Below are 230,686 nucleotides of genomic sequence, written 5' to 3'. Positions count from 1 at the left end.
ACCCCGGGCACCGCCGCGAAGCCGACGGTCGTCCTGGTCAAGCCGGGCACCTACCACGAGGTCGTCACCTCGGCGAAGGCCAACCTGGTCGTCGCCGGCACCACCGGCGACCCGCGCGACGTGCGGATCGAGTTCGACAACGCCAACGGCACCGCGGTCTCGGCGGGCACCTGCCCGCAGGTCACCACCGCCACGACCTGCGGCACGTCGGGCAGCTACACCGTGTTCCTGTCCGGGTCGAACGTGAAGGTCTCCGACCTGACGATCGCCAACACCTTCGACAAGGACGCGCACCCCGAGATCGGGAACTTCAACACCCAGGCCGTCGCGCTGCGCATGACCGGCGACCGGCAGGTCTACTCGAACGTGCGGCTGCTGGGTGTCCAGGACACCGTGCTGGCCGACGCCCAGGGCAACATCAGCTCGACCGGCACCGGCTACCCGCGCCAGTACGTCGTCGGCTCCTACGTGGAGGGCAACGTCGACTTCGTGTTCGGCCGCGCCACCACGGTGTTCGACCGGACGACGATCCATGCCACCAGCCACAACGGCGGCACGGTCTTCGCCCCGAGCACGGCCAGCAAGAACCCGTACGGCTACCTGGTCGTCAACAGCCGCATCGTCAGCGACAACGACCCGGGCACCTTCGCCCTCGGCCGTCCGTGGCGCGGCTGGGGCGACGGCACGCAGCCCGACAGCTCGCGCGGCCAGACGACGATCCGCAACACCTGGATCGGCGAGGGCATCAGCACCGCCCAGCCCTGGGTCGACTTCGCGCCGAACGTCTGGACCGACGGACGCTTCAGCGAGTACGCGAACACCGGTCCCGGCGCTCTGCCGGCCGGGGGGCAGAACGGGAACCGGCCCCAGCTGAGCGACGCCCAGGCCGCGGACGCGACCGCAAGCAAGTACCTGGCCGGCACCGACGGCTGGAACCCGGTTCGTGCCGGGGCGCCCGACACGGCACCCGCCGCGCCGCGCGGCCTGGTCGCCCGGGCCGGTGACGCCAAGGTGTCGCTGACCTGGGACGAGTCGGGCGAGCCCGACGTCGTCGGCTACCGGGTGCTGCGCGACGGGCAGCCCGTGGGCGGCACGCTGACGCACGCCGCGTACACCGACGCCGGCCTGGCGAACGGCACGACCGTGGGCTACACGGTGGTCGCGGTCGACGCGGCCGGGCACGTCTCCGCCGCCTCGGCGACGGCGAGCGCCACGCCGCAGCTCACGGTGAACGCGGTCGTCGCCACCGACGGCTCCGGGGACTACCGCACCGTGCAGGCCGCGGTGGACGCCGCCCCGGCCAACGGCCCGTGGCTGGTCAAGGTCATGCCGGGCACGTACGCCGGCGCGACCACCGTCGCCAAGAGCGGCGTGACCCTCCTCGGCTCGACCGGCGACCCGGCCGACGTCGTGCTCACCAACGCGACGGCGACGCCGACGCTGACGATCACCGGCTCCTCGGTGACCGTGCGGGCGCTGTCGGTCACGAACACCGCGGGGACGAGCAACTCCCCCGCCGTGTCGATGACCGGCGACAAGGTGCTGCTCGACCGCACCTCGCTCACCAGCACCGACCGCACGGTCTGGGCCGACGTCCCCACCGCGGGCGCGACGTCCCGCCAGCTCATCGAGGCCTCCACCGTCTCGGGGGCGAACAACGTGGTCCTGGGCCGGGCGACCCTCGTGGTCCACGCGTCCAGCGTCGTCGCCACCAAGACCTCGGGCACGCTGCTGATCCCGAGCACGACGGCGACCAACGGTCACGGGTTCCTGGTGATCGGCTCGACGATCGCGCCGGCCGCCGGGGTCAGCGACGTCCGGCTCGGCGCGGGCTACGCGCAGGGCACGACGACGGCGGCCAACGCGCCCGAGGCCGTCGTGCGGGACACGGTCCTGAACGCCGGGATCAAGGCCCAGGTGTGGCAGGACTTCAACGGCTACAAGTGGGTCGACGGCCGGTTCGCGGAGTACGCGAACTCGGGCGCCGGCGCGGGCGTCACCGACCTGCGCCCGCAGCTGAGCCCGGCGGCGTCGACCGGCTACACGGTCGCCGCCTGGCTCGGGGCGCCCACCTGGTACGCGGCGGTCGCCGACCCGGCCACCCCGGCCGACGTCACCGCCCCGGCCACGCCGGCCGGCCTCGTCGCCACCGGTGCCGACGGCACCGTCGCCCTGGGCTGGAGCGTCGACCCCGACGCCGCGTCGTACCGGCTCTACCGCGCGGTCGGCACCTCGGTGGCCGTCGGCCCGGGCACGCTGGTCCGCTCCGGCCTCACGGGCGGGACGTTCAGCAACACCGGCCTGGCCAACGGCACGACCTACACCTGGGCGCTCGTCGCCGTCGACGCGGCGGGCAACACCTCCGTCGCGGCGACGGTCACGGCCGCCCCGGCCGACAGCCTCCCGCCGGCCGCGCCGGTCGGGGTCAAGGCCGGCGCCGGGGACAGCCGGGTCGTCCTGACCTGGACGGCGAACGGCGAGCCCGACCTCGCCGGCTACCGGGTCTACCGCGCCGGCGGGACCACCCCGCTGAACGCCGCGCTGCTCAAGGGTGCGACCTTCACCGAGACCGGGCTCGACAACGGCACCGTGTACGCCTACGAGGTCACCGCGGTCGACGCCCAGGGCAACGAGTCGGCGCGCTCCGCGGTCGCCACGGGCACCTCGGCCGCCGGCGACACGACGGCCCCGGCCGTCCCGACCGGCGTGACCACGCTGCTGGGCAAGGGCTCGGTGACGGTGTCCTGGACGGCCGTCGGCGACGCGGACCTCGCGTCGTACGACGTGCTCCGCAGCTCCGGCAGCGACCCGGCCACGGTGGTCGGGGCGGGCGTCACCGGCACCCGCTGGAACGACACGGCGGCCACCGTCGGCACCACGTACACGTACACGGTGCGGGCGAACGACACCGCCGGCAACGCCTCGGACGCCTCCGCCGGTGCCAAGGCCACGCCGGTGAAGGCCGACGTCGTCGTCGCGGCCGACGGGTCGGGCGACGCCACCACGGTCGCGGCCGGCGTGGCGCTGCTGGCCAACAACGCCGACTACACGACGCAGGGCTACCGGACGGTGCTCGTGCAGCCCGGCACCTACGCCGGGGCCGTCGACAGCGGCAACCGGTACGGCGTCCGCATCGTCGGCGCGACGACCAACGCGGCCGACACGGTGCTCACCGCACCGGGTGGTGCGGTGGCGACGCTGACGATCAGCGGCAAGGGCTGGACGGTGTCGAACCTGACGCTGACCAGCGTGGCGAGCGCGGCCGGCGCCCAGGCCACGGCCCTGCAGATCAAGGCCGGCGACCAGCAGGTCGTCGACAACGTCCGGATGCTGGGTGACAAGCAGACCCTGCTCGTCTCCACCGCGAACACGACGACCTTCTCGCGGGTCTACGTCCGCAACAGCTACCTCGAGGGCGGGGCCGACCTGGTCCTCGGCCGCGCGGTCACGGTGATCGACCGCAGCACGATCCACGTGCTCAACCGGCCGGGTGCGACCCTGACCGACTCCTCGGTCGACGCGGCGTCGCCGTACGGGTTCCTGATCACCGACAGCAAGATCGTCACCGACGGCAACCCGGGCTCGATCTTCCTCGGCCGGCCGTACTCGACCCAGGGCAAGGCCCAGGTCGTGGTGCGCGGCACCGAGCTCGGCTCGGCGATCAGCACGCCGCAGCCGTGGAAGGACTGGGACACGGTGACCCTGTGGACCGCCGGGCGGTTCTCGGAGTACAAGAACACCGGCGCCGGGGCCGAGATCGTCAACCAGGCGACCCGGCCGCAGCTCTCCGACGCCGACGCGGCGAGCTTCACCGCGAAGGCGTACCTGGCGGGCACCGACGGCTGGAACCCGACCGCCTGAGCACGGTCCGACCGCACCATCGAACGACGACGCCTCCCCGGGACCGCACGGTTCCGGGGAGGCGTCGTCATGGCGGGTGGCGTCAGGCCGCGTGCGCCCCGTGGCGGGAGCTCGGGCCCCGGCTCTGCGGCGGCTGCTCGGGCGCGCCGCGCTCGCGGGCGGTGAGGTAGAGCCGGTGCGCGGTGATCACGACGGCGAGCCAGGCCGCGCCCAGCAGCCAGGCGGCGACGACGTCGGTGAACCAGTGCGCGCCGAGGAGCACGCGGGTGAGGCCGACCACCACCGCGATGACGACCGGCACGACGACGCAGGCGACCCTGGCCAGCAGGGCCCTGCGGTGCAGCCAGAGCAGGTAGCCGACGACGCCGGCGATGACCGTCGCGTTCAGCGAGTGGCCGCTGGGGAAGGACGGCGAGTACTCGAACGGCGGGACCGCGTCGGTCAGCGGCGGCCGGTGCCGCCCGATGATGTCCTTGCCGGCGATGGTCATCAGCAGCGACCCCACGCCCGCCCCGGCGATCAGGATCACCGGCGTCCAGGAACGGCGCGTCAGGGCCAGCAGCAGGATCGCGGCGACGGCCATGCAGGGCATCCCCACGGGCCCGAAGAGGTAGGCGACGCCGGCCGAGACGTCGTCCAGCCAGGGCCGGCGCAGCCGCATCGCCCCCTGCAGGAACGGGACGTCGAGCGAGGCGATGCCGTCGTCCTCGGTCACGGCGTCGTACACCCGCGCCACCAGGAAGGCCGCGGTGAAGGCGATGATGACGCCGACCAGCAGCACGATGGCCAGCGCCGGCTGCGCGCCGACCCGGTGGCCCACGTGGGTCGCGGCCGAGGCGAGGCGCCGGCCGGGTCCGCTGTACCACCGGGTGGGGTCGGGCTCGCGCTCCGTGGTCGGCGCGCCCTGGCGGGCAGTCCGCTCGGCCGGAGGACCTTGGTCCATGTGCTGCTCCGTGCTTCGACGAAAGAGAGCAACGTACTGCCGACACGCCCGCACGACGGGTGACACGGGCCCGACCGGCTCAGGCCTGTCACAGGCCAGGACCCCGCGGTGTCTGGTGGGCATGAGCAGACGACGTGACGGCAGGGACCGCTCCCGGGTGGTCGTGGTGGGCGGCGGGTACGCGGGGGTGATGGCGGCGAACCGGCTGACGCAGCGCGACGACGTCGACGTCACGCTGGTGAACGCCCGCGAGGCGTTCGTGGAGCGCATCCGGCTGCACCAGCGGCTGGTCGGCTCCGACGACGCGGTCGTGGACTACGCGGACGTCCTGGCCCCGCGGATCCGGCTGGTGGTCGGCATAGTCGACCGGATCGACGTCGATGCGGGATGGCTGGTCCTCACCGACGGCCCGGACCTGGCGTACGACCACCTCGTCTACGCGGTGGGCAGCGGCAGCGCCGCCCCGCAGGTCCCGGGCGCGGGCGAGCACGCGTACGCGCTGACGAGCCTGGAGGAGTCCGAGCGCCTGCGCGGGGTGCTCGACGCCCTGGCGCCCGGCGCGCCCGTCGTCGTGGTCGGCGCCGGACCGTCCGGGATCGAGACGGCCGCCGAGCTCGCCGAGACCGGCCGGTGGGCGGTGACGCTGGTGTGCGGGCCGGTGGTCGGACCCTCGCTCCACCCGGGCAGCAGCCAGGTCGCCGCCGACCGGCTGCGCGCCCTCGGCGTCCGGGTGCTCGACGGACCCGGGTCGAGGGTGAGCGCCGTCGGTCCCGACCGCGTCCGGCTGGCCGACGGGCGCGAGCTCGCCAGCGCGGCGACCGTCTGGACGGCCGGCTTCGGCGTGCCCGACCTGGCCCGGCGCAGCGGCCTGAGCACCGACCGGGCCGGTCGCCTGCTGACCGACGAGACGCTGACGAGCGTCGACGACCCGCGCGTGGTCGGCGCGGGTGATGCGGTCGCACCCTCGGGCGCACCGTTCCGGATGAGCTGCCAGGCGGCCGGCCAGCTCGGCGCGCAGGCCGCGGACACGGTCCTGGCCCACCTCGCGGGTCGCGAGCCGCAGCCGGTGCACGTCGGGTTCGTCGGCCAGTGCCTCAGCCTCGGACGGCGCGAGGGCCTCGTGCAGCTGAGCCACCGCGACGACACGGTGCGGCGTTCGCGCGTCAGCGGCCGCGCCGCTGCCACGCTGAAGGAGGCGATCTGCTGGGGCACGGTGGCCCAGCTGCGGTTCGAGGCACGCCGGCCGGGGCTGTTCGTCGCACCGGCATGGTTCTCCGACCCGCACCGGGCCGGCACCGTCGCCGCGGCGGCTCGGGCGGTCGAGCCGGTCCGATGAACGCGGCGGAAGGGGTGCGTGAGGAGGTGGGCGGGATGGACGAGCAGCGCACCGACGCGGCGACGCAGGCCTTCGTGGCGCACCGCAACCTGCTCTTCACCGTCGCCTACGAGATGCTCGGCTCCGCCGCCGACGCCGAGGACGTGCTCCAGGAGACGTGGCTGCGCTGGACGGCAGTCGACCTGGCGCAGGTGCTCGACCCGCGGGCGTACCTCGTCCGGGTCACCACCCGGCAGTCGCTGAACCGGCTCCGGTCGCTGCAGCGCCGCCGCGAGTCGTACGTCGGTTCCTGGCTGCCCGAGCCCGTGCTCACCGCGCCCGACGTCGCCGACGACGTCGTGCTCGCCGAGAGCGTGTCGATGGCGCTGATGCTGGTGCTGGAGACGCTGGCGCCGACCGAGCGGGCGGTGTTCGTGCTGCGCGAGGTCTTCGACGTCGGCTACGACGAGATCGCCGCGGCCGTCGACAAGACCCCGGCGACCGTGCGCCAGATCGCCCACCGGGCACGGCAGCACGTCGCCGCCCGGCGTCCGCGGGTCGCGGCCTCGACCGAGCAGACGCGGACGGCGCTGGCGTCGTTCCAGCGCGCCATCGCCACCGGCGACGTGCAGGGCCTGCTCGACGTCCTCGCGCCCGACGTCGTGCTCGTCGCCGACGGCGGCGGCCTGAAGAGAGCGGCGTTGCGCCCGGTGGTCGGCGCCGACAAGGTCGTGCGCTTCCTCGCCGGCGTCAGCGTGAAGAGCCCCGCGCCCCTGAGTGCGGTCGCCACGTTCGTCAACGGCGCGCCCGCCCTGATCGTCCACCTCGGCGGCGACGTCGACGGCGTGATCGCCCTGCGCGTCGAGGACGGTCTCGTCACCGGCCTCTACTACGTCCGCAACCCGGAGAAGCTCTCCCGGATGGGTGCGGAGACGCCGCTCGTCCGTTGATGACGACGACGTGCGCGTGCTGCCCCGGCAGGTCGAGGGCGTTGGTGCGCACGTGCCCGGCGCACGAGTCGAGCGCCGTGAACGGTCCCCTCGTGCCTCGTCGGCCCGCACCAACGCCGCCCGCCCCCCTCTGCGACAACCGTCTGCTCGGCGTCGCGACCTCATCCTTCCGACGCCGGCCGTGCCGAGCCATACGTCGTTGTGCGTAGGTACGTCCCGGCCGGTGGTTGACCGGGGCGGCCGCTGGTGCTGGGCTACCGCCATGGCCGGGGACGAGGGCTGGTCGCGTCCTACCGGTCGCCGCGACCTGACAAGGGCCGGCACCCTGCTGCGTCAGGGTGAGGTCGCTCGAGCCTTCGCCGTCGCGCACGAGGTGGCGGCCACGGCCAAGGAGAACGCGGACGAGAGGTTGGCCCTCGACGCTCTCTCGGTCGAGGCCGACCTGTTGCTCTCCCTCGGTCGTGTCGAGGACGTCCTGACCCTGGCGCTCGACGCCGCCGAGGCGCTCGCGCGGCGACCGCGGACGCCCTCGTCCGGCTTCGCCGTCAGAGGAGTGGTCGCGGAGGCCGCGCTCGAGCTGGGTGACGTCGACCTGGGGGCGCGGGTACTCGATCCGGCAGCCCCAGGTGGAGGCTCGCTCCACCCACGGTTCACGCTCGCGTCCGCGCGTCTCCGGCTGATCCTCGGGGCGGGCTCCGGAACGGGGATCGACGCGACCGACCACCCGACGGCCAAGCAGGACCTGCCCGCGTGGACGTTCCGCGTCGAGGCCACCTGGTGGTCACGCGGGCCCGCTGCAGCGCTTGCGCTCGTGCAGGACGTACCCCTCGAGCTCGCCACCTCTGCCGACACGTGGGCGACGCTGCAGTTCGCGACGACGGGTCTGCGCGTCTGCGCCGACCTGGGCGCCTCGACGACGGGGGACGGCGAGAGCCGGCTCGCCCTGGACGTCGCCGACGCGCTGGTACGGCTCGTCGACGCCCGCGACCTGGCCGAGGCGCGCATGGCGGCGTCCCGCACGACGCGGGCGGCCGAGGAGGCGGACTGGCTGGCCGAGCGTGCTCGGTTGCGGCACTACGCACCGCTGTCGTCGTGGTGGCTGAGCGCGGCCGAGCGGTGGCAGGCGCACGGCCGCCCCCACCGCGAGGCGTACGCGCGCTGGCGGCTGTCGCAAGCGCTCGCGGACGAGGGAGACCAGCAGGGCGCCACCGAGCAGCTGCGGCGCGCGGACGCGACCGCGCGCTCGCACGGTCCGCTCCTGAGGCAGGTCCGGGCGACGGCGTCCCGGCTCGGCGCCGCATCCGAGCCCGCTCCGCAGGACGGCCTCACTCCCCGTGAGCGCGAGGTCATGGACCTCGCCGCCTCAGGCCTCACGTCGGCCGGCGTCGGGCACCGGCTGGGGATCAGCCCCCGCACGGTCGGCAAGCACCTCGAGAACGCCTACACCAAGCTGGGCACCAACAACCGCGTCAGCGCCCTGCGCAGGTTCCACGGGCAGGACCGTCCGGGCGAGGCCGGGTGAGGGCGCGCACCAGCCAGGTCAGCCGTCCCACGTGACTTGGGCACGGCACCCGACGAGCGGGACGCGTCTGAGCGACTACCGCTTGCCGCGCTTCTCCCGGGCCCGGACCTCGACGTGGACGGGCGTCCCGACGAACCCGAACTCCTCGCGCAGGCGCCGCTCGACGAAGCGCTGGTAGCCGGGCTCCAGCTGGCCGCTGGTGAACAGCACGAACGTCGGCGGCCCGGCCTGCGCCTGGGTGCCGAAGAGGATCCGCGGCTGCTTGCCCCCACGCACCGGGTGCGGGTGCGCGGCGACGACGCGACCGAGGAACGCGTTGAGCTTGCCCGTGGAGATCCGCGTCTCCCACGAGGTCAGCGCCTCCTGCAGCGCCGGGCCGAGACGGTCGACGTGACGGCCGGTCTGCGCCGAGATGTTCACGTGCGAGGCCCAGGCGAAGGGCGCGATGTCCAGCTCGACCTCGCGGCCGAGGTAGTGGCGCCGCTCCTCGTCGGTCAGGTCCCACTTGTTGTACGCGATGACCAGCGCGCGACCGGCCTCCTCCACCGAGGTGAGGATCCGCACGTCCTGCTCGGTGAGCGGGACGCTCGCGTCGAGGACGGCCACGCACACCTCGGCGCGCTCGATCGCCCCCTGCGTGCGCAGGCTCGCGTAGTACTCGTGGCCCGACGCCTCCTTGACCCGACGGCGGATGCCGGCGGTGTCGATGAAGACGTACGTCTCCCCGTCGACCTCCACGAGCTCGTCGACGGGGTCGACGGTCGTGCCGGCCATGTCGTGGACGACCACACGCTGCTGGCGGGCGAGCTTGTTGAGCAGGCTCGACTTGCCGACGTTCGGCTTGCCGACGATGGCCACGCGCCGCGGACCGCGCTCGGGGTCCAGATCGAGCGGCGGCGTCGGCGGCAGCGCCGCGAGGACGGCGTCGAGCAGGTCGCCGCTCCCCCGCCCGTGCAGGGCGGAGACGGCGTACGGCTCGCCGAGCCCGAGGTTCCACATCGAGGCCGCCTCGGCCTCGGCGCGCTGGTCGTCGACCTTGTTCACCGCGAGGACGACCGGCTTCTTGCTGCGCCGGAGCACCTTGACGACGGCCTGGTCGCTGTCGAGCGTCCCCACCGTGCCGTCGACCACGAGGACGACCGCGTCGGCGGTGGCGATGGCCAGCTCGGCCTGCTCGGCGATCTGCGCGGCCAGGCCCTGGGCGTCGGGCGCCCAGCCGCCGGTGTCGACGAGGACGAAGGAGCGGCCGTTCCAGTCGGCGTCGTACGACACCCGGTCGCGGGTCACGCCCGGGACGTCCTGGACGACGGCCTCGCGGCGGCCGAGGATGCGGTTGACGAGGGTCGACTTCCCCACGTTCGGCCGTCCCACGACGGCGACGACGGGGAGGGTACGGGCGGGTGCGGGCAGGCTGGCGCTGCCCAGGGTCTCGGTCATGTCACTCCGGAGGGTGTGTTCCGCACCCCCGGATGGGAGCACGCACGGCCCTCCAGGTTAGCCGGGCGCTGGGAACCCGCGCGCGCTCAGCGCGCGACGGCCGGGTCGAAGGCCGGCGGGACCAGCGCGCAGATCGCGTCGACGACCTGCTCGAGGGTGAGGTCGGTGGAGTCGAGCACGGTCACGCCCGGCGCCGCGTCGTGGAAGGCAGCGACCGTCGAGTCGTCCCGGTCGCGGCGCACGACCTGGTCGTGGACGGCCTCGGCGTCGACGTGCTCGCCGAGCTCCGCGTGGCGACGGGCGACTCGCGCCGCCGGGTCGGCGACGAGCAGCACCCGCACCGGTGCCTCGGGCGCCACCACCGTGGTGATGTCGCGTCCCTCGGCCACGATCCCGTCCGGCGCCTCGGCGATGATCTGCCGCTGGCGCGCGATGAGGTTGGCCCGGACGTCGAGGTTCGTCGCGACGGCGCTCACGGCCGCGGACACGGCGGGTTCGCGGATCGCCGTGGTGACGTCGTGACCGTTGATCGTCACGTCCTGGTGGGCCGGGTCGAGCTCGAGCCGCAGGTCGGCGGCCTCGACGAGCCGGGCGACGCCCTCGGTGTCGGCGAGGTCGAGCCCCTCGTGCATGGCCAGCCAGGCGGCCGCGCGGTACATGGCGCCCGTGTCGAGGTTCGCCAGGCCGAGCCGCTCGGCGACGCCGCGGGCGGTGCTGGACTTGCCGGACCCGCTGGGCCCGTCGATGGCGACCACGAGCGGGGTGTCGCTGAGGGTGGCCTGGCCGGCGGATCCGGAGGTCGTCGGGGCGTCGGGCATCTGGCCACCTTATCGAGCCGGGACCACCGCCCCGCGTGTCGTCCGGACGGGCGACAGGGCCCGTCCGCGCTCAGACGACCGTCCAGCCACCGTCCCGCATGACCACCGCGAGGCCGTCGGCCCGCTCCGGCTGCACGGACAGCGTCAGGTAGCCGACCTGGCGGCTCGCGTCGTGCTCGATCGCGATGTCCTCCACGTTGACGCCCGCGGCCTCGACGTCGCCGAACAGCCGCGCCAGCGCGCCGGGCTCGTCGGGGATCGCCACGACGACCTGCTCGTACGGTACGGGGGCCGACCCGTGCTTGCCCGGGATCCGGCGGGTGCCCTCGACGCCGCGCTCGAGCTCGTGGACCAGCGCCGGGTCGGCCGGTCCGGTCTCGACGGCGCTGATCAGGCGGTCCAGCGAGACCGCCACCTGCCGGAGCTCACGCAGCACGGCGGTGGAGTTGGCGCCGACGATCTGCTGCCACAGGCCGGGGTCGCTGCCCGCGATCCGGGTCACGTCGCGCAGGCCCTGCCCGGCGAGGACCAGGTCCTCGTCGGGGACGTTCGTGAGGTGGCCGGCCATGAGCACCGACACCAGGTGCGGCAGGTGCGAGACCCGGGCGACGGCCGCGTCGTGGTCGTCCACGTCGAGCGTCACGAGCCGCGCGCGGCAGGCCCCGACCAGGGCCACGACCTGCGCGACCGAGGCCTCGGCGCTCTTGCGGTGCGGCGTCACGACCCAGGTGCGGTCGACGAACAGCTCGCCGTCGGCGGTGACCGGCCCGGAGTGGTGCGAGCCCGCCATCGGGTGCGAGCCCACGTAGCGGGTCAGGTCGATCGGCCGGTCCCACAGCGCGTCGAGCACCCCGGCCTTGACCGAGCCGACGTCCGTGACGGTGGCGTGGAGGTAGGTCTGGAGGCTGTCCCCCACCACGTCGGCGATCGCCCGCGGGGGCACCGCGACGACGACGAGCCCGACCTGCTCGGGCATCGCAGGCTTGGCCGTCCCCGCACCCAGCCCTGCGGCCACCATCGCGTGGCTCGGCACGGCGTCCACCAGGTGCACGGGCCAGCCGGCAGCCGTCAACGCGTGCCCGATCGAGGCCCCGACCAGACCGGCCCCGACCACGACGGTCACCGGCGGCCCGGCCGGTGCGCTCACGACGCGGGTCCCGGGGCCTGGCCGGGCTCCTCGGGCGCGCTCGTCGTCGGCGTACCCGCCGCACCCAGGCTGGTCTCGGGCGCGGCGGGCGAGGTCGTCGAGGCGCTGGCCTTGTCGCCGCTACCGTTCCCGTCGCCGTTCCCCGCGGTGGTCGCCTCCCCGGCGAGCAGGGCCGCCAGCCGCGGTCCGGCCACGCGGCGGAACTTGCGCGGCAACGCCCGCGTGCGGTCGAGGACCGCGACCTCGAGGGCGTCGACGCCGAGCTCGCGCACCGGCGTGCCGGGCCCTGCGTCGGAGCCGAGCGCCTGCACGGCGAGCCGCACGGCCGCGCCGAGGTCGAGCCCGTCGGCGTACCCGGCCCGCAGCACCTCGGCGCTGGCGTCGGCCGAGCCGCCCATCACGGCGAAGTGCTCCTCGTCGCCGATCGAGCCGTCGTAGGTCAACCGGTAGATCTGGTCGTCGGCCGCGCCGGGACCGAGCTCGGCGACGATGATCTCCACCTCGTACGGCTTCTCGCCGCCGGAGGAGAAGATGCCGCCGAGCAGCTGCGCGTACGCGTTGGCCAGCCCGCGGGCGGTCACGTCGGTGCGGTCGTAGGAGTAGCCGCGCAGGTCGGCGTAGCGGATGCCGGCCTGGCGCAGGTTCTCGAACTCGTTGTAGCGCCCGACGGCGGCGAAGCCGATGCGGTCGTAGATCTCGCCGACCTTGTGCAGGGCCTGCGAGCGGTTCTCGGCGACGAAGACGATGCCGTCGGCGTAGTGCAGCACCACGACCGAGCGGCCGCGACCGATGCCCTTGCGCGCGAAGTCGGCCCGGTCCTTCATCTGCTGCTCGGGCGCGACGTAGAACGGGCTAGACACTGTGTCCCTCTCTAGACAACCGGAGCCTCCGGTCCGTCGGGCCGGGTGCGGCGCCCGCCCACCAAGGTGTCGACCATGGTGCCGACCTGGTCGTCGCCGACGCGCTCGACGCCGTCGGGACCGGCGACCATCACCACGGGGAAGATCCGCCGCGCGAGGTCGGGTCCGCCCGTGGCCGAGTCGTCGTCGGCGGCGTCGTAGAGCGCCTGCAGCACCGCCATGGTCGTGTCGGCCGCGCTGAGGTCGGGGCGGTAGAGCTTCTTCAGCGCGCCGCGGGCGAAGATCGACCCGGACCCGACGGAGAAGAAGGAGTGCTCCTCGTAGCGCCCGCCGGTCGCGTCGTAGGAGAAGATGCGGCCCATCCGCGCCGCCTCGTCCCAGCCGGCGAACAGCGGCACGACCGCGAGGCCCTGCATGGCGAGCGGCAGGTTGCCGCGGATCATCGTGGCCAGCCGGTTGGCCTTGCCCACGAGCGAGAGCGGGGCGCCCTCGATCTTCTCGTAGTGCTCCAGCTCGACCTGGAACAGCCCGACCATCTCCACGGCCAGGCCGGCCGCGCCGGCGATGCCGACCACCGAGAACTCGTCGGCCGGGAAGACCTTCTCGATGTCGCGCTGGGCGATCATGTTGCCCATCGTGGCGCGCCGGTCACCGGCGACGACGACGCCGCCGGGGAAGGTCGCGGCGACGATGGTCGTGCCGTGCGGGGTGAGGTCGCCGAGGTTCGTCGTGCTCGTGGAACCGGCGAGACGGGACGACGGGAGGACGTCGGGGGCGACCGCGGTCGCCAGCTCGACGAAGGACGAGGTGCCCGCGCGCAGGAACGCCGACGGCAGCCCGCCGCGGGTCACGTCAGGTGAGCTGGGGCTCACTGGCCGCCCTTCTGCACGAACGACCGGACGAACTCCTCGGCGTTGACCTCGAGGACGTCGTCGATCTCGTCGAGCAGCGAGTCGACGTCGGAGTCGAGCTCGGCCTTGTGCGCGCTGTCGGCGGCCGGGATCTCGTCGACCGACTCCTCGTCGTCCGACCTCCGCGTACGGCGGTGGGTCTGCTCGGACTCGGGCATGAGCACTCCTCTGACTGGGTTGGCGCCAGCCTAGTCAGCGCCACCGACAGTTCTCGGGCGTTCCGCTCCCGCGGGCCCGCGGCGCCGTACGCCCACTTGCGTGGGTCTTTCCGGCATAAAGGGATCCCAGGTTCACCTTCACGTGGAGCTCCCCCGCTTCACCCAGCAGATCTGCCGCGTGAAGCGCACGTCGTTCGCGGGCACCGCGGAGCTTCACGTCCACGTGAGGAACCTGAGGTCTGCCAGCGCCAGGACCCAGCTCGGCGCGCAGGGCCGCCCGCCCTCTCGACCAGGGGAGCTGGGGCCGGGCTCAGCGGCCGAGGGCGGCGAACAGGTCGCTGACGTCGGTGCAGGAGTCGAGCATCGCGCCGACCTGCTCGGCGGTGCCGCGCAGCGGGTCGAGCAGCGGCACGCGCTGGAGCGCCGGGCGGTCGGGGACGTCGAAGATCACCGAGTCCCACGAGGCGGCGACGACCGAGGAGCCGAAGAGCTCCATGACCCGGCCGCGGAAGTACGCGCGGGTGTCGCGGGGCGGCGAGGTCCGGGCCCGCTCGACCTCGTCGTCGGTGACCAGCCGCCGGATCCGGCCCTTGGCCACCAGCGCGGTGTAGAGGCTGCGGGCCGGGTCGACGTCGGCGTACTGCAGGTCGATCGCGGCGAGCTTCGGGGCGTCCCAGCCGAGGCCGTCGCGGGCCCGGTAGGACTCCATGAGGGCGAGCTTGGCCACCCAGTCGAGGCGGTCGGCGAGCAGCGTGACGTCGGTGGCCAACTGGTCGAGCGTCTCCTGCCAGGCGGCGAACAGCGCCTCGGCCTCCGCACGGACGGACCCGGGCAGGTCGTCGGCGGCCGCGGAGGCCAGCAGCGCGCGGGACCGCTCGAGGTAGACCCGCTGGATCTCGACCGCGGTCATCCGCCGGCCGTCGGCCAGCTCGAGGGGCCGCGCGCAGGACAGGTCGTGGCTCACGGCGCGCATGGCGGCGACCGGCGTGGCGAGCCGGAGGTCGGTGCCCAGCGCCCCCGCCTCGACCACCCGCAGCACCCAGGCGGCGGTGCCCACCTTGAGCCAGGTGGAGGTCTCGGACAGGTTCGCGTCGCCGGTGATCACGTGCAGGCGGCGGTGCTTCGCGGCGTCGGCGTGCGGCTCGTCGCGGGTGTTGATGATGGGCCGGTTGAGCGTGGTCTCCAGCCCGACCTCGGCCTCGAAGAAGTCGGCGCGCTGGCTGATCTGGAAGCCCGACGTCTGGCTCGACTGGCCGATGCCGACGCGGCCGGCCCCGGTGAACACCTGCCGCGTGACCAGGAACGCGGTGAACTGCTGGACCACCCGGTCGAAGGGCGTGCTGCGCTGCAGCAGGTAGTTCTCGTGCGTGCCGTACGAGGCGCCCTTGCCGTCGGTGTTGTTCTTGTAGAGGCGGATCTGGCGACCGGCCGTGAGCGAGGCGCGCTGGGCGGCGAGCGCCATGACCTTGTCGCCCGCCTTGTCGTAGCGCACGACGTCGAGGGCGCTCGTCACCTCCGGCCCGGAGTACTCGGGGTGCGCGTGGTCGACGTAGAGCCGCGCCCCGTTGGTGAGGATGACGTTCGCCATCCCGAGGTCGCTGTCGGTCAGCTGGTCGGGGTGCGCGCTGGAGCGGGCGACCTCGTAGCCCCGGATGTCGCGCAGCGGCGACTCGGTCTCGTAGTCCCAGCCCGCCGGCTTGCCGGTCGTCGCCCCCGGTCCCCCGCTGCCGTACGCCTTGACGACGTGGTTCGACAGCTGCATCGGGTGCAGGTCGTCGTCGTTCCGGGGACCGCTCGCGGCGCTGATGCCGTACTCGGTCTCGATGCCCATCACGACCTGGCGTCGGACGGGCGCGGGGACGGGGTCGGGCACGCGGTCAGCGTAGTGTCACGGCGGTGAAGGCCCCCTCGTCCTGGCTGGTCGCCGCCGTCGACGTCGTGCTCGTCGTGGTGTTCGCGGCCATCGGGCGGGCGAGCCACGGCGAGGACGTCGGGCTCGCCGGGCTCGCGACGACCGCGTGGCCCTTCCTCGCCGGGTTGCTCCTCAGCCACCTCCTGGTCCTCGCGGTGCGCGCCGCCCGTCCTCGTCGTGCCGGCCTCCTCGCCGGCGTGCTGGTGTGGGTGCCCACGGTCGCCGTCGGCATGGTCCTGCGCCTGGCCACCGGCGCCGGCGTGCAGACGTCCTTCGTCGTCGTGGCGACCGTCGTGCTCGGCGTGTTCCTGCTCGGGTGGCGCGCGGTGGCGGCCCTGGTCCACCGGTCCCGGCGGTCGCGGCACGGGACGGCTGCCCCCGCGGAGGTGTGAACAGGGCGGCCTTCCCGCTACATTGACCTGACAAAGTCCGCGTCGGCGGGCGTACCTGAGCCGGAGGTCCCCATGAGCGTCGCCGTCGCCCACCAGGTCTCGTCGACCAGCCGCATCGCGCTGCGCGAGGCGGCCCGGGAGGCCTCGATGCGCGGGACGGAGCTCGCCGTCCTCCACGTCGTCGAGTCCCTCGACCTCGACATCGCCGCCGCCAACCGCTCCGGGATCTCCGACGAGGTCGAGCGCGTGCTGCGCGACGGCGGCCTGGACGTGCCGTGGGAGCTGCACCTCGCCACCGGTGAGGACAACGTCGCCGATGCCCTGCTCAAGCTCGTCGAGGACGTCGACGCCGAGGTCCTGGTCATCGGCGCCCGGCGCCGCTCGCCCGTCGGCAAGTTCCTGCTCGGCAGCGTCACGCAGACGCTCATCCTGCAGGCCGAGCTGCCGGTGCTCGTGGTGAAGGACAGGACCGGGGCCTGACGTGAGGCGGGTCACAGTGGCCCACCTGTAACGAACCCGGCCCCGGGGGCGATGGAACCGTCGAGAGTCAGCGGCTACCTGAACCCCCGAGCAGGCATCCGCTGACTCTCGTCATGTCCGGACCCGCCGGCGCAGGCCGGGTGGGCAGGATGGGCGGGTGACCTCCCCCAGCCCGACGGCCGACCGACTGACCACGTCCGACCCGGGCCCCCGCACCGAGCCGGTGCTCCAGGCGCTGGCCGCCGCGCTCCCGGTCGAGGCCCTGGTCACCGGCGACGCCGCTCTCGAGCGCTACAGCCACGACGAAGCCGAGTGGGCGCCGTACGCGCTCCCCCTCGCGGTGGTCCGTCCGCGCACGGCCGAGCAGGTGCAGGCCGTCGTCCGGGTCTGCCTGGAGCACGGAACCCCCGTGGTGCCCCGCGGCGGAGGCACCGGCCTGTCGGGGGGTGCGAACGCGGTCCCCGGCTGCGTCGTGATCAGCCTCGAGGCGATGGACGCCGTGCTGGAGATCGACCTGCTGGAGCGCTACGCCGTCGTGCAGCCGGGCGTGATCAACGACCAGCTGCGCGCCGCGGCGGCGGAGCAGGGCCTGTGGTACCCGCCCGACCCGGCCAGTGCACCGTGGTCGACCATCGGCGGGAACGTCGCCACGAACGCCGGCGGGGTGTGCTGCGTCAAGTACGGCGTCACCCGCGACTACGTCCTCGGGCTGCAGGTCGTCACGGGGACCGGTGAGCTCGTCCGGGTCGGACGGCGCACGGCCAAGGGCGTGACCGGCTACGACCTCACCGCGCTCCTCGTCGGTTCCGAGGGCACGCTCGGCGTCGTCACCGAGATCACCGTCCGGCTCCGGCCCGCGCGTCCGCCCGAGCAGACCGTCGTCGGCTTCTTCTCCTCCCTCGTCGCGGCGGGCGAGGCGGTGGGCGAGGTCGTCCGCAGCGGCGTCACCCCGTCGGCGCTCGAGCTGCTCGACCAGCAGTGCCTGCGCGCCGTGGACGACTGGAAGCAGCTCGGGCTCAGCACCGACGCCGCGGTGATCCTGCTCGGGCGCGTGGACTCGCCCGGCGCCGCCGGCGACGCCGAGGCCGAGACGGTGCGCGCCTGCTTCGCCGCCGCGGGCGCGACGTGGGCGGCCCGCTCGACCGATCCCGACGAGGCCGAGGCGCTCTTCTCGGCCCGGCGGCTGGCCTACCCCGCCCTCGAACGCCTCGGGCCCGTCCTCACCGAGGACGTCTGCGTACCGCTGCGGGCCGTGCCCACGATGCTCGCCCGGATCGAGGAGGTCGCAGCCCGGCACGACGTCCGCATCGCCAACCTCGCCCACGCGGGCGACGGCAACCTGCACCCGCTGCTCGTCACCCCACCCGGCGACGACGCGGCCCGCGCCCGGGCGCAGGCGGCGTTCGAGGAGATCCACGCCGCCGCCATCGCCCTCGGCGGCACGGTCACCGGCGAGCACGGCGTGGGCCTGCTCAAGCGCGGCGGCCTGCAGGCGGAGACCGAGCCCGCGGTGGTGGCGATGTACCGCGCGGTGCGCCACGCCCTCGACCCGCACGGGATCCTCAACCCCGGCAAGGTGGTGGAGTGACGGGCTGGGGCGACCCGCAGGCGTACGCCGCCTCCTTCGGACCGCTGTGCGCGCAGACCGTGGACGCGGTGGTCGAGGCCTGCGGGCCGGCCGGCCGGGGGATGTTCCTCGACGTGGGGTGCGGGACGGGCGCGCTCGGTCGAGCCGCCGCCCGCGCCGGCTGGCGGGCGGTCCTGGTCGACGCCGACCAGGCGATGGCGCGCACGGCCACGAGCTCCGGGCTCGCGCCGGTCGTGGTCGGGGAGCTGCCTCGACTTCCCTTCGCCGACGACACGTTCGACGCCGTCGGCGCGAACTTCGTGGTCAACCACACCGACGACCCGCGCGCAGCGGTCCGCGAGCTGGCGCGGGTGGCCGCTCCCGGACGCCGCGTCGCCCTGACGATCTGGCCGGAACGCCTCATCGCGGTCAACGAGCTGTGGAACGACGTCATGGTCGCGGCCCAGGTCGAGCCGCCGCCGAGGAGGGCCCTGCCGACCGGGCTCGACTTCGAGCGGACCGTACCGGGGTTGGCGGCCCTGGTCCGCGAGGCCGGCCTGGCCGACGTCGAGGTCCACGAGGCCGCGGTGGTCCTGCGCATCCCTCCGGCCGACCTCTGGCGAGCCGCCGACGGCGGCATCGCGACCATCGGGGCCGTCTACCGCGCGCAGCCGCCGGAGGGTCGCGTGCGCATGCGCGAGGCCTTCGACCGGATCACCGCGGCCGCAGAGCGGGACGGACTGCTCGTGCTGCCCGGCAGCGCCCTCCTCGCTGCGGGCAGTACCCGGTAGGAGCACTCGGGAATAGCCGCGCGACCGCCCGGGTTGGCGCCTGCGTGCGCGAGCTGCTGAGCTTTCCGAATCCCGTCAACGAGAAGGCCGCCCGGACGGTGGCGGCCGGCGTCGCGGTGCTCGCCGCCCTGGCGCTCGCGACGGGCTGGACGTGGCTGCTGGTCCTGCTCGCCGTCGGCTTCCTGGCCCGGACGCTCGCAGGACCGCGGTTCAGCGTGCTGGGCCGGCTCGCGACCCAGGTCGTGGCCCCCCGGCTGGGCATGCCGCGCTTCGTCCCCGGTCCGCCCAAGCGCTTCGCGCAGAGCATCGGCCTGGTGCTGACGACCGCCGCCGCCGTCACCGCGTACGCCGGCGTGGCCGTCCTCCCGCTCGCGCTCGTGGGTGTGCTGCTCGTCTTCGCCCTGCTCGAGTCCGTCGTCGGCTTCTGCGCCGGCTGCTGGATGTTCGGGCACCTGATGCGCCTCGGCGTGATCCCCAGCGACGTCTGCGAGGAGTGCTCGCGCCGAACGGCGCGCCGCCGAACGGAGGAGGAGCCGGTGAACACGCTTTTCGTTCACCGGCGACGACGACGTCGGCGGGTCAGAGCGCCGGGCGCGGCGGAGCGAAGCGAAGCCTAGAGGTACTGCCCAGTGTTCGTGACCGTGTCGATGGAACGGCCGGGCTGGGTGCCCTTCTTCGAGCTGATCAAGGTGCGGATGAAGACGATGCGCTCGCCCTTCTTGCCGCTGATCTTGGCCCAGTCGTCGGGGTTGGTCGTGTTCGGCAGGTCCTCGTTCTCGGCGAACTCGTCGACGCACGCCTGCAGCAGGTGGCCGATCCGGATGCCCTTGACGCCCGTGTCGAGCAGGTCCTTGATCGCCATCTTCTTGGCGCGGTCGACGATGTTCTGCACCATGGCGCCGGAGTTGAAGTCCCGGAAGTACAGGATCTCCTTGTCGCCGCCGGCGTAGGTGACCTCGAGGAACTGGTTCTCCTCGGTGTCCTCGTACATCCGCTCGACCGTGCGCTCGATCATGCCGCGCACCGTGCGCTCCGCGTCCCCGGCGAACTCGTCGAGGTCCTCGGTGTGCAGGGGCAGCGTCGGCAGCAGGTACTTGCTGAAGATGTCGCGCGCGGCCTCGGCGTCGGGGCGCTCGATCTTGATCTTGACGTCGAGCCGACCCGGCCGCAGGATCGCGGGGTCGATCATGTCCTCGCGGTTGGACGCGCCGATGATGATCACGTTCTCGAGGCCCTCGACGCCGTCGATCTCGCTGAGCAGCTGCGGGACGATCGTGTTCTCGACGTCGGAGGAGACGCCCGACCCGCGGGTGCGGAACAGCGAGTCCATCTCGTCGAAGAAGACGATCACGGGCATGCCGTCAAACGCCTTCTCGCGCGCCCGCTGGAAGACCAGGCGGATGTGGCGCTCGGTCTCGCCGACGTACTTGTTGAGCAGCTCGGGGCCCTTGATGTTGAGGAAGAAGCTGCGTCCCTCGACGCCCGTCTTCTCCGTCACGCGCTTGGCCAGCGAGTTCGCCACGGCCTTGGCGATCAAGGTCTTGCCGCAGCCGGGCGGACCGTAGAGCAGGATGCCCTTCGGCGCCTTGAGCTGGTGCTCGGCGAAGAGGTCCTTGTGCAGGAACGGCAGCTCGACCGCGTCGCGGATCGCCTCGATCTGGCCGCCCAGCCCGCCGATGACCGAGTAGTCGATGTCCGGGACCTCTTCGAGGACCAGCTCCTCGACCTCGAGCTTGGGGACCCGCTCGTACGCGAAGTGCACGCGGCGGTCGATGAGCAGCGAGTCGCCCGCGCGGATCGGGCCCTCCTGCAGCCGCGTGGCCAGCCGGACGACGCTCTCCTCGTCGCCGTGGCCGACGACGAGCGCGCGCGAGCCGTCCTCGAGGATCTCCTTGAGGGTCGCGATCTCGCCGACCTCGTCGAACTCGAGCGCCTTCACGACGTTCATGGCCTCGTTGACCATGACCTCGCGGCCGGGCTCCAGCGCGTCGAGGTCGACGTCGGGGCTGACGCTGACGCGCATCTTGCGCCCGGAGGTGAAGATGTCGGCCGTCCGCTCCTCGGCGGCGGCGATGAACACGCCGAAGCTCGCCGGCGGCTGGGCCAGCCGGTCGACCTCGCCCTTGAGCGTGACGATCTGGTCGCGGGCCTCGCGCAGCGTGGCCGCGAGGCGCTCGTTGTTGGCCGTCGTCGCACGGGCCTCGGCGCGGGCGTCGGTCAGCCGGCGCTCGAGCACGGCGAGGTCGTGCGGGTGGCCCGACACCCGCTCCCGCAGCCGGGCGAGCTCCTCGCGGAGCGCGCCGATCTGGACGAGCAGGGACTCACGGTCCTCGTAGGGGCCGCGTCCTGCCTGGAAGTCGTCGCTGGAACCGGTCATGCCGCACCTCCTGTGGACCGCCAACCTACCCGCGCTCGGCAGCCCCTTCGGGTGTCGCGGCCCGCGGGCCGTTGTAATCCTCGCCATAGGCGCCGGGCGCCGGCCGACGCTTGCGGGCGGGCGCCCGGAAGCCGGGCGCCATCCTCCGCGCGCCGACCAGGAAGCCGGTGTGGCCCACCATGTCGTGGCGGGGCCGTACGGCCAGGCCCTCGGCGTGCCAGGCCCGCAGCAGCGTCTCGGTCGCCTCCGGCTCGGTGAACCCGCCGTGCACGCGCAGCGTCTCCACCATGCGCGCGAGCTGCGTCGTCGTCGCGACGTAGGCGAGGAGGACGCCGCCGGGCACCAGCCGCTCGGCGAGGGCGTCGACGCACTCCCAGGGGGCGAGCATGTCGAGGATCGCGCGGTCGACCTCCTGCGGGGTGCTCTCCGCCTCCAGGGACTCGACGAGGTCGCCGACGGTGAGGTCCCACGACGGGTGCGGACCGGCGAAGAAGCTCTCGACGTTGCGCCGGGCCTGGGCCGCGAAGTCGTCGCGACGCTCGTACGAGCGCACCCGTCCGGTCGGCCCGACCGCCCGCAGCAGGCTGCAGGTCAGCGCACCGGAACCGGCGCCCGCCTCGACCACGCGGGCGCCCGGGAACACGTCGCAGGCCATGAGGATCTGGGCGGCGTCCTTGGGGTAGACCACCGCGGCGCCGCGCGGCATCGTCACCGTGAACTCGTTGAGCAGCGGGCGCATCGCCAGGAAGGCGGTGCCGCCGACCGACGTCACGACGACGCCCTCGGGCCCGCCGATCAGCTCGTCGTGGCTGACCCCGCCCTTGGTGGTGTGGAACGTCCCGCCCTCGGCGAGCAGGACCGAGTGCCGCCGCCCCTTGGGGTCGGTCAGCGTGATCCGCTCCCCCGCCCGCAGCGGGCCGATCCGTACGCCCGAGGGCACCGCGGCCGTTCCGGCCGCGGTCTGGTCGGCGCTCACGCCGTGATCCCGAAGAGCCCGAGCTGCCAGCCGGGCCCGTACGAGCCGCCGTTGACGTCCGCGCCCGCCCGCACCCAGACGGTCTCGTCGGACTGGCTGATGGGCAGCAGCACGAGGTCGCTCGCCGCCTCGCGCTGCAGCGACGTCAGCAGCCGGGTGGTGTCGGCCTCGTTCGTGCTCGCGCGGAAGGCGTTCGTGGTCGCCGTCACGGCCGTCGCCGAAGCGGGGACCGGGTCGTCCACGTACGGCTGCAGCCAGGACAGGGCGGTCGAGGTCCACGCCTTGCGGTCGACGAGGACGAGGTCGGCGTCGGCGGTGCCGGGGGCGAGCCGCACGCTGAGCCCGCCGGTGTCCTCGAGCCGGTTGCGGATCTGGTCGGCCAGGTCGGCGGCGTTCGGCGCGGTCGGGTCGTAGGCCAGCGTCAGGTTGATCCGGCTCTTCCACGTGACCTTGGGCTTCGCCTTGCCGCCGAGGGGGAAGGAGGGGACGTGGCCGACGATGCCGTTGGGCACGACGGAGTCCAGGGTGCGGTCGCCCTGGAGGGACAGCGCGATCGCGGTACGCAGGTCCTTGTTGCGTCGTGAGGCCGAGCCCGGGGACCACTGCAGCTCGAGCACGCGCGTCCCGGGGAGCACCTTCTCGGAGAAGCCGCTGCTCGTCACGCGCTCGGGGCTGCCCCCGACCTGCTGGCTCAGCCGCGTCACCGCCGCCGTGTTGAGGCCGCGCCAGACGACGTCGACCTGGCCCTTCTCCATGGCGTCCTCGATGGTCGCGGAGTCCGCGACGGTGCGGTAGGTGATGGAGTCCATGTCGGCGGCGCTGAACCCCTTGTACTGCGGGTAGCGGTCGAAGACGATGCTGCCGCTGGCCTTGTCGGGGTCCTCGTCGAAGGAGGTCACGACGAACGGGCCGGAGCCCACCGCCGGCTCGTCGGGGCTGCGTACCTCGTCGGCGTCGTAGAGCTGCTCGTCCACGATGGAGGCGGCGGGCGAGGCCAGCGCCCAGCCGAACTGCGTGTCCTCGCGGCTCAGCACGAACTGCACGGTCAGGTCGTCCGGGGTCTCGATGCGTCGCAGGGACGACAGCAGCGACGTCGAGCTGCCGGCGACGTCGAGGCGCAGCGCCCGCTCGATGCTGAACTTCACGTCCGAGGAGGTCAGCGCGTCGCCGCCGGCGAAGGTCAGGTCCTTCTGCAGCGTGCAGGTGTAGACGGTGGCCGCGGTGAAGATGCAGTCCCGGGCCGCGTCCGGCTTGAGCACGTCCTGGCCCGGCGCCGCGGTCATCAGCCGCTGGAAGACGTTCAGGCTGAACATCGCCGACGCCTGGTCGGTCACGGCCGCCGGGTCGGTGACCCGCACGCGATCGGTCGACATCACGGTGAAGGCCCGGGGTGTGGCACCGGGCGTGCTCGGCGCGGGCGGCGGGGCGGCCGGGTTGTGGCAGCCGGCGAGCAGCAGCGCGGCGCCGGCGACGAGCGGGGGCAGCAGCCGGCGGGCGCGCCGGTCAGACGAGCGCATCGGCGTCGTCCACGAGCGCGGCCAGCTCGTCGAGCCCGAGGTCGGCCAGCGAGGCGCGCTCGACGCGGCGCGGCGCCGACGGGATCGGCACGTGGTTGGGCACGGCGACGACGAGCGCACCGGCCGCGTTGGCCGAGCGGGCGCCCGTCTCGCTGTCCTCGAACGCGACGCAACGACGCGGGTCGACGGCGAGCAGCTCGCACGCACGCTCGTACGGCTCCGGGTGCGGCTTGCCGCTGGTCACCTCGTCGCCGGCGACCGAGACCGCGAAGCTGCCCGGCGGCAGGGCCGCCAGGGCGGCGTCGAGGATGACGCGGTACGAAGCCGAGACCAGGGCGCAAGGCACGCCCGCGCTCGCGCTCGTCGCCAGCAGCTCGAGGGCGCCCGGGCGCCACGGCACGTCGCCGGACCGGAGCGTCGCGACGACCTGCTCGACGAGCTGGTCGACGACCCAGGCCGGGTCGAGGTCGGGACGGTCGATCGCGTGCACGATGTAGATGCCGGAGTCGATGAGCGAGTTCCCCACCAGCTGGTGGGCGTGCTCGTCGGACCAGGACCCGCCGAGGCGGCCGATGAGCTCGTACTCCGCACGGATCCAGATGGGCTCGGTGTCCGCGAGCGTCCCGTCGAAGTCCCAGAGCAGGGCGGCGGGGCGGGCCGGTCGGGCCGGGGCGTTCGGTGCGGAGGACGTCATGGCCCGGCCCATTGTTCCCTGGCCGCGGCGCCGGACACGAATCGCGCGCCGCCCGGTGCGGCTCGGCCTGGGGCTGGCGTGGGACCCGGTGCGGCCGGGCACGGCTGGACGCAGCCCGGTGCGGCAGGTCCGGTCGGGCCGGTGCCGCCCCTCGGGGACACTAGGAGCATGCCACTGCCCCGTGAGGTCGACGCCGTCGTCATCGGCGCCGGGCCCAACGGGCTCGTGGGCGCCAACCGGCTCGCCGACGCCGGCTGGGAGGTCCTGCTCCTCGAGGCGCAGGACGAGGTGGGCGGGGCCGTGCGCAGCGACCGGGAGGTCGACCCGGAGTTCGTCAGCGACACGTTCAGCGCGTTCTACCCGATGGCCGCCGTCTCCCCCGCCCTGACCTCGCTCGGGCTCGAGCGCTTCGGCCTGGAGTGGTCGCACGCCCCCGCGGTGCTCGGCCACCCGCGGCGTGACGGTTCGTGGGCGCTGCTGCACCGCGACGAGGACGTCACCGCCGGCCTGCTCGACCAGGCCCACCCGGGCGACGGCGAGGTGTGGCACGCGCTCGTCGCCCGCTGGCGGGCGACCCAGCCGGGTCTGGTCGAGTCGCTGCTGACCCCCATCCCGCCGGTGCGCGGAGGGCTGCGGCTTCTGTCCGAGCTGCCCCGGGTCGGGGCGGTCTCCTTCGTGCGCGAGATGCTCGCGCCGGCGACGCACCTGCTCGACGGCCGCTTCGGCGGCGACGGGCCCGAGCTCCTGCTCGCGGGGAACGCCTCCCACGCCGACGTCGGGCTGGACGCGCCCGTGTCGGGGTTCGTGGGGCTGCTGCTGACCATGCTCGGCCAGACGGTCGGGTTCCCGGCGCCGACGGGCGGCGCGGGCGCGCTGACGCAGGCGCTGCGGCGACGGTTCGAGGCGGCGGGCGGCACGGTCGCCTGCTCGACGCCGGCGACCGGGATCCGCGTCGAGGGACGCCGGGCCGTGGCGGTGCGGACGGGCGACGGCGAGGTGCGGGTCCGGCGCGCGGTGCTGGCCGACGTGGGCGCGGAGCAGCTGTTCGGCGGGCTGGTGGCGGCCGACGACCTGCCGGTGCGGACCACGCGCAAGATGGGCGGGTTCCGCCGGGACCCGGCGACGATCAAGCTCGACTACGCGCTCGACGGCACGGTTCCGTGGGCCGGCACCCCCGCGTACGCGCCGGGGACGGTGCACGTCGCGGACTCGGTGGCCGAGATGACGGTCGCGAGCGCCCAGATCGACGCGGGCGTGGTTCCCCGCGACCCGTTCCTTCTGGTCGGGCAGATGACGACGACCGACCCCTCGCGCTCGCCGGCGGGCACCGAGTCGCTGTGGGTCTACACCCACGTCCCGCAGCGCGTCCGCGACGACGCGGGTGACGACGGGCTCACGGGGCGCTGGGACGCGGCCGAGGTGGAACGGTTCGCCGACCGCGTGCAGGCGCGCCTCGAGGCGTACGCGCCCGGGTTCGGCTCGCGGGTCCGCGCGCGGCGGGTGCTCGGCCCGGCCGACTTCGAGTCCCGGAACGCCAACCTGGTCGGCGGGTCGATCAACGGCGGCACGATGAGCCTGGAGCAGCAGCTGGTGTTCCGCCCGTTCGCCGGGACCGGCCGCAGCGAGACGCCGGTGCGCGGGCTCTACCTCGCGTCGGCCTCGGCGCACCCCGGCGGTTCCGTGCACGGCGCCTGCGGCATGAACGCCGCCCGCGCGGCCCTGTTCTGGTCGCGGTTCCGGCGGTCCTGAGCAGATCGGTGCGGATCGTGCCGCGTAGTCGCGGCAACATCCGCACCGATGCCCGCATCGAGGCCGATCGGGCTGTGGAGAACCGGTCTGGCGCCTCACGGACGGACCCAGCATGGATCGGTGCACGCGCGTCAGGAGCCCGGACCTCGCCTGCTGCGGCTGGCCACCGCCCAGTCCGACGTCGTCACCAGCGCGCAGGCGCTCGGTCTGGGGTTGTCGCGCCACGCGCTCGGCCGCCTGGTCGACCAGGAGCGGTGGCAACGCCTCGCGCCCGGGCTGTACGTCACGCACAACGCCGCGGTCGGCTGGGAGGCGCTGGCCTGGGGCGGGGTCCTGCTGGGCGGGCCCGCCGCCCGCCTCGGACCGACGGCCTCGGCCCACGCCCACGGGCTGCTCGACGACGAGCCCGAGCCCCTCGACGTCCTCGTGCCGCACGGTTCTCCCGCTCGGAGCCGCCTGCGCTGGCGGTTCGTCCACGAACGTCCCGGCGCCCGCGACCCCCGCTGCACCGGCTCGCCACCCCGGCTGCTGGTGCCCGAGACCGTGCTCGACCTCTGCGAGGGCGCCACTGCGCGCCAGGTGGAGGACTGGGTGACGAAGAGCGTGCAGCGTCGGCTGACGACGCCGCAGCACCTCGAGCGGGCCCTCGGGAGGAGGAGCCGGCACTCGCGGCGGACGCTGCTGGCCGAGCTCCTGGTCGACGTGGCCGAGGGGGCGGAGTCGCCCCTCGAGCTCCGCTACCTCCGTGACGTCGAGCGCAGGCACGGGCTTCCCCGCGGGCGCCGGCAGCGCCGGACCGCGACGCCGGGGATCCGCGACGTGCTGTACCGCGACTTCGGCGTGGTCGTCGAGCTGGACGGCAAGCTCGGCCACGAGGGGGTCGGCCGGTTCCGCGACATGAGCCGGGACAACGCGGCCCTGATGGAGCAGCTCCTGACACTGCGCTACGGCTTCGGTGACGTCGCCGGCCGCTCGTGCGCGGTGGCCGCGGAGGTCGCCCAGCTCCTCGCCTGGCGCGGCTGGCCGGGGCCGTTCGCCCCGTGCGCGACCTGCCAGCCCTCGAGCCGCTGACAGTGGTGCGGATCGTGCCGCGTAGTCGCGGCACGATCCGCACCGATCACCGCCGGTAGTGGGCGGCGAGGCGCTCCAGGCCCTCGGCGATGCTGACCTCGGGGATCCAGCGCAGCGCCTCGCGCGTCCGGCGCTGGTCGAACCAGTGCGCCGTCGACAGCTGCTCGGCCAGGAACCGCGTCAGCGGCGGCTGCCCGACGCCGTCGCGGTGCCGCAGGGCCCAGACCCGCTCGACCACGTCGCCGGCGGCGACGGCCAGGCCGGCGGGGACGTGGCGCCGCGGACGCGGAACACCGGCGGCCGCGCAGAAGTCACCGAAGATCTCCCCGACCGGCCGCGGCTCGCCGTTGCTCACCACGAAGGCCTCGCCGTGCACCTCGAGCGCCCGGTCGAGCGCGGCGACGAGGGCGTCCACCGCGTTGTCGACGTACGTCGTGTCGATCAGCGCCGCGCCCGTGCCGAGCAGCGGCAGCCGGCCGGCGCGCCCGCGCTCGACGATGCGCTCGACGAGCTGCGTGTCGCCGGGTCCCCAGACGACGTGCGGCCGCACCGCGACGACCGCCAGTGGAACCTCGCCTGCGCCGTCAGCGGCCAGCGCCTCGAGCTCGGACTGCGCCTTGGTCCGCGCGTACGGTCCGCGCGCCGTCGCCGGGTCGGCCGGCCCGGCCGGTGCGCCGACGAGCGACGAGCCCGCGTGCGCGACCGAGGGCGAGGACACCTGGACGAGGCGCTGCACGCCGTGGGTGGAGCACGCGGCGAGGACGTTGCGGGTGCCGACGACGTTGGCACGGACGTAGTCCGCCTCGAGGCCCACGACGTTCACCTTGGCCGCCAGGTGCACCACGGCGTCCTGGCCCGCCGCGGCCTCGCGCACCGCGGACTCGTCGGCGACGTCACCGAGCACCTCCCGGAACCCCAGCCCCGCGGGCCGGCGCTGCAGCACGGTCACCTCGTCGCCGCGGGCGGCCAGGGCCCGGGCGACGCCCCCGCCGAGCATCCCGCTGGCACCGGTGACGAGAACCTTCACGCGAGCCGTCCCGCGCGCTGCCCGCTGAGCACCTGCGAGGCCCACGCGCTCACCGCAGCACGGTCGATCTTGGAGTTGTGCCGGATGTCGACCGGCAGCCTCGGCACCGCGAGCACGGCGGCGACCTCGACGCCCGCTACCCCGCGAACGGCCGCGGCCAGCTCCCCCGCGGCGAGCGGGCGCCGGACCGACACCGCGGCGGCGGGCACGACCACGACGACCACCTGCTGGGTCCCGGCCGGGCCGACGCCGACGACGGCGGCGGACACCACCTCGGGCAGGGTCTCGACGCGCTGCTCCACACCGACGGGGGTAAGGGGGCCGTCCGCGGTGGAGAGCACGTGCACGAGCCGGCCCTCGACCCACAGCCGGCCCTCGTCGTCGAGGTGCCCGACGTCGCCCGTGCGGTGGTGCCCGGCGTCGCGGCTGCTGGCCCGCTCCGTGGCCCACAACCGGTCGTAGCGCTGCTTGCGGTGGTCCGCCTCGACGAGGATCTCGCCGGTCACGCCGGCCGTCGTGGTCAGCTCGCCGGTCGCGCGGCCGAGCGCGTCGAGCGGCGCGAGCCGGATCGTCACCCCCGGCACCGGACACCCGACGCAGACGCCGTCGCCCTGCCCCGCGGCCTCGATGCCGGGCAACGTGATGTCGGCGACGGGCAGGACCTCGGTCATCCCGTACGGGGTGTGCAGGTCGGCGTTCGGCACCAGCTCCTGCACCCGCCGCAGCAGCCCGACGGGCACCGGAGCCCCGGCCGACATGAGCACCCGGACGCGGGCCAGCGACGCGCGCTGGCCGTCGGTGAGCGCGGCAGCCGTGGCGACGACGTTCCGCAGCGCGGCCGGCGAGGCGAACACGACGCGCCCGTCGACCGCCGCGGCGGCGTCGGCCAGCGCGGCAGCGGTCAGGGTCCCGGCCCTCGTCGGGTCCATGTCGGGCACGGCGGCCGCCGTGCCCATCGCCGGGCCGTAGAGCGAGAACAACGGGAACGCGGCCACCCAGGCGTCGTCGCGGTCGCCCGCGTACAGCCCGGCGAGCCGTGCGACCTGACCCTGCAGCTGGGCGGCGCGGTAGACGACGCCCTTCGCGGGCCCGGTCGCGCCGGAGGTGAAGAAGACGGCGACGTCCTCGTCGGTGTCGCCGAGGCTCGGCAGCTGCGTGCCATGCTCGCGCAGCACCGCTCCGCGCGCGGTGAGCGAGGCGACCGTGGCCGGGTGGCGCAGCGCCAGCCCGAGCGGCGCCGGCAGGTGGCCCGCGACGACGCGGCGTCCGGGGACGCGGAGGGCGTCGAGCGCCGCGACGGCCTTGGGGATGCCGATGACGTGGTCGGGCCGGGCGCTGCGCAGGGCGTGCGCCATGCCCCGCACACCCAGGCCCGCGTCGGCGACGACGACGACGGCGCCCACGCGCCAGCACGCGAACACCGCCGTGGTCAGCCCGACCCCGGGGGTGACGAGCACGGCCACGCGGTCCCCGCGGCGCACGCCGAAGTCGGACAGCCCGAGGGCGAGGTCGGTGATGCCCTGCTCGAGCTCGGCGAAGGAGGTGGTGCTGACGACGCCGTCGTGCAGCTCGACGACCGCAGGAGCCGACCCGCTCTCCGTCGCACGGGCCGTGATGGGCGCCCAGATCGCGGTGCGGTCGACCTGCTGCGCGGGGCGCTCAAAGGTTTCGGGTCCGTCCGTGGAGACCTTCTCGCCGATCCAGCGCCAGGCGGTCGTCGCCGTCTCCGGGACGTCCTCGGTGACGAGGTGCGAGGCCCGGCCGTAGCGGTGCACGTCGGCGTGCGGGAGCCGGTCGAGGAGGTCGTGCAGGTGCAGGTCGGTGAACACGGGGTCCCGGCCGCCCCACAGGACCAGCGCCGGGACGTCGAGCCCGCGCACGCCCTCGGCGACCCGCTCCATGGCGGCCCGGCTGGGGTGGTCCCGCTCGAGCGGCACGTCCGCGACGAAGTCGCCGATGGCGGCGCGCTCGGACGGGTCGGCGTACGGGCCGGCGAGCGCCCGGCGGACCTCGCGGTCCAGCGGCGGGCGCGACAGCGCCGCGGCGCCGCGCACGAACGTCGGCGTCTGCACGCAGACCAGCTGCCGCAGCGCCGGGTTGCGCGCGAGCCGGATCAGCGCGGAGAACGGCTGGTCCAGCGGCTGGAAGACGGCCGTGTTCGTCAGGACGACGCCGGCGACCTGCTCACGGTGCTCCAGCACCCAGCCGAGCCCGACGAGGCCGCCCCAGTCGTGGGCGGCCAGCACCGTACGACCCGTGATCCCGAGCGCCTCGGTCAGCCGGCCGAGGTCGTCGACGCGGTCGTCCAGCCGGCGGGCCGGGGCGCGGCGGGTCGACCAGCCCATGCCGAGCTGGTCGACGGCGACGACACGCCAGCCGGGCGCGGCCTCGGACAGGAAGCGCCGCCACAGGTACGACCACGTGGGGTTGCCGTGCACGCACAGCAACGTGCCCTCGGTCGGCTCCACGCCGTTGTCGAGGACGTGCCAGCGCCGGGCCTCGCCCGACGCGTCGGGCACGGTCAGGAAGCGCGACCACCGCGGGTCGAGCCCGGGCAGCCCCTCGACGGGCTGCTCGCCGGGCGTCGTCACCAGATGATCTCGGCGAACGAGGTGTTCAGGCCGGAGCCGATGCCGAGCAGGATGACCTGCTGGCCCGGCTTGATCATCGGGACCTGCTTGGCCAGCGTGAACGGGACGGCGGCCGAGGCCAGGTTGCCGAACGTCGGCACCGTCTTCGGGAACTTCTCGTCCGGCACGCCCACGACCTTGGCCATCGCCTGCAGGTGGACGACCGAGGTCTGGTGGGCGATGAACCAGTCGGCGTCGGCCCACTCCCGGCCCTCGGCGAGCGCGTCCTGCCACGTCTGCCCGGCGAGCTCGATGCCCGCCTCGAAGAGCGCGCGCGAGTCGGTGCGCATCTGCGTGAGGTCGGCCCAGCAGAGGTCCTTGTGCTGCGTGCCGGAGCGGCTCACGCCGCCGGTCACGCGGTGCCCCTCGGGGTGCTCGCTCGCCCGTCCGAGGACCATGGCGGCCGAGCCGGAGCCGAGCGTCAGCGTCGCGAACTGGAGCTTGAGGTCCTCCGCCGTCGCGTCGTCCTGGGCGAGCCGCGCCAACGTGCTCTCCTGCAGCCCGCGCAGGCCCTCGGCGTCGACGAGCAGGGCGTACTCGACCTGCCCGGAGTCGATGAGCGAGCCGGCGAGCTGGATGCCGTTGAGGAAGCCGAGGCACGCGTTGGTGACGTCGAAGTTCAGGCAGCTGGTCGCCAGGCCGAGCTGGTCGTGCACGCCGGCGGCGTTCGCCGGCTCGATGCCGTCGCGGCACACGGACGTGTTGATCAGCAGGCCGACCTGGGAGGGGTCGACGCCGGCCTCGGCGAGCGCCTTCGCGCCGGCCATCGCGGCGGCGTCGGCGAACGTCACGTCCTCCGGCCACCAGCGGCGCTCGCGGACGCCCGCCAGCTGCTCCACCATCCCCGGCTTGAGCCCGGTCCGCTCGTACGAGCGCATCAGCCGCTCGTCGAACGCCTCGGAGGTCACCACCACGGGCGCCTCGACCGCGCACACCGACAGGACCGCCGTGTCCTTGAGCTCGTAGGTCGCGTTTCCTGTCATTCCCCAGCCTTCACGTCCCCGCGCGGGCCCCTGACCGGCCCACGAACACCACCTGACCAGCGCATGAACGCCCGGCAGGTCCGGTCCACTATTCCACACCGGCTCGGCCCGACCGGGGCTCGCGGACCCTGGTCCCACCCCCAGGGGTGGCCCCGGAGCTGCGCCGTGTTTCGTGCATGGGGGGCCGGGTACCCCGACGTTCGTGAGATGCGCACCGTCCCCGCTGACCGGGCAGCTGAACCAGCCGGTCGGCGCCTTCCCGACCACCACCGACGAGTTGGACCGCGGCTCGTCCGACGAACCCCGCCGGTCCCGCATGAAGTCCGGCGGCGGCGAGAGCTGGCACGAGGACTGGCGCGCCGACGCCGCCTGCGTGGGCGAGAACCTCGACGTCTTCTTCCCCCTCGGCGACCAGGCCACACACCACGCGCTGAGCAACCAGGCCAAGGAGATCTGCTCCCGCTGCCCGGTCATGGACACGTGCCGCGCCTGGGCCCTGCGCACCAGCCCCGAGTTCGGCATCTTCGGCGGCCTGACCGCCCACGAGCGCCGCTTGGTCCGCGAGGGCCGCTGGAACGGCTACGGCCCCCGCCGCACCGCCCGCACGGACGCCGCCTGACCCCAGGCCGCTAGACGTCGAAGGTCCGGCCACCCTGCCCAGTGCAGGGTGGCCGGACCTTTCTCGTGCCCGGCGAGGCGCCCGCACCGGATGTCCGACCACCCTCGCCGAGCTCGACTCGTCCGACCTCGCGAGGCCGGAGGCCGCCACCCGAAGGCCGGCCCGGGTACGAGGGCGGGGAGCGTGGACGGGCCTGGCGGGAGCCCGGGACGCCAACGCCCGGGACAGCGTGAGCTGCCCCGGGCGGATGGTTGCGAGCCGCCCTCGTAGCCGGGTCGGCCGGCAGCAGAGCCGGTCACGACCAGAGCAACAGGAGGACGGAGAGAGCTGCTAGTCCCCCGGCCACTCACCCGTCAGCCGCTGGAACCCCTGGGCCCCGAGGCGGTCGACGAGCGCCTTGACGGCAGCGAAGATGGCGCCCTGGATGGTCGCGGCGATAAGCACGCGGGCCAGGGAGTACTCCGACTGCAGCGCGTCGGGAGCGTCGTCCTGACGCGCGACGCGCTTCCACACCTGCTTGAAGATGGCGCCCGCGACGGCACCGGCGGCGACACCGGTCAGGATGCCGACGGGCCTGTACGCGAGCTGGGCTGCGTTCACCATGGTTGCTCCTGGTTCTGCGAGAGGGTCAGTCGCGGGCGCTGTTGACGACGACGGCCACGACCAGCGCGACCGCCCCCGCACCGATGGCGGCCTGGGCCGGCAGCGGCAGCGCCCGGAACTTCCCGACGAGCGTACGGGAGCCCTCGGCGGCGGTCCCGGCGGCCGAGCCGACCGACTCCTTGGCGCCGGAGACGGCGCCCGAGACGGCGCCGGTGACCTTGGCGCCGGCCTCGTGCACGGCCTCCTGGGCGTGCGCCTTCACGTCGAGCTTGTCGCTCAGGGCGTCCACGTTGGCGGCGAGCCGCTCGCGGCGGGCCTCGATGTCGGCCTGGATCTGCTCGGGGGTCTGCTTCTCGTCGGTGGTGGGGCTGCTGTCGCTCACTTGCGGATCGACTCCTTGATCTCGGCCACGTCGGTCTTGACGCTGGCGATGGTCTCGGTGGGCACCGGCGGCGCAGCCTGGCTCAGCTGCTTCTTGCCGACCAGGGCGGCGACGCCGGCCACCACGAAGAGGACCACGGCCACGATCAGCGCGGCCAGCCAGGCCGGGAGCGGACCGGCGAGGGCGAGCACGGCGGCCGCGATGAGGACCCCCAGCCCGTAGAGGGCGACGACGCCGGCGCCGCCGAGGGCGCCGATGCCGATGCCGGCCTTCTTCGCCTTCTGGCCGACCTCGGCCTGGGCCAGGCGGATCTCGTCGCGGACCAGCGCGCTCAGGTCCTCCGACATCGAGCGGATGAGCTCGCCGACGGACTTGTCGGCGGGGTCGTCGGTGGCGGCGCGGGCGGCGAGCGCCGCAGACGTGGCGCCGGCGTTGTCGCTGGTCATGGCGTGGGTTCCTTCGGGGCTCTGGTGGGGGTCAGGGGTCCCGGCGCTCAGGCCGGGCTCCCTTTTTTTGAGTCGTCCTCGCCGGTCGGGACGGAGTCGGCCTTGACGGCGTCACGGTCCCCGATCGGCTGCGGCGCGCCGCGGGTCGTGTCCTTGATCGTCTGCTGCTCCGACTCGGCGTTGATCTCCGCGCCCAGCAGGATCGCGTAGGAGGTGATGAAGAGCCACAGCAGCAGGATCACGATGCCGGCGATCGCCCCGTAGGTCTTGGCGTAGCTGCCGAACTGCGAGACGTAGATCGAGAAGCCGACCGACGCGACGATCCACAGCAGCGTCGCGATCCCGGCCCCGACCGACACCCACCGGATCTTGGGGGCGTCGCGGTCGGGCGCGACGCGGTAGAGGACCGCGAGCGCGACGGTGATGACCACCACGATCAGCACCCAGCGGGCTGCCTGGGTGAGGAACAGCACGAAGCCGTTGGTCCCGAGGAAGCCCAGCACGATCGGCAGCACGGCGACGAGGCTGACCACGACCAGCAGGAAGATGATCGCGCCGACGGTGAGCGCGAGGGCGATCAGACGCTTCTTGACGAAGCCGCGGGTCTCCTCCTCGTCGTAGCAGAGGTTGACCGCGGTCATCAGGTTGCTCATGCCGCCCGAGGCGCTGAACAGCGCCACGAGGATGGCGACGACGGCACCGAAGCCGACCTTGCCGTTGCCGGCGGCCAGCCCGATCTGGTCGGTGAGGGTCTTCTTGATGTCGGCCGGGATGGCCGAGCCCAGCGCGTCGAGCTGGGTGGTGATCGTCTGCGGGTCGGCGAAGAAGCCGTACAGCAGGACGGCGGCGATGATCGCCGGGAAGATGGCGAGGAAGGCGTAGTAGGCCATGCCCGCGGCCATCAGCGGGACGTTGTCGGCCTTGGCCTCGGCCCAGCCGCGCTTGGCGATCTGGAACCAGCCCTTGGCCGGGATCTGCTGAGGCTTGTCAGCCTCCTCACCCGGGACGCGGTCGGCCTTCTCGGCCTGTGTGGTCGACATGGGGAACCCCTGGATAGTTGTTGATCGACGGCGTCGACGGTGACGACCTGCGTCGCGGTTTACCCTCTCACGCAACCCTGAACCCGCCCGGTCTCGACGGGACCGGGCGCGCCGGTCCTTCGCGGGGCCGCCGTTACAGTGAACGACGTGCCAGAGCAGTCGCATCCGACGTCCGGGTCCGGCCGGGACCTGCGGACCCTGGTCGACCCGATCGTCGTCGTCGCCTTCGGCGGCTGGAACGACGCGGGCAACGCCGCCACCGGGGTCGTCGACCACCTGCAGGAGGTCTACGGGGCCGAGCTCGCGTTCGCCCTCGACCCCGACGACTTCTACGACTTCCAGGTCAACCGGCCGCTGGTGAGCCTCAGCGACGACGACGACCGCGTGCTGACCTGGCCCACCACCGAGATCCACGTGGGGTCGCTGCCCAGCGGGCGCGACCTGGTCCTCGTGCAGGGTCTGGAGCCCAACCTGCGCTGGCGCCAGTTCTCGACGATCATCGCCTCCGCCCTGCAGTCGGCGAACGCCCGCCGCGTCCACGTGCTCGGCGCCCTGCTCGCCGACACCCCGCACACGCGTCCGATCCCGGTGTCGACGTCGACGTACGACCGCGAGCTCATGACGTCGCTCGGCCTGGTGCCCTCCACGTACGAGGGCCCCACCGGCATCGTCGGGGTCATCGGCGACACCCTCACGCGGGCGGGCCTGGAGGTCCTCTCGCTGTGGGCGGCCGTGCCCCACTACGTCTCGCACCCGCCGTGCCCCAAGGCCACGCTCGCCCTGCTGTCCTCGCTCGAGCAGCTGCTCGACACCTCGCTCGACCAGGGCGAGCTGCCCGAGCTGGCGCGGGCGTGGGAACGCGGCGTCGACGAGCTGGCCGCCGACGACACCGAGGTCGCCGAGTACGTGTCCACGCTCGAGGAGCAGCAGGACGCGACGGAGCTGCCCGAGGCCAGCGGCGAGGCGATCGCCGCCGAGTTCGAGCGCTACCTGCGCCGCCGCAGGGGTAACTGAACGGACCACGGCGGGAGCGAGCGCTCCGCCCGAAGGAGACAGCCATGCCCCCGTCCCGCCCCGGCTCGAAGACCCCCACGCCCGATCGGTCGCCGTCTGTCCAGGCGCCGCCGGACGTGCCGCCCGTCGCGGGACAGCCGCAGGCGCCGGCGTTCTTCGGCATCCTCCTGCTGGCCGGCCTGGTGATCATCGGCGTCGGCCTGAAGAGCACCGCGAACATCGTCGCGCCCGTGTTCCTCGTGCTGACCCTGGTCATCACCGTCTCACCGCTGCGGCGCTGGCTCGTCAAGCGGTCGGTGCCCTCGGCCCTTGCCAGCGTGATCAGCCTGCTGGCCATCTACCTGCTGCTGATCCTCATCCTCGGCTCGGTCGTCTGGTCGGTCTACCGCCTCGTCGAGACGCTGCCGCAGTACGGGCCCGCCTTCACGAAGATCTTCAACTCCCTCGCCGGCGTCGCGGAGGGCTTCGGCTACGGTGCCGACCGGATCCGTCAGCTGGCGTCGTCGTTCCAGGTCAGCAGCCTGGCCGGGCCGGCGCAGAGCCTGCTCAGCGCGCTCACCGGCGGCGCGTCCCTGCTGCTGCTGGTCGTCGTCGTGGTGCTCTTCATGGCCTTCGACCAGGCCGGCATGCCGGACCGGATCGACGTGATCCGGCAGACGCGGCCGCACATCGCCGACGGCCTGCTGAACTTCGCCAGCCGGGTGCGCAAGTACTGGATCGTCACCACGGTCTTCGGGCTGGTCGTCGCGGTGCTCGACGTCATCGCCCTGTTCATCATCGGCGTCCCGCTGGCGCTGACCTGGGGCGTCCTGGCCTTCGTGACCAACTACATCCCCAACATCGGCTTCGTCATCGGGCTGGTCCCGCCGGCGCTCATCGCGCTGCTCGACGGCGGCGTCGGCAGCATGATCGCGGTGATCATCGTCTACGTCGTGCTCAACGTCGTCGTCCAGACGATCATCCAGCCTCGCTTCACCGGCGACGCCGTGGGCATCAGCGGCACGGTGGCGTTCATCTCGCTGATCTTCTGGGCGTACGTCCTGGGCGGACTGGGCGCCCTGCTCGCGATCCCGGCGACGCTGTTCCTCAAGTCGGTGCTGGTCGACAACTCCCAGCCGGCCAGCTGGGTCAACGCGCTGGTCAGTGCTGAGCCGAAGGCCGACCAGCCGAAGACACCACGGCGCCGGACGCCGGCGCCGGACGGCGAGGGGGCTAGGCCGCAGAACCGAGCTCGCGCAGCCGGCTGACCATCGCGTCGGGGTCGTCGGCCGCGAAGACCGCCGACCCCGCCACGAGCGCGTCGGCGCCGGCCTCGACGCAGCGCTCGACCGTCTCCAGCGAGACGCCGCCGTCGACCTGCAGCCAGACGTCGCCGCCGGTCTCGGTGATCAGCTGACGGGCGCGGCGGATCTTCGGCAGGCACAGGTCGAGGAACTTCTGCCCGCCGAAGCCCGGCTCGACGGTCATCACCAGGACCATGTCGAGCTCCGGCAGCAGGTCGGCGTACGGCTCGATCGACGTCGCCGGCTTGAGCGCCATCCCCGCCCGGGCGCCGCGCTCGCGCAGCTCGCGCGCGAGGCGGACGGGAGCCGCGGCGGCCTCGACGTGGAACGTCACCGACTCCGCCCCGGCCTCGGCGTACGCCGGCGCCCACCGGTCGGGGTCGGCGATCATGAGGTGGATGTCGAGCATCGCCGGCGTCACCCGGCGGATCGCCTCGACGACGGGCAGCCCCAGCGTCAGGTTCGGCACGAAGTGGTTGTCCATGACGTCGACGTGGATCGCGTCGGCGCCCGGGATGCGCTCGATCTCGCGCTGCAGGTTGGCGAAGTCCGCCGACAGGATGCTGGGCATGACGCGCGTCGTTCGGGGCACGGCCCGACCCTAACGGGGCCGGTCGGGAACGTTCAGCGGCGTCGCAGGTAGGCCGCGAACATCGCGTCCGTGCCGTGGCGGTGCGGCCACAGCTGCAGGAACGCGCCGTCCGGGCCCGTCGCGGCGTCCGGCACCTCCGGCAGCACCGCGGCGGCGGGCACCACGTCGACGTCGTCCCGGCCCGCGAGCGTCTCGAGGACGACGTCGGCCGTCTCGCGGCGGTGCGGCGAGCACGTCACGTACGCGACGAGGCCGCCGGGCGCCGCCGCGTCGAGGGCGGTGCCGAGCAGGCTGCGCTGGAGGGGGTGCAGCGCCTCCACGTCCGCGGGCTCTCGGCGCCAGCGCGACTCGGGCCGGCGGCGCAGCGCCCCGAGGCCGGTGCAGGGGACGTCGGCGAGGACGCGGGTGAAGGAGCCCGGGCTCCAGGGTGGGTGGGTGGCGTCCGCGACCACGACCTGCGGGCGCTGCTCGAGCGGGTAGGCGCGGGCGCCCTGGACGACCAGGCCGGCCCGGTGCGGGGCCAGCTCCCCGGCCAGGACCCGGCTTCCCTGGCTCACGGCCAGGCCGGCGAGCAGGGCCGTCTTGCCCCCGGGCCCGGCGGACAGGTCGAGCCAGCGACCGGGCTCCGCGTCGGGGCGGGTGAGCCCCCACGCCACCAGCTGGGACCCCTCGTCCTGGACGCCGACCCGGCCGGTGCGCACGAGCGGGAGGTCGCCCGGGTTGCCGCTGGTGCGCACGCCGAAGGGCGAGAGCCGGCTGCGCTCCCCCGCGCCGCCGAGCTCGTCGAGCAGCTCGTCGACCTCCGCGAGCCCGGGACGGACGACGAGGGAGACCTCGGGGCTGGCGTTGTCGGCCGCCAGGGCCGCCACGAGCTGGTCGGCCGGCAGGAGGTCCGCGTAGGCGTCGACCACCCAGCGCGGGTGCGCGTGCGCCAGTGCGAGCCGGTCGCGCTCGTCGCGCCCCGCCCCGAGCCGGTCCACCCAGCCGTCGCGGTCCTCGGCGGCGACCTTGCGCAGCACGGCGTTCACCAGGCCGGTCACCCGGCGCCCGACGGTCGCCGCGGCGAGGTCGACGGTGGCGCTCACGGCCGCGTGGCTGCCCACGCGCATCCCGAGGAGCTGGTGGGTGCCGAGGCGGAGCAGGTCGACGACGGCAGGCTGGAGCGACGACAGCGGACGGCCGGAGGCAGCGGCGAGGACCTGGTCGTACGTCCCCGTCCAGCGGCACGTGCCGTTGAGCAGCTCGGTCGCGAAGGCGGCGTCGCGACCCGTGATCCCGCGCTCGGTGAGCAGCGCGGGGAGCACGAGGTTGGCGTACGCGTCCTCCCCGGTCACCCGGCGCAGGGCGTCGAAGGCGACGCGGCGGGCCCGGTCGGCGCGGGCGGCCACCTCAGTCGCCGAGCCGCAGGGCCTGCGCCGTGCCGAGGCCGCGGGCCCAGTCGGGCGCCGCCATCGGCTTCTTGCCCTGCGCCTGGACCTGGCCCAGCTCGAGCGCACCGGCGCCGGTGCCGACGAGCACGGAGCGACGGCCGATCTCCAGCTCGCCCGGCGCGAGCGGCGCCTCGCCCGGCCGGAGGGCCACCGACGACACCTTGAACCGCTCGCCGCGGAACGTCGTCCACGCGCCCGGGTTGGGGTTGCAGCCGCGCACGAGGCGGTCGACCTCGACCGCCGGCCGCTGCCAGTCGATGCGCGCGTCGTCGACGGTGATCTTGGGCGCGAGCGTCACGCCCTCCCCCGGCTGCGGGACGGGCTCGACGCCGGCCTCGACCGCGTCGAGGGCCTCGACCAGCAGCGAGCTGCCGGAGTAGGCCAGCCGCGTCAGCAGGTCGCCGGAGGTGTCGCCCGGCCCGATGGGCTCGGTGACGACGCCGTACGTGGGTCCCGCGTCCATCTCGAGGACGAGGCGGAACGTCGTGGCGCCGGTCTCGGCGTCCCCCGCGAGGACGGCGTGCTGCACGGGTGCCGCCCCGCGCCAGCGCGGCAGGACCGAGAAGTGCAGGTTCACGAAGCCGTGCCGCGGGATGTCCAGCACGCGCTGCGGCAGCAGCGCCCCGTACGCCACCACCGGGCAGCAGTCCGGCGCGATCTCGGTGAGGCGGGCGATGAAGTCCTCGTCGCGCGGGCGCTGCGGCTTGAGCACCTCGAGCTCCAGCTCCTCGGCCCTCAGCGCCACCGGGCTCGCGGTGAGCCGCTTGCCGCGACCGCTCGGCGCGTCGGGCCGGGTGACCACCGCGACGACCTCGTGGTCGGAGGCCACGATCGCGTCGAGGGCGGGCACGGCCACCTCGGGGGTCCCGCAGAAGACGACTCGCACCGGAGAACCCTACGTGTTCTCGGTCCTCGCTCCGCTCGGACGCGATGGTCGGGTGTGCGCGTTGCCCTCCGGCTCAGCCGAGCACGACCGGGTCGACGCGGACGCGGACGGCGCCGTCGCTCTTGCGGGCGCTGCGGACGCCCGAAACCTCCTTGGCGGCGTGCACGAGGGCGGCTCCCTCGCGGACGGGGGCGCGCAGGGTGAGGCGCAGCAGCGGCTCGCCGTCCCCGCCCGGCAGCTGCTCGCGCGGTGGGAGGGGCACGGGGCCGAGGGTCTCGGTGCCGGGCGGCTCGTGGACGAGCGCGGTGTACTCCGTCAGCACCGCGGCGGCCCCGTCGACCGTCACGACCTTGGCCGCCGGCGGGAAGTGGGCCTCGGCGCGGTCGGCCAGCTCCCGCGCGGCGAAGCCGGCCGGGTCGACCCGCACGAGCGCCTGCAGCGCGCGTCCGCTGCTGTCGCCGACCGCGAGCACCGACCCGCCGTCCGCGCCCCCGCGGACCAGCGCGACCACGGCGAGCCAGCGGCGCAGGGCCTCCTCCGGGGCCCGCAGGTCGGGACGCAGCAGCAGCAGCGGGGTGTCGAGGAGGATCGCCGCGGCGTAGCCGCCCTCGGCCGGGGGTTCGGCGCCAGGCGTCGCGACCACCACCGCGCCATGGCCGGGCACCCCGTCCAGCCGCCCCTCGCCGCTGGACTGCAGGACCGGCACGCCGGGAAACGAGCGCCCCAGCTCGGCGGCCGTGCGGGTCGCGCCGACGACGGGCGAGCGGACGTGGTGGCCCCCGCAGACCGGGCACTCCCAGTCGACCTGGGGCCGGCCGCACCAGCGGCAGGTCATCGTCCGGTCCGCGCCGGCCTCCAGGGCCGTGGGGCCGGAGCAGAACGTGCAGCGCACGGGTTCGCGGCAGTCCTGGCAGACGAGCGCGAGCCGGCCGCCCGAGCGGGGCACCTGGACCAGCACCGGGCCGGTGGGCAGCGCCGCGCGCACCAGCGTGAACACCTCGTGCGGCACCCGGGCGACGCGGGCGGCCGGGTCGCGGGCCAGCGCGCGGTCGTCGTCGCCGCTGACCCGGACGCGTGGGGCGGCGTGGCGCACGACGGCTCGCTCCTGCGCGATCGGGCGCAGCCAGCCGCGCTCGACGTAGGCCTGCAGCTCGGCCGTCCGCGCGTACGAGGCGAAGAGCGCCGCGGCCCCGGTCTGCCCGGCGCGCAGGGCGAGGACCTCGCGCGTGTGCGGGTAGGGCGACCGGGGCTCGGCCCACAGGTCGTCGCCGTCGTCCCACAGCGCCACCAGGCCGAGGTCGCGCACCGGCGCGTACGCCGCGGCCCGGTTGCCGACGACGACCTGCGCGCGGCCGTGGGCCGCGGCCAGGAACGCGCGGTAGCGCGCGGCGGGCCCGGACTCCGCCACCAGCGCGACGACCCGCGACCGCCCGAGCGCGGCGACGCAGGCCGCCTCGAGCCGCGCGACGTCGCGCTGGTCGGGAGCCAGCAGGACCGCGCCGCGCCCGCCCTCGACGCAGGCCCGGGCGGCCGCGGCGAAGCCGGCGGCCCAGTCCGCCTCGGGTGCGGCGCTGGGCGTGACCTGCCACAGCGCGCGGGGCGAGCGGCCCGTCCGCAGCGCCGCCTCGTACGCGGCGCCGTCGGGGTAGGCCACCAGGGGGTCGGCCACGGGGGCCGGCCAGGCGACGTCCTCGGCCTCGGCGGCCGCTCCGGCGTCGCGCCGAGCGCCCGCGGCCTTCTCCGTCGCCGCGTGCCGCGGCGGCACCGCCAGCCGGACGACGTCGGCGAACGTGCCCGCGTAGTGGTCGGCCACGGCCCGCACGAGAGCGGCGGTCCCGGGCGTCAGCACGGGCTCGGCCGAGACCACCTTGTGCAGCGGTGCGAGCGCCCGCTCGGCGTCCGACGTCGCCGACCGTTCGAGGACGAAGCCGTCGCGGAGCCGGCCGGCGAAGCGGACCCGCACCCGGGCGCCCGGGACGGCGTCGGCGTCCTGGTCGGGCGTCACGCGGTAGTCGAAGGGCCGGTCGAGGTGGGCGAGCGGGACGTCGACCGCGACCCGGGCCACCGGCAGCGCCGGCTGCGGCGCCGCGTCGGGCGCGGCTGCGGCGGACGGTTCGGCGGCGGGCACACCGGGATCCTAGGGACCGACTCCGACAGCTTCCGATCTGAGAAGGTGGCCCGGTGACGGAGACCGGCGGGCGGGTCGTGGGCGCCACGGGCTCCGACCAGGAGGACCGGCGGCTCCTGGTCCACCTGGGCACGGCCATGGTCGCCACGGGCCAGCCGATCAACGAGGTGGAGGACGAGCTCGTCGAGGTCGGCCGGGCGCTCGGGCACCCGGACCCGCAGATCGCCGCCGGCCCGACCGGCGTGATGCTCTCCCTCGCCAGCGGCGAGCCGTCGACGTACGCGGCGGTCACCGGCGCGCTGCGCCTCGACCAGGCCGCGCAGGTGCGGGTCATCCGGCACGACCTGCTCGTCGGCCACGTCGACCCGGCGGCCGCGGTCGAGCGGCTGCTCGCGCTGCGCCGCGAACCACCCCGCTACCCGGTGTGGCTGGCCAACCTCGGCTGGCTGGCGGTCGCCACGGGCATCGCGCTGATCCTGCAGCCCGGCTGGCGCAACGTCGTCCTGTCCGCCCTGGGCGCGCTGGTGGTGGTGGCGCTGGTCCGCCTGGCCCAGCGCTTCACCCTGCTCGCCACCCTCCTGCCGGTGGTCGCCGCGTTCCTCGTCGCCTGCCTCGTCTTCACCGCCGCCGACCTCGGCCTGGTCGAGGGGCCGCTGCGCACGCTGCTGCCCCCGCTCGCCGTGCTGCTGCCCGGGGCGCTGCTGGTCACCGCGATGTCGGAGCTGGCGACCGGCGACATGGTGGCGGGCTCGTCGCGGCTGATCTTCGGGCTCGTGCAGGTCCTGCTCTTCACCCTCGGGGTCGTCGCGGCGAGCCGGCTGTTCCGGCTGCCGGCCGAGTCGCTGCGCAACGTCCGCGTCGACGACCTCGGCTGGTGGGCCGCGCCGCTGGGCCTGCTGCTGATCTGCGCCGGCATCGGGCTGCTGGAGTCGCCCCCGGTACGGCTGCTGCCCTGGATCCTGCTCGTGCTGGTGCTCGCCTTCGCCGCCCAGGGCCTCGGGCAGCAGTGGTCCGGCCCGGTCGTCGGGAGCTTCCTCGGCGCCGTGGCGGCCAGCCTCGGGTCCTACCTGGTCGAGGCCCTCGTCCCCGACCTGCCCAGGCTGGTCGTCTTCCTGCCGTCGTTCTGGCTGCTGGTGCCCGGCAGCCTCGGCGTGCTGTCCGCCACGGAGCTCGCCCTCGACCCCGGCGGCTCCACGGCCACCGTCCTCGGGGTCCTCGCGCTGGTCAGCGCCCTCGCGCTCGGCCTGCTCGTGGGCACCGCGGTCGCCCAGTCGCTGCGCGCCGCCCTGCGCCGCGCCCGGCGCATCCGCCGCCGTCCGCACCTGCCCCTCGACCACCGGGAGCCGTAGGCGTCAGACGCGCTCGGCCTGCTGGTCGGACCGGTCCGCCGAACCTGCGCCGCGCGGCACCCGGAACGCGAGGATGCCGTTCGCGGACAGGAGCCGGCACACGTCCTCACGGTCGTCGTAGAACAGCTCGATGCCGAGCTCGCGGCACTTGGCCAGCTTGAGCGCCGGCGACTCGCTGGTGTGGTCGAAGACCACCTCGTGCACCGTCGGCACGTCGGTCACCGCGCGCACCTCGGCCTCGACCGTGCCGATCCGGCCGTGCCCGATGGCCGACACGACGTGCACCTCGTCGCCCGCCGCGGCGTGCAGCGTGATGAGGTGCCCGATCTGGTGGGGGTAGTGGCTCAGCACGTGCCAGTAGTCGAAGCCGACGATCACCTGCACAACCTAGGTGCAGCAGCCGCGTCCGGGACGAAACGCTGACGGACGACAGCCAAAACGCCGGTCCGCCCGCCGTCTCTCAGCGGTTCGCAGGGCACGACCGTGCTGCGGGAGACGGTGGCTCTCCCCCGGGTTCAGCCGCGGACGGCCGCCGCCAGCGCGTCGGCGCGGTCGGTGCGCTCCCAGGTCGAGCCCGGCAGCTCGCGACCGAAGTGCCCGTACGCCGCCGTGGGCGCGTAGACGGGGCGCAGCAGGTCGAGGTCGGCGATGATCGCCGCGGGGCGCAGGTCGAAGACCGAGAGCACGGCCTCCTGGATCTGGGCGACCGGGACCTGCTCGGTGCCGAAGGTCTCGACGTAGAAGCCGACCGGGTGGGCGCGGCCGATGGCGTACGCCACCTGCACCTCGCAGCGGTGCGCGAGGCCGGCGGCGACGACGTTCTTGGCGACCCAGCGCATCGCGTACGCCGCGGAACGGTCGACCTTCGACGGGTCCTTGCCGGAGAACGCACCGCCGCCGTGGCGCGCCATGCCGCCGTAGGTGTCGACGATGATCTTGCGGCCGGTCAGGCCGGCGTCGCCCATCGGGCCGCCGACCTCGAAGCGCCCGGTCGGGTTGACCAGCAGCCGGTAGCCCCGGGAGTCGAGCTCGAAGGCCTCGAGGACCGGGTCGACGACGTGCTTGCGGACGTCCGGGGTCAGCAGGGCGTCGAGGTCGATGTCGGCGGCGTGCTGGCTGGAGATCACCACGGTGTCGAGCCGGACGGGACGGTCGCCGTCGTACTCGATGGTGACCTGGGTCTTGCCGTCGGGGCGCAGGTAGGGGACGCGGCCGTCCTTGCGGACCTCCGACAGCCGCTCGGCGAGGCGGTGCGCCACGTCGATCGGGAGCGGCATGAGGTTGGCCGTCTCGTCGGAGGCGTAGCCGAACATCAGGCCCTGGTCGCCGGCACCCTGGGCGTCGAAGGCGTCCGTCGACGCGCCGGTGCGCCGCTCGAACGCGGTGTCCACGCCCTGCGCGATGTCGGGCGACTGCTGGCCGATGGCGACCTGGACGCCGCAGGACGCGCCGTCGAAGCCCTTGGTCGAGGAGTCGTAGCCGATCTCGAGGATCCGCGAGCGCACGATCGAGGGGATCTCGACGTACGCGTCGGTGGTCACCTCGCCGGCGACGACGACGAGCCCGGTGGTCACGAGGGTCTCGACCGCCACGCGGCTGTGCGGGTCCTCGGCGAGCAGGGCGTCGAGGACCGAGTCGCTGATCTGGTCGGCGATCTTGTCGGGGTGACCCTCGGTCACCGACTCCGAGGTGAAGAGGCGTCCGGTCACCGCTGCACCGTATCTCGGCGGCGGTGGGTCAGGGCGCGGTCGAGGATGCGGTGGGCGAGGACGTCCTTCGACCCGGCGTACGGCCCGTCGACCAGGGTCGCGCCGTCGTCGTCGCGGCTCAGCACGGTGATCTCGTTGTCCTCCTGCCCGAAGACGAGTCCGTGGCCGACGGCGTTGAGGACGAGCAGGTCGCAGCCCTTGCGGGCCAGCTTGGCGCGGCCGAGGTCCACCAGCTGCGCCTGGTCCACCGCGGTCTCCGCGGCGAAGCCGACGATGACCTGGTCGGGGTCCTGGCGCGCCTCGACGAGCCCGCGGAGCACGTCGGGGGTCTGCACGAGCTCGACGCTCAGCCCCGCGTCGCCCGACTTCTTGATCTTGGTCTCGCTGGAGCCCCGCGGCGTGAAGTCCGCCGGCGCGGCGGCCATCACGACGACGTCGGCGGTCTTGGCGGCCCGGGTCATGGCGGTGGCGAGCTCGGCGGTGCTGCCGACGCGCTCGACCTCGACGGCCGGTGGGCCGGCGACGTCGGTGTGCCCCACGACGGCGTGCACCTGCGCGCCGCGCAGCCGGGCGGCGCGGGCCAGGGCCCAGCCCATCCGGCCCGAGGAGGAGTTGCCGAGGAACCGCACCGGGTCGAGGTGCTCGCGGGTCCCGCCGACGCTCACGGCGACCTCCAGGCCGGCGAGGTCCTGGGCCGCGGCGGCGGGGACGACGCCCGGCTCGGCGAGCACCGTCCGTGCGACCGCGAGGATCTCGGCCGGCTCGGGGAGGCGGCCAGGGCCGGAGTCGGCGCCGGTGAGGCGGCCGACGGCGGGGTCGACGACCACGGCGCCGCGGGAGCGCAGGGTGGCCACGTTGGCCCGGGTCGCCGGGTGCTGCCACATCTCGGTGTGCATCGCCGGGGCGAGCACGAGCGGGCAGGTGGCGGTGAGCAGCACGTTGGTGAGCAGGTCGTCGGCCCGTCCCGTCGCCGCGCGGGCGAGCAGGTCGGCGGTCGCCGGGGCGACGACGACGAGGTCGGCCTCACGTCCGAGGCGCACGTGCGGGACCTCGTACGCGTCGGTCCACACGTCGGTGCTGACCGGGTGCCCGGACAGCGCCTCCCAGGTGGCCCGACCGACGAAGGTCAGGGCGGACTCCGTGGGAACGACGGTCACGTCGTGCCCGTCGTCGCGCAGCCGCCGGAGCAGCTCGCAGGCCTTGTACGCCGCGATCCCTCCCGCGACGCCGAGGAGGACGCGGCTCACCTGCTGACTAGCTGGCCGCGAACGGGTCGGTCTCGGTCGAGGCCTCGGCCTCGGCGTCCGGGTCGATGTCGATCGCGATGAGCTTGCCCTCGTTGAGCTCGCGCAGCGCGATCGAGAGCGGCTTCTCCTGGACGGCGGTCTCGACCAGCGGGCCGACGTGGTCGAGGAGACCCTCGCCGAGCTGGGAGTAGTAGGCGTTGATCTGGCGCGCGCGCTTGGCGGCGAAGAGCACCAGGCGGTACTTGCTGTCCGACTGGGTCAGGAGCTCGTCGATCGGGGGGTTGGTGATGCCCTCGGCGGCGGCGGTCTGGGATGCGTTCTGGGGCACGGAGTTCCTCTTCGTCAGGTGGGCAGGGCCCTCGTCCGGTCCTCGTGGAGACCTGGCCGGGCAGCCTGCCGGTGCGTCTGCTCGTTCACAGACCCATCAAGTCTACCAAGTCCGCGACGGCCTGCTCGACACTGACGTTGACGACCACCGCGTCGAACTCGGCGGCCGCCTCCAGCTCGGCGTGCGCGGTCTGCAGCCGGCGCTCGCGCTGCTCCGCCGTCTCCGTCCCCCGACCCACGAGCCGCCGCTGGAGCTCGTCGAAGCTCGGCGGCGCGAGGAAGACGAAGTGCGCGTCGGGCCACGAGGTGCGCACCTGCCGGGCGCCCTGCAGGTCGATCTCGAGCAGCGCCGAGCGCCCCGACTCCAGCGCGGCCACGACGGGCGCGCGCGGGGTGCCGTAGCGGTGCACGCCGTGCACGACGGCCCACTCCAGCAGCAGGCCCGAGGCGACCAGCTCGTCGAACTCGGCCTCGGAGACGAAGAGGTAGTGCACGCCGTCGACCTCGCCGGGCCGGGGCGGGCGCGTGGTCGCCGAGACCGAGACGAAGATCTCGGGGTGGGTGCCGGCGAGCGCCGTGGTGACCGTGCCCTTGCCGACGGCGGTCGGGCCCGACAGGACGGTGAGGCGGCTCACGCGTCGGTGGGGCGGGCGAACTCGGCCACGAGCGCCGCGGTCTGGTGCTTGCCCAGCCCGCGCAGGCGCCGGTTGGGGGCGATGTCGAGCCGCTCCATGACCTTGGCCGCGCGCACGGCGCCGACGCGCGGGAGCGACTTCAGCACGTCGACGACCTTGGTGTGGGCGACGACGTCGTCGTGCTCGGCCGCCTCCAGCACCTCGGCGAGGGTCCGCTCGCCGCGACGCAACGCCTGCTTGACCTCGGCCCGGCGACGGCGGGCCTCGGTGGCTGCGTGCCGCGCCTGCTGGCGCTGCTCGTCGCTCAACGGCGGGATGCTCACCGGGTCCTCCTCCTCACCTCGACTCGGGCGGCCTCGAACCTATCTCAGCCCGGCGACCGAGCCGACGACCGCCCTCGCCGCCCGGCGCAGCGCGTCCGGGTCGGGCCCGGCGCGCATGACGTCGCGGCTCGTCGTCGGCAGCACGAGCGGCAGCGCCGCGCCGAAGACGTCGGCGAGGTCGGCGGCCGTCCCGCCCTGGGCCCCCAGCCCGGGGGCCAGCACGGACCCGTTCAGGTGCTCGAAGCGCGTCCCCGTCGCCCCGATCGTCGCGCCCACCACGACGCCCACGTCGCCCAGCGGGAAGGCGTCGGCGTTGCGCCGAGCGGCCTCGTCCACGACGGTCTGGCCGACCGTGGCCCCCGCGCCCGTGACCGCGTGCTGGACCTGCGGCCCCTCCGGGTTGCTGGTGAGGGCGAGGACGTAGACCCCGCGCCCGTGGGCCCGCGCCACGTCGATCGCGCCGTCCAGCGAGGCGAACCCGAGGTACGGGCTCAGCGTCACCGCGTCCGCGGCCAGGGGCGACCCGTCGGTCAGGTAGGCCGCGGCGTACGCGTCCATCGTCGAGCCGATGTCACCGCGCTTGACGTCGAGCAGCGACAGCGCGCCGGCCGCGGCGCAGTCGGCGAGGACCCGCTCGAGGACGGCGACGCCGGCCGAGCCGTACGCCTCGAAGAAGGCCGACTGCGGCTTGAGGACGGCGACCTGGTCGCCGAGGGCCTCGACCATGCCGCGGGCGCAGCGTTCCAGGCCCTGCACGGTCGGCTCGAGGCCCCACGCCTCCAGCACGCCCGGGTGCGGGTCGACGCCGACGCAGAGCGGCCCCCGCGCCTCGACCGCCGCCGCCAGCCGGACCCCGTACGGCTCCCTCACGCCCTGCTCCCCTCTCGTGCGACCGGGGCCGACGCCGCGCGCGCGTCGACCGCGCGCAGCAGCGCCGGGCCGGCGTAGACGAACCCCGTGTAGACCTGCAGCAGCCGCGCGCCCGCGTCCAGCAGCGCCTGCCCGTCATCGGCCGTGACGATCCCCCCGACCCCGACCACCGGCAGGTCGGTGCGGGAGGCGAGGAAGCCGACGACCGCACGCGCCCGCGCCGTCAGCGGGGCCCCGGACAGACCGCCCGCCTCGCCCGCGCGCCAGGCGTCGGGCGCGGCGAGGCCCTCGCGGGCCAGCGTCGTGTTGGTCGCGACCAGCCCGGCCGCGCCGGCACCGGTGCAGACGTCGAGGACGTCCTCCAGCGCGTCGAAGGTCAGGTCGGGGGCGACCTTGACCAGCACGGGGACCGGTCGGTCCGGGTCCTGGGCGCGGGCGGCGCCCACCAGGGCCTCGACCAGCGCCCGGAGCGTGGCCGCGTCCTGGAGGCTGCGCAGGCCCGGGGTGTTGGGGCTCGAGACGTTCACGGCGACGTAGTCGGCGTGCGGCGCCACGGCGGCGAACGAGGCCAGGTAGTCGGCGGCGGCGTCCTCGAGCGGCGTGGTCTTCGTCTTGCCGAGGGAGATGCCGACCGGCACGCCCGGGGCCGGCGAGCCGCGCCGGACGCCGGCGGTGTCGAGGCGCGCGGCCAGCGCGGCGGCGCCGGCGTTGTTGAAGCCCATGCGGTTGACCAGCCCGCCGCTGGCCGGCAGCCGGAACAGCCGCGGCCGCGGGTTGCCCGGCTGGGCGGTCGCCGTGACCGTGCCCAGCTCGACGTGGCCGAAGCCGAGCGCGGCCCACGCGTGCGGGGCGACGCCGTCCTTGTCCATCCCGGCGGCCAGGCCGACGACGCCCGGGAACGTCAGGCCGAAGGCCTCGACCGGACGCCGCGGGCCACGCGTCAGCAGCCGCAGCGCGGCGAGGGCCGCCGGGTTGCGGTCGAGCGCGGCCAGCACCGCGAGCGTGGCTGTGTGCACCCGCTCGGGGTCGCCCCCGTAGGAGCGGAACAGCGCCGGCCGCAGGACGCGGGCGTACGCGGCTCCGGTCGCCCCGGCGACCACGTTCAGCGCTCGGCCCCCACGAGGTCGTCGGCCGGCTCGCCGGCGGCCGCCTTCGCCCAGGACTGCAGCGAGCGGACGCCGACCGTGCCACCGCGTACGGCCTCGATGCCCTGCACGGCGGCCGCGAGGCCCTGCACCGTGGTGATGCACGGGATGTTCCGGAGCACGGCCGCGGTGCGGATCTCGTAGCCGTCGAAACGCGGGCGCCCGTCGGGGCTGAGGCCGGCCGGCGTGTTGAAGATCAGGTCGACCTCCTCGTCCATGATCAGCTGGACGATCGTCGGCTCCCCCGCCGGGCCCGGACCCTGGCTGAACTTGCGCACGGCCCTCGCGTCGACCCCGTTGCGGCGCAGCATCGACGCGGTGCCCGCGGTCGCGAGGATCTCGAAGCCGAGGTCGGCCAGCCGCTTGACCGGGAAGATGATCGAGCGCTTGTCGCGGTTGGCGACGGAGACGAACACGGTCCCGCCGGTGGGCAGCGAGCCGAACGCCGCCGCCTGGCTCTTGGCGAACGCGGTGCCGAAGCCGACGTCGAGGCCCATCACCTCGCCGGTGGAGCGCATCTCCGGCCCGAGGATCGTGTCGACGGACGTGCCCTCGACGGTGCGGAAGCGGTTGAACGGCATCACCGCCTCCTTGACCGCCATCGGCGCCCCGGGCCGCTCGGCCGTGCCGTCGCCGGTCGGGCGCAGCAGGCCCTCGGCCCGCAGCTGCGGGATCGTCGCGCCGAGCATGATCCGCGCCGCCGCCTTGGCCAGGGCGGTGTCGGTGGCCTTGGAGACGAAGGGCACCGTGCGGCTCGCCCGCGGGTTGGCCTCGAGCACGAACAGGGTGTCGCCGGCCAGCGCGAACTGGATGTTGATCAGGCCCTGCACGCCGACGCCGCGCGCGATCGCCTCGGTCGAGGTACGGATCCGGTCGACGACCTCGCTGCCGAGGGTGATCGGCGGCAGCGCGCACGCCGAGTCGCCGGAGTGCACGCCGGCCTCCTCGATGTGCTCCATCACGCCGCCGAGGTAGAGCTCGGTGCCGTCGTAGAGCGCGTCGACGTCGATCTCCACCGCGTCGTCGAGGAAGCGGTCGACCAGCACGGGGTGCTGCGGCGACACCTCCGTGGCGCGGTCGATGTAGGAGGCCAGCGTGCTCTCGTCGTAGACGATCTCCATCCCGCGGCCGCCGAGGACGTAGCTGGGGCGGACGAGCACCGGGTAGCCGATCTCGGCGGCGATCGTGCTGGCCTCCGCGAAGCTGCGGGCCAGGCCGTGCTTGGGCGACGGCAGCCCGGCGGCGTCGAGGACGTCGCCGAAGGCGCCGCGCTCCTCGGCCAGGTGGATGGCCTCGGGGCTCGTGCCGACGACCGGCACGCCGGCGTCCTTGAGCGCCTGCGCCAGGCGCAGCGGCGTCTGGCCGCCCAGCTGGACGATGACGCCGGCGACCGGGCCGGCCTGCTGCTCGGCGTGGACCACCTCGAGGACGTCCTCGCAGGTGAGCGGCTCGAAGTAGAGCCGGTCGGCGGTGTCGTAGTCGGTGGAGACGGTCTCGGGGTTGCAGTTGACCATGACGGTCTCGTAGCCCCGGCCGTTGTTGTCCGGAGCCCCGGACAGCGCCAGCGCCGCGTGCACGCAGGAGTAGTCGAACTCGATGCCCTGGCCGATGCGGTTCGGCCCGGAGCCCAGGATCAGCACCGCCGGACGGGTGCGCGGGACGACCTCGGTCTCGGAGTCGTAGGAGCTGTAGTGGTAGGGCGTGCGGGCCGCGAACTCCGCGGCGCAGGTGTCGACGGTCTTGTAGACCGGCCGCAGGCCGAGCGCCCAGCGCACGCCGCGCACGACGTCCTCGCTGAGGTTCCGCAGGGTGGCCACCTGCGCGTCGGACAGGCCGTGGCGCTTGGCCAGGCGCAGCACGTCCGCGGTCAGCTCGGGGGCGTCACGGACCTGGTCGGCGACCTCGCTGATCAAGAACAGCTGGTCGACGAACCACGGGTCGATCTTGGTCGACGCGTGCACCTGCTCCGGCGTCGCGCCGGCCCGGATCGCCTGCATGACCACGGCGAGCCGGCCGTCGTGCGGACGGGCCGCGACGGTGAGGAGCTCGTCGACCACGCTCCCTGAGCCTGTCGAAGCGATGTCCTGAGCCTGTCGAAGGGGGCCGGGCGTGGTGAACACGAATGGCGCCTTCGGGTCCTCCAGGGAACGCAGCGCCTTGCCGAGGGCCTCGGTGAAGTTGCGGCCGATGGCCATCGCCTCGCCGACGCTCTTCATGTGCGTGGTGAGCGTCGAGTCGGCCAGCGGGAACTTCTCGAACGCGAAGCGCGGCACCTTGACCACGACGTAGTCCAGGCTCGGCTCGAAGCTGGCCGGCGTGCTCTGCCCGTCCTGCGTGGCGGTGATGTCGTTCGGGATCTCGTCGAGGGTGTAGCCGATGGCCACCTTGGCCGCGATCTTGGCGATGGGGAAGCCGGTGGCCTTAGACGCCAGCGCCGAGGAGCGCGAGACGCGCGGGTTCATCTCGATGACGATCATGCGGCCGGTGGCCGGGTCGACGGCGAACTGGATGTTGCAGCCGCCGGTGTCGACGCCGACCTCGCGGATGATGCCGATGGCGACGTCGCGCATCCGCTGGTACTCGCGGTCGGTCAGCGTCATCGCCGGCGCGACCGTGATCGAGTCGCCCGTGTGCACGCCCATGGGGTCGAAGTTCTCGATGGAGCAGACGATCACCACGTTGTCGGCGCGGTCGCGCATGACCTCGAGCTCGTACTCCTTCCACCCGAGGATCGACTCCTCGATGAGCACCTCGGTGGTCGGGCTCGCCGCCAGGCCGGCACCGGCGATGCGGCGCAGGTCGGTCTCGTCGTGCGCGAAGCCGGAGCCGACACCGCCCATGGTGAAGCTGGGCCGCACCACGAGGGGGTAGCCGAGCTCGCCGGCCGCGCCGAGCACGTCGTCGATCGTGTGGCACACGAAGCTGCGCGCCACGCCGAAGCCGGGGTCGGTCGGGTCGTCGCTCTGCGGCAGCCCCTCGACGATGGCCTTGAACTGCTCGCGGTTCTCCCCGCGCTGGATCGCGTCGACCGAGGCCCCGATGAGCTCGACGCCGTAGCGCTCCAGCACCCCGCTGTCGTGCAGCGCGATGGCCGCGTTGAGGGCGGTCTGCCCGCCCAGCGTGGCGAGCAGCGCGTCCGGCCGCTCGAGGGCGATGACCTGCTCCACGAACTCCGGGGTGATCGGCTCGACGTAGGTCGCGTCGGCGAACTCGGGGTCGGTCATGATCGTCGCCGGGTTGGAGTTCACGAGGATCACGCGGAAGCCCTCGGCCCGCAGCACGCGGCAGGCCTGGGTGCCGGAGTAGTCGAACTCGCAGGCCTGCCCGATGACGATCGGGCCGGACCCGATGACGAGGATCGAGGAGATGTCGGTGCGGCGGGGCATCAGTTCTTCGTTCCCTGGGCCTGCGCGAGCGACCGCGACCCCATGAGGTCCACGAACCGGTCGAACAGGTAGCTGGCGTCGTGCGGCCCCGCTGCCGCCTCGGGGTGGTACTGCACGGAGAAGGACAGCAGCGCGCCGTCCTCGTCCTCCAGCGCGAGGCCCTCGACCACGTCGTCGTTGAGCCCGACGTGGCTCACCCGCGCCCAGCCGTACGGCGTGCGGGTGCGGCCCTCGCGCGGGGCGTCGACGGCGAAGCCGTGGTTGTGCGCGGTGACCTCGACCTTGCGGGTGGACAGGTCCATGACGGGCTGGTTGATGCCGCGGTGGCCGTAGCGCAGCTTGTAGGTCCCGAAGCCGAGCGCCCGGCCGAAGATCTGGTTGCCGAAGCAGATGCCGAAGTACGGCACGCCGGCGTCCAGCACCGAGCGCAGCAGGCTCACGGCGTCCTCGGTCGCACCGGGGTCGCCGGGACCGTTGGAGAAGAAGACGCCGTCGGGGTGCAGCGCCTCGACCTGGGCCCAGCTCGTCGTGGCCGGCAGCACGTGGGTCTCGATGCCCCGCTCGGCGAGCCGGTAGGGCGTCATCGACTTGATGCCGAGGTCGACCGCGGCCACGGTGAAGCGCTTCTCCGCGCGGGCCGGGACCACGTACGCGGTGGGCGTCGTGACCTCGTCGGCCAGGTGGGCGCCCGTCATCTCGGGCGCCTGCTGGACGCGGGCCAGCAGGGCCGCCCGGTCGGTCTCGAGGCTGGAGATGCCGACGCGCATGGCGCCGCGCTCGCGCAGGTGGCGGGTCAGCGCCCGGGTGTCGACGTCGCACATGCCCACGACGCCCTGGCGCGCGAGCTCGTCGTCGAGGGTGCGGCGCGAGCGCCAGCTGGAGGGGACGCGCGCCGCGTCGCGGACCACGTAGCCGGCGACCCAGATGCGCGAGGACTCGTCGTCCTCGTCGTTCCAGCCGGTGTTGCCGATGTGGGGCGCGGTGGCGACCACGACCTGGCGGTGGTAGCTCGGGTCGGTCAGCGTCTCCTGGTAGCCCGACATGGCCGTGGAGAACACCGCCTCGCCGAAGGTCTCGCCGACCGCTCCGAAGGAGGAGCCGGTGAACGTCGTGCCGTCCTCCAGGACGAGGAGGGCGGGGACCCTCGTGGAGGGCGCGGGGCTGGTGGCAGGCATCAACCGTCCTTTCCTGCCTCACAGGACAGGTCTTAAAGGGTGGTGTCACGTCAAGGTACCAGCGCGCGGCCGTCGGACCCTCCTCGTCCAGCAGCCCAGGAACCGCCGGGCCGATGGGCGACCGCACCCGGGCGCCGGTGGGTCGTCGGCGTGCGCCGCCTCACACAGCAGACCCATGGAATAACCGATAGCGACCCTAAGTTATGTCGTATGCTTGCGTGCAGCAACTAAAGGAAGTGTGAACGTTGGCTCTCTCAGAACGACGCGCGGCGGCCCTCGTCGGCGCGCTCCACTCGGTCATCCGGACCATGCGCTACGTGGCGGCCAAGGACCACGGCCAGACCATGACCGGCACCCTCGCCGGCATCCTCAAGGCGGTCGAGACGACCGACCAGCGCCCCGGCGACCTGGCCGCGCACCTGATGGTCGCCCCCTCGGTGGCCTCGCGCGCCGTCGCCGCCCTCGAGGCCGACGGCCTCGTGCTGCGCCGCCCCGACCCGGAGGACGCCCGCGCCTGCCGCATCGGCATCACCGACCTCGGCCGCGAGCGGCTCGCCGAGCACAAGCGCTACCTGCTCCAGCGGGTCGTCGCCGCGCTCCCCGACTGGGACGACGACGAGGCCGCCCTCGCCGTGCAGGTCCTCAGCCGCCTCGAGCTGAGCCTCGCCTCGGCCCCCATGACCCACCCCGTGCCCGCCGCCAAGGTGCTGGCCGGGACCACCGCCCTCACCCTGCTCGACCAGACGGAGCCCGCCACCGTATGAGTACCGCCACCCGCAGCGCCACCGCGCCTGCTCCTTCTGCGCCCGCGGCGTCAGCCCGGACCAGCACCAGCGTGCCGCCGCCCGCCGGCGCCGCCAAGGTCTACAGCCACCGCGAGATCCTCGAGGTGATGACCGGCCTGCTGGCCGCGCTCTTCACCGCGATGCTCAGCACCACGATCGTCTCCACGGCCCTGCCGACGATCATGTCCGACCTGCACGGGACGCAGCGCCAGTACACCTGGGTCATCACCGCGTCGCTGCTCGCGCTGACCATCACCACCCCGATCTGGGGCAAGCTGTCCGACCTGTTCAGCAAGAAGCTGCTGGTCCAGCTCGCGATCGTCGTCTTCGTCGCCGGCTCCGTCGGCGCCGGCCTGTCGCAGACCGTGCCGCCGATGATGGCCTTCCGCGCCCTGCAGGGCGTCGGCATGGGCGGCCTGATCGCCGTCACCCAGGCGATCATGGGCTCGATGATCTCCCCGCGCGAGCGGGGTCGCTACTCCGGCTACATGGGTGCGGTCATGGCCGTCAGCACGGTCTCCGGACCCCTGCTCGGTGGCATCCTCACCGACTCGGTCGGCTGGCGCTGGTGCTTCTTCGTCTGCGTGCCGCTCGCCGTCATCTCCCTCGTCGTCCTCCAGCGCACGCTGAAGCTGGTCACGATCAAGCGCCACGTCACGATCGACTACGCCGGCGCCGTCCTCGTCGCCGTCGTCGCCGCGCTGCCCATGCTCTGGGTGACCTTCGCCGGCAGCGACTATGCCTGGGTCTCCTGGCCGTCGGGCGCGTACCTCCTCGGCTTCCTCGCCGCCGTGGCCCTGCTCGTCGTCGTCGAGCTGCGCGCCGCGGAGCCGATGGTCCCGCTGCGGGTGCTCAACAACCGCACCACCCTGCTGATGATCCTGGCCAGCCTGGGCGTCGGCATGGCGATGTTCGGCAGCAGCACCTTCCTCACGCAGTTCTTCCAGCTCGGCGGCGGGAACTCGCCGACGCGCGCCGGGCTCATGACCATCCCGCTGATCATCAGCCAGCTGCTCGTGTCGACCCTCGGTGGCCAGCTGGTCAGCCGCACCGGTCGGTGGAAGCCGCTCATGGTCGTCGGTGCCGTCGCCCTGGTCGCCGGTCTCGCCCTGATGGGCACGATCAGCCACACGACGCCCTACTGGCAGGTCGCGCTCTACATGGTCGTCATGGGTGTCGGCATCGGTGCGCTGGTGCAGAACATCGTCCTGGCCGTGCAGAACACCGTCGACGTCAGCCAGATCGGCGCCACCTCGGCCGCGATCGCCTTCTTCCGGTCGCTGGCCGGCGCCGTCGGCGTGGCCGTCCTCGGCGCGATCCTCGCCAACCAGGTGACCGACCGGGTCACCACCGGCCTGCGGGCGCTCGGCGTCGGCGGGGCCGGGGCCGGTGACGGCTCGCTCGACCTGAACGACCTGCCCGCCCCCGTGCAGGCGGTCGTCCGGGCCGCGTACGGCGACTCGTTCGGCGAGCTGTTCCTCATCGCCGCCGCCGCGGCCGTGCTCACCCTCGTGACGGTCCTCATCGTCAAGGAGGTCCCGCTGCGCACGACGGTCGAGATGCGGCCCGAGGCGGCGGGCGACGTCAGCGCCGCCCTCGCCGAGGACACCGGTCGCGAGGACCGCGGGCTCGAGGGCCCGAAGACCGAGCAGATCGTGCCCGACCAGCAGGCCGCTGAGGTCGCCGCCGAGCAGGGCTCCGACCAGGAGGCCTGGGACGACCCGGCCGCCCGCAAGGTCGTCGCGGCGCTCGACGTCCTGACCGCCGCGCAGGACCGCGCCCGGTCGCACCAGGCCGCCTCGACGCGTACGCAGGCCGAGCTCGTCGGCCTGGTCGACGCCCTCGAGCAGCGCATCGACGAGGTCGCCGGGGAGTTCCGCGGTCAGATCGACGAGATCCGCGCCCGGCTCGCCGAGCCCGAGGTGCAACCCTCGCTCGGGCTGGACGGCGAGGGTGGCGACAGCCTCCGGTCCTACGAGTACCGCCTGCTCCTCGACAGCCAGCAGACGGCCGACAAGGTGACCCGCCTCGCCCGCACGGAGGCCGAGCGCGTGCTCGCCGACGCCGAGCAGCAGGTCGCCGAGCTCCAGGCGCGCATCGCGACGCTCAAGCAGGCCGAGGCCGAGCTCGCCGGCAAGGTCGCCGACCAGGTCCGCGTCGACGCCTGATCCCCCCGGCACGCACGACGGCCCGGCACCCTCCTGGGTGCCGGGCCGTCGTCGTTCGTCCTCGGTTCAGCGGCGCAGGCGACGGTTCACGGCGTCGGCCGACAGCTCGCGGTCGACGACGAGCCGGGTCAGCCCGACCACCGCCGCCCGGTCGCCGAGGGTCCCGAGCTGGAGCACCAGGTGCCGCGTGGCCCGCGGCAGGCACCGCTGGTAGAGCGTCTCGCGGACGCCGGTCAGCAGGGGGGCGGACGCGAGCGCGCCGCCGACGACCAGCACCTCGGGGTTGAGCACGCAGACCATGCCCGCCAGGACCTCCCCGATGCGCCGACCCGCCTCCTGGGTCAGCCGGCCGGCGTCGGGGTCGCCGCTGCGGAGCAGCGCACCCACCTCGCGCCCGTGCGTCACCGACCTCCCGAGCACGCTCAGCTCGCGCGCCACCGCCCGGCCGCTCGCCACGGCGGCCAGGCACCCGTACGCCCCGCAGCGGCAGACCAGCGGCGACGCCGGGTCGACCTTCACGTGGCCGATGTCGCCCGCGCCGCCGTCCGCCCCGGTGTAGGAGCGCCCGTCGAGGACGATCCCCGCGCCGATGCCGGTGGACACCTTGACCAGGCAGAACGCCCGCACGTCGGGGTGGCCGACCGCGAACTCCCCCAGCGCCGCCGCGTCGGCGTCGTTCGCCGTGTGCACCACCACGTCGCCGAGGGCGCCGGACAGGTGGTCGCCGACGGGGTAGCCGTCCCAGCCCGGCATGATCGGCGGCTGGTTCGGGCGGCCGGTGACCGGATCGACCGGCCCGGGCAGGCTGAGCCCGACACCGCTCAGGTCGGCGGCGCTGCTGCCGTGGCGCTCGAGCAGCCGGCTCAGGCCGTCGGCGATCCGGTCGAGGACCCGCACCGGTCCGTCGTCGACCTCGACGTCGAGCGCGTCCTCCGCGAGCACGGTCCCGTCGAGGTCCGTCACGGCGAGCTGGGCGTGCGTGGTGTCCACCGCCGCCACCGCGACGAGCGAGTGGTGCCGGTTGAAGACCAGGCTCCGGCTCCGGCGGCCGCCGGTCGGCCCCGTCGTGCCCTCCTCGACGATGAGGCGGGCGTCCAGCAGCGCGTCGACGCGCTGGGCCACCGTCAGCCGCGACAGCCCGGTGGCGTCGACGACATCGCCGCGCGTACGGGCCCGGCCCCGCCGGACGAGGTCGAGCACGTCACCCGGACCGGTCACCACGGTCGTCATTCTCGCTCGCCCTCCGCCTCTCAGACCTACCGTCCCCGAAACTTATGATTGACAGGTTGGCAACTTAAGGCAAGCCTATTGGCATAAGTTCGTCTCGTGCCTGGAGGAAGCCGGTGATCGTCTCCACCCCCTGGCGGCGCGGCCTGGTCGCCACGCTGGTGGCCGGGCTGCTCGTGCTGCTGTCGGGCTGCGTCCAGGGCGACGCCCGCAACACCAGCCCGGACAGCATCAAGGTCTGGATCGTCGAGGACCTGCCCGACCGTGTCGCGGCGACGCAGCGCATCGTCGACGACTTCACCCGGTCCTCGGGCGTGCAGGTGCAGCTGGTCGCCGTCGCCGAGGACCAGTTCAACCAGCTGCTCCTCTCCTCCGCGGCGGCGGGCACGCTGCCCGACGTCGTCGGCGGGGTCCCGCTGGGACAGGTGCGGACCATGTCGTCCAACGAGCTGCTGGACCCCGCCGCCACGGCCGCCGTGCTCGACGACCTCGGGCGCGACACCTTCACCCGGCAGGCGCTCGACCTGACCAGCGACCGCGGCACACCGCTGGCGGTGCCGAGCGAGGCGTGGACCCAGCTGCTGCTCTACCGCAAGGACCTCTTCGACGCCAAGGGCCTGGCGGCGCCCACCACGTACGAGTCCGTGCGGGCGGCCGCGCAGGCGCTGAAGACCCCGGACCAGTCCGGCTTCATCGGGGCGACGGTGGCCGGCGACAGCTTCACGGAGCAGACCTTCGAGTACTGGGCGCAGGCCAACGGCTGCCAGCTCGTCGACGACACGGGCAAGGTCACCTTCGACAGCCCCGCCTGCGTCGAGGCGCTACGGACCTACGGGCAGCTCGTCCGCGAGGACGGCCCTCCGGGTGCGCAGGACGTCGACACGACCCGCGCCTCCTACTTCGCCGGCAGGTCGGCGATGACGGTGTGGTCGACGTTCATCCTCGACGAGATGGCCGGCCTGCGCGACGACGCGAAGCCCACGTGCCCGCAGTGCGAGGCCGACCCGGCCTTCCTCGCGAAGAACACGGGCATCGTGACGGCGATCAAGGGGCCGCAGGGTGCGCGGCCGACGGTCTTCGGGGAGGTGACCAGCTGGGTCATCACCGCGGCGGCCTCGGCCGGCCCGGCCCGGCGGTTCGTCGAGCACATGATGAGCGACGGCTACCAGCCCTGGATCGCGATCGCGCCCGAGGGCAAGGTGCCGGTCCGCACCGGGACCGCCGACGACCGGCAGCGCTTCAGCAAGGCGTGGGCGGGTCTCGACGTGGGCGTCGACAGCCGGGCGCCCCTCTCGCGCTTCTACAGCCCGGAGGTGATCGACGAGATCGCGTCCGGGCCGCAGGAGCTCTCCCGCTGGGCCATCCCGCAGGGCCAGGGCGACCTCCTCGGCGCGCTCCAGGGCGAGCAGCCGGTGGCCGAGGCCGTCAACGAGGTGTCCAACGGCACCGACCCCGCGCAGGCCGCTCGCCAGGCCACCGACACCGTCGTCTCGATCCAGGAGTCCCTCCAGTGACCACGCTGAGCCAGCCGGCCCTCAGCCAGACGCCCGCCCGCCCGGCGCGCGGCCGTTCGGCCCGGGTGCGAGAGGACCGCCGCACCGGCTACGCGCTGATCGCCCCCACCGTGGTGATCGTCGTCGTCATGGTCGTCCTGCCGATCCTGTGGACGGTGTCGCTGGCGTTCCAGCACGTCCGGCTGATCAACCTGCGCCAGACCGGGTTCTTCGGCCGCTACACCGTGGACAACTTCGTCTCGGTCCTCACGTCGCCGGGCTTCGCCACCGCGCTGCTGAACACGCTGGTCTACTCCGTGGGCGGCACGGCCGGCGCCATCGTCGTCGGCCTCGTCGCGGCGCTCGCGCTGCGCAAGCCGTTCCGCGGGCGGGGCGCCGTCCGCGCGCTGCTCCTGCTCCCCTACGTCGCCCCCGTCGTCGCCGCGACCTTCGTGTGGAAGACGCTCCTCAACCCCGAGTTCGGCGCCGTGAACCAGTGGGGCACGACGCTGCTCGGTTGGAAGGAGCCCGTCGCCTTCCTCACCTCGGGCGAGGACGTCGGCCCGCTCCCGGTCTCCACGGCGATGATCACGGTCGTCGTCTTCGAGGCGTGGCGCTCGTTCCCCTTCGCCTTCCTCTTCCTCACCGCGCGGATGGAGGCGATCCCCGGCACCCTCGACGAGGCGGCCGAGGTCGACGGGGCGACCCCGCTGCAGCGGTTCCGGCACATCGTGCTGCCCCAGCTGCTGCCGACCATCGCCGTGCTGACGGTGCTGCGCTTCATCTGGACCTTCAACGACTTCGACGCGATCTACCTGCTGACCGGCGGCGGCTCGGGCACCCAGGTCGTGGCCGTGCGGGTCTACGACTTCCTCATCTCCCGCGGCAACATCGGCACCGCCGCCGCCCAGGCCCTGGTCCTGGCGGTCATCCTCGCGGTGCTCGTCACCGTCTACCTGAAGCTGTTCGGACGTCCGGAGGAGGCGGCATGAGCACCGCGACGACGACCCGCGGACGGGCTCCGGCCCGACGTGTCACCCGCGACCTCGTCGAGCGGCGGGTGCTCGCCGTGCTCCGCCCGGTCGTGATCGTGGCCCTGCTCGTCGCGGCGGTCTTCCCCTTCTACTACATGGGGGTGCTGTCGTTCCGCCCGCTCGACGCGGTGCTGCAGGACCCGGGCGCGCTGTGGCCCCGCCGCGGCGAGGTCGACTGGTCGACGTACACCTCGGTCCTCACCTCGGTCGACGACGGCGGCCAGGGCTTCCTCGTCTTCCTGCGCAACAGCCTCGCGGTGTCGCTCGGGACCGTGGTGCTGACGCTGCTGGTCTCCCTGCCCGGCGCGTACGCGGTCAGCCGGCTCGACTTCTTCGGGCGCCGGCAGATCGGGGCGCTCTTCCTGGCCGTCTACTTCTTCCCGGCGATCCTGCTGGCGATCCCGCTGTTCAGCTTCTACAGCCAGATCGGGCTGCGCGGCTCCCTGCTCGGGCTCATGGTCGTCTACGTCGCCCAGACCGCGGCGGTGTCGATCTACACGCTGCGCAACTACTTCGACACGATCCCCGCCAGCCTCGAGGAGTCCGCCGCGGTGGACGGCTGCACCCGGCTCCAGGCGATGCGCCTGATCAGCCTGCCGCTCGCCATGCCCGCGATCATCTCGAACGCGCTGTTCATCTTCATGATCGCCTGGAACGAGTTCCTCTTCGCCCTGCTCTTCCTCGTCGAGGACCGCGACCGCTGGACCGTCTCGCTGGGCCTCTCGCAGCTCTCGGGCAGCATCGAGGTGCCGACGACCGTCCTGATGGCGGGCTCCGTGATCCTCACGGTGCCGATCATCGTGCTGTTCTTCATCAGCGAGCGCTGGCTGACCGGCGGCCTGACGGCCGGCGCCGAGAAGGGCTGACCGTGACCGGCAGCCAGCACGTCGTCTCCTTCACGGGCCCGCGCCAGGTCGGCCTGGTCGAGGCTGCACCGCAGCCGCTGCGCCCCCGGTCCGTCCGTGTCGCCACGTGGTACTCCGGCGTCTCCGCGGGGACGGAGCTGACCGCGTACCGCGGCACCAACCCCTACCTGACCGGGACCTGGGACCCGCAGGCGCGCCTCTTCCAACCAGGGGCGCCGAGCTTCGCCTACCCGGTCGAGGGGTGGGGCTACTCCGAGGTCGGCGAGGTCGTCGAGGTCGCCGACGACGTCCGTGGGTGGACGCCCGGACAGGTCGTCTACGGCATCTGGGGCCACCGCAGCGACGCGGTGGTCGACGTCGCCGCGCTGCGCGGGACGCTGCCGCCGGAGCAGGCGATGGCCGGCTGCTTCGCCCGTGTCGGCGCCGTGGCGCTGAACGCCGTGCTGGCCGCCGACGTCTCGCTCGGCGACCGCGTCGCCGTCTACGGCCAGGGCGTCATCGGCCTGGTCGCGACGCGTCTGGCCGTGCTGAGCGGAGCCACGGTCGCCGCCGTCGACGCCGTGCCCGGGCGGCTCGAGCGGGCGCGGGACATGGGCGCCGCGACGACCGTCGACGCCCGGGCGGAGGGCGGCGCCGGAGCGCTGGTACGGGCCTGGGCGGGCGGCGGCGTGGACAGCGCCGTCGAGCTGAGCGGGGTGGTCTCCGCGCTGCACCAGGCCGTGCGGAGCGTCGTCGTCGACGGGACCGTCGTCGCCTCGGGCTTCTACCAGGGCGGCGCCGAGGCGCTCCGCCTCGGCGAGGAGTTCCACCACAACCGCGTGCGGATCGTCGCCAGCCAGATCGGGGGCACACCGGTGGCCCTCGGGTCGCGCTGGGACCAGGCCCGCCTCGTCGCCACCGTCATGGAGCAGGTCGCCGCCGGCCGGCTGGACGTGCTGTCGCTGGTCACCGACGTCGTGGACGCCCCCGACGTCGGGTCGGTCTTCGCCCGGCTCGACGCGAACGACCCCGGCATCCTCCAGGTCGTCCTCCGCTTCCCGGCGGCCCCCACCGCATGACCGGCCCGTCCGACCCTCTGCTCGAGGGCGTGCTCGCAGGGCTGCCCGGCACCGCGCCCCGCTTTCCCGCCGACCGCTCCGGCGTCGCCGTGCTGGGCGCCGGAACCATCGCGCAGAGCGCCCACCTGCCGGCGTACGAGAAGTTCGGCGTGGGCGTGCGGGGCGTGTGGAGCCGGGACCCGGCCCGGACGAGCGACCTGCTCGAGCGGTTCCCGTCCGTCGGGCGGGTGTACGCGAGCGCCGACGAGCTGCTCGCGGACCCGGGCGTGCGGTTCGTCGACCTGGCCACCGGGCCGCAGGGTCGCCTGGGCTGGATCGCGCGCGCGGTCGAGGCCGGCAAGCACGTGCTCGCCCAGAAGCCGGTCGTGGCCACGCCCGAGGACCTCGCCGCGCTGCCGGCGCTGCTCGAGCGCGCGGACGCGGCCGGGGTGCGCGTCGCCGTCAACCAGAACGGGCGGTGGGCGCCACCGTGGCGGCTCACCACCGAGCTGCTGCGCCGCGGTGACGTCGGCGAGGTCGTCGGGGTGACCCACCTGCTCGACAAGCCGCTGCCGCCGCTGGTCGGGACCCCCTTCGACGACGTGGACCACATGCTGCTCACCGACTACCTGCTGCACTGGGTCGACGTCACCCGGACCTGGCTGGCGACCGCGCCCGACGGACGCGGGGAGGTCGTGGCCGTCCGGGCGCGCGACACCCGCGTCCCCGGGCAGTCCGCGGCGGCACGGAACCCCTGGTCGGCCACCGTCGAGCTCGAGACCCGGGGCGGGGCGACGGCGGTGCTGCGGCTCGTCGGCGACGCCGTCGCGAGCACGCCGTCCTGCCCGTTCTGGGTGCACGGCACCGGCGGCACCCTGCGCGGCAGCGTGCTGCTGGACTCCGACCGGCTCTCGCTGGACCGCGGCGAGGGCGAGACGGACCTGCCGCTGGCCGGGGCGTGGTTCGTGGGCGGCTTCGCGGCGACGATGGGCGAGCTCATGTGCGCCGTCGCCGAGGACCGCCAGCCGGAGAACTCCGCCGCCGACGCCGCCCGGTCCGTCGCCCTCGTCCTCGCCGCCGCGGCCTCCGCCGACCGCGGGGGCGCCCCGGTCGCCGTCGGGGGTGCCGCATGAGCTTCGTGCCCGTCGACGCCGTCCGGGTGACCAGGGCGGCGCGCGTGTACGCCGAGGGCTGGCAGAGCTGGAGCCCGGCCACCTGGTACGCGCCGGGCGCCGCCCTGCTGCGCCCCGAGGAGGACTGGCAGCACACGATGCGCTTCCGCCCCGGCACGGCGCTCGCCACGGCCGGCCAGCAGGCCGAGGGCCTGCTCGTCGTCGACCCCGGCGAGGGCCCGGTGCGCTGGTACGTGTCCCCGAGCCGGACCGCGGTGCCGACCCTGCGGACCCGGCTGAGCGGGGGCGTGCTGGAGGTGAGCAGCGACGGTGGGGTGCGGACCGGGCGCGCACCGACCGTTCCGGAAGCGCTCGGGGCCGCCGCCGCGGTGCTGGCGCCGGCGGCCGCGGTGCGGCCCGCACCCACGGTCTGGTGCTCCTGGTACCGCTACTTCGAGCACGTCCGCGCCGCCGACGTGACCGAGAACCTCCGGGCCTTCGACGAGGCGGACCTGCCCGTGGACGTGGTGCAGGTCGACGACGGCTGGAGCCTCGGGCTCGGCGAGGACCTCGCACCCAGCCCCGGCTTCGGCGACCTTCCGGCGCTCGTCGGCGAGATCCGGAGCGCGGGCCGGAGGGCGGGGGTCTGGCTCGCCCCGTTCCTCGTCGGCGCCTCGACCTCGCTCGCCCGCGCGCACCCCGACTGGCTGGTCGGTGACGCGGGCCGCAACTGGGGCCAGGACCTCCGGGGCCTCGACCTCACCCGCCCCGGCGTGCAGGACCTGCTGCGCCGGCACCTGCGCCGGCTGGTCGACCTGGGGGTGGACTACCTCAAGCTCGACTTCCTCTACGGCGGGGCCGTGCCCGGCACCCGCCACGACGGCAGCACGCCGGTCGAGGCGTACCGGGCGGGTCTCGAGCTGGTCCGCGAGACCGTCGGTCCGGACGTCTACCTGGTCGGGTGCGGCGCTCCCCTGCTGCCCAGCATCGGCCTGGTCGACGCGATGCGGACGTCGCCCGACACCTTCCACGAGGGCGGCGAGGACGGTTCCCGGGGCCTGCGCGGGCTGATGCCCGTGGCCGCCCGGGCGTGGCAGCACGGGCGCTGGTGGGCCGGCGACCCGGACTGCCTGGTCGCGCGGCCGTCGTACGCGCTGCGTGAGGACTGGGCGGACGCCGTGCGCACCTTCGGCGGCCTGCGCAGCGTCAGCGACCGCGTCGCCGACCTCGACGACTGGGGCCTGCGGACCACGCGCGACCTGCTGCGCGACCGCGTCGGTCCGGGCCCGCTGCCGGACGACGTGGTCGAGCGCGGGGCCCGGCTCAGCGCGGCGCTCGTGGACGCGCCCCTCGGGTCGGACGAGCCGTGAGCGACCTGGCGGCGCGGCTCGAGCCCCTCGTCGCGCGCCTCTACCCCGGGCAGGTCCAGGAGGTCACGACGGCGCTGGTGCGGCTCGCGCAGGACCACGCGGGCTCGCTCGCCGGGCGCCGGACGACACCGCTGGACGAGAGCACGGCCGTGCTGATCACCTACGCCGACTCGGTGCGCCGCCCGGACCAGGCGCCGCTCCAGACGCTCGGGGAGCTGCTGGACGACGAGGTCGGCGGTGTCGTGACCGACGTCCACCTGCTGCCGATGTACCCCTGGACGTCCGACGACGGCTTCGGGGTCGTCGACCACCGTGCGGTGGACCCCGCCCTCGGCACGTGGGACGACGTCGCGCGGCTGGCCGGGCGGCGCACCCTGTGGTTCGACTTCGTCGCCAACCACACCTCGAGCGCGAGCGCGTGGTTCCGCGGCTGGCTGGCCGGCGAGGCCGGGCGCGCCGGGTACTACCTGGCCGACGACGCCGCCTTCGACACCAGCCGCGTGGTGCGGCCCCGCACCACGCCGCTGTTCCACCCGTTCCCGGCGCCGGACGGGCACGTGGTGCGGGCCTGGACCACCTTCGGGCCCGACCAGGTCGACGTCGACGTCCGCACGCCGACGGTCCTGCTGGAGCTGACCGACGTCCTGCTCGGCTACGTCGCCCGGGGGGCCGGGGCGGTCCGCCTCGACGCCATCGGCTTCCTGTGGAAGGAGTCCGGCACGACCTGCCTGCACCTGCCGCAGACCCACACCGTGATCCGCGTCTGGCGGGCGCTGCTGGACGCGGTGGCCCCGGGCACGCGGCTGCTGACGGAGACCAACGTGCCGCACGCGGAGAACGTCTCCTACTTCGGCGACGGCACCGACGAGGCGCACCTCGTCTACCAGTTCGCCCTCCCGCCGCTGGTGCTGCACGCCTTCGTCGCCGGCTCGGTCGCGCGGCTGCGGGAGTGGGCGGCCACGATCGGGCCGGTCGGGCCGGACGCGACGTGGTTCAACTTCCTCGCCAGCCACGACGGGATCGGCCTGCGGCCCACCGAGGGCATCCTCGACGACGCCGAGCGGTCGGCCCTCGTGGAGCGGGTGCTGGCCCACGGCGGGCGCGTCGGGCTGTCGCGGCGGCCGGACGGCAGCGAGTCGGTCTACGAGCTCAACCTCACCTACCTCGACGCCCTCTGCACCCCCGCCGAGGCGGCCGACCCGGCGCTCCTCGTGGCCAAGGGACTGGCGGCCCACGCCATCCTGCTGACGGTGGTCGGCGTGCCGGCGGTCTACGTGCACTCCCTGCTGGGCACCCGGCCCGACCTCGACGGCATGGCCGCCAGCGGGATCAACCGCCGGGTGAACCGCCCGGTCCTCGACGCCGACGCGCTCGGGCGGGACCTCCGCGCCGACCACCGGGTCGCCGGCATGTTCGACGGTGTGCGCCGCCTGCTCGCGGTGCGGCGCGAGCAGGCGGCGCTCTCCCCCTTCGCCGGGCAGGAGACCCTCGACCTCGACGACCGCGTGTTCGCCGTGCGCCGCACGGGCGGGGGTCAGACGCTGGACTGCCTGACGAACGTCACCGCGGAGACCGTGACCCTGGCGGAGGTGTCGGGCCGCGACCTGCTGACGGGCCGACGCGTCGGGCCGCTGACGCTGGGACCCCACGGCTTCGCGTGGGTCGAGGTCGACCGGGCCTGACGACCAGGAGGACCGATCGCCACGGCGGGCCGGCCTGCCGGCTCGTTGGCCGACGTCCGGACGCACGGACGCCCGGGCGGTCCCCCGCCCGGGCGTCCGTGGTGCGACGACTGCTGCTCAGCGCCTCAGCTCGCGCGCACCGCCTGCCGCGCCCGGGCGAGCGTCGTGCTCGCCGACACCGACGTGCTGGTGCCCACGGCCACCCGCATCGAGGTGTCGTCCTGCTCGAGGACCGACATCGTCACGCCCGCGCCCGCGACCCGTACGCCCGACTTCGGGGTCGCCGCACGGAAGTAGCTCCGCGTGTCGTCGAACGTCGGCACCGCGGCCTGCCCGCGCACGTAGCTCGGCTGGCCGTTCACATGGAGGGTGAACGAGTCGGCCTTCTGCCGCCCGAAGGTGGCGTCGTAAAGCTGCACCCGCGCCCGCCACGGCGCACCGTCGATGCGGTAGACGGGGTCGGGGTGGGCGTCGACCGTGAGGATCTGGCCGTTGCCCGGGTGCACCGACACGTTGTTGTCGGTGTAGCGGCCGTCCCAGAACGTCACCTGCAGGCCGTCCTGGTACGGGAAGTGGTCCACCTTGTCCGGCAGCGACGGCCCGTAGCCGAGGTCGTACGGCCCTGTCCTCAGGTAGCGGTCGAACGAGGTGTAGCTGCGGTAGCTGGCCAGGTAGTACTGCGGGTAGTCCCGGCTGCTCGTCGCGCCGATCGCGCTGAAGCCGTCCCTCGTCCAGCCGTCGTCACCGGACTCGGCGCCGTCCGCGAGCACGGTCGTGGCACCGGCCACGACCGTGACGTCGTCGACGAACAGGCCGGACGGCCGGCCGGTGTCCTGGCCCTGGACGCCGGAGTCGGTCAGGTAGCGGAACCGCAGCTGCACGGTCTTGCCCGCGTACGCCGACAGGTCGAACGTGGCCGGCACGTAGCCCTTGGACAGGCCGGTGATGCCGTTGTTCGTCTCGGGGTCGGTGATGTCGCCGGCCAGCGACTTCCACCCGGAGCCGTCGTCGACCTGCACGTAGGCGTAGTCGTAGCCGCCCTCGATGTTCCAGCTGGTCTTGAAGCTGAGCGTCGAGGCGCCGGCGGGCAGCGTCACCGAACGCGTCAGCGACGCGTCGTAGTCGTCACCGGCCCCGCTCCACCACTGCCGAGTGCCCTCGGGCGGCGTGGGCAGCGTGGTGCTGACCGCCTTGGGCGGCAGGACGGTGACGACCGCCTGGGGCTTGCCCGAGTTGTACTCGTGCGGCCCGAGGTCGAACGTCTTCTTCTGCCCCGCCACCGCGACCTCGTAGTCGAGCCAGCCGAGCTGCATCTTCTCCCACGCGCCGAGGTCGCCCGGGCGCGTGCCGATGCCCTGGTCGCCGGCCGCGGAGAGCCGGCTCTGCGCCATCAGGCTCCAGAACTCCATCGGCTGGTCGGCCGGGGACGGGCCGACGGTGTCGTAGAGGTCGGGCAGGCCGAGGTCGTGGCCGAACTCGTGGGTGAAGACCGACAGGCCGCCGTTCTCGGGCTGGATCGTGTAGTTGCCCACCCAGATCCCGCTGTCGCCGATCGGGGTCCCGCCGAGCTTGTTCTGGGCCGGACCGGTGACGCCCTGCTGGTCGGCGTAGGCGTACCACTTGTGCGACCAGATGGCGTCCTCGCCCTGCTGCGGGTCGCCGTCGGCCTGGTCGCCGCCGGAGTGGACGATCTGGAAGTGGTCGATGTAGCCGTCGGGCTCGTTGAAGTCGCCGTCGCCGTCGTAGTCGTAGCGGTCCTGCTGGTCGAACTCGGCCAGCTGGCGCTTGATCTGCGCGTCGGTGCGCCCGAAGAGCCGCTTCTGGTCCGTGACCCACTGGCTCACGCCGTCACGGATCAGCGCCCACGTGTTGTTGCAGACGTTGCTGCCGCAGACGTTCGGGTCGTCGCCCGCCTTGCCCTCGTCCGGGTCGTCGGAGCGGCCGTAGCGCGCCTCGTTGTACGGCACCTTGACCCAGCCGGTGACCGTCCCGTCGACCGAGTAGCGCCCTGACGACTGCTTCTCGTAGTAGCTCTTCACCGAGTCGACGCCGTCGCCCTCGCCGAAGTAGAGGTTCTTGAAGTACGCCGGGGAGTAGTCCTGCTGCCAGACCGTCGTGTTGTCCTTCGACCGGTCGGGCTCGGGGATCTGGTTGTGGCGCGGCCCGTCGAAGGTCGTCGGGCCGTCGCTCGTCGGGTCGGTGTCCTTGTCGGGGAAGCGCGCGTCGCGCTGGTTCCCGAACTCGGTGAGGACGACGAAGATCTTGTCGGTCCGCTCCCGGTCCAGCTCGACGTACTGGTCGACCAGCTTCGGTGCCGCGACCGCGCCGGCCGCTCGGGCGGTCCGCTGCTGCGCCGGCGACGCCGAGGCCGGCTTCTTGCCGACCTTGACGACGTAGGAGCCGTTGATCTTCCGGACCTTGCTCTGCCCGGTCAGCACCAGGTTCAGCGCCTGCTTGCGCAGCGCCTCCTGCTTGTCGCTCAGCGGGTCACGCTGGGCGTCGGACCGCTGCGGCACCTCGGTCGCGCCGGGTGCGGCGGCCGGTGGTGCCTTGGGGGGCGGTGCGGCGGCGGCCGTCATGGCCCCCGTCAGCACCAGCCCTGTCGCCAGGCCGAGGCCCAGCACTGCTCTCACTTCTCTGCGCACGTGTCTCTCCCACTGACCCTTCGGGGGCCCCGTGAACGGGTGGGTCAGGGTCGAGACCGTAGGCGGCGGTCGAGAAGCCTGGCAATGCACCGCGGGCGCGGCGGGTGATCTTCTTGCTCAATCCTCAGAAAGCGTGTGAAGTCTTACCATCACTCGGACGAGGGCTCCGGGGAGGGCTCGGCCTTGGTGTCGACGACCGCTCCGAGGACCCCGCCGACGAACGAGGGCGAGTCGTCGGTGGACAGGTCAGCGACCAGCCGGACGGCCTCCGACACCGCCACGGCGTCGGGCACCTCGAGGTGGTCGATCTCCAGCACCGCGATGCGCAGCGCGCTGCGGTCGACCCGCGGCGTGCGCGGCAGCGTCCACCCCTTGGCCAGGGCTGCGGAGATGCGGGCGTCGATGGCGTCGTGGTGGTCGACGACGCCCTCGACGAGGGTGCGGGTGTAGTCGCGCAGCGGCGGGTCGGCCTCGGCCGCCCGCTCGGCGAGCGTCTCCAGCGGGTCGCGGCCGCGCAGCTCGGACTCGAAGAGGATGTCCAGCGCTCGCTTGCGCGCCTTGCTGCGGGCCGACAGCCCGCCGGGACGGGCCTGCGCGGGTGCGGGGACGGGGGCCTCGCTCACCGGGTCCTCAGCCCACGCGGCCGAGATAGCTGCCGTCCCGCGTGTCGACCTTGACGCGCTCGCCGGTGGTGAGGAACAGCGGGACCTGGATCTGCAGCCCCGTCTCGACCGTCGCCGGCTTGGTGCCGCCGGTGCTCCGGTCGCCCTGCAGACCCGGCTCGGTGTAGGTGACCTCGAGCTCCACCGACGCCGGCAGGTCGAGGTAGAGGGGGGTGTCCTCGTGGATGGCCACGGTCGCCATGTGCTCGGGGAGGAGGTAGTTCTTGGCGTCGCCGACGGTGTCGTCGGGGATGGTCATCTGCTCGTACGTCGAGGTGTCCATGAACACGTAGCCCGAGCCGTCGTGGTACAGGTACTGCATCTCGCGACGGTCGACGCTGGCGGTGTCGACCTTGGTGTCGGAGTTGAAGGTGCGGTCGACGACCTTGCCCGACAGCACGTGCTTGAGCTTGGTGCGGACGACGGTGTTGCCCTTGCCCGGCTTGTGGTGCTGGAACCAGATCACCGACCACAGCTGGCCGTCCAGGTCGAGGACCATGCCGTTCTTCAGATCGTTCGTGGAGGCCACGCGTTCAAACCCTTCGTCGTCTTCGTTCGAGCAGTCGCTCAGTCTAGCCGCGACGCGGTGCTGCCCCGGCCGCCCGCGGTCGCCCCGTCAGGCCGCGGCGGCCGCGTACGCGCGGCGCAGCAGCGCCTCGTCGGGGCCCGCGAGGATGCGGGCCGAGGCCAGCCCGTCGAGCAGGACGAACCGCAGCGTGGAGCCCCGCGTCTTCTTGTCCAGCGCCATGGCCGCGAGCAGGTCGTCGAACGCCGCCGGGTCGTACGCGGTCGGCAGCCCCAGCGAGCGCAGCACCGCGCGGTGCCGGTCGGCGGTCGCGTCGTCGAGGATCCCCGCGGCCCGGGCGAGCTCGGCGGCGAAGACCATCCCGACGCTGACGGCGTCGCCGTGGCGCCAGCGGTAGTGCTCGCGGCGCTCGACGGCGTGGCCGAGCGTGTGGCCGTAGTTGAGCAGCTCGCGCCCGACCGAGGCGCCGACCGACGTGGCCTCGCGCAGGTCGGCGGAGACGACGCGGGCCTTGACGGCCACCGAGCGCTCGACGAGCTCGCGGAGCACCGGAGCCCGCGGGTCCAGCACGGCGGCCGGGTCCTCCTCGACGAGCCGGAGGATCTCTGGGTCGGCGATGAAGCCGGCCTTGACGACCTCGCCGAGCCCGGCGCGCAGGTCGGTGAGCGGCAGCGTGGCGAGCACGTCGAGGTCGCAGACGACGCCCAGGGGCTCGTGGAAGACGCCGACGAGGTTCTTCCCCTCCGCGGTGTTGATGCCGGTCTTGCCGCCGACCGCGGCGTCGACCATCGCCAGCAGGCTGGTCGGCACCGTGACCAGCCCGACCCCGCGCAGCCACGTCGCCGCGACGAAGCCGGCCAGGTCGGTGGTCGCTCCCCCGCCGACGCCGACGACCGCGTCGCTGCGCGTGAAGCCGGCGTGGCCCAGCACGGCCCAGCAGCGCGCCGCCACCTCGACGGTCTTGGCCGACTCGGCGTCCGGGACGTCGATGCGGACCACCTGGTGCCCGGCGCGCTCGAGGTCGGCGACCACCCGTACGGCGACGTCGATCAGGGCGGCCGGGTGCAGCACCGCGACGCGGTCCGCGCGCGCCACCAGCGGGGCGACCTCGCCGAGCACGCCGTGGCCGACGACGACCTCGTACGGGTTCTCGGCCGCGATCCGGATGCGCGTGGGTTGGGCGGCCGCGGGGGTCATCGCGGCTCCATCAGCGCGGCGACGCGGTCGGCCACCTCGGCGGCGGGCAGCCCGTCGGTGTCGACCGTCGCCGTCGCGACCTCCGCGTAGAGCGGCGCGCGCTCGGCGAGGAGCTTCACGAGCCGGCCGCGGACGTTCCCGAGCAGGAGGGGTCGCGCCTCGTTGAGCCCGACCCGGCCGGCGGCGTGCGCCACCGACACCTTGAGCCAGACCACGGGTGCCCCGTGCAGGGCGCCGCGGGTCGCCTCCGACAGCACGGCGCCGCCGCCGAGCGCGAGCACGCCCGGTTCGTCGAGCAGCTCGGCCGTCGTGGCCTCCTCCAGCGCGCGGAACGCCGGCTCGCCGTCGTCGGCGAAGATCTCGGCCACGCTCTTGTGAGTCCGCGCCTCGATGACCGCGTCGACGTCGGCGAAGGGTTCGCCCCACCGCTGCGCGAGCAGCGCGCCGACGGTCGACTTGCCCGACCCGGGCGCCCCGACCAGGACCAGCCGGGCCGTCACCGGGTGGTGGCGGCGTCGGCCAGCCGCAGACCGCGGCGCTCGACGTCGGCGAGGTAGGACTGCCAGTTGCGGCGGCTCTCCGCGACCGAGTCGCCACCGAACTTCTCGACGGCGGCGTCGGCCAGCACGAGGGCGGCCATCGCCTCCGCGACGACGCCCGCGGCCGGGACGGCGCAGACGTCGGAACGCTGGTGGTGGGCGACGGCGGCCTCGCCGGTGGCGGTGTCGATGGTCCGCAGCGCGCGCGGGACGGTGGCGATCGGCTTCATCGCGGCCCGGACGCGGAGCACCTCGCCGGTGCTCATCCCGCCCTCGGTGCCCCCGGACCGGCCGGAGGCGCGGGCGATGCCGCCCTCGCCGGGCGTGATCTCGTCGTGGGCGAGGCTGCCGCGCGTGCGGGCCAGCTCGAAGCCGTCGCCGATCTCGACGCCCTTGATCGCCTGGATGCCCATCATGGCGCCGGCCAGGCGGGCGTCGAGGCGGCGGTCGCCGTGGACGTGCGAGCCGAGGCCGGGCGGCAGGCCCCAGACCACGACCTCGACGACGCCGCCGAGGGTGTCGCCGTCCTTCTGCGCCGCCTCGACCTCGGCCTTCATCGCCGCGGCGGCCTCCGGGTCGAAGCAGCGCAGCGGGTCGGCGTCGATCGCGGCCAGGTCGTCGGGCCCGGGCACGACGCCGGCGGGCGCGCGGACCGTGCCCAGCTCGACGACGTGGCTGAGGATCCGCACCCCGTACGCCTGCTCGAGGAAGCGGGCGGCGACGCTGCCCAGCGCGACGCGGGCGGCTGTCTCGCGGGCGCTCGCCCGCTCCAGGACGGGACGCGCCTCGTCGAAGTCGTACTTCTGCATGCCGACGAGGTCGGCGTGCCCGGGGCGCGGGCGGGTCAGGGCGGCGTTGCGCGCCTGCGCGTCGAGGACCTCGGCCTCGACCGGGTCGGCGGCCATCACCGTCTCCCACTTGGGCCACTCGGTGTTGGCGACCTGGATCGCCAGCGGGCCACCCTGGGTCTCGCCGTGGCGGACCCCGCCGAGCAGCGTCACCGCGTCGGCCTCGAACTTCATCCGGGCACCGCGGCCGAAGCCGAGCCGGCGGCGGGCCAGCGCCGCCTGCACGTCGGCCGTCGTCACCCGGACGTGCGCGGGCAGCCCCTCGAGGATGGCGACGAGCGCGGGGCCGTGGGACTCGCCTGCAGTCAACCAGCGGAGCACGCGGGCCAGTGTTCCACGGCGCGCCGAGCCCGGGCTCGGCGTCCCGCCGCTCAGCCGAAGAGCTTGCCCAGCTGGTCGCGGAACGTCAGGAAGGACAGCGTGCCGAAGAGCAGGACGGCCCAGACCAGCGCGCCGAGCCGGAACCCGCGGATGCGGATCGCCGCCGGCAGGCTCCTGCGGTTCACGAGGATCAGCAGGCCGGAGTAGATGAACATCATGAAGCCGCCGACGACGGCGGCGATCACCAGCAGCACGATCGGCTGGTCGAAGCCCGCGGCGAGCACGACGATCCCGATCGCGACGAGGCCCCAGACCAGCCCGGCGTAGACCTTCGACTCGTTCGCGTCGCGCTTGTAGCTGGTCTTGATCACGTCCGCGGCGAGCCGGCTGGTGTAGTCGACGATCCCGAGCGCGGCGCCGAAGAGCGAGAACGAGCCGACGACCCAGAAGAAGAACTTGAACCACGAGCCGACCCGCTCGGCCAGCACCTCCCCCTCGGTGCGGACGAAGGCGATGCCGTTCGACAGGTCGTCGCGCCCGTACACGGTCGAGTACGCGAGCAGCGAGGTGAACATGATCGTCAGGAAGGTGATCAGCACGAAGGTGAAGAGCTGCTCCAGGTTGGCGAACTTCCACCAGCCCTTCCAGCGCGACAGGTTCTCCCTCGTCGGCTCGAAGATGTAGCCCGGCGACGGCTTGGCCTCGGGCTGGCCGGTCACCGGGCTGACCAGGCGCGGCACGTACGACCCCATGCCGAAGCCCTTGTCGCGGATCCAGTTCGACTGGACCAGGTTCTGCCCGCCGCCCGCGCCGGCGAAGGCGAGCGCGCCGAGCAGCGTCGCGAAGCCCAGCTGCTCGGCGGGGATGGAGGCCCGGGTGACGATCTGCGGCACGTCGGACCAGGCCTTCGCCCCCACGGCGACGATCGCGCCGATGACGAACAGCAGCACCACCGCCGCGACCTTGAGCATCTGCGCCCGCTCCAGGGCCACGTAGACGACGGGCGCCAGGGTCAGGACCAGGCCGATGACGACGAGCATCCCGATGGCGATGAAGGCGGGCTTGCCGCCGAACACGTACGAGGCGAGCGTCGCGCTGCTCGTGACCCAGCCGGGCCAGAGGTTGGCGAAGTAGGCGAGGAGCGCGAAGACCAGGCCCCAGTGGCGCCAGTAGCGGCTGAAGCCGGTCAGGGCGGTCTCGCCGGTCGCCAGGGTGTAGCGCTCGATCTCGAGGTTGATGAAGTACTGCGTGCCCAGCCCGACCAGGGCCGCCCACACGAAGACCAGGCCGACCTGGCTGGCGATGTAGGGGAAGAGCACGAACTCCCCCGAGGACAGGCCGACGCCGGCGGCGATGATCCCGGGGCCGATCAGGCGCCGGTACTTCTTCGGGGCGTCGGGGAGGTCGCGCACCTCGGGGCGCGGGAGCGTTCTCGTCGGGAAGCTGTCGGCCGCGGACCTGGCTGCGGCGTCGTCCTTGATCGCCATGACGGCATGCTTCCAGGTGGAGTCGCGCTGCCGTGGGGCGGGTTCAGCCGCGCGCCGCCAGGGCGGCGTCGCCGGCCGCGCGCAGGACCCCGGGCGAGGGGCGGCGGCCGGTCATCAGGTCGACCTGCTCGACCGCCTGCGCGACCAGCAGGTCGAGGCCGTCGACGACCGGGGTGCGCAGGCGCGCGGCCGCGGCGGCCAGCGCCGTCGGCCAGGGGTCGTACAGCACGTCGAAGACCACCGCGGCGCTCGCGGCGAGCCGGTCGGCCTGGTCGTCGACCGCCCCCGGGGTCACCGTGGACACGAGCAGGTCGGCCGGCGGCGGTTCGGCGCCCCACGGCGGCACGACGAGGTCGACGCCGACCGCCGAGGCCAGCGGCGCCAGGGCGGCGGCCTTGGTCGCGTCCCGGGCGAGGACCTGGACCCGGCCTGCGCCGAGCCGCGACGCCGCGACGACGGCGGACCGCGCGGTCGCGCCCGAGCCGACCACGGTGACGGTCAGGACGGGCCCGTGGAGGGCGCGCCCGGCGGCGGCGACGAGCCCGGGGACGTCGGTGTTCTCGACCCGGCGCGACCCGCCGTCGAGCAGCAGCGTGTTGCCGGCGCCGGCCAGGCGGGCGGTGCCCGAGACCTCCACGCCGTCGAGCGCCAGCACGGCGACCTTGAGCGGCATCGTCAGGCTCAGCCCGCGCCAGGACGCGTCGAGCGAGTCGACGAAGCCCGCCAGCGCGTCCTCGCCGAGGTCGACCCGCCCGTAGGACCAGCCGGTCAGGCCGAGCTCGGCGTACGCGGCCGCGTGCAGCACCGGTGAGAGCGAGTGCGCGACCGGCGAGCCGAGGACCGCGGCCCGGTGCGTGACCGCCGGACCCGCCGCCTCAGCTGTCACAGCGGCCGGGGTTGCTCTGGCACCAGCCCTGGAACTCCTTGACGATCTGCCGGAACTCCGCGTCGGTCTCGGCGAACTTCGTCTCGCCGGTGTCGAAGTTGACCGTGGTGAAGTACAGCCACTTGCCCGGCTCGGGGTTGGCCGCCGCCTCCAGCGCGGCCTTGCCGGGCGCGGAGATCGGGCCGGGCGGCAGGCCCTTGCGCTTGTAGGTGTTGTACTTCGAGTCGCTGTCGCGGTCCTTCGGCGTGGTGGTGTTGGTGTTGAGCTTCTCGGCGTAGATGACCGTCGAGTCGAGCCCGAGCTTCATGCCGTCGTCGAGGCGGTTGTAGAGGACCCGCGCGACCTTGGCGCGGTACTGGTCCTGGTTGACCTCGCGCTCGATGATGCTCGCCACGGTCAGCACCTGGTAGGGGCTGCGGTCGAGCTTCTTCGCCGCGGCCTGCAGGTCGATGTCGCCGGTGACGGCCTTGTACTCGTCGACCATCTGCTTCAGCGTCGAGGTCGCCGTCGCGTCCGCCGTCAGCTCGTAGGTGTCGGGGAAGAGGAAGCCCTCGGCGTTGCCCTTGGCGTAGGACGGCAGGCCGATCGACTTGGGCTTCTTCAGCGCCTTCTCGAACGCGGACCGCTTGATCTTGGTGCCCTTGACCAGCGCGTCGATCTGCTGCGACAGCCGCAGCCCCTCGGGGATGGTGAACTGCGCGCGGACGCGCGACTCCCCCGGGTTGATGAGGAGCCGGAGCGCGTCGATGGCCGGCATCTGGGTGCGCATCAGGTAGCGCCCGGGCTGCACGCTCGTCGCGCGCTCCTCGGAGGCGACGGCCGAGTCCCAGGCCTGCGTCGACTTGATGACGTCGTCCTTCTTGAGCACCGACCCGATCTCGTCCAGGGTCGCGCCGGCCGGGATGGTCACCGTGATCGGGGCGACGCCGCGGCCCGTGTAGTCGGGGGTCTCGCCGAAGCTGTCCATCAGCGACTTGCCCTGCGTGTAGACGAACCAGCCGCCCCCGACCAGCACGGCCAGGGCCAGCAGCACGGCGAAGCAGCCCTTGCCCTGGTGCAGGATCTCCTTGGCGGCACTCGGCTTGGTGTCGGGTTCGAGCATCGACGACACGGTCGGCGCGTCCTCCTCGGGTCGGCGGCTCGCCCCGGGGGCAGGGTTCAGGCGAGTGGTGCAGCAGGTGGTTCGGGCGGGGCGCTGGAGATGGTCAGCGCGGCAAGACTAACTCCCCGGGTGGCTCACCCCTGGAACGTTCGACGCCCAGCGCGTGCTCCAGGATCGCCGCCGCCGCGGCCGCGTCGATGACGCTGCGCTGGTCCTTCGCCCGACGGCCGCCCTCCCGCATCCGCCGCGAGACCTCGACGGTGGTCAGCCGTTCGTCGACCAGCCGCACCGGGACCTCGGTGCGCGAGGCGAGCCCCGTGGCGCGCACCCGGACCTTCTGCGCCGCCGGCCCCTCGGTGCCGGCCAGCGTCGTCGGCAGCCCGACGACCACCTCGATCGGCTCCAGCTCGACCAGCACCGCGAGCAGGTCGTCGACCTCCCGCTCCCCCGCCCGCACGGTCGCGTACGGCGTGGCGAGGACGCCGTCGGGGTCGCACCGCGCGACCCCGATCCGCGCGTCGCCCCAGTCGATCCCGACCCGGGTGCCCCGGCGAAAGCTCATCGAGAACGCGGCCTGAGCTCGTCGAAGGGCTCGTCAGAGCTCCCGCGTCTCTCCCGAGGACGCTGACCTCTTCGAGGCCCTTCGACAAGCTCAGGGAGCGTCATGCGCTCTGCAGGGTGTGGCCGATCGCGTGCTCGACCGCGGTCAGCGCGTCCTGGGTCTTGGTCCCGTCGGAACCGCCGCCCTGCGCGACGTCGGGCTTGCCGCCGCCGCGTCCGCCGAGGGTCTCGCTCGCGACGCGCACGAGGTCGCCGGCCGAGAGGCGACGGTTGCGCGCGCCCTCGGTGGTGACGACGACGACGCTCGGCTTGTCCGCGCTGCCGCCCACGACGGCGACGACCGCGGCCCGGTCCTGGACGCGGTTGCGCACCTCGAGGGCGAGCGAGCGCAGGTCGTTGCCGGCGAGCCCCGGTGCCGCGTGGCTGATGTACTCCACGCCCCACATGTCGTGCCCGCGCGCGGCGATCGCTCCGGCCTGGGCCAGCACCTCGCGGCTGCGCAGCTCGGCGACCTGCCGCTCCGCGTCCTTGAGCTGCGCGACCAGCCGGCCGACGCGGTCGACGAGCTGGTCCGGCTGGACCTTCAGCGTCTCGGTCAGCCCGTGCACGAGCGTGCGCTCGGCGGCCAGGTAGCGGAACGCCTCGATGCCCACGAACGCCTCGACGCGCCGCACGCCCGAGCCCACGCTCGACTCGGCGGTGAGCGTGACCAGGCCGATCTGCGAGGAGTGCTGCACGTGCGTGCCACCGCAGAGCTCACGCGACCAGGGCCCGCCCATCTCGACGACGCGGACCTCCTCGTCGTAGGTCTCGCCGAACAGCGCCAGCGCGCCGATCTCGCGCGCGGTCGCCAGCGGCATGTACGTGGCCGAGACGTCCAGGTCGGCCCGGATCGCGCGGTTGGCCGCCTCCTCCACGTCGGTACGGGTCGTCTGCGACAGCCCGCCCTGCCAGGCGAAGTCGAGGCGCAGGTAGCCGGGCTTGTTGTACGAGCCGCTCTGCAGCGCGGTCGGGCCGAGCACCTGGCGCAGCGCCGCGTGCATCACGTGGGTGCCCGAGTGCGCCTGGCAGGCGCCGAGGCGCCACTCGCCGTCGACCTGCGCGAGGACGTCGGTGCCCGACTGCAGCTCGCCGCGCGTCACCCGGACGCGGTGCACGACCAGGCCCTTGACCGGGCGCTGGACGTCGACGACCTCGAGCTCGAAGCCGTCGCCGGTGATCGTGCCGGCGTCGGAGTCCTGGCCGCCGGACTCGGCGTAGAAGGGGGTGCGCTCCAGCACGAGCTCGACGACGTCGCCCTCGGACGCGCCCGGGACGAGCTCGCCGTCGACGACGATGCCGCGCACGCTGGTCTCGCTCGCCAGCTCGGAGTAGCCGGTGAACGGCGTGACGCCGGCCGCCCGCAGCTCGCGGTAGACCTCGACCGCCTGCGCGCCGGCCTTCTTGCTCTTGGCGTCGGCCTTCGCGCGCGCCTTCTGCTCCGCCATCAGCCGGCGGAAGCCGTCGGCGTCGACGCTGAGGCCCTGCTCCGAGGCCATCTCGAGGGTGAGGTCGATGGGGAAGCCGTACGTGTCGTGCAGCTGGAACGCGCGGTCGCCGCTCAGCGTGGTGCCGCCGTCCTTGCGGGTGTCGGAGACGGCGACGTCGAAGATCTGCGTGCCGGAGACGAGGGTGCGCCGGAACGCCTCCTCCTCCGCGTACGCGATCGCGGCGATCCGCTCCCAGTCGCGCTCGACCTCCGGGTAGGACGCCTTCATCACGTCGCGGCTCACCGGCAGCAGCTCGGGCAGCACCGGGTCGGTGACGCCCAGCAGGCGCATCGAGCGCACCACGCGGCGCAGCAGGCGGCGCAGCACGTAGCCGCGCGCCTCGTTGCCCGGCGTGACGCCGTCGGCGATGAGCATCAGCCCGGAGCGGACGTGGTCGGCGACGACCCGCAGGCGGACGTCGTCCTCGTGACCGGGCTGACCCGGCTCGTGGCGCCCGTACGTCTTGCCGGACAGCTCCGCGGCACGGTTGAGGACGCCGACGACCTCGTCGATCTCGTAGAGGTTGTCGACCCCCTGGAGCAGCGTCGCGACGCGCTCGAGGCCCATGCCGGTGTCGATGTTCTTGCGGGGCAGGTCGGCGAGCACGTCGAAGTCGTCCTTGGCGCGGACGACCGAGAGCTCCTCCTGCATGAACACGAGGTTCCAGATCTCGAGGTAGCGGTCCTCGTCGACGACCGGACCGCCCTCGCGCCCGTACTCCGGGCCGCGGTCGTAGTAGATCTCGCTGCAGGGCCCGCCGGGACCGGGGATGCCCATGTTCCAGTAGTTGTCGAGCAGCCCGCGACGCTGGATCCGCTCGGGCGGCAGCCCGGCGATGTTCTCCCAGAGCCCGGCCGCCTCGTCGTCGGAGTGCAGCACGGTGACCCAGACGCGGTTGGGGTCGAAGCCGAGGAAGCCGTCGTCCTGGCTGCCGGTGACGAGCTCCCAGGCGAAGCGGATGGCCTCGGCCTTGAAGTAGTCGCCGAAGGAGAAGTTGCCGTTCATCTGGAAGAACGTGCCGTGGCGGGTGGTCTTGCCCACCTCCTCGATGTCGAGGGTGCGCACGCACTTCTGCACCGACGTCGCGCGGTCGTACGGCGCGGTCTCGGCCCCGGTGAAGTAGGGCTTGAAGGGCACCATCCCCGCGTTGACGAACAGCAGGGTGGGGTCGTTGTAGAGCAGCGGCGCCGACGGGACGACCTGGTGGCCGCGCGCGGCGAAGTAGTCCAGGAAGCGGCGCCGGATCTCGGCGGTTCTCATGATCAAGGTCCTCGTGGGAAGTGGTGTGTCGGCGGTCGGGGTCAGTCCTCGCGGCTCGGCCGCCCGGTAGCTCGCTCCCCGGGCTGACCGGGCTGGCCGGGCGTGCCGGTGAGGGCGCGCAGCTCGGCCTCCCGCTCGGCCATGGCCAGCTTGACGCGGGCCCGCCGGGCCCGGCGCTCGCTGCGGCGGCCGTCCGGGTCGTCGGTCGCGCTGCGGCGCACCGCCTGGCGCAGGCCGTGACCCAGGGCCGCGGTCTTGACCAGCGGCTTGGCGACGGTCGCGTTGACGATGCCCGAGAGCTGGGCGGCGTTGTCGCTGACCAGGCTGGCGTTCGCGCTGACCTTGGCGACGTCGGCGGTCACGAGGCTGAGCTTGGACAGCTCCTCGTTCGTCGCCCGGACGGTGCCCTGCAGCTCGGTCAGGATCGGCACCGTCTCCTGCCCGAGGTCGCGCACGGTCACGCGCAGCTCGTCGAGCACGCGGCCGAGCTTGAGCAGGGGCACGGCGAGGAAGACCACGAGGCCCACGCAGGCGAGCGCGGCCAGCAGGCCGGCGATCTGTCCGAGGGTCACCGGAGGAGGTTAGCGCGTGGGACGACCCTCACCGTCGCCCTTTCGGAGCCCGGGCCCGGCCCCTCGCCCTGCTCCTACGGTGGGTGGGTGACCGAGGGCGAGGGCGACCTGGACGGGCGACTCCGCGCGGCGGTGCTCGACCTCCTCGCGCGGCGGGCGGCGACCAGCACCATCTGCCCCAGCGACGCCGCCCGGGCCGTCGGGGGCGACACCTGGCGTGCGGCGATGCCGCTGGCCCGCGAGGTCGCGGCGCGGCTCGCCGACGAGGGCGTCGTCGAGGTCCGCCAGCGCGGCGAGCGCGTCGACGTCCGCACCGCCCGGGGTCCGGTGCGCATCGCCCGTGCCCCCGGGTTCGACGCCGCGCGCTGACCGGTCGTCGTCAGCCCACCGCCCCGCGCTCGGGCGCCGTCATGTCCCCGGAGGCCGGAACTCCCTCGGCCCGGGCGTAGCGGAGCAGGACCGTGCCCTGCCCGCCGGCCGCCGGCGGCTCCAGCAGCCGGAGGCTCGTGGGCACGGCGCCGCCCGCGAACAGCGTCTTGCCGGTCCCCAGGACGATCGGGTGCAGCCACAGGTCGAGCCGGTCGAAGAGCCGCTCGCGCAGCAGCGTCTGCACCAGGTCCAGGCTGCCGACCACGGTGACGTGCTCGTGGCGCTCGCGCACCGCGCGCACCGCGGCCGGGAGGTCGGGCCCGAGCAGCGAGGAACCGGCCCAGGCCAGCTCGGGCGTGCCGCGCGAGGCCACGTACTTGGGGATCCGGTTGAACAGCGCCGCGAACGCGTCGTCCGGGCCGCCGGCCTGGTGGGGCCAGTACGCGGCGAAGATGTCGTAGGTCCGGCGCCCGAGCAGGAGCGCGTCGGTGCCCTCGTACGCCGCCGCGATCTGCGCCCCGGACACCTCGTCGACCAGCGGCGCCTGCCAGCCGCCGTGCGCGAAACCGCCCTCGGGGTCCTCCTCGGGACCGCCCGGCGCCTGGGCGACGAGGTCGAGGGTGGCGAACATCTCGATGTGGATGAGTCCCATGCCCCGGATGGACCCCGCCCGGCGGGCGGACTCATCGGGACGGCGACGGGCCTCCGGCGATGGTCTACTGGCAGTGCCGACCGACGACCGTCCGCTGGTCGGACCGACAGCCGAGGGGACGTGGGTGCTCGATCCAGCCGTGGGGCTGCACGCCCCCAGCCTCGTCGAGGTCGCGACCCGGCAGCTGCGCGAGGAGATCCTCTCCGGCGCGCTGCAGCCCGGGGAGCGGCTGGTCGAGGAGCAGGTCGTCGCCCGGTTCTCGATCAGCCGACCGCCGCTGCGCGAGGCCCTGCGCGTGCTCGCCCAGCAGGGCCTGGTCGAGCACGTCCCGCGACGCGGGGCCCGCGTCACCGAGCTCAGCGCCACCGACGTGGAGCAGCTGTTCGGCATCCGGCTCGCCCTCGAGGTGCACGCGGTCCGCACCACCTTCCCGATGGACCCCCCTCCCGACGACGCGCGGCTGGCGCGGCTGCAGGGGTTCCTCGACCAGATGCGCGTCGCGCAGCGCGACGGCGACGAGCTCACCAAGGACGACGCCCACCGCGCCTTCCACGCCGAGGTCGTCGCGCTCGCCGGCAACCGGCAGCTCGACCTCGCCCTCGAGCCGGTGCTGCTCAAGCCGCAGCGCCCGATGGCGTCGAACCTGCGCCGCGAGGCGCACGCGGTCGGGCCCGAGGCCGGGCTGCGCCGGCACCAGGACCTCGTCGACGCGATCCGCGGCAACGACGTCGACGCCGTGCTGCACGCCGTCAGCCACCACGGGAGCACACGCTTCCTCTGAGCCCTCCGGCTCTGCCGGTGCGGAGGGCCTAACAGGCTCGTAACGCCGAGGAAGCCCGGCCGCAACAGCAAATTGTCGACAATAGACGACATGACGACCGCGGGGGCGACGAGGGACAAGCCGACGACGAGCTCGGGGCGTGGCCCCGTGCGCGGGCCGTCCGTCGCCGAGCTGCTCGCGTCGTACCGCGACGGGTCGCGGTCGCCGTCCGCCCACGTCGCGACCGTGCTGGAGACGGTCGAGCGACGCGGCGACGACGGCACCTGGATCAGCGTCGACGCGGCGGCGGCCCGGCGGCGCGCCGCCGAGCTCGAAGCCACGCCCGGCGCGAGCGACCTGCCGCTCTACGGCGTCCCCTTCGCGGTGAAGGACAGCATCGACGTCGCCGGTTTCGCGACCACCCTCGCCTGCCCGGCGTACGCGTACGAGCCGGGGGGCACCGCCCCGGCGGTCCAGCGCCTGCTCGACGCGGGCGCGATCTGCCTCGGCAAGACGAACCTCGACCAGTTCGCCACCGGGCTCAACGGCACCCGGACGCCGTACACGGTCCCGCGCAGCGTCTTCGGCGACGACCTGATCTCGGGCGGCTCGAGCTCCGGGTCCGCGCTCGCGGTGGCCCTGGGCGAGGTGCCCTTCGCCGTGGCCACCGACACCGCCGGCTCGGGCCGCGTCCCGCCGGCTCTCAACGGGGTGCTCGGCTTCAAGCCCTCGCGCGGCCTGCTCAGCACCGTCGGCCTCGTGCCCGCGTGCCGGTCCCTGGACTGCTTGAGCCTGGTCGCCGCCGACGTCGACGACCTGAGGCTGGTGCTCGGGCTGATGGCGGGGGTCGACGAGCGCGACCCGTGGAGCCGGCCGCGGCGCCGCCGCGCCGACGACCCGGCCCGGCTCCGCGTCGGGCTGCCCGACGAGGCCGAGCTCTCCTTCTTCGGCGACACGGCCATGGCCGACGCGCACCACGCCGCCCGGACCGCGGTCGCCCGGGCCTTCTCGACCCTCACCCCGCCCCTCGCGCCCTTCCTCGCCGCCGGCGAGCTGCTCTACGCGGGCCCCTGGGTCGCGGAACGGCTGGTGGAGTTCGGCGACTTCCTCGACGAGCACCGCGCCGACGTGCTCCCGGTGGTGGAGCAGATCATCAGCGGCGGCGCGCGGTTCAGCGCGACGGACGTGTTCCGGGCGCAGTACCGCCTCGCCGAGCTCAAGGCCGAGGTCGCCCGCCTCTTCGAGACGATGGACGTCCTCGTCCTGCCGAGTGTCGGCACGACCTTCACCGTGCCCGAGGTGCTGGCCGACCCCGTCGCCACCAACACCGTGCTCGGCCACTACACGCACTTCGGCAACCTGCTCGACCTCTGCGCGGTCGCCGTGCCCGCCGGCACCACCGAGGACGGCCGGCCCGTCAGCCTCATGGTCCTCGCCCCGGCCCTCGACGACGACCTCGTGCTCGGCGTCGCGGCCCGCCTGCTCGACCCCCTCCCCGCCTGACCCTCCACCGCGACCTCCAGCAAGGAGCCACCCGTGCCCGAGGAACGTCCCGACACCCTCGTCAGCGTCCCCGCCCGACCGGGCGCCTTCTCGTTCGCCCCCGCCCGCACCGCCCTGCTGATCATCGACATGCAGCGCGACTTCCTGCTGCCCGGCGGGTTCGGGGAGACCCTGGGCAACGACGTCGGCCGGCTCGCGGCCGTGGTCCCGCCGCTGCAGCGGGTGCTCGCCGCGGCCCGGGAGACCGGCCTGCCCGTGATCCACACCCGGGAGGGCCACCGGCCCGACCTGAGCGACCTGCCGCCGGCCAAGCACCGGCGCGGCAAGCCGTCGCTGCGCATCGGCGACCCCGGGCCGTACGGCCGCATCCTCGTGCGCGGCGAGTACGGGCACGACATCGTCGACGAGCTCGCGCCGCTGCCCGGCGAGGTCGTGCTCGACAAGCCCGGCAAGGGCGCCTTCTACGGCACCGACCTCGAGGAGGTCCTGCGTGCGCAGGGCGTCGAGTCGCTGGTCGTCACCGGCGTCACGACCGAGGTCTGCGTGCACACGACCGTGCGTGAGGCCAACGACCGGGGCTACGAGGCGCTCGTGCTGAGCGACTGCGTCGGCTCCTACTTCCCCGAGTTCCAGCGCGTGGGGCTGGACATGATCGCCGCCCAGGGCGGCATCTTCGGCTGGGTCACCGACTCCGCCAGCCTGCTCGCCGCGCTCCCGCGCCCTGCGGCCGCAGCCGTCTGACCTCTGCCCGTCCCGCCTCGGAGGACACCCGTGACCAGCTCCACGACCGCCCCAGCCACCAGCCCCGTCGCACCCGGCGCCGACCCCGCCCGCTTCAAGGTGGCGTGGTGGACCCGGGGCGACCTGAACGCCTTCTTCGGCCTCGCCTTCAACATCCTCGTCAACGTCCTCACGCTGACGACGTTGCTGATCTTCGTCGTCCACCTGCCCGCAGACCGGGTGCTCGGCACGGTGCTGCCCGCGCTCGGCATCGCGCTCGTCGCCGGCAACGCCTACTACACGTTCCTGGCCCGGCGCCTCGCGCGCCGCGAGCAGCGCACCGACGTGACCGCGCTGCCGTACGGGCCGAGCGTGCCGCACATGTTCATCGTCGTGTTCGTGATCATGCTGCCGATCTACCTGTCGACCGACGACCCCGTACGGGCCTGGGCGGCGGGCCTGGCGTGGGCGTTCATCATCGGCGTCATCGTGCTGGTCGGCGCCTTCGTCGGCCCCGCGATCCGCAAGATCACCCCGCGGGCCGCCCTGCTGGGGACGCTCGCCGGCATCTCGCTCAGCTTCATCTCGATGCGGCCGGCCGGGCAGATCTGGGACGCGGCCTGGATCGGCCTGCCCGTGCTCGGCATCATCCTCGTGGGCTTCTTCACCGACCTCAAGCTGCCGGGCGGCATCCCGGTCGGGCTCGCCGCGCTGCTCGTGGGCACCGCGATCGGCTGGCTCGGCGGCTTCATGTCGGTGCCCGACGTGGTCGCCTCGGCCCGCGACGTCGCCTTCGCGGTCCCGTCGCTGAACCTCTCGCTGCTCGGCGAGGGCCTGGCCGGCATGGCTCCGCTGCTCGCCACCGCCATCCCGCTCGGCGTCTACAACTTCCTCGAGGCGATGAGCAACGTGGAGAGCGCCGCCGCGGCCGGCGACAGCTACAGCCTGCGCAGCGTCCTGCTGGCCGACGGCACCGGCGCCATCATCGGCTCCGCGCTCGGGTCGCCGTTCCCGCCGGCCGTCTACATCGGGCACCCGGGCTGGAAGGAGGCGGGCGGCCGCTCGAGCTACTCGCTGGCCAGCGGGGTCTTCATCGCGGTGCTCTGCTTCCTCGGCCTCTTCGGGCTGCTCGCCACCGTGCTGCCGCTGCCCGCCATCGTGCCGATCCTGCTCTACATCGGGCTGCTGATCGGGGCGCAGGCCTTCCGTTCGACACCACGGCTGCACGCCGCGGCGGTGATCGCCGCGATCATCCCCAACCTCGCCTCGTGGGGTGCGGGCCTGATCGACAACGCCCTGGCCGCCGCCGGCACCACTGCGGCGAAGGTCGGCGAGCCGGCCCTGGAGAACGCCGGGCTGGTCTACCACGGCCTGCACGTCCTCGGTCAGGGCGCGACGCTGGCCGGGATCGTGTTCGGCACGATCACCGTGTTCATCCTCGAGAAGCAGCTCTTCCGCGCCGCGGTGGCGGCGCTGGTCGGCGCGGCCCTGTCCTGGGTCGGGCTGCTGCACGCCGACGCGGTCGGCTGGGGCGCGGCGCCGGGGGTCGCGCTGGGCTACCTGCTGCTCGCCGTGGTCCTTGCCGGGATCGGCCAGCTCCGGCGCAGCGTCGGAGAGCCGGACGTCGCGCCGAACGACGTCCCGGCCACCGACGCCCTCGTCGGAGAGGCCTGAGAGGCGTGCGGGCCCCCGGACCGCCGGTCGGTGACGTGGACCTGGTCGTCGTGGGGGCCCACCTCAGCGGACAGCCCCTCAACGGCGACCTCGCCGCGCGCGGTGCGACGCTCGTGGGGACGGTCACCACGGCGGCGACCTACCGCCTGTGGGCGCTGCCCACGACGCCGCCCAAGCCGGGGCTGCTGCGGGTGCGGTCCGGGGGCGCTGCCGTACGGGGGGAGCACTGGCGGCTGCCGGCGGCGGGGCTGGGCGGCCTGGTCGCCGGCCTGCCCTCCCCCATGAGCATCGGCTCGGTCGAGCTGGACGACGGCCGGTCCCTGCCCGGGTTCCTGGTCGAGGCGAGCGCGCTCGACGACCCCGGGGCGGTGCGCGACATCACCGCGTACGGCAGCTGGCCCGCCTACCTCGCCGCGCGCGAGGCCGAGCGGCCGAGCCGCTCCTCGATCCGGGCCAGCCGAGCGGCCACCGCCGCCTCGTTGCCGTGGTCGGTCGGCACGTAGTAGGTCGCGTCGACCAGCTCGTCGGGCAGGTACTGCTGCGCGGCGATGCCGTGCGGCTCGTCGTGGGCGTAGCGGTAGCCCTGCCCGTGGCCGTACGTCTTGGCTCCGGCGTAGTGCGCGTCGCGCAGGTGCGGCGGGACCAGCCCGACCCGGCCGGCCGCGACGTCGGCCGAGGCCGCGCCGATGGCCGCGACCACCGCGTTCGACTTGGGCGCGAGGGCCAGCGCGATGGTGGCGTGCGCGAGCGTGATCCGACCCTCGGGCATCCCGATCATGGCGACGGCCTCGGCCGCGGCCACGGCGGTGGTCAGCGCGGTCGGGTCGGCCATGCCGATGTCCTCGCTGGCCAGGATGATCAGCCGGCGGGCCACGAAGCGCGGGTCCTCCCCGGCGCCGAGCATGCGGGCCAGGTAGTGCAGCGAGGCCTGGACGTCGGAGCCGCGCACCGACTTGATGAAGGCGCTGATCACGTCGTAGTGCTGGTCGCCGTCGCGGTCGTAGCGGATCGCCGCGCGGTCGACCGCCCGCTCGACGACGTCGGTCGTGATGACGGCCGACCCCGTGGCCGCCGCGCCGGCGGCCGACTCCTCGAGGTAGGTGAGCGCGCGCCGCGCGTCGCCGCCGGCGAGGCGCAGCAGGGTGTTGCGGGCGTCGTCGTCCAGGGTGCTGGCGCCGGCCAGCCCGCGCGCGTCGACCAGGGCGCGGTCCAGCAGGCCCGACACGTCGGCGTCGGTCAGCGGCTTGAGGGTCAGCAGGAGCGAGCGGGACAGCAGCGGCGAGATGACCGAGAAGCTCGGGTTCTCCGTGGTCGCGGCGACCAGGGTGACCAGGCGGTTCTCGACGGCGGGCAGCAGCACGTCCTGCTGGGTCTTGGAGAAGCGATGCACCTCGTCGACGAAGAGCACGGTGCGCTCGCCCCGGGCGAGGTCGCGGCGGGCCTGGTCGAGGACGGCCCGCACCTCCTTGACGCCGGCGGTCACGGCCGACACCTCGACGAACTTCGACCCGCTCTGCCGCGACACGACCGAGGCGATGGTCGTCTTGCCCGTCCCCGGCGGACCCCACAGGAACACCGACATCGGCTCGCCGGCCGCCAGCCGGCGCAGCGGCGAGCCGGGCGCCAGGAGGTGCCCCTGGCCGACGACCTCGTCGAGGGTGCGCGGCCGCATCCGGACGGCGAGCGGGAGGCCCGGTCGGTCGGCGTCGGAGAGGCTGCCACCCGTCGTGCCCACGGCCGCGACGGCTCCCGCCGCTGCGTCCACGCCACCGCCGAACAGGTCCTCGCTCACCGGGTCAGCGTACGGAGCGTGGACGCCCCGCAGCCCCGCGTCCGCGCCGTTTCGTACACCTGCGGAATGTTTCGTGCAGCGGCTTCGCGACTGTCGTTACCGACTCGTGATCGTATGAGGTTCATCACGCCCAGATCACGACACAAACACGGATCCCCGCCTGAAATCGTCTTCAGGGAATGTTGCGAAAGTTCCTAGCGCATTTCTCTCAGTTGCGTCGGATTGATCCATACGTTTTCGTCCTCGGGACCGATCGATGCTTCGGCCTCCCGAGAACGGGCGGACCCGAGCGCAACCCCCACAGGAGATCGCGATGTCCGCCCCCACCTCCATCACCCCTGCACACCCCCCGGCCCTGGCCGCCCGGACCGCCCGCTGGGCCGGCCGCGCCACCCTCGGCCTGGCCACCGTCGCCGCCACCGCCCTCGTGCCGGTGGCCTCCGCGTCCGCGGCCTCGGTCGCCCTCCCCGGCGTGCTCGAGAACGGTTCCTCCGCCCTCGTGCTGTCGGGCGGCTGGAAGACGACGAAGACCACCACCGCCAGCGGCGGGTCCTTCTCGACGCTGTCGGGCAAGAGCGGCTACGCCGCCACGACGTTCAAGGCCACCGGCGTGTCCTGGGTCTCGCGGCCCGGCCCGCACAACGGGATCGCGAAGGTCTACCTCGACGGCAAGCTCGTGAAGACCGTCGACCTCTACCGCGGCAAGACCGCGTACAAGCAGACGGTCTGGTCGGTCAAGGGTCTGAAGGACACGACCCACAGCCTCAAGATCGTCCGCACCGGCAAGAAGAACAGCGCCTCCGGCGGCGCGAACCTCGTCGTCGACGCGCTGCGCGTGCTCGACGTCTCCGCGCCGTCCGCGCCGACCGGCCTCGCCGCGGCCAAGAACCGCACCGGCTACACGCTCACCTGGAACCGGCCGGGCGCCGCAGACCTGTCCGGCTACCGCGTGTTCCGCAAGGTGGGCAGCGGCGCCACCACGCAGGTGGCCTGGCTGCCCGCCGCCACCACGAAGTTCGCCGACGTCGGCCTGGCCAACAGCACCCGCTACGTCTACTGGGTCAAGGCCATGGACAAGTCGGGCAACGTCTCCGGCTCGTCCACCTCGGTGACGGCGACCACGGGTGCCGCCACGTCCTACAACAACGTGCGCTACAGCGCCTGCCCCAGCGCCACGGTCAACGTCTCGACGTGGAAGCAGCTGCAGTCGGCGATCAGCAACGCCCCCGCCGGCCGCGTGATCAAGATGGCCCCCGGCACGTACTCCGTGCCCTGGGGCATGGCGGTCAAGGCCAACGGCACCAGCACCAGGCCGGTGTGGATCTGCGGCCCGCGGACCGCGGTGCTCAGCGGCCCCGGCGTCACCGGCAACGGCGGCTTCCGGGTCGACGGCTCGAGCTACCTGCGGATCGCCGGCATGACCGTGCGCAACTCGCAGAAGGGCATCTCGGTCATGCGCAGCAACCACGTGGCCGTCTCCGACGTCCTGGTCGAGCACATCGGCCAGGAGGCCGTCCACCTCAAGAACAACACCACCGACAGCGTCGTGGTCGGCAACACGATCCGTGACACGGGCCTGATGACCGCGACGTACGGCGAGGGCGTCTACGTCGGCACCGCCAAGGGCAACTGGTGCAAGTACAACGGCTGCAACGCCGACGCCAGCAACCGCAACGCGATCGTCGCCAACCACATCAGCCGCACCTCGTCGGAGCCGATCGACCTCAAGGAGGGCGCCGTCGACGGCACCGTCTGGGGCAACACGGTGGACGGCGGGTCGATGAGGGTCGGCGAGACCCTGATCAGCGTGCAGACCAACAACTGGGTCGTGGCGCACAACACCGGGTCGAACGCCAAGGCCGACGGCATCCAGGTGTGGCAGGCCTACGAGGTCTGGGGCCGCAACAACACCCTGTACGCCAACAGGTTCACCTCGGGAATCCCGGGCTACGGCGTCCGCGTCGCCTACGTGAACATCGGCAACGTCGTGGGCTGCGACACCACCGTGCCGTCGAGCTCGGACGGCATCAGCAACAAGACCTGCCAGAAGTAGTCCGCAGCACCCGATCATGACAGCGGGTGGGATCCTGCACCGTCACGGTGCAGGATCCCACCCGTCGTCGTCCGCTCAGCTCTTCTCGGCCTGGCCCTTGATCTCGGGCTTCGCGTCCACGCCGGCCTCCTTGCGCTGGGTCGGGGTGATCGGCGCGGGCGCCTCGGTCAGCGGGTCGAAGCCGCCGCCGCTCTTGGGGAAGGCGATGACCTCGCGGATCGACTCCTCGCCGGACAGCAGCATGCAGATCCGGTCCCAGCCGAAGGCGATGCCGCCGTGCGGCGGGGGCCCGTAGTCGAAGGCGTCGAGCAGGAAGCCGAACTTGGTCCGCGCCTCCTCCTGCGTCAGGCCCATGACCGCGAAGACCCGCTCCTGGATGTCACGGCGGTGGATACGGATCGACCCGCCGCCGATCTCGTTGCCGTTGCAGACGACGTCGTAGGCGTACGCCAGCGCGGAGCCGGGGTCGGTGTCGAAGGTGTCGAAGAACTCCGGCTTGGGCGAGGTGAAGGCGTGGTGGACCGCGGTCCACGCGCCGGCCCCGACCGCGACGTCGCCCGCCGCGACGGCCTTGTCGGCCGGCTCGAAGAGCGGGGCGTCGACGACCCAGCAGAAGGCCCACTCCCCCGCCGCCTCGTCGAGCAGCCCGGTCCGGCGTCCGACCTCGAGCCGGGTCGCCCCGAGCAGGGCCTGGGCCTGGCTGCGGGCGCCGGCGGCGAAGAAGACGCAGTCGCCGGGCTGGGCGCCGACCGCGGCGACGAGGCCGTCGCGCTCGGCCTCGGAGAGGTTCTTGGCCACCGGGCCGCCGAGCGTCCCGTCTTCGCCGACCGTGACGTACGCCAGCCCGCGGTGACCGCGCTGACGCGCGAACTCCTGCCAGGCGTCGAACGTGCGCCGCGGCTGGCTGCCGCCGCCGGGCATGACGACGGCGCCGACGTAGTCGGCCTGGAACACCCGGAACGGCGTCTGCGCGAAGTACGCGGTGAGCTCGGTCAGCTCGAGGCCGAAGCGCAGGTCGGGCTTGTCGCTGCCGAAGCGGTCCATCGCCTCGGCGTAGGTGAGCCGCGGGAAGGGCGTGGGCACCTCGACGCCGATCAGGCGCCAGATGTTCGCGAGCAGCGTCTCGGTCAGCTCGATGATGTCGTCCTGGTCGACGAAGCTCATCTCGACGTCGAGCTGGGTGAACTCCGGCTGCCGGTCGGCGCGGAAGTCCTCGTCGCGGTAGCAGCGCGCGATCTGGAAGTAGCGCTCCATGCCGGAGACCATCAGCAGCTGCTTGAACAGCTGCGGGCTCTGCGGCAGGGCGTACCAGGAGCCGGGCCGCAGCCGGGCCGGGACGAGGAAGTCGCGGGCGCCCTCGGGCGTGGACCGGGTCAGCGTCGGCGTCTCGAGCTCGACGAAGTCGCGGTCGAGCAGCGTCTCGCGGGCGACCCGGTTGACCTTGCTGCGCAGCCGCAGGGCGGCGCCCGGGCCGGAACGGCGCAGGTCCAGGTAGCGGTAGCGCAGGCGGGTCTCCTCGCCGACGTTGACCCGGTCGTCGATCGGGAACGGCAGCGGCGCGGCCGGGCTCAGCACGTCGAGCGACGAGGCGGACACCTCGATCTCCCCGGTCGGGAGGTCGGCGTTGGCGTTGCCCTCGGGGCGCGGGGCGACCTGCCCGGTGACCGTGACGCAGTACTCGTTGCGCAGGTCGTGGGCGCCGGAGGAGGCGAGGAGCTCGTCGCGGACGACGACCTGGGCGACGCCGCTGGCGTCGCGGAGGTCGAGGAAGGCGACTCCGCCGTGGTCGCGGCGGCGGGCCACCCAGCCCGCCAGGGTCACGGTCGTGCCGGCGTCGCTCGCGCGGAGCGTGCCGGCACCGTGGGTGCGCATCACGGTGGTGCAGCCTTTCGGTGGAGGTGTGGGGACGCTCGAGGAGCGACCACTCATCCTACGGTCCGGCCGCACGCGCCCTCGTGGTGCTTTTCCTCCGGCGTCAGTGCTCGTCGAAGCGGCGCCGCCGCGAGGCCTTGACCGAGGCGCGCACGGCCTTGGCGCTGAGCCGGCGCTCCACCGAGCCGCGGGTCGGGCGCGTCGCCCGCCGCGAGCGTGGCGGCGGGGCCAGGGCGGTCCGCAGGCGGTCGGCCAGCCGCGTACGGGCCTCCTCGCGGTTGCGCAGCTGGGCGCGGTGCTCGGAGGCCGCGATCACGACCGCGCCGTTCACGAGGGTCGGTCCGAGGCGGGCCAGCAGCCGCTCGCGCTGCGCCTCCGGCAGCGCCAGCACGCCGGGCGACGACGCCGGTTCCCAGGTGAGCTCCACCCGGCTGTCGGCGGTGTTGACGCCCTGCCCGCCGGGCCCGGAGGAGCGCGAGAAGCGCCAGCGCAGCTCGTCGGCGCCCAGGACCAGCGCCGCGCTCACGCGCAGGGGCCCGTAGGCGGAACGGTCGTCGGGCACGGTCCCAGTATCGACGCGCCGCCGCTCAGCGCGGGCGGAACGCGGAGCCGACAAAGTCCAGCGCCCCGTCCGGCGCCGGGACCCGCCCCGAGCGGACGGCCGCGACGAGCTGGGCGTGGTCGGCCTCGGTCTGGTCGGCGTACGCGCGGGCGAAGTGGCCGAACGCCTCCCCCAGCTTGTCGCCCTTGCCCGCGTAGCCGGCGATCATCGACGCGCCGCTGGTGCGGGCGTGCCCCTTGGCCAGCAGGTGGCCGACGATCCCGGCGTAGTCGACCAGCGCGGGCGCGTCGATGGCGTCGAGCGGGATGGTGCCCTTGGAGTTGCGGAACTGGCGCACGTAGACGTCGAGCGGCCCCTCCCCCGGCAGGTCGACCGTCGTCCAGCCCAGCAGCGGGTCGCTGACCGTCTGCAGCGCCTGCTGGTACTCCACGACGCGCTGGCCCTGGTGGTCGTGCCACGCCGAGCCGCCGTGCACGTACGGCGCGAGCACCGAGCGGCGCGCCTGCTTGAGCTGGAGGAACACGACGTCGTCGGGCGCGCTGCCCTCGAGCAGGGCCACGTACGCCCGCAGCCCGACGCTGCCGACGCCCACGACCTTGTGCGCCACGTCGACGAGGGTGTAGCCGCCGAGGGCGCGGCGCCAGTGCGGCGCCAGGGTGAGCAGGTAGGCGTCCAGCGCCTCGCCGACGGCGTCGCGCTCGGCCTCGGTCAGCCGGGTGATGAGCGGCGGCTCCTGGACGATGCGGCGCTGGCCGGGGTGGCCCTTCTCCTCGGTGGTGAAGCGCGGCAGCGCGCGGTCGGAGGTCCGCTGGCGGGCGCGGCGCACGGAACGCTCGATCTCGTCGCGCAGCGACTTCTCGGTCGCCGTCTCGTGCAGCCGGCCCACGTCGAGGCGGTTGTAGCTGCGGGCCAGCAGCGGCATGTCGGCGAGCAGGCGGACCTCGTCGCGGTACGCGGCGACGCAGGCCAGGACGGCGTCGTGGCACTGGTCCTCGCTGCGACCGTTCTCCCGACCGGCGACCCAGATGCTCGCGACCAGGCGGCGCAGGTCCCACTCCCAGCACCCGGGGTGCGCCTCGTCGAAGTCGTTGAGGTCGATCACCAGCTCGCCCTCGGGCGAGGCGTAGAAGCCGAAGTTGCCGAGGTGGGCGTCGCCGCAGGCCACGGGCATGATCCCGGTGGCCGGCAGCCCCGCCACGTCCGCGGCCATGACCACCGCGGAGCCGCGCAGGAAGCCGTACGGCGAGCTGATCATCCGCGCGACCCGGATGGGGACGAGCTCGGCGACCCGGCCCCGGTGCGACTCCTCGATCAGCGCGACGGGGTCGCGGCGGTCGGGGGCGGCGTGCCAGTCGCCGAGGCTGGAGCGGGGCACGTCGTGGCGCAGGGCCTTGCCCATGGCGTAGCGCTCCTCGCGCGCCGTCGGGCGGCGCCGCAGCGAGGCGAAGGCCTCGCTGTCGGCCGTGGCCAGGACGGTGTGGTCGTGCGTCGACGGCCGCAGGGGCACGTCGAGCGTCGAGCTCGCTCCGTCCGTCATGGCCCCGACGCTAGGGGATGGAACACCCCCGTGGGGGCAGAGACCGCATCAGCGCAGCACGAGATCCCTGCCCAGGAAGGAGGCCAGGCGTCGCGCCTCCCCCTCGGCGAGGCGGCGCAGGTCGTCCGGCGTGCTCGGTGCGAGGTCGAGGGCCACCTCGACCGTCCGCCCGCGGACCTCGCGGCGCCAGGTGCCCAGGTTCGCGTCGCCGGCGACCACGCTGCCCACGAACTGGTCGGTCCCGGCCCGGTGCGGGTGGTCGCCCGGCGCGACGTGGCCGAGGTCGCGGTAGGACAGCGGCAGCTCGTCGTAGAGCGGCAGCAGCAGCAGCGGCGGGATGCGGCCGCCCTCGTGCGGGCCGAGGTCGAGGAACGTCTCGCCCTCCACCTCGAAGGTCGAGAGCTCGTCACGGAGCTCCTCGACCGCCCGGCGGACCGTGGTCAGGGTGAGCGACGACCAGCGGGCGACGTCGCGGACCCCGGCGGGCCCGTGGCCGCGCAGGAAGCGGCGCAGCAGGCGTACGGGGTCGGGCCCGTCGGCCGCGCCCCGCGGCACCCGGGAGTCCATCAGCACGTGGGTCTGCGCGGCTCCGCGCGCCGGGCCGCTGACGACGACCTGCTCGAGCTCGGCGTGCATGACCAGGCAGGCGAGCGCGGTCCCGGTGCTCGGCAGGCCGGCGTCGGCGAGCACGGCCGCGAGCTCGGGGCGGGTGCGCGGCCGGCCGTCCGCGAGCTCGGCGGCGATGGCGGTCGCCCCGCGTTCGCGCGCGGCCGCGTCCAGGCCGAGCGAGCGGTACGCGGACGCGTTGACCTGGTGCACCCGGCCCGCGGTGGTCGCGAGCAGCCAGCGGGCGTCCTCGGCCGCGACGAGGTGCCAGGTCGGCCGGAGCACGTGGGTGCGGACCACCGCGCCGGCGTCCAGGGCGGCCCGCACGTCGGCCTCGCTCGCCGCGTCGGAGCGCAGGGCCAGCGACCAGAGGGCGTGGGCCAGCTCCTGCGACTGCACGGCGGCGAGCAGCCGGACGGCCTCCACGGGCGTGCGGTCCGTCGGCAGGCCGAGCCCCTGGGCGCGCAGGCGCTGCCCGCGCACCCAGGAGGCGTCTCGACCGTCCACGAGGACCAGCCTGCCGCACCTGCCAGGCTGGCGTCGTGCCGGAACCCGTCGACGTCGTCCTGCTCAGCGGCACGGTCGGGGCCGGCAAGACGACCACCGCCCACGCGCTGTCCGACCTGCTCCGCACGGCCGGGGTCCGCCACGCCGTCGTCGACCTCGACGAGATCCGGCTGCTCCGGCCGCCGCCGGACGGCGACCGGTTCGCGCACGAGGTCGAGCTGGCGAACCTGCGCGACCTCGCCCGCAACTTCGCCGCGGCCGGCGCGGAGCGCCTCGTCCTGGCCGGTGTGGTCGAGGAGGGGGTCGAGGGCGACCGCTACCGCGAGGCGGTGACGGGTCGCCTGCTCCTGGTCCGGCTGCTCGTGCGGCCCGACCGCGCGGCCGTGCGCCTCCGGCACCGGCACGCCGAGGAGCCCGAGGCGCGGACGTGGCACCTGCACCGGACCGACGAGCTCGCGGCGGTCCTCGACGCCGCACCCTTCGAGGACGCGCACGTCGACACGACCGACCGGACCCCGGCGCAGGTCGCCCTCGAGGTGGCGCGCCTGGCCGGGTGGGCCGGCTGAGCGGTCCCGCTCGGCCACCCGGTCAGCCGCCGCACAGCCGCCCGCTCAGCCAACCGTTCAGCCGCCGGCGACGACGCGCGGGTGCAGGTCCTCGGCGGGCGGCTCCCACGTGGCCGGGTCGGCCGGCGTCTGGTCGCCCGAGCGGATGTCCTTGACCTCGTCCGTCTCGCCCTCGCCCGCGCCGAACCAGACGAACGGGATCCCGCGCCGGTCGGCGTAGCGGATCTGACGACCGAACTTCGCCGCCTCCGGCGCCACCTCGGTCGGGATCCCCCGCTCGCGCAGCCGCGCGGCCACGGCGTTCGCGGCCGGACGCTGGTCCTCGGTCGTCAGCGCGACGACGACGGCCGTCGGGACCGAGCGCGTCGCCCGCAGCACCCCGCGCCCGAGCAGCGGCACCAGCAGCCGGGTGACGCCGATCGACAGCCCGACACCCGGGTAGGTCGTCTTCCCGTCGCTGGCCAGGGAGTCGTAGCGCCCGCCCGAGGAGATCGAGCCCATGGACTCGTGCCCGACCAGCTCGGTCTCGTAGACCGTGCCCGTGTAGTAGTCGAGCCCCCGGGCGATCTTGAGGTCGGCCACGAGGCGTCCCGGCACGTAGGCCGACGCCGTCGTCACCACGTCGGCCAGCAGCTCCAGGCCCTCGTCGAGCATCGGGTCGCTGACGCCGAGGGCCCGCACCCGGTCGACGAACGACGCGTCCGCGCTGGAGATCGTCGCGAGCCGGACGCACGCCTGGGCCTGCGCCGGCGTCACGCCGACCTCGTCGACGAGCAGCGCGGCGACGCGGTCGGGCCCGATCTTGTCGAGCTTGTCGACCTGCCGGAGCACGGCGACCGTGTCCTCGATCCCGAGCCCGGCGTAGAAGCCCTGCGCGAGGCGCCGGTTGTTCACGCGCATGAGGACCGGCGGCAGCGCGAGGTCGACGTGCAGCCGCTCGAGCGCCGCGAGGGTGACCATCGGCAGCTCGACGTCGAAGTGGGCCGGCAGCGCGCCGGGGTTGACGATGTCGACGTCGGCCTGGGTGAACTCGCGGTAGCGCCCCTCCTGCGGCCGCTCGCCCCGCCAGACCTTCTGCACCTGGTAGCGCCGGAACGGGAAGGCGAGCTGGTGGGCGTGCTCGAGGACGTAGCGGGCGAACGGCACGGTCAGGTCGAAGTGCAGGCCCAGGTCGGCGGCGCTGCCGGGCTCGGCGGCGACGCGCTGGACCGCGTACACCTCCTTGTCGATCTCGCCCTGCTTGGCGAGGGTGCCCAGCGGCTCGACGGCCCGGGTCTCGACCGAGGCGAACCCGTGGAGCTCGAAGACCTCGCGCAGCCGGTCCAGGACCTGCTGCTCGACGATGCGCTGCTCGGGGGTCAGCTCGGGGAAGCCCGACAGGGCCTTGGGGCGGCTCACGCGAGGGCTCCTTCGAGGTAGGACGGCTGGAGGTACGGGTTGCGGGCGCGCTCGGCGGCCATCGTCGTCTGCGGGCCGTGGCCGGGCAGGACGACGACCTGGTCGGGCAGCGGCAGCACCTTGTCACGCAGGCTGCGCGCCATGCTCGTCGCGCTCCCGCCCGGCAGGTCGGTCCGGCCGACCGAGCCGGCGAACAGCACGTCGCCGGATAAGAGCAGCGAGTCGACGTCCGGGTCGGCCGGGTAGGCGCAGCGGAACATCGTCGAGCCCGCGGTGTGCCCGGGCGCGTGCAGCGCGTCCAGGGCGAGGCCCGCCACCTCGACCGTGACGCCGTCGGTGAGCAGCCGGACGTCGTCGGGCTCGGTGAAGGCGGTGCCGGCTCCGCCGAGCTGGGCCAGCAGCGCCTCGGTGTCCACGCTCATCCCGGCCATCGGGTCGGCGAAGAGGTGGCGGTCGTCCGGGTGGACCCAGCAGGTGGCGTCGTAGCCCCGGCACAGCGGCGCCACGGAGAACATGTGGTCCAGGTGGCCGTGGGTCAGCACCGCCGCGACGGGCTTGAGGTGGTGCTCTTCGACGACGTCGCGGACGCCGTCGAGGGCCCCCATCCCGGGGTCTAAGACGACGCACTCGGCCCGGCTGGAGGTGGCGAGGACGTAGCAGCTGGTCTGCCACGGCCCGGCCGGGAACGACGCGATGAACACTCGGCGCAGGATATCGGGGAGGCATCAGGCAGGATGGGTCGCATGACTGACGGCGACGCTCCTGCCGCCTGGGGACGGGTCGAAGCGGACGGCACGGTGTACGTGCGGACCGCCGACGGCGAGCGGGCCGTGGGACAGGTTCCCGACGTGCCTGAGTCCGAGGCCCTGGCCTTCTTCACCCGGCGCTTCGACGCGCTCGAGCTGGAGGTGTCGCTGCTCGAGCGGCGGGTCCGGTCGGGGGCGCTGAGCGCCGACGACGCGGCCGGCTCGATCAAGACGGTGCGCAAGGCCGTGACCGACGCCAACGCCGTCGGCGACCTCGACGGGCTCCTCACCCGGCTCCAGGGCCTGCAGCCCGTGGTCGACGAGGCCCGTGCCGCGGCCCGGGCGGAACGTTCGCGGCAGCAGGAGGAGGTCCGCGCGGCCAAGGAGAAGGCCGTCGTCGAGGCCGAGACGCTCGCGACGGGCAACGACTGGCGCGGCGGGGTCAACCGGTTCCGGGCGCTGCTCGACGACTGGAAGGCCCTCCCCCGCCTCGACCGCGCGACCGACGACGCGCTGTGGCACCGGTTCTCGACGGCGCGCACCACGTACACGCGTCGCCGCAAGCAGCAGTTCGCGCAGCAGAACGAGCAGCGCGACACCGCCCGGGTCGCCAAGGAGCAGCTCGTCGCCGAGGCCGAGGCGCTGGCCGGCTCGACCGACTGGGGCCCGACCACGGGCGCGTACCGCGACCTCATGACGCGCTGGAAGGCGGCCGGCTCCGCGCCCCGCGGCGTCGACGAGGCGCTGTGGCGACGGTTCCGTGCGGCGCAGGACACGTTCTTCGCCAACAAGCAGACCGTGAACGCGGCGCAGGACGCCGAGTTCCAGGTCAACGCCGACGCCAAGGTCGCGCTGCTCGACGAGGCCGAGGCCTCGATCCTGCCGGTCACCGACCTCGGCAAGGCCCGCGTCGCCTACCGCGAGCTGCTCGAGCGCTGGTCGGCGATCGGCAAGGTTCCGCGGGACTCGATGCGCCCGCTCGACGCGCGGCTCCGCGCGATCGAGAACGCGGTCAACGAGGCCGAGGAGCACCGCTGGCGCCGGACCAACCCCGAGGCCCGCGCCCGGGCCGAGGACACCGCGGCCAAGCTGGAGGCCCAGATCGCCAACCTGGAGGAGCAGGCCGCCAAGGCCGACGCCGGGGGCGACGCGAAGAAGGCCCAGCAGGCCCGCGACTCGGCGGCGACGTACCGCGAGTGGCTCGCGCAGGCGCAGCAGGCGGCGAGCGACTTCAGCGGCTGACCCGCTCGCTCTCCTGCTGTTCGGTCGTCGGGCGGTGGGGGCCCCCGTCCCGCCCTCGCCGCCGTCCTCCGCCAGCGCTCCGGACGGCGGCAAACGCCCGACCCACCCGGACGGGGACCCCACCGCCCGGCTCCCTGGTGTGCTCCCCGTGCTCGGTCTCCAGCAAGGACGCATCGCCGCCTGACTCGGGGTCTTTGCGCGGATCCCTTCCGGGAGGTCAGGCGGCGTCGTCGCGGTGGGCGCGGACGAGGCGGGGCAGCTCGTCGGCGGAGGCGGGCACGCCCAGGCGGTGCAGGAGGCGCAGCGTGGTGCCGGCGTCGGTCCGGAGCAGGCCGAGGAAGAGGTGCGCGACCGTGAGCTCGCGCTCGTGGGCCTCCAGCGCAGCGACGAGCGCGAGCTCGAGGGTGCGCTTCGCCTCGTCGGTGAACGGGACGTGACCCGGCACGCGACGGCGGCGGTGTCGTCCCCAGCGCGGCCCGTCGAGCGCGCCCGGACCGAACTCGGCCTCGGCCGTGCGGCGGACGTGGTCGAGGTCGATCCCGAGCGCTGACAGCGCCTCCTCGTCGAGGTCGCCGAGGGTGCGGGCCAGGGCGGAGACACGCCGTGCGTCGACGTCCCACGTGCGCAGGACGACGGCCGGGATCTCCTCGGCCTCGTGCAGGACGCCGTAGAGCAGGTGCTCGGCCCCGACGTGGTCGGCCCCGGCGTCGCGGGCCTCCTCCTGGGCGAGCACGACGGCGCGGCGTGCCGCCTGCGTGAACCGTTCGAACATCTCCTACCTCCTCGGACCGGCGTGCTTCTTGTGGACGGCCTGCTTGGAGACGCCGAGCGCCGCGGCGATCTCGGCCCACGACCAGCCGCGCTCCCGGGCCCGGGCGACCTGGAGGTCCTCGAGCCGGTCGGCGAGACGGCGCAGCGCGGCGACGGACCGCAGGCCGAGGGCCGGGTCGCTGCTCGTCGCCCCGGAGGCGACGTCGAGCGCCTCGGCAGGCGTGGTGGTGTCGACAACCATGCCGTCAGCCTAGGTTGACGACACCAAGTCGTCAACCCTCGTTGACGACCGCAGTCGAAGCGATGTCGTCCAACCCCGTCGAGCGGTAGGTTGCTACGGATCTACACGCGAAGATCGCGCGGGAACCTACCGCTCGACCTGGTCGGGAACGGGCCCCGGGAGACGCGGACGGGGGTTACTGGGAGACGCGGTAGACGTCGAAGACCGACGGGACCTGGCGTACGGCGCCGAGGACGTGGTCGAGGTGGGTCGGGTCGCCGGTCTCGAAGGTGAACTTCGCCTTGCAGATCCGGTCCTTGGTCGTGCTCAGGGCCGCGGAGAGGATGTTCACGTGCTGGTCGGACAGGCACCGGGTGATGTCGGACAGCAGGCGGTTGCGGTCGAGCGCCTCGACCTGGATGGCCACGAGGAACGAGCTCAGCGTGGTGGGCGCCCAGTTGACCTCGACGATGCGCTCGGGGTGCTTGCGCAGCTCGGCCGTGTTGGTGCAGTCGGCGCGGTGGACCGAGACGCCGGACCCTCGGGTGACGAAGCCCATGATCGGGTCGCCGGGCACGGGCGTGCAGCACTTGGCGAGCTTGACGAGCAGGTCGTCCGCACCCTTGACGACGACGCCGGTGGTGGTGCCGCTGCTGGCGCGTCGGCTGCGGCGCCCGGTGATGAGGCGGTCCTCGCCGACCTCGTCGGCGACGGCCTCCTCGCCGCCCTCGACCACGGTCAGGTGGTTGAGCACGGCCTGCGCGCCGACCGTGCCCTCGCCGATGGCGGCGTAGAGCGCGCTGACGTCGGCGAGCTTGAAGTGCGTGGCGACGGCGGTCAGGTGCTCGAGGGTGAGCAGGCGCTGCAGCGGGAGGCCGGCCTTGCGGAGCTGGCGGGCCAGCGCCTCCTTGCCGTTCTCGATCGACTCCTCGCGGCGCTCGCGCGTGAAGTGGTGGCGGATCTTGTTGCGGGCGCGCGGGCTGCGGACGAAGGTCAGCCAGTCGCGGCTGGGCCCGGCGTTCTCGGCCTTGGAGGTGAAGATCTCCACGACGTCGCCGTTGTGCAGCTCCGACTCCAGCGGCACGAGCTTGCCGTTGACGCGGGCGCCGATCGTGCGGTTGCCGACCTCGGTGTGCACCGAGTAGGCGAAGTCGACCGGCGTCGAGCCCTGCGGCAGGGCCTTGACCTCGCCGCGCGGGGTGAAGGCGTACACCTCGGTCGAGTTGATCTCGAAGCGCAGCGAGTCGAGGAACTCGCCCGGGTCGGCGGTCTCGCGCTGCCAGTCGAGCAGCTGGCGCACCCAGACCAGCTCGTCGTCGGAACCGTCGGCGGCGACGACGGGGCCGCCGTTCTTGGCGCCCTCCTTGTACTTCCAGTGCGCAGCGACACCGAACTCGGCGCGCCGGTGCATCTCCTCGGTCCGGATCTGCAGCTCGACGGGCTTGCCACCCGGACCGACGACCGAGGTGTGCAGCGACTGGTAGAGGTTGAACTTCGGCATCGCGATGTAGTCCTTGAACCGCCCCGGCAGAGGGGTCCAGCGGACGTGCATGACGCCCATCGCGGCGTAGCAGTCGGACTGGTTCTCGACGAGGATCCGCAGGCCGACGAGGTCGTAGATGTCGGAGAACTCGCGGCCGCGGACGACCATCTTCTGGTAGATCGAGTAGTAGTGCTTCGGCCGCCCGGTGACCGTCGCCTTGATCTTGGCGTTTTTGAGGTCGGTCTGCGCCTGGGTGACGACCGTGGCCAGGAACTCGTCGCGGCTCGGGGCCGCCTCGGCGACGAGGCGGACGATCTCGTCGTAGACCTTGGGGTGCATCGTGGCGAACGCGAGGTCCTCGAGCTCCCACTTGATCGTGTTCATGCCGAGCCGGTGGGCCAGCGGCGCGTAGATCTCGAGCGTCTCCAGCGCGATGCGCGACTGCTTGTCGGGGCGCAGGTAGTGCAGCGTGCGCATGTTGTGCAGCCGGTCGGCCAGCTTGATGACGAGGACGCGGATGTCGCGGCTCATCGCCACGACCATCTTGCGGATGGTGTCCGACTTCGCCGACTCGCCGAACTTGATCTTGTCGACCTTGGTGCAGCCGTCGACGAGGAGGGCGATCTCCTCGCCGAAGTCCTTGGTCAGCTCCTTGAGCGTGTACGACGTGTCCTCGACCGTGTCGTGGAGCAGCGCGGCGCACAGCGTGGCCTCGGTCATGCCCAGCTCGGCGAGGATCGTCGTCACCGCGAGCGGGTGGGTGATGTAGGCGTCGCCGCTCTTGCGGCGCTGGTCGTGGTGGTAGCGCTCGGCGGTGCGGAAGGCGCGCTCGACGAGCGAGAGGTCGGCCTTCGGGTGGTTGGCCCGGATGACCCGGAACAGCGGGTCGAGGGCCGGCGTCTGCGGCCGGGCGGACCCGAGGCGGGCGAGACGCTGGCGCATCCTCACGCGGGGCGGCTCGGCGTTGGGCGTGCCCACGCCCGGCGCCGGGCCCGGGGCAGGACTGACCGGCGGCGCGTCCGTGACGGCGGCCGGAGGCCCTACGACTGCGCTCTGGTCCACCACGCCCTGGTCCACCACACCCTTCGTCCCCGTCTCGGAGCGAGTCTAGTGCCGAGCCCTCAACCGTCCTGCGCCCGGCGCACGACGACGACCTGGTCGCCGGCCTGCAGCTGGGAGACGGCGGGGTCGTAGAAGCGGCGCAGCGTCTTGTTCCGCACGACGGCGATGACGCGCTCGCCGTTGACCTCCTCCGGGGAGTGCCCGGCCTCGCTCGCCGTCACCTGCCGCTCCCCGACCTCCAGGCCCTCGCGCGAGGAGAGCAGGTCCTCGATGACCGTGCCGATGTTGGGGCTCGTCGCCGACAGCCCGAGCAGGCGCCCGACGGCCTCCGAGGAGGTGACGACGACGTTCGCGCCGCACTGGCGCAGCAGCGAGGCGTTGTCGTCCTCGCGGACGGCGACGACCACGTGCGCGCTCGGGTTGAGCTGGCGCACGGTCAGCATGGTGAGGATGGCGGAGTCGTCGCGGTCGAGGGTGATGACGATCTCGCGGGCCTTGGCGATCTCGGCGCGCCGCAGGATGTCGCGGCGGGTCGCGTCGCCCTCGATGGCGGCGTACCCGCGGGCGTTGGCGTCGGCCACCGCGGTCGCGCGGCCGTCGATGATGACGACCTGGGCCGCGCTCGTGCCGTTGGTCTCGAGCGTCTCGACGGCGCTGCGGCCCTTGGTGCCGTAGCCGACCACGACGACGTGGTTGCGCATGCCTCTCCTCCAGCGGGAGTCGCGGTACATCTGGCGGCCCTGGTTGGCCAGGACCTCGAGGGTGGTGCCGACCAGCAGGACCAGGAAGCCGATCCGCAGCGGGGTGACGAACAGGGCGTTCAGGACGCGGGCGTGCGGGGCGACCGGGGTGATGTCGCCGTAGCCCGTCGTCGTGATGGTCACGGTCGCGTAGTAGATCGCGTCGATCAGCCCGACGCGGCCGTCGTAGTTGTCGGTGTAGGAGTCACGGTCGAACCACACGAGCCCGACCACCATGGCCAGGAGCAGGAGCGCCAGCCCGCCGCGGCGACCGAGCTCGACCGCCGGGGACGCCGAGCGCGCGGGCAGCGAGACGAGGGTCTCGGTCGACCAGCGCCGGTCGTTGTCGAGCCGGCGCAGGCGGGTCACGGGCACCTCAGGCACCTCCGCTGCTGATGAGCGCCCGCACGTCGGTGACGCCGGCCTCGGCGAGCCGGCGGCGGCCGTCGAGGAAGCCGAGCTCCAGCACCACGGCCACGGCGGCGACCTCGGCGCCCAGGCGGCGCACGAGCCCGGAGGCGGCGACCAGCGTGCCGCCGGTGGCGAGCACGTCGTCGACCACCAGCACGCGCTGGCCCGGCTGGAGGGCGTCGGCGTGCAGCGCGAGCGTCTCGGTGCCGTACTCGAGGTCGTACGTGACGTCGACGTGCGCCCGGGGCAGCTTGTTGGGCTTGCGCACCGGCACGAAGCCGACGCCCAGCGCGAGCGCGACCGGGCCGCCGAAGATGAAGCCGCGGGCCTCGAGCGCGACGACCGCGTCGACGCCCTCGGGCGCCACGGCGGCGAGGCCCTCGACGGCCGCGGCCAGCCCGACCGGGTCCGCCAGCAGCGGGGTGATGTCCTTGAAGGTCACGCCCGGCTTGGGGAAGTCGGGCACGTCCACGACCAGCTCCGCCAGCCCGGCGGGACCCATCCGGCTACTTCTTCCGCTGGCTGCGGGTCGAGCTCTGCGGCTGCGGCCGCTTGGCGGCACCCTCGACCACCGGGCGTACGGAGCGGGCCTCCGGGCTCACCGTGGTGATCCGCGTGCCGCCGCGGCTGCCGACCGCCACCGCCGCCGGCTCGGCGGGGTCGACGCCCACGAGCCCCTCGGGCTCGGCGACCCGGTCGTCGGACCCACCGGCGCTGTCGAGGAGCTCGACGCCGCCCGCGGTCTTCGCCTCCGCCTTGCCGCGACGGTTCTCGACGCGGGCCCGGTGGCGCCGCATGTCCGGCTCGCGCTCCTTGAGCTGCGCGAGCAGCGGGGTGGCGATGAAGATCGAGGAGTACGCGCCGGAGATCATGCCGACGAACAGCGCGAGCGCGAGGTCCTTCAGCGGGCCCTCGCCCAGGATCGCGGTGCCGGCGAAGAGCAGCGCGGCGACCGGGAGCACGCCGATGACGGTGGTGTTGATCGAGCGCACCAGCACCTGGTTGACCGCGAGGTTGGACGCCTCCGAGTAGGTCTTCGTCGTGCTCGTACGGACCCCGCGGACGTTCTCGCGCACCTTGTCGAACACCACGACGGTGTCGTAGAGCGAGTAGCCCAGGATGGTCAGGACGCCGATCAGCGTCGCCGGCGTCACCGTGAACCCGACGAGGGCGTAGATGCCCACCGTGAGCAGCAGGTCGTGGAGCAGCGCGACCAGCGCCGCCCCTGACATCTTGGCGTCGCGGAAGTAGATCCAGATGACCAGCGTGACGAGGACGAGGAAGACGACGAGCGCGATCAGCGCACGCTCGGTGATCTGGCCGCCCCACGAGGCGCCGATCAGGCTGTAGTTGACCTGGTCGCCGGGCACGCCGACCGCCTGGCCGATGGCCGTGCGGACCTCGGGGACCTCGGTCGTGGTGTTCAGGGTGCGGGTCTGGACCCGGACCTGGTTGCTGCCGATGGTGCTGACCGTGATCTCGCCGAGGTCCTGCACCCCGGCGCGCTCGACGGCGTCGGTCACGACCTGCTTGGTCTGCGCCGTCACCGTGGTCGGCGCCTGGAAATCGGCGCCGCCCTCGAACTCGATGCCGAGCGTGAGCCCCTTCAGCAGGATCGCGAGGATCGAGATCCCCAGCAGGATCCCGGAGAGGACGTACCAGCGCCGGCGCCGGCCGATGAAGTCGTAGGAGACCTCACCGGTGTAGAGGCGGTGGCCCAGCTGGGAGAACTTGCTCATGGGTTCAGACCCTCGATCCGGCCGCGACGGCCCGTCGTGTCCGCGTGCCCGGGAGGGCCTTGACCCCGAGGTGCTCCGGGTCGAGCCCGGACAGCCGGTGCCCGCCGCCGAAGAAGCGGGTGCGGGCCAGCAGCGTCATCAGCGGCTTGGTGAAGAAGAACACGACGAAGACGTCGATGAGCGTGGTGAGGCCCAGGGTGAAGGCGAAGCCGCGCACCGAGCCGATCGCCAGGATGAACAGCACGACCGCCGACAGCATCGAGACCGCGTCGGCGATCAGGATGGTGTGCCGCGCCCGTCGCCAGCCGGTCTCGACCGCGGTCCGCAGGCTGCGTCCGTCCCGCACCTCGTCGCGGATGCGTTCGAAGTAGATGACGAAGCTGTCCGCCGTCACGCCGATGGCCACGATCGCGCCGGCGATGCCGGGCAGGTTCAGCGCGAAGCCGACCGAGCTGCCGAGCAGCACCATGCACGCGTACGTGACGACCGCGGCGATCGCCAGCGAGGCGACCACGACGATGCCGAGCCCGCGGTAGTAGGCGAAGCAGAACAGCACCACCAGCGCCAGACCGATCAGGCCGGCGATGATGCCGGCCTGCAGCTGCTCACCACCGAGGGTCGCGGAGACGTTGCTGACCTCGGAGATGTCGAAGGCGAGCGGCAGGGCGCCGTACTTGAGGACGTTCGCCAGGTCGGTCGCCGACTGCTGCGTGAAGCCGCCGGAGATCTGGGCGGCGCCACCCGGGATGGCCGTGTTGACCGACGGGGCCGAGATCGACTTGCCGTCGAGGACGATGGAGAAGCGGTTCATCGGGTCGCTCTTGGCGGCCAGCGCGCGGGTCGCGTTCTCGAACGCCGTCGAGCCCTCGCCGTTGAACTGCAGGTTCACGACCCACTCGATCCCGTTCTGCGGGATGCCGGCGCTCGCGCTCGAGAGCTGGTTGCCCTCGATCAGGGTCGGGCCGAGCAGGAACTTCTGGTCGCCCTCGCGGGAGCAGGAGAACAGCGGCTGGTCCGACACGTCGACCTGCGGGTCGCCGCAGGTGAAGGCGGCGAAGTCGGTCTGGTCGGCCTGGCTGGGCTGCCAGTCGAGGGCCTTGTCCGGCGGCGTGCCCTGCCCGGGCTCCGTCGGGCGCGGGGCGGAGGGCGTCGGCGGCGCGGTCGGCAGGGCCGGCGCGGGCAGCTGCGGGTTGGCCATGGGCCGGTTGTTGCCCGCCGGGACCTGCCCGCTGCCGCCGCTCGGGGCCGCGCTCGGGGTGGCCGGGTTGACCGACTCCGACGGCGCCGGCGCGGACGCCGAGCCGGTCGGCTCGCCGCTCGGCGCCGGGGTCGGCGCGCTGGTCTCGGTCGACGAGGGCACGGGGGCCGTCGGCTGGACCTGCTCGGCCGCGTACACCGCCCGGAACCGCAGCACGGCGGTCTGCCCCACCTGCTGGACCAGCTGGTCCTGCTGCACGTTGGGGACGCTGACGATGATCTGCCGGTCACCGGAGACGGTGACCTCGCTCTCGCCGACGCCGAGCGCGTTGACGCGCTGCTCGATGATCGTGCGGGCCTGCTGGAGGCTGTTGGGGTCCACCGAGCCGCTGCCGGAGGTGTTCCGGGCGGTCAGGGTGACGGTCGTGCCGCCCCGCAGGTCGAGCCCGAGCTTGGGGGTCCAGCTCTTGCCCACCGCCATCAAGGTGATCAGGCCGGCGATGATGATCGCCAGGGCGATCAGCATGCGCAGGGGTCGGCCGGTCATCGCTGCCACGTCAGTGCTCTACCTCGTTCATGACCGTGCCGACCGCGTCGCCGCGGCCGGCCGTCGGTGGGGATTCAGCGCAGGTTGCTGCGGTCGTTGTCGGCGACGGTCGTGCCGCTCGGCGCGTCCGCGTCGGCGCGGACGACCGGCTGCGGGTCGCCGGTGTCGTACGTGGCGGTCGCCTCCGCCTCGAGCTCGTCGCCGACCTCGTCCTCGGTGAGGGTGTCCTCGTCGGCCTCGGTCGCGCGCCGCACGATCGCCTGCTTGAGGACGGTCAGCTCGACGCCGGGAGAGATCTCCATGACGGCCTGCTTGTCGCCGATCGAGAGCAGGGTGCCGAACAGGCCGCTGCCCAGGAGGACCCGGTCACCCGGCTGGAGCTCGCGCATCGTCTTCTGCATCGCCTGCTGACGCTTCTTCTGCGGCCGCAGGATCAGGAAGTAGAACGCGACCACCATCAGGACGACGAGGATCAGGGTGCTGGCTTGCTGGGACATCGACTCGTCTTCTCGTCGGGTACGGGCGGACCGGTGAACTCTACTTGCCAAACCTGCGAAATCCCGAAGTCAGGAGAACAGGTCGCCCTCGGGCGTGGCGCCGGGCACGCCGCCACCGGCGTCGCGGGGGACCTTGAGCCCCAGGTGGCGCCAGGCCGCCGGAGTCGCGACGCGGCCCCTCGGTGTGCGCATGAGGAAGCCCTCGCGCACGAGGAACGGCTCGGCGACCTCCTCGACCGTCTCGCGCTCCTCCCCCACCGAGATGGCCAGGGTCGACAGCCCCACGGGCCCGCCGGCGAAGCGCTTGCAGATGGCGACCAGCACGGCCCGGTCGAGGCGGTCGAGGCCGATGGCGTCCACCTCGTACAGCTCCAGCGCGGCCGCCGCGACCGCCTGGGTGAGCCGGCCCGACCCGCGGACCTCGGCGAAGTCGCGGACGCGGCGCAGCAGCCGGTTGGCGATGCGCGGTGTCCCCCGGGAGCGGCGCGCGATCTCCTTCGCCGCGTCGGGGTCGAGGTCGACCCCGAGCAGCAGCGCCGAGCGGCGCACGATGTGGTCGAGGTCGGCGGCGGCGTAGAAGTCGAGCTGGCCGGTGAAGCCGAAGCGGTCCCGCAGCGGGCCCGGCAGCAGCCCCGCGCGGGTCGTGGCCCCGACCAGGGTGAAGCGCGGGATCTCGATGGGGATCGCCGTCGCGCCAGGTCCCTTGCCCACGACCACGTCGACGCGGAAGTCCTCCATCGCGAGGTAGAGCATCTCCTCGGCCGGCCGCGACAGCCGGTGGATCTCGTCGAGGAACAGCACCTCGCCCTCGACCAGGCCCGAGAGGATGGCGGCGAGGTCGCCGGCGTGCTGGATGGCCGGGCCGCTGGAGATGCGCAGCGGGGCGCTCATCTCCGCGGCGATGATCATCGCCAGCGTCGTCTTGCCCAGGCCGGGCGGGCCGGAGAGCAGCACGTGGTCGGGCACACCGCCGCGGCGCCGGGCCGCCGCGAGGACCAGGCCGAGCTGTTCGGCGACGCGCGGCTGCCCCTCGAACTCCTCCAGCGTCGTCGGCCGCAGCGCCGACTCGGCGGCGCGCTCGTCGGGGTCGGCCAGCCCGCGCATGTCCACGGGGTCGAGGCTCACCGGGTGCTCCTCGGGGTGCTGCGCGCGCTCTGGGTGCTCATCGTCGGGCCAGCGTCTGGAGCGCGGCGCGCATCAGCGCGGGCACCCCGAGGTCGGGCTGGTCCTCCAGCATCGGCTCGACGTCGTCGCACGCGGCCTCGGCGTCCTTGAGCGCCCAGCCGAGACCGACGAGGCCCTGGGTGACCTGGGCACGCCACAGAGCCTGCCCGGGCAGGACCGGGGCGCCGGGCTCGGCCACCAGGCCCACGGCGTTGATCTTGTCCTTGAGCTCGAGCACGATGCGTTGGGCGCCCTTGCGCCCGATGCCCGGGACCTTGCAGAGCACGACCAGGTTCTCCGTCGCGATGGCGTGGCGCAGCTCGTCGGGGCTGAGCACGGCGAGCGCCGCCTGGGCCAGCTTGGGACCGACGCCGGTCGCGGTCAGCAGCAGCTCGAAGAACTCGCGCTCGTCGGCGCTGGCGAAGCCGAACAGCGTCAGTGAGTCCTCGCGGACCACCAGCGACGTGAAGAGCGTCGCGCGCTGCCCGATGCGCAGATGGGCCAGGGTGCCCGGGCTGCACAGGGCGAGCAGGCCGACGCCGCCGGTCTCGACGACGGCCGACGTGGGCCCGAGGGCGGCCACGGTTCCGCTGAGGGAGGCGATCATGCGCGGGGTCCTCTCGTGCCTGTCCGGGGGCTGGTGGCGGCGCCGGTGCGCGCGGCCGCGTACGCCCGCTGCTGCCGGGCGGCGACGCCCGAGGCCGCCTGACGGGCGGCGTCGAGCCGGTCGGTGCTCTGCCCGCGCCACACGTGGCAGATGGCCAGGGCCAGCGCGTCGGCGGCGTCGGCGGGCTTGGGCACCTCGTCGAGACGCAGGATCCGGGCGACCATCGCGCCGACCTGGTCCTTGCCGGCGCGCCCGGAGCCGGTGATCGCGGCCTTGACCTCGCTCGGCGTGTGCAGCGCCGTCGGGATGCCGTGCCGGGCGGCGACCAGCAGGGCCACCCCGGCGGCCTGCGCCGTGCCCATGACGGTCCCGACGTTGTGCTGGGCGAAGACCCGCTCGACGGCGACGGCGGCGGGGCGGTAGCGCCGCACCCACTCCTCCATCGTCTCCTCGAGCACCGCGAGGCGGGCGCCGGTCTCCTCGTGGGCGGACGTGCGCACCACGTCGACGGCCAGCACGAACGGCGGCCGACCGGGCACCCCGTCCACCATGCCGAGCCCGCAGCGCGTCAGCCCGGGGTCGATGCCGAGCACGCGCACGCTTCGGGCCCCTGACGGTCGACGGAACGCGCTCGATGCGAACACGCGTTCGTACGCTAACCCGGCCGGGCGGGCGCCGGCCGACCCGACACGCTCGGCCGGCGGTACCGGCTCTAGCCCGCGCTCACCAGCGCGTCGTCCGGCGCCTCGACGTTGGTGAAGACGTTCTGCACGTCGTCGGAGTCCTCGAGGGCGTCGACGATCTTCTCGAGCTTCTCGAACGTCGCGGCGTCGGCCGGCTGGGTGAACTCGGGCACGAACGACACCTCCGCGGAGTCGTAGTCGAGCCCGGCCTCCTGCACGGCCGTGCGCACGGCGACGGTGTCGTTCGGGTCGCTGATGACCTCGAACGCGTCGCCGAGGTCGTTGACCTCGTCGGGCCCGGCGTCGAGCGTCGCCTCGAGGACGTCGTCCTCGGTGAGCTCGCGGCCGTCCTGGGTCTTGGAGACCAGCACGACGCCCTTGCGGCTGAACACGCGCGCGGTCGATCCGACGTCGGCCATCGTCCCGCCGTTGCGGGTGACGGCGATGCGCACCTCGGAGGCCGAGCGGTTGCGGTTGTCGGTCAGGCACTCGATGAGCATCGCGATGCCGGCCGGCCCGTACGCCTCGTAGAACAGCGTCTCGTAGTCGGCGCCGCCGCCCTCGGCACCGGAGCCGCGCTTGATCGCGCGCTCGATGTTGTCCTTGGGGACCGACGTCTTGCGCGCCTTCTGCACCGCGTCGTACAGGGTCGGGTTGCCGTCGACGTCACCGCCGCCGAGCCGCGCCGCGACCTCGATGTTCTTGATGAGCTTGGCGAACGACTTCGCGCGACGTGCGTCGACGACCGCCTTCTGGTGCTTGGTGGTTGCCCACTTGGAGTGACCCGACATGGTCCCCGATCCTAGTCCTGCCGCGGCGGACCTCCACCCGCGTTGCACCCCCGAACCCCGTCCCCCGGCCTCCGCACCCGTCCGACACCCGCGAAACGCTGAAAGACGACAGCGTCTTCGGCCCGATGGCTGTCGGGAGTCAGCGGTTCGTCGGGGTCCAGCGGGCCAGGGCCCGCCGGCGGCCGAGCGAGCCGTAGAGGGAGCGGGCGACGAGGCCGCGCCAGCTCTCGAGCCGGGCGGGCACCCAGGGACGTCCGAGGGCCGCGTCGGCCGCCGCGATGATGTCGCCGCCTCGGCGCAGGACCTCCCGCGCGGTGTACCCGCACCGTTCCCAGCGCTCGTCGACCAGCCGGCGCTCCCGGGCGAGGTCGGCCCGGTGGGTCTCGGGATCGCGGTGGTCCGCGCCGTCGTACTCGTGGATGCGGCGCGTCCCGACCAGCCAGAGGTCGGCGCGCGCGACGAAGGCTCCGCTCGCGGTGACGATCTCCCGCTGCGGCTCGACCTCCACGTCGGCGGTCACGTGCAGCACCCGCAGGACCGACTCCCAGGCCGACTCGCTGCGGCCGTCGAGCAGGGGCAGGACCGTCCGGAGCATCGGGGTCCCGCGGCGCCGGGCGCGGGTCGCCGCCCACAGCTCGTCGAGGGTGCAGTGCCCGAGCCGCAGCGCCGAGTCGCCGAGCGGGACGAGATCGAGGACGTGCAGGTCCGCGGCGCAGGACAGCAGGGTCTCGGCCGGCGTGGCGAGCCGCAGGCCGTCCACCACGTCGGTCGCGGGCGGGGCAGCGAGCCGGACCACCCTCAGCCCCGCGCGCTGGGGATGGCGCTCGCGCTCCGCGACCGCGGCGAACACGGGATGCGGCACCGGCTGCGGCAGCCACCACCCGCGCGCCTCGGCGGCCGTGAGGTGGGTGAGGACGGCGCTGTCCGGGAGCACCTGGCTCCAGCCCAGCAGCCGCTGCCCGAGATCGGGCTCGGCCGACGAGACGTGCACGCCGTACGCCGCTCTCGTCCACCCGGCCCGCCTGACGCGGCCTCGTACGACCTCCACGCCGGGAGCATGGTGACGATCGCGCGGACGTGCCGCCCGAAGAGCGCACCCTGTGGACAGCTCCCGCGCCGCGGCGCTCCTGTGGACAGCCGCGCCAGCTCGACGAACCGCTGACTCCCGACAACGGAATCGCCAGGAACGTTGTCGTCCCTCAGCGTTTCGCGGACATCGGGGGGTGGGGGGAAGCGGGGGCCGCTCAGGCGGGCAGGTGCCAGCGGGGGCTGGGGGCCTTGGTCTTCCACTCCACGATCGACCACTGGCTGCGCTGGGCCGCACGCATCAGCGAGATGTCCGGGCTCACCGCCACCGGGTTGCCGACGCTGGCGAGCATCGGCAGGTCGGAGTGGCTGTCGGCGTAGGCGAAGCTCTTCGACAGGTCCACGCCGTGCAGCGCGGCGTAGTGGCGCAGCCAGGCGCTGCGCGACTCCCCCACCAGCGGCGGCGTCGCCAGGTAGCCGGTCGCCCGGCCGTCGGCGTCGACGCCGAGCTCGGCCGCGAGGATGACGTCGAAGAGGTCGCGCAGCGGTCGCGTCAGCACCGAGACCGCACCCGTGATGAGGATCGTCGTGTGCCCGGCGGCCCGGTGCTCCTGGATCCGCTCGAGCGCCTCGGGGGCGACCCGGCTGAGGATGAAGTCGCCCATCGTCGTGTCGACGCGCTGCTCGAGCTCGGCGAGGTCGAGGCCCTTGTACCGGCGGTACACCGCACGGAGGAAGCTGCCGCGGTCGCGCTGCTCGGTGAGCAGGTAGCCCGGCAGCCGGCCGAGCACGCCGCCGACCTCGAGGACCTGCTCCACGGGCGAGAGCTCGGGCAGGCGCGACCACAGGTACTGCTCGATGACGTTGGTCGACATGATCGTGCCGTCGAGGTCGAAGACCGCGACCGCCTTGGAGCCGGACGTGTCCTTGCTGAGGTCGCGCATCGTCGTCGGGCGGGCGCCGCGCCGACGCCGGAGCGCGTCCATCCGCCGTACGGAGGCCGTCACCGACGGGCAGTGGACCTCCTCGATGTAGGTAGTCCAGTCGAAGCCGGCGGTGTCGAAGGCGAAGGCCTCCACGTCGGCCGGGTCGAGCGAGTCGTTCAGCGCGAGGGTGTTGTCGTCGACGAAGTGCAGCTCCGACTGCGCGTACTCGTTGTAGAGGGTGTGGTAGCGCCGCCAGAAGTCCAGGCGGCCCCGCAGCTTGTCGAGGTCACGGGCGAGCTTGCGCGTCCGGTGGGAGCGCGGCGCCCGCGAGACGACCCGCTCGGCGACCGAGTGGGCGCGCTCGGAGGTCGACAGCAGCCGCTCGACCGACACGGCGCCGGGGAAGGTCCACTCGGGCAGCGGCGCGCCCGGCTTCGAGACATTCTCCAGCGGGTGCGCGGTGAAGTAGGAGCGGATGTGGCCGTACATGTCGTGGAACGTGAGCGGGTTCCGGGCGCCGGAGCTGACGTGGTAGTACTCCGGCTCGCCCGGCGTGGGGTCGCTGGCGCAGACGGCGAGGATCGCGTTGACGACCAGGTCGCACGGCACGATGTCGAGCACCGAGTCGGCCGAGGCCGGGAACTCCGGCAGCTCGCCGCGGCCGTAGGCCAGGATCAGCGGCTCCGCCATCTTGAAGCCCTCGATCCAGCCCGGGTACGGGTGCTTCCAGCTGGACTCGACGATGGCGGGCCGGACGATGGAGACCTCGATGTCGGCGCCGAGCTCGGTGACGACGCGCTCCCCGAGGGCCTTGGTGAATGTGTAGACGTCGGTCCAGCCGAGCGAGCGCGCCCGCTCGGTGCCGGCGGCGACCAGCTCGGCGGTCACCCACTCCTGGCGGCGGCGCTCGGTGTCGGCGGCGGTGGTGAGGTAGCCGGCCTGGCGGTGCTGCCGCTCGGCCTCCTTGCGCAGGGCGGTCAGCCGCTCCGGCATGCGCGAGGCGGCCTCGACCTGCTCGCGCATCGCCAGCCCGGCCCGGGTCTCGGCCTCGTGGTCGATGCCGTGCACGTGCCCGGCCTCGGGGATCGCGCCGCGACGCCGACCCGCGGTGTACGCGGTGGAGATGTGGACGTAGTGCGGCACCTTCGTGCGCTCGCCGTCGGAGCCGGTGACGGCCTCGAGCATGCGCTCCATGAGGCGCTGCGTGCCGACGACGTTGGTGGTGAAGGCCTGGTCGATCGGCGGGTCGAAGGACACGTCGCCGGCGCAGTGCACGACGACGTCGAGGTCGGCGGGCAGGGCGGGGACGTTCGGCAGGTCGCCCTCGATCACCTCGACGCGCTCGAGCAGCGCGTCCAGGCCGCCGGCGGCCTCCGCAAGGTCGGCGAACACCTTCTTCTTGAGCAGGCTGCGGACGCGGGCCTCCGCGCCCGCCGAACCCTTGCGGCGCACCAGCACCGACGGGGTCGTGCCCGGGAGCTCGGTGAGGATCTTCCACAGCAGCTGCTCGCCGATGAAGCCGGTCACCCCGGTCATGACGATCTTCTTGCCGTCCAGCAGGTCGCGCAGGCGGCCGTCGAGGAGCGGGCCGTGGGCCGGCTGGCGGAGCTCGCTCAGGGCGGGGCCGCGGCGGAAGGTGTCGGCGGGGACGCTCATCGACGCGCTCCGTCCTGGGTCGCGGTGCGGGCCGGGGCCCCGGTCGCCGCCAGGGCCTCGGGCAGCGTGAAGCTGCCGACGTAGAGCGCGGTGCCGATGATCGCGCCCTCCACCCCGCGCTCGACCAGGCCCGAGAGCGCCTCGAGGTCGGCGAGGCTGCTGATGCCGCCGCTGGCGACCACGGGGGCGTCGGTCCGCGAGCAGACGTGCTCGAGCAGGGACAGGTTGGGCCCCGACAGCATGCCGTCGCTGGCCACGTCGGTCACCACGAACCGTGCGCAGCCGGCCTCGACCAGCCGGGCCAGCGTCTCGTCCAGCTCGCCGCCCTCCTGCGTCCAGCCGCGGGCCGCGAGGCGGGTGCCACGGACGTCAAGGCCGATGGCCACCTGCTCGCCGTGCTCGGCGATGACGCGCTCGCACCACTCCGGAGACTCCAGGGCCGCCGTGCCGATGTTCACCCGGGCGCAGCCGGTCGAGAGCGCGCGCTCCAGGCTCGCGTCGTCGCGGATGCCGCCGGAGAGCTCGACGTGCACGCCCGCCTCCGCGACGGCCGCGACGATCGGTGCGAGCACCGCGGCGTTGCTGCCGCGGCCGAACGCGGCGTCGAGGTCGACGAGGTGGATCCACTCCGCACCCTCGTCGACCCAGCGCCGGGCTGCGGCCATCGGGTCGCCGAACACCTTCTCCGACCCCGCCACGCCCTGGACGAGCTGGACGGCCTGGCCGCCCGCCACGTCGACGGCGGGGAGCAGGACCAGGTGGTCGGTGGTCGGTGTGGAGCGCGGGAGCACCGGGCGACTCTACCGGAGCGGCCCGGTGCTCCCCGCCTCACGAACGGCTCAGCGGTCCGCGCTCAGCGGACGGTCACCACGAACCGCGCCGTGCCCTTCGTGCCCTTCGCCCTGGCCGTCACCTCCAGCCCTCGGCTGGTCGGCGTCAGGACCGTACGGACCTTCGCGCCGTTCAGCGTCGCGGTCCGGACCTTGCTGCCCTTCGGGACCACCGCGCCGACGACGAGCGTGGCCCTGCCGTGCCGGGTGACCGTCGTCGCGTACCGGGTGGTCGACCCGTCCTCGGTCCGACGGGCGGTGACGTCGATCCGCCCGGCACCGACCTTGAGCCGGCCGACCGACGCGCGGTCCTGGTCCGGCGGCAGCTGCGGCACGACGGCCAGTCGTCCACGGCCCATGTCCGGGGAGACGCCCAACCACTGGTGCACGACCGGCCACAGGGTGCCGTACGCGCCCCAGGCCTGCATGACCATCGACCGCTCGGTGTAGAGCCGGTCGATGTTCGCGCCCGACCTGGGGCTGGGGACGATCTCGGGCATCATCCCGGGCATCTCCCACAGCGCCGGGTCGAGCTGCGCCTTCGCGTTGCCGTGGGTGTAGACGCCCTGCTGGTCGGCGGCCAGGCGGCCGTAGTTCCCCTCGCTGACGCCGGCGATGGCCGAGTTCAGGGTGAAGATGTCGCGCTCGCTCGGCACGGCCGAGACGACCGAGTCGCAGGTCGCCCCCTCGTTGCCCGTCGGGTCCGTCGTCGCCCCGGTGCCGGTGTGGAAGAGCCCGAGCTCGCCGGTGTAGCAGCTGCGCTCGTGCTGGGCGAGGGTCGTCCGTGCGTGCCCGTCGGAGGCCAGCGGACCGGCCTTGCGCCCCTTGACCGCCGGCAGCACCGCGTCGGTCGGGGTCAGCCCGATCCAGTGCCGCTGGAAGATCTTGGTGTTGGCGCCGCCCTCGTCGCCGGGGTCGAGCGAGTCCGCGTACGAGCGGGCGCCGTCCTTGCCGTACCACCAGGCCTTCTCGAACTTCTTGCTCAGACGCGTGACCTGACCCGTCGCCCAACGCTCCGTCTTCTGGTCGCCGCGGGCCTTCGCCAGGTCGGCGAGGTCGGCGTAGCCGCGGATGGTGTAGACGGCGTTGTCGAGCTTTTCGGACCCCATGCCGCTGCGCTCGACGTTGCCGAGCCCGCCGGGCCACCCGTCGCCGTCGGTGTCGAGCGAGGCGACGTGCCGCATCGCTCTGACGCTGGCCGGGTAGAGGTCGCGCAGGAACTTCTTGTCGCCCGTCCAGCGCCACACGAGCGCGACGGCCGAGGGGTACTTGGCCGACTCGTCGGTGTTGCCCTCGTCGGCGTTGGCCCCGAAGTAGACCGCGCCGTCGGGGGTGACCTCGTGGACGATCTTTCCGCTGCCGCCGTTGACGGCCTCGGACACGTCGCGCAGCGTGCGCAGGTGGGCCTTGATCGGGCCGAACTGCCCCGCCGCGACCGAGGCGAACGCGGTGAACTCGCCGTCGGTGCCGAAGAGCCAGGTGTAGTCGGGCCAACCGGCGCCGATCCAGCGCATCGAGTCGAGCGTGGCGACGGGCGCCGGATAGGCCTTGCCCGCGTCCACCACGCGGAGCGCGACGTCGTCGGAACGCTGCACCGAGGCGGCGAGCATCTGCTTGGACCACGCGACGCTGGACTCCATCAGCGGGTCGCCGGGCAGGGACACGACGGTCGAGGACGCGACCTTCTCGCGCTTGCGGACCTTGGCCGCCAGGGCCGCGTCCGGGTCGGCGAGCAGCCGGGACAGGGCGGCCTTGGCGCCGTCCGGGCCGGACCGCGAGCCGCCGACGCCGAACCAGACGGTCACCGGCTGGTCCTTGGTGAGCGCCAGCTTGTAGGCCAGCTGGCCGCCCGTGCCCTTGCCGTACGCCGTGTCGTCGCAGCGGGCCGGCTGGGTCGGCGCGTCGGGGCCCGACGCGGGGCAGACCACGACCGGGTCCTGCGGGCCGCGGAAGTTCCGCCCGAGGGCGGTCGTGGTCGGCGCGACGGCCGAGCCGAACGCCGCCGCCCAGTCGTGCGCGGTCTGGTTGGGCCCGGGCGGCGTGCCCCGGTCGCGGAACACGAGCGCCGTGCCGTCGACCGCGCCGGTGTCGGCGAGGTTCACGTCGGTCTGGCTGGGGGTCGACTCGCCCCACGGGTAGGAGCCCATGAGCTCGGAGTGCGCGTCGGCGCGCAGGACGACGGTGCGGGTGGTCGAGGACTGCAGGGTGAGCCCGACCAGGGCGCCGGGAACGCCGTCGGGCACGAGGTCGGTGCGGCTGGCCGCGACGCCGTCGGTCGCGGGCAGGTCGGTGCGGACGTAGCCCCAGCCGGTCGTGGTCCTGGTGCCCGGCCCGATCCAGCTGGCGCCGATGCCGAACCACACGCCGTCGAGCAGCTTGAGGCTCGGCGTCCAGAAGCCGCCCATCTCGCCGCGGGTGTGGAAGCCCGCCGCCGGGAAGCGGCCGTCGGCGCTGCCGAGCACCCAGCCCTCGGTGCCCGTGACCACCGTGCGGCGGTCGGCCAGCCGGCTCGTCTCCGACAGCTCGGGCGACCGGGCCAGGGCCGGGTCGGACGCGGCGGCCGGGGCCGCCTGGGCGGGGCCGGCGAGCGCCAGACCCCCTGAGACGAGGGCGACGGCCGCGAGTCCCGCGACCGACCTCCTCAACGGCGTACGCGTCACCTGTGGCCCTCCTCGTCGAGTGCTGAGGAGGGCGACGCTAGGGCCTGCCTCCGACAGTTCCGTCGGAGGGTCGGGGCCGGGACGGGCGGAGCGTGGCGACCCAGTTCTGCACGAGCCGGGCGCCGGCGTCGCCGCTCTTCTCCGGGTGGAACTGCGTCGACCAGAGCGGGCCCTCCTCGACCCCGGCCACGAAGCGGTCCCCGCCGTGCTCCGCCCAGGTGACGAGGCGTCCGTCGCGGGGCTCGAGCTCGCGCACGCCGTAGCTGTGGACGAAGTAGAAGCGCTCGTCGGCGACGCCGTCGAACAGCCGGCTGCCCTCGGGCGCCTCGACGGTGTTCCAGCCCATGTGCGGCAGCCGCTCGGCGTGCAGCCGCTCGACCACGCCCGGCCAGACGCCGCACCCGTCCGTCTCGGCGCCGTGCTCGATCCCGGAGGAGAACAGGACCTGGTGACCCACGCAGATGGCCAGCGTCGGCCGCCCGGCCTCGAGGCGGGCGGCGATGACGTCGGGCCCGCCGACGGCGCGCAGCCCGAGCATGCACGCCGCGTACGCGCCGACGCCCGGCACGACCAGCCCGGGCGCCTCCAGCGCGGCGTCCACGTCGTCGGTGAGCAGGACGTCGACGCCGGTGCGGGCGACCGCCCGTTCCGCGGAACGCAGGTTGCCGGAACCGTAGTCGAGCACGACGACGTCGGGCGCGGACGGGCCGGTGCTCACAGCGCGCCCTTGGTGCTCGGCACCCCGACCACGCGCTCGTCGTAGGCCACCGCGTCGCGCAGGGCCCGTGCGACGGCCTTGAACTGCGCCTCGACGACGTGGTGCGGGTCGCGACCGGCGAGGACGCGCACGTGCAGGCACAGGTGGGCGTGGAAGGCGAGCGACTCGAAGACGTGCCGGGTCAGCGAACCCGTGTAGGGCACGCTCGTGCGCCCGTCGGGCGCCTGCTCGCCGCCGCCGATCCGCGCGTGCACCTGCCCCTCGGGCTCGCCGCTGCAGACGCAGTAGGGACGGCCGGAGACGTCGACCACGGCCTGCGCGAGCGCCTCGTCGAGCGGCACGAGCGCGTCGCCGAAGCGGCGGATGCCGGTCTTGTCCCCCAGCGCCTCGCGGATCGCCTGGCCCAGCACGATCGCGACGTCCTCGACGGTGTGGTGGGCGTCGATGTAGGTGTCTCCGGTCGCCCGCACCTCGAGGTCGAGCAGGGCGTGCCGGGCCAGCGCCGTGAGCATGTGGTCGTAGAAGCCGACGCCGGTGGAGACCGTGGAGGTCCCGCTGCCGTCGAGGTCGACGCTCACGTGCACGCTCGACTCGCTGGTCGCCCGCTCGATGCTCGCGCGCCTCGGGGCCCGGCCCGTCGGGGTGGGGCTGCTCTGGGGCTCGGTCACGGCATCCTCGCGCTCACGTCGTCGTCGGTCAGGACCTCGTCGAGAGCCTGCTGGAAGGCGTCCATCTCCTCCGGGGTGCCGGCGGAGACGCGCAGCCAGCCGGCCGGGCCGACCTCGCGGATCAGCACGCCGCGGTCGAGCAGCCCCTGCCAGACGGCGTGGCGGTCGGCGAAGCGGCCGAACAGCACGAAGTTGGCGTCGGAGTCGGCGACCTCGAGGCCGCGGCCGGCGAGCCAGGCCGCCACGCCGTCGCGCGCCTGCCGGAGCCGGTCGACGGCGGCCAGCATCTCCGGGGCGTTGGCCAGGGCGACGCGCGCCACGGCCTGGGTGACGGCGGACAGGTGGTACGGCAGCCGCACGACCCGCAGCGCGTCGACGAACGCGGGGTCGGCGGCGAGGTAGCCCAGCCGGCCGCCGGCGAACGCGAAGGCCTTGGACATGGTCCGGCTGACCGCGAGCCGCGGCCGGCCCGGCAGCAGCTCGAGCGCGCTCGGCGTCCCCGTTCGCACGAACTCCTGGTACGCCTCGTCGACCACCACGACGCCGGGGCTCGCGTCGACCAGCGCGACCACGGCCTCCAGCGGCAGCGCCGTGCCGGTCGGGTTGTTGGGGCTGGTGACCAGGACGACGTCGGGCCGGGTCTGCTCGATCGCGGCGACCGCCTGCTCGACGTCGACGGTGAAGTCGTCGGCGCGCGGGAAGGTCACGAAGCCGGAGTGGGTGTCGCGGGCGTACTCGGGATACATCGAGTACGTCGGGGCGAAGCTGAGCACGGTGCGCCCGGGGCCGGCGAAGGCCTGCAGCACGTGCAGCATCACCTCGTTGCTGCCGTTGGCGGCCCACACGTGGTCGGCGGTCAGGCCGTGGCCGAGGTAGGCGGCGAGGTCGGCCCGCAACGCGACCGCGTCCCGCTCGGGGTAGCGGTTCAGGTCGCGCGCCGTCTCGGCGACCGCCGCGGCGATCTGGGCGACGACGGCCTCGCTGGGCCCGTACGGGTTCTCGTTGACGTTGAGCCGCACGGGGACGTCGAGCTGGGGCGCGCCGTAGGGCTGCTCCCCCACCAGCTCGGGCCGCAGCGGGAGGTCGGCGAGGCTCGTCACCGGTCGGACCCGTCGCTCTCGGGCCCGGCGCCGTCGAAGCGCGCCGCGACCGCCCGGGCGTGTCCGGGCAGGTCCTCGGCCTCGGCGAAGACCTCGACCCGGCGGGCGACCTCGGCCAGGGCGTCGCGGTCGTAGGTGACGACGTGCATGGCCTTGAGGAACGACTTCACGTTGAGCCCCGAGGAGTGGCAGGCGCAGCCGCCGGTCGGCAGCACGTGGGTGCTGCCCGCGGAGTAGTCACCGAGCGAGACCGGGGACCAGGGGCCGACGAAGACCGCCCCGGCGTTGGTCACACGGGTGGCGACGGCCGGCGCGTCGGCGGTCTGGACCTCGAGGTGCTCGGCGGCGTAGCCGTTGGCCACGGCCAGGCCCTGCTCGAGGTCGTCGACGAGCACGACGGCGGACTGCCGACCGCCCATCGACGTCCGCACCCGCTCGGCGTGCTTGGTCGCCGCAACCTGGTCACCGAGAACGTCCTGCACCCGCTGGGCCAGCGCCTCGGAGTCGGTGACGAGGACCGACGCGGCGAGCGGGTCGTGCTCGGCCTGCGACACCAGGTCGGCGGCCACGAGCGCGGGGTCCGCGGTCGCGTCGGCCAGCACGAGGATCTCGGTGGGGCCCGCCTCGGAGTCGATGCTGACGCGCCCGCGCAGCAGCCGCTTGGCGGCCACCACGTAGATGTTGCCGGGACCGGTGACCATGTCGACCGGCTCGCAGAGCCCGGGCACCCCGTACGCGAACATCGCCACCGCCTGCGCGCCGCCGACCGCGTACACCTCCTCGACGCCGAGCATCCGGCAGACGGCCAGGATCGAGGGGTGCGGCAGCCCGCCGAACTCGCGCTGCGGCGGCGACGTCACCGCGATGGAGCGGCAGCCGGCGACCTGGGCCGGGACGACGTTCATGATCACGCTGGAGGCCAGCGGCGCCAGCCCGCCGGGCACGTAGAGGCCGACGCGCTCGACCGGGACCATCCGCTGCGTCACCCGGGCGCCGGGCGCGAGGTCGACGTCGACCGCGGCCGGACCGAGCTCGGCGGCGCAGACCTCGCGGCGCCGGGCGATGGACAGCTCGAACGCGCTCCGCAGCTCGGGGTCCAGGTGCTCGACCGCCGCGTCCATGGCCTCGGCCGGCACGCGGAAGCTCGCGGGCACGACGCGGTCGAAGCGCTCCGACAGCTCGCGCAGCGCCGCCTCGCCGCGGGCGGCCACGTCGTCGCAGACCGGGCGGACCACGCTCAGCGCCGCCTCGACGTCGACCACCGCGCGGGGCACGACGGTGCGGTAGTCGAGGGGGGTCGCGTCGCCTGCACGGCCACGGAGGTCGATGGTCGCCAGCACGCAGGCGATTCTAGTGAGCAGCACGGAGGGTCCCCGTGCGTTTCTCGTAGGGTCCGCAAGGTGCCCACCCGTCCCGACCCGGCCGCGCGTGCCGCCATCTGGCGCGCCTCGGTCGGCATCGGTGTGTACGCGGGAGCGTTCGGCCTGACCTTCGGGGCCGTGGCCGTCGCCTCCGGCCTGAGCCGTGGGCAGGCGCAGGCGCTGAGCGCGGTCCTGTTCTCCGGCGCCTCCCAGTTCGCGCTGGCCGGCGTCGTCGGGGCGGGCGGCTCGGCCTGGGCCGCCCTCGGGCCGGTGCTGCTGCTCGCGCTGCGCAACGGCTTCTACGGCGTGACGCTGGCCCCGGTGCTGGACCCCCGCGGGCCCGCGCGGCTGCTCACCGCCCACCTGGTCATCGACGAGACGACGGCCATGGCCACCGCGCAGACGGACCGCCCGGCGCAGCGCCTCGCGTTCTGGTCCACCGGGGTCGTGCTCTTCTGCTGCTGGAACGCCGGGACGTTCGTCGGCGCCCTCGTCGGGTCGGCCGTCGACACCGACGTCCTCGGCCTCGACGCCGCCGGGCCGGCGGTGTTCCTCGCCCTGGTCTGGCCGGCGCTGCGACGTTCCGTGCGCGCCCGCTGGGTCGCGCTCGCCGGCGCGGTCATCGCCCTCGCCCTGGTGCCCGTCGCGCCGGGCGGGGTCCCAGTCCTGGCCGCGGCTGCCGCCGCGGTGCTCGGCGGGCTGCTGCCGCAGCGCCCTGGACCCGAGCCGGAGCCGGCGCCCGCATGAACCTCTGGGTCCCGGTCCTCATCGCCTGCGCCGGCTCGTACCTCATCAAGCTCGCCGGGCTCTCCCTGCCGGAGTCGGTCCTCGCGAACCCGGGCGTGCAGCGCGTGACGACGCTGCTCCCCGTGGCCATGCTCGCGGCGCTGGTCGCCGTCCAGCTGGTCCAGTCCGGCGACGGAGCCGGTCCGTACGCGCTCGACTGGCGCGTGCTCGTCGGTGTCGCGGCGGGCGCGGTCGCGCTGCTGCTGCGGCGCGGGTTCCTCGTCGTGTTCGTGGTCGCGGTGGTCGTGACCGCCCTGCTGCGCCTGCTGGTGCCGGCCGGCTAGGCGCGACCCAGCCGGTCGACCGAGTCGTGCATGACCGGCGCGAGGGTGTGCAGCAGGCTCACGTAGTCGTCGTACGTCTCGCGGTAGACCGCGTGCCGACCGGCGTCCGGGGTCAGCGTGCGCGTCCTGGGCGCGAAGCGCGAGGCCCCGTCGTCGAGGTTCGCCACCAGTCCCGCCCCCGTCGCGGCGATGACGGCGCAGGCCCGCAGCGTCAGGTTGTCGCCGGACACGATCTCCGCCTCGCGGCCGAGGACGTCGACCGTGACCTGCTGCCACAGCGGGTTGTGCTCGATCCCGCCGGAGAGCACCAGCCGGTCGCACATCACGCCGGCACGCACGAAGGAGTCGACGACGGCACGGGTGCCGCAGGCCACCGCCTCGACGCTCGCCCGGTAGAGCTCCTCGCGGGTGGTGCCGAGCGTCAGGCCGACGACCGCGCCGCGCAGCCGCGGGTCGCGGTGCGGGGTCCGGTTGCCCATGAACGTGTCGAGCGCCCGCAGCCCGTGCGCGCCCGGCTCGACGGCCGCCGCGCCGCGCACCAGGGCGGGCAGCTCCGCCCGGGTGACGCCCATGATCGACTCGGCCGCCCAGGTCAGCACCGAGCCGCTGCTGACCTGGCCGCCCTCGACCAGCCAGCGGTCGGTGCGCAGCGCGTGCGGGTACGGGCCCCAGACCTCCGGGGTCAGCGCCGGCTGCGTCCCGGGCCCCAGCTCGAGCTCGGCGACGATCGCCGAGGAGGTTCCGGAGACGACCGAGACCAGGCCCGCCGACGCACCGCCGCAGGACAGCAGGGAGACGTGGGCGTCGATGCCGCCCACGGCGACCGCGGCACCCGCCGCGATCCCGAGCGCGTCCGCTGCCTGGGCCGTCAGCGGGCCGGCCGGTCCCCCGACCTCGACGATCTCGTCGGGCAGCAGGTCCACCAGGCCCTCGACGCCGAGCGCCGCGTACAGCTCGACCGGGAAGCGCCGGGCGAGCGGGTCGTAGTTGTACTTGCAGACCGCGTTCATCTGCGAGCCGACCCAGCGCCCGGTCAGCCGGAACGTCAGGTAGTCGATCGCCTCGACGACGCGCCCGGCGCGGGCGAACACGTCCGGCTCGTGCTCGGCGACCCACACGGCCTTGGGCAGCAGCCACTCCGCGGCGTCGGAGCCGCCCGACCAGGCCAGCACCGGATGCTCGTCGAGCAGCGCCGTCGTGGCGGCCGACTGGGCCCAGGCGCGCGAGTCCATCCAGAGGATCGCCGGGCGCAGCGGGCGCCCGTCGGCGTCGAGGACCGCGACGGTCGAGGCCGTCGTGGCGCACGCCAGCGCGACCACCGGCCCGGCCGCCGCAGACCGGGGCTCGGCCAGCAGCGTCCGCGTCGCGTCCACGACCGCCGACCACCACTCCTCGGGGTCCTGCTCGGCCCAGCCCGGTCGCGGGTAGGTCGTGCGGTAGCCGCGGTGGACCGAGCCCAGCGGCTCGCCGTCGACGGTGAACGCGCCGACGCGGGCGCCCTCGGTGCCGAGGTCGATCGCGAGCAGCACGCCGTCGGTGCTCACGCCTCTCCCCCGCGCCGTCAGCGGGCGGACGGGACGAACAGCACCTTGGAGGTGAACTCCGACCGGTCGCCAAGGGTGCGCATCATGTCCGGCAGCGCCGAGAGAGGGAGCTCGTGGGTGATCATGAACTCCCACCGCAGGTCGCCGCTGGCCATCTTGGCCGCGGCCGTGCGCCACTCGTCGCCGGGGAACGGGGCGGAGAACGAGTTCCACGCGCCGTGCAGGGTCACCTCGAGGCGCATGAAGCGGTTCCAGGTGTCCTTGGCCAGCTCGACCGGCGCGTGCGGGATCCCGACGAAGACCGCGTGGCCCTTCGGCCCGACCAGGCTCGCCGCGACGTCGGCGGTGCTCGGCGCGCCGGCGGACTCGAGCACGACGTCGAAGCCCGGGCCGGCCAGCTCGCGGGCCTGATCGGCGCTCTGCACCGCGGCCGTCGCGCCGGCCTCGCGGGCCATGGCGGCCTTCTCCTCGCTGAGGTCGAGGCTCACGACCTCGCTCGCGCCGGCCAGGCGGGCCCACTGCACCGCGAACAACCCGATCGGGCCCGCGCCGACGACCAGCACCCGCTGACCGGTCCGCAGCCCCGTCTTCCACAGCGCGTGCAGCGCGATCGCGGCCGGGTCGAGCATCGCCGCGGCCCGCGGGTCGAGACCCTCGGGCATCGGCAGCAGGTTGCCGACGGGCGCGACGACGTACTCCGCGTACGCCCCGTCGCTGCGGCTGCCGAAGTAGTCGTAGGACTCGCACAGGCCGAAGTCGCCGCGCACGCAGTGCGCGCAGACCCGGCACGGGATCAGCGGCGGGACCGAGACGAGGTCGCCGACGGCCGTGCCCGGACCGGGCTCGACGCCGGGGCCGTGCGCGACGACGTGGCCGGAGAACTCGTGGCCGCAGATGATCGGCATGACGTAGCCGCCGTTGCGCAGCATGCGGGCGATGTCGGAGCCGCACACCCCGCACGCCGCGACCCGGAGGAGGACCTGACCGGGACCGGGCGTCGGCACGTCCACCTGCTCGACCCGGATGTCGCCGGGTGCGTGCAGCACGGCGGCGGTCATGCGGTCGGAGGGCGTGGTCGACGTGGGGGCGGAGGTCGTCGTGGTCATGGTCGGAGACCCTACGCACCAGCCGCGGCGGCTCGTGGTCCCCGCCTCGGGGTGGGCACGCACCGCCGGGCGTGCGCCAGGATGCGGGGGTGGCGAAGAAGCAGGCCGGCGGCACCCCGGCGACCGATGCGCTGAACCGCGCCGGCGTGGCGCACACCCTCCACCCGTACGAGCACCACGACGGGGAGCGGCACTTCGGCGACGAGGCGACGGCGGCGCTCGGCCTCGACCCGGAGCGCGTGTTCAAGACGCTCGTCGCCGACGTCGGCGGCAGCCTGGCCGTCGCCGTGGTCCCCGTCGCGCGCCAGCTCGACCTCAAGGCGCTGGCCACCGCGCTCGGGGCCAAGAAGGCGGTGATGGCCGACCCCGCCGCGGCGCAGCGCTCGAGCGGCTACGTGCTCGGCGGCATCTCCCCGCTCGGGCAGCGCACGGCGCTGCCGACGGTGGTCGACGCCTCGGCGCAGAGCTTCCCGACGGTCTACGTCTCCGCCGGCCGGCGCGGCCTGCAGGTGGAGCTCGCCCCCGCCGACCTCGTGGCCGTCACCCGCGCCGTCGTGGCCCCGGTCAGCCGCTGACGCGCGCCTCGGCCGGGCCGGTTCCGAGGTCGTCCTCGGCGTCCACCTCCGGGTCATGGCCCAGCGACGAGCCGAGCAGCACGGGGATGACGGCGAACAACGGCCAGACGGCCAGCGCGACCCGGGCCCGCACCGTGAGCTCGACGGGGACGAGGTCGCCGGGCTTCGCGGCCGCCAGGCGGGCGTCGAACGCGCCCGGCCCGAGCTCGTAGCCCACCCACCAGCACACCAGTCCGGCGGCGGCTCCGACGACCACGGTGAGCACGACGACGAGCCAGCCCGACCGGCCGAACCGTCGCCACGCCACCACGCCGAGCACGAGGCCGACCACGGCGCCGCACACCACGAACCACGCGTCCGCGGCGATGTAGCCCGCGAGCCCACGCTCGGAGGTGACCGCGCCGCCGCCGTTCACCACGCGGAACGTGGGCAGGTCGGTGACCGCCCACCACACGACGCCCGCCAGGGCGCCGAGCCCGAGCCCGAGGGCCAGGTGGAGCGCGACGGACCGGAGGGTCACGAGGCCAGGCAGGACGGACCCAGCAGGGCCTTGAGGTCGGCCATGAGGGGGCCCGACGGGCTCACGCTGAGGTGCGCGTCGAGCCGCATGAGCGTCGAGCGCCCGGCCGAGCTCTGCAGCCGCAGCCGCACCTCGGTCGTGCCCGGGTACGACGTGAGCACGTCCTTGAGCTGGGCCACGACGGGCGGCGTGCAGCGCACGGCCGGCAGCGAGATGACGACCGGACCGGTCGGCGCCTCGCTGACGTCCGGCAGCGTCAGCTCCGAGGCGTTGAGGGAGACCGCGTCGTCGTCGGCCTTGATGCGGCCCTTGACCCGGACGACGACGTCGCTGGCCAGGACGGTCGAGACCAGGTCGTACGCCTTGGGGAACAGCAGCACCTCGATCGAGGCCTCGAGGTCCTCGACCGTCAGCACCGCCCACAGGTCGCCGCGCTTGGTCGTCTTGCGGTTGACGTTGGTGATCATCCCGGCGATCGTCACCTGGCCCTCGCGCGGGCCGTCGTCGCCCAGCAGCTCGCCGATGCTGATGTCGCGCTCGGTCGACAGGATGTGCTCCAGGCCGAGCAGCGGGTGGTCGCTGACGTAGAGGCCGAGCATCTCGCGCTCGAAGGCCAGCTTGGTCCGCTTGTCCCACTCCGGCAGGTCGGGGACGACGCCGGTCAGGTGCGAGCCCGCACCACCGGAGTCGTCGGGATCGAAGCCGAAGTCGAAGGCGTCCTGCCCGCGGGCCTCGTTGCGCTTGAGGTCGAGCACCCCGTCGACCGCCGACTCGTAGACGCTCATCAGCGCGCGGCGGGTGTGACCCATCGAGTCGAACGCGCCGGCCTTGACCAGCGACTCGATGAGGCGCTTGTTGCAGACCACGAGGTCGGCCTGGTCCAGGAAGGAGTAGAAGTCCGCGGCCTTGCCGTTCGCGGTGCGCGCCGCGACGACCTTCTCCACCGCGTTGGCACCGACGTTGCGCACGGCGGTGAGGCCGAAGCGGATGTCGGTCCCGACGGGGGTGAAGTTCGCCTCGGACTCGTTGACGTCGGGCGGCAGCACCTGGATGCCCATCCGGCGGCACTCGCCGAGGTAGATGGCCATCTTGTCCTTGTCGTCCCCGACCGAGGTCAGCAGCGCGGCCATGAACTCCGCGCGGAAGTTGGCCTTGAGGTAGGCCGTCCAGTAGGAGACGAGCCCGTACGCCGCCGTGTGCGCCTTGTTGAACGCGTAGTCGGAGAAGGGGACGAGCACGTCCCACAGGGCCTTGATCGCGGAGTCGGAGTAGCCGTTGGCCCGCATGCCGGCGGAGAACGGCTTGAACTCGGCGTCGAGGATCTCCTTCTTCTTCTTGCCCATCGCCCGGCGCAGCAGGTCGGCCTGGCCCAGGGTGTAGCCCGCGACCTTCTGCGCGGTCGCCATCACCTGCTCCTGGTAGACGATCAGGCCGTACGTCGTCCCGAGGATCTCCTTCAGCGGCTCCTCGAGCTCGGGGTGGATCGGCGTGATGTCCTGGCGGCCGTTCTTGCGCAGGGCGTAGTTCGTGTGGCTGTCGACGCCCATGGGGCCGGGGCGGTAGAGCGCGAGGACGGCGGAGATGTCCTCGAAGTTGTCCGGGCGCATCAGCCGCAGCAGCGAGCGCATCGGCCCGCCGTCGAGCTGGAACACGCCGAGCGTGTCGCCGTGGCCCAGCAGCGCGTACGTCCCCGGGTCGTCCAGCGCCAGGTCCTCGAGCACCAGGTCGACGCCGCGGTTGAGCTTGATGTTCTTGACGGCGTCGTCGAGCACGGTGAGGTTCCGCAGCCCGAGGAAGTCCATCTTGATCAGGCCCAGCGACTCGCACGTCGGGTAGTCGAACTGGGTGATGATCGCGCCGTCCTGCTCGCGGCGCATGATCGGGATGATGTCGATGAGCGGTTCGCTGCTCATGATCACGCCGGCGGCGTGCACGCCCCACTGGCGCTTGAGGCCCTCGAGGTCGCGTGCGGTGTCGACGACCTTCTGCACGTCGGCGTCGGACTCGTAGATCGAGCGGAACTCGCCGCCCTCGCCGTAGCGGGGGTGCTCCTTGTCGAAGAGCTTGCCCAGCGGCACGTCCTTGCCCATGACGGGCGGCGGCATCGCCTTGGTCAGGCGCTCCCCCATGCCGAACGGGTAGCCGAGCACGCGCGAGGCGTCCTTGACGGCCTGCTTGGCCTTGATCGTGCCGTAGGTGACGATCTGGCTGACCCGGTCCTCGCCGTACTTCTGCGTGACGTAGCGGATCACCTCGCCCCGGCGGCGCTCGTCGAAGTCGATGTCGAAGTCGGGCATCGAGACGCGGTCGGGGTTGAGGAACCGCTCGAAGATCAGGCCGTGCTGGAGCGGGTCGAGGTCGGTGATCCGCATCGCGTACGCGGCCATCGACCCGGCGCCCGATCCACGGCCGGGGCCGACGCGGATGCCGTTCTCCTTGGCCCAGTTGATGAAGTCGGCGACCACGAGGAAGTAGCCGGCGAAGCCCATCTGGGTGATGACGCCGGTCTCGAACTCGGCCTGGCGGCGGACCTCGTCGGGGATCCCGCCCGGGTAGCGGCGGCGCAGGCCGGTCTCGACCTCCTTGATGAACCAGGAGGTCTCGTCCTCCCCCGGCGGGCAGGGGAAGCGCGGCATGTACGTGCCGGTGCCCTCGGCGAAGGAGATGTCGCAGCGCTCGGCGATGGCCAGGGTGTTGTCGCAGGCGTCGGGCAGCTCGGCGAAGAGCCGGCGCATCTCGGCCGGGGACTTGAGGTAGTAGCCGTCGCCGTCGAACTTGAAGCGGTTGGCGTCGGCCATCGTCGACCCGGACTGCACGCAGAGCAGCACCTCGTGCGCGGCGGCCTCGGCCCGGGTCGCGTAGTGGAGGTCGTTCGTGGCGACCAGCGGCAGGTGGAGGTCCTTGGCGAGCCGGAGCAGGTCCTGGCGCACCCGGTTCTCGATGGACAGGCCGTGGTCCATCAGCTCGACGAAGTAGCTGTCCGCGCCGAAGATGTCGCGGAACTCGGCGGCGCTGGCGACCGCCTCGTCGTACTTGCCCAGGCGCAGGTAGGTCTGGACCTCCCCCGAGGGGCAGCCCGTCGTGGCGATGAGGCCCTTGCCGTACGTGTTCAGCAGCTCGCGGTCGACGCGCGGCTTGAAGTAGTAGCCCTCGAGCGAGGCGAGCGAGCCCATCCGGAAGAGGTTGTGCAGCCCGGTCGTGCTCTCGGCCCACATCGTCATGTGGGTGAAGGCGCCACCGCCGGAGACGTCGTCGCCGTTGGCCGCCGCCTTGGCGTCGCCCCACCGCACCCGCTTGCGCTCGCTGCGGTGGGTCTTGGGCGTGACGTAGGCCTCGAGGCCGACGATCGGCTTGACCCCGGTGCCCTTGGACGCCTTGTGGAACTCGTAGGCGCCGAAGAGGTTGCCGTGGTCGGTAACCGCGATGGCGGGCATGCCCTGCTCCTCGCACCCGGCGAAGAGGTCCTTGATGCGGGCCGCCCCGTCGAGCATCGAGTACTCGGAGTGGACGTGCAGGTGGACGAAGCTGTCGCTCGAGCCCGGCGCGGAGCCGGCTCCTGAGCGGGTGGGTGCGGTGCTGGTGCTCATCGGAGGGCCACTCTAAGCGCCCTCGCCGACAGCCCCGAGACGACGCGCCCGGCCCACGAGGTGGGCCGGGCGTGTCGTGCTCGGTCGAGCCGGGTCGGGACTGCTCAGCGGTGCAGGAGAGCGCCCCTGGTGCCGGTGAGGTCCTTCAGCGTGGGCCGCTTGGCCTGCGGCTGCGCGGCCTTCTCGCCGGCCTTCTTCTGCTGCGCCGCCGGGCTCGGGTCCGGCTGCGGGAGCGGCGCGCACTCGACGTCGGCGCGCTTGCCCGACTTGCGCTTGGGCAGCTTGCCCGTGGCCAGGTAGTCGGCGATCCGGTCGTCGACGCAGGCGTTGCCGTAGAGCGAGCCGGAGTGCGTCGTGCCGCCCGGCTCGGCGATCAGGCGGGCCTTGGGGAAGCGCTTGCGCACCTCGAGGCTGCCCGCGTACGGGGTCGCCGCGTCCAGGGTCTCGTTGATCATCAGCAGGCTCTTCACCTTCTTGCCGTTGATCTTGACCTCCTTGTGCGGCTTGGCCGGCCAGTGGCGGCAGGGCTCGTTGTACCAGGCGTTGGCCCAGGTCTCGTACGGCGCCTTGGCGAAGGCCTTCCAGTTGTCGCGCTCCCACGTGCTCCACTTCTCGGGCCACGTCTTGGTGTCGGTGCACTGCACGCCGAGGTAGACCGCGTAGCCGTTGTCGTCGCCGTAGCCGTTGGCGTCGAGGTAGGCCGCCTCCAGCGCCGCCACGTCGCCCTTGCGCACGAAGTCGGAGAACGTCTGGGCCAGGTCGGTCCAGGTGGTCTGGTAGTAGCCGGCGTAGAGGAAGGCGTCGACCCACTCGCTGCCGCCGAGGTTGCCGCCCTTGCCCTTGACCGGGTCGCGGTAGAGGCGCTCCTCGGTCTTGTAGAACCGCGAGCGCACGTCCTTCAGCGTCGTGCCCAGGTGGTAGACGTCGTCGTGCTTGGCGATCCAGCCGAACCAGATGTCGATGTTGCGGTCGAAGGCGACGTCCTGGTCGAGGTTGGCGTCGTACCAGATCTTGCGCGGGTCGACCGTGCCGTCGAAGACGACCCGGCGCAAGCGCTTCGGGTAGAGGGTGCCGTAGACCTGGCCGAGGTACGTGCCGTACGAGAAGCCGTAGTAGTTGATCTTCTTCTCGCCGAGCGCCTTGCGGATGCTCTCCATGTCCATGGCCGAGTCGCGCGTGGTGAGGTGCTCGAGGATCGCGCCGTTCTTCTGCGCGCAGGCCTTGGTGTAGGCGTCCGTCTTGGTGAACCAGGCGTCGCTCAGGGCCGGGCTGGCCGGCACGTAGCGGGGCCGGTCGTAGCCGAAGTAGTTCGGGTCGCAGGACACGGCCGGCTCGCTCGCCCCGACGCCGCGCGGGTCGAAGCCGATCCAGTCGTAGGTGTCGCCGCCGCCGTTCGGGACGTACAGCTTGAGGACGGAGAGCCCCAGGCCGGAGCCGCCGGGCCCGCCCGGGTTGACCAGCATCACCCCCTGGTAGTCCTTCGTCGTGTGCTTGATCCGGCTGATCGCGAGCTTGATCTTCGCGCCGGCGGGGTGGTCGTAGTCGAGGGGGACCACGATCTTGGCGCACTCGGCCTTGAGCTGCTTCAGCGTGTCCGACGAGCAGGTGCCCCAGACCGGGGCCGCCGGGGTGAAGGACGCCGAGGCGGCCGACGCCGCGGGTGCGGCAGGTGCAGCCGGGACCGCCGGCGCGGCCTGGGCGGGCGGGCTGAGCAGCCCGGCGGACGCGATCAGCGCCCCCGAGGTGAGGAAGGTGGTGAGCAGGGTGGACGCCAGGGCTCTGGGTCGCAGGGTCATGCGGGCTCGCTCTCGGTGAGGGGTGACGGAGCGAGCACACGCTCCCACCCCCTCGTGCCCGCGCGCTCGGCGACGCGCCGGGCGAGCCGCGCTCAGACGGAGACGTCCGCCCGGCGTCGCTCGCGTCCGCCGTCCTCCGGGTCGCACAGCGTGCGCCCGTCGCTGAACAGCACGCCGTCGGCGAAGCGGGCCTCGACCTGGCCGTCGCCGAACTGCTCGGCGTACAGCCGCGCGTAGAGCCCGCCGCGGGCCAGCAGCTCGGCGTGCGTGCCCTGCTCCACCAGCCGGCCGTCCTCCAGCCCGAAGATGACGTCGGCGTTCTGGATCGTCGACAGCCGGTGGGCGATGGCGATCGTCGTCCGCCCGGCGGTCGCGCGTTCCAGGGCCTCCTGCACGAGGCGCTCGGTCTCGGTGTCCAGCGCCGACGTCGCCTCGTCGAGGATGAGGACGCGCGGGTCCATGAGGAACACCCGCGCGATGGCGAGGCGCTGCTTCTCCCCGCCCGACAGCCGGTAGCCGCGCTCGCCGGTCACGGTGTCGTAGCCCTCGTCGAAGCTCATGATCCGGTCGTGGATGTTCGCGTTCACCGCGGCCTGGTGCACCTCGGCCTCGGTGGCGGCGGGGCGGGCGTACGCGATGTTGTCGTAGATGGTGCCGTGGAAGAGGTACGGCTCCTGGGTGACCATCCCGACCGTCTCGGCCAGGGAGTCCATGGTGGCGTCGCGGACGTCGACCCCGTCGACGAGGACGGCCCCTTCCGTGACGTCGTAGAAGCGTGGCACGAGGTAGGTCATGGTCGTCTTGCCCGATCCGGACGGGCCGACGATCGCGGCGAGCTGGCCCGGCTCGATGCGCAGCGACAGCTCCCGCAGCGTCCAGTGCTCGCTCGGCGGCGCCTCGTTCTCGGCGCCCGCCGCGGGCGCAGGGGCGGGCGCTGGGGCGGGGGTGCGGCCGGTGGCGGCGTCGTTGAACCGCGACCCACCGGGGGCGGCACCGCTCAGCGTGCGCGGGGCCGGGTAGCGGAAGCTCACGTCGGCGAACTCGACCGCCCCGCCCGTGGTCGACGGCGGCAGCGGACGGGCACCCGGCCGCTCGACGATCGCCGGCACGAGGTCGAGGTACTCGAAGATCCGCCGGAACAGCGCGAGCGAGGTCTGCACGTCGAGGGTGACGCGCATCAGCTGGATGAGCGGCATCTGCAGGCGGGCCTGCAGCGTGGTGAAGGCGACGAGCGTGCCCGCCGTCAGCGCGGCGGAGCCGAGCGTGACGCGCCCGGTGATGATGAAGCCGGCGGCGAGGTAGATCAGGGCCGGCGTGATGGCGAAGAACGTCTGCACGATGGCGAAGAACGCCCGGCCGGTCATGGCCTGCTCGACCTGCAGGCGGGTCTGGCGCGCGTTCTCGTCGCGGTAGCGGCGCACCTCGGAGTCGGCCCGGTTGAAGACCTTGGCCAGCAGGATGCCGGAGACCGACAGCGCCTCCTCGGTGATCGCCGTCATCTCCGACAGCGACTCCTGCGTGCGCCGCGCCAGCCGCTGACGGCGCTGGCCGACGCGCAGCTGCAGCCACACGAAGAGCGGCATCAGCACCAGGGTGATGATCGTCAGCTGCCAACTGAGCAGCAGCATCGCGACGAAGGCGGAGATCACCGTCACCGAGTTCTGCACGATCGTCGTCGCGGTGTCGGTGAGCACGGTGCGCACGCCGCTGACGTCGTTGGCCAGCCGCGACTGGATCGCCCCGGTCTTGGTGGCGGTGAAGAAGGCGAGCTCCATCTTCTGCAGGTGCGCGAAGAGGTCGCTCCGCAGGTCGGCCATGGCCGAGTTGCCGATGGTGCTGGTCAACCAGTTCTGCCCGATGCCGATGAGCGCGGTGGCGATCGGGATGGCGACCAGCCCGCCGACGAGCCAGCCCAGCAGCCGCAGGTCGGCGCGTGCCCCGTCGACGGGGAAGAGCGCGTCGTCGAACACGGCCTTGGTGAGGAAGGGGGCCGCGACGCCGAGCAGGGCGGACAGCACGACGGCCGCCACGACGAGCAGCATCTTGGTGCGGTACGGCGCGAGCAGGCGGGCGATCCGGCGCAGGGTGGTCGGCGCGACGTCCTCGGCGGCGGCCTCCGGGACCACGCTCGCGTCGCTCATGGCGAGAGCCTAGGCGCGGGGTGCGACAGTCAGCCCGCCCGCTTGTCGATGCCCGCGACGAGCTTGGCGACGGTTCCGACGGTGCGGGTCGTCGCGCTCACCCCGACGACCTTGCTGAGGCCGGCGGCGAGCCTGCTGCGCGCCAGCCCGTCGCCGAACCGGACCCACACCTCCCGGCCATGGACCTCGTACGGCTCGGCCGGCGTCGCCATCGCGGCCAGGCGGTCCTCGAGGCCCGGGGGCGGGTCGGCGGTCAGGAACGTGACCGTGACCTGGCTCGCGGACCCGTCAGGGAAGGGGTTGTCGGCGACGAGCGCGCGCAGCTGGTCGGCCGTGCGGACGGTGACGTCCGTCGTCGTGCCGTACTCCTCCTCCAGCGCCCGCGCCAGCCCGCGCTCGACGGTTCCGGCCGCCTGGGTGCTGGTGAGCACGAGGTTGCCGGTGCGCAGGTAGGTCCACACGTCCTCGTGCCCCAGCCCCTCCGCGAGCTCCACGAGCCGCGGCATCGACACGGCCCGGTGCGGGCCGAGGTTCACCCCGCGCAGGAACGCCACGTACGTCGTCATGCGGCTCCTCCCGTTCCCCCGCTCGGGGCTCGTCGCCCACCCCCTGCATTTCACGCTGTCGTGAAATGCACGCGCTCAGCCCAACCTGCAGGACCCGACAAGCCTCGGCAAGCTCGGCCAAGTGCGCCGCCGCTCGTCACGCACCGACGGCCAGGCCGAGCACGTAGAGCCGACGTGAGCGTTCCATCGCCTGCTGCAGCTCGCTCATCGACCGCCTCGCGCGCTCCGGCATCACCATCGACCACACGATCCGGGTCATGCCGCACCTCAGGAGCGCCCGGACCTCGTCCTCGCGCCGCTTCTCACGCAGGACCACGTCGACGGCGGTCTCGCCTGGGCGGAGCAGCTTGTCGTACTTGATCCGACCGTCGAACTCGGCGGCATGACCGAAGTCCTCCCACCAGAAGTCGAGCCGGGCGACCAGCTCTCCTCGCTCGTCCCACACCTCGTGCTGCAGCTCGGGAGCCGGCAGCCCGAAGCGGTAGCACTGCACGCGGGTCACGGACTCGCCGGCGGACTCGGAACGATGGTCGGCCAGACGCAACGCGATCCTGGCGCGGCGCGATCCCGGCACGCTGGCGAACCGCTCGTTCAGGTCCTTCAGCAGCGGCTCGATCTGCCGGTCCTGGTGCAGCGCCGAGTCCGCGGTGACCACTCCGGCCTCGAGCGAGGAACGGCAAGCGACCTCCCACACGGCGCGGGCCGGCGAGACGGATCGGAGCCCGTCGATGCGGCAGAGCTCGTCCTCGGTGAGCGGAACCCCCAGCCGGTGCTGGTTCATGGTGCTCGTACGGCGACCGGAGACGTCGTCGAGCCGGACGAGGTGAACGACGGAGAGGTCCTGCTGGTGGATGGCGAAGCCGTGCGCCGCCGCCGCCGAGACCCCCGTGAGCGCCACCTTCCCCCGCTGCGCGGCGAGCGCAGCGCGAGCGTGCAGGAGGTGCTTGCCGGTGTCGTCGGCCGCCTGGTAGGTCTCGCTGAGCACGTACATCCCACGGCGGAGGCGGAAGAGCACCTCGTCCCGCCTCAACCTGGCGAGCGAGTCGTCCGACTCGCCGGCGTCGAGGGCGTCGTGGCGGCTGAAGACACCGCCGTTCTTGTGGCCGAGCGTCATGAGGTCCATGACGGCAAGGTGCTGAGGCCGTTCGGATTCGTGCCTGTCGGCAGGGTCTGGTCGTGGACGAGGACGTCCGAGGACTCGTACCTGTGGACGAGCGGCATGCCGCTTGGCTGAGGTTCCAGGCGCTTTTGCAGCCCTGCAGACCTGGTCAAGCACGCGCATTCCACGTTGTCGTGAAATGCACGAGCTTCACGCAGCCCGAACGAGCCGAGCTAGCCGGGAGGCAGGGGGTCAGACGCCCTCGAGGCGGGAGGGGCGGGGGCGGATGAAGACGACCCAGGTGACGACGAGGCAGAGGGCGTAGAAGGCCACGAAGGCGACGTACGCGCCGTCGCCGTTCTTGAGGGTGAGGAACGACTGGCGGAAGGCGAGGTTGACCAGCACGCCGCCGAGGCCGCCGATGGCGCCGGCCAGGCCGATCAGGGCGCCGGAGCGGCGACCGGCGAGCAGGGCCTGTGGCTCGACGTCGGCCTCGCCGTGGGTGGCGAGGCGGGCCTTGGCGTTGAAGATCGCCGGGATCATCTTGTAGACCGACCCGTTGCCCAGGCCGCTGAGGACGAACAGCAGCACGAAGCCCACGATGAACAGCGGCAGCGAGTGGGTGCGGGAGGCCAGCAGGACGACGAGGGCGCCGATCGCCATGGCGGCGAAGTTCAGCGCCGTGACCACGGAACCCTTGAGCCGGTCGGCCAGCGCGCCGCCGAGCGGGCGGACGAAGGAGCCGAGCAGCGGCCCGAGGAACGTCAGCGCCGCGGCCTTGACCGGCACCGGGAAGTCCTGCGGGAACTGCACCAGCAGCACCTGGCCGAAGGCGAAGCCGAAGCCGATGAAGGAGCCGAACGTGCCGATGTAGAGCAGCGAGACGACCCACGTCTCGCTGTGGCGCACGACCTCGCGCATCGCGCCCTTGGCGTTGCTGTTCTTGAGCAGGTTGTCCATGAACAGCGCCGAGAGCACCGCGGAGACGACGATGAGCGGCATGTAGATGCCCACCATCACCCGCGGGTGCCCCGCGCCGGAGACGGCGAGGACGAGCAGCCCGACGAGCTGGACGACGGCGACGCCGAGGTTGCCGGCGCCGGCGTTGATGCCGAGCGCGCGGCCCTTGAGCCGGCTCGGGAAGTAGCTGTTGATGTTGGTCATCGACGAGGCGAAGTTGGCCCCGCCGACGCCGGCGAGCATCGCGCCGACCAGAACCGTGCCGTACGAGACGCCCGGCTGCAGCACGACGGCGATGTAGATGGTCGGGATCAGCAGCAGCAGGGCGGAGATGATGGTCCAGTTGCGACCGCCGAAGGTCGCGACCGCGAACGTGTACGGCACGCGCAGGATCGAGCCGACCAGCGCCGGCGTAGCGGTGATGACGAACTTCTGCGGAGCGCTGAAGCCGTACGCCGGGCCCATGAACAGCACGAGCACCGACCACAGGCTCCACACCGAGAAGCCGATGTGCTCGCTGAGCACGCTGAAGACGAGGTTGCGCCAGGCGACGCGCTTGCCGCCGCGCTCCCAGAACCCGGTGTCCTCGGGCCGCCAGTCCTCGATCCAGCGGCCGCCGAGCCGCTTCTCGGCGACGCCGGACAGCGGCGGAAGGGTGGTGGTCTGAGTCATGGCGGGTCCCTCGGGTCGGTGGGCTGCGGGAGAGGTGGCGCCGGCGGCGGTCGGTGCCGGCAGGGCGGACGAACGGAGGGTGGGGACGGTCGAAAAGGTGGGGACGGTCGAAGGGTGGGACGGTCAGACGGTGAGGACGATCTCGTCGCCCTCGAGGCGGACGGCGTAGCTCCGCAGGGGCGCGGCGCCGGTCCGCGAGCAGCCGGTGTCGAGCTCGAACGCGTTCAGGTGCAGCGGGCAGAGCACGACCTCGAGGTCGGTCTGCCCGTCCGCGATCGGCCCGCCGCGGTGCGGGCACACGGCCGACAGCGCGCGGACGCGGCCGTCGCGGACCCGGAACACCGCGACCTGCTCCCCGGCCACGTCGAACGCCCTGCCCTCCCCGAACGGCACCTGGTCGATCGAGCCGAGCCGGTGCTCGGCGCCGGCGCCCGGTGCGACGCCGGGAACCACCCCGGCCGGGGCGCTCACCAGGCACCGCCCAGCAGCTCGTCGGCGCGACCGGCCGGCACACGGGGCAGCACCTCCAGGGGCAGCGAGGTGCGGAACTGTCCCGGTTCGACCGGCGAACGCCCCTCGGTCCACGGGTCGACGTGGGTCTCGGCGTGCTCCTGCACGGCGGCGTCGAGACGTTCGGCGATCCCGTCGCGGTCGTCCACGACGACTGCGCGGACCTCGTCGAGGCCGATGCGCGGGACGAAGGCGTACGTGCGCTCGAGCCAGAGCGCGTTCTCGCGGTAGTACTGCAGGAAGCGGCCCGTCAGGAGCTTGGCGGTCTCGGCGTCGTCGACGGTGCACAACAGGTCGCCCTTGCGGATGTGCGCCCCGGCGGCGCCGCCGACGTAGATCTCCCAGCGCCCGCCCTCGATGGCGACGATGCCGACGTCCTTGACCAGCGACTCGGCGCAGTTGCGGGGGCAGCCGGAGACGGCCAGCTTCATCTTGGCCGGGGACTCCATGCCCTGCAGCCGGGTCTCCAGCTCCACGCCCAGCCGGGTCGAGTCGCCGGTGCCGAAGCGGCAGAACTCCTGGCCCACGCACGTCTTCACCGTCCGCATCGACTTGCCGTACGCGTAGCCCGACGGCATGCCGAGGTCGGCCCAGACGGCCGGCAGGTCCTCCTTCTTGATGCCGAGCAGGTCGATGCGCTGACCGCCGGTGAGCTTGACCATCGGGACGGCGTACTTGTCGGCCACGTCGGCGATGCGGCGCAGCTGCTCCGGCGTGGTCACCCCGCCGCGCATCTGCGGGACGACGGAGAAGGTGCCGTCCTTCTGGATGTTCGCGTGCACGCGGTCGTTGATGAAGCGGGCGTCCTTCTCGTCGACCATGTCGGCGCCCCACATCATCTTGAGCAGCGAGGCGAGGCCCATCTTCGACTTCGCGTCCTCGGCGCCGCCCGGCGCGAGCGCGGCGAACACCGCCGACGGCGAGCGCAGGTCCTGCTCCCGGATCGCCGCCATGAGCGCCGGCTTGCCCAGCGGGATGCCGGGCACGTACCAGTGGACGCTCGGGTCCTCCTCCGCGGCTCCGCCGGCGGCGTGCTCGACGACCTGACGCACCAGCAGCTTGCAGGAGCCGCAGCCCTTGCCGGCGCGGGTGGCGTCCATGACGCCGGTGACGGTCTTGACCCCACCCTTCACGACCGCGCAGATCTGGCCCTTGGAGACGCCGTTGCAGTTGCAGACCTGGGCGTCGTCGTCGAGCTCGGCGACGCCGACCTCCGCCGACGGGCCGCCGAGGTCGAACATCAGCTCCACCCGCTGCTCCGGCAGCGGGAGCCCGCGGTCGAAGGCCTGCTGGAGGAAGGCGACCTTCGAGCTGTCACCGAGCAGCGTCGCGCCGACGATCTTGTCGTCGCGGATGACGATCGACTTGAACACCCCGCGCCGGGGCTCGGAGAAGACGATGTGCTCGTCGGTCTCGCGCTCGGGCGAGGTGAGGCCCATCGAGGCCACCTCGACGCCGGCGACCTTGAGCTTCGTCGCGGTGCGGCTGCCCAGGTAGGCCGCCGTCGGGTCCGCGCCGGTGACCTGGTCGGCCAGCACCACGGCCTGCTCCCACAGCGGAGCGACCAGGCCGTAGACCTCGCCGCGGTGCTGGACGCACTCCCCCACGGCGTAGACGTCGTCCTCGTCGAGGACGCGCATCTGGTCGTCGACGACGATCGCGCGCTCGACCGCGAGGCCGCTGAGCAGGGCGACCTCGGTGTTGGGGCGGATCCCGGCGGCCACGACGACCAGGTCGCACTCGATCTCGGCGCCGTCCTTGAGCCGCAGGCCGCGGACCCGGTCGGGGCCCCAGGCGTGGGTCGCCCGGTTGCCGCAGACGACGTGGATGCCCAGGGCCTCCATGCTCTGGCGCAGGATCTCACCGCCCTCGGGCCCGAGCTGGGCGTTCATCAGGTGCGACGGCGAGTGCACGACGGTGACGTCGAGGCCGTACGTCTGCAGGCCGCGCGCCGCCTCGAGGCCGAGCAGGCCGCCGCCGATGACGACCGCACGTCGGTGCTCGTCGTGGGTGGCGTGGGCGATCATCGCGCGGGTGTCGTCGATGGTGCGGAAGGCGAAGACGCCGGGCAGCAGCGAGCCGTCGGAGCGGTGCAGGCCCTCCATCGGCGGCATGAACGACCGGCTGCCGGTCGCGAGCACGAGGTCGTCGTACGCGAACGTCTCGCCCTCGTCGGTGATCACGACCTTGGCGTGGCGGTCGATCCGCTCGACGCGCACCGGGGCGTGCAGGTCGATGTGGTTCTCGGCGTACCACTCCCACGAGTTCAGGTAGATCTCGTCGTCGCTCTGCTCGCCCGCGAGGACGTGGCTGAGCATGATGCGGTTGTAGTTGCCGTAGGGCTCGTCGCCGAACATCGTGATGTCGAACTGCTCGGCTCCACCGCGCGCCAGGATCTCCTCGACCGCCCGCGCGCCCGCCATGCCGTTGCCGACCACGACGAGGCGGCGCTTGCGGGGAGCGGCCTCCGCGCTCGCGGCCGGTCGCTGCTGCAGGGTCGTCATCAGTGCTCCACCAGCCCCAGGTCGACGACGAGGGTCCCCGCCAGCCCCTCGGGGGCCAGGAGCCGCAGCTCGACGTGCGAGCCACCGTCGATGTCCTCGACCACCCGCAGGGGCACGTGGACGTCGCCCTTGGCCGCGACCGGGAAGTAGCGCATGGGCACGCCGTCGCGGACCAGCACGAGGCTGACGAGCTCGTCGCTGGAGTTGCCCGCGCGCAGGTAGAGCGCCTGGCTGACCACGCCCTCGGGCACGACGTAGCCCAGCTCGGGCGCGATGGTGGCGGACTTGTCCATGCCCTCCCCGGTGAAGGGGAAGACACCTTGGAGGAAGCGGTTCTTGGCGAGCACGGGGAGGTCCTTCCGGCGGCTCTTCTGGAGCTGCTGGTTGAGGGTGGGTGGGGTCGGTGCCGCGAGCGCCGAGTGCTCCGGCGGTCGGGTGAGCAGCACGTCGTCGTCCGGGGCGCCGATGCGCTCGACGGCGACCGCGCAGACCTTGAAGGCCGGCATCTTGGAGCTGGGATCGAGCGCGGGGTTGGTGAGCGCGTTCGCGGCCGAGGCCCCACCCCAGTGGAACGGCACGAAGACCGTGTCCGCCCGGATCTCGTCGGTGACCCGGGCGCGGAACGCCGCCGCCCCGCGCCGGGTGCTGAGCCGCACGATGTCGGCGGTCCCGATGCCGAGCCGCCGGGCCAGGTCGGGGTGCAGCTGCGCCTCCGGCTGGACGCTGGACTGGCTCGGGGCCGGGACGCGACGGGTCTGGGTGCCGCTCTGGTACTGCGCCATCAGCCGTCCGGTGGTCAGCACGTACGGGTAGGCGGCGTCCGGGCGCTCGGCCGGGTCGTGGTGCTCGACCCGGACGAAGCGGGCCCGCCCGTCCGGGGTCGGGAAGGAGTCGGCGAACAGTCGCGGCGTACCGGGATGGTCGGGCTGCCCCTCCGGCGTCGCCGGGCAGGGCCAGAAGACGCCCTGCTCGGCGTCGATGCGGTCGTACGTGATGCCCGAGTAGTCGGCGACCCCGCCCGCACTCGCCCGGCGCAGCTCGGCGAACACCTCGGCCGGGTCGGCCGAGAAGTACGCGCCCCGGCCAAGCCGGTCGGCGAGCGCCTTCATCACCCACAGGTCGTCGTGGACGCCCTCGGGCGGCGGCAGCGCCTGCCGGCGCCGGATCACCCGGCCCTCGAGGTTGGTCATGGTGCCCTCCTCCTCGGCCCACTGGGCGCACGGGAGGACGACGTCGGCGAGCTCGGCCGACTCGGAGCAGAAGATGTCGGACACGCAGAGGAAGTCGAGCGCGCCCAGCCGCTCGCGCACCCGGTTGACGTCGGGGGCCGACACGACGACGTTCGAGGCGAGCAGCAGCAGCGTCCGCACCCCGCCTGGCGTGCCGAGCCGGTCGAGCATCTCGAACGCCGACAGCCCCGGCTCCGGCAGCTCGTCGGGGTCGATCCCCCACACCGCGGCGACGTGCGCGCGGTCAGCCGGGTCGGCGAGCCTGCGGTAGCCCGGCAGCTGGTCGGCCTTCTGGCCGTGCTCGCGCCCGCCCTGACCGTTGCCCTGGCCGGTGACGGTCCCGTAGCCGGAGAACTCCCTGCCGGGCAGGCCGAGCGCGAGGGCGAGGTTGATCCAGGCCGACGCGGTGTCGGTCCCGCTGCTGTGCTGCTCGGCGCCGCGCGCGGTGAGGATCATCGCGCTGCGCGCCGAGGTCAGCACCTCCAGCGTGCGGCGCAGGTCGGCCACGCTCACGCCCGTGATCCGCTCCACGCGGTCGGGCCAGTACGCCCCCACCGCGGCCCGCACCGGGGCGAAGCCCGTCGTCCTCGTCGCGACGTACTGCTCGTCGACGAGGCCCTCGCGGACCGCCAGGTGCAGCAGGCCGTTGGCGAGGGCCAGGTCGGTGCCCGGCAGCGGGGCGAGGTGCAGGGCCGCGCCCGCGGCGGTCGGCGTACGGCGAGGGTCGACGACGACATGCGTCGCGCCGGCGGCCCGGCCGGCGTCGAGGTGCTGCATCGCCGGCGGCATCGTGGCGGCCGGGTTGGACCCGACCAGCAGGACGGTCTCGGCCCGGGCCACGTCCAACAGCGGGAACGGCAGGCCCCGGTCGATGCCGAACGCCTTATTCGAGGCGGTCGCCGCCGAGCTCATGCAGAAGCGGCCGTTGTAGTCGATCATCGCGGTGCCGAGCGCGACCCGCGCGAACTTGCCGAAGGCGTACGCCTTCTCGTTCGTCAGGCCCCCACCGCCGAAGCAGCCGACGCCGTCGCGCCCGTACGCCGCCTGGGTCGCGGTGATCGCGTCGACCACCTGCCCGAGGGCCTCGTCCCAGGTCGCCGGGCGCAGCGGGCTGGTCCGGTCGCCGCGGACCTCGCGGACCAGCGGCGCCAGCAGCCGCTGCGGGTGGTCGAGCAGCGAGGCCGCGGTCCAGCCCTTCGAGCAGAGGCCGCCGAGGTTCGTGGGGAAGTCGTCCTGCGGCTCGAGGGTGACCGGCCCACCCCGGGAGGTCAGGCTGATCCCGCACTGCAGCGAGCAGTACGGGCAGTGCGTGAGGGTGACCTCGGGGCGGGTCCCCTGCCTTGTCAGCGCACTCATGGAGCCATGCTTGACGACCACGGTTACGCCCGGCGTCGGCGCGGGTTACGAGCCCTTCACCGCTCGCTCACACCCTGGGTCGGCAGCTCGTGAGGCCGCCAGCAGTCCGGGCGTCCGGTCTCGTTACGCGCATGTGACGGCGGGGTCACCGGGGGCGACCGGGGTGCGAGCACGCGTGTAGCCATGAGTTACGTCGCGGACATGAGCAGGTAACGCCGGCTGCCTAGCGTGAGCGCGTGCAGCTCGACCTCGACGTCACCGGACGTGCCGTGCTCGTGCTCGGCACGGCCCGCGGCACCCGGCTGGCGGTCGCGCGGCTCGTCCGGGGCGGTGCCCGCGTGACCCTCGTGGCGACGGACGCGGGCGCTCCGCCCGGCCCGGACCCGTCGGCACCCTTCCGCGTGGTGCGGGCCCCTGACGCGGACGACTCGTCCCGCCTGCTGCGGCTGCTCGGCCCGGCCTGGCTCGTGGTGAGCGTCGACCCGCCGCGGGCCCTGCGCGAGCGGGTGGAACAGCTGGCCGCCCGGCTGCGGGTGCTCACGACGACGCAGGAGCCGGCGGCCGCGCTCGGCCGCGTGACGCTCGTCGGTGGTGGTCCCGGCCCCACCGGGCTGCTCACCCTGGAGGGCGCGCAGGCGCTCGCCGCCGCCGACGTCGTCTTCCACGACCGGCTCGCCCCGACCGACGACCTGCCCGACCTCGCCCCGTCCGCCGAGCTCGTGGACGTCGGGAAGACGCCCTACCACCACCCCGTGGACCAGCGCTCGATCGAGGAGCTGCTGGTCGACCGGGCGCGGCGGGGCCAGTCGGTGGTGCGGCTCAAGGGCGGCGACCCGTTCGTCTTCGGCCGCGGCGGCGAGGAGGTGCTGGCCTGCCTGGCCGCCGGCGTACCGGTGCGCGTGGTGCCGGGGGTGAGCAGCGCGGTCGCCGTCCCGGCGTCGGCCGGGATCCCGGTGACGCACCGAGGCCTGAGCCACGCCTTCACCGTGATCTCCGGCCACCAGCGTCCGACCGAGGACGAGCTGGACGCGCTCGCCCGGCTCGGCGGGACCGTCGTCGTGCTCATGGGCGTGGTCAACCTCGAGCAGATCGCCCGTGGCCTCGTACGGGCCGGGCTGGACCCGGCGACACCGGCCGCGGTGGTCGAGCGCGGCTGGTCGGACTCCCAGCGCAGCACGTTCTCCTCCCTCGCGACCCTGGCCGACGACGCGCGCCGGCTGCAGGTCGCCTCGCCGGCGGTCGTCGTCATCGGCGACGTCGTGCGCCTGGCCGCCGACCGCGCCGACGCCTCCCTCGTGCTGGACGGCCTGCCCGCGTGGACGGCCCCGTGAGTGCGCCGACGCGGCCGTCGCCGGGGCTTCGGGTCGAGGAGCTGCGCGGCTTCCGGATCGGGGTCACCTCCGACCGGCGCTCGGACGACCTGGTCTCGGCCCTGCAGCGCCGCGGCGCCCAGGTGCTGCACGCGCCGGCGCTCAAGATCGTGCCCAACGAGCAGGACGCCGCACTGGTCGAGGAGACGCGGGCCCTCATCGCCCGCCGTCCCGAGGTCGTGCTCGTCACCACCGGCTACGGGGTGCGGCGCTGGTTCGAGGTCGCCGACGCCGCGGGTCTCGGGGCGGCGTTGACCGCCGTGCTGGACCAGGCGCAGATCTTCGCCCGCGGGCCCAAGGCGGTCGGGGCCGTCCGCGCCGCGGGCCTCCTGGACGCCCAGCTCAGCGAGACCGACACGACCGCGGCGCTCGTCGACGCCGTGTCGAGGCAGGGCCTGACGAACCGCCGGGTGGCGATCCAGCTGCACGGCTTCACCGACGCCGAGCAGCTGCGGCGCCTGGAGGAGGTCAGCGCGGAGGTCGTGACCATCACGCCGTACCGGTGGGTCAGGCCGAGCGGGAACGAGCGGCTGGCCCGCCTCATCGAGTCGGCCTGCTCCCACCAGCTCGACGCGATCACCTACACGAGCGCGCCCGGGGCGGCCGCCACGCTGGAGACGGCCCGGTCGATCGGCCTGGGCCACGAGTTCGTCCGGGCGCACACCGAGCACGTGACCGCCGCCGCCGTCGGCCCGGTGACCGCGCGCCCGCTGGTCGAGGCGGGCATCGTCCCGATCGTGCCCGAGCGCTACCGGCTCGGCGCCCTGATCCGGCTGGTCTGCGAGGACCTCGCCCACCACCACGTGCAGGTCTACCGGGCGCACGACACGCTGATCGAGGTCCGCGGGCGCAGCGTGTCGGTCGGCGGGCGGACCGTGCTGCTCGGGCCGAACGCGCTCGCGCTGTTCACCACCCTCGCGGCGTCCCCGGGGGTGGTGTCGCGCGCCGAGCTCGTCGCCGCCCTGCCCGAACCGCTCGACGACCACGCGCTCGAGGTCGCCGTGAGCCGCCTGCGCCGCGCGCTCGACGTCCCCGGTCTGATCGGCACGGTGATCCGCCGCGGCTACCGCTTCACCGGCGTCCCGGCCTGACGGCCCTGAAGCACCGCGAGCGGTAGGTTGCCGCGCCGATCCCCAGGGCATTGGCGCGGCAACCTACCGCTCGCGGGTGCTGTGGTGCGGGTGGGGCTGAGCTCAGACCATCAGCTGGCGGACGTTCGGCCCGATCGGGCGCGGGAGCGCCGACGAACCGCTGAGGAAGGTGTCCACCCCGTTCGCGCAGGCGCGCCCCTCGGCGATCGCCCAGACGATCAGCGACTGCCCACGGCCGGCGTCGCCGCAGACGAAGACGCCGTCGACGTCGGTCGCGTAGCGCTCGTCGCGCGCGATGTTGCCGCGCGGGTCGAGGCCGACGCCGAGCTGCTCGACGAGCGACTGCTTCTCCGGGCCGGTGAACCCCATCGCGAGCAGCACGAGCTCGGCGGGGATCTCCTTCTCGGTGCCCTCGATCGCCTTCAGCTTGCCACCCTCGAAGACGACCTCCGACAGCACGAGCGTCTTGACGCTACCGGTGTCGTCGCCGCGGAACTCGGAGGTGGAGACCGAGTAGACCCGCTCCCCCGACTCCTCGTGCGCCGAGCTGACGCGGTAGGTCATCGGGTACGTCGGCCACGGCTGGTTCTCCGGCCGGTCCGTCGGCGGGGTCGGCATGATCTCGAGCTGCGTCACCGACGCGGCGCCCTGCCGGATCGCCGTGCCCAGGCAGTCGGCGCCGGTGTCCCCGCCACCGATGATCACCACGTGCTTGCCCGCGGCGCTGATCTGGTCCTCGGGCGCGTCGCCGAGCGCGGCGCGGTTGCCCTGCGGGAGGTACTCCATGGCCTGGTGGATGCCCTTGAGCTCCCGCCCCGGCACCGGAAGGTCACGACCGACGGTCGAACCGATGGCGATGACGACGGCGTCGTAGCGCTCCTTGAGCTGCGCCCACGTGACGGAACCGCCGACGTCGACCCCGCAGCGAAAGTTCGTGCCCTCGTCGCGCATCTGACGGATGCGACGGTCGAGGACCTTCTTCTCCATCTTGAACTCGGGGATGCCGTAGCGCAGCAGGCCGCCCGGGGCGTCGGCGCGCTCGTACACCGCGACGGTGTGCCCGGTGCGGGTCAGCTGCTGGGCGGCCGCGAGGCCGGACGGGCCGGACCCGACGACTGCGACCGTCTTGCCCGTGAGCCAGTCGGCGGGCTGCGGGTCGACGCGGCGCTCGTCCCACGCCTTGTCGATGATCGAGACCTCGACGTTCTTGATCGTCACCGCGTCACGGTTGATGCCGACGACGCAGGCGGTCTCGCAGGGCGCCGGGCAGAGCCGGCCGGTGAACTCGGGGAAGTTGTTCGTCGCGTGCAGCCGCTCGAGCGCCTCGTCCCAGTCGCTGCGCCACACGAGGTCGTTCCACTCGGGGATCAGGTTCCCCAGCGGGCAGCCGGTGTGGCAGAAGGGGATGCCGCAGTCCATGCAGCGCCCGGCCTGCTCGCTGATGATCGGCAGCAGCGCCCGCCCCGGCGTGCCGGGGTAGACCTCGTTCCAGTCGTGCACGCGCTCGGCGACCGGCCGCCGCTCGGCGACCTTCCGCGGCGTCGTGATGAACCCACGCGGGTCAGCCATGAGATGTCTCCGTCGTCAGGGTGCTCATTACTTCGCCACCGCCGACATCATCCGGCGGGTCGTCTCGGCCTCGTCGAGGCCCTGCGACTCGGCCTCGTCGCGCGCGGCCATGACCTTGGCGTACTCGCGCGGCAGGACCTTGGTGAACCGCGTCGACGCCTGCGCCCAGTCGGCGAGCAGGCCGGCAGCCACCTCGGAACCGGTCTCCTCCTGGTGGCGACGGACCAGGCCCTGGAGCAGCTCCAGGTCGGCCTCGCCCGGCTCGAGCGCGTCGACCATCTCGGTGTTGAGGAGGTCGCGGTCGAGGTCGAGCAGGTACGCGATGCCGCCGGACATGCCCGCGGCGACGTTGCGCCCCGTACGGCCGAGGACCACCGCGACGCCGCCGGTCATGTACTCGCAGCCGTGGTCGCCGAGGCCCTCGACGACCGCCGTCGCGCCGGAGTTGCGGACGCAGAAGCGCTCGCCCACCTGGCCGGCGATGAAGATCTCGCCGCCCGTGGCGCCGTAGCCGATCACGTTGCCGGCGATGATGTTCTCGCTGGCGACGAAGGTCGACGCGCGGTCCGGACGGAGCACGAGCCGACCCCCGGAGAGGCCCTTGCCGAGGTAGTCGTTGCTGTCGCCCTCGAGGCGCAGCGTGACGCCCGCCGGCACGAACGCGCCGAAGCTCTGCCCGGCCGAGCCGGTGAACGTCAGGTCGATCGTGCCGTCCGGCAGACCCTTGCCGCGTGTCGCCTTCGTGACCTCGTGGCCGAGGATCGTGCCGACCGTACGGTCCACGTTGCGGATCGGCAGCGTCGCGCGGACGGCCTCACCGCTCTCCAGGGCCGGGCGGCACAGCTCGATCAGCTGCTGGTCGAGCTTGTCGTCGAGACCGTGGTCCTGCGTGGTCACGTTCCGCAGCGGGGCGCCCTCGGCCAGCTCCGGGCGGTGCAGCATCGGCGCCAGGTCGAGACCGTGCGCCTTCCAGTGCGTCTCGGCCTGGGTGGTGTCCAGCAGCTCGACGTGGCCGACGGCCTCGGCGAGCGTGCGGAACCCCAGCGCGGCCAGGTGCTCGCGCACCTCCTCGGCGATGAACTCGAAGAAGTTCACGACGAACTCGGGCTTGCCCGAGAACTTCTGGCGCAGCTCCGCGTTCTGCGTCGCCACGCCCACGGGGCAGGTGTCGAGGTGGCAGACGCGCATCATGATGCAGCCGCTGACGACCAGCGGCGCCGTCGCGAAGCCGAACTCCTCGGCCCCGAGCAGCGCGCCGATGATCACGTCGCGGCCCGTCTTGAGCTGGCCGTCGACCTGCACGACGATCCGGTCGCGCAGCCCGTTGACGAGCAGCGTCTGCTGGGTCTCGGCCAGGCCGAGCTCCCACGGACCGCCGGCGTGCTTGAGCGAGGTCAGCGGCGCCGCACCGGTGCCGCCGTCGTGGCCGGAGATCAGCACCACGTCGGCCTTGGCCTTGCTCACGCCCGCCGCGACCGTCCCGACGCCGACCTCGGCCACCAGCTTGACGTGGACCCGCGCGCTCGGGTTGGCGCACTTGAGGTCGTGGATCAGCTGCTTGAGGTCCTCGATCGAGTAGATGTCGTGGTGCGGCGGCGGCGAGATGAGCCCGACGCCGGGCGTCGAGTGCCGCGTCTTGGCGACCCACGGGTAGACCTTCTGGCCGGGCAGCTGGCCGCCCTCGCCGGGCTTCGCGCCCTGCGCCATCTTGATCTGGATGTCCGTGGCGTTGGTCAGGTAGTCGCTCGTCACGCCGAACCGGCCCGACGCGACCTGCTTGATCGCGCTGCGACGCTCCGGGTCGTAGAGCCGGTCGACGTCCTCGCCGCCCTCACCGGTGTTCGACTTGCCGCCGAGGCGGTTCATGGCGATGGCCAGCGTCTGGTGCGCCTCGAGGCTGATGGAGCCGTACGACATCGCGCCGGTCGAGAAGCGCTTGACGATCTCGCTGACCGGCTCGACCTCCTCGATCGGGATGGGCTCGCGGTCGGGGCTGAGCCGCAGCAGCCCGCGCAGCGTCATCAGCCGCTCGGCCTGGGAGTCGATGTGCGACGTGTACTGCTTGAAGATGTCGTAGCGCCCGGTCCGGGTGCTGTGCTGCAGCCGGAAGACCGTCTCGGGGTCGAACAGGTGCGGCTCGCCCTCGCGACGCCACTGGTACTCCCCGCCGACGGGCAGCGTGCGGTGCGCCTGCGGCACCCCGTTCGCCGGGTACGCCACGAGGTGGCGCCGCCGCACCTCCTCGGCCAGCTGCTCGAGCGTCACGCCGCCGAGCTTGGAGGTCGTCCCGGTGAAGTAGCGCTCGACGACCTCGCTCGACAGGCCGAGGGCCTCGAAGATCTGCGCGCCGGTGTAGGAGGCGACCGTGGAGACGCCCATCTTGCTCATGACCTTGAGCACGCCCTTGCCGAGCGCCTTGACCACGTTCTTGACCGCGACCTCGGGCTCGACGGTGGTGTAGACGCCGCGCCGCGCGAGGTCCTCCGCGGACTCGATCGCGAGGTACGGGTTGACCGCCGCGGCGCCGTAGCCGATGAGCAGCGCGACGTGGTGGACCTCGCGCACGTCGCCGGCCTCGACGACGAGGCCGACCTGGGTGCGCGTCTTCTCCCGCACCAGGTGGTGGTGCACGGCCGCGGTGAGCAGCAGCGACGGGATCGGCGCCAGCTCGGCGTTGGAGTGCCGGTCGCTCAGCAGGATGATCCGGGCGCCGTCGGCGATCGCCTGGCTGACCTCAGCGCAGAGGTCGTCCAGCGCCTCGACCAGGCCCTCCTCGCCGCGGGCCACGTCGTAGCGGCCGCGGGCCACGTACGTCGCGTAGCCGGGCAGGTCGCCGGCGCGGTTGATCTTGACGATCTTGGCCAGGCTGTCGTTGTCGAGCACCGGGAACGGCAGCACCAGGCGCCGGCAGGACGCCGGGCCGGGCTCGAGCAGGTTCTGCTCGGTGCCGATCGTGTTGAACAGCGAGGTGACGAGCTCCTCGCGGATCGCGTCCAGCGGCGGGTTCGTCACCTGGGCGAAGAGCTGGCTGAAGTAGTCGAACAGCAGCCGCGGCTTCTCGCTGAGCGCCGCGATCGGGGTGTCGGTGCCCATCGAGCCGATCGGCTCGGCGCCGCCGGAGGCCATCGGCGCGAGGATGAGCCGCAGCTCCTCCTCGGTGTAGCCGAAGACCTGCTGGCGCCGCGTCACCGAGGCGTGGGAGTGCACGACGTGCTCGCGCTCGGGCAGGTCGCCCAGGGCGATGCGCCCGGCCGAGAGCCACTCGCCGTACGGGGCGGCCGCGGCCAGGGAGTCCTTGACCTCGTCGTTGTCGATGATGCGGTGCTCGGCGAGGTCGACCAGGAACATCCGGCCCGGCTGCAGCCGGCCCTTCTGCACGACCTTCTCGGCGGGGATGTCCAGGACGCCGGCCTCGGACGCCAGCACGACCAGGCCGTCGTCGGTGACCCAGTAGCGCCCGGGCCGCAGGCCGTTGCGGTCGAGCACGGCGCCGACCTGGGTGCCGTCGGTGAAGACGACGCCCGCAGGACCGTCCCAGGGCTCCATCAGGCAGGAGTGGAACGCGTAGAAGTCCTTGCGCCGGGCGTCCATCGTGGGGTTGTTCTCCCACGCCTCCGGGATCATCATCAGCATCGCGTGCGGCAGCGAGCGGCCGCCGAGGTGCAGCAGCTCGACGACCTCGTCGAAGGAGGCCGAGTCCGACGCCTCCGGCGTGCAGATCGGGAACAGCCGCTCCAGGTCGCCCGGGATCAGCGGGCTGGCCAGCAGCGCCTCGCGGGCGCGCATCCAGTTGCGGTTGCCCTTGACCGTGTTGATCTCGCCGTTGTGGGCGATCATCCGGAACGGGTGGGCCAGCTCCCACGACGGGAACGTGTTGGTCGAGAAGCGCGAGTGCACGACGACGAGCGCGCTCTCCACGCGCTGGTCGAGCAGCTCGGGGAAGACCAGCTCGAGCTGCTCGGTGGTGAGCATGCCCTTGTAGACGAGGGTGCGGCACGACAGCGAGGAGAAGTAGACGCCCGCCTCGTTCTGGGAGCGGCGGCGCAGGCAGTAGGCGAGGCGCTCGAGCGCGAGGCCCTGCACCGGCTGGCCGGCCGCGGTGACGAAGAGCTGCTCGAAGGCCGGCATGTTCGACCGGGTGAGGTCGGACAGCGAGGAGCCGTCGGTCTTCACCACGCGCCAGCCGAGGACCCGCAGGCCCTCCTCCGCGGCGATCCGCTCGATGGTGGTCTTCGCGGCGTCGCGGGCGGCGTCGTCGACGGGCAGGAACGCGTTGCCGACGGCGTACGAGCCCGCGGGCGGCAGCTCGAAGCCGGCCTCGGAGCGCAGGAAGGCGTCCGGGACCTGCATGAGGATGCCGGCACCGTCGCCCGTGCGCGGGTCGGCGCCGGTGGCGCCACGGTGGTCGAGGTTGCGCAGCGCCTCGAGGCCCTGCTCCACGATGGCGTGGCTCGGCACCCCCGTGAGGGTGGCGACGAACGCGACGCCGCAGGCGTCGTGGTCGTTGGCCGGGTCGTAGAGGCCCTGGGGCTGCGGCTTGGCGAGCAGAGTCACGAGGTGGACTCCTGTCGTTCGTGGGGGTCGGGCGGAGCCGACGAGGGGCACGAGCGGGGGTGCGCACCCGGGACGTCGATGGCCAGGAGCGGGTGGATGCTAACGCGTCGGAGCGCGCGTCGCTGCAGAGTTCTTTCCGCCTGGGACACGCGTGTGGTTGCGCGGCGTCACGGCGTGACGGGTGCCCGTTCGTGGGCTCGTCGGTCGTCATGGGTGGCGCGGCCGGAGATCCTAGGCAGCCCTAGCATACCGGCGCCGGCGACCCGGCCTCACCGTTCGGGCGGCACCTGGGCGCCGTCGAGGGCGGGTCCGGTCGTGCCGGCCGCGGCGTGCGCGTCGCCGGCCTCGGCGTCCGCGTCGTCGGTGCGGGCCTCGTGACCCTCCTGGGCCTCGTGGGCCTGGTCGGCGGCCGGCGCGTCGTCGGTGGCGCCCGCGGCGCCGTCCTCGACCACGGCCTCGCGACCGGGGCGGTGGCGCACGAGCCAGGCGAGCACCAGGGCGGCGCCGACGAAGGTGATCAGCGACGTGTAGTTGTTGAGGCGGAAGCCACCGATCTCGTTGACCGTGTCGATGCGCAGCGCCTCGATCCAGAAGCGGCCGAGCGAGTAGAGCATCACGTAGAGGGCGAAGACCTTGCCGTGACCGAGGCGGAAGCGCCGGTCGAGCACGACCAGCAGCACGGCGACGACGCCGATGTCCCAGATGAGCTCGTAGAGGAACGTCGGGTGGAAGGTGGCGTACTGCTCGTAGCCGGTCGGCCGGAAGCGAGGAGCGATCTCCAGGCCCCAGGGCAGCGTGGTCGGGCGGCCGAACAGCTCGGAGTTGAACCAGTTGCCGAGCCGGCCGATCCCCTGGGCCACGGCGATGCCCGGCGCGACGGCGTCGAGCAGGGCCGCGAAGCGGATGCCGCGGCGACGGGCGACGACCCAGCCGGCGAGCGCGCCGAGGGCCACCGCACCCCAGATGCCGAGCCCGCCCTGCCAGATCTTGAGGGCGTCGACCGGGTGGCGGCCGGGGCCGAAGTAGAGCTCGTAGTCGGTGATGACGTGGTAGATCCGCGCGCCGATGATCCCGGCCGGGACGGCCACGACGACGACCGACTCCAGGGCGTCCGACGTCCCGCCGCGGGCCCGCCAGCGACGGGTGGCGATGATCATCCCGACGATGATCCCGGCGATGATGCACAGCGCGTACGCGCGCAGCGGCAGCGGCCCGAGGTGCCAGACGTTCTCGCTCGGGCTGGGGATGAAGAGCGGGGTCACGACTCCCCCCGCACCCCGCGGGCCAGCTCGGCGACCAGGCCCCGCAGGGCCGTGAGGTCGTCGGGGGTGCCGCGGTCCTCGGCGTCGAGCAGGGTCTTGACCAGGGCCGAGCCGACGATCGCCGCGTCGGCGTAGGCGACGATCTCCCGGGCCTGCGCACCGGTGGACACCCCGAGGCCGACGCCCGCGAGGGCGTCGGGCTCCGCGTCCCGGATCCGCGCGACGAGGCCCGGCGCCGCCGTCGAGCTCTGGGCGCGGGCACCGGTCACGCCCATCACCGAGGTCGCGTAAACCCAGCCCCGGCAGGCGGCCACCGTCTCGGCGAGGCGGTCGTCGGTGGACGACGGCGACACCAGGAAGACGCGGTCGAGGCCGTGGGCGTCGGACACCTCGAACCAGGTCTCCGCCTCGTCCGGCGTCAGGTCGGGCGTGATCAGGCCGGCCCCGCCGGCGGCGGCCAGGTCGCGGGCGAAGGCGTCGGCGCCGTAGTGCTCGACCAGGTTCCAGTAGGTCATGACGACCGCCGGGGTGCCGGCCTCCGCCACCGCCTCGACCGCGGCGAAGGCGTCCCGCGTGCGGACGCCGCGCTGCAGCGCCCGCGTGCCGGCGCGCTGCACGGTGACGCCGTCCATCATCGGGTCGCTGTAGGGCAGTCCGACCTCCACGAGGTCCACGCCGGGCCCCTCGCCGTCGCCGGCCAGGGCCCGCATGGCGTCGAGGGAGGTCGGGACGTCGGGGTAGCCGACGTGGAGGAAGCCCACGAGCGCGCCGCGGCCCTCCCCCTTCGCCGCCACGAAGGCCCCGCCCGAACGGCCGACGTCGAACGTCACAGCTGCACCGCGGTGGTGCTCGCGGGGCCGCTCTCGTCGAGCGTCAGGTCGAGCTCGGGGTCATCGCTGAGGTTGGTGCCCACCGGCCGGCCGGACTCCGAACCGGTGCCGCGGGTGTCCACGCCGAACCACTGGATCGCGGTGTCGACGTCCTTGTCGCCGCGGCCGGACAGGTTCACGAGGACGATCGGCGGCTGGCCGTCGGGCCGCGGGGCCAGGTTGCGGCCCAGCCGCAGGGCGCCGGCGAGGCCGTGGGCCGACTCGATGGCCGGCAGGATGCCCTCGGTCTGCGTGAGCAGGCGGAACGCCTCCATCGCCTCGGTGTCGGTGACGGCCTCGTACGTCGCCCGTCCGGTCGCGGCGAGCCAGGAGTGCTCGGGGCCGACGCCGGGGTAGTCGAGGCCGGCGGAGATCGAGTGCGAGTCCTTGGTCTGGCCGTCCTCGTCCTGCAGGACGAAGGTGCGCATGCCGTGCAGCACGCCGACCGAGCCGGCCGAGATGGTCGCGGCGTGCCGCCCCGTCTCGACACCGTCGCCGCCGGCCTCGTAGCCGTGCAGCGCGACGCCCTCGTCGCCGATGAAGTCGGCGAAGATGCCGAGCGCGTTGGAGCCGCCACCCACGCAGGCCGCGACGGCGTCGGGCAGCCGGCCGTACGTCTGGAGCACCTGGGCGCGGGCCTCGGTGCTGATGACGCGCTGGAACTCGCGCACCAGCAGCGGGAAGGGGTGCGGCCCCGCGACGGTGCCGATCAGGTAGTGCGTCTCGTCGACGCTGGCGACCCAGTCGCGCATCGCCTCGTTCATCGCGTCCTTCAGCGTCTGCGTGCCGGACTCGACGGCGATGACCTCGGCGCCCAGCAGGCGCATGCGGGCGACGTTCAGGGCCTGGCGCTCGGTGTCGACCTTGCCCATGTAGACGGTGCACTCGAGCCCGAAGAGGGCCGCCGCGGTCGCGGTCGCGACCCCGTGCTGACCCGCCCCGGTCTCGGCGATGACGCGGGTCTTGCCCATCCGGCGGGTGAGCAGGGCCTGCCCGAGGACGTTGTTGATCTTGTGCGAGCCCGTGTGGTTCAGGTCCTCGCGCTTGAGGAGGATCAGCGGCGCGGGCCCGTCCGCCGGGCGCGCGTGCTCGGCGAAGCGCGTCGCCACCGTGATCGGCGTCGGGCGCCCGGTGTAGTCGGCGAGCAGCCGGCGCAGCTCGTCGCCGAAGCCGGGGTCGTCCATCGCCGAGCGGAACTCACGCTCGAGCTGGGCGAGCGCCGTCCAGAGGGCCTCGGGGACGAACTTGCCCCCGAAGTCCTCGAAGTGACCGCGGGCGTCGGGCAGGGCGCTGACCATGGCCCGAGGATACGGCGCGTGGCCGCGCGGCCCTCCCGCTTTGCCGAGCGGTGGTCAGCGCGCGCTCGGCCGTACGGGTCAGCTGCGGTGCACGGCCGGGTGCGCCCCGGCGGCGACCAGGTCGGCCACCCCGCTGCGCGGGTCGCGACCGGTGACGAGCGCCTCGCCGACCAGCACCACGTCCGCACCGGCACGGGCCAGCTCGATGACGTCGCGCGGCCCGCGCACCCCGGACTCGGCGACGCGCACGATCCCGTCGGGGATCGACGGGGCGAGCCGGGCGAAGGTGGTCGGGTCGACCTCGAGGGTCTGCAGGCTGCGGTTGTTGATGCCGATGAGCCGGGCGCCGGCGTCGACCGCGCGCTGCACCTCCTCGGCCGTGTGGGCCTCGACGAGCGGCGTGAGCCCGATGGACTCGGCGCGCTCGACCAGCCCCACCAGCTCGGTGTCGCTGAGGGCGGCCACGATCAGCAGCGCGAGGTCGGCGCCGGCGGCCCGGGCCTCGAAGAGCTGGTAGGCGGTGACGATGAAGTCCTTGCGGAGCACCGGGACGTCGACGCGGGCGCGGACGCGGACGAGGTCCTCGAGCGTGCCGGAGAAGCGGCGCTGCTCGGTCAGCACCGAGATCACCGCCGCGCCGCCCGCCTCGTACTGCCCGGCGAGCTCGGCCGGGTCGTCGATCGAGGCGAGCGCGCCCTTGCTGGGGCTCGAGCGCTTGACCTCGGCGATCACCGACACGCCCGGCCCGCGGAACACCGGCATCGGGTCGAGCGCCGGGTCGACGTGACGGCAGCGCTCCTTGAGCGTGTCGAGGGACACGTCGGCCTGGCGCAGCTCGAGGTCCTCGCGGACCCCGGCGACGATGTCGTCGAGCACTCCCATGACGTTTCCCCTGCGTCGGTGGCGTTCGCGGGCGGCCGGACGGCCGGTTGGGCTAGTAGGCGCCGTGCCCGGTCTTCTGCAGGACGAGCGCGGCGATGCCGGCGGCCGCGAGCAGCACGACGCCGACGCCGAAGACGACCCAGTTCTGGAAGACCACGCCGAAGCCGCCGATGACGACGGCGACCATGGCGGTCAGGCTGCCGACCCAGGCGGCCAGCGTCTGGCCGTGGTGGACGTGCTTGTGACGCTCGCCCTGCGAGTCGGAGATCTCGGACCGGCGGGCGGTGCCCGACGGGTCTGCGGCACGGGACGGGGCTGCCATCACGCTGCTCCTTGCCCCCACCCGTCAGGTGGGCTCGTCGGTCCGGGCGGCTGCCCGGGGCCCCATTGTCACCCGGCCCGGCACCTCCTGCGCACCGGCCCCGTCGGGCGGACCCGCCGGTGGGTCCTGCTCGACGGTGGGGTCCACGCCCGCGTCCATCGAGCGCCAGAGGGTGGCCGGGTCGTCCGAGACCGCCGGGGCCGTGCGCGCCGCCGGCACGCCGGCCCGCTCGAAGCGGGCGGCACGGGTCGGCCAGCGTCCCGCCCGCGCGGCCATCAGCACGGCCGCCGCCAGCACCACGAGGCCCGCGGCGGCGTAGACGTACGGCCACGGGGTCCCGACCAGCGCGAACTGGTCGGCCAGGCTCACCTCGAGCACGCGGCTCTGCACCGCCTGGGACGCCGGCCGCGGGCGGGTCACCCCAAGCACGACCACGCCGACGCCGGCGAGGGCGAGCAGCACCCCCAGCACGCGCCGCCCGCGGCTGCGCAGCACGAGGCCGAGCAGCGCGCCGGCGAGCACCACGAGCGCCAGCGCCTGGGCCAGCCCGGCGCTCGCCTCCGTGCCGGAGAAGCTCACCGAGACGCCGGTGCCGGACGCGCGCCACCAGGCGCGCGAGCCGGCGACGAGGGCGAGCACGGCCCCGACGGCGAGCCCGCCGAGGGCGAGCGGACGTGACCTCACGCGGCCGTCCCGGGGGCGGGCGCGGCGTCGGGAAGGGTGTCGGGGCCGATGACGAGCGCCGGCAGCTCGCGCGCGTCGAAGCAGGTCCGGTCGCCGGTGTGGCAGGCCGGCCCCTCCTGGCGCACGGTCACGAGGAGGGTGTCGCCGTCGCAGTCGAGGCGCACCCCGCGCACCCACTGCCGGTGGCCGCTCGTCTCCCCCTTGACCCAGTACTCGCCGCGGCTGCGCGAGTAGAACGTCGAGCGCCCCGTGGTGAGCGTGCGGTGCAGCGCCTCGTCGTCCATCCAGCCGACCATCAGCACGTCGCGGGACTCCTCGTCCTGCACGACGGCGGGAACCAGGCCGGCCGCGTCGCGCTTGAGCAGCGCCGCGAGCGCCGGGTCGAGCGAGGAGGCCGGGACGGTCGTCGGGGCAGCGGAGGCGGTCACCCGACCAGTGTCCCCCGCGCGCCCGAGCCGTCTCGCCGCTCGGAGCGTCCCGTCCCCGCGCCACTACCATCGACCCTCGTGACGTTTGCCCAGTCCGAGCGCGCCGAGCTGGCGGACCTCCTCGACCAGGTCGGCCCCGAGGCCCCCACGCTCTGCGAGGGCTGGACGGCCCACGACCTCGCCGCCCACCTGTGGATCCGCGAGACCGACCCCGTCGGCGCCGGCGGCATCGTCGCCCGGCCTCTCGCGGGCCTGCTGGAGCGGCGGATGACCGAGGCCAAGACGCGCTGGCCGTACGCCGAGCTCGTCGACAAGGTCCGCAACGGTCCCGCGCGCTTCTCGGTGTTCGCGATCCCGGGCGTCGACGAGGGCGCGAACACGATCGAGTACTTCGTCCACCACGAGGACGTACGCCGCGCCGGCGACGCACCCCTGGCGGCCCGCGCGCTGCCCGAGGACGTCGAGGGCTGGCTGTGGCGCCGGCTCAAGCTGCTGGCCAGGGCGCAGTTCCGCCGCGCGAAGGTCGGCGTGGTGCTGGAGCGCGAGGGTTCGCAGGACGCCGACGGGCAGCCCGAGACCATCCGCGCGGCCGCCGGCGCGCACATCGTCACCGCCGTCGGCGCCCCCAGCGAGCTCACCCTGCTCGCCCACGGCCGTACGCGGGCCGCGAACGTCCGCCTCGTCGGCGAGCCCGACGCCGTGGAGCAGCTCCTCGGCATGGACCAGAGCGACTCGTGAGCCCGGCCGCCCGCGTCGTCGTGCGCGTCGTCGGGGTCGTCGCCCTCGTGATCGGTGCCGTCTGGGTCGGCCAGGGCCTGGGCTACCTGCCCGGCAGCTTCATGACCGGCGTCCGCTTCTGGTTCTGGGTCGGCCTCGCCTGCCTCCTCGGCGGCCTCGGCCTGCTGCTCCTCGCCCGCCGGCGGTAGCGCTGTCCTGCTCCGCCCGGACGCGGACCGGCCCGTGCGTTGACGGGTTCGTAACAAGGCGGCTCTAGGGTCTCGCAGATGAGGGCCGCACCGGGGGAACCGTGCCCGCCGAGCTGACGCTGGGGGCCGAGGAGGAGCTGCACCTCGTCGACCTGGACAGCCAGAAGCTGGTCGGGCGCGCGCCGCAGCTGCTGTCGCGGCTCCCGGGCGAGAACTACTCCGCCGAGATCCAGCGGACCACGGTCGAGACGAACACCGAGGTGGTGACCACCCTCGACGGGCTCCGGGCCGAGCTGCTCCGGCTGCGCCGGCTCCTGGTGTCCGAGGCGGCCAAGGACAACGTCGGCATCGCGGCGGCGGGCACGGCGCCGAGCGCGGCCTTCGCCGACTTCGAGCTGACGACGACCGGGCGCTACGGGCGGATGCAGGAGCAGTACCGCATGCTCGTCGACGAGCAGCTGATCTGCGGGCTGCAGATCCACGTCGGCGTCTCCGACCGCGACCTGGCCGTCGAGATCATGCAGCGCGTCGCCCGCGACCTGCCGGTGCTCACCGCGCTGTCCGCGAGCTCGCCGTACTTCAACGAGCAGGACACCGGCTACTCCTCGATCCGCACGATCATCTGGCAGCGCTGGCCGACCGCGGGCGCGACCGGCCCGCTGGCCTCGGCCGCCGAGTACGACGCGCTGCTGGCCGACCTCATCAGCAGCGGCGTCATCGCCGACGAGAAGATGGCCTACTTCGACGTGCGGCCCTCGTCGCACGCGCCGACGCTGGAGCTGCGGGTCTGCGACGCCTGCCCGGTGGTCGACGACGCGATCCTCATAGCCGGGCTGTTCCGCGCCGCCGTCCGGGCCGCCGAGATCGACGTGCTCGAGGGCCGGCCGCACCAGCCGGTCCCGGCCCCGGTGCACCGCGCGGCCCTGTGGCAGGCGGCGCGCGGCGGGCTGCGCGGCAACCTGCTCGACCACAGCCTGCACCCGAGGCCCGTCCCGGCCGCCGACGCGGTGTGGGCCATGGTCGAGCGGCTGTCCGGGCCGCTGGCCGAGCTGGGCGACGCCGACGAGGTGCGGTGGCTGGCCGAGGCGACGCTGGCCCGCGGCAACTCGGCGGACCGCCAGCGCGCCGCGTACGCCGAGCGGGGCCGGCTCACCGACGTCATGGAGCTCGTCGTGGCCGAGACGCGCGGCCCCGCCGAGGGTCCGCGACCGGCGGCGCCCGAGCTGCGTCGCTACCGCTCCCGCGCCGGCGACGAGGCGGTGGGCTCGGACCGCCGCCCGCGGCCCGCGTACGAGGCGCTGGTCGAGGTGTTCCGCGACCTGGGCGCCGACCGGATCGGTGAGCGGACCCGGGCCCGCGACGCGTGGGTGGACGAGCGCGGCATGACCTTCGGGGTCGACGGGACGCAGCAGCCGTTCAGCGTCGACCTCGTCCCGCGCATCGTGTCGCCCCACGAGTGGGACGACCTCGTCCGCGGCCTGGGTCAGCGCGCCCGGGCGATCGAGGCCTTCCTGCGCGACGTCTACGGCGAGCAGCGGATCGTGCGCGACGGCGTCCTGCGGCCCGAGCTGGTCACGGGGTCCCCCGGCTGGCGTGAGGAGGCCCGGCGGCTGCCGACCGGCGCGGTGCGTGCGCCGGTGATGGGCTTCGACCTGGTGCGCAACGAGTTCGGCGGCTGGCGCGTCCTGGAGGACAACGTGCGCAACCCGTCCGGGGCGGGGTACGCCCTCGCCGTCCGCGAGCTCCTGGACGCGGTCATGCCGGACCTGCCGCGCCCGGCGGGCCTGCAGGACCCCGGTGCCGCGATGCCCCTGCTGCGCCGCGCCCTGCTCGGCGGCGAGGACGCGGGTACGGCGGCGCTGCTCTCCAGCGGGCCGGGCAGCTCGGCCTGGTTCGAGCACGCGCTGCTCGCCGAGCGCGCCGGTCTCGTGCTCGTCACGGCCGACGACCTCGAGGTGGCGGACGGAACCGTGCGGCACCGCGACGGGCGACGCCTCGACGCGCTCTACCTGCGCCTCGACGTCGAGCTGGTCGACCTGGTCGACGCCGCGGGCCGTCCGGTCGGCGCGGAGGCGTTCGAGGTGGCGGTCGCGGGCGGCGTCCGGCTGGCGAACGCGCCCGGCAACGGCGTCGCCGACGACAAGGCCATGTACTGCTACGTGCCCGAGCTCATCGGCTACTACCTCGAGGAGCACCCGGTCATCGAGTCCGTGCCCACCTACCGCACCGGGGACGCGGCCGAGTACCGCGTCGTGCTCGACCGGGTCGGCGAGCTGGTCACCAAGCCGGTCGACGGCCACGGCGGGGCCGGGGTGCTCATCGGGCCCGACGCGTCGGCGGCCGAGGTCGCCGCCCGCCGCGCCGAGATCGCCGCGAACCCCGCGGGCTGGGTCGCGCAGGAGGTCGTGGCGCTCTCGTCGCACCCCACCCTGGCGGGCAGCCTCCTGCAGCCGCGGCACGTGGACCTGCGCGTCTTCGCCTACGTCACCGGCACGGGTCCCGACGACGTCGTCGTCGCCGGCCTCGGCCTGACCCGGATGGCGCCCGAGGGCTCGCTGGTGGTGAACTCCTCGCGCGGCGGCGGGGCCAAGGACACGTGGGTCGTGCTCGACCCGGAGCTCGACGAGACGAGAGGTGAGAGATGACTCACCGAGCATCGGGCAGGTCGGGCCCGGGTCCTGGCTGGACGACGAGCGAGGATCGCCGGCTCCCGACCCGCGCGGAGGCCGACCCAGGGCCGGCGACCGCAGCGAGGAGGAAGCCAGGGGCTTCAGGGCACGACCGGGTGCGAGGTGAGAGATAGATGTGCGGACTGTCCGGGGAGATCCGGTTCGACGGCCGGTCGGCGGACGTCGCCGCCTGCGCCTGCGTGACCGAGGCGATGCAGCGGCGCGGGCCCGACGGCTCCGGGGTGTGGGCCCGCGGGCCGGTCGCGCTCGGGCACCGACGGCTGTCGATCATCGACCTGAGCCCGGCGGGCGCCCAGCCGATGGTGGACTCCGCGCTCGGCCTGACGGTCGCCTTCAACGGCTGCATCTACAACTACAAGGCCCTGCGCCACGAGCTCCAGGGCCTGGGCATGAGCTTCTTCTCGACCTCCGACACGGAGGTGATCGCCAAGGCCTACTCTCAGTGGGGCACCTCGTGCGTCGACCACTTCCTCGGCATGTTCGCCTTCGCGGTCGTGGAGCACGCCAGCGGCCGGCTCGTGCTGGCCCGCGACCGCCTGGGCATCAAGCCGCTCTACCTCGACCAGACGCCCGAGCGGCTGCGGTTCGCGTCGTCGCTGCCCGCGCTGCTCGCCGGCGGCGGCACCGACACCTCGATCGACCCGGTCGCGCTCGCCTGCTACATGAGCTTCCACAGCATCGTGCCGCCGCCGCGCACGATCCTCAACGGCGTCAAGAAGCTGCCGCCCGCGACCGTCCGGGTCGTCGAGCCCGACGGCACGTGGCGCGAGCACACCTACTGGACGCCGTCGTTCACCCGCGACCCCGACCGCGCCGGCTGGAGCAGCCGCGACTGGGAGGAGGCGCTGCTCGAGAAGCTCCGCGTCGCGGTCGACCGGCGGATGGTCGCCGACGTGCCGGTCGGCGTGCTGCTGTCCGGGGGCATCGACTCGTCGCTGGTCGTCGCCCTGCTCGCCGAGGCCGGGCAGCACGACCTCAAGACGTTCAGCATCGGCTTCGACAGCGCGGGCGGCGAGTCCGGCGACGAGTTCGAGTACTCCACCCTCGTCGCCGAGCACTTCGGCACCGACCACCACCGCATCGCCATCGACGACGCCCGCCTGCTGCCCGGCGTCGACGCCGCGGTCGCCGCGATGAGCGAGCCGATGGTCAGCCACGACTGCGTGGCCTTCTTCCTGCTGAGCGAGGACGTCTCGAAGAGCGTCAAGGTCGTCCAGTCCGGGCAGGGCGCCGACGAGGTGCTCGGCGGCTACGACTGGTACCCGCCGCTGGTCGGGGTCCCCCGCGCCGACGCGGTCGAGGCGTACGCGGACGTCTTCTTCGACCGTCGCTGGTCGGCGATGCCCGGCCTGCTGTCGCGGGACTGGCTCGTCGACCACGACGCCCCGTACGCGTTCGTGACGGAGCGGTTCGCGGCGCCGGGCGCGGACACCGCCGTCGACGCCGCGCTGCGCAGCGACACGACGGTCATGCTCGTCGACGACCCCGTCAAGCGGGTCGACAACATGACCATGGCCTGGGGCCTCGAGGCGCGGGTGCCCTTCCTGGACCACGAGCTGGTCGAGCTCGCCGGGCGCATCCCGCCGGAGCTCAAGCTCGCCGACGGCGGCAAGGGCGTGCTCAAGCGTGCCGCCCGCGGCGTCGTGCCCGATGCGGTCATCGACCGCACCAAGGGCTACTTCCCGGTGCCGGCGATCCGCCAGCTCCAGGGCCCGATGCTCGACCGGGTCCGCGACGCGCTGACCGACCCGGCCGCGCGACGGCGCGGGCTGTTCCGGGCCGACACGGTGCAGTCGCTGCTGAAGGACCCGAACCGCACCCGCACCCGTCTCGGCTCCAACGCCCTGTGGCAGCTCGGGCTGCTCGAGATGTGGCTGCAGCACCACGGTGTCGGCTGACGTGCGCACCGAGGACCGGGCGCTCGCGGACGCCGTCCGGCTGGGCGAAGAGCTGGTCGACGCCTGGGGCAGCTGGGCGCCGACGCTCTCGCCCGACTGCACCCGGATCGCCTTCGTCAGCGACCGCACCGGGAGCCCGCGGCTGTTCGTGCAGAACTTGCCGGACAGCGGCGGAGACGGAGCCGGCGGTGCCGCGCTGCCCGAGGCCCGAGAGGTCGCGCTGGGCGACGACCCGGTCGTCGAGGTGGAGTGGTCCGCCGACGGCGGCTGGCTGGCCTGCGCGGTGGCGACGGGCGGCGGCGTCCGGACGCAGGTGTGGGTCGTGCGCCCCGACGGTTCCGACGCCCGCCGGGTCGCGGGCTCGACGACGGTCCACGCCGAGCTGGGTCCCTGGACCCGCAGCGGCCACCGGCTCAGCGTGTCCGTCCCCGGCGAGACGGCCGGCGAACCGACCCGGGCCTACCTCGTCGACCCGGCGTCGGGCGAGATGTACGCGCTGGCGACCGGCGAGCTGATCTCGGTGCTCGACCTGTCGGTCGACGAGGACCACGTGGTCCTGCGTGACGGCCAGCGGGGGCGGCAGTTCTGCGTGGTCGTCGACCGCGTCGCCGACGCCGACCACCCGCTGCTGCCCTATCCGGCGACCGGGTCGACCGACCGGGCGTTCGTCCGGCCGGCGCCGCCCGGCGACCCGGACCCGCCCGGGCGTCCCGCGGGCCCGCCGCTGATCGCGTACCTGGCCACGGACGCCGGCCTCCCCCGCCGCCAGCTCGTGGCCATCCCGCTCGGCCCGGCCGGCTGGCGCGGGCAGTCCGGCGTCCTCGCACCGCGTCCCGACGCCGAGCTCGAGGGCCTCGACGCCGACGACGCCGGCCGTACGCTGCTCTGCGTCTGGAACGTCGCCGGCGGCCGCTCCGAGCTCGAGCTCGTCGACGCCTGGACCGGGAAGGGCGAGGTCGTCGACGGCCTGCCCGGTGCGGTGGTCAGCGGCGCCCTGCTGAGCCGCGACGGTTCGACCGCGCTGGTGGCCGTCGAGGGCCCGGAACGGCCGCGCGAGCTGTGGCGCCTCGACGTGGCCAGCCGCACCTGGACGCTCGCGACCGCGCGGCCCGCGGCACCGGCGGCCCGCCTCGTGTCGCCGACGCTGGAGTTCCTCCACGGGCGCGACGGGCTGCCGCTCACGGGCTGGCTCTACCGCCCGCCGGGCTGGACCGGGCCGGGGCCGGCGGTGCTGAGCCTGCACGGCGGGCCGGAGGCGCAGGAGCGCCCGACGTTCAACCCGCAGCACCAGGCGATGGCGGCGGCGGGCATCGCGGTCTTCGCGCCCAACGTGCGCGGCTCGTCGGGCTTCGGCCGCGCGTTCGTCCACGCCGACGACGTGCACGGACGTCGTGACGCCTTCGACGACGTGCTCGCCTGCGAGGACTTCCTCGTCCGGCTCGGCGTCGCCGAACCCGGGCGGGTCGCCGTGACGGGGCGCTCGTACGGGGGCTACCTCACCCTGGCGATGCTCGCCTTCCACCCCGGCGTCTTCGCCGGCGGGGTCGACATCTGCGGCATGTCGGACCTGCACACCTTCTACCGCGACACCGAGCCCTGGATCGCGGCCGCGGCGGTCACCAAGTACGGCGACCCGGCGCGCGACTGGACGCTGCTGCGGGCGCTCTCACCGATGCAGCGCGTCGAGAACATCGACGTGCCGGTGCTCGTCGTGCACGGCGAGCTCGACACGAACGTCCCGTACGGGGAGGCGACGCAGGTCGTCGACGCGCTGCGGACGCTCGGACGCCGCGTCGAGCTCCTGACGCTGCACGGCGAGGGCCACGAGTACCGCCGTGCCTCGTCCCGGCGGCGCCTGCTGGGCGCGATGCTGCTGTTCCTCGACGACGTCCTCGACCCCTGAGGCGAAGGCCCCCGTCGAGGACCCTGGCCGGTGCGGCATCATGCGCAGGACAAGCCCCAGCACCGCAGGAGGAAGCATGAGCGTTCTGGTCGCCGTCACCGACAGCGCGGAGGGCCGGGCCGCCCTCGAGGCCGCCGCCAACGAGGCCGACCTGCTCAACGTGCAGCTCACCGTCGTCAACCTGACCGGGTCCGACCTCGACACCTCCTCGATCGCCACCGAGGTCCCGTACGAGGTCGTCGTCCCGCGGGCCGGCGGTGACGTCGACGAGGTCGAGCAGGTCCTGCAGGCCATCGAGGAACGTTCCGAGGTCACCCGCCTCGTCGTCGGCGTCCGCAAGCGCTCCCCCATCGGCAAGGCCGTCCTCGGCAGCATCGCCCAGCGCCTCATCCTCGAGGCGACGGTTCCGGTGCTGTCGGTCAAGACCAGCGACGCCTGAGGCGTGCGAGCTGCGTGGTACGACCGCCAGGGACCGGCCGAGGAGGTCCTGCAGGTCGGTGAGCTGCCCGATCCCGCCGCGGGGCCCGGAGAGGTCCGCGTCCGGCTGACCGTCTCCGGCGTCAGCCCGGGCGACACGAAGAAGCGGCGGGGCTGGCTCGGTTCGTCGATGCCCTACCCCCGCGTCGTCCCGCACAGCGACGGTGCCGGCGTGGTCGACGCGGTCGGCGACGGCGTGGACGCCGCGCTCGTCGGACGGCGGGTCTGGGTCCACGGCGCGCAGTCCTACCGGCCCTTCGGCACGGCGGCGGAGCTGGTCGTCGTGCCCGCGTGGCTGGCGGTCCCGCTGCCCGACGCCGTGCCCGACGCGGTCGGCGCGTGCCTGGGCATCCCGGGCATCACCGCCCACCGTGCCGTCTTCGCCGACGGGCCGGTCGCCGGGCAGACGGTGCTCGTGCACGGTGCGCTGGGCGCCGTCGGGTCGTTGGCCGCCCAGCTCGCCCTGCACGCGGGCGCCACGGTGGTGGCGACCGTCCGCAAGACCGCCGACCTGGCCGACCTGCCCGCCTCGCTGCGCGAGCACACCGTCAGCCTCGACGTCGACGAGCCGGCGGGTGCGGTCCGCGACCGGGCGCCGCAGGGCGTCGACCGCGTCGTCGAGGTGGCCTTTTCCGACAACGTCGACCTCGACGCCGCGGCGCTGCGCCTCGGCGGGGTCATCGCGGCGTACGCGACGCGCGACGACCGGCCGAGCATCCCCTTCTGGCCGATGCTCTTCGACAACCTGACCATCCGGCTGCTCGGCAGCGACGACTTCCCGCCGGCGGCCCGGCAGGAGGCGGCGGTCGGCTTGACCGCGGCCGCCGCCGACGGCGCCCTCACGATCCGCACGGCGGACCCGCTGCCGCTCGCCGACGTCGCCGCGGCCCACGACCAGGTCGACCGCGACAACCGGCGCCGCGTGCTGGTCGACCCGACGGTCCAGGCCCACCGGGCCTAGGTCAGGCGCTCCAGCACGAGCTCGCGGACGCGGGCGGCGTCGGCCTTGCCGCCCATGGACTTCATGACCGCACCGATGAGGGCGCCGGCGGCCTGGACCTTGCCCGCACGGATCTTGTCGGCGACGCCCGGGTTGGCGGCGATGGCCTGGTCGACGGCAGCACCGAGGGCGCCGTCGTCCGACACCACCGCGAGCCCACGCGACTCGACGACCGCGGCCGGCGAACCCTCGCGCGCCAGCACGCCCTCGAGGACCTCACGGGCGAGCTTGTCGTTGATCGTGCCGGCGTCGACGAGGCCCTGGAGCTCGGCGACCTGGGCCGGCGTGACGGCCAGGGCGTCGAGCTCGACGCCCTCGGTGTTGGCCCGGCGGGCCAGCTCACCCAGCCACCACTTGCGGGCGCTCTGCGGGGACGCGCCGGCGGACACGGTCGCCTCGACGAGGTCGAGCGCACCGGCGGCGACGACGTCGCGCAGCTCGGCCTCGCTGAAGCCCCACTCCGCGCTGACGCGGCGCAGCCGTACGGCCGGGGCCTCGGGCAGCGTCGCGCGCAGCTCCTCGACCCACTCGACCGACGGCGCCACGGGCACGAGGTCGGGGTCGGGGAAGTAGCGGTACTCCTCGGCCTGCTCCTTGCTGCGGCCCGACGACGTGGTGCCCGAGGTCTCCTGCCAGTGCCGCGTCTCCTGCTTGACGCGCCCGCCGTCGCTGAGCACGGCGGCCTGGCGGGTGATCTCGTAGCGGATCGCGCGCTCGACGCTGCGCAGGGAGTTGACGTTCTTGGTCTCGGTCCGTGTGCCGAGCGGTGCGTCGGGGGTCGGGCGCAGCGACACGTTCGCGTCGCAGCGCAGCGAGCCCTGCTCCATCCGCACGTCGGACACGCCGAGGCCGCGCAGCAGGTCGCGCAGCATCGCGACGTACGCCCGGGCCACGGCCGGGGCGTACTTGCCGGCGCCCTCGATCGGCTTGGTGACGATCTCGATCAGGGGCACGCCGGAACGGTTGTAGTCCAGCAGCGAGTACTCCGCACCGTGGATGCGCCCGGTGGCACCGCCGACGTGCAGCGACTTGCCGGTGTCCTCCTCCATGTGCGCCCGCTCGATCTCGATGCGGAACGTGCGCAGCACGCCCTCGTCGTCGGGCACCTCGACCTCGGCCCAACCGTCGTAGCAGATGGGCTCGTCGTACTGGCTGATCTGGTAGTTCTTCGGCTGGTCGGGGTAGAAGTAGTTCTTCCGCGCGAAGCGGCACCAGCGCGCGATCGAGCAGTTGAGCGCCAGCCCGATGCGGATCGCCGACTCGACCGCCTTGGCGTTGACCACCGGCAGCGAGCCGGGCAGGCCGAGGCAGGTCGGGCAGACCTGCGTGTTCGGCTCGGCGCCGAACGCGGTCGAGCACCCGCAGAACATCTTCGACGCGGTGTTGAGCTCGACGTGCACCTCGAGCCCCAGTGCCGGGTCGAAGCGGCCGACGGCGTCGTCGTAGTCCATGACGAAGTCGGGAGCGGTCGTGGTCATCGGGCGACTCCTTCGACGAGCGTGGCGAGCTCGGGGGCCTGCGCGAGCAGCGGCCCGCCCCACCGCTCCTGCAGCGCGCGCTCGAGCGCGGCGCCGACGCGGTAGAGCCGGTCGTCGGCCAGCGGCGGCGCCATGACCTGCAGCCCGACGGGCAGGCCGTCCTCCGGCGCGAGCCCGACCGGGAACGACGCGCTGGCGTTGCCGGCGAGGTTCGAGGGGATGGTGCACAGGTCGTTCAGGTACATCGCGATCGGGTCGTCGACCTTCTCGCCCAGCCGGAACGCGGTGGTGGGCGTCGACGGCGAGACGAGCACGTCCACAGCCGCGAACGCCGCCTCGAAGTCGCGCGTCACGAGCGTGCGCACCTTCTGCGCCTGCCCGTAGTAGGCGTCGTAGTAGCCGCTCGACAGCGCGTACGTGCCGAGGATGATGCGGCGCTTGACCTCGGCGCCGAAGCCGGCCTCGCGGGTCAGGCCCATGACCTCCTCCGCGCTGCGCGTGCCGTCGTCGCCGGCCCGCAGGCCGAAGCGCATGCCGTCGAACTTGGCCAGGTTGGAGCTCGCCTCGCTGGGCAGCACCAGGTAGTAGGCGGGCAGCGCGTACGAGAAGTGCGGGCAGGAGACCTCGACGACCTCCGCGCCGAGGGAGGACAGCACCTCGACCGCCTCGCGGAACCGCTGCTCGACGCCGGGCGCGTAGCCCTCGCCGCCGAGCTCCCGGACGATGCCGATCTTCATCCCGCGGACGTCGCCGGAACGGGCCGCGCCCACCACGTCGGGCACCGGCGCGTCGATCGACGTCGAGTCGAGCGGGTCGTGCCCGGCGATGACGGTGTGCAGCAGGGCCGCGTCCAGGACCGTACGGGCGCAGGGGCCGGGCTGGTCGAGGCTCGAGGCCAGGGCGACGAGGCCGTAGCGCGAGGTGCCCCCGTAGGTCGGCTTGATGCCGACGGTCCCCGTGACGGAGGCCGGCTGGCGGATCGAGCCGCCGGTGTCGGTGCCGATGGCGAGCGGGGCCTCGTACGCGGCCACGGCCGCCGCCGAACCACCGCCGGAGCCGCCGGGGATCCGGTCGAGGGCCCAGGGGTTGTGCGTCGGTCCGTAGGCGGAGTTCTCGGTGGAGGAGCCCATGGCGAACTCGTCGAGGTTCGTCTTGCCGAGGATCACCAGGCCGGCGTCCAGCATGCGGCGGGTGACCGTCGCGTCGTACGGCGGCACCCAGCCCTCGAGCACCCGCGACCCGCAGGTCGTCGGCGCGCCCGCGTAGGTGAGGACGTCCTTGAGCGCGACCGGCACGCCGGCCAGCGGACCGAGCGGCTTGCCGTCGGCGCGGTCGGCGTCGACGCGGGCGGCCGCGGCGAGCGCGCGCTCGCCGTCGACGTGGAGGAACGCGTGCACGGCCGGCTCGACGGCCGCCATCCGGTCGAGGTGGGCCTGGGTGACCTCGACGGAGCTGGTCTCGCCGGAGGCGATGGCGGACGCGAGCTCGGCGGCGGTGCTGCGGGTCAGGTCGGCGCTCATCAGGCGTCCTCCCCCAGGATCCGCGGGACCCGGAACCGGTCCTCCTCGGCGGCCGGCGCGCCGGCCAGCACGGCCTCGCGCGGCAGCGACGGGCGCACCACGTCGGCGCGCTGGACGTTGTCGAGCGGCAGCGGGTGCGACGTCGGCGGGATGTCGTCGGCCGCGACCTCGGAGACCTTCGCGACGGCCTCCAGGATCGCGTCGAGCTGCGGGGCCAGGTGGGCCAGCTCGTCGGGGGTCAGCTCGATCCGGGCCAGCCTGGCCAGGTCGGCCACGTCGTTCGGGGTGAGGGCCACCGCGGCGTCACTCTTCCTTCAGGGGACGGGACGGGTCTGCCGCGCACGGCGCGACCCGGCTGTCCATCCTAGGGCGGCCGACGGCACCCGCTCCCCCGGTTTCCAGGCCTACGGCTCCAGCGGCCGCAGCACCGCGCCGGTCTTGAGCTTGGGCGTGAAGAAGGTCGACTTCGGCGGCATCAGCAGGCCCTCGCGGGCGGTCCGCTGGATCTCCTCCAGGCTCGGCGGGCGCACGAGCACCGCGGCCACCGCGACCCGGTCGGCCACCGCGTCGAGCGCGGCGTCGACGCCGTCCTGGTAGGCCACCTGCACGTCGACGCCCTCGAGCGCGGTCTCCAACCAGAGCCCGTCCAGCGCGCGCACGTCGTCGAAGACGCCGGGACGCGGGTCGAGGCGCCAGGCGCCCTCGACGGTGAGCAGGACCATCGCGGTGGCGTTCAGCGCCGAGACGGTTCCGTGGTCGCCCCCCACCCGGCTGAGCACGAAGAAGCGCTCCAGCGCCGCCCGGAGCTCGGCGAGGTCGACGCCGGAGTAGTGCCGGTGGATCGGCTCCACGCTCAGCTGGTCGGCGACGAGCTCGGCGACGAAGGCCAGCGTGCGCTCCGCCCCGGTGTCGTCCCGCCCGGTCGCCGCGCGGACCTCGTCGCGGTAGGTCCGGCTCACCGCGTAGCGGTGGTGGCCGTCGGCGATCAGCACGTCGTCGGCGGCGAGGAGCGCGCCGATCGCGCGGACCCGCTCGGGATCGGTCACCCGCTCCCACACGTGGACGACCTCCGGCCCGCCGAGGCCCTCGGTCAGCTCGACCAGGCGCCCGACGGGCTCTCCCGGCTCGGCCAGCATCGCGGCGAGCCCCGCGGCGAGCGACAGCCCCCAGACCGGCGAGAGGTTCGCCCGCGTCGCGCGGGTCAGCTCCAGCCGGTCGGTGGAGTCCTTCGGCGTCGTCCGCTCGTGCGGCAGGACGCGGCCCGCCCCGCTGTCGGCACCGGGATCGAGGACCTCGAGGGCCCCCAGCACCCCGGCGACGTCACGCCGGGACCCGCTCGCGTCGGTGAAGCGCAGCCGGTAGATCGTGAAGGACGGCTCGGGGTCCAGGACCAGCACGCCCTGGTCGACCCAGTCCTGCAGCGTCGCAGCAGCGACCTCGTACCGGTCCGCCCCGCCGCGCGGCACGTCGACGAACGTCACGTTGTGCGCCGAGCGCGCCTGGAGCGCGTCGACGTCGCTGTCGTCCAGGACGTCGTACGGCGGCGCGAGCAGCGGCTGGAGGTCTCGGTCGGCGAAGCGGAGGGCGCGGAAGGGTTCGAACCGAGGCATGAGTGGCATTGTGCGCGACCACGACCGGCCCGTGCGCCGCTGCCTGGACGACGGAGGGAGCACGACACGCTTCTCGTCGTGCGAGAGAGGGAGGAAGGCAGCGGGTCGGAGCACGGGGCGCGTCCGAGCGAAGCGAGGACACAACAACGCTGAAACCGCCCGGTAATCGCTTTTCTGCGACGATGTCGCCGTGTTCCTCATGCGAGTCACCCTTCCCGACCGACCGGGTTCGCTCGGTTCGGTCGCCACGGCCATGGGTGGCGTGGGCGGCGACATCAACGCCGTCGAGATCGTCGAGAAGGGCGACGGGGTCGTCGTCGACGACTTCATCGTCGACCTGCCGCCCGGCCAGCTGCCGGAGTCGCTCGTCACCGCCTGCCAGAACCTCGAGGGCGTCCGCGTGGAGTGGATCGCGCGCTACCCCGAGGGCGGCGGGCTGCAGTCCGACCTCGAGGCGCTGGAGCGCATGACGGCCGACCCCGTGCACGCGGCGGAGACGCTCGTCTCGCTGTGCCCGGTGGTGTTCCGGTCGCACTGGGCGATCCTCGTCCAGACCGGGCCCGGCGAGCCGGCCATGACCTACTCCACGACGCTCGCGCCGGACGTCACCCCCGAGCTGGCCGCGCGCCTCGCGCCCTTCGACGTCACCCACCGCCTCGACCTCGAGAGCGGCTGGGCGCCCGGCTGGGGCGACTGCACCCTGGTCGTCACCCCGATCACCCAGGACCGCGTCATCGCCATCGGCCGCCTCGGCGGCCCGGCCTTCCTCGACTCCGAGGTCGCCCGGCTCAACCACCTGGCCGCGCTCGTCAAGTAGCGCCGGGCGGGTCGCCGGGACCCGCGACCCCTGGAACTTCCCCCACCGACGGGTCCACGAACCCCGCGGGCAGGCAGAATGCCGGGATCGGGGGTGCGCATGGACGCGTGGGGCTGGGCCGAGCTGGGCGAGCTGGTGACGTCGTTCGGCTACGGCATCCTGTCCGCCCTCGTCCCCCTGGCCAACGCCGAGGGGTACGTGCTCGTCTCCGGCCTCTCCTCGATCGGGCACGCCGCGCCCGTCGTGGCGGGCGTGACGCTCGGCCAGACCCTCGGCAAGGTGCTGCTCTTCCTCGGCGTCCGGCGCGGCAGGCAGTTCCCCTTCGTCCGCCACCAGCGCGCCCGGCTGCGCAGCCACCCGGTCGGACCCGCCCGTCGGCGCTTCCGCCGCACCATCGCCGCGCTGCTGCGCCTGGTCGGCGAGAAGCGCTGGGGCCTGCCGATCGTGCTGCTCGCCGCGGTCACGGGCTTCCCGCCGCTGTACGCGGTCGCCCTGCTCGCAGGGGCGACCCGGATGCGGCTCGGCTGGTTCGCCGCCGTCGTCCTCGTCGGCCGGACGGTCCGCTTCGTGCTCGTCGCCCGCGGGGTCGCCGTCCTGCACCCCTGACCGGCCTGAGCAGTCCCTGTGAGTCTGCTCCGGCCCCTCGGCCCGCACTCCCCGATCGCTACTCTGGTCGCCATGCGGCTGCGCGCGGCGTTCTCGAACCTGAACCTCAACGGGTCGACCCCGCCGCGCGTCCAGCCCCGCCTCGGCGAGTGGGGCCCGGAGCTGGTGCCGAGCACCGGCCAGAAGCGCCGCATGCGCATCTGGGTCGGGCTCGTGCTGCTCGGCGCGATGCTCGCGATCTTCGGTCTCGGCTGGTACGTCTACCACGCGATGACCGGCAGCTGGGGCTTCGGCCTCGACCGCAACAGCAGCTTCTTCGCCCCCGACGTGGTGCTCGGGATGCTGCGCCTCTAGGGCGCGGCTGTCACGCTCGAGACCCCTGGGTCCACGCCTCCTCGCCCGCTAGACCTCCTCGCCCCCTAGACCTCCTCGCCGATGGTCGCCACCTCCGCGGCCGCCTCGGGCCCGTGCTCCAGCAGCGTGGTGAACGCCTCGGCGCCGGACAGCACCGGCACCTTGAGCTGGACCGCCTTGTCGTACTTGGACCCGGGTGCCTCGCCCACGACCACGAACGACGTCTTCTTCGACACCGAACCGGACACCTTCCCGCCCCGGCTCGTCACCGCCTCGGCGGCCGAGTCGCGCGTGAACCCGTCGAGCGAGCCGGTGACGACGACGCTGACCCCGGCCAGCGTCTGCTCACGCTGCTCCCTGGGCTCGTCGCGCATCACGCACCCGGCGTCGCGCCACTTGTCCACGATCGCGCGGTGCCAGTCGACGGCGAACCACTCCTGGATCGCCGTCACCAGCGTCGGCCCGATGCCCTCGACCTCCGCCAGCTGCTCGGGCGTCGCCGCCTCGATCGCGTCGATGCTCCCGAACGCCGCCGCCAGGTCCGGCGCGACACCCGGACCGACGTGGCGGATGGAAAGCGCTACCAGGTACTTGTCCAGGGGCCGGGTCTTGGCCGCCTCGAGGTTGGCCAGCAGCTTGGTGCCGTTGGCCGAGAGCCGGCCGTCCTTGGTCGTGAAGAACGCGGTGCGCTGCAGCGACTCCGGCGTGAGGGAGAACAGGTCGCCCTCGTCGGTCAGCAGCCCGGCCTCGAGCAGCGCCTGCCCGGACTGGTAGCCGAGCACCTCGATGTCGAGAGCCGCGCGGCTGGCGACGTGGAACAACCGCTCCCGCAGCTGCGCCGGGCAGGAGCGGGTGTTCGGGCAGCGCAGGTCGGCGTCGCCCTCCTTCTCGGGACGCAGGGCCGTGCCGCACGCCGGGCAGTGCGTCGGCATGACGAAGGGGTGCTCGGTGCCGTCGCGCAGCGCGACCACCGGCCCGACGATCTCCGGGATGACGTCGCCGGCCTTGCGCAGGACGACGGTGTCGCCGATCAGCACGCCCTTGCGCACGACCTCGCTGGCGTTGTGCAGCGTCGCCTGGCTGACCGTCGAGCCGGCCACGCGCACCGGCTCCATCACCCCGTACGGCCCCACCCGGCCGGTGCGCCCGACGTTGACCCGGATGTCGAGGAGCTTGGTCGTGACCTCCTCCGGCGGGTACTTGTAGGCGATCGCCCAGCGCGGCGCCCGGGCCGTCGACCCCAGCTGGTCCTGCACGGCCCGCTCGTCGAGCTTGACCACGACGCCGTCGATCTCGTGGACCGGCGCACCCTCGCCGTGGCGGTGCTCGCCCCAGTAGGCGATGTAGTCCTCGACCTCGGCGAGCGTGGCGACGACCTTGCGCTGGGGGCTGACGGGCAGGCCCCAGCGCTCCAGGGCCTCGTACGCCTCCGACTGCCGCGACACCTCCACGCCGGTCAGCACGCCGAGCCCGTGGCTGACGAAGCCCAGGTTGCGCGAGGCGGTGACGCGCGGGTCCTTCTGCCGCAGCGACCCGGCGGCGGCGTTGCGCGGGTTGGCGAAGGGCGCCTTGCCGTCGGCGACGAGCTGCTCGTTCAGCGCGGTGAACTCCGCGACCGCGAAGTAGACCTCGCCGCGCACCTCGAGGACGTCGGGGACGGTGACGCCCTCCGGCTGGGCCAGCCGCTGCGGGATCGCCGTGATCGTGCGGACGTTGGCGGTCACGTCCTCGCCCACCCGGCCGTCGCCCCGGGTCGCGGCCCGGACCAGGCGGCCGCCCTCGTAGACGAGGTCGAGCGCGAGCCCGTCGACCTTGAGCTCGCACAGGTAGCCGGACCGCTCCAGCCGGCTCTCGCCGAGCTCGCGCGCCGCCCGTCCCTGCCAGCGCTCCAGGTCCTCGGTGCTGAAGGCGTTGTCCAGGCTCAGCAGGCGCTGCAGGTGCTCGACCGGCGCGAACGTCGCCGCGGGCGCCCCGCCGACCGTCTGCGTCGGCGAGTCCGGCGTACGCAGCGACGGGAAGCGCTCCTCGAGCGCCTCCAGCTCGCGCATCAGCCGGTCGTACTCCTCGTCGGCCACGGTCGGCTCGTCGAGGACGTAGTAGCGCCAGCGCGCCTCGTTCAGCACCTCGGTGACCTCCGCGTGCCGGGCGCTGGACGCGCTGTCCGGCTCGGGCACGGGCTCGGGGACCGGCTCGGCGTCGACGTCTGGGGTGACCACGCCACGACCCTAGCCAGGACCGCTGACAGGAGCGGGTCGGCCGCCGGTACCGTGCGCTCGTGCGTCGACCCCTGCGCGGCCTGGCCGCCCTCCTCACCAGCGCGGCCGTGGGCCTCGCGGTCGTCCCGGCCGCCCCCGCGTCCGCCGCCCCGGGCGCGACCAGCCCGACGCCGGTCGCGGGTGGCCAGACGTCCGGCGACTCGCTCTTCGACGCGTACGGCAACACCGGCTACGACGTCCGGCACTACGGCATCGCCCTGGCGTACGCGAAGAACGGCTCGATCAGGGCGACGACGACGGTCGAGGCCAGGGCGGCCCGGGCGCTGTCGTCGTTCTCCCTGGACCTCGAGGGGCTGAGCGTCGACCGGGTGCGGGTGGACGGCCGGACGGCGGCCTTCCGGCGTGACGGGACCAAGCTGGTCGTCACCCCCGCGCGCCCCGCGAAGGGGCGCTTCACCGTCACCGTCCGCTACCACGGCCGGCCCGTGACCCACACCGACCCGGACGGTTCGCAGGACGGCTGGGTGCCGAGCACCACCGGGGCGACCGCGCTGAACGAGCCCGTCGGCGCGCAGACCTGGTACCCGAACAACAACACCCCGCGCGACAAGGCCTCCTTCGACGTGGCGCTCACGGTGCCGAAGAAGCTCGCGGCCGCCTCGAACGGCGTGCTGCGGAGCCGTCGCACCAAGGACGGGCAGACCACCTGGCGCTGGCGCCAGCGCCGGCCGATGGCGACCTACCTCTCGATGGTCGCGATCGGGCGCTTCGACGTCTACCGCTCGACGGTGGAGCTCCGGCACGGCCGGAAGATCCCGGCCTGGACGTTCGTCCAGCCGTCGCTCGGCTCGGCGAAGGCGCAGCGCAGCCTGCTGCCGAAGGTCCTCCGCTTCAGCGAGAAGCAGTACGGCCGCTACCCGTTCGACGCCGCCGGCATGGTGATCCAGGACCTCGGCGTCGGCTACGCGCTCGAGACCCAGACGCGGCCCTTCTTCGACGGCGTCCCCGACGAGGCGACCCTGGTCCACGAGTACGCCCACCAGTGGTCGGCGACTCGGTCACCCCGAAGGACTGGGGCGACATCTGGCTCAACGAGGGCTTCGCCTCCTACGCGGAGGCGAACTGGGCCGCTGAGCACGGTGGCCCGACGACCTGGCAGGCGTTCCAGGCGGTCTACGCCGCGCACCCGGCCGAGGGCAAGGGTTCCGAGCTGTGGTCACCCGCGCCCGCCGCGCTGACGGACCCGGCCGACCTCTTCTCCGACCCCGTCTACACCCGCGGCGGTCTCACCCTCGAGGCCCTGCGGCACCGGATCGGCGACGCCGCGATGCGCCGGCTGCTGCGCACCTGGACGCGCGAGCACGCGAACGGCGGGGTGCGGACGCAGCGGTTCGTCGCGCTCGCCGAGCGGGTCAGCGGGCAGGACCTCGACGGCTTCTTCGAGACGTGGCTCTTCGTCGCCGAGAAGCCGGGCGGCTACGCGGACGCGCGGGTCGCGGCGGTCGCGCCGGCCTCGGGCGCCCGGAGCCGCCACGAGTAGGAGCAGTAGGCGGTGATCGAGCAGAGGATCAGCACGCCGAAGAAGACGTGCAGGCCCTTGATCCCGGCGAAGCCGAGCGTCATCTGCAGCGCGATCGCGACGACGATGCCGAGCGGGAAGAACAGCGTCCAGCCCGGGCGCCCGGCCCGGCGCAGCGGCACGCCGAGGACCGCGCCGATCACGGCGAGCACCAGCACCGCGAACGCGTTGGTGGCGTGCGCGACCAGCAGGACGTGGGAGCCGTCGAGGTAGCCCGACCCCAGCCCCGCCTGCGCGACGGCGAAGGCGAACAACAGGGTCGCGACGATGCGGAGCTGCCGGATCTGGGCCACGGCGTCATCATGCCCCAGCGCACGGCCCGCGGGCCGGAACCTCAGCCGAGCAGCCGGTCGGTGACGATGTCCGCCGCCGACCGCAGCGTGCGCAGGGCCGCGGTGGCACCGGCCCGGTCGAACCCCGCCAGCCCGCAGGCCGGCGTGAGCACCGTCCGCAGGCCCGCCTCGGCGTCGAGGCCCAGGTCGTCGAGGCGGCCGAGGACGCGCGCGGCCACGGCGTCGGGCCGCGGGACCGCGGGCGCCGGCCCGTCGGTCGGGAGCGCCCCGGCGCCGAACCACAGCCCCTCGCCCAGCCCCTCGCCGACCTCGTCCCACTGCCGGGTCGACATCTGCCCGAGGTCGAGCGCGACGCCGGCCACGCCGGCCTGGCGCAGCAGGCCGACGGGCGCGTCGGCCGCGCAGCAGTGCACGACGACCGGGCGGCCGACGTGCTCGACGAGGCTCGTGTAGACCTCCGCGACCTCCGGCCGGTCCACCGAGCGGTGCCGCGAGAAGCCGCTGGCCGTGCTCAGGCTGCCCGTCAGGACGGCGGGCAGGAGCGGTTCGTCGAGCTGCACGACGAGCTCCACGTCGGGGAGCCGGCGGCGCAGCTCGCCGACCAGCTCGCCGATGCCGTCGGTGAGCGACTGGGCCACGTCGCGCCGAGCGCCGCTGTCGGCCACCACCCGGTCGCCCCGCGGGCGCTCGAGCGTCGCGCACAGCGTCCAGGGCCCGGCGACCGACACCTTGACCAGGCCGGTGTAGCCCTGCGCGACCTCCTCGAGCACGTCGAGGTCGCTGCGCAGCAGCGAGCGCGCCTGCCGGGCGTCGCGGTTCGGCGCGTCGGCGAGCCGCCAGCCGGCGGGCTGGAGGTCCACGGCCAGGCCGCTGAGCAGCGAGGCCCCGCGCCCGACGAGCTGCGCGCCCGGCCCACGGGCCGGCAGCTCGGGCAGGTACGGCAGGTCCGGGCACTCCGCGAACGCCGTCTTGACCGCGTCCGTCACGTCGGTGCCCGGCCAGGAGCCGATCCCGGTCCACCAGACCTGGGAGGGCGTGCCCGTCGTGCCGGACGTCGGGGTCGTCACCGGGCCCCGACCGGTGACCGGGTCGAGGAGATGGTGGCGCTGCCGACGACCCGGGTGCCCGCGTACGCGACGACGGCCTGGCCGGGCGCGACGCCGACGAGCGGCTCGTCGGTGTCGACCAGCAGCGTGCTCCCCTGCTCGCCGTCGCGCAGCTCCACGGTCGCGGGCACCGGCTCGCCGTGGGCCCGCACCTGGACCAGCCCGCGCCACGGGCCCTCCGGAACGATCCCGGTCCAGGTCGGGCGCAGACCCGCCAGGTGCGAGACCGCCAGCGCCTCGCGCGGGCCGACGGTGACGGTTCCGTCGACGGGCGTGACGTCGAGGACGAAGCGCGGCTTGCCGTCGGCCGCGGGCACACCGAGCCGCAGCCCGCGGCGCTGGCCGACGGTGAAGTGGTGGGTGCCGTCGTGCTCGCCGAGCCGGGTGCCGTCGGCGTCGACGACCGCGCCCGGCCGGGTGCCCAGGCGGGCGTCGAGGAAGCCGGCCGTGTCCCCGTCGGGGATGAAGCAGATGTCGTGGCTGTCCGGCTTCGCCGCGACCGAGAGCCCGCGGGCCGCCGCCTCCGCCCGCACCTCGGTCTTGGTCGAGGTGCCCAGCGGGAACCAGCTGTGCGCGACCTGGTGCGCCGTCAGCACGCCGAGGACGTACGACTGGTCCTTGGCCGCGTCGACCGCCCGGTGCAGCTCGACGGTCCCGTCGTCCGCCCGCTGAAGGCGCGCGTAGTGGCCCGTGCAGACGGCGTCGAACCCGAGCGCCAGCCCGCGCTCGAGCACCGCGGCGAACTTGATCTTCTCGTTGCAGCGCAGGCACGGGTTGGGCGTGCGGCCGGCGGCGTACTCGGCCACGAAGTCGTCGACGACGTCGGCGGCGAAGCGGTCCGAGAGGTCCCAGACGTAGAAGGGGATGCCGAGCCGGTCGGCCGCCCGTCGCGCGTCGTGCGCGTCCTCGCGCGAGCAGCAGCCGCGCGCGCCGCTGCGGAAGGACTGCGGGTTCTTCGACAGAGCCAGGTGCACCCCGGTCACGTCGTGCCCGGCGTCGACCGCGCGGGCGGCGGCCACGGCGGAGTCGACCCCGCCGGACATCGCGGCGAGCACCCTCATCTGGACCGTCCTCCTGCTGTCATGACGGCCCCACTGTACGGGCGCGCTCAGACGTACGCCGCGGCCGCACGGGCCCGCGCGACGACGTCCGGCAGCACCGCGGAGACCCGGTCGAGGTCGGCGGCGGTGGTCGTGTGGCCGAGCGAGAAGCGCACGACGCTGCGGGCCTCCGCCTCGCTCACCCCGAGCGCGGTGAGCACGTGGCTCGGCGCGGTGACGCCGGCCGAGCAGGCCGACCCGGTGGAGGCGTCGACCCCGGCCGCGTCGAGCAGCATCACCACGGCGTCGCCGGGGGCGCCGGGGATCTGCACGCTCAGCACGCCGGGCAGCCCCGCGGCGGGGTCGTCCGGGGAGGCGCCGTGGCGCGACGCGTCGGGCACCGCGGCCCGGACCCGCGCGAAGAGCTCCTCGCGCAGCGCGACCTCGCGCGCCGCCTCCTCCTGCAGCGTGCGCACCGCCACGTCGACCGCCGCCGCGAAGCCGGCCACCCCGACCACGTCGAGGGTGCCCGAGCGGACGTCGCGCTCCTGGCCACCCCCGTGCTGCACCGCGGCCAGCGCCGTCGAGCGCCGCGCGAGCAGGGCGCCGACGCCCACCGGCCCGCCCAGCTTGTGGGCGGTCAGGCTCAGCAGGTCCAGGCCGCTGGCCGCGAAGTCGACCGGCACGTGCCCGACGGCCTGCACGGCGTCGCTGTGCACGACGGCACCCGCGGCGCGCCCGGCCTCGGCCACGGCCCGCACGGGCTGCACGGTGCCGACCTCGTTGTTGGCCCACATCACCGAGACCACCGCGCTGCGCGGGCCGAGGGCGGCGGCGTACGCGTCGAGGTCGAGTCGCCCCGCGGCGTCCACGGGCAGCAGGGTCACCTGCGCCCCCTGCGTCTGGGCGAGCCAGAGCGCCGCGTCGCCGACCGCGTGGTGCTCGACCGCGCTCACCAGGACGTCGCGGCGGTCGGCGTCGCGCCGGGCCCAGTACGCCCCCTTGACCGCGAGGTTGTCGGCCTCGGTCCCGCCGCCGGTGAGGACCACCTCGGCCGGGTCGGCGCCGAGGCGCGCGGCGATCAGCTCGCGCGCGTCCTCGACCACCCGGCGTGCCGCGCGGCCCGAGCCGTGGGCCGAGGACGGGTTGCCCGTACGGGTCAGCTCGGCGGTGACGGCCGCCACCGCCTCGGCCCGCATCGGCGTCGTCGCGGCGTGGTCGAGATAGCTGCGGTCCGCAGGGCTGCGGTCGGGGTCGCTGCGCACGCCCTCAGTCTGCCCGCTCGCTGAGCCGCTCAGCGGTCGACGGCGGGCCGAGCCCGGCGGGGCCCGAGGGCCGGCCACGCAGATGCCCCTCCACCTGCGTGACCGGACGCCCGCCCGTGGGCGGGACGCGCGAAACGTTAGGCAGCCGCCGGCGCCCGGTCTGTAGCGCTGGGTCCACATCTGGGACCGACCGGTTCTGCCATGCTGGCGCCATGCCGGCCGGTCCTCCTGCGGGGCCGACCGCCTCGAGGCGTCGCTGGTCGGCCGACCCCGCGGCGGCCCTGGTCGCCGGCCTGTTCCTCGTGCTCCTGGTGGTCGGGGCCGTGCTGGCGGCCGACGCCCCGGGGCTGGCCGTCGCCGACTGGCTGCCGCTGCTGGGGATGACCGCCCTCTACGCCGTGACGGGTCTCGTCGCCTGGCGGCGCCGGCCGCACAACCGTATCGGCGTGCTGATGCTGGTCGCCGCCCTCTCGGTGTGGGTGAGCGTGCTGGGAGCGCTGCCCGACCGCGCGCTGTCGATGATCGGCCTGGTCTGCTCGACCCTGCCGCTGGCCCTGACGCTGCACCTGCTGATGGCCTTCCCCTCCGGGCGGGTGCAGCGCGGCGTCGACCGCGTCGTCGTCGGCGCGGGCTACGTCGCCTCGACGGTGCTGCAGGTGCCCCTGGCCGTCGTCGGCCCCGAGCCGCCCGCCGTCTGGCGGCCGGCCGACGCCGCGCAGGTCCTGCTCGTGGCCAGCTGGGTGCAGAGCGTCGTCGGCGTCTCATCGGTCTTCCTGGCCGCCGGGCTGGTCGCCGTCCGCGCGTTCCGGGCCGACCCGCTGGAGCGCCGGCTGCTCGGTCCCATGGTCTGGTACCGCGTGCTGCTGCCCGTGATGATCGGCGTGGGCGCCCTGGCGATCCAGGTCCGTACGCCGCTGGCCGTGGGTCTCAGCTGGCTCCAGTTCGCCGCCGTGCTCGGCCTGCCGGTGGTGTTCCTGGTGGGGCTGCTCTTCGGCTCGTTCGGCCGGACCGGGCAGGTCGACGAGCTGGTCGCGCGGATCGGCGGCGCCACGCCGAGCGCCGGCGCCCTCAGTGCGGCCGTGGCGCAGGCGCTCGGCGACCCGGACGCGCGGGTGGTGTTCGCGCGGACCGGCGCCGACGGGTTCGTCGACGAGGCCGGCCGGCTGGTGCCCGCCGAGCCGGAGCGCGGCCGGCACGTGCACCCCGTACGCCACGGGGGCGTGGTGGTCGGCGGCATCGTGCACCGCGACGACGCGCTCGCCGACGGTTCCGAGATCGAGGTCGTGGGCGGGGTCGTCGCCCTCGGCATCGAGGCGGAGCGGCTCGCGGCCGAGCAGCGGGCGCTGCTGGCCGAGCTGCGGACCAGCGAGTCCGACCTGTACGCGTCGCGCCGTCGCCTGCTGCAGGCCGAGGACAGCGAGCGCCGGCGGATCTCGCGCGACCTGCACGACGGCGCCCAGCAGCACATCGTGCTGCTCGGCCTCACCGCCCGCCAGCTGAGCCGGACGGCGAGCGACCCGGTCGTCGCGGCCTCCGCGGCCGGCATCGCCGACGGCATGACCGGCCTGCTGACCGAGCTCCGCGACTTCATCGCCGGGATCATGCCCGCGCCGCTCGTCGAGCGCGGCCTCGTCCCCGCCGTGGAGATGCTGGCGGAGCGGATGCCGGTGCCGACGACCGTCGAGACGTCCGGCCCCGTCCCGCCGCTGGCCACCGACGCCGAGTCCACGCTCTACTTCACGATCTCGGAGGCCCTCACCAACGTGGCCAAGCACGCGTCCGCGACCACCGCGCGGGTGCGCTTCGAGCCCCCGGCCGGCGACGGGGGCCGGTTGCGGGCGAGCGTCCGCGACGACGGCAAGGGCGGCGCCGACCCGGCCGACGGCACCGGGCTGCGCGGCCTCCAGGACCGGGTCGCCGCGCTCGGCGGGACGCTCGAGGTCGTCTCGCCGGACGGGGAGGGCACCACCGTGGTGGTGGAGGTCCCGTGCGGCTGATCATCGGCGAGGACGAGGTGCTGCTGCGCGCCGGGCTGTCGCGGCTGCTCACCGACGAGGGCTACGACGTCGTCGCCACGGCGTCGAACGCGCCCGACCTGGTCGCCGCCACCCGCGCGCTGCACCCCGACCTGGTCATCACCGACATCCGCATGCCGCCCACCCACACCCGCGACGGCATCGAGGCGGCCCTGCTGCTGCGCGAGGAGACGCCGACGCTGGCCGTGCTGGTCCTGTCCCAGTACGTCGACAGCGCCGGCGCGACCGAGCTGCTGGGCCGCGGGTCGCGCGGCGTCGGCTACCTGCTCAAGCAGCGGATCATGGACGTCGACCCGTTCCTGCGCGGCGTGCGCGACGTCCTCGACGGCGGCACCCTCGTCGACCCCTCGGTCGTCGAGAGCATGATGCGGCGCCGGCGCGTGGACAACCCGATCGAGCGGCTGAGCCCACGGCGGCGCGAGACGCTCGCCCTCATGGCGCAGGGCATGAGCAACGCCCGCATCGCCGAGGAGCTCGTCGTCACCGAGCACGCCGTCGCCCGCAACATCTCCGCGATCTTCGACACCCTCGGGCTGCCGCCCTCGACCAGCGAGCACCGGCGCGTCCTCGCCGTTCTCAAGTACCTCGAGCGCGGCCCCTCGGAGCACCCCGGCTGAGCGCGTACCGCTGACCGGGCCCCCGCCGTACGCGGGTGACTTCTGCTGCCAGAGGTCGCGGTCAGGCGCTGCGGTCCTGCAGGCCCTGGACGACCTCGTCGAGCACGGTCTGGAGGTCGCCGACGACGCCGAGGTCGGCGAGCGCGAAGATCGGGGCCTCGGGGTCGGAGTTCACGGCGACGACGGCCTTGGAGGTCTGCATGCCGGCACGGTGCTGGATGGCGCCGGAGATGCCGGCGGCGACGTAGAGCTGCGGCGAGACCGTCGTACCGGTCTGGCCGACCTGGTAGGCGTGCGGGTACCAGCCGGCGTCCACCGCCGCGCGCGAGGCCCCGACGGCCCCGCCGAGGGCGTCGGCGAGCGCCTCGACCTTGGCGAAGTCGCCGCCGGTCCCGCGGCCGCCGGAGACGACGACGGGGGCCTCGGTCAGGCTCGGCCGACCGCTCGCCACCCGCGGGTCGCGGGCGGTGATGCGGGCGCCGCGGGCGGCGTCGGAGATCGTGACGGCGAACGGCTCCACCGTCACCGCGGCGGGCGCCTCGACCGGCGCCGGCGCCACGCTGTTCGGCTTCATCGTGGCGACGAGCACGTCGCGCCGGCCGCGGGCGCGGACGGTCCACCCGCCGGCCAGCACCGACTGGGTGGTGGTCGCGTCGGCGTCCAGGTCGACGGCGTCGGTCACGAGGCCCGCGCCGATCCGGACGGCCAGCCGGCCGGCGACCTCCTTGCCCTCGGGCGTCGAGGGCAGCAGGACGAGGGAGGGCCGGACGGCCGCGGCGACCTGGTCGAGGGCCTCGGAACGCGGGGCGACGAGGTACGCCTCGAAGGCGGGGTCGACGACGCTCAGCACCCGGGCGGCACCGTGGGCGGCCAGCACCTCGGCGGCGTCCTGGTCGACCTCGTCGAGCACGACGGCGACGGGCGTGCCGACCCGCGCGGCGAGGGTCAGCAGCTCAAGCGCCGGGCGGGTGGGCGTGCCCCCGTCGAGCTCGGCGAGGACGAGGACGAGGACGTCGGCCATGCGGTCTCCTACTTGCTGCGTGGTGCGGTGGGTGGCGCGCGGGTCGGGGCGAGAGGTAGTCGGGCGCCGTCACACGTAGCGGCCGGCGGCCAGGAACTCGAGCACCGCGGCCGAGCCGGAACCGTCGGCGTCGGTGACCACCCGGCCGGCCCCCTTGGCCGGGCGCGGCTCGGCGCCCACGACACCGGTCCAGGCGGCGTCGAGGCCGACGTCGTCCGAGCCCAGCCCGAGGTCGTCGAGCCCCCACTCGAGCACCGGCTTCTTCTTGGCCGCGAGGATGCCCTTCATCGACGGGTAGCGCGCCTCGCCGGACTGGTCGGTGACACTGACCACGGCCGGCAGGTCGACCTCGACGGTCAGGCGCGCGGTGTCGTCCTCGCGCACGACCGTGGCGTGGCCGTCGGCGACGTCGAGGCGGCCGGCGTACGTCGCGGCGGGCCAGCCCAGGCGCTCCGCGAGCATCGCCGGGACGACGCCCATCGCCCCGTCGGTCGACGACATCCCGCAGACCACGAGGTCGGCGCCGGCCTTGCGCACGGCGGCGGCGAGGACGGTGCTGGTGCCGATCGCGTCGGTGCCGTGCAGGGCGTCGTCGACCACGTGGATCCCGGACGTGGCGCCCATCTGCAGGCTCCGCTTGATCGCGGCCGCAGCGTCGTCGGGACCGATGGTGAGCGCGACGACCTCGGCGTCGACGTCGGCCGACTCGGCCACCCGCAGCGCCTGCTCGACCGCGTACTCGTCGAGCTCGGAGAGCAGCCCGTCGACGTCGCGGTCGAGGGTCAGGTCGTCGCCGAACCCCCGCTCGCCGCTGGCGTCCGGCACGTGCTTCACGCAGACCACGATCTTCACGGCACGGATGTTACCCGCGGGTAACTTAGGCCGGCAACGGCCCCACCGACGACGAGAGGGGCACCGCCCGCAGGCGGTGCCCCTCCCCTTGCTCCGGTCGTTCGGCTCATGACCCCCGAGCAGACTCAGGGCACGAGCAGGACGTTCAGCGCTTGACCGCCGCCGTCGCCGGGCTCGGCGTCGTCAGCTTGAAGAACGACGGCCGCGGCACGCCGCGCCCGGTCACCTGGTCCCACCCGGTGGTGGTCTTCAGCGACGAGTCCTGGTCGAAGGTCCGGACGATGTAGCTGACGCCCTCGTCGTTGTTGACCCCGTTGTTGTAGTTGACACGCACCGTCGCCTTGAGGTTGGAGTGCGGCACCACGTCGTCGAACACCTTGGTCTGCTTGTAGATGAGCGGGTTCAGCAGACCGAAGCCACGGCCCTGGTTGTGCTGCACGGCCAGCGCCGTCATGCCGGCCATGAGCGGGCTGGCGAGGCTGGTGCCACCGATGCGGTACTGGGCGTAGTACGTGCCGTCCGGGAACGTCTGCGTCTGCCCGATCAGCATGCCGGTCTGCGGGTCGGCGTCCATGGCCAGGTCGGGGACCGCACGGCCGCCCGACAGGCGGGTGTTGACGACCCCGCGCTGGTACGCGGGCTGGTTGAAGACGTTCGACACGCCGCCGCCGGCACCGTAGAGGTAGTCGCCGCCGGTCCAGGACTTGCCGTCGGCCGACAGCGCGTAGCTGCGCGTGCCCCAGCCGGTGTCGAGACGCACGCCGCTGCGGTTGATCGCCGTCGCCGTGCCGCCGACGGCGGTCACGTACGGGTCGGAGGCCGGGTAGTCCGGGGACTTGATCCCGGTGTTGGCCAGCTCGTCGCCGCTGTCGCCGGAGGAGAACAGCACGCTGATCCCCTGCAGGGCGGACTGCTGCAGGACCGCGCCGTAGGCGGCGTAGCTGTCAGCGGTGCCGACTTCGCCCGCGTCGCCCCACGAGTTGCTGACGACCTGGGCGACGCCCTCGTCGGCCACGCGGGCCAGGGTGTCGAGGAAGTCGTCGTCGAGGCAGCTCGACGAACCGTAGTAGCGGATCTTCGCGCCGGGGGCCATCGCGTGCGCGGCCTCGACGTCGAGGGTCTCCTCGCCGCTCCAGCCGGTCGGGTCGCAGAGGTCCTGGCTGTTGAAGCTCGCCGGCAGGTTCTGGGTCAGCTGCCCGGCGGCGTAGGAACCGTCACCGTTCTCGCTGGCGTAGCGGTTCGCGTCGGAGGCGATGTACTGCCAGGCGTACGCGTCGGTGATGGCGATCGTGGCGCCGGAGCCGTCGAGGTTGGTGCCGCCCTCGTAGGCGGCGCGCAGCTGCGGGCCGGTGTAGCCGCACGGCGCGTACGTCAGCGTGGAACCGTCGAACTTGGGCAGCGGGGTCTTGAAGTCGGCCTGGTACTTGGCCTGCACGTCGCCCCAGAAGGTGCTGCACGGGCGGCCGTTGCGGAAGCCCGCGGGCGGCGTGGTCGCCTTCGGGGTGTCCTTGTGGACCATCTTGGTCTGGGTGGTGTCCAGGCCGCTGACGGTCAGCACCGCGGCGCCGACCTTGGCCGGCACGCGGGCGGCGCCCGTCGGGGCGACGACGTGCTGGCCGTCGTGGGTGAACTTCTTCAGCGTGACGCCGAAGGCCTTGTCGAGCTGGGAGACCGTGCCCGTCGCCGTGACGTAGCGGCGGAACGGGGCCGTGCCCGACACCGTCAGGCCCTGGTCGGCGAGGTAGCCGCGCACGGTCTGCTCGGCCTGCGCGGTGGGCGACCACTGCGCGTGGAACTGGTCGGCGGTGAGGAACTGGCCGTACGACGCCGAGGACGGGTCCGAGACCGCGAGCGCGGCCTTGGCCAGGGCGTCGGAGCCGCCGTTCGGGGCGAGGTAGACCCGGACGGTCTGGCTGGCGTCCGCGGCGGCGGCCGGGGCGGCGGTCCGGGCCCGCGAGGTCGCCTTCGGCAGCCAGCTCGGCAGCGTGGAGGGGATGGCGACGCTGCCCGCGGCGGGCGCGGCGTCGGCCGTCTGGACGGTGGCCAGCAGAGCGGCCGGGACGAGCAGGGTGGACGCGGCGACGATCAGCCGTGTCCGCCTCGAGCGGTGCTGCATGGGTCTCCCGAGAGGGTGGGTGGGGACGATGTGCACCGGGCGAGCCGTCTCGACCGACCGGGCTCGGGAACCGTAAGCCCGCTCTGCCTCGCAGGTCTATAGCCCAAAAATATTGTGGGATTAGTCTCAGGACCGGCCTGGTGCATCCACGCCCGGCCCCTCGGGACGAACGCCCACTCCTCCGGGCACGACCTGCTCACGACCGGTCACGCGAACGCGACGGAACGGGCATGATGAGCACGTCCACGCCCGCCTCGCGGGTGCCACCCGACCAGGAGGGAGCGCCGAGTGACGATCTCGTTGCCCGTGCCCGGCGACACCTCGATGCTGGGGGCGCACGTCGTCGACGGCGGGACCGCCTTCGCCCTCTGGGCCCCGCGCGCGACGCGCGTCGAGCTGGCCCTCGTGCACGCGACCGAGCACGGCCGCCAGCAGGTCAACCACGAGATGGACCGCGCGGCCGACGGGGTCTGGCACACCTTCGTGCCCGGCGTCGGCGCCGAGCAGCGCTACGGCTACCGCGTGCACGGCGCGTGGGACCCGGCCAACGGCGAGCGGTTCAACCCGGCGAAGCTGCTGCTCGACCCGTACGCCCGGGCGATCACCGGCGGCGTCGACTACTCCGGCCCGATCCTCGACCACCTCGCCAGCTCGGACTTCGTCCCCAGCCCGGAGGACTCCTCGGGCGCGGTGCCGCTGAGCGTGGTCGTCGACGACTCCCCGCCGCCGCGCCCGGTCGCGCAGCCCGTGCCGCTCAGCGACAGCGTCATCTACGAGCTGCACGTCAAGGGCTTCACCCGGCTGCACCCGCTCGTGCCCGAGCACCTGCGCGGCACCTACTCCGGGCTGGCCTACCCGGCCGTCGTCGCGCACCTGAAGTCGCTCGGCGTGACGGCCGTCGAGCTGCTCCCGGTCCACCAGTTCGTGTCCGAGCCGTTCCTGATCAGCCGCGGCCTGTCGAACTACTGGGGCTACAACACCCTCGGCTTCTTCGCCCCGCACTCGGCGTACGGGTCGGTGGGCACGCTCGGCCAGCAGGTCGACGAGTTCAAGGCCATGGTCTCGGCCCTGCACGACGCCGGCATCGAGGTGATCCTCGACGTCGTCTACAACCACACGGGCGAGGGCGGCCACGAGGGCCCGACGCTGTCGTTCCGCGGGCTCGACCACCTCGGCTACTACCGCCTCACCGCCGACCGCCGCAACGACTACGACGTCACCGGCTGCGGCAACTCCGTCGACACCTCCGAGCCGGGCGTGCTGCGCCTCGTGCTGGACTCGCTGCGCTACTGGGTCACCGAGATGGGCGTCGACGGCTTCCGCTTCGACCTGGTGACCACGCTGCTGCGCGACGAGCACCACCACGTCGACCAGGAGCACCCGTTCAAGCGCGCGCTGCGCGAGGACCCGGTGCTGAGCCAGGTCAAGATGATCGCCGAGCCGTGGGACGTCGGGCCGTACGGCTACCAGGTCGGCGCCTTCGGCGAGGGCTGGAGCGAGTGGAACGACCGCTTCCGCAACTACGTCCGCGACTTCTGGCGCGGCAACACCTCCGGCGTCGCCGAGCTGGCTCAGCGCCTGGTCGGGTCGCCCGACCTCTTCGACACCGACAACCGGCCGGTCTCCGCGAGCGTCAACTTCGTCACCGCCCACGACGGCTTCACGCTGCGCGACCTGGTGACCTACGACGTCAAGCACAACGGCGGCAACGGCGAGTCCAACCGCGACGGCACCGACGACAACCGATCGTGGAACTGCGGCGTCGAGGGCGAGACCGACGACCCGGCGATCAACCGGCTGCGGCGCCGCCAGACCAAGAACCTCATGGCCACGCTGGTGCTGTCGGCCGGCGTGCCGATGATGGTCGCCGGCGACGAGCTGGGCCGTACGCAGGGCGGCAACAACAACGCCTACTGCCAGGACTCCCCCACCTCGTGGGTGCACTGGGACACCCGCCACGACTGGGCGGACCTGACCGAGCTCACACGCCGGCTGACGGCCCTGCGGACCGAGCATCCCGTGTTCCGCCGGTCCACCTTCCGCCACGGCGAGCAGCTCGTCGACAGCACCAACACCGCGGTGGGCCGCAAGAACCTGGCCTGGTTCGGCGGTCGTCGCACCGAGATGACGGCCGAGGACTGGCACGACCCGCACCGGCGCACCCTCGGGCTCTACCTGGCCCACGACGCGCCGAACCGCGACCACGACGAGGCGTTCCTCGTCTGGTTCCACGGCTGCCCCGAGCCGGTCGAGGTCGAGCTGCCGGACGGCGGCTGGGCCGACACCTACACCGTCGTCGCGCACACCGGCGACGAGGGCGAGCTGGGCGAGGAGAAGATCCCCGCCGGCGGCACCCTGCGCATCCCCGGTCGTACGGTGGTCGTCCTGCAGGTCGACTGAGGCCTGCGCCCGACCAGGCCGGAGGCCGCGTGAACCGTCGCACCCGGGTCCTGACCTCGCTGGGCCGCCGGCTGCCGCGGCCCGACCCGCCGACCGAGGCGTACCTGCGGCGCGCCCGCGGCGAGCTCCCCCGCCCGCTGGCACGCCTGGTGCTCGGACCCGTCGACCGCGGCGTGCGCCTCGTCGACCGCGTGCTGCCCGTCGACCCCGCCGTGCCCGTCCGCGTGTACCGGCCCCGCCGCGCGTCCGCGCTGCTGCCCCTGGTCGTGAACCTGCACGGCGGCGGCTTCGTCCTGGGCAACCTCACCGGGGCCGACTGGTTCTGCGGGCACCTGGCGGCCATGGCCGACGTCGTCGTGGTCTCGGTGGACTACCGGCTCGCGCCCGAGGACCCGGCCCCCGCCGCGTACGAGGACGCGCTCGCGGCGGTGTCGTACCTCCTCGACGACGCCGACCGGACCGCCTCCTCCCTCGGCGCCGACGCCCGCCGGGTCGGGGTGGTCGGGGAGAGCGCGGGCGGCAACCTCGCGGCCCTCGTGGCGCTCGCCCTGCGCGACCGGCTCGCGGCGCAGGCGCTGCTCTACCCCGCCACCGACATGACGATGAGCGCGGCGTCGGTCGCCGAGCTCGCCGACGCCCCCGTGCTGCCGAAGACGTCGATCGACTGGTTCGGGCGGCAGTACCTGCCGCAGGGCCTGCCCACCTCCATCGCGCTCGACGACCCGCGGGTCAGCCCGGTCCATGCCGCCGACCACCGCGGCCTGCCGCCCACGCTGGTCGTGGCCGCCGGGCAGGACCCGCTGCGGGACGACGCGCTGCGCTACGCGGCGGTGCTCGAGGACGCCGCGGTGGACGTCCGGACGGTGGTCTACCCGGAGGCGTTGCACGGGTTCATGGCGATCCCGCGCTTCGAGGACGCCGCGACGCAGGCGCTCGACGAGGTGGTGGCGCACCTCCGGGGGCATCTCACGGCGCACGTCTGATACCACCCCAAGGGGTGAAAACTGACCCCTACTGCAACTGGGCCCGTCACACGGCTGAAACATGAGGTGCCGGCGTCCAGCAGCGTGCGCCGGTCCTCGGGAGGCGCACCAGGCGTCGTCCCCCCGTCGTCATGGAGGACGCCGTGACCGTCGACACCGCCGTCGCCCCCTCGCGGGCCGCGCTGCTGCACGACACCCCTGCACCGCTCCCGCAGCCCCGGGGGCCGCTCACCACCGCCCTGCTCGCCGCGCTGCGTCGCGACCCCCACCGCAGCCTCGACCTCCGCCACCTGGCGTGGGAGGGCGAGGCGGCGCACGCCTGCTGCGACGAGGACCTGCAGCTCGCGCTCTGGCTCGCCTACGAGCTCCACTACCGCGGCCTGGAGGGCGTCGACGAACGCTGGGAGTGGCACCCCGAGCTGCTGTGGGCGCGCGGGCGCTGGGAGGAGCAGCTCGTGGCCGGGCTCGAGCTCGGCGTGGCACGACCCACCGAGGAGGTCGACGTCGCCGGCGTCGTCGCCGGGCTCACCGCGCTCGCCGAGGCCGACGGCGAGCCCTCGCTGTCGAAGCACCTGATGCGCAGCGCCACGGCGGAGCAGTTCCGCGAGTTCCTCGTGCACCGCTCGCTCTACCACCTCAAGGAGGCCGACCCGCACAGCTGGGCGATCCCGCGGCTGAGCGGGCAGGTCAAGGGCGCCCTCGTGACGATCCAGGCCGACGAGTACGGCGGCGGCGTCGCCTCCGCCATGCACGCCCAGCTCTTCCGCGCGCTGCTCGCCGACTGGGGCGTCGCCACGACCTACGGCGCGCACCTCGACCAGGTCCCGGCGGTCACCCTGCTCGCCACGAACGTCATCTCCCTGCTCGGGCTGCACCGCCGCTGGCGCGGCGCCCTGGTCGGCCACCTGGCCGCGTTCGAGATGTCGTCCTCGACGCCGAACGCCCGCTACGCCCGGGGCCACCGCCGCCTCGGCGGCGGCGAGGCGGCCGCGCGCTTCTTCGACGAGCACGTCGTCGCCGACGCCGTCCACGAGCAGATCGCCCTGCACGACCTCGCGGCCGGCCTGGCTCGGGTCGAGCCCGCCCTGGCCGGTGACGTCGTGTGGGGCGCGCGCTGCGCCGCGTACGTGGACACCCTGTTCGCCCAGCACGTCCTCGGCGCCTGGGAGACCGGGGCGAGCAGCCTGCGCACCGTCCTGGAGGTGGCGGCGTGAGGGCCGACGAGGAGGTCACCGTCACCATCTGCCCGGACGGGCCCCTGCTCGTCCGCGGGCCGGCCCAGCTGCGCACCGTCGACGGCACGACGGTCGAGCACGACCGGTCCGTGCTGGCCCTGTGCCGCTGCGGCCGGAGCCGGCTCAAGCCCCTCTGCGACGGCTCGCACCGCCTGAGCCGCTTCCGGGACCCGGCCAGTGCCGAGCAGATCGACCACGTCCTGGCCGACGCGACCCCGCTGCCGACGGACGGCGCCGACGCCGCCTGACCCCGGTGCGGGTTCCCCCTGCGTGCACTCCTCACCGGCAGGGCGCGTGGCGCTCGACCCGGGTGTGCCGGTCCCCACGCGCACGACTACGTGTCCGCCGGGCTGTCCGCGTTCGGCATCGCCCTCATCTGCCTTGTCGTCCTGCGGGTGGCGGGCTGGAGCCGAGCCCGGGAGTCGTAACCCGGCCTACCACCTCCACGCCCGTCGCCGGACACCGCCGCCCGGGCTCAAGCGGACGGCGGGGAGGCCATGCCGCTGGGAACCGTCGCCAGGCCCATCTCCGCGGTGCTCGCGAGCAGCGGGTGGTGCGGGACGACGCGGACCGTGTAGCCGATCGAACCCGCCCGGCGGGCCTGGACCGTGCCTTCGTAGCGGCGCAGCCCGCCGTCGACGTCGGTGCCCTCCGGGAACGGGTTGATCCGCGGCTCGCGGAGCTGGTCGTCGGAACCGACGCGGCCCGTGACGAGCTGCACCTCGACGTCCTCGGGCGAGAGCGAGCCGAGCCGGACCAGCGCGGACACGTGGATCGGGGTGTTGACCTCGACCTGCTCGCCCTCGAGGGACTGGACGTGGTCGACGACCACGCCGCCCCACGCGTCGCGAACCTTGCGCTTCCAGTCCGCGAGGGCCTCGGGACCGCCGGTCTGGGCCTCGAGCGCGCGCGAGGACGCGGCGGACGGCGCGTACAGGTGCGTCACGTAGTCGCGCACCATGCGGGTGGCGAGGACCTTCGGGCCGAGGCCCGCGACCGTGTCGCGGAACATCTGCACCCAGCGCTTCGGGATGCCCTTGCCGTCGGTGTCGTAGAACCGCGGGACGATCTCGTTCTCGATGATGTCGTAGAGCGCCCGCGCCTCGAGGTCGTCGCGCTGCTCGGGGCTGTCGACCGACTCCGCCGACGGGATCTCCCAGCCGAACGCCGGGTCGTACCACTCGTCCCACCAGCCGTCGAGGATGGAGAGGTTCGCGGCGCCGTTCAGCGCGGCCTTCATGCCGGAGGTGCCGCAGGCCTCGTACGGGCGCAGCGGGTTGTTCATCCACACGTCGCAGCCCGGGTAGAGCGGCTTGGCCATGCCGATGTCGTAGTCGGGCAGGAAGACGATGCGCTCGCGCACGTCGTGCGCGTCCGCGAACTGCACCATCTGCTGGATCAGCGCCTTGCCGCCCTCGTCGGCCGGGTGCGACTTGCCGGCGATGACGATCTGGATGGGGTGCTTCGGGTCGGTCAGCAGCGCCTTCAGCCGCTCCGGCTCGCGCAGCATCAGGGTGAGGCGCTTGTACGACGGCACCCGGCGGGCGAAGCCGAAGGTGATCGTGTCGGGGTCGAGCACGCCGCCGACCCACTCGGTGCCGAGCCCGCGGTTGGCGCTGCTCTCGGCGAGCCGGCGCCGGGTGAAGGCGATGAGCTCGGAGCGCATCGTGCGCTTGAGGTCCCAGATCGTCTTGTCGTCGACGGCCGCGAGCCCGTTCCAGTCGTAGCCGTCGATGACCGTCTCGCTGGTGCTGCCCGAGGGCGCCTCGAGCAGGGCCAGCAGGTCGCGGTGCACCCACGTCGGGTGGTGCACGCCGTTGGTGATCGAGGTGATCGGGACCTCGGAGGTGTCGAAGCTGTTCCACAGCCCCTGGAACATCTCGCGCGACACCTCGCCGTGCAGCAGCGAGACGCCGTTGGCGCGCTGGCCGAGGCGGAAGCCCATGACGGCCATGTTGAACATGCCGCGGTCGCCGCCGTCGTAGTCCTCGGTGCCCAGCGCGAGCACGCGGTCGACCGGCAGCCCGAAGTCGGCGAACTGGTGGCGCACGAGGTCGACCGGGAAGCGGTCGATGCCGGCCGGGACCGGGGTGTGGGTGGTGAAGACCGTGCCGGCGCGGGCCGACTCTAGCGCGGTGTCGAACTCGACACCCGCCATCGTCTGCTCGCGGATCCGCTCCAGGCCCTGGAAGCCGGCGTGGCCCTCGTTGGTGTGGTAGACCTCCGGCGACGCGGTGCCGGTGAGCTTGCAGTACGCGCGGACGGCGCGGACGCCGCCGATGCCCAGCAGCGTCTCCTGGGCCAGCCGGTGCTCGGTGCCGCCGCCGTACAGGCGGTCGGTCGTCTCGCGCTCCGGCCCGGCGTTGGCCTCGACGTCGGAGTCGAGCAGCAGCAGCGGCACGCGGCCGACGGCCGCCAGCCAGACCTGGGCGTGCAGGACGCGCCCGCCGCCGAGGCCGACCTCGACCGTGACCGGCCCCTCGTCGTCGTGCAGCAGGGTGAGCGGCAGGGCGTTCGGGTCGAGCAGCGGGTACGTCTCCTGCTGCCAGCCGGCGGCGTTCAGCGACTGGCGGAAGTAGCCCTGGCGGTAGAGCAGGCCGACGCCGATGATCGGCACGCCGAGGTCGGACGCGCTCTTGAGGTGGTCGCCGGCCAGGATCCCGAGGCCGCCGGAGTACTGCGGCAGCACCTCGGTGATGCCGAACTCGGGCGAGAAGTAGGCGATGCCCCGGGGCGCGGACTCGGTCTCCGCGGCGTAGCCGGAGTACCAGAGGTCGCCGGCCAGGTAGTCGGCCAGGTCCGCCTCGACGCCGCGCAGGTTCTTGAGGAACCGCTTGTCGCGGCTCAGCTGCTCGAGCCGCTCGACCGAGACGTCGGCCAGCAGGCGGACCGGGTCGTGGCCGGACGCCTCCCACAGCTCGGGGTCGACGGAGCGGAACAGGTCCTGGGTGTCGGTGTTCCAGCACCAGCGCAGGTTCCGGGCGAGGTCGCCCAGCGGCTTGAGCACCTCCGGCAGCACGGGACGGACGGTGAAACGACGGATGGCACGCACCCGCAGCACCCTAGCGGGACCCCGTTCCCCGGGAGCCGCACCGTCAAACGTGAGACGTGGGCCACACGCACGCCGCCCTCCAGGTGCCCGCTCGCCCCACCGACCGCGCGCGACCAGCACCGTCGTTCTCGGTAGGTTGACCCGCGTGAGCCAGACCGCCGTGCCCCCTGGACAGAGCACCCGCATCGGGCGCATCCCCGTCACGAAGGTGTCGCCCGTCGTCGAGCAGGGCGCCTATCCCGCCAAGGCCACCGTCGGCGAGGCGGTCCCGATCCGGGCCACCGTCTTCCGCGAGGGCCACGACGCGGTGAACGCCACCGTCGTGCTGACCGCCCCCGACGGCACCGAGCGCCGCGAGCCCATGCAGCCGACGACGCCCGCCGGCTTCGACTGGTGGGGGGCGACCGTCGTCCTCGACGTCGAGGGCCCCTGGACCTTCCGCGTCGAGGGCTGGAGCGACCCCTGGGAGACGTGGGTCCACACCGCCGAGATCAAGATCCCCGCGGGCATCGACGTCGACCTCGTCTGCACCGAGGGCACCGAGCTCTTCACCGGTGCGGCCGCGCGCGCCGACGCCGACGACGCCCCCGGTCCCGCCGCCCGCCTGCGCGGCGCCGCACGGGCGCTGGAGGCCGGCGAGCAGGTCGAGGACCGCCTGTCGGTCGTGCTCGCCCCGGACGTGCGCAGCGCGATGGCGCAGTACGGCCCGCGCGAGCTGGTGAGCCCGTCGCCGGAGTACCCGCTCTTCGTCGACCGCCGGGAGGCGCTGTTCGCCTCCTGGTACGAGTTCTTCCCGCGCTCGCAGGGCGCGACGTTCGACGAGAAGACCCAGACCTGGACCTCGGGGACGTTCGCGACCTCGTACGAGCGGCTCGAGGCGGCGGCGGCCATGGGCTTCGACGTCGTCTACCTGCCCCCGATCCACCCGATCGGCACGTCCTTCCGCAAGGGCGCGAACAACACCCTCACCCCGGGCCCCGGCGACCCGGGCTCGCCCTGGGCGATCGGCAACGTCGAGGGCGGGCACGACGCGATCCACCCCGACCTCGGGACGTTCGACGACTTCGACGCGTTCGTGGCCAAGGCCCGCTCGCTCGGGCTCGAGGTCGCCCTCGACCTGGCCCTCAACGCCTCGCCCGACCACCCGTGGGTCAAGGAGCACCCGGAGTGGTTCTCCAAGCGGGCCGACGGCTCGATCGCGTACGCCGAGAACCCGCCGAAGAAGTACCAGGACATCTACAACTTCAACTTCGACCACGACCGCGAGGGCATCCGCGCCGCGTGGCTGGAGATCGTGCGGCTGTGGATGAGCCACGGCGTGCGGGTCTTCCGCGTCGACAACCCGCACACCAAGCCCGTCGACTTCTGGGCCTGGCTCTTCGCCGAGGTCCGCAAGACCGACCCCGACGTGCTCTTCTTCGCCGAGGCCTTCACCCGGCCGGCGATGATGCACATGCTCGGCAAGATCGGCTTCCACATGTCGTACACGTACTTCACGTGGCGCAACGAGAAGTGGGAGCTCGAGGAGTACCTCACCGAGCTGACCACCGAGACCGACAGCTTCCTGCGGCCGAACTTCTTCGTGAACACCCCCGACATCAACCCGTTCTTCCTCCAGACCGGCGGGCGGACCGCGTTCACGATCCGCGCGGTGCTGGCGGCCACGATGTCGCCGCTGTGGGGCGTCTACTCCGGCTTCGAGCTCTTCGAGAACGCCCCGCTCGGGCCGGGCCGCGAGGAGTACCTGGACTCCGAGAAGTTCCAGTACCGCCCGCGCGACTGGGAGGCCGCCGCCGAGAGCGGGGAGAACCTCAACCTGCTGCTCGGCCGGCTCAACCAGGTCAGGCGCGAGCACCCGGCCCTGCAGCAGCTGCGCGACCTGCACTTCCACACCGCGACGAACGAGCAGGCGATCGTCTTCTCCAAGCGCGCCCGGGCCGCCGACGGCGCGGCGGGTGCCGAGGACGACGTCGTGATCGTCGTGTCCAGCCTCGACCCGCACGCCGTGGTCGAGAGCGAGGTCGTGCTCGACATGGCCGCGCTCGGGCTGTCCGACCGCGACGTCTACCTCGTCCACGACGAGATCACCGGGCAGACCTGGCGGTGGGGCCAGCGGGCCTTCGTGCGCCTCACGCAGGACGACCCGTGCCACATCCTGACCCTCGTGCGCTACGGGGGTGCGCAGGCGTGACGGCCGACTCCCCCGGCCTCCCCCCGGAGGCCGTCGAGCCGCTCATGGCCGCCGTGAACGGCGCCCGCTGGTTCGCGGGCAAGGGCCGCCGGCCGGTCTACCGGTCGTTCACCCCGCTGGCCTGGCTCGACGCGGACGGCCCAGCGGGCGACCGGCCGCGCGTACGGCTCGCCGTCCTCGAGGTCGGCTACCCCGACGGCTCGGGCGTCGAGCACTACCAGCTGGCGCTCGCGTACCGTCACGGTCCGGGCCCGGAGGGTCTGGCCCCGCTGTTCCGAGACGGCGCCGCCGACGTGTACGACGCGACGCAGGACCCGGAGGCGGCGCGCTCGCTGCTGGAGGCGCTGCTCGACGAGCGCGACCTGCGCGACGAGGGCGACGGCGCGGGGGCCGTGCGCTTCCACCTGCGCGACACCGGCGCGCTGGACCGCGCCCTCGTGCCGCAGGTGTTCCGGGGCCAGCAGAGCAACACCTCGGTCATGTACGGCGACGTGGCGATGATCAAGCTCTTCCGCCGGCTCGAGCTCGGGCGCAACCTCGACATCCAGGTGCACGCGGCCCTCAACGACGCCGGCACGGCCGACGTCGCGACGCTCTTCGGCTGGTCGGAGGCGACGTGGACCCGCGACGGCGAGGTCCTCGGCGCCGACCTCAGCATGTGCGTGGAGAAGCTCGCCGACGCCGTCGACGGCTGGGACCTCGCGCTGGGGGAGCTGCGCGCCGGGCGGGCGTTCGACGAGCACGCGGCCGCCCTGGGGCGCGCCCTCGCGGTGATTCACGACGCGCTGCGCACCGCGTTCGGCACCAGCACGCAGCCGGGTTCCGCCGTGGCCGAGGTGATGACGGCCCGTCTCGGTGCGGCGACCGCGGTGGCGGCCGAGCTGGAGCCGTACGGCCCCGGCCTGCGCGACCGCTTCGCGACGCTCGGCCGCGGCGAGCTCGAGGTGCAGCGGGTGCACGGCGACTTCCACCTCGGGCAGACGCTGCACACGCCGTCGGGCTGGAAGATCATCGACTTCGAGGGCGAGCCGGTGAAGAGCCTGGCGGAGCGGGTCGCGCCGGACTCGGTGTGGCGCGACGTGGCGGGCATGCTGCGCTCGTTCGACTACGCGGCGGCGAGCGTCGGCGGGGACGGCTCGGCCGCCTGGCGCGACGCCTGCCGCGCGGCGTTCCTCGACGGCTACACCGCCGGTCGGGGCCTGCAGGACGGCGACGCCGACCGGCTGGCCGCGTACGAGGCGGACAAGGCGGTCTACGAGGTCGTCTACGAGGTGCGCAACCGCCCCGACTGGGTCTCCATCCCGCTCGGCGCGCTGGCCGGGCTGGCGCACGAGACCACCGAGCAGAATCCGCACGAGCAGCCGCACGAAGGGGCACCACGATGAGCCACGACCTGACCGGCAACCTGACGGGCTGGGACCTGTCCGGGTTCCACGAGGGCCACGACACCGAGTGCTACCGCCGGCTCGGGGCGATCGAGACGACGGTGCACGACGACGAGCGGGGCGACCTCCGGGGCACCCGCTTCTCGGTGTGGGCGCCGAACGCGCAGGCCGTGCGCCTGGTCGCCGACTTCAACTCCTGGCAGGGCGACGGCCACCACCTGCGCCTCGTGCCCGGCTCGGGCGTGTGGGCGCTGTTCGTCGAGGGCGTCGGGACCGGCACGGTCTACAAGTTCGAGGTCCTCGGCGCCGACAACGTGTGGCGGCTCAAGGCCGACCCGATGGCCCGCTTCGCCGAGGCCGCGCCGCACACCGCGTCGATCGTCTACGAGAGCCAGTACGCCTGGGGCGACGACCAGTGGATGTGGTACCGCGGCGAGAAGAAGCAGTACGCCGAGCCGATGAGCATCTACGAGGTGCACATCGGGTCGTGGCGCAAGGGCCTGACCTACGTCGAGCTCGCCGACCAGCTCGTCGAGTACGTGGTCTGGCAGGGCTACACCCACGTCGAGTTCCTGCCCGTCGCGCAGCACCCGTTCGAGGGCTCGTGGGGCTACCACATCACCGGCTACTACGCACCGCAGAGCAAGTTCGGCAGCCCGGACGAGTTCCGCTACCTCGTCGACCGGCTGCACCAGGCCGGCATCGGCGTGCTGGTCGACTGGGTGCCGGGGCACTTCGCCACCGACCCGTGGGCGCTGCAGCGCTTCGACGGCACCGCGCTCTACGAGCACGAGGACCCGCGGCTCGGCTGGCACCCCGACTGGGGCTCCTACATCTTCAACTTCGGGCGCAACGAGGTGAAGAGCTTCCTCGTCTCCAACGCCTACTACTGGCTGCACGAGTACCACATCGACGGCCTGCGGGTCGACGCCGTCGCCTCGATGCTCTACCTCGACTACTCCCGCAAGGAGGGCGAGTGGATCCCGAACAAGTACGGCGGCCGGGAGAACCTCGAGGCCATCGAGCTGCTGAGCGCGACGAACAAGCACGCGTACGCCCGCGAGCCCGGGACGATGATGATCGCCGAGGAGTCGACGTCCTTCCCGGGCGTCACCCGGCCGGTCGACTGGGGCGGCCTCGGCTTCGGCTTCAAGTGGAACATGGGCTGGATGAACGACTCGCTCCGCTACTACGGACGCGACCCGCTCTACCGCCAGCACCACCACCACGAGATGACGTTCGCCATGGCGTACGCCTACTCGGAGAACTTCATCCTGCCGATCAGCCACGACGAGGTCGTGCACGGCAAGGGCTCGATGTTCGAGCGGGCACCGCAGGACGAGTGGCGCAAGTTCGCGACCATGCGGGCGTTCTACTCCTTCATGTGGGCCCACCCGGGCAAGAAGCTGCTGTTCATGGGGACCGAGTTCGGTCAGCGCCGTGAGTTCTCCGAGGCACGCAGCATCGACTGGTGGCAGAGCGCGGAGTGGGGCCACCACGGCGTGCAGCGCCTGGTCAAGGACCTCAACGAGGTCTACAAGGCGCACCCGGCGATGTGGAAGCGCGACACCGACCCGTCCGGCTTCTCCTGGATCGACGCCGACGACGCCGGCGGGAACGTCTTCTCGTTCCTGCGCTACGACGGCGAGGGGCAGATGATCGCCTGCCTGACGAACTTCTCCTCCGAGCCGCGCGCCGACTACCGCATCGGCCTGCCGGCGACCGGGGTGTGGAAGGAGATCCTCAATTCCGACGCCGAGGTCTACGACGGCACCGGGCAGTCCGGCAACCTGGGCCAGGTCGTCGCCGTCGACGTGCCGTCGCACGGCTACCAGGCCTCCGCCACCGTCACGATCCCGCCGCTGGGCGCGGTGTGGCTGTGCTTCCAGCCCGAGCCGACCGAGGAGCAGGCCGACCCGGCCCAGGTCGAGGCCGGCACGCTGGCGGCGGCGAAGGCCGTCTCCCCCGCGGCGGCGCCGACGACGGGCGAGGCGGGCGGCGCGCTCACCGACACCGAGCAGAGCGCGCGCCGCGCCGCCGCGGAGAAGGCGCCGGCGAAGAAGGCGACCGAGAAGGCCCCGGCGAAGAAGGCGGCCGAGAAGGCCGCTGCGGCTCCGGCGAAGAAGGCGTCCGACACGCCGGCCCAGAAGCCGACCCAGAAGCCGGCCGAGAAGGCCGCGGCCCCGACCGTGGCGAAGAAGACGGCGAAGAAGACGGCGGAGAAGACGGGCAAGGCCGTCGACGAGGTGAAGGAGACGGCGGGCAAGGCCGTCGACGAGGTGAAGGAGACGGCGGGCAAGGCCGTCGACGAGGTCAAGGAGACGGCCGCCAAGGCCGTCGGCAAGGTCAAGAAGCTGGGCTCGTAGCCGGCTCGAGCGCCCCGTCGCCGACGGCGGGGCGCTCGTCGAACGGCGCGGCGAGCCGGCGGTAGTAGCGGCTCCCCAGCGCCACGAGGGTGGCGAGCAGGCCAAGCACCCCGGTGAGGACGAAGACGAGGGCGATGCCCCGGTCGGCGCCGGTGCCGAACCAGCCGCCGATGCTCCGCGCGCCCGCCCCGTCGGTCATGAACGGGATGAACACCAGCTGCGCCAGCGGGCCGATCAGGAAGGCCGTGAGCGGCGAGGCCGACTGCTCCACGCTCTGCGCGAAGCCGAAGACGCGGCCCTGGCGCTCGTACGGCACGACCCGCTGCAGGATCGTCTGCTCCGCCGCCTCCGCGAAGGGCATGAGCAGCATGTACGCGTACATGCCCACCGCGAGCACGAGCATCGAGCTCCGCAGCGGGAACAGCACGGTGACGGCCCAGAGCACGAGGTTGACCAGCAGCAGGGTGCGGACCGGGTTGGTGCCCAGGCCGACGCGGGCCACCAGCAGCCCGCCGATGATGACGCCGGTGGAGAGCACCCCCCACAGCAGCCCCCAGGCCTGCACCGAGACCAGCGACAGCCCGTACGCGTCCATGAGGGCCATGAAGGCGCCGCCGAGGAAGTTGTTGAAGCAGGTGAACAGGATCAGCGCCATCAGCCCGGGCACCGAGCGGACCAGCCGCACGGTGCCGCGCAGGTCGACCGAGCCGCTAGCGGCCGGCGCCCCGGCCACCGGTTCGACGGTCTCCGCCGCCGTCACCTCCACCCCTGAGGGCTCCGCCTCACCGGTCGGGAGCGGCCCGGGCCGGTCGCCCTCGATGCGGACCAGCGCGAGGTGGACGAGCGCCGCGCCCAGGACGACGACGGCGAGCAGCAGCGCGTAGCGCATCCCGCCGGCGGCGACGAGCAGGCCGCTGATCACCGACGTGACGAGGAACGACACTCCGCTCGTGGTGCCCACGAGGCCGTTCGCGCGGTCGCGCCGGTCGGCCGGGATGAGCAGCGTGACCAGCGTGCTGGTCGCGATCATCCGGATGTTGCCGGCGACCACGCCGAGCATGACCAGCACGACGAACACCCACAGCAGCACGCTGTCGGCCCGCCGGAACGTCGCCGGCGGCGTCAGCAGGGAGAGCGCGAGGGCGGCCAGGTAGAACGCCAGCGAGACCAGCGTCGAGCCCTGCAGCGACGTCTTCTTGCGGTGGTGGTCGACGAGGCTGCCGAACCAGATCCCGGTGAGCAGCACGCACACCAGGAAGATGCCCGCGATCATCCCGGTGGCGAGCACCGAGCGGGTCTCGAGGAAGACCCAGAAGGTCACCGCGAACCACAGCGTGAAGTTCATGACCGACACGAGCACGGTGTTGAGCAGCACGTGCAGGAAGGTGCGCTGCGTGCCCCGTCGCAGCTCCAGGCGTGGTCCCTCGGCCATGGCTCCCCCTCCTCGTCCTGCACGGTAGACGCGGCCACCGGCACGAACTCATCGGGCGGACGAGGGTTCAGCCCCGGGCGAGCTCCAGACGGACCGACTGCAGGGTGATCGTCATGGCGTCGGCGGTGCAGGCGACCCGGCCCTCGCCCCGCAGACCCACGACGCCGGTGACCTGGCCCATCCGCAGCTCCTGGGTCTCACCGCCCGCCTCGAGCCGCGCGGTCCCGTCGGCCCCACGCTGGACGAAGTTCGCCCGGGTGTCCCTCGCCGCGAAGGTCCCGTCGGCGGAACCGTCGATCGTCAGGGCGGCGGAGCGTCCGGCGAGCGTGACGGTGATCGGCTGCTTCCCGGCCCCCGCCACCACGTACCCGCCCTTGCCGAAGTGGACGGTCACGTCGCCGCCCTCGCCGGTCCCGTACGTCTGGTCGCCCGCGCCCACGAAGCGCACGAGGCTCCAGGTGCCCGTCAGGCACCGGTCGGCCGGGAGCGTCTGCAGCGCGGAGGCCGTCGCGCTCGGGCTCGCCGGGGTCGGCGTCGACGGCAGCGGGGCGGGGGTCGACGCGTCCGGGACCTCGGGGACGGTCGTCGGCGGGTCCGTCCTGGCGCCGGCGCAGCCCGCGAGCGCGACCAGCAGCGCCAGCGGCGCGAGCGCGGCCGCCGGGGGGTGCCCGCGCATCAGAAGAGGGCGGCCATGAGGCTGCGACGCGCGGCGAGCACCCGGGGGTCGGTGGGGCCGACCGTCTCGAAGAGCTCGAGCAGGCGGACGCGCGCGGTGTCGCGGTCGCCCCCGCCGCGGCGCACCACCGCGAGCAGCCGGTCGAACGCGTCCTCCACCTGGCCGCTCACGAGGTCCAGGTCGGCCGCGTCCAGCTGCGCCTGGACGTCGGTCGGGTCACCGGCGCGGGCGAGGGTCTGCCCGGGGTCGAGCACCGACGCCCGGGCGAACAGCCCGGCCTGCGCCTTGCCGAGGGCGGCCTCGGTGTCGTTCGGGTTGGCCTGCAGCAGCCGGTCGAACTCGTCGCGGGCGCGGGCGAAGTCGCCGGCGGCCAGGGCCTCGTCGGCCGCGGCGAAGCGGGGGTCGGGCTGGTCCTCGTCCACGGCGCCGTCGTCCGGCTGGCCCGCCGACCCGGTGCCGGGAGCGACGGGACGCGCCCGGCCCACCATGCCGTTGGCGACGGCGGTCTTGAGGACCTGGTCGACGGCCTGCTGGACCTGCTCACGGGGCAGCACGCCCTGGAACAGGGGCACCGCCTGCCCCGAGATGATGGCCAGTACCGTCGGCACCGCCTGCAGCTGGAGGGCCTGCACGATGCCCGGTGCGGCGTCGACGTTCAGCCGGACGAGCAGGAACCGGCCCTCGGAGGCGTTCGCGACGGCGGCGAGGGCGTCGGACAGCTCATGGCCGGTGGCGACGCGCGGCGAGTAGAGCTCGACGACCACCGGGTGCTGCGTCGAGGGCCGGATCGCGTCGGCCTCGAAGGTCTGCTCGCTGGACTCCAGGACGTACGACGCGCCGCCGGCCGGGGCCGGCGCGCCCGGCCCCCCGGGGGCACCGCCGGCGGGTCCGGACGCCTTGGCCCGCGCGGCGAGCTGGGAGAGGTCGATGGCCCCGGGACGGCTGAAGCTGGACGAGCTCATGGGTCCATCCTCCCAGGCGTGCGAAGCGGGCCGGGGACCCCGACGCCTGGCGGGCACGGGGCTCGGCAGAATGGCGCCATGGCCCACCCTCGCGCCGGTCAGCCGGCCCGCCCCGAAGACCTGATCGACGTCGACGCGGTCATCGGCGCCTACTACGACCTCGTGCCCGACCCGTCGAACCCCGACCAGCAGGTCGCCTTCGGCACGTCCGGCCACCGCGGCTCGAGCCTGGACGTGGCGTTCAACGACCGCCACATCGCGGCGACGACGCAGGCGATCGTGGAGTACCGCGCCGCGCAGGGCATCACCGGCCCGCTCTACCTCGGCAAGGACACCCACGCGCTGTCCAGGCCGGCCTGGACGACGGCCATCGAGGTGCTGCGCGCCAACGACGTGACCGTGCTGGCCGAGAACGACGAGGACTACACCCCGACGCCGGCGGTCTCCCGGGCGATCGTCGTGCACAACGCGCAGCTCGCGGCCGGGCAGCCCCAGGCCGACGGCATCGTCGTGACGCCGTCGCACAACCCGCCGCGCGACGGCGGCTTCAAGTACAACCCGCCGCACGGCGGCCCGGCCGACACCGACGCCACCTCGGCGATCGCGAAGCGGGCCAACGAGCTGCTGGCCGACCCGTCGGGCATCCGCCGCGCGCGCTACAGCGAGGTCGCCTCCGACGTCCACCGCCACGACTACCTCGGCGCGTACTGCGAGGACCTGGTCAACGCCCTCGACCTGCGCGCCATCCGCGACGCCGGCGTCCGCATCGGGGCCGACCCGATGGGCGGGGCGAGCATCCAGTACTGGGAGTACATCGCCGAGCACCTCGGCGTCGACCTCACCGTGGTCAACGAGCGCGTCGACCCGACCTGGTCGTTCATGACCCTGGACACCGACGGCAAGATCCGCATGGACTGCTCCTCGCCCAACGCGATGGCCAGCCTCATCGGCAACAAGGACGCGTACGACATCTCCACCGGCAACGACGCCGACTCCGACCGGCACGGGATCGTGACCCCCGACGCCGGCCTGATGAACCCGAACGCCTATCTCGCCGTCGCCATCTCCTACCTGTACGCGCACCGCCCCGGCTGGCGCGGCGACGCCGGCATCGGCAAGACCCTGGTGTCGTCCTCGATGATCAACTTCGTCGCGGAGGACCTCGGGCGGCGCCTCGTCGAGGTGCCGGTCGGGTTCAAGTGGTTCGTGCCCGGCCTGCGCAGCGGCGACGTCGCCTTCGGCGGCGAGGAGTCGGCGGGGGCGTCGTTCCTCGCGCTGGACGGCAGCACCTGGACGACCGACAAGGACGGCCTGCTGCTCGCCCTGCTGGCCAGCGAGATCCGCGCGGTGACCGGACGTTCCCCGAGCGAGCTCTACGCCGACCTCACCGCCAAGCACGGCACCCCGGCGTACGCCCGGGTGGACGCACCCGCGAACCGCGAGCAGAAGGCGAAGCTCGCCAAGCTCGACCCCTCCGCCGTGTCGGCGACCGAGCTGGCCGGCGAGCCGATCACCGCCAAGCTCACCCGCGCCCCCGGCAACGACGCCCCGATCGGCGGCCTCAAGGTCACGACGGAGTCGGCCTGGTTCGCGGCCCGCCCCTCGGGCACCGAGGACGTCTACAAGATCTACGCCGAGTCGTTCCGCGGCCCCGAGCACCTCGCCCAGGTCCAGGAGGCCGCCCGCGAGGTGGTCTCAGCCGCGCTTGCTTGATGGGCTCGCTCCGCTTCGCCTGCGGAGATCGCTCTGATCCTTCGTCTTCCTCGCTCCCGGGCACGACGAAAAGCGTGTCGTGCCCGTCCGCTCGTCCAGACGAAGGCGCGATCTCCGGCGTGACTCGGGTTCCGGGACCCGGCTGACACCGGACCGCGCGCCGGTGCCTGGACGACCGGACGGTGACGACACGTTCTTCCGTCGTCACCGGGAGGGAGGAAGGCGCCGGGTCAGAGCGCGGTCCGCGGCCGAGCGGAGCGAGGACAGTGTCACAGCGCGGTCCGCGTCCGAGCGGAGCGAGGCAGCGTCACCGCGGCTCGATCGGCGGGACGATCCCGTCCTCGATCGCGCGGCGCAGGAGGTCGACCTTGGTCGAGGCGGGGCGTTCGGCCTCGGTGTACTTGGCCCGGATGCGCCGCAGGTACTCCCGCGCGCTGTTCTCGGTGACGAAGAGCTGCGCCGCGATCTGGGCGATCTCGACGCCGCTGACGTAGAGGACGAGCACCTCCCGCTCGCGGTCGCTGAGGCGGGCGCGGACGAAGTCGGCGTCGCCGTCGATCATCGACAGGACGTCCGGCGACAGGAGGATCTGGCCGGAGGCGACCTGCCGGATCTTGTCGAGGGTCAGGTGCACGGGCTCGGACTTGTGGCTGAGGCCGTGCGCTCCGGCCGCCAGCGCACGGCGGATCAGGCGAGGGCTGTCCAGCACGGAGTAGACGAGCACGCGGCTGCCCGCGGCGATGACGCGCGCCACGGTCTCCCCCGGGTCGGAACCGTCGCCCAGGGCGAGGTCGAGGACGACGACGTCGGGCGGTTGCTGCTCGACGAGGGCCAGCAGCCGGCCGGCGTCGGTCGCGTGCCCGCGGAGGCGTACGGGGCGTCCGGACGCGGCCCGCGCGGCGCCGAGCAGCCCGACCCACACGACGTCGTGGTCGTCGCACACGACCACGCTCACGGGCTCCAGGTCACCGGGCACGGGTGTCCACCCCCTGCGGCACGGTCGCGCCCCGGGCGTCGAGCCGGACGAGGTGGGTGCCGCCGGCGTCCTCGGTGAGGACCGACGCGGCGGTCGACCCCTCCTCGGGCGCCAGGCGCACGACCAGCCGCGAGACCGTCGGGACGGCGAGGGCACGGCGGACGACGTCGAGCACGGACTGGGCGATCGGCGGCGGGACGACGGTGTGACGGCTGTCGACGAGGCGGACGTCCACCCCGCGCCGCCGGGCGGCCTCCGTGAGGTCGGCCAGCTCGTCGTTCATGACGTTGCGGGCGACGATGGACTCGCGCAGCGTGGCCTCGAGCATCAGCGCCTCGTGCCGCAGCTCGTCGGGGACGCTGCCCCGTACGAGCGCCAGCCGGAGCAGGATCGACCGGGCCTGCGTCCGCAGGTCGGCGACCCACAGCGCCCGCTGCACGCGCGCCACGTGCTGGCGGGCCGAGGCGTCGATGGCCTCGTCCTCCTCGCGGCGCAGCACGACCTGGCGACGCCCGATCGCGAGCAGGACGCGGTCGACGAGCACGGCCATCACCACGAACAGGACCGCCCCGACGCCCCAGCTGAGCACACCCGCCAGGCCGTCCGGACCGGTCAGGCAGAACCACAGCACGCAGGCCTCCATCGCGGCGAGCCCCACCAGGGCCCAGCCGGTGCGCCGCCGCACGACGAGCGTGACCAGCACGAGCTGGACCACGAAGTAGTGCCAGACCAGCTTGCCGAGCGCGGACGTCGGCAGGGCCAGGAGCATCGAGGCGCAGGTGCCTGCCACGGCCACCACGACGAGCGCGGCGTCGCGCGTGCGCAGCCGCAGGCCCGTCCCCCGACGCAGCACGAGCAGCGTCGCCGCCGTGCCGAGCACCATCGCGACGACGAGCGCGCCCGTGGAGCGGTAGGTCGAGGCGGTGGCCGCCGCGATGGCGAGGTTCACCACGAGCGCGAGCAGGGTGACCGCGCTGAAGCGGCGGGCGGGGAACTCGGCGGGCAGGAGGGGCTCGCCCTGCTCGAGCTCGGGCACCAGCCGGTCGAGCACGCGCGGCCGTCCGCTCCAGCCCAGGCTGAAGGTGGTGCCGCGTCCCTCCTGGGTCGCCAGGCGGGGCGACAGTCCGGCCTGCCGGCTGGCCTCGAGCATGGACACCCGGACCCCCAGCCGGTCGCCGGGCAGGTGGTCGGGCCGGAAGCCGCGCCCGTCGTCGGCCACGCGCGCCCGCACGACCAGCTCCTCCCCCTCGCGCTCGGCCTCGAAGGACGCGTCGACGCGGCGCGCCCCGCTGTGGCGCACCGCGTTGCGCACGGCCTCGCGCGAGGCGCTGAGCAGCGCCTGCGCGACGGGGCCCGGCACACGCAGCGACGCCGCCGTCGGGTCGACGTCGGAGGTCCAGCCGACGTCGGGGCTGACCCGGCGCACCGTCTGCTCGGTGAGGTTCGCGAGGACGGAGACCGACAGGGCGCCGGTCTCGCCGGCGTCGCCCAGCGCGTCGATCGTGGCCAGGGTCTCGCGCGCCAGCCGGGCGGTGGCCTGCTCGGTCGCGGCGTCGGTGCCCCGCCCGGCGGCGGTCAGCGTCGTCATCACGTCGTCGTGGATCATCTGGTCCAGGCGCGCGCGCTCGTCGGCGACCGCGCGGTCCACGGCCTGCCGCACGCCCTGCTCGCGCAGGCGGGCCGCCAGCTCGTCCGCGGCGCGCGCCGCGCTCAGCATGCCGAGCGCCACCACACCCACGACCAGCCCGGCCGAGGAGGCGAACAGCCCCTCCCCGACCGCCTCGACGAGGCTGACGCCGCCCCCGCCGGGCAGCAGCCGCAGCCGCGCCCAGGCCACGGCGACCAGGACGCCGTACGCGGCGCCGAACCAGACCCGCCCCCAGACGCAGGCGCACACGACGGCGAGCCCGACGTGGAACCAGAAGAACGGGTAGGCGCCGGACCGGGCGAACCACGCCATGGACCACAGGCCGACGACCGTGTACGCGGCGAAGGCGAGCAGCCAGGGGCCGAGCGGTCGGCCGCGGACGGCCCGCACGACCATGGCGACCACGATCACCGTCCCGACGGCCATCACCGCGGTCGTCCAGGCGCGGTTCAGCGACGGCGCCTGCTGCACGAAGGCCTGGACGCTGGGCATCAGGCCGAGCACGGCGTAGCCCGCCACGAGGCGGTGGATCATCGCCGTCATGTCGTGAGCCACCGGGCTGGAGGACCCCGGGCCACCGGCCGGGCCGGACGAGGGCGTGCCTGGGCCGCGTGTCGACCGGGCAGCACCCGGCGCAGCGCTCACCTGCTCCCCTCCCCAGGCGCCGGACCACGCGCCTGCCGGACCGGCCCCCGGCGGCCGTCCCGTCGACCGTGGTCGACCGGGCTCCCCCGCCAGGGACCGGCCTCCCGCCCCCCGAGCCCCGGTCACCGCGAGCACGTCCCCCCGAATGCGCCGCGGTGCCCGGAATGACAGACCTATCGCGGATGTTGATGTTGAACAAGCAATCGCCGCTAAAAGTCGCCGTTTGTCACCCTCCGGTGGGACGCCGAGCACACGTCGCGCGTCACCCGGGCAGGAGCCCTCGTGATCTCAGCACCGTCCACCCCCGCCTCCGTCGACCCCGCTCCCGCCACCCCTGCCCCCGCCGAGCCGGGGCCCGGCTCGCCCCGCGTGCGCCGCTGGACGCCGCGCCGCGTCCTGGTCACGAAGGCCGCCGTCGGGCTGCCGCACACCGACGAGGTCCTGCGGCGGGCGGCCCAGGCCGGCGTCGAGGAGGTCGAGACCGTCGGGCGCATCGTGCCGCCGCGGACGGCCAACGAGCGCGAGGCGTACGCGTGGGCCAAGTCGACGCTCGCCGTCGTCGTGGCCCCGCCGAGCGCGCGCAAGCCGCAGCCGATCCCGCCGAGCGCGGACTGGCGCATCGACCTGGCCCGCGGCTGCCCCGCCCACTGCCAGTACTGCTACCTCGCCGGTTCGCTCACCGGCCCCCCGATCACGCGCGTCTACGCCAACCTCGACGAGGTGCTGGCCCCGATCGCCGGGCTCACCGGGCAGGGCCACGTGACCAGCGGGACCGCGGCGCGCGGGCACGAGGGGACGACCTTCGAGCTGTCCTGCTACACCGACCCGCTCGGGATCGAGCACGTCACGGGCTCGCTCGCCGCAGCCGTCGCGCAGGTCGGCACCGGGGTGCACGGGGACGGCGCCAGCCTCCGCTTCACCACGAAGTTCGACGACGTCGCCGAGCTGGCCGCCCTGCCGCACGGCGGCCGGACGCGCGCCCGCTTCTCGGTCAACGCCGCCGAGGTCGCCGCGCGCTTCGACGGCGGCACCGCCCCCGTCCCGGCGCGGCTGCGCGCGCTGGCCACCCTCGCGGCCGCCGGCTACCCGGTCGGCCTTACGATCGCCCCGGTGATGCCGGTCGAGGGCTGGCGGGAGACGTACGGGCAGCTGCTCGACGACGTCCGCGCGGTGCTCGCGCCGGTCGAGGCGGCCGGCCACCCGGTCGACCTGACCGTCGAGGTGATCACGCACCGCTTCACCCCCGGCAGCCGCGACGTGCTGATGTCCTGGTACCCGCGCACCAAGCTGGAGATGGACGTCGACGCACGACGCGCCAAGCGGTCCAAGTTCGGCGGGGTCAAGTACGTCTACCCCACCGAGACCATGCGTGCGCTGCGGTCGTGGTTCGAGGCCGAGGTGCCTGCGCGCCTGCCCGGCACGCCCCTGCTCTACCTCACCTGAGCCGGTCCCGCGCGCTCCCGGCCGGTCGTCGCGACGCCCGTCGCCGGCCGTCCGGTGTCGCGTGACGGACCAGTCGGTGAACAGTGGATGAATCATCGCGCGGGGGACGTTCCCAGGTGGATTTCCCCAGGCCCCCGACCCAAAGATCGAGCCGTGACCGAAGCGCTGTTCATCCTCGTGATCGTCGTCGTCACCGCGTTGGCGTTCGACTTCACCAACGGCTTCCACGACACCGCGAACGCGATGGCCACGTCCATCGCCACCGGTGCCCTCAAGCCCAAGACCGCCGTCGTCCTGGCCGCGGTGCTCAACCTCGTCGGCGCCTTCCTCAGCATCGAGGTGGCCCTGACCGTCAGCAACAAGATCATCAGCATCCAGGGCTCCAACGGGGCCCCGATCCCCGAGCTCATGGGCGTGCCGATCCTCACGATCGTCTTCGCCGGGCTCGTCGGCGGCATCCTGTGGAACCTCGTGACCTGGCTCCTCGGCCTGCCGTCCTCCTCGTCGCACGCGCTGTTCGGCGGCCTGATCGGCTCGGCCATCGCCGCGCTCGGCCTCGGCGGCGTCAAGTGGGACGGCGTGATCTCCTCGGTCGTGATCCCGGCCTTCGCCTCACCGGTGGTCGCCGGGCTCGTCGCGGCGCTCGGCACCTGGACGGTCTTCAAGATCACCGCCCGGGTCGCCGCCGACAGCCGCGAGAAGGGCTTCCGCTGGGGACAGATCGGGTCGGCGTCGCTCGTCGCCCTCGCGCACGGCACCAACGACGCCCAGAAGACGATGGGGGTGATCACGCTCGCGCTGATCGCGTACGGCAGCTGGAACCCGGGTGAGGGCATCCCGCTGTGGGTCAAGATCGCCTGCGCCCTCGCCATCGCCTCGGGCACGTACATCGGCGGCTGGCGCGTCATCCGCACGCTCGGCAAGGGTCTCGTCGAGATCAGCTCGCCGCAGGGCATGGCCGCCGAGTTCGCCTCCGCCGCCGTGATCTTGTCCTCCAGCCACCTCGGCATGGCGCTCTCGACCACGCACGTGGCCACCGGCTCCATCCTCGGCTCGGGCGTCGGCAAGCCGGGCGCGCAGGTCCGCTGGGGCGTGGCCGGCCGCATGGTCGTCGCCTGGTTGATCACCCTCCCGGCCGCCGCGGTCGTCGGCGCGATCTGCTGGGCCGTCGCGCACGGCATCGGCGGCGCGGCCGGCATCGGCCTCGTCTTCGTCGTCCTCGTGGCGGCCGCCGGGCTGATGTTCCGGCACTCCCGCAAGACCAAGATCGACCACAACAACGTCAACGAGGAGTGGGAGGGTGGTCTGGCGCCGAAGTCCGAGACCGCCGAGACCCGCTCCACCGTCAGCGTCTGAGCAGCGCAGGAGACTTGATCATGGGTGAGATCTTCCTCAAGGCCTTCGAGGCCCTCTGGCAGGTGCTGGTCGCCGGGATCGTCCTCGGCGCCGGGCTGCCGGCCGTCTTCGCGCTCGGCATCCGGGTGCTCGGCAACGGCCGCACGCTGGCCGCCGACGGCTCGACCTACTCCTCCCCGCCCACCGGCGCCGGCCGGGCCGGCTCGACCGTGCTCTTCGCGGTGTGCGTGGCGGCGGTGCTCTTCGGCATCTTCCTGATCGTCGCCGGCGGGTTCGGCATCAAGGTCTTCGGGTGAGGTGATCATGACCAGCACCGACAGCCCCACCAGCACCGAGACCCCGAACGTCGTCGTCCGCGTCCTGCAGTGGCTGGAGGCGGGCTACCCCGACGGCATCCCGCCGCAGGACCGCTTCCCGCTCGTCGCGCTGCTGCGTCGTCGGCTGACCGACGAGCAGACCCACGAGATCGTCGCCGACCTCACCGCGCCCGGCGCGCTCGAGACGCGGGGCGACGACCCGATCACCGCCGCCGAGATCGAGCAGCTCGTCGCGCGGCAGCTGCACGAGTCCCCGTCGCCCGAGGACGTCGCCCGGGTCTCGGCCCGGCTCGCGGCGGGCGGCTGGCCGCTCGCCGACGCCGCGGACCCCACGGACTGAGGCCGTGGGTCTCACGGGCTGGGTGTCCTCGGTCGTGGGCTGGCTGCGCGCCGGCTACCCCGACGGCATCCCCGCGAACGACTACGTGCCGCTGATCGCGGTGCTGGCGCGACGGCTGAGCCACGACGAGGTGCGCGCGGTGGCCACGGAGCTGGTCCGCGAGGGCCGGCTGCCGGTCGACGACGCCGACATCGGCACGGTGATCACCAAGGTGATCGACGAGCTGCCCTGCGAGGAGGACGTCGCCCGCGTCCGTGAGCGCCTCGCCCGGGGCGGGTGGCCCCTGGCCGACCCGCGCGGCGCCGCCTGAGCCACCGCTCGGCCGAGCCGCCGACCTGCACGAACCGCTGAGGGACGACACCCGGATCGAGTTCCGGGCCGTCGTCCCTCAGCGTTTCGCCGGTGCAGCGTCACACCTCGAAGTCGCCCGCGGCCTCGCGCGGCGGGGTCAGCAGCGAGGTCAGGTCGTCGCACTGCTCGTCGCTCAGGGACCCGAGGCCGAACCGCGCACCCATGACCACCTCGGTCGCGCGCTCGACGAGGTCGCGCCCCTCGGGCGTGATGGTCGCCAGCACCGCGCGCCCGTCCTCGGGGTGCGGCGTACGCCGGATCAGCCCGGCCGCCTCCAGACGCTTGACCAGCGGCGTCACCGAGGTGGCGTGCACCTGCAGCCGCTCGCCGATCTTGCCCAGTGGGAGCGCACCACGCCGGGAGAAGGACAGCAGGACCAGGACCTCGTAGCGGGCGAAGGTCAGCCCGAGCGGCCGGAGCCGCTCGTCGAGCTCGGTCAGCACGAGCTGGTGCACCCGCATCAGCGAGGTCACCGCCCGCATCCGCGGGACGTCGCCCCAGTGCTGCGACCACAGGCCCGCCGCGGCCTCGATCGGGTCGAACGGCAGGCTCGGGCGACGCCGCACCGCGGCCGCGGCCGTTCCGGGGTCGGGCTCGGCGCTCACGTGCCGTCGTCCTGGGCCGGGGCGGTCGCGCGCAGGCCGGCGCGCTGCATCGTGTCCTGCAGCACCGCGTCCCGGCCGTCGATGTCGGCGACGAAGCGGATCTCGCTGATCCCCTGCACCTGGGCCGCCGACTCGAACACGAAGTGACCGTAGTTCAGCAGCCGCCCGAGCAGCGGCTTCTTGACGGTGATGTCGAGGATGCGCCCGAGCGGGACGCTGGCGCGCTGGGTGCTGAAGGTCCCGTGCACCCGGAACACGCGCATGTTGGTGATGACGAACCGGTCGCGGTACTCGTCCAGCACCCGGAACAGCGCCTGCCCGCCGAGCGCGAGCCCCGCCAGGAGCACGACCCAGCGCACCGGACCCGCGTACGCGAACGCGCTCACCGCGAGCGGGACGGCGACGCCGAGCCGCACCCAGGCGAACGCGCTGGCGGCCCAGTGCTTGCGGACCTCACGCACGACGTACTCGTTCTGGGCGCGCAGCAGGTACTGGTCGACGTGCGGGTCCAGCCAGGCGATCACGAGACCGGCGACGCGTCAGGAGGCGAGGCTGGTGAAGAACGTGATGATCGAGCCGAAGGCCTTGCCCACGGCCAGGAACGCCGTGCGCACCGCCGCGGCCGCGCCCTCGGGCTGGTTGACGACGTAGAACAGGCAGAAGCCGACGACGAGCACGAACAGGAAGCGCTTCACCCACTTCGTCACGCGGTCCACCTCCTCGTCGCAGCACGCCGGCGGGCCGTCGTCGGCCCGCGCAGAATCATGCTGCACGCCGCGCCCCGTGTCGCGGTGCCACGCCGCAGCGTCGGCTCGTCGTCAGCGCGGCTGCGAGCCGTCCAGCACCTCGCGCGCCGCCGCGTAGGGGTCGAGCCGGCCGGCGGCCACCTCGGCCGCCACGCGGTCCAGGTCGGCCCGACCGTGGGCGGCCCGCGCCCGCACCTGCGCCAGGACCAGCTGCTCGACCTCGCCGCGCGCCCGGCGCGTACGGCGGGTGGCCCAGCCCCCGGTGCGGCGCTGGCGGCCGACGAACGCCTCGACGGCGGCGAGCACGTCCTCGACGCCGGTGCCCTCGCTGCTCGACAGCAGCACGACCGGGGGCGCCCAGGCGTCCGGCGCGCGCTGGGAGTGGTTGACCATGGCCCGCAGCTCAGCCGCCAGCGCGGAGGCCCCGTCGCGGTCGGCCTTGGTGACGACGAGCACGTCGGCGACCTCGAGCACCCCGGCCTTGGCCAGCTGGACGCCGTCCCCGGCGCCCGGCGCCAGCAGCACCAGCGTGACGTCCGCGGTGGCCGCCACCGCCACCTCGGACTGCCCGACGCCGACCGTCTCCACGAGCGTGGTGGTGCAGCCCGCCGCGTCGAGCACACGCAGTGCGGCCGGCACCGCGACCGCCAGCCCGCCGAGGTCGCCGCGGGTCGCCATCGAGCGGATGTGGACCCCCGGGTCGAGGGCGTGCTCCTGCATGCGGACGCGGTCGCCGAGGACGGCGCCGCCGGAGAAGGGCGACGTGGGGTCGACCGCGAGCACCCCGACCCGCTCCCCACCGCGGCGCAGCGCGGTCACGAGGGCGCCGACGGCGCTCGACTTGCCGACCCCGGGAGCGCCGGTCAGCCCGACGACGAGGGCGCGACCCGTGTCGGGGGCCAGGTCCGCGACGAGCGCCGGCACCAGCGGCGAGGAGGCCTCGACGAGGCTGATCGCCCGCCCGACGGCTCGGGGCCGGCCTGCGCGGACGCCGTCGACGAGCGCGTCGGGGTCGGTCACGGTCACCATGGCCGGCCCAGTCTCGCAGGGCCGCGCCGCCCGGGCCCCGCACCCGGCCTACCGTGGTGCCGTGGCGGACGAGGGGCGGGGCGCACCGGTCGGCGCGGGCGTTCCCGGCGTCCCCGGCGTGGTCGCCGTGGACCACGTCGGCATCGCAGTCCGTGACCTCGACGAGGCCATCCGCTTCCACACCGAGGTCCTGGGCCTCGTCCTCGTGCACCGCGAGACCAACGAGCAGCAGGGCGTCGCCGAGGCCATGCTCGCCGCCGCCCCGGCACCCGCCTCCCCCGGCGGCCCGGTGGACGGCGCCGCGCAGGTCCAGCTGCTCGCGCCGCTCGACGACGCCTCGCCCCTCGCCCGCTTCCTGGAACGGTCCGGCCCGGGGCTGCAGCAGCTCGCCTACCGCGTGGCCGACCTCGACCACGCCTGCGCCGAGCTCCGCACCCGGGGCCTGCGTCTGCTCTATGATCGGCCCGCATCGGGCACTCGCGGCTCGCGGATCAACTTCGTCCACCCCAGGGACGCCGGCGGCGTCCTGCTCGAGCTGGTGGAGGTCGCGGTTCCGTAGGGCGACCGGAGGAGTCGACCCGGACGTGCACCCGACGGGGGGTCGGGGCGCGAGCGCGGCTCGGGGAAGGAACGTCACACATGGCCCGTTCGGAGAACGCCGGTCTCGGCCTGTTCGAGGACACCGCGAGCGCCGCGGGGAACTTCCCCAGCGCGCTGCGCGGCTACGACCGCCAGGCGGTCGACGACTACGTCCGCACGCTGGAGGCGAGCGTCGTGCAGTCGCGGGCGCACGCCGCCGACCTGGAGCGCCAGGTCACCGGCCTGCAGGACGAGCTGTCCGAGAGCAAGCTGCGCGAGGTCGACCCCGAGGACGTCGACTACGCCGGGCTCGGCGGGCGCGCGAACGAGATCCTGCGGCTGGCCCAGGAGCAGGCGAACGACCTGACCACCGCGGCCACCCTCGAGGGCGAGCGCATCCGCGAGGAGGCCCGCCGCGACGCGGCCCAGCTGCGCGACCAGGCCGAGCGCGACAGCGGCGAGCTGCGCAGCGGCGGCATGAGCGAGATCAGCGAGCTCCGCTCCCGGCTGCAGGGCGAGGTCGCGGGCCAGGTCGAGCGCGCGCAGGCCGAGGCGGCCGCGCTGCTCGACGCCGCGCGGCGCGAGGGCGAGTCCCTGCGGCTGCAGGCCCAGCACGAGGCGGCGTCGCTGCGCGAGGGCGCGCGGCTGGAGACCGACGGCCTGAGGCGCGAGGTCGAGCGCGAGGTCGCCGAGGCGCGGGCCGACGTCGCCCGCGAGCGCGAGGAGGCGCTGGCCAGGGCCCGCAGCGAGCACGACGAGCTGACCACCCAGACCAAGGCGATGCTCGCCGAGGCCGCCGATCACCACACCCAGTCCACCGGGCGCCTCGAGGCCGACATCGCCGAGTCCGCGCGCATCCGCGCCGAGGCGGTGAGCGAGGCCGAGCAGGTCCGCGCGAACGCCATCGCCGAGGCCGAGAACCGCATCGCGACCGCGCGCAAGCAGGCCGCCGCCATCACCGCGCGCACGCAGCAGGAGTTCTCCTGGCGCAAGCAGCAGCTGCGGCGCGAGACCGAGCTGCTCCAGCAGCGCAAGCAGGCCGTGCTCAGCCAGCTCGCGAGCCTGTCCGAGCTCGCCCAGCAGACCGCGTCGTCCTTCCCCGACCTCGACGAGGACCGGCCGCAGGCCTCCGGGTCGGGTCGGGCGCCGGCGCCCGAGGTGGCCGACGTGCCCGAGGACGGCGACGACCGCACGATCCTCAAGAGCTACTCCGCCCCCACCCTCCCGGCCGAGCAGGCCGCGTCCTCCGAGGAGGCGCAGCAGGCCGAGCCGGCCCAGGACGGCGACGACCGGGCGGTCGTCGTCACCGAGGCCGGGCAGCCGGCGCAGCCGTCCGCGGAGGAGCCCTCGGGCGGGTCCGGTGCCGCCGGGCCGGTCGAGCCCGAGAGCGAGCAGGAGACCGTGCAGCGGGACAGGCCGAACGACCGGCCGGTCGAGGACGTCGACGACATCCCGGTGGACGGCGAGCCCACCCTGCTCGCCGCTCCCGACAAGCGCCCGCGCGGCGGCTCGAGGCCCAACCGGCCGCGCTGACGCGGCACGCCCGGGCGGCGGTGCGTACCCAGGCGTCCCGGCCCCGACCCGCTAGCCTGGCGGCCTGCCGTGGTACGGGTCCCCCACCGTCCAAGGGGGCCCCGGCGGCGTTCGAGGGGGCCCCGATGAGCACGACCATGCACGACGACTCCGACTCCGGTACGAGTCGCTTCCCCACGGCGCGCAAGGGCTACGACCGCTACGCGGTCGAGCGCTTCGTCGCCGAGACGGCGGCCCAGATCGCCGCACTGAGCCACGAGATCGAGACGCTGGCCGGCCAGAACCGCGCCATGGCCGCGCGGGCGGCGACGGCTCCCGACTTCTCGGCCCTGGGCGGACGGGCGCAGGAGATCCTGCGCGTCGCCGAGGAGCAGGCCAAGGAGACGTCGCAGCGGGCGAGCTCGATGGCCGACGACCTGGTCGACGGGGCGCAGCGCGACGCCGACCGGATGCGCGACGACACGAACCGCGAGCTCGAGGAGCTGCGCCGCTCGCGGCTGGCGGAGCTCGAGGACCTGCGCGAGCGCGCGGAGGAGGACGCCCGCGTCTCGGTCGAGCGGGCCCACGCCTCCGCCCAGCAGCTGCTCGCGGCCGCCCGGCTCGAGGCCGAGTCCGTCACCACCGAGGCCCAGGCACGCGCCCGCGACCTCACGCAGTCGGCGCTCTACGCCGCCGAGCAGACCCGTGCGGCGGCCGACCGCGACGCCGCGAGCATCGCCGCCGACGTCGCCGCCCACCGCGAGACGGTCTTCGCCGAGCTGCACCGGGCCCAGGAGGAGGCGGCGTCCCGGGTCGAGGCGATGCTGGCCGACGCCAACCGGCAGCAGACGACGACCGCGGCCCATCTCGCCGCCGAGACCGAGCAGGCGGTCGCCCTGCGGGCGCAGGCGCTGGCCGACGCCGAGCAGATCCGCACGACCGCCAGCGACGACGCCCGCGCGATGATCGCCGCCGCCCAGCAGCAGGCCGCGACGATCGACGAGCGCGCCCGCCAGGAGTACACCTGGCGCCGGCGCCAGATGCGCCAGGAGCAGGCGCTGCTCGACCAGCGCCGCGCGGCGATCCTCGGTCAGCTCACCTCGCTCAGCGCGCTGGCCGCGGAGACCGCCGGGAACCTTCCCGAGGTCCCCGAGATCCTGTTCAGCGAGTTCGAGAACGTCTCGTCAGGCCAGGACGCGCAGCGTCGTCCCGCCGAGCAGCCCGACCAGGCCGGTGGGTCGGAGCAGGCGGAGCAGCTGGAGGAAGCCGTCGGGTCCCGCGACGAGCAGGCTTCGCGCCACGACGACGAGCGGGACGACGCGCACGGGGACGAGGACGCCACCACGGTGCGCTACCTCGACAGCCGGAGCGCCTGAGCCGGCCGGCGTCCCCGAGCGCTGCAGAGACCACGTCTCCGGGCGCGACCGCCAGCACGACGCGGTCGGGAGCGTCGCTCAGAACAGGCGCGACCCCGGGTCGTCCAGGCCGCGCAGCACGTCGTAGTCGACGAGGACGCACGACAGGCCACGGTCCTCGGCCAGCGTGCGGGCCTGCCGGGTGATGCTCTGCGCGGCGAAGATCCCGCGCACGGGCGCGAGCAGGGCGTCGCGGTTGAGCAGCTCGAGGTAGCGGGTGAGCTGCTCGACGCCGTCGATCTCGCCGCGCCGCTTGACCTTGACCGCCACGTACGCGCGGTCGGCGTCGCGGCAGAGCAGGTCGACGGGGCCGATCGGCGTGGGGTGCTCGCGCCGTACGAGCGAGAGCCCCGGCGCGAGGCTGGCCGGGTGCTCGGCGAGCAGGGCCTGGAGGTGCGCCTCCACGCCGTCCTTGACCAGGCCGGGGTCGACCCCGAGGTCGTGGCTGGAGTCGCTGAACACCTCGCCGATGGAGATCTGCAGCGTGTCCCCGTCGCGACCGCGGACCTCCCACACCGCGGTCAGCGGCTCGGCCGGAGCCGCTGAGCCCGGTAGCGGCTCGGGCACGGGCGGGGCGGGCCGCTCGGTGAGCGTGCAGGGCGGGCTCATCCAGTTCAGCGGCTTGTACGCGCGGTCGTCGGCGTGGATGGAGACCGAGCCGTCGGCCTTCACGAGGATGAGCCGGGTGGCCATCGGCAGGTGGGCGGACAGCCGTCCCGCGTAGTCCACCTGGCAACGGGCGATCAGCAGACGCACCGAGACACCTTAGGCCGACTCCGGACGGCTGCCAGACTTGGACCGTGGCCCGTCGACCGAGCAAGCACCTGCGCCCGGCGCGTCCCCTCTCCTCGGGCCACGCGTCCGCGCAGACCAAGGCCGACGGCGCCTGGGTCGTGCGCAGCGTCGCCGGCGCCCGGGCGACGAAGGAGTACCGGTGCCCGGGCTGCCAGCAGGTCGTCCCGCCCGGCACCCCGCACGTCGTGGTCTGGCCCGCCGAGCCCTCCTGGTCCAGCCCCAGCGCGCTCGAGGAACGTCGGCACTGGCACACCGGCTGCTGGCAGCGGCGCCCGTGAGCGCGGCACCGGCCGCAGCGCCGATCCCGGGGGCGGCCCCGCTGGCGAGCACCACGTACGGCGACGCCGGCCCCCACGTCGTGCTGCTGCACGGCCTGTTCGGCCAGGGACGGAACTTCACCGGCGTGGCCAAGGCCCTCGCGGCCGGCGCCCGCGTGACGCTGCTCGACCTGCCCGACCACGGGCGCTCGCCGTGGACCGACGACGTCTCCTACCTCGGCGTGGCCGACCGGGTGGCCGCCCAGCTGCGGACCGAGGCGCCCGGCGAGGCCTGGACGGTCGTCGGCCACTCGATGGGCGGCAAGGTCGCGATGCTCGTCGCGCTGCGCCACCCGGACCTCGTGGATCGGCTCTGCGTCGTCGACATCGCCCCCGGCACCAGCAGCGCGGTCAGCGGCTTCGGCACCTACGTCGAGGCCATGCGGGCCGTCGACCTCGCCGCGCTCCCGGACCGGGCCACCGCCGACCGGGTGGTCGCCGAGCGCGTGCCCGACCGGACCATCCGTGGCTTCCTGCTGCAGAACCTGCGCCGTGACGGCACCGGCGAGCAGGCCCGCTGGCGCTGGCAGATGAACCTCGACCTGCTCGGCGACCGCCTGCCCGACCTGGCTGGTTGGCCGGAGGGCGACCTCGGCACGTACGGCGGCCCCGTCCTGTGGCTCGCCGGGAACGACTCGCCCTACGTCACGCCCGAGGCCGCCCCGGCCATGCGGGCCCTCTTCCCGCGCGTCCGGCTCGTCCGGATCAAGGGCGCCGGCCACTGGGTGCACGCCGACCAGCCGGAGGTCTTCGTGGCGACCCTCCGCGGGTTCCTCGCGGCCACCTGACGGGCAGCAGCGGCGCCCCCGGCGCAACCGGGCGCCGGGGCGGCGTGGAAGGGTGAGGGACGACCGCCTGAGGAGGTACCGGTGCACGACCTGCTCGTGACGCTGCTGACGCTGGTGCCGCTCGACGCGACGCCGACCCCGCAGCAGCCGGTGGGTCCCTCGGGCGCCGGCAACGGCTTCGCCGCCACCGTCGTGCTCGGCGGCTTCTTCGGCCTCGGCCTGATCGTGCTCGCGGCGGTCCTCACGAGCATGCGGCCCAAGCGCCACGACCCGCGCGACACCCCGCCGCCGCGGCCGCGCCCGCGCTGAGCCGCTGGACCGGCCGGGCCCCCGGCACCGGCCCGGCACGCCCGGCTAGGACGCCTTGGTGATGCTCTTGATCTTGGCCGGGCTGTTCGGCACGCCGCTGCCGTCGGGGCTGCTGCCGTCCTGGCCCTGGGAGGCGATGCCGGCCACGACCTCGCGCGACTTCTCGTCGAACGAGCCGAAGACGGTGTAGCTGGGCGGCAGCGGGGAGTCGTCCCAGACGAGGAAGAACTGCGAGCCGTTGGTGTTCGGCCCCGCGTTGGCCATGGCCAGCGTGCCGCGCGTGTACTTCTCGGTGCCGTCGGTCTCGTCGGGGAACGTGTAGCCGGGGCCGCCCCGCCCGGTGGCGGTCGGGTCGCCGCACTGCAGCACGAAGATGCCCGAGTCCACGAGCCGGTGGCAGCGGGTGTCGTCGAAGTACTTCTGCGCCACCAGCGACTCGAACGAGTGGACCGTGCAGGGGGCCTTCGCCCGGTCCAGCTTGAGCGTCACGTCGCCCTCGCTCAGGTGCATGACGTAGCTGACCGTGCCGCTGCTGGAGATGTCGCTCGTCGTGGGCGGCTGCACCGGGCGGGCCGGGCTGCCGGTCACGGTGTACTCGCAGGCGCCGTCCGACGGGCCGGTCCCGTCGGGCTCCACCGAGGCCGGGCCGCCTGGCGTCGGCGTGGCGGCGGGGGCGGCGGAGGACGGGGCGCCGCCGGTCGGGTCGGTCGGCACCGTCCCGCAGGCGGGCAGGAGCAGCAGCGGCAGGCCGGCCAGGAGCAGCGTCAGGCGGAGGGCTCGGCGGGGGGAAGGGCTCGGCACCGGGCCAGGGTGCCACGCGTCGCCGGGCGGGGCGCTCCGACAAGCCGGAGGCCTGCCGCGCGGTGGTCCTGCGTAGGGTGAGCCCGTGGTCGTGCTCTCGAAGATCTACACCAAGACCGGCGACGGCGGCCGGACGCGCCTGACCGACATGACGGAGGTCAGCAAGAACGACCTGCGCGTCGAGGCGTACGGCGACGTCGACGAGGCGAACGCCGCCATCGGGGTCGCGCTGGCGACGGGCCAGCTGCCCGACGAGGTCGCGGCCGTGCTGTCGACCATCTCCAACGAGATGTTCGACGTCGGCGCCGACCTGTCCAACCCGCTGCGCCCGCTCGGTCCGGACGACCACGAGCCGCTGCGGGTCACGCAGGCCTACGTCGACCGCCTCGAGACCTGGTGCGACCGCTTCGGCGACGAGCTGCCGACGCTGCGCTCGTTCATCCTGCCCGGCGGGTCGCTGGCCGCGGCTCAGCTGCACGTCGCCCGTACGGTGACCCGACGCGCCGAGCGGGCCGGGTGGGCGGCGGTCGACGCGCACGGCACCGAGGAGTCAGCCGAGGGCGACGGCGGCGTGAACGTGACCGCGCTGCTCTACCTGAACCGGCTGTCGGACCTGCTGTTCATCCTCATCCGCGTCGTCAACGGGCCCGAGGGCGACATCCTCTGGGTGCCGTGCGGCGACCGGGTGCACGACTAGACCGTTCGGTCGGCGGTCCCCGCGAGCCACGCGAGCACCCGGCCGCGCGACCAGCAGCGCGCGAGGGCCTGCGGCTCGCCCTTCCGGTCGTCGAGGAGGGTCAGGCCGACGATGCTGTGCCCGGACGCGGGCCGGTCGCCCAGCGTCGGCACCCCGGGCGCGACGCCGACGCCCTCCACGGACACCCAGGCCAGCGGACCGGTGGCGTCGCGGAGCACGTCGACGACCGAGCGCCGGCACGGAGCGGGCAGCCGGGCGAGAGCCCACGCGGTGAGCAGGACCGTGAGCACGCCGGTCGGCCCGTCGGCGAGCGCCGCAGCCAGCCGGGTCTCCAGGTCCGGCCCGAGCGGGACCGCCCGCCGGGCCACCACCGGTGGCACCGGCGTGCCGGGCACCCCCCGGCCCCCGACGACCCGGCACGTCAGCCGCACCGACGCGTGGGGGTCGCCGAGCACCCGGCCGTCGCTGTAGGTGGTGCAGACCTCGTCGAGCCCCAGGTCGAGGTCGGTGCCGGGGCGTGGGCCGCCGACGAGGTCGACGAGCGCGACCGCGCCCGACCCGGCCCGCCGGGCCGCGTCGGCCACCGCGGGCTGCAGCACGGCGCAGGCCTGGCCCTCGGGCGTCGGTGACGCCACCATCCGCCCCTCCTCCGCCGCCCGGCCACGATCGCCTGGCATCGTGGGCCCGTGACGCGCGTCGGGACCGTGCAGGCGATCTTCCGCTACCCCGTGAAGTCCACCGCCGGCGAGTCCCTCGACGTCGCCGACGTCGAGGCGCGCGGGCTGGTGCTCGACCGTACGTGGGCGGTGCGGACCGCCGACGGCGGGATCGGCAGCGGGAAGACGTCGCGACGGTTCCGCAGGCTGGACGGGCTGCTGACGTGGCGGTCCGGCGTCGCGGACGACACCGGCGGACCCGGCGGCCCGGCCGCCGGGGTCTGGCTCGAGGACCCGGAGGCACGACGGTTCGGCGCCGGCGACCCGGCGCTGGACGAGGCGCTCAGCGCAGCCTGGGCGCGACCGCTGACCGTCGAGCACGAGGCCGGCACGCCGTACCACGACGACTCCGGGGTCCACCTGGTCACGACGTCCTCCCTGCGCCGGGCCGCCGAGCTGACCGGCGGAACCGTCGACGCGCGCCGCGCCCGGCCCAACCTGGTGCTCGCCACCGAGGAGGACGGTTTCGTCGAGGACGGCTGGGAGGGCGCCGGGCTGACGGTCGGTCCCGAGGTCGTGCTCCGGCTCGGGGCTCCGATGCCCCGCTGCGCGATGGTCGACGCCGCGCACCGCGACGTCGCGCCGGGCCCACGGCTGCTGAAGACCCTCGGCCGCGAGCACGGGACGTTCCTCGGGCTGAAGGCCGAGGTCGAGCGCCCCGGCACGGTCCGCACCGGCGACGAGGTCCGGCTGCTGCGCGGCTGACCCGAGCCGAGGAGACGCTCCCCGAGCCCGTCGAAGGACCACGAAGTGGTCGGCGTCTTGGTGGGCGAATCGAGACGCTCCCTGAGCCCGTCGAAGGGCCACGCAGTGGTCGGCGTCGTGGCGCAAGCGGTCGGCCGCGGTCGGCGTCGGTCCTCAGCCGCGCAGCTGCGCGACCAGCCCGGTGACCCACGGCACGAAGTCGCGCCCCTGCTCGAGCGCGGCCGAGGCGGTGGAGAGGAGCGGGTAGACCGAGGCGACGAGGGTGATCACCACGACCAGCACCGTGAGGGCCCAGGCGACCGGCGTACGGAGCGTGCGGACGAGGCCGGCACCCAGACCGAGCACCAGGACGAGACCGAGCAGCCCGACGCCGACGATGCGCCCGACCGGCACGTCGAGGGCGCCGGCCGAGGCCCCGTCGGCCGAGCCGATCACGCCGAGGACGGGAGCCAGCACAGCGCCCAGCACCAGCAGCACGCCGACCACGGCGACGACCAGGGCGACCCGGACGCCCGTGGGGCGACCGGCTCCGGAGGACGTGGAGAAGCGGGCGGGCACGGCACCTCCTGGTGGGCGGTTCGGGTCGACGGGTGGTCCACCTGCCAGGACGCCACGGACCCCGGCGCCGTCACGCCTCTCACCCCAACGAGGGTTTCTTCTCAGGATGTGCACAGGGAACGGTCCCGGCGGGCTACGGTGCGGCGACCACCGGGGGATGGTTCCTTCTGCACGCCCCTGGTCGGCCACCGTTGACACCCCCGCCCGCCAGCGCGCCGTCGTGCGTCCGTCAGCCCTCGTGCCCCGGACGACGCCGTGCCTGGCTCGACGACCAGAGGTTCCATGACACGACTCCGGCTCCCGGCTGCCCTCGCCGCCCTCACCCTCGGACTCGCGCTCGCGCCCGCGACGGCGTCCGCGGCCCCGGCGACCCTGCAGGTCGACCCGGTGCAGGACGACGTCCTCTTCGCCGACGCCTTCCACGGCACGATGAGGTGAGCTACAACTGCTCGGGACTCGTCGACGGCACCAGCCCGGACGATCCCGTCGTCCTGGCGGTGACGGTCAGCGAGGTCCGTGGCAACGGCGAGTACCAGGCCAGCGCCGGAGGAACGGCTCCCGCCGACTGCACCGGAGTATCCGTCACCACCGAGGAGATCGCCCTCGGGCTGGGCTACGGGGACGAGATCTTCAGCGGCGCAGCGACGCTCGAGGTCGACCTGTACAGCCCGGACCTCGGGCAGCACTACGGCTCCACCTACTCACAGCAGGTGACGGTCGTCCGGCAGGACGAACCGACCCCCACGCCGGAGCCGACGCCCACGCCCACGCCGGAGCCGACGCCCACGCCCACGCCGGAGCCGACCCCGGACCCGCCGGCGCCCGCTCCCCTGCCGGCCGCCGTCCTCACCGTCGACGCCTCGCCCGAGCCCGCGATCAAGGGCTCGACCATCAGGGTCAAGGGCAGCCTCCGGCGCGACGGCAAGGCGTACAAGGCGTCCACCGTGCTGGAGTTCCAGGCCGACGGCGACGGCGCGTACGCGAAGGTCAAGACCGTCAAGGCCAGCACGAAGGGGGCGCTGTCGGCCTCGGTGAAGGCCGACCGTCCCGGCAGCTTCCGCTACCGCTTCGCCGGTGACAGCAAGACCCAGGCCGGCACCTCGGGTGCCGACCACGTCGACGTCCGCAAGGCGACCGTCCGCCTCACGGTCGCGGCGCCCGCGTCGGTGACGAAGGGCGGCTCGGTCAAGGTCAAGGGCAGCATCAAGCGCGAGGGCAAGGGCTGGAAGGCCAAGACCGTGCTCGAGTTCCGCCGCGACGGGGGCGGCTGGAGCAAGGTCAAAATCGTCACGAGCAGCAAGAAGGGCACGCTCTCGGCGAAGGTCAAGCCGAGCGGTTCCGGGTCGTACCGCTACCGGTACGCGGGCAGCAGCACCACCGAGGCGGCTGCCTCGGGCGCCGACCACCTCGTCGTCAAGCCCAAGCCGCCGGCCAAGCCGAAGCCGAAGGAGTACGCCAACTGCACCGCGCTGACCAAGGTGTACCCGCACGGCGTCGGCCGGTCGGGCGCGAAGGACAAGGGCGGGAGCGTCACGAACTTCGTCCGCGACACCAAGACCTACAAGCTCAACACCAAGAGCGACCGCGACAAGGACGGCATCGCCTGCGAGCGGTGAGGCTGCAGGACCCGTGGACCCCCGTCGCCGGCCTCAGCCGGCGACGGGCTCTGCGGTCTCCACGGCGGGCTCGATGGCGAGCACGCTGATCTCGATCGTCCCCGGCACGAACCCGCACCGGGCGACGAGGTCGACGAGCTGGTCGTGCAGCTCGAGCACCGAGGCCCGGGCCTGACGTTCCGCGCGGGTCGCGAGGTTGACGTCGAGGTCGACCACGCGGCCGTGCGTCGCCACGGCCACGCCGTCGACGCCGTTGCGCTTGCGCAGCCCGTGCACCGAGCCGAGCAGCGTCGGCTCGAGGCGCAGGACGCCGGGGTGGGCCAGCACGGTCTGGCCGACCTGCTCGCGCAGCGCGTCGACGGGGTCCACGGGCACCTCCGGGGCGGCCACGGCGGCCGCGGGTTCGAGCGCGACGGGGTCCAGCCCGGTCGCGGTGGTGAGGTCTTGGGAGAGCTCAGACATCGTGCACGTCCTCCACGACGATGTCGACGCCGACCACGTTCAAACCGACCTCCTCGTCGACGACCGCGATGACCGCGCGCCGGACCTCGCTGGACAGCTGGGGGATGGACACGTCGGCGCCGACGCTGACCCGCAAGGAGACCCGCACGTCCGAGGGGATGCGGACGGGGCGGCGCTCCCCCGTCGTCACCTCGGGGGGCTGGGGGTCGTCGACCACCTCGATGCTGCAGCGGCGGACCTGCAGCCCGCCGTACCGGTCGCCGGCGCGGCGCACGACGGTCGCGACCGCCTGCTCGCTCACCGTCAGGTCGACGGTCACCTCTCCGGCGACCGGCTTGCTGAGCGGCAGCCGACGGCTGCGGCGGGCCTCGGAACGGGCGACCTCGAGGATGCGGGCCACGACCTGCGGACCGGCCTGCAGCTCGGGGTCCTCGTCGTCCGCGGTGCGCAGCTCGGCGGTCGCGCGCTCCAGCTCGAGCAGGCTCGCCCGCGCGGGGCCGCAGAAGGGGCACGTCTGCTCGTGCGCGCTCGGCGGGCGGTCGATGGTGGCCCAGACATCGTCGATGTCGCGACCGCAGCCGAGCTGGGTCGAGCTGCTCACCGCCATGCGCTCATTCCTTTCGCGAGGTTCTGGCGCGCCCGGGCGAGGCGTCCCCGGACCGTGGAGACGGGAAGGTTCGTCGCGAAGGCGATCTCGGGGTAGGAGAGGTCGTGCAGCTCGCGGAGCACCCAGCATGCTCGCTGCTCGTCGGGCAAGCGTCGCAGGAACGTGTCCAGCCCGCGCAGCTGGGCGTGGTGCTGCGCCAGCGACGCCGGGTCGGACGCCTCGTCGAGCGGGAGGTCCGCCTCCAGCTCCTCCGGCTCGGTGGCGTCCGTACGCCGGCGGGTCCGGGTGCGCAGCACGCTCAGGCACCGGCGGGTGGCGAGCTGGTAGACCCAGCGGTGGAACGCCTGCGCGTCGGTGAGGCTCGGCAGCTTGCGCCAGACCAGCACCAGGCAGTCCTGCACGACGTCCTCGGCCTCGCCCCGGTCGCCCAGCATCCGGTAGGCGAGCCGGAACACCGGCCCCTGGTAGCGGCGCACGATCAGCTCGAACGCCTCGAGGTCGCCCTCCTGCGCTCGCCCGACGACGGTCGCCTCGGCGAGGCCGCCGGGGTACGGCGCCGGCCCCGCCTGGCCCGCCCGGGGCACGCCCTCGGGCTCGCCGCGGCCCTCGCCCGGCACGCCGCCGCGCGCCTCGTGCTCCGCGTGCGGGTCAGCACCGGGGGCCGTCAGCGCCTCACGGTCCTCGATCTCCACACCACTCCGTTCGTCGTTCCGTCCTGCTGGCGCGGGCTGGAGCACCCCTAGCCCTGACGCTGCTGCTGCTCCCCGACCCGCCTCTCGATCTGCTCCTCGATCGGCTCCCGGTCCCCCGCCGGGCTGTCGACCACGACCACCTCGTCGGCCAGGACGACCCGGTCGGCGACCACGATGTCCGGGCCCTCGCCGTCGGCGGCCCGGCCGCTCAGCACCACGGTAGGGCCACCGCCGTCGCGAGGGGCACGGTCGTCCTCGACCCTCGACGTGGTCCCGCCGGACGACGTCGAGGGGTCGCCGACCCCGACCTCGGCGTCTGCGGCCTCCTCCACGGCGCGGAAGACGATCCGCTGGACGTCCTCGTCGGCCTCGCGGACGGGGTCGGTCGACGCGGCGTCCACGAGAGCCGCGTCGACCGCCTCGGGCTCGGGCTCGACCGGGGGCGGCACGTCGTCGTCGGGGTGGTGCAGCCCCACCACGGAGACGTTGACCTCGACGACCTCCAGGCCGGCCTCGCGTTCCACCCGTGTGCGCACCTCGGAGCGCACCCGGTCGGCCAGGGCCGGGACCGGGGTCCCGTACTCGGCGACGAGGCTCACGTCCACGGCCGCCTGGGTCGCGCCGACCTCGACGCTCACCCCCGCGCCGTACGTGGTGCGCCCGCCCGGCACCCGTCCCATGGCGCGCACCAGGGCCCGGCCCGTGGCGGTGCCGAGCGCGTGGACGCCCTCGACCTGCTCGGCCGCGCGAGCCGCGGCCTGCTGGACGCGCCCGGCCCGCGTCGGCTGGGGGGCGTGGCCCGGCGAGGGCGCGGACGGCGCGGCGGGCCCAGCCACGACGGTGGTGGCGGGGGTGGCTGCGGGTGCGGCGGTCATGAGGTCCTCCTACGGGGTCCTGCGCGGTCGTGCGGGGTCGTGCGGGGTCGTGCGGGGTCGTGCGGGGTGCTGCTGGTGCCGGGGCCGTGGCGGCCCCGGTCGGGGCCGCCACCAGACGTTCAGCGCGTCAGCGCTTCTCCTCGAGCCGGAGCGCCACGCCGAGGGCCATGAACGTGGGTGCCCAGTGCCCGATGAAGATGCCCCAGCGGTCGGACTGCGCCTTGCTGTCACCGGTCTTGTTCCGGCTGATCGCCCAGGAGGCGAGCGAGAGGCCGATGGAGCCGAACGCGGCGGCGTACATCCACTCGCTGCGCACGCCGAGGCGGTGCAGGCGGTTGACGACGCCGTGCCCGCGCTGCAGCTGGTCGAGGGCGTCGTCGGTGGCGCGCGAGGCCGTGCGCTGCGCGTCGTGCAGGGCGCCGCGGGCGTCGCCGGCGACGTTCCTGGCCGTGCTGCTCAGGTTGTCGGCGAGGTCGCCGGCGACGTCCTTCGCGCGGCCGGCGGCGTCCTCGGCCTTGTCCGAGATGCTCATGTCGTTCTCCTTCGGTGCGGGTGCTGCGGGGTCAGAGGGTGATGCGGTGGGTGCGCCGGCGGCCGGTGTCGACCTCGACCTGGACGCCGAGGCGGCGCACCTGCGTGTCGAGCGCCTCGCCGAGGTCGCGGACGGGTCCGGCCTCGATCGCCTGGAGCAGGCGGCGGACGTCGGTGCGGTCCCCCGCCGTCACCTTGACGGTGAGGTCGGGTCCCCGGGCGTCGCCGCGCAGGACCGCGGAGGCCGACTGCACGCCGTCCAGGGCCTGGATCTGCGCCTCGACGGCGTCGGTCAGGGCGCCCGCCTCGAGCCGGGTCAGGCCGCGGGCGGGGTCGTCCTCGAGGCGCAGCGGGCGGGCCGAGCCGGTCCGCGGGACCTGCGCGACGAGCCAGGCGAGGCCCAGCAGGGCCAGCACGACCCCGACGACGACCACGAGGGTCACGACCCCGGTGCTCGCGAACGCCGACGCGGTCGCCCGGCCGGCGACCTTGTCGTCCGGGGCGGGACGCGTCAGCTGGAGGCCGACGGCCCGACCGAGCGGGGTCAGCAGGCCGGCGCCGACGACGATGCCGGCCGCGCCCACCAGGAGGAGCACGAGGCCCACGACGGCGAGCCAGGTGCGGTTGAGACCGCCTGCGTGGTGGCGCATCAGACCTCCCTCGTACGGACCGCGACGGTGACGCGCGGCCGGGGTGACAACCCGAGGCCCGTGAGCCCTTCGGAGACGGCGCCGAGGACCTGGGAGCGGACGACGTCGCGCTGCTGCGACGAGGTGGTGACGTCGACGTGCACACGACGGCCGGAGGCGGAGGCCGACACCTGGTCCACGCCGTCGACGTCGTCGGCACGGGCGACCGCGAGGCGGGCGACGGC

199 protein-coding genes and 4 pseudogenes (2 of these 203 running past the window's edge) are annotated in these 230,686 nt (G+C 73.8%); 75 read left to right on the top strand and 128 right to left on the bottom strand.

The features are described from left to right. Window positions 1–3,861, top strand: partial view of a pectinesterase family protein gene (locus tag BMY04_RS09295; RefSeq protein ID WP_139209805.1) — the final stretch only. The gene continues 4,311 nt to the left of window position 1, outside the view; 3,861 of the gene's 8,172 nt are visible here — the last part of the coding sequence; its start codon lies beyond the left edge, outside the window; the stop codon is at window positions 3,859–3,861. 82 nt (window positions 3,862–3,943) lie between these two features. Here the strand turns inward: BMY04_RS09295 and BMY04_RS09290 are convergent, their stop codons facing one another. Further along, on the bottom strand, window positions 3,944–4,804 hold the full coding sequence (locus BMY04_RS09290; RefSeq protein ID WP_091179100.1) for a phosphatase PAP2 family protein: 861 nt from the start codon (window positions 4,802–4,804) through the stop codon (window positions 3,944–3,946). 121 nt (window positions 4,805–4,925) lie between these two features. On the opposite strand from BMY04_RS09290, the gene BMY04_RS09285 reads away from it, so the two are divergent. The 3 genes from BMY04_RS09285 (at window position 4,926) to BMY04_RS09275 (ending at window position 8,591) form a co-directional block, all read left to right on the top strand. Beyond that, the gene (locus BMY04_RS09285) at window positions 4,926–6,140 is read left to right on the top strand and encodes an NAD(P)/FAD-dependent oxidoreductase (protein ID WP_091179665.1); all 1,215 of its coding nucleotides are present in this window, start codon (window positions 4,926–4,928) and stop codon (window positions 6,138–6,140) included. A gap of 35 nt (window positions 6,141–6,175) precedes the next feature. Then, on the top strand, window positions 6,176–7,069 hold the full coding sequence (locus BMY04_RS09280; protein ID WP_091179098.1) for an RNA polymerase sigma-70 factor: 894 nt from the start codon (window positions 6,176–6,178) through the stop codon (window positions 7,067–7,069). A 262-nt stretch (window positions 7,070–7,331) separates the two neighbouring features. Further along, window positions 7,332–8,591, top strand: coding sequence for a helix-turn-helix transcriptional regulator (locus tag BMY04_RS09275; protein WP_091179096.1), 1,260 nt, complete (start codon window positions 7,332–7,334; stop codon window positions 8,589–8,591). Window positions 8,592–8,666: 75 nt separating this feature from the next. Here the strand turns inward: BMY04_RS09275 and der are convergent, their stop codons facing one another. From der to dop, 7 genes are all read right to left on the bottom strand, one after another. Continuing rightward, complete coding sequence (gene der, locus BMY04_RS09270; protein WP_091179094.1) at window positions 8,667–10,028, bottom strand: ribosome biogenesis GTPase Der; 1,362 nt, start codon at window positions 10,026–10,028, stop codon at window positions 8,667–8,669. Window positions 10,029–10,114: 86 nt separating this feature from the next. Further along, on the bottom strand, window positions 10,115–10,846 hold the full coding sequence (cmk, locus tag BMY04_RS09265; protein ID WP_091179093.1) for a (d)CMP kinase: 732 nt from the start codon (window positions 10,844–10,846) through the stop codon (window positions 10,115–10,117). Window positions 10,847–10,916: 70 nt separating this feature from the next. After that, window positions 10,917–11,993 (bottom strand): prephenate dehydrogenase, encoded by a 1,077-nt coding sequence (locus tag BMY04_RS09260; protein ID WP_091179091.1) that lies wholly within the window; start codon window positions 11,991–11,993, stop codon window positions 10,917–10,919. Continuing rightward, complete coding sequence (gene prcA, locus BMY04_RS09255; RefSeq protein ID WP_091179089.1) at window positions 11,990–12,853, bottom strand: proteasome subunit alpha; 864 nt, start codon at window positions 12,851–12,853, stop codon at window positions 11,990–11,992. The genes BMY04_RS09260 and prcA overlap by 4 nt, the downstream gene beginning before the upstream one ends. Before the next feature lie 11 nt (window positions 12,854–12,864). Further along, window positions 12,865–13,725: a proteasome subunit beta gene (gene prcB / locus BMY04_RS09250; RefSeq protein WP_232506216.1), complete on the bottom strand. Its 861-nt coding sequence runs from the start codon at window positions 13,723–13,725 to the stop codon at window positions 12,865–12,867. After that, window positions 13,722–13,922 (bottom strand): ubiquitin-like protein Pup, encoded by a 201-nt coding sequence (locus BMY04_RS09245; RefSeq protein WP_091179085.1) that lies wholly within the window; start codon window positions 13,920–13,922, stop codon window positions 13,722–13,724. The genes prcB and BMY04_RS09245 overlap by 4 nt, the downstream gene beginning before the upstream one ends. 310 nt (window positions 13,923–14,232) lie before the next feature. Continuing rightward, entirely contained in the window at window positions 14,233–15,795 is a 1,563-nt protein-coding gene (gene dop / locus BMY04_RS09240) for a depupylase/deamidase Dop (RefSeq protein WP_332452315.1), read from the bottom strand. Window positions 15,796–15,818: 23 nt separating this feature from the next. Between dop and BMY04_RS09235 the strand changes: the two genes are divergently transcribed. The 5 genes from BMY04_RS09235 to BMY04_RS09215 all read left to right on the top strand — a co-directional run bounded on the left by BMY04_RS09235 (window position 15,819) and on the right by BMY04_RS09215 (window position 19,681). Beyond that, entirely contained in the window at window positions 15,819–16,226 is a 408-nt protein-coding gene (locus tag BMY04_RS09235; protein ID WP_170854062.1) for a DUF3054 domain-containing protein, read from the top strand. Between the two features lie 72 nt (window positions 16,227–16,298). Further along, complete coding sequence (locus tag BMY04_RS09230) at window positions 16,299–16,706, top strand: universal stress protein (protein WP_091179083.1); 408 nt, start codon at window positions 16,299–16,301, stop codon at window positions 16,704–16,706. Between the two features lie 157 nt (window positions 16,707–16,863). After that, window positions 16,864–18,294, top strand: coding sequence for an FAD-binding oxidoreductase (locus BMY04_RS09225; RefSeq protein ID WP_269766212.1), 1,431 nt, complete (start codon window positions 16,864–16,866; stop codon window positions 18,292–18,294). Then, window positions 18,291–19,064: a class I SAM-dependent methyltransferase gene (locus BMY04_RS09220; RefSeq protein ID WP_091179082.1), complete on the top strand. Its 774-nt coding sequence runs from the start codon at window positions 18,291–18,293 to the stop codon at window positions 19,062–19,064. The genes BMY04_RS09225 and BMY04_RS09220 overlap by 4 nt, the downstream gene beginning before the upstream one ends. A 44-nt stretch (window positions 19,065–19,108) precedes the next feature. Beyond that, entirely contained in the window at window positions 19,109–19,681 is a 573-nt protein-coding gene (locus BMY04_RS09215) for a DUF4395 domain-containing protein (protein ID WP_198410031.1), read from the top strand. Here BMY04_RS09215 and arc read toward each other — a convergent pair. The 4 genes and pseudogenes from arc to BMY04_RS09195 all read right to left on the bottom strand — a co-directional run bounded on the left by arc (window position 19,678) and on the right by BMY04_RS09195 (window position 24,628). Further along, the gene (arc, locus tag BMY04_RS09210) at window positions 19,678–21,441 is read right to left on the bottom strand and encodes a proteasome ATPase (protein WP_091179080.1); all 1,764 of its coding nucleotides are present in this window, start codon (window positions 21,439–21,441) and stop codon (window positions 19,678–19,680) included. The two genes, BMY04_RS09215 and arc, sit on opposite strands and share 4 nt — an antisense overlap. Before the next feature lie 25 nt (window positions 21,442–21,466). After that, a pseudogene (locus tag BMY04_RS23270) lies at window positions 21,467–22,468 on the bottom strand (tRNA (adenine-N1)-methyltransferase); the annotation flags it as partial. Beyond that, window positions 22,414–23,700 (bottom strand): ABC transporter substrate-binding protein, encoded by a 1,287-nt coding sequence (locus tag BMY04_RS23265; protein ID WP_269766214.1) that lies wholly within the window; start codon window positions 23,698–23,700, stop codon window positions 22,414–22,416. The pseudogene BMY04_RS23270 and the gene BMY04_RS23265, both read right to left, overlap by 55 nt. Window positions 23,701–23,920: 220 nt before the next feature. Continuing rightward, on the bottom strand, window positions 23,921–24,628 hold the full coding sequence (locus BMY04_RS09195) for an HAD family hydrolase (RefSeq protein WP_170854061.1): 708 nt from the start codon (window positions 24,626–24,628) through the stop codon (window positions 23,921–23,923). Between the two features lie 168 nt (window positions 24,629–24,796). Between BMY04_RS09195 and BMY04_RS09190 the strand changes: the two genes are divergently transcribed. Next, window positions 24,797–26,377, top strand: coding sequence for a phytoene desaturase family protein (locus BMY04_RS09190; protein WP_091179076.1), 1,581 nt, complete (start codon window positions 24,797–24,799; stop codon window positions 26,375–26,377). A gap of 120 nt (window positions 26,378–26,497) precedes the next feature. Next, window positions 26,498–27,448, top strand: a complete 951-nt coding sequence (locus BMY04_RS09185) for a type IV toxin-antitoxin system AbiEi family antitoxin domain-containing protein (RefSeq protein WP_091179073.1) — start codon at window positions 26,498–26,500, stop codon at window positions 27,446–27,448. A 46-nt stretch (window positions 27,449–27,494) separates the two neighbouring features. Here BMY04_RS09185 and BMY04_RS09180 read toward each other — a convergent pair whose 3' ends face one another. Genes BMY04_RS09180 through BMY04_RS09170 form a run of 3 tightly spaced genes read right to left on the bottom strand, consistent with a single transcriptional unit; the run spans window position 27,495 to window position 32,088 of the window. Continuing rightward, entirely contained in the window at window positions 27,495–28,475 is a 981-nt protein-coding gene (locus BMY04_RS09180; protein WP_091179071.1) for an NAD-dependent epimerase/dehydratase family protein, read from the bottom strand. After that, window positions 28,472–31,066, bottom strand: coding sequence for an alpha/beta fold hydrolase (locus tag BMY04_RS09175; protein WP_091179069.1), 2,595 nt, complete (start codon window positions 31,064–31,066; stop codon window positions 28,472–28,474). The genes BMY04_RS09180 and BMY04_RS09175 overlap by 4 nt, the downstream gene beginning before the upstream one ends. Next, window positions 31,063–32,088, bottom strand: coding sequence for a 3-oxoacyl-ACP synthase III (locus tag BMY04_RS09170; RefSeq protein WP_091179067.1), 1,026 nt, complete (start codon window positions 32,086–32,088; stop codon window positions 31,063–31,065). The genes BMY04_RS09175 and BMY04_RS09170 overlap by 4 nt, the downstream gene beginning before the upstream one ends. A 202-nt stretch (window positions 32,089–32,290) precedes the next feature. Between BMY04_RS09170 and BMY04_RS09165 the strand changes: the two genes are divergently transcribed. After that, the gene (locus BMY04_RS09165) at window positions 32,291–32,707 is read left to right on the top strand and encodes a WhiB family transcriptional regulator (protein WP_091179066.1); all 417 of its coding nucleotides are present in this window, start codon (window positions 32,291–32,293) and stop codon (window positions 32,705–32,707) included. A gap of 330 nt (window positions 32,708–33,037) precedes the next feature. On the opposite strand, the gene BMY04_RS09160 is transcribed toward BMY04_RS09165, so the two are convergent. From BMY04_RS09160 to BMY04_RS09145, 4 genes are read right to left on the bottom strand one after another with little or no spacing between them, the layout of a single operon-like run. Then, entirely contained in the window at window positions 33,038–33,310 is a 273-nt protein-coding gene (locus BMY04_RS09160) for a DUF4235 domain-containing protein (protein ID WP_091179064.1), read from the bottom strand. A gap of 25 nt (window positions 33,311–33,335) precedes the next feature. Continuing rightward, window positions 33,336–33,692: a DUF3618 domain-containing protein gene (locus tag BMY04_RS09155; RefSeq protein ID WP_091179062.1), complete on the bottom strand. Its 357-nt coding sequence runs from the start codon at window positions 33,690–33,692 to the stop codon at window positions 33,336–33,338. After that, the gene (locus BMY04_RS09150) at window positions 33,689–34,138 is read right to left on the bottom strand and encodes a phage holin family protein (protein WP_091179060.1); all 450 of its coding nucleotides are present in this window, start codon (window positions 34,136–34,138) and stop codon (window positions 33,689–33,691) included. The genes BMY04_RS09155 and BMY04_RS09150 overlap by 4 nt, the downstream gene beginning before the upstream one ends. Before the next feature lie 47 nt (window positions 34,139–34,185). After that, window positions 34,186–35,178 carry a YihY/virulence factor BrkB family protein gene (locus BMY04_RS09145; protein ID WP_091179057.1) on the bottom strand — a complete coding sequence of 331 codons (993 nt, stop codon included), beginning with the start codon at window positions 35,176–35,178 and terminating at the stop codon, window positions 34,186–34,188. A 147-nt stretch (window positions 35,179–35,325) separates the two neighbouring features. On the opposite strand from BMY04_RS09145, the gene BMY04_RS09140 reads away from it, so the two are divergent. After that, on the top strand, window positions 35,326–36,192 hold the full coding sequence (locus BMY04_RS09140; protein ID WP_170854060.1) for a PAC2 family protein: 867 nt from the start codon (window positions 35,326–35,328) through the stop codon (window positions 36,190–36,192). A 44-nt stretch (window positions 36,193–36,236) separates the two neighbouring features. Next, window positions 36,237–37,439 (top strand): AI-2E family transporter, encoded by a 1,203-nt coding sequence (locus BMY04_RS09135; RefSeq protein ID WP_091179055.1) that lies wholly within the window; start codon window positions 36,237–36,239, stop codon window positions 37,437–37,439. Here the strand turns inward: BMY04_RS09135 and rpe are convergent. From rpe to BMY04_RS09115, 4 genes are all read right to left on the bottom strand, one after another. After that, window positions 37,405–38,046 carry a ribulose-phosphate 3-epimerase gene (gene rpe, locus BMY04_RS09130; protein ID WP_091179053.1) on the bottom strand — a complete coding sequence of 214 codons (642 nt, stop codon included), beginning with the start codon at window positions 38,044–38,046 and terminating at the stop codon, window positions 37,405–37,407. The genes BMY04_RS09135 and rpe overlap by 35 nt on opposite strands. Window positions 38,047–38,099: 53 nt before the next feature. Next, the gene (locus BMY04_RS09125; protein ID WP_198410029.1) at window positions 38,100–39,455 is read right to left on the bottom strand and encodes an RsmB/NOP family class I SAM-dependent RNA methyltransferase; all 1,356 of its coding nucleotides are present in this window, start codon (window positions 39,453–39,455) and stop codon (window positions 38,100–38,102) included. Window position 39,456: 1 nt separating this feature from the next. Further along, window positions 39,457–40,383: a methionyl-tRNA formyltransferase gene (fmt, locus tag BMY04_RS09120; protein ID WP_091179049.1), complete on the bottom strand. Its 927-nt coding sequence runs from the start codon at window positions 40,381–40,383 to the stop codon at window positions 39,457–39,459. A 73-nt stretch (window positions 40,384–40,456) separates the two neighbouring features. Beyond that, on the bottom strand, window positions 40,457–42,511 hold the full coding sequence (locus tag BMY04_RS09115; protein WP_091179047.1) for a primosomal protein N': 2,055 nt from the start codon (window positions 42,509–42,511) through the stop codon (window positions 40,457–40,459). A gap of 53 nt (window positions 42,512–42,564) precedes the next feature. Between BMY04_RS09115 and BMY04_RS09110 the strand changes: the two genes are divergently transcribed. Further along, on the top strand, window positions 42,565–43,860 hold the full coding sequence (locus BMY04_RS09110) for a threonine/serine exporter family protein (RefSeq protein ID WP_232506211.1): 1,296 nt from the start codon (window positions 42,565–42,567) through the stop codon (window positions 43,858–43,860). 3 nt (window positions 43,861–43,863) lie between these two features. On the opposite strand, the gene BMY04_RS09105 is transcribed toward BMY04_RS09110, so the two are convergent. The 10 genes from BMY04_RS09105 to carA all read right to left on the bottom strand — a co-directional run bounded on the left by BMY04_RS09105 (window position 43,864) and on the right by carA (window position 54,677). Continuing rightward, entirely contained in the window at window positions 43,864–44,238 is a 375-nt protein-coding gene (locus BMY04_RS09105) for an HAD family hydrolase (RefSeq protein WP_139209803.1), read from the bottom strand. 137 nt (window positions 44,239–44,375) lie between these two features. After that, a complete protein-coding gene (metK, locus tag BMY04_RS09100; protein WP_091179044.1) occupies window positions 44,376–45,569 on the bottom strand; it encodes a methionine adenosyltransferase in 1,194 nt (397 codons plus the stop codon). Next, on the bottom strand, window positions 45,566–46,816 hold the full coding sequence (coaBC, locus tag BMY04_RS09095; protein WP_091179041.1) for a bifunctional phosphopantothenoylcysteine decarboxylase/phosphopantothenate--cysteine ligase CoaBC: 1,251 nt from the start codon (window positions 46,814–46,816) through the stop codon (window positions 45,566–45,568). The genes metK and coaBC overlap by 4 nt, the downstream gene beginning before the upstream one ends. Window positions 46,817–46,823: 7 nt before the next feature. Beyond that, on the bottom strand, window positions 46,824–47,144 hold the full coding sequence (rpoZ, locus tag BMY04_RS09090) for a DNA-directed RNA polymerase subunit omega (RefSeq protein WP_091179039.1): 321 nt from the start codon (window positions 47,142–47,144) through the stop codon (window positions 46,824–46,826). 85 nt (window positions 47,145–47,229) lie between these two features. Continuing rightward, window positions 47,230–47,778 carry a guanylate kinase gene (gmk, locus tag BMY04_RS09085; RefSeq protein WP_091179036.1) on the bottom strand — a complete coding sequence of 183 codons (549 nt, stop codon included), beginning with the start codon at window positions 47,776–47,778 and terminating at the stop codon, window positions 47,230–47,232. Next, a complete protein-coding gene (mihF, locus tag BMY04_RS09080; RefSeq protein WP_091179034.1) occupies window positions 47,775–48,101 on the bottom strand; it encodes an integration host factor, actinobacterial type in 327 nt (108 codons plus the stop codon). Before mihF ends, gmk begins: the two co-directional genes overlap by 4 nt. 39 nt (window positions 48,102–48,140) lie before the next feature. Then, on the bottom strand, window positions 48,141–48,971 hold the full coding sequence (pyrF, locus tag BMY04_RS09075; RefSeq protein WP_091179032.1) for an orotidine-5'-phosphate decarboxylase: 831 nt from the start codon (window positions 48,969–48,971) through the stop codon (window positions 48,141–48,143). Next, complete coding sequence (locus BMY04_RS09070) at window positions 48,968–50,071, bottom strand: quinone-dependent dihydroorotate dehydrogenase (RefSeq protein WP_232506210.1); 1,104 nt, start codon at window positions 50,069–50,071, stop codon at window positions 48,968–48,970. The genes pyrF and BMY04_RS09070 overlap by 4 nt, the downstream gene beginning before the upstream one ends. A 2-nt stretch (window positions 50,072–50,073) precedes the next feature. After that, window positions 50,074–53,502: a carbamoyl-phosphate synthase large subunit gene (carB, locus tag BMY04_RS09065; protein WP_091179030.1), complete on the bottom strand. Its 3,429-nt coding sequence runs from the start codon at window positions 53,500–53,502 to the stop codon at window positions 50,074–50,076. Continuing rightward, the gene (carA, locus tag BMY04_RS09060; protein ID WP_091179028.1) at window positions 53,502–54,677 is read right to left on the bottom strand and encodes a glutamine-hydrolyzing carbamoyl-phosphate synthase small subunit; all 1,176 of its coding nucleotides are present in this window, start codon (window positions 54,675–54,677) and stop codon (window positions 53,502–53,504) included. Before carA ends, carB begins: the two co-directional genes overlap by 1 nt. Before the next feature lie 245 nt (window positions 54,678–54,922). Here carA and BMY04_RS09055 point away from each other — a divergent pair, with 245 nt between their 5' ends. Together BMY04_RS09055 and BMY04_RS09050 are read left to right on the top strand one after the other, a co-directional pair. Further along, entirely contained in the window at window positions 54,923–55,441 is a 519-nt protein-coding gene (locus tag BMY04_RS09055) for a MarR family winged helix-turn-helix transcriptional regulator (RefSeq protein WP_091179026.1), read from the top strand. Beyond that, entirely contained in the window at window positions 55,438–57,630 is a 2,193-nt protein-coding gene (locus BMY04_RS09050; protein WP_091179022.1) for an MFS transporter, read from the top strand. The genes BMY04_RS09055 and BMY04_RS09050 overlap by 4 nt, the downstream gene beginning before the upstream one ends. A gap of 66 nt (window positions 57,631–57,696) precedes the next feature. Here the strand turns inward: BMY04_RS09050 and BMY04_RS09045 are convergent, their stop codons facing one another. Then, the gene (locus tag BMY04_RS09045; RefSeq protein ID WP_091179020.1) at window positions 57,697–58,860 is read right to left on the bottom strand and encodes an ROK family protein; all 1,164 of its coding nucleotides are present in this window, start codon (window positions 58,858–58,860) and stop codon (window positions 57,697–57,699) included. Window positions 58,861–58,973: 113 nt separating this feature from the next. Here BMY04_RS09045 and BMY04_RS09040 point away from each other — a divergent pair, with 113 nt between their 5' ends. The 7 genes from BMY04_RS09040 to BMY04_RS09010 are packed head-to-tail and all read left to right on the top strand — an operon-like array spanning window position 58,974 to window position 67,451. Continuing rightward, the gene (locus BMY04_RS09040) at window positions 58,974–60,371 is read left to right on the top strand and encodes an ABC transporter substrate-binding protein (RefSeq protein ID WP_198410028.1); all 1,398 of its coding nucleotides are present in this window, start codon (window positions 58,974–58,976) and stop codon (window positions 60,369–60,371) included. Further along, on the top strand, window positions 60,368–61,342 hold the full coding sequence (locus tag BMY04_RS09035; RefSeq protein WP_198410027.1) for a carbohydrate ABC transporter permease: 975 nt from the start codon (window positions 60,368–60,370) through the stop codon (window positions 61,340–61,342). Before BMY04_RS09040 ends, BMY04_RS09035 begins: the two co-directional genes overlap by 4 nt. Further along, window positions 61,339–62,250 carry a carbohydrate ABC transporter permease gene (locus BMY04_RS09030; protein ID WP_091179019.1) on the top strand — a complete coding sequence of 304 codons (912 nt, stop codon included), beginning with the start codon at window positions 61,339–61,341 and terminating at the stop codon, window positions 62,248–62,250. The genes BMY04_RS09035 and BMY04_RS09030 overlap by 4 nt, the downstream gene beginning before the upstream one ends. Window positions 62,251–62,252: 2 nt before the next feature. After that, window positions 62,253–63,308: a zinc-dependent alcohol dehydrogenase gene (locus BMY04_RS09025; protein ID WP_091179016.1), complete on the top strand. Its 1,056-nt coding sequence runs from the start codon at window positions 62,253–62,255 to the stop codon at window positions 63,306–63,308. Further along, window positions 63,305–64,420, top strand: coding sequence for a Gfo/Idh/MocA family protein (locus tag BMY04_RS09020; RefSeq protein WP_091179014.1), 1,116 nt, complete (start codon window positions 63,305–63,307; stop codon window positions 64,418–64,420). The genes BMY04_RS09025 and BMY04_RS09020 overlap by 4 nt, the downstream gene beginning before the upstream one ends. After that, on the top strand, window positions 64,417–65,769 hold the full coding sequence (locus BMY04_RS09015) for a glycoside hydrolase family 36 protein (RefSeq protein WP_091179011.1): 1,353 nt from the start codon (window positions 64,417–64,419) through the stop codon (window positions 65,767–65,769). Before BMY04_RS09020 ends, BMY04_RS09015 begins: the two co-directional genes overlap by 4 nt. Continuing rightward, the gene (locus BMY04_RS09010; RefSeq protein WP_091179008.1) at window positions 65,766–67,451 is read left to right on the top strand and encodes an alpha-amylase family glycosyl hydrolase; all 1,686 of its coding nucleotides are present in this window, start codon (window positions 65,766–65,768) and stop codon (window positions 67,449–67,451) included. Before BMY04_RS09015 ends, BMY04_RS09010 begins: the two co-directional genes overlap by 4 nt. A gap of 125 nt (window positions 67,452–67,576) precedes the next feature. On the opposite strand, the gene BMY04_RS09005 is transcribed toward BMY04_RS09010, so the two are convergent. The 12 genes from BMY04_RS09005 to BMY04_RS08950 form a co-directional block, all read right to left on the bottom strand. Beyond that, complete coding sequence (locus tag BMY04_RS09005) at window positions 67,577–70,084, bottom strand: immune inhibitor A domain-containing protein (RefSeq protein WP_232506209.1); 2,508 nt, start codon at window positions 70,082–70,084, stop codon at window positions 67,577–67,579. Window positions 70,085–70,245: 161 nt separating this feature from the next. Next, on the bottom strand, window positions 70,246–70,719 hold the full coding sequence (nusB, locus tag BMY04_RS09000) for a transcription antitermination factor NusB (RefSeq protein WP_232506208.1): 474 nt from the start codon (window positions 70,717–70,719) through the stop codon (window positions 70,246–70,248). 7 nt (window positions 70,720–70,726) lie between these two features. Further along, entirely contained in the window at window positions 70,727–71,287 is a 561-nt protein-coding gene (gene efp / locus BMY04_RS08995) for an elongation factor P (protein ID WP_091179006.1), read from the bottom strand. Window positions 71,288–71,374: 87 nt separating this feature from the next. Next, on the bottom strand, window positions 71,375–72,481 hold the full coding sequence (aroB, locus tag BMY04_RS08990; RefSeq protein WP_091179004.1) for a 3-dehydroquinate synthase: 1,107 nt from the start codon (window positions 72,479–72,481) through the stop codon (window positions 71,375–71,377). Continuing rightward, window positions 72,478–72,981 carry a shikimate kinase gene (locus tag BMY04_RS08985; protein ID WP_091179002.1) on the bottom strand — a complete coding sequence of 168 codons (504 nt, stop codon included), beginning with the start codon at window positions 72,979–72,981 and terminating at the stop codon, window positions 72,478–72,480. The genes aroB and BMY04_RS08985 overlap by 4 nt, the downstream gene beginning before the upstream one ends. Beyond that, window positions 72,978–74,189: a chorismate synthase gene (aroC, locus tag BMY04_RS08980; protein WP_091179000.1), complete on the bottom strand. Its 1,212-nt coding sequence runs from the start codon at window positions 74,187–74,189 to the stop codon at window positions 72,978–72,980. The genes BMY04_RS08985 and aroC overlap by 4 nt, the downstream gene beginning before the upstream one ends. 50 nt (window positions 74,190–74,239) lie before the next feature. After that, window positions 74,240–75,676, bottom strand: a complete 1,437-nt coding sequence (locus BMY04_RS08975) for an Nramp family divalent metal transporter (protein ID WP_091178997.1) — start codon at window positions 75,674–75,676, stop codon at window positions 74,240–74,242. 43 nt (window positions 75,677–75,719) lie between these two features. Beyond that, window positions 75,720–76,562 (bottom strand): shikimate dehydrogenase, encoded by an 843-nt coding sequence (locus tag BMY04_RS08970; RefSeq protein ID WP_091178995.1) that lies wholly within the window; start codon window positions 76,560–76,562, stop codon window positions 75,720–75,722. Further along, window positions 76,552–77,664 (bottom strand): endolytic transglycosylase MltG, encoded by a 1,113-nt coding sequence (mltG, locus tag BMY04_RS08965; protein ID WP_139209802.1) that lies wholly within the window; start codon window positions 77,662–77,664, stop codon window positions 76,552–76,554. The genes BMY04_RS08970 and mltG overlap by 11 nt, the downstream gene beginning before the upstream one ends. A gap of 103 nt (window positions 77,665–77,767) precedes the next feature. After that, window positions 77,768–78,226 carry a Holliday junction resolvase RuvX gene (gene ruvX / locus BMY04_RS08960; RefSeq protein WP_091178992.1) on the bottom strand — a complete coding sequence of 153 codons (459 nt, stop codon included), beginning with the start codon at window positions 78,224–78,226 and terminating at the stop codon, window positions 77,768–77,770. Window positions 78,227–78,326: 100 nt separating this feature from the next. Then, window positions 78,327–81,014 carry an alanine--tRNA ligase gene (alaS, locus tag BMY04_RS08955; protein WP_091178990.1) on the bottom strand — a complete coding sequence of 896 codons (2,688 nt, stop codon included), beginning with the start codon at window positions 81,012–81,014 and terminating at the stop codon, window positions 78,327–78,329. 41 nt (window positions 81,015–81,055) lie between these two features. After that, window positions 81,056–81,586, bottom strand: a complete 531-nt coding sequence (locus tag BMY04_RS08950) for a DUF948 domain-containing protein (protein WP_091178988.1) — start codon at window positions 81,584–81,586, stop codon at window positions 81,056–81,058. An 87-nt stretch (window positions 81,587–81,673) separates the two neighbouring features. On the opposite strand from BMY04_RS08950, the gene BMY04_RS08945 reads away from it, so the two are divergent. Then, window positions 81,674–81,955: a DUF3253 domain-containing protein gene (locus BMY04_RS08945; RefSeq protein ID WP_232506206.1), complete on the top strand. Its 282-nt coding sequence runs from the start codon at window positions 81,674–81,676 to the stop codon at window positions 81,953–81,955. A gap of 10 nt (window positions 81,956–81,965) precedes the next feature. Here the strand turns inward: BMY04_RS08945 and BMY04_RS08940 are convergent, their stop codons facing one another. Further along, entirely contained in the window at window positions 81,966–82,607 is a 642-nt protein-coding gene (locus BMY04_RS08940) for a dihydrofolate reductase family protein (RefSeq protein ID WP_091178985.1), read from the bottom strand. Window positions 82,608–82,731: 124 nt separating this feature from the next. Between BMY04_RS08940 and BMY04_RS08935 the strand changes: the two genes are divergently transcribed. From BMY04_RS08935 to BMY04_RS08915, 5 genes are all read left to right on the top strand, one after another. Further along, complete coding sequence (locus BMY04_RS08935; RefSeq protein ID WP_198410026.1) at window positions 82,732–83,388, top strand: GntR family transcriptional regulator; 657 nt, start codon at window positions 82,732–82,734, stop codon at window positions 83,386–83,388. 90 nt (window positions 83,389–83,478) lie between these two features. Continuing rightward, window positions 83,479–84,870 carry an allophanate hydrolase gene (locus BMY04_RS08930; RefSeq protein WP_091178981.1) on the top strand — a complete coding sequence of 464 codons (1,392 nt, stop codon included), beginning with the start codon at window positions 83,479–83,481 and terminating at the stop codon, window positions 84,868–84,870. Between the two features lie 33 nt (window positions 84,871–84,903). After that, complete coding sequence (locus tag BMY04_RS08925) at window positions 84,904–85,611, top strand: cysteine hydrolase family protein (RefSeq protein ID WP_232506205.1); 708 nt, start codon at window positions 84,904–84,906, stop codon at window positions 85,609–85,611. Window positions 85,612–85,641: 30 nt separating this feature from the next. Then, window positions 85,642–87,264 carry a regulator gene (locus tag BMY04_RS08920; RefSeq protein WP_198410025.1) on the top strand — a complete coding sequence of 541 codons (1,623 nt, stop codon included), beginning with the start codon at window positions 85,642–85,644 and terminating at the stop codon, window positions 87,262–87,264. 5 nt (window positions 87,265–87,269) lie between these two features. Continuing rightward, the gene (locus tag BMY04_RS08915; protein ID WP_091178979.1) at window positions 87,270–87,767 is read left to right on the top strand and encodes an allophanate hydrolase-related protein; all 498 of its coding nucleotides are present in this window, start codon (window positions 87,270–87,272) and stop codon (window positions 87,765–87,767) included. On the opposite strand, the gene BMY04_RS08910 is transcribed toward BMY04_RS08915, so the two are convergent. Beyond that, window positions 87,668–89,056, bottom strand: a complete 1,389-nt coding sequence (locus BMY04_RS08910; RefSeq protein ID WP_408630454.1) for a replication-associated recombination protein A — start codon at window positions 89,054–89,056, stop codon at window positions 87,668–87,670. The genes BMY04_RS08915 and BMY04_RS08910 overlap by 100 nt on opposite strands. A gap of 313 nt (window positions 89,057–89,369) precedes the next feature. Here BMY04_RS08910 and BMY04_RS08905 point away from each other — a divergent pair, with 313 nt between their 5' ends. Further along, entirely contained in the window at window positions 89,370–91,109 is a 1,740-nt protein-coding gene (locus BMY04_RS08905) for a NosD domain-containing protein (protein ID WP_091178976.1), read from the top strand. 75 nt (window positions 91,110–91,184) lie between these two features. Here the strand turns inward: BMY04_RS08905 and aspS are convergent, their stop codons facing one another. The 4 genes from aspS to BMY04_RS08885 form a co-directional block, all read right to left on the bottom strand. Next, window positions 91,185–92,984: an aspartate--tRNA ligase gene (gene aspS, locus BMY04_RS08900; protein ID WP_091178974.1), complete on the bottom strand. Its 1,800-nt coding sequence runs from the start codon at window positions 92,982–92,984 to the stop codon at window positions 91,185–91,187. 100 nt (window positions 92,985–93,084) lie between these two features. After that, window positions 93,085–93,543 (bottom strand): alternative ribosome rescue aminoacyl-tRNA hydrolase ArfB, encoded by a 459-nt coding sequence (gene arfB / locus BMY04_RS08895; RefSeq protein WP_091178972.1) that lies wholly within the window; start codon window positions 93,541–93,543, stop codon window positions 93,085–93,087. Between the two features lie 25 nt (window positions 93,544–93,568). Further along, window positions 93,569–95,080, bottom strand: a complete 1,512-nt coding sequence (locus tag BMY04_RS08890) for a DUF2252 domain-containing protein (RefSeq protein ID WP_091178971.1) — start codon at window positions 95,078–95,080, stop codon at window positions 93,569–93,571. A gap of 48 nt (window positions 95,081–95,128) precedes the next feature. Then, complete coding sequence (locus BMY04_RS08885; RefSeq protein ID WP_170854059.1) at window positions 95,129–96,193, bottom strand: winged helix DNA-binding domain-containing protein; 1,065 nt, start codon at window positions 96,191–96,193, stop codon at window positions 95,129–95,131. A gap of 35 nt (window positions 96,194–96,228) precedes the next feature. Between BMY04_RS08885 and BMY04_RS08880 the strand changes: the two genes are divergently transcribed. After that, window positions 96,229–96,759, top strand: a complete 531-nt coding sequence (locus BMY04_RS08880; RefSeq protein ID WP_091178968.1) for an AAA family ATPase — start codon at window positions 96,229–96,231, stop codon at window positions 96,757–96,759. 57 nt (window positions 96,760–96,816) lie between these two features. On the opposite strand, the gene hisS is transcribed toward BMY04_RS08880, so the two are convergent. Both hisS and BMY04_RS08870 read right to left on the bottom strand, forming a co-directional pair. Next, a complete protein-coding gene (hisS, locus tag BMY04_RS08875) occupies window positions 96,817–98,157 on the bottom strand; it encodes a histidine--tRNA ligase (protein WP_091178967.1) in 1,341 nt (446 codons plus the stop codon). Then, window positions 98,154–98,858 carry an MBL fold metallo-hydrolase gene (locus BMY04_RS08870; protein WP_091178965.1) on the bottom strand — a complete coding sequence of 235 codons (705 nt, stop codon included), beginning with the start codon at window positions 98,856–98,858 and terminating at the stop codon, window positions 98,154–98,156. The genes hisS and BMY04_RS08870 overlap by 4 nt, the downstream gene beginning before the upstream one ends. A 42-nt stretch (window positions 98,859–98,900) precedes the next feature. Between BMY04_RS08870 and BMY04_RS08865 the strand changes: the two genes are divergently transcribed. Then, window positions 98,901–100,145: a DUF349 domain-containing protein gene (locus BMY04_RS08865; RefSeq protein ID WP_091178964.1), complete on the top strand. Its 1,245-nt coding sequence runs from the start codon at window positions 98,901–98,903 to the stop codon at window positions 100,143–100,145. A 217-nt stretch (window positions 100,146–100,362) separates the two neighbouring features. On the opposite strand, the gene BMY04_RS08860 is transcribed toward BMY04_RS08865, so the two are convergent. The 20 genes from BMY04_RS08860 to hisD all read right to left on the bottom strand — a co-directional run bounded on the left by BMY04_RS08860 (window position 100,363) and on the right by hisD (window position 122,981). Further along, window positions 100,363–100,917 carry a Clp protease N-terminal domain-containing protein gene (locus BMY04_RS08860; RefSeq protein WP_091178962.1) on the bottom strand — a complete coding sequence of 185 codons (555 nt, stop codon included), beginning with the start codon at window positions 100,915–100,917 and terminating at the stop codon, window positions 100,363–100,365. A gap of 3 nt (window positions 100,918–100,920) precedes the next feature. Then, on the bottom strand, window positions 100,921–101,157 hold the full coding sequence (locus BMY04_RS08855) for a helix-turn-helix domain-containing protein (RefSeq protein WP_091178961.1): 237 nt from the start codon (window positions 101,155–101,157) through the stop codon (window positions 100,921–100,923). Window positions 101,158–101,332: 175 nt separating this feature from the next. Next, window positions 101,333–103,561 (bottom strand): RelA/SpoT family protein, encoded by a 2,229-nt coding sequence (locus tag BMY04_RS08850; RefSeq protein WP_170854079.1) that lies wholly within the window; start codon window positions 103,559–103,561, stop codon window positions 101,333–101,335. Between the two features lie 179 nt (window positions 103,562–103,740). Beyond that, the gene (locus BMY04_RS08845) at window positions 103,741–104,796 is read right to left on the bottom strand and encodes a potassium channel family protein (RefSeq protein ID WP_232506203.1); all 1,056 of its coding nucleotides are present in this window, start codon (window positions 104,794–104,796) and stop codon (window positions 103,741–103,743) included. Between the two features lies 1 nt (window position 104,797). After that, window positions 104,798–105,334 (bottom strand): adenine phosphoribosyltransferase, encoded by a 537-nt coding sequence (locus BMY04_RS08840; protein WP_091178958.1) that lies wholly within the window; start codon window positions 105,332–105,334, stop codon window positions 104,798–104,800. A gap of 4 nt (window positions 105,335–105,338) precedes the next feature. Next, window positions 105,339–106,571, bottom strand: coding sequence for a protein translocase subunit SecF (secF, locus tag BMY04_RS08835; RefSeq protein WP_091178957.1), 1,233 nt, complete (start codon window positions 106,569–106,571; stop codon window positions 105,339–105,341). Between the two features lie 4 nt (window positions 106,572–106,575). Beyond that, the gene (secD, locus tag BMY04_RS08830; protein WP_091179632.1) at window positions 106,576–108,291 is read right to left on the bottom strand and encodes a protein translocase subunit SecD; all 1,716 of its coding nucleotides are present in this window, start codon (window positions 108,289–108,291) and stop codon (window positions 106,576–106,578) included. A gap of 98 nt (window positions 108,292–108,389) precedes the next feature. Then, a complete protein-coding gene (gene yajC, locus BMY04_RS08825) occupies window positions 108,390–108,812 on the bottom strand; it encodes a preprotein translocase subunit YajC (RefSeq protein WP_091178955.1) in 423 nt (140 codons plus the stop codon). A 69-nt stretch (window positions 108,813–108,881) separates the two neighbouring features. After that, entirely contained in the window at window positions 108,882–109,916 is a 1,035-nt protein-coding gene (ruvB, locus tag BMY04_RS08820) for a Holliday junction branch migration DNA helicase RuvB (RefSeq protein ID WP_091179630.1), read from the bottom strand. Between the two features lie 58 nt (window positions 109,917–109,974). Next, on the bottom strand, window positions 109,975–110,583 hold the full coding sequence (ruvA, locus tag BMY04_RS08815; protein WP_091178953.1) for a Holliday junction branch migration protein RuvA: 609 nt from the start codon (window positions 110,581–110,583) through the stop codon (window positions 109,975–109,977). After that, window positions 110,580–111,134, bottom strand: coding sequence for a crossover junction endodeoxyribonuclease RuvC (locus tag BMY04_RS08810; RefSeq protein WP_232506273.1), 555 nt, complete (start codon window positions 111,132–111,134; stop codon window positions 110,580–110,582). Before BMY04_RS08810 ends, ruvA begins: the two co-directional genes overlap by 4 nt. A 161-nt stretch (window positions 111,135–111,295) precedes the next feature. Then, window positions 111,296–112,057, bottom strand: coding sequence for a YebC/PmpR family DNA-binding transcriptional regulator (locus tag BMY04_RS08805; protein WP_091178949.1), 762 nt, complete (start codon window positions 112,055–112,057; stop codon window positions 111,296–111,298). 139 nt (window positions 112,058–112,196) lie between these two features. Then, on the bottom strand, window positions 112,197–113,105 hold the full coding sequence (locus BMY04_RS08800; RefSeq protein WP_139209801.1) for a hypothetical protein: 909 nt from the start codon (window positions 113,103–113,105) through the stop codon (window positions 112,197–112,199). 196 nt (window positions 113,106–113,301) lie between these two features. Then, on the bottom strand, window positions 113,302–115,665 hold the full coding sequence (locus BMY04_RS08795) for an HAD-IB family hydrolase (protein ID WP_091178942.1): 2,364 nt from the start codon (window positions 115,663–115,665) through the stop codon (window positions 113,302–113,304). Then, window positions 115,662–116,456 (bottom strand): bifunctional 1-(5-phosphoribosyl)-5-((5-phosphoribosylamino)methylideneamino)imidazole-4-carboxamide isomerase/phosphoribosylanthranilate isomerase PriA, encoded by a 795-nt coding sequence (priA, locus tag BMY04_RS08790; protein ID WP_091178939.1) that lies wholly within the window; start codon window positions 116,454–116,456, stop codon window positions 115,662–115,664. Before priA ends, BMY04_RS08795 begins: the two co-directional genes overlap by 4 nt. 62 nt (window positions 116,457–116,518) lie before the next feature. Further along, complete coding sequence (locus BMY04_RS08785; RefSeq protein ID WP_232506201.1) at window positions 116,519–119,155, bottom strand: glucosidase family protein; 2,637 nt, start codon at window positions 119,153–119,155, stop codon at window positions 116,519–116,521. Window positions 119,156–119,192: 37 nt separating this feature from the next. Continuing rightward, window positions 119,193–119,873, bottom strand: coding sequence for an imidazole glycerol phosphate synthase subunit HisH (gene hisH, locus BMY04_RS08780; RefSeq protein ID WP_091178937.1), 681 nt, complete (start codon window positions 119,871–119,873; stop codon window positions 119,193–119,195). After that, window positions 119,870–120,541 carry an imidazoleglycerol-phosphate dehydratase HisB gene (gene hisB, locus BMY04_RS08775; RefSeq protein WP_091178935.1) on the bottom strand — a complete coding sequence of 224 codons (672 nt, stop codon included), beginning with the start codon at window positions 120,539–120,541 and terminating at the stop codon, window positions 119,870–119,872. The genes hisH and hisB overlap by 4 nt, the downstream gene beginning before the upstream one ends. Further along, on the bottom strand, window positions 120,538–121,641 hold the full coding sequence (locus BMY04_RS08770) for a histidinol-phosphate transaminase (RefSeq protein ID WP_091178932.1): 1,104 nt from the start codon (window positions 121,639–121,641) through the stop codon (window positions 120,538–120,540). Before BMY04_RS08770 ends, hisB begins: the two co-directional genes overlap by 4 nt. Then, on the bottom strand, window positions 121,638–122,981 hold the full coding sequence (gene hisD / locus BMY04_RS08765; RefSeq protein ID WP_091178929.1) for a histidinol dehydrogenase: 1,344 nt from the start codon (window positions 122,979–122,981) through the stop codon (window positions 121,638–121,640). Before hisD ends, BMY04_RS08770 begins: the two co-directional genes overlap by 4 nt. Before the next feature lie 60 nt (window positions 122,982–123,041). Between hisD and BMY04_RS08760 the strand changes: the two genes are divergently transcribed. Continuing rightward, window positions 123,042–123,749 (top strand): AzlC family ABC transporter permease, encoded by a 708-nt coding sequence (locus tag BMY04_RS08760; protein ID WP_091178927.1) that lies wholly within the window; start codon window positions 123,042–123,044, stop codon window positions 123,747–123,749. Next, a complete protein-coding gene (locus BMY04_RS08755) occupies window positions 123,746–124,072 on the top strand; it encodes an AzlD domain-containing protein (protein WP_091178925.1) in 327 nt (108 codons plus the stop codon). Before BMY04_RS08760 ends, BMY04_RS08755 begins: the two co-directional genes overlap by 4 nt. Here BMY04_RS08755 and BMY04_RS08750 read toward each other — a convergent pair. Beyond that, entirely contained in the window at window positions 124,069–125,616 is a 1,548-nt protein-coding gene (locus BMY04_RS08750; RefSeq protein ID WP_091178923.1) for an FGGY-family carbohydrate kinase, read from the bottom strand. The two genes, BMY04_RS08755 and BMY04_RS08750, sit on opposite strands and share 4 nt — an antisense overlap. A 17-nt stretch (window positions 125,617–125,633) precedes the next feature. Then, entirely contained in the window at window positions 125,634–126,722 is a 1,089-nt protein-coding gene (locus BMY04_RS08745; protein WP_198410024.1) for a galactitol-1-phosphate 5-dehydrogenase, read from the bottom strand. Window positions 126,723–126,811: 89 nt separating this feature from the next. Here BMY04_RS08745 and ybaK point away from each other — a divergent pair, with 89 nt between their 5' ends. After that, window positions 126,812–127,297, top strand: coding sequence for a Cys-tRNA(Pro) deacylase (ybaK, locus tag BMY04_RS08740; protein ID WP_091178920.1), 486 nt, complete (start codon window positions 126,812–126,814; stop codon window positions 127,295–127,297). Here the strand turns inward: ybaK and BMY04_RS08735 are convergent. From BMY04_RS08735 to BMY04_RS08690, 10 genes are all read right to left on the bottom strand, one after another. Then, complete coding sequence (locus tag BMY04_RS08735; protein ID WP_091178918.1) at window positions 127,287–127,817, bottom strand: hypothetical protein; 531 nt, start codon at window positions 127,815–127,817, stop codon at window positions 127,287–127,289. The two genes, ybaK and BMY04_RS08735, sit on opposite strands and share 11 nt — an antisense overlap. Further along, window positions 127,814–131,404 carry a DNA polymerase III subunit alpha gene (dnaE, locus tag BMY04_RS08730; RefSeq protein WP_091178915.1) on the bottom strand — a complete coding sequence of 1,197 codons (3,591 nt, stop codon included), beginning with the start codon at window positions 131,402–131,404 and terminating at the stop codon, window positions 127,814–127,816. Before dnaE ends, BMY04_RS08735 begins: the two co-directional genes overlap by 4 nt. Before the next feature lie 104 nt (window positions 131,405–131,508). Beyond that, entirely contained in the window at window positions 131,509–133,200 is a 1,692-nt protein-coding gene (locus tag BMY04_RS08725) for an alpha/beta hydrolase (RefSeq protein WP_091178912.1), read from the bottom strand. 92 nt (window positions 133,201–133,292) lie between these two features. Continuing rightward, the gene (locus BMY04_RS23515) at window positions 133,293–135,341 is read right to left on the bottom strand and encodes an ABC transporter ATP-binding protein (RefSeq protein ID WP_091178910.1); all 2,049 of its coding nucleotides are present in this window, start codon (window positions 135,339–135,341) and stop codon (window positions 133,293–133,295) included. A 29-nt stretch (window positions 135,342–135,370) separates the two neighbouring features. Continuing rightward, on the bottom strand, window positions 135,371–135,907 hold the full coding sequence (locus BMY04_RS08715; RefSeq protein ID WP_091178908.1) for a DUF1697 domain-containing protein: 537 nt from the start codon (window positions 135,905–135,907) through the stop codon (window positions 135,371–135,373). A gap of 136 nt (window positions 135,908–136,043) precedes the next feature. Further along, window positions 136,044–137,030 (bottom strand): type IV toxin-antitoxin system AbiEi family antitoxin domain-containing protein, encoded by a 987-nt coding sequence (locus BMY04_RS08710; protein WP_139209800.1) that lies wholly within the window; start codon window positions 137,028–137,030, stop codon window positions 136,044–136,046. Window positions 137,031–137,258: 228 nt separating this feature from the next. After that, window positions 137,259–138,638 carry a nitrate/nitrite transporter gene (locus BMY04_RS08705; RefSeq protein WP_091178904.1) on the bottom strand — a complete coding sequence of 460 codons (1,380 nt, stop codon included), beginning with the start codon at window positions 138,636–138,638 and terminating at the stop codon, window positions 137,259–137,261. A gap of 123 nt (window positions 138,639–138,761) precedes the next feature. Further along, on the bottom strand, window positions 138,762–139,109 hold the full coding sequence (locus BMY04_RS08700) for a Rieske (2Fe-2S) protein (protein WP_232506200.1): 348 nt from the start codon (window positions 139,107–139,109) through the stop codon (window positions 138,762–138,764). Then, complete coding sequence (gene nirB / locus BMY04_RS08695) at window positions 139,106–141,652, bottom strand: nitrite reductase large subunit NirB (protein ID WP_091178903.1); 2,547 nt, start codon at window positions 141,650–141,652, stop codon at window positions 139,106–139,108. The genes BMY04_RS08700 and nirB overlap by 4 nt, the downstream gene beginning before the upstream one ends. Continuing rightward, window positions 141,652–144,237, bottom strand: coding sequence for a molybdopterin oxidoreductase family protein (locus BMY04_RS08690; protein WP_091178901.1), 2,586 nt, complete (start codon window positions 144,235–144,237; stop codon window positions 141,652–141,654). The genes nirB and BMY04_RS08690 overlap by 1 nt, the downstream gene beginning before the upstream one ends. Before the next feature lie 236 nt (window positions 144,238–144,473). Between BMY04_RS08690 and cobA the strand changes: the two genes are divergently transcribed. Together cobA and BMY04_RS08680 are read left to right on the top strand one after the other, a co-directional pair. Next, window positions 144,474–145,568, top strand: a complete 1,095-nt coding sequence (gene cobA, locus BMY04_RS08685) for a uroporphyrinogen-III C-methyltransferase (protein WP_091178899.1) — start codon at window positions 144,474–144,476, stop codon at window positions 145,566–145,568. Further along, a complete protein-coding gene (locus BMY04_RS08680) occupies window positions 145,565–146,698 on the top strand; it encodes a uroporphyrinogen-III synthase (protein WP_232506199.1) in 1,134 nt (377 codons plus the stop codon). Before cobA ends, BMY04_RS08680 begins: the two co-directional genes overlap by 4 nt. Before the next feature lie 102 nt (window positions 146,699–146,800). Here BMY04_RS08680 and BMY04_RS08675 read toward each other — a convergent pair whose 3' ends face one another. The 9 genes and pseudogenes from BMY04_RS08675 to hisI form a co-directional block, all read right to left on the bottom strand. After that, window positions 146,801–148,267, bottom strand: a complete 1,467-nt coding sequence (locus tag BMY04_RS08675) for a glutamate synthase subunit beta (protein WP_091178896.1) — start codon at window positions 148,265–148,267, stop codon at window positions 146,801–146,803. A 27-nt stretch (window positions 148,268–148,294) separates the two neighbouring features. Continuing rightward, on the bottom strand, window positions 148,295–152,821 hold the full coding sequence (gene gltB, locus BMY04_RS08670) for a glutamate synthase large subunit (protein ID WP_232506198.1): 4,527 nt from the start codon (window positions 152,819–152,821) through the stop codon (window positions 148,295–148,297). 269 nt (window positions 152,822–153,090) lie between these two features. Continuing rightward, window positions 153,091–154,083: a prolipoprotein diacylglyceryl transferase gene (gene lgt, locus BMY04_RS08665; RefSeq protein WP_091178893.1), complete on the bottom strand. Its 993-nt coding sequence runs from the start codon at window positions 154,081–154,083 to the stop codon at window positions 153,091–153,093. Then, window positions 154,080–154,913, bottom strand: coding sequence for a tryptophan synthase subunit alpha (gene trpA, locus BMY04_RS08660; RefSeq protein WP_091178891.1), 834 nt, complete (start codon window positions 154,911–154,913; stop codon window positions 154,080–154,082). Before trpA ends, lgt begins: the two co-directional genes overlap by 4 nt. Before the next feature lie 116 nt (window positions 154,914–155,029). Next, a pseudogene (gene trpB / locus BMY04_RS08655) lies at window positions 155,030–156,250 on the bottom strand (tryptophan synthase subunit beta); the annotation flags it as partial. Between the two features lie 78 nt (window positions 156,251–156,328). Beyond that, the gene (gene trpC / locus BMY04_RS08650; RefSeq protein ID WP_091178888.1) at window positions 156,329–157,132 is read right to left on the bottom strand and encodes an indole-3-glycerol phosphate synthase TrpC; all 804 of its coding nucleotides are present in this window, start codon (window positions 157,130–157,132) and stop codon (window positions 156,329–156,331) included. 52 nt (window positions 157,133–157,184) lie between these two features. After that, on the bottom strand, window positions 157,185–157,454 hold the full coding sequence (locus BMY04_RS08645) for an HGxxPAAW family protein (RefSeq protein WP_091178886.1): 270 nt from the start codon (window positions 157,452–157,454) through the stop codon (window positions 157,185–157,187). A gap of 24 nt (window positions 157,455–157,478) precedes the next feature. After that, window positions 157,479–158,138 (bottom strand): Trp biosynthesis-associated membrane protein, encoded by a 660-nt coding sequence (locus BMY04_RS08640; protein WP_170854058.1) that lies wholly within the window; start codon window positions 158,136–158,138, stop codon window positions 157,479–157,481. Further along, window positions 158,135–158,566 (bottom strand): phosphoribosyl-AMP cyclohydrolase, encoded by a 432-nt coding sequence (gene hisI / locus BMY04_RS08635; RefSeq protein ID WP_091178881.1) that lies wholly within the window; start codon window positions 158,564–158,566, stop codon window positions 158,135–158,137. Before hisI ends, BMY04_RS08640 begins: the two co-directional genes overlap by 4 nt. Before the next feature lie 78 nt (window positions 158,567–158,644). Between hisI and BMY04_RS08630 the strand changes: the two genes are divergently transcribed. From BMY04_RS08630 to BMY04_RS08600, 7 genes are all read left to right on the top strand, one after another. After that, complete coding sequence (locus BMY04_RS08630; protein WP_091178880.1) at window positions 158,645–159,304, top strand: TIGR03085 family metal-binding protein; 660 nt, start codon at window positions 158,645–158,647, stop codon at window positions 159,302–159,304. Further along, the gene (locus tag BMY04_RS08625; protein ID WP_091178878.1) at window positions 159,301–159,492 is read left to right on the top strand and encodes a hypothetical protein; all 192 of its coding nucleotides are present in this window, start codon (window positions 159,301–159,303) and stop codon (window positions 159,490–159,492) included. Before BMY04_RS08630 ends, BMY04_RS08625 begins: the two co-directional genes overlap by 4 nt. Window positions 159,493–159,593: 101 nt before the next feature. Then, entirely contained in the window at window positions 159,594–162,137 is a 2,544-nt protein-coding gene (locus tag BMY04_RS08620; RefSeq protein WP_198410023.1) for a carboxylate--amine ligase/circularly permuted type 2 ATP-grasp protein, read from the top strand. Between the two features lie 158 nt (window positions 162,138–162,295). Then, the gene (locus BMY04_RS08615) at window positions 162,296–164,080 is read left to right on the top strand and encodes an N-acetylglutaminylglutamine amidotransferase (protein WP_091178876.1); all 1,785 of its coding nucleotides are present in this window, start codon (window positions 162,296–162,298) and stop codon (window positions 164,078–164,080) included. A 1-nt stretch (window position 164,081) separates the two neighbouring features. Beyond that, window positions 164,082–165,983 (top strand): S9 family peptidase, encoded by a 1,902-nt coding sequence (locus BMY04_RS08610; protein WP_091178874.1) that lies wholly within the window; start codon window positions 164,082–164,084, stop codon window positions 165,981–165,983. Between the two features lie 76 nt (window positions 165,984–166,059). After that, entirely contained in the window at window positions 166,060–166,422 is a 363-nt protein-coding gene (locus BMY04_RS08605; protein WP_091178871.1) for a universal stress protein, read from the top strand. Window positions 166,423–166,425: 3 nt separating this feature from the next. Continuing rightward, window positions 166,426–167,421 (top strand): NADPH:quinone reductase, encoded by a 996-nt coding sequence (locus BMY04_RS08600; protein WP_091178869.1) that lies wholly within the window; start codon window positions 166,426–166,428, stop codon window positions 167,419–167,421. Here BMY04_RS08600 and gatB read toward each other — a convergent pair. The 4 genes from gatB to BMY04_RS08580 form a co-directional block, all read right to left on the bottom strand. Further along, the gene (gene gatB / locus BMY04_RS08595) at window positions 167,418–168,938 is read right to left on the bottom strand and encodes an Asp-tRNA(Asn)/Glu-tRNA(Gln) amidotransferase subunit GatB (protein ID WP_091178867.1); all 1,521 of its coding nucleotides are present in this window, start codon (window positions 168,936–168,938) and stop codon (window positions 167,418–167,420) included. The two genes, BMY04_RS08600 and gatB, sit on opposite strands and share 4 nt — an antisense overlap. After that, on the bottom strand, window positions 168,935–170,458 hold the full coding sequence (gene gatA / locus BMY04_RS08590) for an Asp-tRNA(Asn)/Glu-tRNA(Gln) amidotransferase subunit GatA (RefSeq protein WP_091178865.1): 1,524 nt from the start codon (window positions 170,456–170,458) through the stop codon (window positions 168,935–168,937). The genes gatB and gatA overlap by 4 nt, the downstream gene beginning before the upstream one ends. Then, entirely contained in the window at window positions 170,458–170,754 is a 297-nt protein-coding gene (gene gatC / locus BMY04_RS08585; RefSeq protein ID WP_091178863.1) for an Asp-tRNA(Asn)/Glu-tRNA(Gln) amidotransferase subunit GatC, read from the bottom strand. The genes gatA and gatC overlap by 1 nt, the downstream gene beginning before the upstream one ends. A 108-nt stretch (window positions 170,755–170,862) precedes the next feature. Then, window positions 170,863–172,068, bottom strand: coding sequence for a DUF1015 family protein (locus BMY04_RS08580; protein ID WP_091178861.1), 1,206 nt, complete (start codon window positions 172,066–172,068; stop codon window positions 170,863–170,865). Between the two features lie 199 nt (window positions 172,069–172,267). On the opposite strand from BMY04_RS08580, the gene BMY04_RS08575 reads away from it, so the two are divergent. The 3 genes from BMY04_RS08575 to BMY04_RS08565 all read left to right on the top strand — a co-directional run bounded on the left by BMY04_RS08575 (window position 172,268) and on the right by BMY04_RS08565 (window position 173,845). Beyond that, a complete protein-coding gene (locus BMY04_RS08575; protein WP_091179620.1) occupies window positions 172,268–172,885 on the top strand; it encodes an ACT domain-containing protein in 618 nt (205 codons plus the stop codon). Window positions 172,886–172,978: 93 nt separating this feature from the next. Next, window positions 172,979–173,491: a YqaA family protein gene (locus tag BMY04_RS08570; protein ID WP_091178859.1), complete on the top strand. Its 513-nt coding sequence runs from the start codon at window positions 172,979–172,981 to the stop codon at window positions 173,489–173,491. An 18-nt stretch (window positions 173,492–173,509) separates the two neighbouring features. Further along, window positions 173,510–173,845, top strand: coding sequence for a hypothetical protein (locus BMY04_RS08565; RefSeq protein WP_139209799.1), 336 nt, complete (start codon window positions 173,510–173,512; stop codon window positions 173,843–173,845). 65 nt (window positions 173,846–173,910) lie between these two features. Here BMY04_RS08565 and ligA read toward each other — a convergent pair whose 3' ends face one another. Then, window positions 173,911–176,061 carry an NAD-dependent DNA ligase LigA gene (gene ligA, locus BMY04_RS08560; protein WP_091178855.1) on the bottom strand — a complete coding sequence of 717 codons (2,151 nt, stop codon included), beginning with the start codon at window positions 176,059–176,061 and terminating at the stop codon, window positions 173,911–173,913. 59 nt (window positions 176,062–176,120) lie between these two features. Here ligA and BMY04_RS23250 point away from each other — a divergent pair. Together BMY04_RS23250 and BMY04_RS23245 are read left to right on the top strand one after the other, a co-directional pair. Then, window positions 176,121–176,795: pseudogene (locus BMY04_RS23250) on the top strand (hypothetical protein); the annotation flags it as partial. Between the two features lie 308 nt (window positions 176,796–177,103). Further along, entirely contained in the window at window positions 177,104–177,601 is a 498-nt protein-coding gene (locus BMY04_RS23245; protein WP_232506197.1) for a M1 family aminopeptidase, read from the top strand. On the opposite strand, the gene BMY04_RS08550 is transcribed toward BMY04_RS23245, so the two are convergent. From BMY04_RS08550 to BMY04_RS08535, 4 genes are read right to left on the bottom strand one after another with little or no spacing between them, the layout of a single operon-like run. Then, the gene (locus BMY04_RS08550; RefSeq protein ID WP_091178852.1) at window positions 177,538–177,933 is read right to left on the bottom strand and encodes a hypothetical protein; all 396 of its coding nucleotides are present in this window, start codon (window positions 177,931–177,933) and stop codon (window positions 177,538–177,540) included. The two genes, BMY04_RS23245 and BMY04_RS08550, sit on opposite strands and share 64 nt — an antisense overlap. 41 nt (window positions 177,934–177,974) lie before the next feature. Beyond that, window positions 177,975–179,000, bottom strand: coding sequence for a uroporphyrinogen decarboxylase/cobalamine-independent methonine synthase family protein (locus BMY04_RS08545; RefSeq protein WP_139209797.1), 1,026 nt, complete (start codon window positions 178,998–179,000; stop codon window positions 177,975–177,977). Beyond that, window positions 178,997–180,100, bottom strand: a complete 1,104-nt coding sequence (gene mnmA, locus BMY04_RS08540) for a tRNA 2-thiouridine(34) synthase MnmA (RefSeq protein WP_091178850.1) — start codon at window positions 180,098–180,100, stop codon at window positions 178,997–178,999. The genes BMY04_RS08545 and mnmA overlap by 4 nt, the downstream gene beginning before the upstream one ends. A gap of 47 nt (window positions 180,101–180,147) precedes the next feature. Continuing rightward, window positions 180,148–181,344, bottom strand: a complete 1,197-nt coding sequence (locus BMY04_RS08535) for a cysteine desulfurase family protein (protein ID WP_269766211.1) — start codon at window positions 181,342–181,344, stop codon at window positions 180,148–180,150. Between the two features lie 212 nt (window positions 181,345–181,556). Here BMY04_RS08535 and BMY04_RS08530 point away from each other — a divergent pair, with 212 nt between their 5' ends. Together BMY04_RS08530 and BMY04_RS08525 are read left to right on the top strand one after the other, a co-directional pair. Further along, complete coding sequence (locus BMY04_RS08530; RefSeq protein WP_091178845.1) at window positions 181,557–183,341, top strand: sensor histidine kinase; 1,785 nt, start codon at window positions 181,557–181,559, stop codon at window positions 183,339–183,341. Beyond that, the gene (locus BMY04_RS08525) at window positions 183,332–183,997 is read left to right on the top strand and encodes a response regulator transcription factor (protein ID WP_091178844.1); all 666 of its coding nucleotides are present in this window, start codon (window positions 183,332–183,334) and stop codon (window positions 183,995–183,997) included. Before BMY04_RS08530 ends, BMY04_RS08525 begins: the two co-directional genes overlap by 10 nt. Before the next feature lie 61 nt (window positions 183,998–184,058). Here the strand turns inward: BMY04_RS08525 and BMY04_RS08520 are convergent, their stop codons facing one another. The 3 genes from BMY04_RS08520 to BMY04_RS08510 form a co-directional block, all read right to left on the bottom strand. Beyond that, entirely contained in the window at window positions 184,059–185,018 is a 960-nt protein-coding gene (locus BMY04_RS08520) for an electron transfer flavoprotein subunit alpha/FixB family protein (protein WP_091178842.1), read from the bottom strand. Window positions 185,019–185,087: 69 nt separating this feature from the next. After that, window positions 185,088–185,870 (bottom strand): electron transfer flavoprotein subunit beta/FixA family protein, encoded by a 783-nt coding sequence (locus BMY04_RS08515; RefSeq protein ID WP_198410022.1) that lies wholly within the window; start codon window positions 185,868–185,870, stop codon window positions 185,088–185,090. A 145-nt stretch (window positions 185,871–186,015) separates the two neighbouring features. Further along, window positions 186,016–187,986, bottom strand: a complete 1,971-nt coding sequence (locus tag BMY04_RS08510) for a S53 family peptidase (protein ID WP_091178839.1) — start codon at window positions 187,984–187,986, stop codon at window positions 186,016–186,018. A 288-nt stretch (window positions 187,987–188,274) separates the two neighbouring features. Between BMY04_RS08510 and glgX the strand changes: the two genes are divergently transcribed. The 4 genes from glgX (at window position 188,275) to BMY04_RS08490 (ending at window position 192,852) form a co-directional block, all read left to right on the top strand. Beyond that, window positions 188,275–190,386 carry a glycogen debranching protein GlgX gene (gene glgX, locus BMY04_RS08505; protein WP_408630453.1) on the top strand — a complete coding sequence of 704 codons (2,112 nt, stop codon included), beginning with the start codon at window positions 188,275–188,277 and terminating at the stop codon, window positions 190,384–190,386. A 29-nt stretch (window positions 190,387–190,415) separates the two neighbouring features. Next, the gene (locus tag BMY04_RS08500) at window positions 190,416–191,369 is read left to right on the top strand and encodes an alpha/beta hydrolase (protein ID WP_091178837.1); all 954 of its coding nucleotides are present in this window, start codon (window positions 190,416–190,418) and stop codon (window positions 191,367–191,369) included. Between the two features lie 143 nt (window positions 191,370–191,512). Beyond that, window positions 191,513–192,583 carry an iron-containing redox enzyme family protein gene (locus BMY04_RS08495; RefSeq protein ID WP_198410021.1) on the top strand — a complete coding sequence of 357 codons (1,071 nt, stop codon included), beginning with the start codon at window positions 191,513–191,515 and terminating at the stop codon, window positions 192,581–192,583. Continuing rightward, a complete protein-coding gene (locus BMY04_RS08490) occupies window positions 192,580–192,852 on the top strand; it encodes a CDGSH iron-sulfur domain-containing protein (protein WP_091178831.1) in 273 nt (90 codons plus the stop codon). The genes BMY04_RS08495 and BMY04_RS08490 overlap by 4 nt, the downstream gene beginning before the upstream one ends. A 227-nt stretch (window positions 192,853–193,079) precedes the next feature. On the opposite strand, the gene glgP is transcribed toward BMY04_RS08490, so the two are convergent. Then, window positions 193,080–195,656, bottom strand: coding sequence for an alpha-glucan family phosphorylase (gene glgP / locus BMY04_RS08485; protein WP_091179614.1), 2,577 nt, complete (start codon window positions 195,654–195,656; stop codon window positions 193,080–193,082). On the opposite strand from glgP, the gene BMY04_RS08480 reads away from it, so the two are divergent. The 3 genes and pseudogenes from BMY04_RS08480 to glgB all read left to right on the top strand — a co-directional run. Further along, complete coding sequence (locus BMY04_RS08480) at window positions 195,646–197,847, top strand: alpha-1,4-glucan--maltose-1-phosphate maltosyltransferase (protein WP_091178829.1); 2,202 nt, start codon at window positions 195,646–195,648, stop codon at window positions 197,845–197,847. The genes glgP and BMY04_RS08480 overlap by 11 nt on opposite strands. Next, window positions 197,844–199,232 carry a maltokinase N-terminal cap-like domain-containing protein gene (locus BMY04_RS08475; RefSeq protein ID WP_091178826.1) on the top strand — a complete coding sequence of 463 codons (1,389 nt, stop codon included), beginning with the start codon at window positions 197,844–197,846 and terminating at the stop codon, window positions 199,230–199,232. Before BMY04_RS08480 ends, BMY04_RS08475 begins: the two co-directional genes overlap by 4 nt. Further along, a pseudogene (glgB, locus tag BMY04_RS08470) lies at window positions 199,229–201,133 on the top strand (1,4-alpha-glucan branching protein GlgB); the annotation flags it as partial. The gene BMY04_RS08475 and the pseudogene glgB, both read left to right, overlap by 4 nt. Window positions 201,134–201,578: 445 nt before the next feature. Here glgB and BMY04_RS08465 read toward each other — a convergent pair. The 3 genes from BMY04_RS08465 to BMY04_RS08455 form a co-directional block, all read right to left on the bottom strand. Next, entirely contained in the window at window positions 201,579–203,030 is a 1,452-nt protein-coding gene (locus BMY04_RS08465; RefSeq protein ID WP_091178821.1) for an MFS transporter, read from the bottom strand. A gap of 67 nt (window positions 203,031–203,097) precedes the next feature. Then, window positions 203,098–203,706 carry a hypothetical protein gene (locus tag BMY04_RS22725; protein ID WP_091178819.1) on the bottom strand — a complete coding sequence of 203 codons (609 nt, stop codon included), beginning with the start codon at window positions 203,704–203,706 and terminating at the stop codon, window positions 203,098–203,100. Beyond that, the gene (locus BMY04_RS08455) at window positions 203,706–204,668 is read right to left on the bottom strand and encodes a tetratricopeptide repeat protein (protein ID WP_091178817.1); all 963 of its coding nucleotides are present in this window, start codon (window positions 204,666–204,668) and stop codon (window positions 203,706–203,708) included. The genes BMY04_RS22725 and BMY04_RS08455 overlap by 1 nt, the downstream gene beginning before the upstream one ends. Window positions 204,669–204,746: 78 nt before the next feature. On the opposite strand from BMY04_RS08455, the gene pgm reads away from it, so the two are divergent. Then, on the top strand, window positions 204,747–206,381 hold the full coding sequence (gene pgm / locus BMY04_RS08450; RefSeq protein ID WP_091178815.1) for a phosphoglucomutase (alpha-D-glucose-1,6-bisphosphate-dependent): 1,635 nt from the start codon (window positions 204,747–204,749) through the stop codon (window positions 206,379–206,381). A 307-nt stretch (window positions 206,382–206,688) separates the two neighbouring features. Here the strand turns inward: pgm and BMY04_RS08445 are convergent, their stop codons facing one another. Next, window positions 206,689–207,336, bottom strand: coding sequence for a response regulator transcription factor (locus BMY04_RS08445; RefSeq protein WP_091179613.1), 648 nt, complete (start codon window positions 207,334–207,336; stop codon window positions 206,689–206,691). Window positions 207,337–207,346: 10 nt separating this feature from the next. Then, window positions 207,347–209,548 carry a sensor histidine kinase gene (locus tag BMY04_RS22720; RefSeq protein ID WP_170854057.1) on the bottom strand — a complete coding sequence of 734 codons (2,202 nt, stop codon included), beginning with the start codon at window positions 209,546–209,548 and terminating at the stop codon, window positions 207,347–207,349. Window positions 209,549–209,932: 384 nt separating this feature from the next. On the opposite strand from BMY04_RS22720, the gene BMY04_RS08435 reads away from it, so the two are divergent. The 5 genes from BMY04_RS08435 (at window position 209,933) to BMY04_RS08415 (ending at window position 213,416) form a co-directional block, all read left to right on the top strand. Next, window positions 209,933–211,093, top strand: a complete 1,161-nt coding sequence (locus BMY04_RS08435) for a spore photoproduct lyase family protein (protein ID WP_232506195.1) — start codon at window positions 209,933–209,935, stop codon at window positions 211,091–211,093. Window positions 211,094–211,246: 153 nt separating this feature from the next. Further along, entirely contained in the window at window positions 211,247–212,449 is a 1,203-nt protein-coding gene (locus BMY04_RS08430) for an inorganic phosphate transporter (RefSeq protein ID WP_198410020.1), read from the top strand. 20 nt (window positions 212,450–212,469) lie between these two features. Continuing rightward, the gene (locus BMY04_RS08425) at window positions 212,470–212,745 is read left to right on the top strand and encodes a hypothetical protein (RefSeq protein WP_091178809.1); all 276 of its coding nucleotides are present in this window, start codon (window positions 212,470–212,472) and stop codon (window positions 212,743–212,745) included. Between the two features lie 7 nt (window positions 212,746–212,752). Continuing rightward, the gene (locus tag BMY04_RS08420) at window positions 212,753–213,106 is read left to right on the top strand and encodes a DUF3349 domain-containing protein (protein WP_091179609.1); all 354 of its coding nucleotides are present in this window, start codon (window positions 212,753–212,755) and stop codon (window positions 213,104–213,106) included. A 4-nt stretch (window positions 213,107–213,110) separates the two neighbouring features. Then, the gene (locus BMY04_RS08415; protein ID WP_091178807.1) at window positions 213,111–213,416 is read left to right on the top strand and encodes a DUF3349 domain-containing protein; all 306 of its coding nucleotides are present in this window, start codon (window positions 213,111–213,113) and stop codon (window positions 213,414–213,416) included. A gap of 100 nt (window positions 213,417–213,516) precedes the next feature. Here the strand turns inward: BMY04_RS08415 and BMY04_RS08410 are convergent, their stop codons facing one another. The 4 genes from BMY04_RS08410 to meaB all read right to left on the bottom strand — a co-directional run bounded on the left by BMY04_RS08410 (window position 213,517) and on the right by meaB (window position 215,837). Then, window positions 213,517–214,062, bottom strand: coding sequence for a MarR family winged helix-turn-helix transcriptional regulator (locus BMY04_RS08410; protein ID WP_232506194.1), 546 nt, complete (start codon window positions 214,060–214,062; stop codon window positions 213,517–213,519). Further along, a complete protein-coding gene (locus BMY04_RS08405; RefSeq protein WP_091178805.1) occupies window positions 214,059–214,586 on the bottom strand; it encodes a PH domain-containing protein in 528 nt (175 codons plus the stop codon). The genes BMY04_RS08410 and BMY04_RS08405 overlap by 4 nt, the downstream gene beginning before the upstream one ends. 15 nt (window positions 214,587–214,601) lie before the next feature. Further along, window positions 214,602–214,769: a hypothetical protein gene (locus tag BMY04_RS22715; RefSeq protein WP_170854056.1), complete on the bottom strand. Its 168-nt coding sequence runs from the start codon at window positions 214,767–214,769 to the stop codon at window positions 214,602–214,604. Window positions 214,770–214,880: 111 nt separating this feature from the next. Then, window positions 214,881–215,837, bottom strand: coding sequence for a methylmalonyl Co-A mutase-associated GTPase MeaB (gene meaB / locus BMY04_RS08400; RefSeq protein ID WP_091178804.1), 957 nt, complete (start codon window positions 215,835–215,837; stop codon window positions 214,881–214,883). Between the two features lie 61 nt (window positions 215,838–215,898). Here meaB and mce point away from each other — a divergent pair, with 61 nt between their 5' ends. From mce to BMY04_RS08385, 3 genes are all read left to right on the top strand, one after another. Continuing rightward, entirely contained in the window at window positions 215,899–216,396 is a 498-nt protein-coding gene (mce, locus tag BMY04_RS08395; RefSeq protein WP_232506193.1) for a methylmalonyl-CoA epimerase, read from the top strand. A gap of 80 nt (window positions 216,397–216,476) precedes the next feature. Then, window positions 216,477–217,949 carry a DivIVA domain-containing protein gene (locus BMY04_RS08390; RefSeq protein WP_091178800.1) on the top strand — a complete coding sequence of 491 codons (1,473 nt, stop codon included), beginning with the start codon at window positions 216,477–216,479 and terminating at the stop codon, window positions 217,947–217,949. A gap of 125 nt (window positions 217,950–218,074) precedes the next feature. After that, window positions 218,075–219,304 (top strand): DivIVA domain-containing protein, encoded by a 1,230-nt coding sequence (locus BMY04_RS08385; RefSeq protein WP_091178798.1) that lies wholly within the window; start codon window positions 218,075–218,077, stop codon window positions 219,302–219,304. Window positions 219,305–219,382: 78 nt separating this feature from the next. On the opposite strand, the gene nucS is transcribed toward BMY04_RS08385, so the two are convergent. Continuing rightward, window positions 219,383–220,099 (bottom strand): endonuclease NucS, encoded by a 717-nt coding sequence (gene nucS / locus BMY04_RS08380; RefSeq protein ID WP_091178796.1) that lies wholly within the window; start codon window positions 220,097–220,099, stop codon window positions 219,383–219,385. Window positions 220,100–220,143: 44 nt separating this feature from the next. Here nucS and BMY04_RS08375 point away from each other — a divergent pair, with 44 nt between their 5' ends. The 3 genes from BMY04_RS08375 (at window position 220,144) to BMY04_RS08365 (ending at window position 221,552) form a co-directional block, all read left to right on the top strand. Continuing rightward, window positions 220,144–220,416, top strand: coding sequence for a hypothetical protein (locus tag BMY04_RS08375; RefSeq protein WP_091178794.1), 273 nt, complete (start codon window positions 220,144–220,146; stop codon window positions 220,414–220,416). After that, window positions 220,413–221,243, top strand: coding sequence for an alpha/beta fold hydrolase (locus tag BMY04_RS08370; RefSeq protein WP_232506192.1), 831 nt, complete (start codon window positions 220,413–220,415; stop codon window positions 221,241–221,243). Before BMY04_RS08375 ends, BMY04_RS08370 begins: the two co-directional genes overlap by 4 nt. An 81-nt stretch (window positions 221,244–221,324) precedes the next feature. Then, window positions 221,325–221,552, top strand: coding sequence for a hypothetical protein (locus tag BMY04_RS08365; protein ID WP_091178791.1), 228 nt, complete (start codon window positions 221,325–221,327; stop codon window positions 221,550–221,552). Between the two features lie 45 nt (window positions 221,553–221,597). Here BMY04_RS08365 and BMY04_RS23240 read toward each other — a convergent pair whose 3' ends face one another. Then, complete coding sequence (locus tag BMY04_RS23240; protein WP_091178789.1) at window positions 221,598–222,353, bottom strand: peptidylprolyl isomerase; 756 nt, start codon at window positions 222,351–222,353, stop codon at window positions 221,598–221,600. Between the two features lie 85 nt (window positions 222,354–222,438). Between BMY04_RS23240 and BMY04_RS08355 the strand changes: the two genes are divergently transcribed. After that, entirely contained in the window at window positions 222,439–223,050 is a 612-nt protein-coding gene (locus tag BMY04_RS08355; protein WP_091178786.1) for a cob(I)yrinic acid a,c-diamide adenosyltransferase, read from the top strand. On the opposite strand, the gene BMY04_RS08350 is transcribed toward BMY04_RS08355, so the two are convergent. Then, the gene (locus BMY04_RS08350; RefSeq protein ID WP_091178784.1) at window positions 223,047–223,688 is read right to left on the bottom strand and encodes a DUF2332 family protein; all 642 of its coding nucleotides are present in this window, start codon (window positions 223,686–223,688) and stop codon (window positions 223,047–223,049) included. The genes BMY04_RS08355 and BMY04_RS08350 overlap by 4 nt on opposite strands. 48 nt (window positions 223,689–223,736) lie before the next feature. On the opposite strand from BMY04_RS08350, the gene BMY04_RS08345 reads away from it, so the two are divergent. Further along, window positions 223,737–224,471 carry an MOSC domain-containing protein gene (locus tag BMY04_RS08345; protein WP_091178782.1) on the top strand — a complete coding sequence of 245 codons (735 nt, stop codon included), beginning with the start codon at window positions 223,737–223,739 and terminating at the stop codon, window positions 224,469–224,471. A gap of 153 nt (window positions 224,472–224,624) precedes the next feature. On the opposite strand, the gene BMY04_RS08340 is transcribed toward BMY04_RS08345, so the two are convergent. Continuing rightward, window positions 224,625–225,029 (bottom strand): hypothetical protein, encoded by a 405-nt coding sequence (locus BMY04_RS08340; protein ID WP_091178780.1) that lies wholly within the window; start codon window positions 225,027–225,029, stop codon window positions 224,625–224,627. A 282-nt stretch (window positions 225,030–225,311) separates the two neighbouring features. Here BMY04_RS08340 and BMY04_RS22710 point away from each other — a divergent pair, with 282 nt between their 5' ends. After that, a complete protein-coding gene (locus BMY04_RS22710) occupies window positions 225,312–225,467 on the top strand; it encodes a hypothetical protein (RefSeq protein WP_170854055.1) in 156 nt (51 codons plus the stop codon). Further along, on the top strand, window positions 225,464–226,645 hold the full coding sequence (locus tag BMY04_RS23045; protein ID WP_198410019.1) for an excalibur calcium-binding domain-containing protein: 1,182 nt from the start codon (window positions 225,464–225,466) through the stop codon (window positions 226,643–226,645). Before BMY04_RS22710 ends, BMY04_RS23045 begins: the two co-directional genes overlap by 4 nt. A gap of 33 nt (window positions 226,646–226,678) precedes the next feature. On the opposite strand, the gene BMY04_RS08330 is transcribed toward BMY04_RS23045, so the two are convergent. From BMY04_RS08330 to BMY04_RS08300, 7 genes are all read right to left on the bottom strand, one after another. Then, on the bottom strand, window positions 226,679–227,107 hold the full coding sequence (locus BMY04_RS08330) for a hypothetical protein (RefSeq protein WP_091178777.1): 429 nt from the start codon (window positions 227,105–227,107) through the stop codon (window positions 226,679–226,681). Next, on the bottom strand, window positions 227,100–227,714 hold the full coding sequence (locus BMY04_RS08325) for an Asp23/Gls24 family envelope stress response protein (RefSeq protein WP_091178775.1): 615 nt from the start codon (window positions 227,712–227,714) through the stop codon (window positions 227,100–227,102). The genes BMY04_RS08330 and BMY04_RS08325 overlap by 8 nt, the downstream gene beginning before the upstream one ends. Next, window positions 227,705–228,406 carry an RNA polymerase sigma factor gene (locus BMY04_RS08320; protein WP_198410018.1) on the bottom strand — a complete coding sequence of 234 codons (702 nt, stop codon included), beginning with the start codon at window positions 228,404–228,406 and terminating at the stop codon, window positions 227,705–227,707. The genes BMY04_RS08325 and BMY04_RS08320 overlap by 10 nt, the downstream gene beginning before the upstream one ends. A 47-nt stretch (window positions 228,407–228,453) precedes the next feature. Next, window positions 228,454–229,281: an Asp23/Gls24 family envelope stress response protein gene (locus BMY04_RS08315; protein ID WP_091178773.1), complete on the bottom strand. Its 828-nt coding sequence runs from the start codon at window positions 229,279–229,281 to the stop codon at window positions 228,454–228,456. A 127-nt stretch (window positions 229,282–229,408) separates the two neighbouring features. Next, a complete protein-coding gene (locus BMY04_RS08310) occupies window positions 229,409–229,813 on the bottom strand; it encodes a CsbD family protein (protein ID WP_091178771.1) in 405 nt (134 codons plus the stop codon). 31 nt (window positions 229,814–229,844) lie between these two features. Beyond that, window positions 229,845–230,462, bottom strand: a complete 618-nt coding sequence (locus tag BMY04_RS08305; RefSeq protein WP_091178769.1) for an Asp23/Gls24 family envelope stress response protein — start codon at window positions 230,460–230,462, stop codon at window positions 229,845–229,847. Further along, a protein-coding gene (locus tag BMY04_RS08300; RefSeq protein ID WP_091178767.1) for a DUF6286 domain-containing protein crosses the window boundary here: on the bottom strand, window positions 230,462–230,686 show its final stretch. Its footprint extends 345 nt past the window's final position; 225 of the gene's 570 nt are visible here — the last part of the coding sequence; its start codon lies off the right edge, out of view; the stop codon is at window positions 230,462–230,464. The genes BMY04_RS08305 and BMY04_RS08300 overlap by 1 nt, the downstream gene beginning before the upstream one ends.

Source organism: Microlunatus flavus, from assembly GCF_900110855.1.
Lineage (GTDB): Bacteria > Actinomycetota > Actinomycetes > Propionibacteriales > Propionibacteriaceae > Microlunatus > Microlunatus flavus.
The sequence above is the reverse complement of the archived record's forward strand: the minus strand, read 5'-3'. Positions and strand labels throughout refer to the sequence as shown.

Bases quoted from the DNA above. Each gene is read 5' to 3' on its own strand.
- BMY04_RS08420 (WP_091179609.1), top strand. From the start codon at position 212,753: ATGACCAGCACCGACAGCCCCACCAGCACCGAGACCCCGAACGTCGTC.
- BMY04_RS09160 (WP_091179064.1), bottom strand. From the start codon at position 33,310: ATGGTGAACGCAGCCCAGCTCGCGTACAGGCCCGTCGGCATCCTGACC.
- ruvX (WP_091178992.1), bottom strand. From the start codon at position 78,226: ATGAGCTTTCGCCGGGGCACCCGGGTCGGGATCGACTGGGGCGACGCG.
- BMY04_RS09050 (WP_091179022.1), top strand. From the start codon at position 55,438: ATGAGTACCGCCACCCGCAGCGCCACCGCGCCTGCTCCTTCTGCGCCC.
- rpe (WP_091179053.1), bottom strand. From the start codon at position 38,046: ATGCCCAGCATCCTGTCGGCGGACTTCGCCAACCTGCAGCGCGAGATC.
- BMY04_RS08480 (WP_091178829.1), top strand. From the start codon at position 195,646: ATGGCACGCACCCGCAGCACCCTAGCGGGACCCCGTTCCCCGGGAGCC.
- BMY04_RS08975 (WP_091178997.1), bottom strand. From the start codon at position 75,676: ATGGCGATCAAGGACGACGCCGCAGCCAGGTCCGCGGCCGACAGCTTC.
- BMY04_RS09145 (WP_091179057.1), bottom strand. From the start codon at position 35,178: ATGTCGACCACACAGGCCGAGAAGGCCGACCGCGTCCCGGGTGAGGAG.
- BMY04_RS08575 (WP_091179620.1), top strand. From the start codon at position 172,268: ATGCGAGTCACCCTTCCCGACCGACCGGGTTCGCTCGGTTCGGTCGCC.
- BMY04_RS08605 (WP_091178871.1), top strand. From the start codon at position 166,060: ATGAGCGTTCTGGTCGCCGTCACCGACAGCGCGGAGGGCCGGGCCGCC.
- BMY04_RS23515 (WP_091178910.1), bottom strand. From the start codon at position 135,341: ATGAGCGACGCGAGCGTGGTCCCGGAGGCCGCCGCCGAGGACGTCGCG.
- mltG (WP_139209802.1), bottom strand. From the start codon at position 77,664: ATGCTCGAACCCGACACCAAGCCGAGTGCCGCCAAGGAGATCCTGCAC.
- BMY04_RS09015 (WP_091179011.1), top strand. From the start codon at position 64,417: ATGAGCTTCGTGCCCGTCGACGCCGTCCGGGTGACCAGGGCGGCGCGC.
- BMY04_RS08465 (WP_091178821.1), bottom strand. From the start codon at position 203,030: ATGGCCGAGGGACCACGCCTGGAGCTGCGACGGGGCACGCAGCGCACC.
- BMY04_RS08305 (WP_091178769.1), bottom strand. From the start codon at position 230,462: ATGCGCCACCACGCAGGCGGTCTCAACCGCACCTGGCTCGCCGTCGTG.
- BMY04_RS08645 (WP_091178886.1), bottom strand. From the start codon at position 157,454: ATGGCAGCCCCGTCCCGTGCCGCAGACCCGTCGGGCACCGCCCGCCGG.
- BMY04_RS09135 (WP_091179055.1), top strand. From the start codon at position 36,237: ATGCCCCCGTCCCGCCCCGGCTCGAAGACCCCCACGCCCGATCGGTCG.
- BMY04_RS23265 (WP_269766214.1), bottom strand. From the start codon at position 23,700: ATGACCGCGGCGCCGGGCCAGGACGTGCTCAAGCCGGACGCGGCCCGG.
- trpC (WP_091178888.1), bottom strand. From the start codon at position 157,132: ATGGGAGTGCTCGACGACATCGTCGCCGGGGTCCGCGAGGACCTCGAG.
- BMY04_RS09020 (WP_091179014.1), top strand. From the start codon at position 63,305: ATGACCGGCCCGTCCGACCCTCTGCTCGAGGGCGTGCTCGCAGGGCTG.
- BMY04_RS22720 (WP_170854057.1), bottom strand. From the start codon at position 209,548: ATGACGGCGATGATCCACCGCCTCGTGGCGGGCTACGCCGTGCTCGGC.
- BMY04_RS22710 (WP_170854055.1), top strand. From the start codon at position 225,312: ATGACACGACTCCGGCTCCCGGCTGCCCTCGCCGCCCTCACCCTCGGA.
- gatA (WP_091178865.1), bottom strand. From the start codon at position 170,458: ATGAGCGCCGACCTGACCCGCAGCACCGCCGCCGAGCTCGCGTCCGCC.
- BMY04_RS09275 (WP_091179096.1), top strand. From the start codon at position 7,332: ATGGCCGGGGACGAGGGCTGGTCGCGTCCTACCGGTCGCCGCGACCTG.
- gatB (WP_091178867.1), bottom strand. From the start codon at position 168,938: ATGACCACGACCGCTCCCGACTTCGTCATGGACTACGACGACGCCGTC.
- meaB (WP_091178804.1), bottom strand. From the start codon at position 215,837: ATGGTGACCGTGACCGACCCCGACGCGCTCGTCGACGGCGTCCGCGCA.
- BMY04_RS08805 (WP_091178949.1), bottom strand. From the start codon at position 112,057: ATGTCGGGTCACTCCAAGTGGGCAACCACCAAGCACCAGAAGGCGGTC.
- BMY04_RS08725 (WP_091178912.1), bottom strand. From the start codon at position 133,200: ATGACCCTGCGACCCAGAGCCCTGGCGTCCACCCTGCTCACCACCTTC.
- carB (WP_091179030.1), bottom strand. From the start codon at position 53,502: ATGCCCCGCCGCACCGACATCTCCTCGATCCTCGTCATCGGGTCCGGC.
- BMY04_RS22725 (WP_091178819.1), bottom strand. From the start codon at position 203,706: ATGCGCGGGCACCCCCCGGCGGCCGCGCTCGCGCCGCTGGCGCTGCTG.
- BMY04_RS09290 (WP_091179100.1), bottom strand. From the start codon at position 4,804: ATGGACCAAGGTCCTCCGGCCGAGCGGACTGCCCGCCAGGGCGCGCCG.
- BMY04_RS09030 (WP_091179019.1), top strand. From the start codon at position 61,339: ATGAGCACCGCGACGACGACCCGCGGACGGGCTCCGGCCCGACGTGTC.
- BMY04_RS08580 (WP_091178861.1), bottom strand. From the start codon at position 172,068: ATGCCTCGGTTCGAACCCTTCCGCGCCCTCCGCTTCGCCGACCGAGAC.
- BMY04_RS08890 (WP_091178971.1), bottom strand. From the start codon at position 95,080: ATGACGGACGGAGCGAGCTCGACGCTCGACGTGCCCCTGCGGCCGTCG.
- nirB (WP_091178903.1), bottom strand. From the start codon at position 141,652: ATGACGACCCTGCAGCAGCGACCGGCCGCGAGCGCGGAGGCCGCTCCC.
- BMY04_RS09195 (WP_170854061.1), bottom strand. From the start codon at position 24,628: ATGACGTCCTCCGCACCGAACGCCCCGGCCCGACCGGCCCGCCCCGCC.
- alaS (WP_091178990.1), bottom strand. From the start codon at position 81,014: ATGAGAACCGCCGAGATCCGGCGCCGCTTCCTGGACTACTTCGCCGCG.
- BMY04_RS08705 (WP_091178904.1), bottom strand. From the start codon at position 138,638: ATGACTCAGACCACCACCCTTCCGCCGCTGTCCGGCGTCGCCGAGAAG.
- BMY04_RS08715 (WP_091178908.1), bottom strand. From the start codon at position 135,907: ATGACGACGTACGTGGCGTTCCTGCGCGGGGTGAACCTCGGCCCGCAC.
- BMY04_RS09045 (WP_091179020.1), bottom strand. From the start codon at position 58,860: ATGACGACCGTGGTGACCGGTCCGGGTGACGTGCTCGACCTCGTCCGG.
- der (WP_091179094.1), bottom strand. From the start codon at position 10,028: ATGACCGAGACCCTGGGCAGCGCCAGCCTGCCCGCACCCGCCCGTACC.
- BMY04_RS08390 (WP_091178800.1), top strand. From the start codon at position 216,477: ATGGCCCGTTCGGAGAACGCCGGTCTCGGCCTGTTCGAGGACACCGCG.
- BMY04_RS08930 (WP_091178981.1), top strand. From the start codon at position 83,479: ATGACGACCGCGGGGGCGACGAGGGACAAGCCGACGACGAGCTCGGGG.
- BMY04_RS09170 (WP_091179067.1), bottom strand. From the start codon at position 32,088: ATGACAGGAAACGCGACCTACGAGCTCAAGGACACGGCGGTCCTGTCG.
- cmk (WP_091179093.1), bottom strand. From the start codon at position 10,846: ATGCCCGACGCCCCGACGACCTCCGGATCCGCCGGCCAGGCCACCCTC.
- aroB (WP_091179004.1), bottom strand. From the start codon at position 72,481: ATGACCCCCGCGGCCGCCCAACCCACGCGCATCCGGATCGCGGCCGAG.
- BMY04_RS08425 (WP_091178809.1), top strand. From the start codon at position 212,470: ATGGGTGAGATCTTCCTCAAGGCCTTCGAGGCCCTCTGGCAGGTGCTG.
- BMY04_RS08330 (WP_091178777.1), bottom strand. From the start codon at position 227,107: ATGTCTGAGCTCTCCCAAGACCTCACCACCGCGACCGGGCTGGACCCC.
- BMY04_RS08855 (WP_091178961.1), bottom strand. From the start codon at position 101,157: ATGGTTGTCGACACCACCACGCCTGCCGAGGCGCTCGACGTCGCCTCC.
- BMY04_RS08745 (WP_198410024.1), bottom strand. From the start codon at position 126,722: ATGACCACGACGACCTCCGCCCCCACGTCGACCACGCCCTCCGACCGC.
- BMY04_RS09150 (WP_091179060.1), bottom strand. From the start codon at position 34,138: ATGACCAGCGACAACGCCGGCGCCACGTCTGCGGCGCTCGCCGCCCGC.
- BMY04_RS08865 (WP_091178964.1), top strand. From the start codon at position 98,901: ATGACTGACGGCGACGCTCCTGCCGCCTGGGGACGGGTCGAAGCGGAC.
- ruvB (WP_091179630.1), bottom strand. From the start codon at position 109,916: ATGCGCGGGCTGGCCGACCCCGACGAGCGCGCCGCCGAGTCGGCGCTG.
- BMY04_RS08325 (WP_091178775.1), bottom strand. From the start codon at position 227,714: ATGGCGGTGAGCAGCTCGACCCAGCTCGGCTGCGGTCGCGACATCGAC.
- BMY04_RS08690 (WP_091178901.1), bottom strand. From the start codon at position 144,237: ATGAGTGCGCTGACAAGGCAGGGGACCCGCCCCGAGGTCACCCTCACG.
- BMY04_RS08310 (WP_091178771.1), bottom strand. From the start codon at position 229,813: ATGAGCATCTCGGACAAGGCCGAGGACGCCGCCGGCCGCGCGAAGGAC.
- BMY04_RS08385 (WP_091178798.1), top strand. From the start codon at position 218,075: ATGAGCACGACCATGCACGACGACTCCGACTCCGGTACGAGTCGCTTC.
- carA (WP_091179028.1), bottom strand. From the start codon at position 54,677: ATGCCTGCCACCAGCCCCGCGCCCTCCACGAGGGTCCCCGCCCTCCTC.
- BMY04_RS08860 (WP_091178962.1), bottom strand. From the start codon at position 100,917: ATGTTCGAACGGTTCACGCAGGCGGCACGCCGCGCCGTCGTGCTCGCC.
- BMY04_RS08810 (WP_232506273.1), bottom strand. From the start codon at position 111,134: ATGGTGGACGGGGTGCCCGGTCGGCCGCCGTTCGTGCTGGCCGTCGAC.
- yajC (WP_091178955.1), bottom strand. From the start codon at position 108,812: ATGTCCCAGCAAGCCAGCACCCTGATCCTCGTCGTCCTGATGGTGGTC.
- secF (WP_091178957.1), bottom strand. From the start codon at position 106,571: ATGAGCAAGTTCTCCCAGCTGGGCCACCGCCTCTACACCGGTGAGGTC.
- BMY04_RS08350 (WP_091178784.1), bottom strand. From the start codon at position 223,688: ATGGTGGCGTCACCGACGCCCGAGGGCCAGGCCTGCGCCGTGCTGCAG.
- BMY04_RS08455 (WP_091178817.1), bottom strand. From the start codon at position 204,668: ATGAGCTCGTCCAGCTTCAGCCGTCCCGGGGCCATCGACCTCTCCCAG.
- BMY04_RS08530 (WP_091178845.1), top strand. From the start codon at position 181,557: ATGCCGGCCGGTCCTCCTGCGGGGCCGACCGCCTCGAGGCGTCGCTGG.
- pgm (WP_091178815.1), top strand. From the start codon at position 204,747: ATGGCCCACCCTCGCGCCGGTCAGCCGGCCCGCCCCGAAGACCTGATC.
- BMY04_RS08615 (WP_091178876.1), top strand. From the start codon at position 162,296: ATGTGCGGACTGTCCGGGGAGATCCGGTTCGACGGCCGGTCGGCGGAC.
- BMY04_RS09280 (WP_091179098.1), top strand. From the start codon at position 6,176: ATGGACGAGCAGCGCACCGACGCGGCGACGCAGGCCTTCGTGGCGCAC.
- BMY04_RS08840 (WP_091178958.1), bottom strand. From the start codon at position 105,334: ATGGGTCCCGCCGGGCTGGCGGAGCTGGTCGTGGACGTGCCCGACTTC.
- BMY04_RS09285 (WP_091179665.1), top strand. From the start codon at position 4,926: ATGAGCAGACGACGTGACGGCAGGGACCGCTCCCGGGTGGTCGTGGTG.
- mnmA (WP_091178850.1), bottom strand. From the start codon at position 180,100: ATGAGGGTGCTCGCCGCGATGTCCGGCGGGGTCGACTCCGCCGTGGCC.
- BMY04_RS08315 (WP_091178773.1), bottom strand. From the start codon at position 229,281: ATGACCGCCGCACCCGCAGCCACCCCCGCCACCACCGTCGTGGCTGGG.
- BMY04_RS08510 (WP_091178839.1), bottom strand. From the start codon at position 187,986: ATGCAGCACCGCTCGAGGCGGACACGGCTGATCGTCGCCGCGTCCACC.
- BMY04_RS08755 (WP_091178925.1), top strand. From the start codon at position 123,746: ATGAACCTCTGGGTCCCGGTCCTCATCGCCTGCGCCGGCTCGTACCTC.
- BMY04_RS08905 (WP_091178976.1), top strand. From the start codon at position 89,370: ATGTCCGCCCCCACCTCCATCACCCCTGCACACCCCCCGGCCCTGGCC.
- BMY04_RS09190 (WP_091179076.1), top strand. From the start codon at position 24,797: ATGCCACTGCCCCGTGAGGTCGACGCCGTCGTCATCGGCGCCGGGCCC.
- BMY04_RS09245 (WP_091179085.1), bottom strand. From the start codon at position 13,922: ATGCCCGAGTCCGAGCAGACCCACCGCCGTACGCGGAGGTCGGACGAC.
- dnaE (WP_091178915.1), bottom strand. From the start codon at position 131,404: ATGAGCACCAGCACCGCACCCACCCGCTCAGGAGCCGGCTCCGCGCCG.
- BMY04_RS08850 (WP_170854079.1), bottom strand. From the start codon at position 103,561: ATGCGCCAGCGTCTCGCCCGCCTCGGGTCCGCCCGGCCGCAGACGCCG.
- BMY04_RS08710 (WP_139209800.1), bottom strand. From the start codon at position 137,030: ATGGACCTCATGACGCTCGGCCACAAGAACGGCGGTGTCTTCAGCCGC.
- BMY04_RS09230 (WP_091179083.1), top strand. From the start codon at position 16,299: ATGAGCGTCGCCGTCGCCCACCAGGTCTCGTCGACCAGCCGCATCGCG.
- ruvA (WP_091178953.1), bottom strand. From the start codon at position 110,583: ATGATCGCCTCCCTCAGCGGAACCGTGGCCGCCCTCGGGCCCACGTCG.
- BMY04_RS08795 (WP_091178942.1), bottom strand. From the start codon at position 115,665: ATGAGCGTCCCCGCCGACACCTTCCGCCGCGGCCCCGCCCTGAGCGAG.
- BMY04_RS08520 (WP_091178842.1), bottom strand. From the start codon at position 185,018: ATGGCCGACGTCCTCGTCCTCGTCCTCGCCGAGCTCGACGGGGGCACG.
- BMY04_RS08675 (WP_091178896.1), bottom strand. From the start codon at position 148,267: ATGGCTGACCCGCGTGGGTTCATCACGACGCCGCGGAAGGTCGCCGAG.
- BMY04_RS08940 (WP_091178985.1), bottom strand. From the start codon at position 82,607: ATGGGACTCATCCACATCGAGATGTTCGCCACCCTCGACCTCGTCGCC.
- arc (WP_091179080.1), bottom strand. From the start codon at position 21,441: ATGACCGGTTCCAGCGACGACTTCCAGGCAGGACGCGGCCCCTACGAG.